This window comes from Amycolatopsis vastitatis, assembly GCF_002234595.1.
GTDB classification, from domain to species: domain Bacteria; phylum Actinomycetota; class Actinomycetes; order Mycobacteriales; family Pseudonocardiaceae; genus Amycolatopsis; species Amycolatopsis vastitatis.
In genome coordinates, this window is record NZ_NMUL01000008.1 from 1 (window position 1) to 227,407 (window position 227,407).

At 72.1% G+C, this 227,407-nt stretch carries 188 protein-coding genes and 3 pseudogenes; 93 read left to right on the top strand and 98 right to left on the bottom strand.

The genetic code is table 11. The features are described from left to right. The coding region (locus tag CF165_RS10010) for a type I polyketide synthase (RefSeq protein ID WP_093947188.1) at positions 1-5,032 on the bottom strand (5,032 nt) is incomplete at its 3' end. 764 nt (positions 5,033-5,796) lie between these two features. Here CF165_RS10010 and CF165_RS10015 point away from each other — a divergent pair. The 3 genes from CF165_RS10015 to CF165_RS10025 all read left to right on the top strand — a co-directional run bounded on the left by CF165_RS10015 (position 5,797) and on the right by CF165_RS10025 (position 11,025). Continuing rightward, positions 5,797-6,906 (top strand): threonine synthase, encoded by a 1,110-nt coding sequence (locus tag CF165_RS10015; RefSeq protein WP_093947189.1) that lies wholly within the window; start codon positions 5,797-5,799, stop codon positions 6,904-6,906. Then, entirely contained in the window at positions 6,903-7,520 is a 618-nt protein-coding gene (locus tag CF165_RS10020) for a helix-turn-helix transcriptional regulator (RefSeq protein WP_093947190.1), read from the top strand. The genes CF165_RS10015 and CF165_RS10020 overlap by 4 nt, the downstream gene beginning before the upstream one ends. A 91-nt stretch (positions 7,521-7,611) precedes the next feature. After that, positions 7,612-11,025, top strand: coding sequence for a DEAD/DEAH box helicase (locus tag CF165_RS10025; protein ID WP_093947191.1), 3,414 nt, complete (start codon positions 7,612-7,614; stop codon positions 11,023-11,025). Position 11,026: 1 nt separating this feature from the next. Here CF165_RS10025 and CF165_RS10030 read toward each other — a convergent pair. Then, a pseudogene (locus CF165_RS10030) lies at positions 11,027-11,155 on the bottom strand (glutaminase); the annotation flags it as partial. On the opposite strand from CF165_RS10030, the pseudogene CF165_RS10035 reads away from it, so the two are divergent. The 3 genes and pseudogenes from CF165_RS10035 to CF165_RS10045 form a co-directional block, all read left to right on the top strand. Further along, positions 11,112-11,603: pseudogene (locus tag CF165_RS10035) on the top strand (hypothetical protein); the annotation flags it as partial. The pseudogenes CF165_RS10030 and CF165_RS10035 overlap by 44 nt on opposite strands. 179 nt (positions 11,604-11,782) lie before the next feature. Then, positions 11,783-12,784, top strand: coding sequence for a LacI family DNA-binding transcriptional regulator (locus CF165_RS10040; protein ID WP_240521521.1), 1,002 nt, complete (start codon positions 11,783-11,785; stop codon positions 12,782-12,784). 100 nt (positions 12,785-12,884) lie between these two features. After that, complete coding sequence (locus CF165_RS10045) at positions 12,885-15,719, top strand: glycoside hydrolase family 2 TIM barrel-domain containing protein (protein ID WP_093947193.1); 2,835 nt, start codon at positions 12,885-12,887, stop codon at positions 15,717-15,719. A 17-nt stretch (positions 15,720-15,736) separates the two neighbouring features. On the opposite strand, the gene CF165_RS10050 is transcribed toward CF165_RS10045, so the two are convergent. Together CF165_RS10050 and CF165_RS10055 are read right to left on the bottom strand one after the other, a co-directional pair. Beyond that, positions 15,737-19,459: an NB-ARC domain-containing protein gene (locus CF165_RS10050; protein ID WP_158226759.1), complete on the bottom strand. Its 3,723-nt coding sequence runs from the start codon at positions 19,457-19,459 to the stop codon at positions 15,737-15,739. A gap of 211 nt (positions 19,460-19,670) precedes the next feature. Next, positions 19,671-20,363: a TetR family transcriptional regulator gene (locus tag CF165_RS10055; protein ID WP_093947195.1), complete on the bottom strand. Its 693-nt coding sequence runs from the start codon at positions 20,361-20,363 to the stop codon at positions 19,671-19,673. Between the two features lie 87 nt (positions 20,364-20,450). Between CF165_RS10055 and CF165_RS10060 the strand changes: the two genes are divergently transcribed. Beyond that, on the top strand, positions 20,451-21,596 hold the full coding sequence (locus tag CF165_RS10060) for an FAD-dependent monooxygenase (RefSeq protein ID WP_093947196.1): 1,146 nt from the start codon (positions 20,451-20,453) through the stop codon (positions 21,594-21,596). A 3-nt stretch (positions 21,597-21,599) separates the two neighbouring features. Here CF165_RS10060 and CF165_RS10065 read toward each other — a convergent pair whose 3' ends face one another. Continuing rightward, positions 21,600-22,277, bottom strand: a complete 678-nt coding sequence (locus CF165_RS10065; protein WP_093947197.1) for an NUDIX hydrolase — start codon at positions 22,275-22,277, stop codon at positions 21,600-21,602. A 77-nt stretch (positions 22,278-22,354) separates the two neighbouring features. Here CF165_RS10065 and CF165_RS10070 point away from each other — a divergent pair, with 77 nt between their 5' ends. Both CF165_RS10070 and CF165_RS10075 read left to right on the top strand, forming a co-directional pair. Next, positions 22,355-23,356 (top strand): SPFH domain-containing protein, encoded by a 1,002-nt coding sequence (locus tag CF165_RS10070; RefSeq protein WP_093947198.1) that lies wholly within the window; start codon positions 22,355-22,357, stop codon positions 23,354-23,356. Then, on the top strand, positions 23,353-24,222 hold the full coding sequence (locus tag CF165_RS10075; RefSeq protein WP_093947199.1) for an NAD(+)/NADH kinase: 870 nt from the start codon (positions 23,353-23,355) through the stop codon (positions 24,220-24,222). Before CF165_RS10070 ends, CF165_RS10075 begins: the two co-directional genes overlap by 4 nt. 63 nt (positions 24,223-24,285) lie before the next feature. Here the strand turns inward: CF165_RS10075 and CF165_RS10080 are convergent, their stop codons facing one another. From CF165_RS10080 to CF165_RS10140, 13 genes are all read right to left on the bottom strand, one after another. Then, complete coding sequence (locus CF165_RS10080) at positions 24,286-26,508, bottom strand: glycoside hydrolase family 15 protein (protein ID WP_093947200.1); 2,223 nt, start codon at positions 26,506-26,508, stop codon at positions 24,286-24,288. A 139-nt stretch (positions 26,509-26,647) separates the two neighbouring features. After that, the gene (locus tag CF165_RS10085; protein WP_093947201.1) at positions 26,648-27,817 is read right to left on the bottom strand and encodes a DUF4268 domain-containing protein; all 1,170 of its coding nucleotides are present in this window, start codon (positions 27,815-27,817) and stop codon (positions 26,648-26,650) included. Between the two features lie 61 nt (positions 27,818-27,878). Beyond that, the gene (locus CF165_RS10090; protein WP_093947202.1) at positions 27,879-28,574 is read right to left on the bottom strand and encodes a TetR/AcrR family transcriptional regulator; all 696 of its coding nucleotides are present in this window, start codon (positions 28,572-28,574) and stop codon (positions 27,879-27,881) included. Between the two features lie 35 nt (positions 28,575-28,609). Beyond that, entirely contained in the window at positions 28,610-29,707 is a 1,098-nt protein-coding gene (locus CF165_RS10095) for a glycerate kinase (protein WP_093947203.1), read from the bottom strand. Beyond that, on the bottom strand, positions 29,704-30,081 hold the full coding sequence (locus CF165_RS10100) for an allophanate hydrolase-related protein (RefSeq protein WP_093947204.1): 378 nt from the start codon (positions 30,079-30,081) through the stop codon (positions 29,704-29,706). Before CF165_RS10100 ends, CF165_RS10095 begins: the two co-directional genes overlap by 4 nt. 9 nt (positions 30,082-30,090) lie before the next feature. Continuing rightward, positions 30,091-31,536: an NCS2 family permease gene (locus CF165_RS10105; protein ID WP_093947205.1), complete on the bottom strand. Its 1,446-nt coding sequence runs from the start codon at positions 31,534-31,536 to the stop codon at positions 30,091-30,093. Between the two features lie 127 nt (positions 31,537-31,663). Then, positions 31,664-32,146, bottom strand: coding sequence for a nucleoside deaminase (locus CF165_RS10110; RefSeq protein ID WP_093947206.1), 483 nt, complete (start codon positions 32,144-32,146; stop codon positions 31,664-31,666). A 1-nt stretch (position 32,147) separates the two neighbouring features. Next, entirely contained in the window at positions 32,148-34,439 is a 2,292-nt protein-coding gene (gene pucD / locus CF165_RS10115) for a xanthine dehydrogenase subunit D (protein WP_093947207.1), read from the bottom strand. Next, positions 34,436-34,906, bottom strand: coding sequence for a (2Fe-2S)-binding protein (locus CF165_RS10120; RefSeq protein WP_093947208.1), 471 nt, complete (start codon positions 34,904-34,906; stop codon positions 34,436-34,438). The genes pucD and CF165_RS10120 overlap by 4 nt, the downstream gene beginning before the upstream one ends. Further along, on the bottom strand, positions 34,897-35,766 hold the full coding sequence (locus tag CF165_RS10125) for an FAD binding domain-containing protein (RefSeq protein ID WP_093947209.1): 870 nt from the start codon (positions 35,764-35,766) through the stop codon (positions 34,897-34,899). Before CF165_RS10125 ends, CF165_RS10120 begins: the two co-directional genes overlap by 10 nt. A 195-nt stretch (positions 35,767-35,961) precedes the next feature. Further along, on the bottom strand, positions 35,962-37,650 hold the full coding sequence (gcl, locus tag CF165_RS10130) for a glyoxylate carboligase (RefSeq protein ID WP_093947210.1): 1,689 nt from the start codon (positions 37,648-37,650) through the stop codon (positions 35,962-35,964). Position 37,651: 1 nt separating this feature from the next. Continuing rightward, a complete protein-coding gene (locus CF165_RS10135) occupies positions 37,652-38,539 on the bottom strand; it encodes a 2-hydroxy-3-oxopropionate reductase (RefSeq protein ID WP_093947211.1) in 888 nt (295 codons plus the stop codon). Continuing rightward, a complete protein-coding gene (locus CF165_RS10140) occupies positions 38,536-39,354 on the bottom strand; it encodes a hydroxypyruvate isomerase family protein (RefSeq protein ID WP_093947212.1) in 819 nt (272 codons plus the stop codon). Before CF165_RS10140 ends, CF165_RS10135 begins: the two co-directional genes overlap by 4 nt. A 218-nt stretch (positions 39,355-39,572) precedes the next feature. Here CF165_RS10140 and CF165_RS10145 point away from each other — a divergent pair, with 218 nt between their 5' ends. From CF165_RS10145 to CF165_RS10160, 4 genes are read left to right on the top strand one after another with little or no spacing between them, the layout of a single operon-like run. Next, positions 39,573-40,496 (top strand): ATP-binding cassette domain-containing protein, encoded by a 924-nt coding sequence (locus CF165_RS10145; protein ID WP_093947213.1) that lies wholly within the window; start codon positions 39,573-39,575, stop codon positions 40,494-40,496. Continuing rightward, on the top strand, positions 40,493-41,290 hold the full coding sequence (locus tag CF165_RS10150) for an ABC transporter permease subunit (RefSeq protein ID WP_093947214.1): 798 nt from the start codon (positions 40,493-40,495) through the stop codon (positions 41,288-41,290). The genes CF165_RS10145 and CF165_RS10150 overlap by 4 nt, the downstream gene beginning before the upstream one ends. A gap of 41 nt (positions 41,291-41,331) precedes the next feature. Beyond that, positions 41,332-42,531: a sensor histidine kinase gene (locus CF165_RS10155; protein ID WP_093947215.1), complete on the top strand. Its 1,200-nt coding sequence runs from the start codon at positions 41,332-41,334 to the stop codon at positions 42,529-42,531. Beyond that, complete coding sequence (locus tag CF165_RS10160) at positions 42,528-43,196, top strand: response regulator (RefSeq protein ID WP_093947216.1); 669 nt, start codon at positions 42,528-42,530, stop codon at positions 43,194-43,196. Before CF165_RS10155 ends, CF165_RS10160 begins: the two co-directional genes overlap by 4 nt. Here CF165_RS10160 and CF165_RS10165 read toward each other — a convergent pair. The 4 genes from CF165_RS10165 to CF165_RS10180 are packed head-to-tail and all read right to left on the bottom strand — an operon-like array spanning position 43,193 to position 48,762. Further along, a complete protein-coding gene (locus CF165_RS10165; RefSeq protein WP_093947217.1) occupies positions 43,193-44,050 on the bottom strand; it encodes a 2Fe-2S iron-sulfur cluster-binding protein in 858 nt (285 codons plus the stop codon). The two genes, CF165_RS10160 and CF165_RS10165, sit on opposite strands and share 4 nt — an antisense overlap. A 34-nt stretch (positions 44,051-44,084) precedes the next feature. Further along, positions 44,085-45,830 carry an NAD(P)H-dependent oxidoreductase subunit E gene (locus CF165_RS10170; protein ID WP_093947218.1) on the bottom strand — a complete coding sequence of 582 codons (1,746 nt, stop codon included), beginning with the start codon at positions 45,828-45,830 and terminating at the stop codon, positions 44,085-44,087. 1 nt (position 45,831) lies between these two features. Beyond that, positions 45,832-47,754, bottom strand: a complete 1,923-nt coding sequence (locus tag CF165_RS10175) for a molybdopterin oxidoreductase family protein (RefSeq protein WP_093947219.1) — start codon at positions 47,752-47,754, stop codon at positions 45,832-45,834. 12 nt (positions 47,755-47,766) lie between these two features. Next, entirely contained in the window at positions 47,767-48,762 is a 996-nt protein-coding gene (locus CF165_RS10180) for a 2-dehydropantoate 2-reductase (protein WP_093947220.1), read from the bottom strand. Positions 48,763-49,021: 259 nt separating this feature from the next. On the opposite strand from CF165_RS10180, the gene CF165_RS10185 reads away from it, so the two are divergent. Next, positions 49,022-49,759, top strand: coding sequence for a GntR family transcriptional regulator (locus CF165_RS10185; RefSeq protein WP_093947221.1), 738 nt, complete (start codon positions 49,022-49,024; stop codon positions 49,757-49,759). Positions 49,760-49,789: 30 nt separating this feature from the next. Here CF165_RS10185 and CF165_RS10190 read toward each other — a convergent pair whose 3' ends face one another. Genes CF165_RS10190 through CF165_RS10205 form a run of 4 tightly spaced genes read right to left on the bottom strand, consistent with a single transcriptional unit; the run spans position 49,790 to position 56,308 of the window. After that, the gene (locus CF165_RS10190) at positions 49,790-51,166 is read right to left on the bottom strand and encodes an OFA family MFS transporter (protein ID WP_093947222.1); all 1,377 of its coding nucleotides are present in this window, start codon (positions 51,164-51,166) and stop codon (positions 49,790-49,792) included. A 15-nt stretch (positions 51,167-51,181) separates the two neighbouring features. After that, entirely contained in the window at positions 51,182-53,326 is a 2,145-nt protein-coding gene (locus tag CF165_RS10195; protein ID WP_093947223.1) for an acetate--CoA ligase family protein, read from the bottom strand. A gap of 1 nt (position 53,327) precedes the next feature. Then, entirely contained in the window at positions 53,328-54,557 is a 1,230-nt protein-coding gene (gene frc, locus CF165_RS10200) for a formyl-CoA transferase (RefSeq protein ID WP_093947224.1), read from the bottom strand. Positions 54,558-54,571: 14 nt separating this feature from the next. Beyond that, on the bottom strand, positions 54,572-56,308 hold the full coding sequence (locus tag CF165_RS10205) for a thiamine pyrophosphate-binding protein (RefSeq protein ID WP_205660811.1): 1,737 nt from the start codon (positions 56,306-56,308) through the stop codon (positions 54,572-54,574). A gap of 275 nt (positions 56,309-56,583) precedes the next feature. Between CF165_RS10205 and sucC the strand changes: the two are divergent. The 3 genes and pseudogenes from sucC (at position 56,584) to CF165_RS10220 (ending at position 59,526) form a co-directional block, all read left to right on the top strand. Further along, a pseudogene (gene sucC / locus CF165_RS10210) lies at positions 56,584-57,728 on the top strand (ADP-forming succinate--CoA ligase subunit beta). A 3-nt stretch (positions 57,729-57,731) separates the two neighbouring features. Further along, positions 57,732-58,613, top strand: coding sequence for a succinate--CoA ligase subunit alpha (sucD, locus tag CF165_RS10215; protein ID WP_093947225.1), 882 nt, complete (start codon positions 57,732-57,734; stop codon positions 58,611-58,613). Between the two features lie 37 nt (positions 58,614-58,650). Then, positions 58,651-59,526: a LysR family transcriptional regulator gene (locus CF165_RS10220; RefSeq protein ID WP_205660812.1), complete on the top strand. Its 876-nt coding sequence runs from the start codon at positions 58,651-58,653 to the stop codon at positions 59,524-59,526. On the opposite strand, the gene fdhD is transcribed toward CF165_RS10220, so the two are convergent. From fdhD to CF165_RS10235, 3 genes are all read right to left on the bottom strand, one after another. Then, positions 59,514-60,347 (bottom strand): formate dehydrogenase accessory sulfurtransferase FdhD, encoded by an 834-nt coding sequence (fdhD, locus tag CF165_RS10225; RefSeq protein ID WP_205660813.1) that lies wholly within the window; start codon positions 60,345-60,347, stop codon positions 59,514-59,516. The genes CF165_RS10220 and fdhD overlap by 13 nt on opposite strands. A 1-nt stretch (position 60,348) precedes the next feature. Then, positions 60,349-61,680 carry an OFA family MFS transporter gene (locus CF165_RS10230; protein ID WP_240521522.1) on the bottom strand — a complete coding sequence of 444 codons (1,332 nt, stop codon included), beginning with the start codon at positions 61,678-61,680 and terminating at the stop codon, positions 60,349-60,351. 526 nt (positions 61,681-62,206) lie between these two features. Beyond that, positions 62,207-62,617 (bottom strand): histone-like nucleoid-structuring protein Lsr2, encoded by a 411-nt coding sequence (locus CF165_RS10235; protein ID WP_093947228.1) that lies wholly within the window; start codon positions 62,615-62,617, stop codon positions 62,207-62,209. 218 nt (positions 62,618-62,835) lie between these two features. Here CF165_RS10235 and CF165_RS10240 point away from each other — a divergent pair, with 218 nt between their 5' ends. Continuing rightward, positions 62,836-63,726, top strand: a complete 891-nt coding sequence (locus CF165_RS10240; protein WP_093947229.1) for a class I SAM-dependent methyltransferase — start codon at positions 62,836-62,838, stop codon at positions 63,724-63,726. A 12-nt stretch (positions 63,727-63,738) separates the two neighbouring features. Here the strand turns inward: CF165_RS10240 and dinB are convergent, their stop codons facing one another. After that, entirely contained in the window at positions 63,739-64,929 is a 1,191-nt protein-coding gene (gene dinB, locus CF165_RS10245; RefSeq protein WP_093947230.1) for a DNA polymerase IV, read from the bottom strand. A gap of 156 nt (positions 64,930-65,085) precedes the next feature. Between dinB and CF165_RS10250 the strand changes: the two genes are divergently transcribed. Next, complete coding sequence (locus CF165_RS10250) at positions 65,086-65,505, top strand: hypothetical protein (RefSeq protein ID WP_093947231.1); 420 nt, start codon at positions 65,086-65,088, stop codon at positions 65,503-65,505. Between the two features lie 16 nt (positions 65,506-65,521). Then, entirely contained in the window at positions 65,522-66,034 is a 513-nt protein-coding gene (locus tag CF165_RS10255) for a 2'-5' RNA ligase family protein (protein ID WP_240521523.1), read from the top strand. Between the two features lie 16 nt (positions 66,035-66,050). On the opposite strand, the gene CF165_RS10260 is transcribed toward CF165_RS10255, so the two are convergent. The 4 genes from CF165_RS10260 to CF165_RS10275 form a co-directional block, all read right to left on the bottom strand. Then, complete coding sequence (locus tag CF165_RS10260) at positions 66,051-67,136, bottom strand: hypothetical protein (protein WP_093947232.1); 1,086 nt, start codon at positions 67,134-67,136, stop codon at positions 66,051-66,053. A gap of 9 nt (positions 67,137-67,145) precedes the next feature. Next, positions 67,146-67,724 (bottom strand): hypothetical protein, encoded by a 579-nt coding sequence (locus CF165_RS10265; RefSeq protein ID WP_240521524.1) that lies wholly within the window; start codon positions 67,722-67,724, stop codon positions 67,146-67,148. Positions 67,725-67,755: 31 nt separating this feature from the next. After that, positions 67,756-68,190: a transcriptional regulator gene (locus CF165_RS10270; RefSeq protein ID WP_093947234.1), complete on the bottom strand. Its 435-nt coding sequence runs from the start codon at positions 68,188-68,190 to the stop codon at positions 67,756-67,758. A 212-nt stretch (positions 68,191-68,402) separates the two neighbouring features. After that, on the bottom strand, positions 68,403-69,269 hold the full coding sequence (locus CF165_RS10275) for a helix-turn-helix domain-containing protein (protein ID WP_439098496.1): 867 nt from the start codon (positions 69,267-69,269) through the stop codon (positions 68,403-68,405). A 108-nt stretch (positions 69,270-69,377) separates the two neighbouring features. Between CF165_RS10275 and CF165_RS10280 the strand changes: the two genes are divergently transcribed. Beyond that, on the top strand, positions 69,378-69,728 hold the full coding sequence (locus CF165_RS10280; RefSeq protein WP_093947235.1) for a VOC family protein: 351 nt from the start codon (positions 69,378-69,380) through the stop codon (positions 69,726-69,728). Between the two features lie 130 nt (positions 69,729-69,858). Here CF165_RS10280 and CF165_RS10285 read toward each other — a convergent pair whose 3' ends face one another. After that, positions 69,859-73,089, bottom strand: coding sequence for a TIM-barrel domain-containing protein (locus tag CF165_RS10285; protein WP_093947236.1), 3,231 nt, complete (start codon positions 73,087-73,089; stop codon positions 69,859-69,861). 119 nt (positions 73,090-73,208) lie between these two features. Next, complete coding sequence (locus CF165_RS10290) at positions 73,209-73,697, bottom strand: DinB family protein (RefSeq protein WP_093947237.1); 489 nt, start codon at positions 73,695-73,697, stop codon at positions 73,209-73,211. A gap of 98 nt (positions 73,698-73,795) precedes the next feature. Between CF165_RS10290 and CF165_RS10295 the strand changes: the two genes are divergently transcribed. The 3 genes from CF165_RS10295 to CF165_RS10305 are packed head-to-tail and all read left to right on the top strand — an operon-like array spanning position 73,796 to position 75,892. Further along, positions 73,796-74,194, top strand: coding sequence for a hypothetical protein (locus tag CF165_RS10295; protein ID WP_093947238.1), 399 nt, complete (start codon positions 73,796-73,798; stop codon positions 74,192-74,194). 10 nt (positions 74,195-74,204) lie between these two features. Beyond that, positions 74,205-75,287 (top strand): sensor histidine kinase, encoded by a 1,083-nt coding sequence (locus tag CF165_RS10300; protein ID WP_205660814.1) that lies wholly within the window; start codon positions 74,205-74,207, stop codon positions 75,285-75,287. Then, positions 75,284-75,892: a response regulator transcription factor gene (locus tag CF165_RS10305; RefSeq protein ID WP_093947239.1), complete on the top strand. Its 609-nt coding sequence runs from the start codon at positions 75,284-75,286 to the stop codon at positions 75,890-75,892. The genes CF165_RS10300 and CF165_RS10305 overlap by 4 nt, the downstream gene beginning before the upstream one ends. 13 nt (positions 75,893-75,905) lie before the next feature. Here CF165_RS10305 and CF165_RS10310 read toward each other — a convergent pair whose 3' ends face one another. Genes CF165_RS10310 through CF165_RS10350 form a run of 9 tightly spaced genes read right to left on the bottom strand, consistent with a single transcriptional unit; the run spans position 75,906 to position 86,955 of the window. After that, complete coding sequence (locus tag CF165_RS10310) at positions 75,906-77,309, bottom strand: rhamnulokinase (RefSeq protein WP_093947361.1); 1,404 nt, start codon at positions 77,307-77,309, stop codon at positions 75,906-75,908. A 5-nt stretch (positions 77,310-77,314) separates the two neighbouring features. Beyond that, complete coding sequence (locus CF165_RS10315; RefSeq protein WP_093947240.1) at positions 77,315-78,736, bottom strand: L-fucose/L-arabinose isomerase family protein; 1,422 nt, start codon at positions 78,734-78,736, stop codon at positions 77,315-77,317. An 8-nt stretch (positions 78,737-78,744) separates the two neighbouring features. Then, positions 78,745-80,775 carry a bifunctional aldolase/short-chain dehydrogenase gene (locus tag CF165_RS10320; protein ID WP_167441407.1) on the bottom strand — a complete coding sequence of 677 codons (2,031 nt, stop codon included), beginning with the start codon at positions 80,773-80,775 and terminating at the stop codon, positions 78,745-78,747. Positions 80,776-80,777: 2 nt separating this feature from the next. Beyond that, positions 80,778-81,953 (bottom strand): L-rhamnose isomerase, encoded by a 1,176-nt coding sequence (rhaI, locus tag CF165_RS10325; RefSeq protein ID WP_093947242.1) that lies wholly within the window; start codon positions 81,951-81,953, stop codon positions 80,778-80,780. Continuing rightward, complete coding sequence (locus CF165_RS10330; protein ID WP_093947243.1) at positions 81,950-82,285, bottom strand: L-rhamnose mutarotase; 336 nt, start codon at positions 82,283-82,285, stop codon at positions 81,950-81,952. The genes rhaI and CF165_RS10330 overlap by 4 nt, the downstream gene beginning before the upstream one ends. Positions 82,286-82,342: 57 nt before the next feature. Next, on the bottom strand, positions 82,343-83,404 hold the full coding sequence (gene rhaS / locus CF165_RS10335; protein WP_093947362.1) for a rhamnose ABC transporter substrate-binding protein: 1,062 nt from the start codon (positions 83,402-83,404) through the stop codon (positions 82,343-82,345). Between the two features lie 5 nt (positions 83,405-83,409). Then, positions 83,410-84,408 (bottom strand): ABC transporter permease, encoded by a 999-nt coding sequence (locus tag CF165_RS10340; RefSeq protein WP_093947244.1) that lies wholly within the window; start codon positions 84,406-84,408, stop codon positions 83,410-83,412. After that, positions 84,401-85,441: an ABC transporter permease gene (locus CF165_RS10345; protein ID WP_093947245.1), complete on the bottom strand. Its 1,041-nt coding sequence runs from the start codon at positions 85,439-85,441 to the stop codon at positions 84,401-84,403. Before CF165_RS10345 ends, CF165_RS10340 begins: the two co-directional genes overlap by 8 nt. Beyond that, complete coding sequence (locus CF165_RS10350; RefSeq protein ID WP_093947246.1) at positions 85,438-86,955, bottom strand: sugar ABC transporter ATP-binding protein; 1,518 nt, start codon at positions 86,953-86,955, stop codon at positions 85,438-85,440. The genes CF165_RS10345 and CF165_RS10350 overlap by 4 nt, the downstream gene beginning before the upstream one ends. A gap of 164 nt (positions 86,956-87,119) precedes the next feature. On the opposite strand from CF165_RS10350, the gene CF165_RS10355 reads away from it, so the two are divergent. Together CF165_RS10355 and CF165_RS10360 are read left to right on the top strand one after the other, a co-directional pair. After that, on the top strand, positions 87,120-88,157 hold the full coding sequence (locus CF165_RS10355) for a LacI family DNA-binding transcriptional regulator (protein ID WP_093947247.1): 1,038 nt from the start codon (positions 87,120-87,122) through the stop codon (positions 88,155-88,157). A gap of 84 nt (positions 88,158-88,241) precedes the next feature. Next, the gene (locus tag CF165_RS10360; protein WP_093947248.1) at positions 88,242-90,629 is read left to right on the top strand and encodes a glycoside hydrolase family 2 protein; all 2,388 of its coding nucleotides are present in this window, start codon (positions 88,242-88,244) and stop codon (positions 90,627-90,629) included. 2 nt (positions 90,630-90,631) lie between these two features. Here CF165_RS10360 and CF165_RS10365 read toward each other — a convergent pair whose 3' ends face one another. Beyond that, the gene (locus tag CF165_RS10365; RefSeq protein ID WP_093947249.1) at positions 90,632-90,994 is read right to left on the bottom strand and encodes a DUF488 domain-containing protein; all 363 of its coding nucleotides are present in this window, start codon (positions 90,992-90,994) and stop codon (positions 90,632-90,634) included. A gap of 317 nt (positions 90,995-91,311) precedes the next feature. On the opposite strand from CF165_RS10365, the gene CF165_RS10370 reads away from it, so the two are divergent. Further along, positions 91,312-94,293 (top strand): AfsR/SARP family transcriptional regulator, encoded by a 2,982-nt coding sequence (locus tag CF165_RS10370; RefSeq protein WP_093947250.1) that lies wholly within the window; start codon positions 91,312-91,314, stop codon positions 94,291-94,293. 57 nt (positions 94,294-94,350) lie between these two features. Here the strand turns inward: CF165_RS10370 and CF165_RS10375 are convergent, their stop codons facing one another. Next, positions 94,351-95,556: a phospholipase D-like domain-containing protein gene (locus tag CF165_RS10375; RefSeq protein ID WP_093947251.1), complete on the bottom strand. Its 1,206-nt coding sequence runs from the start codon at positions 95,554-95,556 to the stop codon at positions 94,351-94,353. Between the two features lie 371 nt (positions 95,557-95,927). Between CF165_RS10375 and CF165_RS10380 the strand changes: the two genes are divergently transcribed. The 3 genes from CF165_RS10380 to CF165_RS10390 all read left to right on the top strand — a co-directional run bounded on the left by CF165_RS10380 (position 95,928) and on the right by CF165_RS10390 (position 99,244). After that, positions 95,928-96,149, top strand: a complete 222-nt coding sequence (locus tag CF165_RS10380; protein WP_093947252.1) for a hypothetical protein — start codon at positions 95,928-95,930, stop codon at positions 96,147-96,149. A gap of 107 nt (positions 96,150-96,256) precedes the next feature. Next, entirely contained in the window at positions 96,257-98,329 is a 2,073-nt protein-coding gene (locus CF165_RS10385; RefSeq protein ID WP_093947253.1) for a putative Ig domain-containing protein, read from the top strand. A 45-nt stretch (positions 98,330-98,374) separates the two neighbouring features. Further along, positions 98,375-99,244 (top strand): GNAT family N-acetyltransferase, encoded by an 870-nt coding sequence (locus CF165_RS10390; RefSeq protein WP_093947254.1) that lies wholly within the window; start codon positions 98,375-98,377, stop codon positions 99,242-99,244. On the opposite strand, the gene CF165_RS10395 is transcribed toward CF165_RS10390, so the two are convergent. Further along, positions 99,169-99,525, bottom strand: coding sequence for an MmcQ/YjbR family DNA-binding protein (locus tag CF165_RS10395; RefSeq protein ID WP_093947255.1), 357 nt, complete (start codon positions 99,523-99,525; stop codon positions 99,169-99,171). The two genes, CF165_RS10390 and CF165_RS10395, sit on opposite strands and share 76 nt — an antisense overlap. A gap of 55 nt (positions 99,526-99,580) precedes the next feature. Here CF165_RS10395 and CF165_RS10400 point away from each other — a divergent pair, with 55 nt between their 5' ends. Next, the gene (locus CF165_RS10400) at positions 99,581-100,450 is read left to right on the top strand and encodes a fructosamine kinase family protein (protein ID WP_093947256.1); all 870 of its coding nucleotides are present in this window, start codon (positions 99,581-99,583) and stop codon (positions 100,448-100,450) included. On the opposite strand, the gene CF165_RS10405 is transcribed toward CF165_RS10400, so the two are convergent. From CF165_RS10405 to CF165_RS10415, 3 genes are all read right to left on the bottom strand, one after another. Beyond that, positions 100,401-101,057 carry an HNH endonuclease family protein gene (locus CF165_RS10405; RefSeq protein WP_093947257.1) on the bottom strand — a complete coding sequence of 219 codons (657 nt, stop codon included), beginning with the start codon at positions 101,055-101,057 and terminating at the stop codon, positions 100,401-100,403. The two genes, CF165_RS10400 and CF165_RS10405, sit on opposite strands and share 50 nt — an antisense overlap. A 94-nt stretch (positions 101,058-101,151) precedes the next feature. Beyond that, positions 101,152-102,300: a hypothetical protein gene (locus tag CF165_RS10410; RefSeq protein ID WP_240521526.1), complete on the bottom strand. Its 1,149-nt coding sequence runs from the start codon at positions 102,298-102,300 to the stop codon at positions 101,152-101,154. A 135-nt stretch (positions 102,301-102,435) separates the two neighbouring features. Further along, entirely contained in the window at positions 102,436-104,169 is a 1,734-nt protein-coding gene (locus CF165_RS10415; protein ID WP_093947258.1) for a pyruvate dehydrogenase, read from the bottom strand. Between the two features lie 70 nt (positions 104,170-104,239). On the opposite strand from CF165_RS10415, the gene CF165_RS10420 reads away from it, so the two are divergent. Together CF165_RS10420 and CF165_RS10425 are read left to right on the top strand one after the other, a co-directional pair. Further along, positions 104,240-105,142, top strand: a complete 903-nt coding sequence (locus CF165_RS10420) for a LysR family transcriptional regulator (RefSeq protein ID WP_093947259.1) — start codon at positions 104,240-104,242, stop codon at positions 105,140-105,142. Between the two features lie 51 nt (positions 105,143-105,193). Continuing rightward, entirely contained in the window at positions 105,194-106,288 is a 1,095-nt protein-coding gene (locus tag CF165_RS10425; RefSeq protein ID WP_093947260.1) for a calcium:cation antiporter, read from the top strand. On the opposite strand, the gene CF165_RS10430 is transcribed toward CF165_RS10425, so the two are convergent. From CF165_RS10430 to CF165_RS10455, 6 genes are all read right to left on the bottom strand, one after another. After that, a complete protein-coding gene (locus tag CF165_RS10430) occupies positions 106,278-106,676 on the bottom strand; it encodes a VOC family protein (RefSeq protein ID WP_093947261.1) in 399 nt (132 codons plus the stop codon). The genes CF165_RS10425 and CF165_RS10430 overlap by 11 nt on opposite strands. A 215-nt stretch (positions 106,677-106,891) precedes the next feature. After that, positions 106,892-109,297 carry a SpoIIE family protein phosphatase gene (locus tag CF165_RS10435; protein ID WP_093947262.1) on the bottom strand — a complete coding sequence of 802 codons (2,406 nt, stop codon included), beginning with the start codon at positions 109,295-109,297 and terminating at the stop codon, positions 106,892-106,894. Then, positions 109,294-113,838 carry a HAMP domain-containing hybrid sensor histidine kinase/response regulator gene (locus CF165_RS10440; protein WP_093947263.1) on the bottom strand — a complete coding sequence of 1,515 codons (4,545 nt, stop codon included), beginning with the start codon at positions 113,836-113,838 and terminating at the stop codon, positions 109,294-109,296. The genes CF165_RS10435 and CF165_RS10440 overlap by 4 nt, the downstream gene beginning before the upstream one ends. A 316-nt stretch (positions 113,839-114,154) precedes the next feature. Beyond that, positions 114,155-115,126 (bottom strand): magnesium transporter CorA family protein, encoded by a 972-nt coding sequence (locus CF165_RS10445; protein WP_240521527.1) that lies wholly within the window; start codon positions 115,124-115,126, stop codon positions 114,155-114,157. 28 nt (positions 115,127-115,154) lie between these two features. Continuing rightward, a complete protein-coding gene (locus CF165_RS10450; RefSeq protein ID WP_093947265.1) occupies positions 115,155-117,260 on the bottom strand; it encodes a S9 family peptidase in 2,106 nt (701 codons plus the stop codon). A gap of 34 nt (positions 117,261-117,294) precedes the next feature. Continuing rightward, positions 117,295-117,726 carry a DUF6292 family protein gene (locus CF165_RS10455; protein WP_093947364.1) on the bottom strand — a complete coding sequence of 144 codons (432 nt, stop codon included), beginning with the start codon at positions 117,724-117,726 and terminating at the stop codon, positions 117,295-117,297. Positions 117,727-117,913: 187 nt separating this feature from the next. Between CF165_RS10455 and CF165_RS10460 the strand changes: the two genes are divergently transcribed. From CF165_RS10460 to CF165_RS10485, 6 genes are all read left to right on the top strand, one after another. Further along, positions 117,914-118,348: a DUF6292 family protein gene (locus CF165_RS10460; RefSeq protein WP_093947266.1), complete on the top strand. Its 435-nt coding sequence runs from the start codon at positions 117,914-117,916 to the stop codon at positions 118,346-118,348. Further along, positions 118,345-118,884: a hypothetical protein gene (locus tag CF165_RS10465; RefSeq protein WP_093947267.1), complete on the top strand. Its 540-nt coding sequence runs from the start codon at positions 118,345-118,347 to the stop codon at positions 118,882-118,884. Before CF165_RS10460 ends, CF165_RS10465 begins: the two co-directional genes overlap by 4 nt. 81 nt (positions 118,885-118,965) lie before the next feature. Then, positions 118,966-120,372 carry an FAD-binding oxidoreductase gene (locus CF165_RS10470; protein WP_093947268.1) on the top strand — a complete coding sequence of 469 codons (1,407 nt, stop codon included), beginning with the start codon at positions 118,966-118,968 and terminating at the stop codon, positions 120,370-120,372. Further along, positions 120,354-121,649 (top strand): class I SAM-dependent methyltransferase, encoded by a 1,296-nt coding sequence (locus CF165_RS10475; protein WP_205660815.1) that lies wholly within the window; start codon positions 120,354-120,356, stop codon positions 121,647-121,649. The genes CF165_RS10470 and CF165_RS10475 overlap by 19 nt, the downstream gene beginning before the upstream one ends. 100 nt (positions 121,650-121,749) lie before the next feature. After that, positions 121,750-121,953 (top strand): cold-shock protein, encoded by a 204-nt coding sequence (locus CF165_RS10480; protein WP_093947269.1) that lies wholly within the window; start codon positions 121,750-121,752, stop codon positions 121,951-121,953. 327 nt (positions 121,954-122,280) lie between these two features. Then, positions 122,281-123,213: an acyl-CoA desaturase gene (locus tag CF165_RS10485; RefSeq protein WP_093947270.1), complete on the top strand. Its 933-nt coding sequence runs from the start codon at positions 122,281-122,283 to the stop codon at positions 123,211-123,213. A 69-nt stretch (positions 123,214-123,282) separates the two neighbouring features. Here CF165_RS10485 and CF165_RS10490 read toward each other — a convergent pair whose 3' ends face one another. Beyond that, positions 123,283-124,266, bottom strand: a complete 984-nt coding sequence (locus CF165_RS10490; RefSeq protein ID WP_240521528.1) for an endo-1,4-beta-xylanase — start codon at positions 124,264-124,266, stop codon at positions 123,283-123,285. Between the two features lie 112 nt (positions 124,267-124,378). Between CF165_RS10490 and CF165_RS10495 the strand changes: the two genes are divergently transcribed. Then, positions 124,379-125,440: a LacI family DNA-binding transcriptional regulator gene (locus tag CF165_RS10495; protein WP_093947272.1), complete on the top strand. Its 1,062-nt coding sequence runs from the start codon at positions 124,379-124,381 to the stop codon at positions 125,438-125,440. Between the two features lie 71 nt (positions 125,441-125,511). Here CF165_RS10495 and CF165_RS10500 read toward each other — a convergent pair whose 3' ends face one another. From CF165_RS10500 to CF165_RS10515, 4 genes are read right to left on the bottom strand one after another with little or no spacing between them, the layout of a single operon-like run. Further along, positions 125,512-128,574 (bottom strand): glycosyl hydrolase 115 family protein, encoded by a 3,063-nt coding sequence (locus CF165_RS10500; RefSeq protein ID WP_093947273.1) that lies wholly within the window; start codon positions 128,572-128,574, stop codon positions 125,512-125,514. A gap of 15 nt (positions 128,575-128,589) precedes the next feature. Then, positions 128,590-129,414, bottom strand: a complete 825-nt coding sequence (locus CF165_RS10505; protein ID WP_093947274.1) for a carbohydrate ABC transporter permease — start codon at positions 129,412-129,414, stop codon at positions 128,590-128,592. After that, the gene (locus CF165_RS10510) at positions 129,414-130,385 is read right to left on the bottom strand and encodes a carbohydrate ABC transporter permease (protein WP_093947275.1); all 972 of its coding nucleotides are present in this window, start codon (positions 130,383-130,385) and stop codon (positions 129,414-129,416) included. Before CF165_RS10510 ends, CF165_RS10505 begins: the two co-directional genes overlap by 1 nt. Beyond that, positions 130,382-131,677 carry an extracellular solute-binding protein gene (locus CF165_RS10515; RefSeq protein WP_093947276.1) on the bottom strand — a complete coding sequence of 432 codons (1,296 nt, stop codon included), beginning with the start codon at positions 131,675-131,677 and terminating at the stop codon, positions 130,382-130,384. The genes CF165_RS10510 and CF165_RS10515 overlap by 4 nt, the downstream gene beginning before the upstream one ends. Before the next feature lie 134 nt (positions 131,678-131,811). Here CF165_RS10515 and CF165_RS10520 point away from each other — a divergent pair, with 134 nt between their 5' ends. The 4 genes from CF165_RS10520 to CF165_RS10535 all read left to right on the top strand — a co-directional run bounded on the left by CF165_RS10520 (position 131,812) and on the right by CF165_RS10535 (position 137,437). Next, complete coding sequence (locus CF165_RS10520; protein WP_240521529.1) at positions 131,812-132,822, top strand: LacI family DNA-binding transcriptional regulator; 1,011 nt, start codon at positions 131,812-131,814, stop codon at positions 132,820-132,822. Positions 132,823-132,850: 28 nt separating this feature from the next. Beyond that, positions 132,851-135,148 (top strand): beta-xylosidase/alpha-l-arabinosidase, encoded by a 2,298-nt coding sequence (locus CF165_RS10525; RefSeq protein ID WP_093947278.1) that lies wholly within the window; start codon positions 132,851-132,853, stop codon positions 135,146-135,148. Continuing rightward, positions 135,145-136,374 (top strand): SGNH/GDSL hydrolase family protein, encoded by a 1,230-nt coding sequence (locus tag CF165_RS10530; protein WP_240521530.1) that lies wholly within the window; start codon positions 135,145-135,147, stop codon positions 136,372-136,374. Before CF165_RS10525 ends, CF165_RS10530 begins: the two co-directional genes overlap by 4 nt. A gap of 232 nt (positions 136,375-136,606) precedes the next feature. Further along, a complete protein-coding gene (locus tag CF165_RS10535; protein WP_093947279.1) occupies positions 136,607-137,437 on the top strand; it encodes an Asp23/Gls24 family envelope stress response protein in 831 nt (276 codons plus the stop codon). Here CF165_RS10535 and CF165_RS10540 read toward each other — a convergent pair. After that, the gene (locus CF165_RS10540) at positions 137,406-139,052 is read right to left on the bottom strand and encodes a phosphoenolpyruvate--protein phosphotransferase (RefSeq protein ID WP_093947280.1); all 1,647 of its coding nucleotides are present in this window, start codon (positions 139,050-139,052) and stop codon (positions 137,406-137,408) included. The two genes, CF165_RS10535 and CF165_RS10540, sit on opposite strands and share 32 nt — an antisense overlap. A 102-nt stretch (positions 139,053-139,154) precedes the next feature. On the opposite strand from CF165_RS10540, the gene CF165_RS10545 reads away from it, so the two are divergent. From CF165_RS10545 to CF165_RS10570, 6 genes are all read left to right on the top strand, one after another. Further along, positions 139,155-139,916 (top strand): DeoR/GlpR family DNA-binding transcription regulator, encoded by a 762-nt coding sequence (locus CF165_RS10545; protein ID WP_093947281.1) that lies wholly within the window; start codon positions 139,155-139,157, stop codon positions 139,914-139,916. Further along, the gene (gene pfkB / locus CF165_RS10550) at positions 139,913-140,857 is read left to right on the top strand and encodes a 1-phosphofructokinase (RefSeq protein ID WP_093947282.1); all 945 of its coding nucleotides are present in this window, start codon (positions 139,913-139,915) and stop codon (positions 140,855-140,857) included. The genes CF165_RS10545 and pfkB overlap by 4 nt, the downstream gene beginning before the upstream one ends. Further along, positions 140,854-141,306 (top strand): PTS sugar transporter subunit IIA, encoded by a 453-nt coding sequence (locus CF165_RS10555; RefSeq protein ID WP_093947283.1) that lies wholly within the window; start codon positions 140,854-140,856, stop codon positions 141,304-141,306. The genes pfkB and CF165_RS10555 overlap by 4 nt, the downstream gene beginning before the upstream one ends. A 2-nt stretch (positions 141,307-141,308) precedes the next feature. Further along, entirely contained in the window at positions 141,309-142,760 is a 1,452-nt protein-coding gene (locus tag CF165_RS10560; protein WP_093947284.1) for a PTS fructose transporter subunit IIC, read from the top strand. An 11-nt stretch (positions 142,761-142,771) separates the two neighbouring features. After that, the gene (locus tag CF165_RS10565) at positions 142,772-143,050 is read left to right on the top strand and encodes an HPr family phosphocarrier protein (RefSeq protein ID WP_093947285.1); all 279 of its coding nucleotides are present in this window, start codon (positions 142,772-142,774) and stop codon (positions 143,048-143,050) included. A gap of 96 nt (positions 143,051-143,146) precedes the next feature. Next, complete coding sequence (locus tag CF165_RS10570) at positions 143,147-147,007, top strand: tetratricopeptide repeat protein (RefSeq protein ID WP_093947286.1); 3,861 nt, start codon at positions 143,147-143,149, stop codon at positions 147,005-147,007. 15 nt (positions 147,008-147,022) lie between these two features. Here CF165_RS10570 and CF165_RS10575 read toward each other — a convergent pair whose 3' ends face one another. Next, positions 147,023-147,610 carry a TetR/AcrR family transcriptional regulator gene (locus CF165_RS10575; protein WP_093947287.1) on the bottom strand — a complete coding sequence of 196 codons (588 nt, stop codon included), beginning with the start codon at positions 147,608-147,610 and terminating at the stop codon, positions 147,023-147,025. Between the two features lie 83 nt (positions 147,611-147,693). Here CF165_RS10575 and CF165_RS10580 point away from each other — a divergent pair, with 83 nt between their 5' ends. From CF165_RS10580 to CF165_RS10605, 6 genes are all read left to right on the top strand, one after another. Further along, the gene (locus CF165_RS10580; RefSeq protein ID WP_093947288.1) at positions 147,694-148,989 is read left to right on the top strand and encodes a cytochrome P450; all 1,296 of its coding nucleotides are present in this window, start codon (positions 147,694-147,696) and stop codon (positions 148,987-148,989) included. After that, positions 148,986-149,876 (top strand): alpha/beta fold hydrolase, encoded by an 891-nt coding sequence (locus CF165_RS10585; protein ID WP_093947289.1) that lies wholly within the window; start codon positions 148,986-148,988, stop codon positions 149,874-149,876. The genes CF165_RS10580 and CF165_RS10585 overlap by 4 nt, the downstream gene beginning before the upstream one ends. A 67-nt stretch (positions 149,877-149,943) precedes the next feature. Beyond that, on the top strand, positions 149,944-150,804 hold the full coding sequence (locus CF165_RS10590) for an SDR family NAD(P)-dependent oxidoreductase (RefSeq protein ID WP_093947367.1): 861 nt from the start codon (positions 149,944-149,946) through the stop codon (positions 150,802-150,804). Further along, complete coding sequence (locus tag CF165_RS10595) at positions 150,801-152,276, top strand: flavin-containing monooxygenase (RefSeq protein WP_093947290.1); 1,476 nt, start codon at positions 150,801-150,803, stop codon at positions 152,274-152,276. The genes CF165_RS10590 and CF165_RS10595 overlap by 4 nt, the downstream gene beginning before the upstream one ends. 33 nt (positions 152,277-152,309) lie before the next feature. Continuing rightward, positions 152,310-153,176 carry an NAD(+)/NADH kinase gene (locus tag CF165_RS10600; RefSeq protein WP_093947291.1) on the top strand — a complete coding sequence of 289 codons (867 nt, stop codon included), beginning with the start codon at positions 152,310-152,312 and terminating at the stop codon, positions 153,174-153,176. 167 nt (positions 153,177-153,343) lie between these two features. Then, positions 153,344-154,030, top strand: coding sequence for a DUF998 domain-containing protein (locus CF165_RS10605; protein ID WP_093947292.1), 687 nt, complete (start codon positions 153,344-153,346; stop codon positions 154,028-154,030). Between the two features lie 41 nt (positions 154,031-154,071). On the opposite strand, the gene CF165_RS10610 is transcribed toward CF165_RS10605, so the two are convergent. After that, on the bottom strand, positions 154,072-154,428 hold the full coding sequence (locus CF165_RS10610) for a DNA polymerase ligase N-terminal domain-containing protein (RefSeq protein WP_093947293.1): 357 nt from the start codon (positions 154,426-154,428) through the stop codon (positions 154,072-154,074). A 1-nt stretch (position 154,429) separates the two neighbouring features. Then, a complete protein-coding gene (locus tag CF165_RS10615) occupies positions 154,430-154,858 on the bottom strand; it encodes a MerR family transcriptional regulator (protein WP_093947294.1) in 429 nt (142 codons plus the stop codon). Between the two features lie 36 nt (positions 154,859-154,894). On the opposite strand from CF165_RS10615, the gene CF165_RS10620 reads away from it, so the two are divergent. Together CF165_RS10620 and CF165_RS10625 are read left to right on the top strand one after the other, a co-directional pair. Beyond that, complete coding sequence (locus CF165_RS10620) at positions 154,895-155,548, top strand: class I SAM-dependent methyltransferase (protein WP_093947295.1); 654 nt, start codon at positions 154,895-154,897, stop codon at positions 155,546-155,548. Between the two features lie 21 nt (positions 155,549-155,569). Then, positions 155,570-156,559, top strand: coding sequence for a YdcF family protein (locus tag CF165_RS10625; RefSeq protein WP_093947296.1), 990 nt, complete (start codon positions 155,570-155,572; stop codon positions 156,557-156,559). Positions 156,560-156,600: 41 nt separating this feature from the next. Here the strand turns inward: CF165_RS10625 and CF165_RS10630 are convergent, their stop codons facing one another. After that, positions 156,601-157,050 (bottom strand): SRPBCC family protein, encoded by a 450-nt coding sequence (locus CF165_RS10630; protein WP_093947297.1) that lies wholly within the window; start codon positions 157,048-157,050, stop codon positions 156,601-156,603. A gap of 105 nt (positions 157,051-157,155) precedes the next feature. Here CF165_RS10630 and CF165_RS10635 point away from each other — a divergent pair, with 105 nt between their 5' ends. Continuing rightward, the gene (locus CF165_RS10635) at positions 157,156-157,593 is read left to right on the top strand and encodes a DUF4383 domain-containing protein (RefSeq protein ID WP_093947298.1); all 438 of its coding nucleotides are present in this window, start codon (positions 157,156-157,158) and stop codon (positions 157,591-157,593) included. On the opposite strand, the gene CF165_RS10640 is transcribed toward CF165_RS10635, so the two are convergent. Next, positions 157,544-158,797 (bottom strand): glycosyltransferase 87 family protein, encoded by a 1,254-nt coding sequence (locus tag CF165_RS10640; RefSeq protein ID WP_240521531.1) that lies wholly within the window; start codon positions 158,795-158,797, stop codon positions 157,544-157,546. The genes CF165_RS10635 and CF165_RS10640 overlap by 50 nt on opposite strands. 97 nt (positions 158,798-158,894) lie before the next feature. On the opposite strand from CF165_RS10640, the gene CF165_RS10645 reads away from it, so the two are divergent. Genes CF165_RS10645 through CF165_RS10655 form a run of 3 tightly spaced genes read left to right on the top strand, consistent with a single transcriptional unit; the run spans position 158,895 to position 161,513 of the window. Then, entirely contained in the window at positions 158,895-159,122 is a 228-nt protein-coding gene (locus CF165_RS10645) for a hypothetical protein (protein ID WP_093947300.1), read from the top strand. 55 nt (positions 159,123-159,177) lie between these two features. Then, complete coding sequence (locus CF165_RS10650) at positions 159,178-160,311, top strand: acyltransferase family protein (RefSeq protein WP_240521532.1); 1,134 nt, start codon at positions 159,178-159,180, stop codon at positions 160,309-160,311. Between the two features lie 14 nt (positions 160,312-160,325). Continuing rightward, a complete protein-coding gene (locus tag CF165_RS10655; protein WP_093947302.1) occupies positions 160,326-161,513 on the top strand; it encodes a cysteine desulfurase-like protein in 1,188 nt (395 codons plus the stop codon). Between the two features lie 117 nt (positions 161,514-161,630). Here the strand turns inward: CF165_RS10655 and fusA are convergent, their stop codons facing one another. Then, positions 161,631-163,586 carry an elongation factor G gene (gene fusA / locus CF165_RS10660; protein WP_093947303.1) on the bottom strand — a complete coding sequence of 652 codons (1,956 nt, stop codon included), beginning with the start codon at positions 163,584-163,586 and terminating at the stop codon, positions 161,631-161,633. A 297-nt stretch (positions 163,587-163,883) separates the two neighbouring features. On the opposite strand from fusA, the gene CF165_RS10665 reads away from it, so the two are divergent. After that, positions 163,884-164,090: a hypothetical protein gene (locus CF165_RS10665; protein WP_205660816.1), complete on the top strand. Its 207-nt coding sequence runs from the start codon at positions 163,884-163,886 to the stop codon at positions 164,088-164,090. 152 nt (positions 164,091-164,242) lie between these two features. On the opposite strand, the gene CF165_RS10670 is transcribed toward CF165_RS10665, so the two are convergent. Continuing rightward, the gene (locus CF165_RS10670; RefSeq protein WP_093947304.1) at positions 164,243-165,115 is read right to left on the bottom strand and encodes a MerR family transcriptional regulator; all 873 of its coding nucleotides are present in this window, start codon (positions 165,113-165,115) and stop codon (positions 164,243-164,245) included. 363 nt (positions 165,116-165,478) lie between these two features. Here CF165_RS10670 and CF165_RS10675 point away from each other — a divergent pair, with 363 nt between their 5' ends. The 3 genes from CF165_RS10675 to glgC all read left to right on the top strand — a co-directional run bounded on the left by CF165_RS10675 (position 165,479) and on the right by glgC (position 169,384). After that, positions 165,479-166,867: an SdrD B-like domain-containing protein gene (locus CF165_RS10675; RefSeq protein ID WP_240521533.1), complete on the top strand. Its 1,389-nt coding sequence runs from the start codon at positions 165,479-165,481 to the stop codon at positions 166,865-166,867. A gap of 148 nt (positions 166,868-167,015) precedes the next feature. Then, entirely contained in the window at positions 167,016-168,170 is a 1,155-nt protein-coding gene (gene glgA, locus CF165_RS10680) for a glycogen synthase (protein WP_093947306.1), read from the top strand. Then, positions 168,167-169,384: a glucose-1-phosphate adenylyltransferase gene (gene glgC, locus CF165_RS10685; protein ID WP_093947368.1), complete on the top strand. Its 1,218-nt coding sequence runs from the start codon at positions 168,167-168,169 to the stop codon at positions 169,382-169,384. The genes glgA and glgC overlap by 4 nt, the downstream gene beginning before the upstream one ends. Positions 169,385-169,392: 8 nt before the next feature. Here the strand turns inward: glgC and CF165_RS53395 are convergent, their stop codons facing one another. The 3 genes from CF165_RS53395 to CF165_RS51720 all read right to left on the bottom strand — a co-directional run bounded on the left by CF165_RS53395 (position 169,393) and on the right by CF165_RS51720 (position 169,964). Beyond that, positions 169,393-169,521 carry a hypothetical protein gene (locus tag CF165_RS53395; protein WP_276209724.1) on the bottom strand — a complete coding sequence of 43 codons (129 nt, stop codon included), beginning with the start codon at positions 169,519-169,521 and terminating at the stop codon, positions 169,393-169,395. Positions 169,522-169,600: 79 nt separating this feature from the next. Continuing rightward, positions 169,601-169,783 carry a hypothetical protein gene (locus CF165_RS10690; RefSeq protein ID WP_093947307.1) on the bottom strand — a complete coding sequence of 61 codons (183 nt, stop codon included), beginning with the start codon at positions 169,781-169,783 and terminating at the stop codon, positions 169,601-169,603. Positions 169,784-169,820: 37 nt separating this feature from the next. Next, positions 169,821-169,964, bottom strand: coding sequence for a hypothetical protein (locus tag CF165_RS51720; protein WP_167441409.1), 144 nt, complete (start codon positions 169,962-169,964; stop codon positions 169,821-169,823). 180 nt (positions 169,965-170,144) lie between these two features. On the opposite strand from CF165_RS51720, the gene CF165_RS10695 reads away from it, so the two are divergent. Beyond that, positions 170,145-171,182 carry an NADPH:quinone reductase gene (locus CF165_RS10695; RefSeq protein WP_093947308.1) on the top strand — a complete coding sequence of 346 codons (1,038 nt, stop codon included), beginning with the start codon at positions 170,145-170,147 and terminating at the stop codon, positions 171,180-171,182. A 3-nt stretch (positions 171,183-171,185) separates the two neighbouring features. On the opposite strand, the gene CF165_RS10700 is transcribed toward CF165_RS10695, so the two are convergent. Further along, positions 171,186-173,918, bottom strand: a complete 2,733-nt coding sequence (locus tag CF165_RS10700) for an AfsR/SARP family transcriptional regulator (RefSeq protein WP_093947309.1) — start codon at positions 173,916-173,918, stop codon at positions 171,186-171,188. A 116-nt stretch (positions 173,919-174,034) separates the two neighbouring features. On the opposite strand from CF165_RS10700, the gene CF165_RS10705 reads away from it, so the two are divergent. Further along, complete coding sequence (locus tag CF165_RS10705) at positions 174,035-174,514, top strand: hypothetical protein (RefSeq protein ID WP_093947310.1); 480 nt, start codon at positions 174,035-174,037, stop codon at positions 174,512-174,514. Positions 174,515-174,564: 50 nt separating this feature from the next. Here the strand turns inward: CF165_RS10705 and CF165_RS10710 are convergent, their stop codons facing one another. After that, on the bottom strand, positions 174,565-175,518 hold the full coding sequence (locus CF165_RS10710) for an alpha/beta hydrolase (protein WP_093947311.1): 954 nt from the start codon (positions 175,516-175,518) through the stop codon (positions 174,565-174,567). A gap of 104 nt (positions 175,519-175,622) precedes the next feature. On the opposite strand from CF165_RS10710, the gene CF165_RS10715 reads away from it, so the two are divergent. Next, a complete protein-coding gene (locus CF165_RS10715; protein ID WP_093947369.1) occupies positions 175,623-176,648 on the top strand; it encodes a helix-turn-helix domain-containing protein in 1,026 nt (341 codons plus the stop codon). On the opposite strand, the gene CF165_RS10720 is transcribed toward CF165_RS10715, so the two are convergent. Next, positions 176,641-177,609, bottom strand: a complete 969-nt coding sequence (locus CF165_RS10720) for a TIGR01777 family oxidoreductase (protein WP_093947312.1) — start codon at positions 177,607-177,609, stop codon at positions 176,641-176,643. The two genes, CF165_RS10715 and CF165_RS10720, sit on opposite strands and share 8 nt — an antisense overlap. 439 nt (positions 177,610-178,048) lie before the next feature. On the opposite strand from CF165_RS10720, the gene CF165_RS10725 reads away from it, so the two are divergent. From CF165_RS10725 to CF165_RS10775, 11 genes are all read left to right on the top strand, one after another. After that, the gene (locus tag CF165_RS10725) at positions 178,049-178,498 is read left to right on the top strand and encodes a flagellar basal body-associated FliL family protein (protein WP_093947313.1); all 450 of its coding nucleotides are present in this window, start codon (positions 178,049-178,051) and stop codon (positions 178,496-178,498) included. A gap of 59 nt (positions 178,499-178,557) precedes the next feature. Beyond that, entirely contained in the window at positions 178,558-179,007 is a 450-nt protein-coding gene (locus CF165_RS10730) for a hypothetical protein (protein WP_093947314.1), read from the top strand. Beyond that, positions 179,004-179,468, top strand: a complete 465-nt coding sequence (locus CF165_RS10735; RefSeq protein ID WP_093947315.1) for a hypothetical protein — start codon at positions 179,004-179,006, stop codon at positions 179,466-179,468. Before CF165_RS10730 ends, CF165_RS10735 begins: the two co-directional genes overlap by 4 nt. After that, entirely contained in the window at positions 179,465-179,887 is a 423-nt protein-coding gene (locus tag CF165_RS50080; RefSeq protein WP_143268533.1) for a hypothetical protein, read from the top strand. The genes CF165_RS10735 and CF165_RS50080 overlap by 4 nt, the downstream gene beginning before the upstream one ends. A gap of 33 nt (positions 179,888-179,920) precedes the next feature. After that, a complete protein-coding gene (locus CF165_RS10745) occupies positions 179,921-180,259 on the top strand; it encodes a competence type IV pilus major pilin ComGC (RefSeq protein WP_093947316.1) in 339 nt (112 codons plus the stop codon). A gap of 78 nt (positions 180,260-180,337) precedes the next feature. Beyond that, a complete protein-coding gene (locus CF165_RS10750; RefSeq protein WP_093947317.1) occupies positions 180,338-181,426 on the top strand; it encodes a type IV pilus twitching motility protein PilT in 1,089 nt (362 codons plus the stop codon). Beyond that, entirely contained in the window at positions 181,423-182,952 is a 1,530-nt protein-coding gene (locus CF165_RS10755) for a GspE/PulE family protein (RefSeq protein ID WP_093947318.1), read from the top strand. Before CF165_RS10750 ends, CF165_RS10755 begins: the two co-directional genes overlap by 4 nt. Continuing rightward, the gene (locus CF165_RS10760; RefSeq protein ID WP_093947319.1) at positions 182,949-184,154 is read left to right on the top strand and encodes a type II secretion system F family protein; all 1,206 of its coding nucleotides are present in this window, start codon (positions 182,949-182,951) and stop codon (positions 184,152-184,154) included. Before CF165_RS10755 ends, CF165_RS10760 begins: the two co-directional genes overlap by 4 nt. Further along, a complete protein-coding gene (locus CF165_RS10765; RefSeq protein ID WP_093947320.1) occupies positions 184,154-184,594 on the top strand; it encodes a type IV pilus modification PilV family protein in 441 nt (146 codons plus the stop codon). Before CF165_RS10760 ends, CF165_RS10765 begins: the two co-directional genes overlap by 1 nt. Then, complete coding sequence (locus CF165_RS10770; protein WP_093947321.1) at positions 184,588-185,214, top strand: prepilin-type N-terminal cleavage/methylation domain-containing protein; 627 nt, start codon at positions 184,588-184,590, stop codon at positions 185,212-185,214. The genes CF165_RS10765 and CF165_RS10770 overlap by 7 nt, the downstream gene beginning before the upstream one ends. Then, positions 185,211-187,211, top strand: a complete 2,001-nt coding sequence (locus tag CF165_RS10775) for a hypothetical protein (RefSeq protein ID WP_093947322.1) — start codon at positions 185,211-185,213, stop codon at positions 187,209-187,211. Before CF165_RS10770 ends, CF165_RS10775 begins: the two co-directional genes overlap by 4 nt. Before the next feature lie 3 nt (positions 187,212-187,214). On the opposite strand, the gene CF165_RS10780 is transcribed toward CF165_RS10775, so the two are convergent. Next, entirely contained in the window at positions 187,215-187,994 is a 780-nt protein-coding gene (locus CF165_RS10780; RefSeq protein WP_093947323.1) for a prepilin peptidase, read from the bottom strand. Between the two features lie 249 nt (positions 187,995-188,243). On the opposite strand from CF165_RS10780, the gene CF165_RS10785 reads away from it, so the two are divergent. Further along, a complete protein-coding gene (locus CF165_RS10785; protein ID WP_093947324.1) occupies positions 188,244-189,107 on the top strand; it encodes a universal stress protein in 864 nt (287 codons plus the stop codon). Between the two features lie 63 nt (positions 189,108-189,170). Further along, a complete protein-coding gene (locus tag CF165_RS10790) occupies positions 189,171-189,587 on the top strand; it encodes a hypothetical protein (protein ID WP_093947325.1) in 417 nt (138 codons plus the stop codon). A 153-nt stretch (positions 189,588-189,740) separates the two neighbouring features. Here CF165_RS10790 and CF165_RS10795 read toward each other — a convergent pair whose 3' ends face one another. After that, entirely contained in the window at positions 189,741-190,166 is a 426-nt protein-coding gene (locus CF165_RS10795) for a DUF6294 family protein (RefSeq protein WP_093947326.1), read from the bottom strand. Positions 190,167-190,355: 189 nt separating this feature from the next. Here CF165_RS10795 and CF165_RS10800 point away from each other — a divergent pair, with 189 nt between their 5' ends. After that, positions 190,356-192,473, top strand: coding sequence for an AfsR/SARP family transcriptional regulator (locus CF165_RS10800; RefSeq protein WP_093947327.1), 2,118 nt, complete (start codon positions 190,356-190,358; stop codon positions 192,471-192,473). Here the strand turns inward: CF165_RS10800 and CF165_RS10805 are convergent. Beyond that, positions 192,460-192,831 carry an STAS domain-containing protein gene (locus CF165_RS10805; protein ID WP_093947328.1) on the bottom strand — a complete coding sequence of 124 codons (372 nt, stop codon included), beginning with the start codon at positions 192,829-192,831 and terminating at the stop codon, positions 192,460-192,462. The genes CF165_RS10800 and CF165_RS10805 overlap by 14 nt on opposite strands. Before the next feature lie 133 nt (positions 192,832-192,964). On the opposite strand from CF165_RS10805, the gene CF165_RS10810 reads away from it, so the two are divergent. Beyond that, on the top strand, positions 192,965-194,155 hold the full coding sequence (locus CF165_RS10810; RefSeq protein ID WP_093947329.1) for an amidohydrolase: 1,191 nt from the start codon (positions 192,965-192,967) through the stop codon (positions 194,153-194,155). 13 nt (positions 194,156-194,168) lie between these two features. Here the strand turns inward: CF165_RS10810 and CF165_RS10815 are convergent, their stop codons facing one another. The 12 genes from CF165_RS10815 to CF165_RS10870 form a co-directional block, all read right to left on the bottom strand. Beyond that, positions 194,169-195,155: an arabinan endo-1,5-alpha-L-arabinosidase gene (locus CF165_RS10815; protein ID WP_093947330.1), complete on the bottom strand. Its 987-nt coding sequence runs from the start codon at positions 195,153-195,155 to the stop codon at positions 194,169-194,171. 126 nt (positions 195,156-195,281) lie between these two features. Further along, a complete protein-coding gene (locus CF165_RS10820; protein ID WP_093947331.1) occupies positions 195,282-196,304 on the bottom strand; it encodes a pectinesterase family protein in 1,023 nt (340 codons plus the stop codon). Between the two features lie 65 nt (positions 196,305-196,369). After that, positions 196,370-197,140, bottom strand: a complete 771-nt coding sequence (locus CF165_RS10825) for a pectate lyase (RefSeq protein WP_093947370.1) — start codon at positions 197,138-197,140, stop codon at positions 196,370-196,372. Positions 197,141-197,386: 246 nt separating this feature from the next. Further along, positions 197,387-198,670, bottom strand: coding sequence for a pectate lyase family protein (locus CF165_RS10830; RefSeq protein WP_093947332.1), 1,284 nt, complete (start codon positions 198,668-198,670; stop codon positions 197,387-197,389). A 10-nt stretch (positions 198,671-198,680) separates the two neighbouring features. Beyond that, a complete protein-coding gene (locus CF165_RS10835; RefSeq protein WP_093947333.1) occupies positions 198,681-199,658 on the bottom strand; it encodes a DUF6807 domain-containing protein in 978 nt (325 codons plus the stop codon). Continuing rightward, on the bottom strand, positions 199,655-200,944 hold the full coding sequence (locus CF165_RS10840; RefSeq protein ID WP_167441410.1) for a Gfo/Idh/MocA family oxidoreductase: 1,290 nt from the start codon (positions 200,942-200,944) through the stop codon (positions 199,655-199,657). The genes CF165_RS10835 and CF165_RS10840 overlap by 4 nt, the downstream gene beginning before the upstream one ends. Next, a complete protein-coding gene (locus CF165_RS10845) occupies positions 200,944-202,083 on the bottom strand; it encodes a Gfo/Idh/MocA family protein (RefSeq protein ID WP_093947335.1) in 1,140 nt (379 codons plus the stop codon). The genes CF165_RS10840 and CF165_RS10845 overlap by 1 nt, the downstream gene beginning before the upstream one ends. Then, on the bottom strand, positions 202,080-202,652 hold the full coding sequence (locus tag CF165_RS10850) for a DUF624 domain-containing protein (protein WP_093947336.1): 573 nt from the start codon (positions 202,650-202,652) through the stop codon (positions 202,080-202,082). The genes CF165_RS10845 and CF165_RS10850 overlap by 4 nt, the downstream gene beginning before the upstream one ends. A 4-nt stretch (positions 202,653-202,656) precedes the next feature. Next, positions 202,657-203,502: a carbohydrate ABC transporter permease gene (locus CF165_RS10855; protein WP_093947337.1), complete on the bottom strand. Its 846-nt coding sequence runs from the start codon at positions 203,500-203,502 to the stop codon at positions 202,657-202,659. Further along, positions 203,499-204,473 carry a carbohydrate ABC transporter permease gene (locus tag CF165_RS10860; RefSeq protein WP_093947338.1) on the bottom strand — a complete coding sequence of 325 codons (975 nt, stop codon included), beginning with the start codon at positions 204,471-204,473 and terminating at the stop codon, positions 203,499-203,501. Before CF165_RS10860 ends, CF165_RS10855 begins: the two co-directional genes overlap by 4 nt. 3 nt (positions 204,474-204,476) lie before the next feature. Then, complete coding sequence (locus tag CF165_RS10865; RefSeq protein WP_240521535.1) at positions 204,477-205,760, bottom strand: ABC transporter substrate-binding protein; 1,284 nt, start codon at positions 205,758-205,760, stop codon at positions 204,477-204,479. Between the two features lie 225 nt (positions 205,761-205,985). After that, the gene (locus CF165_RS10870) at positions 205,986-207,170 is read right to left on the bottom strand and encodes a Gfo/Idh/MocA family protein (protein WP_093947340.1); all 1,185 of its coding nucleotides are present in this window, start codon (positions 207,168-207,170) and stop codon (positions 205,986-205,988) included. Between the two features lie 344 nt (positions 207,171-207,514). Here CF165_RS10870 and CF165_RS10875 point away from each other — a divergent pair, with 344 nt between their 5' ends. After that, positions 207,515-208,510 (top strand): LacI family DNA-binding transcriptional regulator, encoded by a 996-nt coding sequence (locus CF165_RS10875; RefSeq protein WP_093947341.1) that lies wholly within the window; start codon positions 207,515-207,517, stop codon positions 208,508-208,510. A gap of 27 nt (positions 208,511-208,537) precedes the next feature. On the opposite strand, the gene CF165_RS10880 is transcribed toward CF165_RS10875, so the two are convergent. Continuing rightward, positions 208,538-209,782, bottom strand: coding sequence for an FAD-binding protein (locus CF165_RS10880; RefSeq protein WP_205660817.1), 1,245 nt, complete (start codon positions 209,780-209,782; stop codon positions 208,538-208,540). Between the two features lie 41 nt (positions 209,783-209,823). Beyond that, positions 209,824-210,963, bottom strand: a complete 1,140-nt coding sequence (locus CF165_RS10885; RefSeq protein ID WP_093947343.1) for a serine hydrolase domain-containing protein — start codon at positions 210,961-210,963, stop codon at positions 209,824-209,826. A gap of 172 nt (positions 210,964-211,135) precedes the next feature. On the opposite strand from CF165_RS10885, the gene CF165_RS10890 reads away from it, so the two are divergent. From CF165_RS10890 to CF165_RS10900, 3 genes are all read left to right on the top strand, one after another. Further along, entirely contained in the window at positions 211,136-212,287 is a 1,152-nt protein-coding gene (locus tag CF165_RS10890) for a permease (protein ID WP_093947371.1), read from the top strand. A 33-nt stretch (positions 212,288-212,320) separates the two neighbouring features. Next, positions 212,321-212,890, top strand: a complete 570-nt coding sequence (locus tag CF165_RS10895) for a TetR/AcrR family transcriptional regulator (RefSeq protein WP_093947344.1) — start codon at positions 212,321-212,323, stop codon at positions 212,888-212,890. A gap of 71 nt (positions 212,891-212,961) precedes the next feature. Next, positions 212,962-213,969 carry a medium chain dehydrogenase/reductase family protein gene (locus CF165_RS10900; RefSeq protein WP_093947345.1) on the top strand — a complete coding sequence of 336 codons (1,008 nt, stop codon included), beginning with the start codon at positions 212,962-212,964 and terminating at the stop codon, positions 213,967-213,969. Positions 213,970-214,020: 51 nt separating this feature from the next. Here CF165_RS10900 and argG read toward each other — a convergent pair whose 3' ends face one another. Then, entirely contained in the window at positions 214,021-215,466 is a 1,446-nt protein-coding gene (argG, locus tag CF165_RS10905; protein ID WP_093947346.1) for an argininosuccinate synthase, read from the bottom strand. Positions 215,467-215,557: 91 nt separating this feature from the next. Here argG and CF165_RS10910 point away from each other — a divergent pair, with 91 nt between their 5' ends. Continuing rightward, a complete protein-coding gene (locus CF165_RS10910) occupies positions 215,558-216,406 on the top strand; it encodes an aminoglycoside phosphotransferase family protein (RefSeq protein WP_093947347.1) in 849 nt (282 codons plus the stop codon). 10 nt (positions 216,407-216,416) lie between these two features. On the opposite strand, the gene glpD is transcribed toward CF165_RS10910, so the two are convergent. From glpD to CF165_RS10925, 3 genes are read right to left on the bottom strand one after another with little or no spacing between them, the layout of a single operon-like run. Beyond that, positions 216,417-218,105, bottom strand: a complete 1,689-nt coding sequence (glpD, locus tag CF165_RS10915; RefSeq protein WP_093947348.1) for a glycerol-3-phosphate dehydrogenase — start codon at positions 218,103-218,105, stop codon at positions 216,417-216,419. A gap of 17 nt (positions 218,106-218,122) precedes the next feature. Continuing rightward, positions 218,123-219,637, bottom strand: coding sequence for a glycerol kinase GlpK (gene glpK / locus CF165_RS10920; protein WP_093947349.1), 1,515 nt, complete (start codon positions 219,635-219,637; stop codon positions 218,123-218,125). 30 nt (positions 219,638-219,667) lie between these two features. Beyond that, entirely contained in the window at positions 219,668-220,489 is an 822-nt protein-coding gene (locus CF165_RS10925; protein ID WP_093947350.1) for an MIP/aquaporin family protein, read from the bottom strand. 154 nt (positions 220,490-220,643) lie between these two features. Here CF165_RS10925 and CF165_RS10930 point away from each other — a divergent pair, with 154 nt between their 5' ends. From CF165_RS10930 to CF165_RS10940, 3 genes are all read left to right on the top strand, one after another. Next, a complete protein-coding gene (locus CF165_RS10930; protein WP_093947351.1) occupies positions 220,644-221,396 on the top strand; it encodes an IclR family transcriptional regulator in 753 nt (250 codons plus the stop codon). Between the two features lie 10 nt (positions 221,397-221,406). Beyond that, complete coding sequence (gene glpK, locus CF165_RS10935; RefSeq protein WP_093947352.1) at positions 221,407-223,356, top strand: glycerol kinase GlpK; 1,950 nt, start codon at positions 221,407-221,409, stop codon at positions 223,354-223,356. A gap of 291 nt (positions 223,357-223,647) precedes the next feature. Then, positions 223,648-224,826 carry an MFS transporter gene (locus tag CF165_RS10940; protein WP_093947353.1) on the top strand — a complete coding sequence of 393 codons (1,179 nt, stop codon included), beginning with the start codon at positions 223,648-223,650 and terminating at the stop codon, positions 224,824-224,826. 6 nt (positions 224,827-224,832) lie between these two features. On the opposite strand, the gene CF165_RS10945 is transcribed toward CF165_RS10940, so the two are convergent. Continuing rightward, positions 224,833-225,666, bottom strand: a complete 834-nt coding sequence (locus CF165_RS10945) for a substrate-binding domain-containing protein (RefSeq protein ID WP_093947354.1) — start codon at positions 225,664-225,666, stop codon at positions 224,833-224,835. A gap of 250 nt (positions 225,667-225,916) precedes the next feature. Between CF165_RS10945 and CF165_RS10950 the strand changes: the two genes are divergently transcribed. Next, complete coding sequence (locus tag CF165_RS10950; protein ID WP_093947355.1) at positions 225,917-227,368, top strand: DUF1996 domain-containing protein; 1,452 nt, start codon at positions 225,917-225,919, stop codon at positions 227,366-227,368. The last annotated feature ends 39 nt before the right edge of the window (positions 227,369-227,407 follow it).

Here is a 227,407-nt window from a genome sequence, read left to right on the forward strand (position 1 = left end):
CCCGCTTGATCGAGTCGATGCTCAAATCGGCTTCCAGATCGAGATCCGCCTCGATCATCTCCACCGGATACCCCGTCCGCTCCCCGATCACCGCGACCACCGTCTCCAGCACCGAGCGCCCCAATGTGGCGTTCGGTGCGTTGGACGCACCGAACGCCACATTGGGTGCGTCAGACGCAACCAACGCCACATTGGGGCGCTCGAGAACCGGTACCGTAAGCGGCGCGGAAACCGGCAAGGGCGCGTCGGTGCCGAAGAAGCCGAGGAGCACGTCCCGCTGGGCCGCGATCATCTCGCGGCTCGTGCGCAGAAAGTCCGCCACCATCGCCTCCGACGTCGCCGCAGGCTGAGAAACCGTGCCGGGCGAGACCCGTTCGGCCGGGCGCAACGCGCCGGCCGGGACGGTGCCGTCCGCGGCGCGGAGCAGGTGACCGTCGACCGTCCACCCGGGACGCTTCGGCCGCGGGGCCGTCGCCGCGTCGACCGCGTCGCGTCCGCGGAAAAGCCAGCCGGTCTCGACGGGGACCCCGGAGACCGCCAGCTGCGCGAGCGCGCCGAGGAAGCCCGGCAGGCCACGGCGGCCCCGCTGCTCGAACCCGACCGTGCGGTGCGGCCGGTCGCCGAGGATGGCGGCGACCTGCCTGGCCAGCACGGCTCCGGGGCCCGCCTCGACGAACACCCGCGCCCCGGCCGCGTACATCGCCTCGACCTGTTCGACGAACCGGACGGGTGAACCCACTTGCGCGGCCAGTTCGGCGCGGATCTCGTCGGGGTCCGCCGGGTAGGGCGCCGCGGTCCGGTTGCCGTACACCGGGACGGCGGGCCGGACGACGCCGATCGCGCCGAGGGCGCGGCCGAGCGCCTCCCCCGCGGGGGCGACCAGGGGGCTGTGGAAGCCGCAGGCGACCGAAATCCGTTTCGCGCCGAGCCCGGCGTCGCGCAGCTGGACGACGGCCGCTTCGACGTCGGCGGTCGGCCCCGAGATCACCGTCTGCCGGGGCGAGTTGTGGTTCGCGAGGACGACCGCGCCGAGCCCGGCGTCGGCGAGCACCTTGCCGGTCTCCGCCGCGGACGCGGCGACCGCGGCCATCGCGCCCGGGTCGGACGGCGGCACCGCCTCGAGGATCGCCCCGGCCCGGACGTGGCTGGCGTGCAGCAGCGCTTCGGGCGTGAGGGCGCCCGCCGCGGCCAGCGCCGTCAGTTCGCCGTAGCTGTGCCCGCCCACCATCGCGGGCCGCACGCCGGCGCGGGTCAGCAGCCGGAACGCGGCCAGTCCGGTGAGGCCGAGCGCGGGCTGGGCGACGCGGGTGTCCGTGACGCGCTCGGCGAGCGCCTGCCGCGCTCGTTCGCCGAACACCGCGGGTGAGAACACGGCTTCGGCCGTGGCCGGGTCCAGGCGCAGGTACCGCTGCAGCTCGGGGAAGGCGACGAACAGCTCGGCGAACATGCCCGGCCGCTGGCTGCCCTGGCCGGGGAACAGCACCGCGACCGCACCCGGCTCGTCGTCGCCGGCGCGGTGGACGCCGGGCGCGTCTTCGTCGGCGAGCGCCCGCCGCAAAAGGTCGGCGAGTTCGTCCACAGTGGACGCGACGACGGCGAGGCGGATCCGCCCGCCGGCCGCTTCGGCCCGCCGGGACGCGCTGAGGGCGAGGTCGCGCAGCCGCCACGGCTGCCGGTCCGCCGGGACTTCCGTGGCCAGCGCCAGCAGCGCCCGCGCCGCGGCGTCCGTCGTGAAGGTGAACAGCTCGGCGGGCCACTCGTCCGCCGCCTGCGCGGGCGGCACGCCGTCGTGCGCGCCGAGCACCACGTGGAAGTTGGTCCCGCCGAAGCCGAACGCGCTGACGCCGGCGACCCGGTCGGCCGGCGGTGCGGTCCACGGCTGCGGGGCCGACTGGAACACGAACGGGCTGGTTTCGGGGTCCCAGGCCGGGTTCGGCGACGAGACGTGCAGGGTCGGCGGCTTGACGCCGGTGTGCAGCGCCAGCGCGGCCTTGATCAGCCCGGCCAGGCCGGCGGCGCACTTGGTGTGCCCGATCTGGGACTTCACCGAGCCGATCGTGCACGCGCCCGGCGCGGCGCCGGCCTCGGTGAACACCTTCGTCAGCGTGGCCAGCTCGGTCCGGTCGCCGACGACGGTGCCGGTGCCGTGCGCCTCGACGAGCCCGACGCGCGCGGGCGAGACACCGGCGTTGCGGTAGGCGCGGGTCAACGCGGTGTGCTGGCCCTCCGGACGGGGTGCGGTCAGGCCGAGCGCACGGCCGTCCGAAGCCGCCCCGACGCCCTTGATCACGGCGTACACGCGGTCGCCGTCGCGTTCGGCGTCGGCGAGGCGTTTCAGCGCGACGCAGGCGACACCTTCGCCCAGCGCGATGCCGTCGGCCGCGCTGTCGAACGTCGCCGAGCGGCCGGTCGGCGAGAGAGCGTGCGCCGAGGCGAACAGGAGGTAGTCGTTGATGCCGTTGTGCAGGTCCGCGCCGCCGCAGAGGACGAGGTCGCTGGTGCCGGCGGTCAGCTCCTTGCAGGCGACGTCGACGGCGGTCAGCGACGACGCGCACGCGGCGTCGACGGTGTAGTTCGCCCCGCCCAGGTCGAGCCGGTTGGCGATCCGCCCGGCGATCACGTTGGCGAGCACGCCCGGGAACGAGTCCTCGGTGAGCCGCGGCAGCCGTTCGTCCAGTTCGGACGGCAGTTCGCCCACATAGGAGGGCAGCACCGAGCGCAGGGTCATCGCGTTCGACAGGTCGCTGCCCGCCTCGGCGCCGAACACCACCGACGTCCGGGCCCGGTCGAACGCGCGATCGGCGTACCCCGCGTCGGCCAGCGCGCGGTGCGCGGCCTCCAGGGCCAGCAGCTGCACGGGCTCGATGCTGGCCAGCGAAGACGGCGGGATGCCGTACTTCAGCGGGTCGAACCCGATCTCCGGCAGGAACCCGCCCCAGCGCGACGGCGTCCGCTCGCCCTGGCCATCCGCGTCGTAGTAGAGGGACGTGTCCCAGCGCTGCGGGGGCACCTCGGTGACCGCGTCGGTCCCGGACAGCACGTTCGCCCAGAACGCGGCCAGGTCCGGGGCCTGCGGGAACATGCAGGCCATGCCGACGATCGCGATGTCCAGCGGTGCGGGTGCCACCGGTTCCGCCTCGGTGACACCGAATCCGGCGGCCCGCGCGCGCAGGAACGCGTTCGCGCCCTCACCCACCGAGTGGTGCAGGCCGGCGATCGTGGTGACGGCCGAGCGCAGCACGGCGACCTCGCCCGCCATGAACATGCCTTCGGCGAGCTGCCGGTCTTCGCCGACGTCACGCAGTTCGGAGCCGACGCGCTCGATGCCCTTGCTCGCCAGGCGGAGCCGTCCGACGTTCAGCGTCTCCAGCTGTTCCCACGCGTCGCGGCTCGGCACACCCTGCTCGGCGAGCTCCGCCTTGATCGCCGCGTACTCCTCGGTGAACGGGCTGCGGACGCAGCGGGTGGCGTGGCCCGGCGCGGTTTCCAGGAGCTCGGTCCGCTCGGCTTCCAGGAGCCGGCGCTGGAACAGCGGGAGCACGGCGCCGGCGTCGACGGCCTCACGGGTGAACAGGTAGGCGGTGCCCATCAGCACCCCGACGGCCGCGCCCCGCGCCGCCACCGGCGCGGCGAGGGCGGCCACCATGGCGGCCGAGCGCTCGTCGTGGACACCGCCGGCGAAGAGCACCTGCAGGTCCGCGGCGGCGTCCGGCGTGGCGGCGAGGAAGTCGGCGAGCACGCCGAGCTGCGCTTCCCACAACGGGAAGCTGGTGCGCGGGCCGACGTGGCCGCCGCATTCCGAGCCTTCGAAGACGAACTTGCGCGCGCCGGCCTCGAGGAACTGCTTGAGCAGTCCCGGCGAGGGCACGTGGAGGAAGGTCGAGATGCCGGCTTCCTCCAGGGCGGCGGCCTGGGCCGGGCGGCCGCCCGCGATGATCGCGTGCGTCGGCCGCACCTCGCGGATCACCGCCAGCTGTGCGGCTTTGACGTCGTCGGCGGCGAACCCGAGGACACCGACGCCCCAAGGTGCGGCACCGACGGCTTCGCGGGTGCGTTCCAGGACATCGCGGGTCTGGTCCGCGCCGGAAAGGGCCAGCGCGATGAACGGCAGCGCGCCGCCCGCGGCGACCGCGGTCGCGAACGCGGGCTGGTCGCTGACCCGGGTCATCGGTCCCTGCGCGACCGGCAGCGCCGTGCCGAACGCGCGGCTGCCCGCGCTGCCGACGCCCAGCACCGGGGTCTCGGCGCGCAAGGCGTCGCCGATGGCGTCGCGCAGGCCACGCACCGCGGCGGTCACCGTGCCCCAGCGGTCGCGGAACCGGGTGGCGAGGAAGACGTCCTGCCCGGCTTCGATCGGCGCTCCGCCGGCCGGCCCGCGGCGGGACAGCACGCGGACGCCGTCGGTGACCACGGTTTCGGAGCCGTCGAGCCCGGTGAGGGCGACGGTCAGCGCCGACGGCAGTTCGGCCTCCGGGAGCAGCGCGAGCTGGGTGTCGACGACGACGCCGGCCGCGCCGCCCGCGACCGCCGCCGCGGCGGTGTGCGGCCCGATCCCGCCCGCCGCCCACACCGGGACGTCCAGGGCTTCGTCGGCGAGCAAGGCTTGGAGCAACACGTACGTGCTGAGTTCACCCGTGCGGCCGCCGCATTCGTGACCGCGCGCGATCAGGCCGTGGGCGCCGCCGGCGACCGCCCGCGCGGCCGACGCGCGGGAGGTGACCTCGGCCAGCACCCGCCGTCCCGGGAAGTCCCGCGCCGGGCACGGGCAGTCTTCGGTCAGCAGGACGGTGGTCACCGCGTCGGGGAGTTCCGGGCCGGCCGGGCCCGCGAGCCGGACGCCGAACGCCGGCACACCCCATTCTCCCAGCACCGCGAGCTCTTCCGCGGCCGTGGCACCCCCGCCGGTCAGGTCGAGCACGCCGAGCCCGCCCCCGCGCGCGGCGGCCGCGACCCCGCGCGCCGACGGCGATCGCAGCGGCGACACGGCGACGACCAGGTCGGCCGGCACGGAGTCGTCTTTCGAGAGACGCATGGGAACTCCCGCTACGCACGAAAGGGTGATGGGTAACGGGGAGTACTTAAGCGGATTCCTTCGATGACGTCAACAACCCGCCACGATTTCATAGCGGGCGTTCAGAAAATTCGGGACCGACCAGGCCGATGGCGCAAGAATTTAACGCCGCCGTCACGTTCCTCGCGCCCGAACCCCCGGAGGAGGATTGTCCACACCGGCTTCCGGACCGGTTCCGCGGCCGGTCCGGCGGACGCGCCGACCGGATGGCGCAAACCGTCCCGCCTGGTGGACGCAGTGCGGTTGCCCGCACCGGACCACTCCGATCGGCGGGTCCGGCGTTTCCGCCCGGCCACCTCGAAGTATCCGGCCGGTAAACCGGGGCCGCCGGCACTCCGCTTCGGCAAGCGTGAAGCCGGCCCGTTCCCGGGCGGTAAGAGTCATTTTTCCGTCAATTTCACGATGAACCGGAGAACCGGCCGAAGAATTCGGCAGCCACCGCCGCGCGACGCTTCGGGTCCATTGTGGATTAATCGGAATCCGGGGTTCCCGGTGCTCACGCGAGCACGAAGGGGACGCCGCGGCGGCGGCCGGGGTCCCGGCCCGGACGCCCGCCGGCATTCGTGCGGCCACCATCGGTACTCCGATCGGCGGCGATGACCGAAATTTTCCGTCGTCCTGTTAACGCTTTTCCTGAGAAAAAGCTGAAGAGGTTTCGCATACCAGCCAGTAGTGTTAGACGTATCGTCTACACTTCGACGGTCTGTCCAGCAGCGGAGGTGGTCGTGGAGTACTGGTACACCGACGAGCGCTCGGGAGCGCGGTACCCCGGCGACCCGCGGCGCTGGCGCGGTGACGACGGCGCGCCGCTGACGGTGCCCCCGCTGGCCGGCCTCGCGCCCGGCGACGTCGACGCAGGCGTCCGCTCGCTGTGGCGGTACCGGGCGGCCCTGCCCGGCGACCTCCGCCCGGTCTCGCTGGGTGAAGGCTGCACTCCCCTGGTCCCGCGGGCTTGGGACGGCGACGAGATCGGGTTCAAGCTCGAGTGGTTCAGCCCCACCGGCAGCTTCAAGGACCGCGGCTCCAGCGTCATGATCTCCGCGCTGGCCGGCGCCGGGGTGCGGGAGCTGCTCGAAGACAGCTCCGGCAACGGCGGCTCGTCGGTGGCGGCCTACAGCGCCGCGGCCGGGATCGCGGCGACCGTCCTCGCCCCCGAGGGGACCTCGCCCGCGAAGGTGCTGCAGACGCGCGCGTACGGCGCGGCCGTGGAACTGGTGCCCGGCACGCGCGACGACACCGCCGCCGAAGCCGTCCGCCGCTCGGCCCGCACGACCTACGCGAGCCACAACTGGCACCCGTTCTTCCTGCAGGGCACCAAGACCCTCGCCTACGAGCTGTGGGAAGACCTCGGCTTCCGCGCGCCGGACGCCGTCGTCACCGTCGCCGGCGCGGGCAGCATCGTGCTGGGCTGCGACCTCGGGTTCGGCGAGCTGCTGGCCGCGGGGTCGATCGCGAAGCGCCCGAGGCTGCTGGTCGCCCAGCCGCGGAACTGCTCACCCCTCGACGCGGCCTTCCACGGCCGGCAGCCACCGCCGTTCGCCCCGACCGTCGCCGAGGGGACCGCGATCCGGCGGCCGGTGCGGCTCCCGGAGGTCGTCGCGGCGATCCGGCGGTCGGGGGGCGACACCGCCGCGATCACCGAGGACGCCATCGCCGCGGCCGCCCGCCGTCTCGCGTCCCTCGGTCTCTACGCCGAGCCGACCAGCGCGACCGCCGCCGCGGCCATCGACGTCTTCCGCGCCCGCGGCGCGATCCGGCCCGGCGAAACCACCGTCGTCGTGCTCACCGGCTCGGGCCTGAAGGCGGCGGACAAGCTGCGGGAGCTGATCGGATGACCGAGGACGAGCTGCTGCTGCGCGAGGCGGAGAAGATCGCCCACGCCGTCGGCCGGATGTTCCCGGGCCTGTGCGAGGTCGTCCTGCACGACCTGCGCGACCCGGCGCAAGCCGTGCGCGCGATCGAAGGCGGCCTGTCCGGGCGCGCCGTCGGCGACCCCGCGACCGAGCTGGGCCTGGCCCGGATCGCCGACCCGGAGTTCCCGGACGTGCTCCAGAACTACCCGAACCGCTTCCCGGACGGGCGGCCCGCGAAGAGCACGTCGATCGGCATCCGCAACTCGGGCGGCGAGTACGTCGCGGCGCTGTGCCTCAACCTCGACGTCTCCCTGCTCGGCTCGGCGGCCCGTGCCCTGACCCGCCTGTCCCGCACCGACGAGCCCGCGCCGCTCACCGAATCCCTGCGCGCCCGCACCGGCGACGAGCTGCGCGCACTGGTCGAGGACTACGCGACGGAGCGTGGCCACACCCCGCACAGCCTGCCGGCAGCCGCGAAGAAGGAACTCGTCCGGTCACTGAAGGCGCGCGGCTTCCTGGAGCTGAAGAACGCGGTGCCGTCGCTGACCGAGCTGCTCGGGATCTCCCGCGCCAGCGTCTACAACTACCTGCGCTGACCGCGCCCCTCTGACGAGGGTCACCCGGTCGGTGACCCGGTGTGACCACCTGGCGTACAGTGACCCCCGCCACAGACGTGAGGGGGAACTCGTGCAGCGGGACGACCGTGCGCGCACGGTGGGTTTCTGGCGGGCCGTCGAAATGCTCAGCCCGTCGACGGTGCCGAAGACCGATCGGGGCGGTCCCGAAGCGGACCAGCGGGTGTTCGACCTCGGGCCGGACGACCGCACGCCGTGGGACTCCGGCCACCCGCTCACCGCGGACCCGCTGCCGTCCCACCTGGCCTGGCAGTTCACCGTTTACGGCGGGCTGTACGAGCTCTCGTCGATCCGGACCGCCCTCGTCCGGGCATTCGGCGACGACGGCAAGCCTCCCGAGGCGGGCAAGAACGGGCTCGCCGCCGTGTTCGCGCTGACCGTCGACGCCGACGGCTTCGTCGTCGAAAACTCCGGGACGCTGTCGACCTGCGCCTGGGCGCTCGGCCGCCTCGGCGACCACGGTCCCGGTTCGGCGGACTGGCTCGACGGCTTCGAAGACGAGGCACAGGCCTTCGCCTCCGGTCTCGACCAGCTGGCGCCGCCGACGCCCGAACGCGACCGTCCCACGGCGTTCCGCAAGGCGGCGCGCGCGGTCGGCGAGCAAGCGAAGGCGGCGGCGATCGACGCGGCGGGCGCGGGCGCCAAGGCGACCGGGGCCGCGGTCACGACCGCCGCGGCGACCGCCATCGGCTCCCTCGCCGGGCCGGTCGCCGGCGGCATCGCCGGTGCCGTCGCCGGCACTTTCGCCGAGAAGCTGCTGACGCCTCGGCCGAAGGGAGCCACGGCGGCCGCCCCGGGTGCTGCCGGGCCCCGCACTCCGCGATTCCTCATCACGGCCGGGGCGCTCCACGAGTTCACCGCCGAACTGGCCGCGGCGCTCGGTGTCACCGACGTGCTGGACCCGCGGGGAATCCGGATCCAGTGCACGAAGATCCGGGTCAAGACTGCCGCCGAGGCGGCCGAACAGACCTTCCTGAACAGCTTCATCGCCGACGACCTCGCCACGGTCGAGCGCGCCGTCCGGCGCGGCGACCTCGGCACCGGTCTCGCGAGCTACCTCGACGGCGCCCCGGCCGGCCGGATCGACGTGCGAGATCAGCCGCGAGCCGTCGTCGACGGCGTCGACCCCGCCGCGCTGCCGCGCGGGCGCTGGCCGGGCGCGGTCACCAGACCGCTCGTGCTCAGCCAGCAGTTCGCGGTCGACCGGATCATGGCCGATGTCGGCACGGGCGCCGGTGTGTTCGCCGTCAACGGGCCGCCCGGTACCGGGAAGACGACGCTTCTCCGCGACGTCATCGCCGCCGTGCTCGTCGGCCGGGCGCGGACGCTGGCCGGCTTGCCCACGCCCGCCGACGCGTTCACCGGTCAAAGCACGCGAGTCAAGATCACCGAGACGTACTCGGTCTCGGTCCGCGGCCTCGACCCGGCGGTGACCGGCGCGGAGATTCTCGTCGCCACCGCGGGGAACACCGCGGCCGCCAACGTCACCGCCGAAATCCCCGGCATCGGCGCGGTGGCCGGCGCGGAAGCCGAGGCAACCGCGGCCGGCTACTTCACCGACCTCGCCTCCCACGTGCTCGGCGGACCGGCATGGGGGCTGCTCGCCGCCACGCTGGGCAACCGGAACAACTGCGGAGTCTTCGCCAAGCGGTTCTGGTGGGGTGACGAAGCCGGCGGCGCGCGATCGGCGGCGGACGGCGGGACCCCCGCACCGGCCGTTCTCGGCATGCAGCAGCTCCTCCGCCGTGCCCGCGAGGAACCCGATACAGCCGACAGCTGGCCGGAAGCGGTGAAACGGTTCCACGACGCGGAGGCCGTCGTCGCCCGGCTGGCGGCCGAACGCGGTCAAGCGGCCCGCGCGCTCCGGGACCGTCCGGGACTCGAAACGAGTCTCCAGGCGGCGGACCATTCCCTCGCCCAGCTCGGGCACCAGGAATCCGTCGTGCGGCAGCGGATCGCGGAGACCCAGCGCGGCCAGGCCGCTGCCTCGGCTGCCCTCGACCGCGCCGCGGCGGCGCACCGCGACCACCGCGGCGACAAGCCCGGCTTCTGGGTGTCCCTGTCGACGCTGTTCCGCGCCGGCCGGGAGTGGGAAGCCGAGCACCGCCGGCTCAAGGGACTTCGCGACCAGGCCGAGCAGGTCCTGGGAGAGTGGACAGCGGCCCTCGCCCGCCTCACCGCGGAAAGCTCGGACTTGGTGCGCCGGCTGCGGGAACAGACCGCTGAGCGCGCCCGTGTCGCCGCGGCACTCGGCACCGCGACGACGGTCATCGCCGACGCCCGGAACCGGTGGCCGCGGTGTCTGCCCGAACCACCGGAGCCCGGCGGGGACCAGGACGCCTTCCAGCTGTGCACCCCCTGGGCCGACCCGGAGTTCACGGCCGCCCGGAACCAGCTCACCCTCGAAGCGCTCCGGCTCCACAAGGCATTCGTCCTCGGGGCCGGCGCTCCCGTCCGGGACAACCTGAGGGCCGCGGCCGAGCTGCTCAGCGGAAACCCCGCCGTCACCGACGGTGCCCTGCTCGCCATCTGGCAGACGCTCTTCCTGGTCGTGCCGGTGATCTCCACGACCTTCGCGTCCCTGCCGAGGCTTTTCGGGCGGCTGGGCCGCGAAGCACTGGGCTGGCTGTTCGTCGACGAGGCGGGCCAAGCCACGCCGCAGCAGGCGGCCGGAGGGATCTGGCGGACCCGGCGGGCGGTGCTCGTGGGCGATCCGCAGCAGCTGGAACCGATCGTCACCTTGCCCACGACGGCGCAGCACGCCCTGCTGAAGCAGTACCGGGTCACCGAGGACTGGCTCCCGGACACCACGTCGGCCCAGCGCGCCGCGGACCGGCTCAACCGGTACGGCACGTCCCTGCCCGACCCGGTCGAAGACGGCTCGACCTGGGTCGGTGCCCCGCTCCGGGTCCACCGCCGCTGTGACCGCCCGGTGTTCGACATCTCCAACCGGATCGCGTACGGCGGCACGCTGATGGTCTACGGCACCGCATCGCGGGAGCCGTACCCCGGCCGCGACCGGTGGATCGACGTCCCCTCGGTCCAGTCCGGCAACAACTGGATCCCCGCCGAGGGCGACGCACTGGCCCGGCTGCTGGAAGAGCTCCGCGCCGGCGGCGTCCCGCCTCGCGACGTCCGGATCGTCAGCCCGTTCCGCGACGTCGTCGCCGGCGCCAAGCGGGTGGCACGCCGGACGTTCGGCGACGGATTCGCCGCGGCGAACGTGGGGACCGTCCACACGGTGCAGGGCCAGGAGTCGGACGTCGTCGTGCTGGTGCTCGGCAGCGCTCCCCACAACGACCGGGCCCGCGGCTGGGCCGCGGCGACGCCCAACTTGCTCAACGTGGCGGTCTCGCGGGCGAAACGCCGGCTCTACGTCATCGGCGACCGGAAGCGCTGGCGGAACCAGCGGTACTTCGACGTCCTCGCCGCGGCTTTGCCCGCCGACGCGGAATCGAGGCGCTGACTCAGAAGACCGACCAGCCCGTCAGCGTCGTGAACCGGTCGAGCGCGGCGACGCCGGCGACGGAGTTGCCGCGCGCGTCCAGTCCCGGGCTCCAGACGCAGACCGCGCACCGGCCCGGGACGATCGCGACCGGCCACAGTGGACTCTTCCCGGCGGGCATCGGCGTCGCGCTGATGACGTTGCAGGCGGTCATCTTCGCCTACTCGGCCATCGAGGTCGTCGGTATCGCGGCCGGCGAGACCAAGGACGCGCGCAAGGTGCAGTAGGAGGCGTTCGACATCGCCATCGCGATCGCGTCGCTCGGCGTGATCAGCACCTGAGCGACGCTGATCTTCTGCCAGCTGCGGCTGCGGCAGGCCGCCCTGCGCGGCGAGGGGGAACGGCCGCCGTACCGGATGCCGTGGGCGCCCTACAGCGGCTGGGCGACGCTGGCCTTCCTGGCGCTGGTCGTCGTCCTGATGGGCTTCTCCGACGGCGCGGAGAAGATCGCGTTCTCCTCCATCCCGGTGCTCGCGGTGGTGCCGGCGGTCGGCTGGCGTTTCGTCGTGAAGCGCCGCGATCGCACGCCGGCCGGATAACGCGCGACGGAAGGGCCGACTCGCGTGATTCCGGGGTCGACACGCGTGATCCGGGCGACGCACGGCGGCGCAAGCCGTGTCGGCCCTCCGATCACGCGTGTCGACCCTCGAATCACGCGAGTCGGCGCTTCGATCACGCCCTGGGTAGCGCGCCGGCCGCGGGCGGGCATACTCGACGGGTGTCTTCGAGCAGCACGGAACCCCGGCGGGTGACGATCCACGACGTCGCCCGCTCGGCCGGGGTGTCCCGGCAGACGGTGTCGCGGGCGCTGAACGACAAGGCCGAGATCGACGGCTCGACCAAGCAGCGCGTGCTCGACGCCGCCCGTGAGCTCGGGTACCGCCCCAGCCGCTTCGCCCGCGGCCTGGTCCGGCCGGACACCACCACGATCGGCCTGGTGGTGCCGGACCTGCTCAACCCGTTCTTCACCGAGGTCGCCTCCGGGGCGCTGGCGGCGGCCCGGAGGCGCGGCTGGCACGTCGTCGTCCACGACACGACCGATGACCCCGAGCAGGAGCTGGCCACGCTGCGGGTGATCGGCACCCAGGTCGACGCGGTCGTCGGCTACTTCAGCCGGTCCGACGAGGACCTCGACCGCCTCACCGCCGGCATCCCGGTCGTGCTCCTCGGCCGGGAGCCGCGCATCCCGCGGTTCAGCGGTATCGGGATCGACGGCGAGGACGGTGTCCGCGAGGCCGTCGCCCACCTGGTCTCGCGCGGGCACCGGCGGATCGGGATGCTCGACGGCCATCCGGCGCCGAGCGTCCGGCAGCGCTGGTTCCGGCGGGCCGCCGCCGAGTGCGGGATCGCGGTGCACCCCGGCTGGGTCACCGGCGCCGCCCAGACCGTCGACGGCGGTGGCACGGCGCTGGCCACGCTGCTCGCCGCGCACCCCGACGTCACCGCCGTGTTCGCCTTCAACGACGTGATGGCCATCGGCGCGCTGCGCGAGGCGCGCCGGTTCGGCCTGCGCGTGCCGGCCGACCTCGCCGTGATCGGGTTCGACGGGCTCGCGCTCGGCACCCTCGTCGAGCCGGAGCTCTCCAGCGTCGCCGTCGACACGCGCGCGCTCGGCTCGCTGGCCGTCGAGCAGGCGGCCCGGCTCGTGACCGGTGCCACCCCGCTCGAACCCGGCGAGCTGATCATCCGCGCGGGCCTCCACCTGCGCGAATCCGCCTGATCCCTTGACACCCGTCCCCGCCGCCCCGCACACTGCCGATCGGTCCGGGAACGTTCACGGGAGCGTTCACGGCCGACGTTTCGAGGGCGGAAAGGACTCCATGTCGTACGTCGAAGACCCGGGCCCCGGGCACGGTTCGGTACCCCCGCGCGCGGCCTTCACCTCCGACGCGCCGTGGTGCTCGCTGAACGGCACCTGGCGGTTCCGGCTCTCGCCGGGCCTCGCGGCCGCCCCCGGCGGGATCGAAGGCGACGGTTTCGACGACTCCGCGTGGGACGAGCTGCCCGTGCCGTCCCTGTGGCAGCTGCACGGCCACGGCCGTCCCGCCTACACGAACGTGCAGTACCCCTTCCCGGTCGAGCCGCCGCACGTGCCGTCGGACAACCCGACCGGCGACCACCGGCTGCGGTTCGACCTGCCCGAAGGCTGGCCCGCCGGGTCCGCGGTGCTGCGCTTCGACGGGATCGACTCGTGCGGCCGGATCTGGCTCAACGGCACCGAGCTCGGGGTCACGAAGGGCAGCAGGCTGCCGTCGGAGTTCGAGGTGGGACCGCTGCTGCGGCCGACCGGCAACGTCCTCGCGGTCCGCGTGCACCAGTGGTCGGCGGGCAGCTACCTCGAGGACCAGGACATGTGGTGGCTGTCCGGGATCTTCCGCGCCGTCACGCTGCTCGCCCGGCCGGCGGCCGGGATCGCCGACTACTGGGTCCGCGCGGACTACGACCACACGACCGGCCTGGGCACGGTGCGGGTCGAGACCGGCCCGGACGTCGTGCTGGACATCCCCGAACTGGGCGTCACCGGGCATCCGGCCGGGGAACCGCTGGAGCTGCCGGTCGAGCCGTGGAGCGCGGAGTCGCCGCGGCTGTACGACGGGACGCTGTCCACGGCCGCCGAACGGGTGCCCGTGCGCATCGGCTTCCGGACCGTCTCGATCGAGGACGGCCTGCTCAAGGTCAACGGCCGTCGCCTGCTGCTGCGCGGGGTGAACCGCCACGAACACGACCCGCGCACCGGGCGCGCGGTGTCGCGGGAGACCGCGCTCGCCGACGTCCTGCTCATGAAGCGGCACAACGTCAACGCCGTGCGGACGAGCCACTACCCGCCGGACCCGGCCTTCCTGGAGCTGTGCGACGAATACGGCCTCTGGGTGATCGACGAGTGCGACCTGGAGACCCACGGCTTCGAGCCGCTGGGCTGGACGGGCAACCCCAGCGCCGAGCCGATGTGGGCCGAGGCCTACCTCGACCGGATGCGGCGCACGGTGGAGCGGGACAAGAACCGGCCCAGCGTGATCCTCTGGTCACTGGGCAACGAAAGCCACACCGGCGAAAACCTCGCGCGGATGGCGGAGTGGGTGCGCCACCGCGACCCGACCCGGCCGGTGCACTACGAAGGCGACCACGACTGCGACTACGTGGACGTCCACAGCCGGATGTACGCCACCCACGAAGAGGTCGAGCGGATCGGGCGCCGGGAGGACGAGAACGCGCGCCGCCGGGACCTGCCGTTCCTGCAGTGCGAGTACGGGCACGCGATGGGCAACGGGCCCGGCGGCCTGCTGGAGTACCGCGAGCTGTTCGAGCGCTACCCGAACTGCCAGGGCGGGTTCGTCTGGGAGTGGATCGACCACGGCCTGGCCGCCGACGGCCATTTCGCGTACGGCGGCGACTTCGGCGAACCGATCCACGACGGCAACTTCGTCATCGACGGGCTCGTCTTCCCGGACCGGACGCCGTCGCCGGGGCTGCTCGAGTACGCGAAGATCATCGAGCCGGTCCGGATCACCGCGGACGCCGCCGGGATCCGGGTGTCCAACCACTACGACTTCCTGACCACCGAGCATCTCGCGTTCAGCTGGGTACTCGAAGAAGAAGGAATCGCTGTCGCCCAAGGTGTTCTCGACGTCCCGTCCGTCCAATCGGGACAGAGCGCCACCGTGCCGATGCCGTCACTGCCCGCGACGGCCGGTGAGTCGTGGCTGACGATCTCGGCATCGACGGCCACGGCGACATCGTGGGCACCGGCCGGGCACGTCGTCGGCTGGGGGCAGCTGCCGGTGTCGGCGGCGCCCGCGGCGGCACCGCTCCCCCGGCGCGGCCCGGTCTTCCGGACCGGCGGCCGGCTGCTGCTGGGCACCGGCGAGTTCGACGCGGTGACGGGCACGCTCACGACGCTCGGCGGGCACACCGTGCGAGGACCGCGGCTCGACGTCTGGCGCGCGACGACCGACAACGACCGCGGGACGTTCGCGGGACCGCCGGAAGCCGGCCAGTGGCGCGAGGCCGGGCTGCACCGGATGCAGCACCGGGTGATCGCGGTCGACGCCGACGGCGAGGAACTCGTCGTGCGCACCCGCGTCGCCCCGCCCGCGAAGCCGTTCGGCCTGTTCGCCACCTACACGTGGACGGCGTTCGAAGATCGCCTGCGGCTGCGGCTGGCGGTGACCCCGGACGGCGAGTTCCCCGGCACGCTCCCCCGCCTCGGGCTGGCGATGGCGGTCCCGGGCACACTCGGCTCGGCCGAGTGGTTCGGCGGCGGCCCCGGCGAGGCGTACCCGGACAGCAGCCAGGCGGTCCGGATCGGCCGGTTTTCGAGCAGCGTCGAGGGCCTGCAGACGCCGTACGTGTACCCGCAGGAGAACGGCAACCGCACGGCGGTGCGCTGGGCGCGGTTGACCGCCCCGGACGGCACAGGCCTCCGCATCGACGGCGACCCGCAGTTCGACTTCACGGCCCGCCGCTGGGACGCGGCGGCGCTGGAAGCGGCGCGGCACACCACCGACCTGGAGCCGGGCGACCTGGTGCACTTGACGTTGGACGTGGCGCAGCAGGGGCTCGGGACGGCGTCGTGCGGGCCGGGTGTCCTGCCTCGGTACCGGCTGGTGCCACAGAAGACCGAGTTCACGCTGTGGTTCCGAGCTTTGACCGGGTGAGCCGACCGGGTTCTCCGTCAGCGGGAGGGCGTGCCTGGCCGGAAGTCGAACACGCACACACCTGCGGAACCGGCGACGACGATCGCGCGTCCCCCGAGAGCCCAGGCACACGCCTGGGGCAGCATCTCGACACGCATCACGGCCAGGGGCCTGCCCGTCGAGGCATTCCACACCCGCACGGTCCGGTCCGGCGCGACACTCGCCAACCGGTCGCCGTGCGGCGCGATCACCACGCCGCTGGTCTCGTGCCCGGTCAGTGTCGCCCGTTCCCGTCCCGTCGCCACGTCCCAGGTCCGGATCGTCCGGCCCCGATCGGTGCTGGCCAGCCACTTCCCGTCCGGGCTCGCGACCACGCGGTCTACGGGGTCGGCGTGTCCCGCGAACTCGGCCTTCACGTCGCCGGTCTTGGCGTCCCAAAGCCGAACGGTCCGGCCTGCGGCGCCCGCGATCCACGTCCCGTCCGGCGCGGCCACCAGGCGACCGACTCCTTCACTTCCGGCCAGTTTCACCCGTGGCAAACCGCGGACCAGGTCCCAGACATGCACCGCCTTCGCGCTTCCGGTGATCAGGAAGTCGCCTCCGCCGCCTGCCGCCATGAAGCGCGTCGGCTCGCTGTTGCCGGCGAGCCTCGCCCGTTCCTCACCGGTTCGCACATCCCAGATCCGTACCCTGCGCTGGTCTCCGACCACGGCGATCCAGTCGGTCCCCGCCGCGAGTGCCGGAGCGCCTCTCGCGTTGGTGGGGACCTGCGTCTGCTCCTGCCCGCTCCGGACGTCCCAAATCCGTACGGCCTCTCCGCACGCTGCCGCGATCCAGCGGCCATCCGGCGCCACGGCCAGGGTGTCGGTCTCGCCGAGATGAGCGTCGAGCTCCCGTTTCCGCTCGCCTGTACCCACATCCCAGATCCCGAGGCCGCTGTCGTCGCCGACGGTGGCGATCCAGCTGCCGTCGGGCGCGACGAGGGAAGCGGCCAGCCTGAGCCGGTTGCCGAGGTGCCGCGTACGCTCCCGCGTCGTCTGGGCGTCCCAGATCCGGACTGTTCCATCGTGCGCGGCACTGGCCAGCCAGCTTCCATCCGGCGCGGTCACGAGGGCTCGCACGTCGTTTCCGTGGCCGAGGAACCGGGCGCGCTCGACGCCGGTGCGCACATCCCACATCCGCACCGAATGACCTTCCCCGGCGGCGGCGAGCCAGACACCGTCCGGATCGGCGGCGAGCGCACCCGTCGCCACCGCGTGGGGCAGCCGGACGCGTTCCAGGCCGGTCGGCACGTCCCAGATCTGCACCGAACCGTCGTCGCAGAGGCCGGCCAGCCAAGATCCGTCCGGCGCGGCCGCCAGCGCATTCCTCGTGTTCGCGAAGCCGGAAAGGACCCGCCTTCGTCCGTGGGCGACGAGGTCCCAGATCTGCGGCATGCCGGCCCCGCACGCACCGGCAATCCACCGTCCGTCACGCCCGGTCACCAGAGACACCCGACCCGTCTCGTAGGTGAGGGAAAACCGCCGAAGCTCCTTCCCGGTGCCGGGGTGCCAGATCCGGACCGAGCGATCACGGGCCGCGCTCGCGAGCCAGCGTCCGTCGAACCCGGCGATCAGGGCCGTGATCGGCGCGGTGTGACCGGCCATCACCGCGCACTGCTCGCCGGTCACGACATCCCACACCCGCACCTTGCGGTCCTCGGTGGCAGTGGCGAACCAGGTTCCGCTGGGAGCGGCGATCAACGGCGTCGTGTCTCTGGGATGTCCTTCGAGGCCATACCGCAGCTGTCCCGTCATCCCGTCCCACACGCGGACTGTCCGGTCACCGGCGGCGGTCACGAACCAGCTGCCATCCGGGGCGACGGCCATCGCAGTCACCGGACGCGCGTGTCCGGTGAGTTTCAGCCGCTCGGAGCCGGTCGTGACGTCCCACACCACGACCGAGTTGTCTTCGCAGGCGGCGGCGATCGAGTTCCGCTTCGGCACGGCCAAGAGCACGGGAGAAGCTGTCACCCGCGCCGAGATCGCGCGGCGGAGGCCGGGATCCGGCAGATCCGGCAGCGGCCACCGGTTCACGAGGCGCGGATGCGAACTCGCCAGTGCCAGCCGCTCCGCCTGGGACTCCCAGTCCGTGCCGTGCGCGACGCGGCTGAACAGAATGTCGATCCGGCTGTACTCGGGATCGGTCGGTGCGAGCAGGTGCGCGCTCTGGCCGAGCAGTAGTGCCAGCCGGCGGCACCGGCGAGCGTCGACTTGGCTGAGGTCCAGGTACGGGCCGAGGGGCCCGGCCTGGTCGAGCCGGGTCGCGATCCACCGAAGATCGGTGATCACCTTCTCCGCGGCCTCCCGCAGCCCAGCGGACAGCAGGTGCTCGACCAGGTGATCTCGGAAGTACCGTTCGGTGCGGTCGAGCTCCCACCAAGCCGTCCACTCGCCTTCCCGCGGCAGTTCCGCGGCCGCGGCCCGGACGAGAATCTCGTTCAGCTCCCGGATTTTCCCGGGGTCGCTGTCGTCGAGTTCCTGCCGCAGGAAGTCGCGGACGACGTCGTGCATCGTCACCGTGCCACCGGCCGCGCTCAGCAACGCGAGATCGTCGAGCCTCGCGCACAACGCCCGGGTCTCGGTGAGGTCCAGTCGCCCGGTCGCTTTCCAGAGCCCGGCGATCAGCGTCACCGGAACCGTTTCGTCCTCGGCGAAGATCCCCAGCTCCAGGAACCTCCGCCGCGCCGCGGTGGGGAGCAGGCCCCGACTGGCTTCGATCGTGGCGGAAACCGCCCGGCGCCGCTGTTCCGGATCGTTGACGTCCAGCAGTTCGTGCACGGCCCCGGTCAGTTCGTCGATGCGCACCGGACCGGAGCGGTGCAGCTGGTCCAGCAGCTCCGCCGCGGCGCGGCCGACGTCCGGCTCGATCGCCTGCTGGCCGGCGAGAACCTTGTTGACCAGGCGAAGGAGCAACGGCCAGCGCCCGGTCCAGGCCACGAGATCGTGGACGAGGTCGGACGGGATGGTGCGGAGACCGAGGCAAAGCAGTTCCGTGGCCTGTTCCGTGGTCACCTGGTCCACCCGGACCGGGACGCAGTCGTCGACCAGCGACGCGAGCCGCGTGGTGATCAACCGCCGGCACCGCACTCCGCCCAGCGGAAAGGCGGCGACCTGCTCGGGGTACCACACGTCGTCGAGGACGAGCAGCCGCCGGGGGCCTGCCGCCAGCACGGCCGCGAGGTACTCGCCGGCCTGCTGCGGTTCGGTGAACGAAGGGGACGCTTTCGGGTCCAGCTGGCTGAGCAGCTGGTTGACCCTGCCGGTGATGGCGGCCTTCGACCGGACGTCACGACCGAGGGTCACCCAGTAGATCCCGCCGTCGAACCGGCGCAGGATCCGCCGGTCGGCACGCACCAGCTTGGCGACCGTCGTCTTGCCGAATCCGCCGGCGCCTTGGACGGCGGTCGTGATGCCGACAGTCGTCCTGGCGCGCCCGAGCAGCGCGGTGATGATCTCCTGGACCTCCACCGGGCGGTCGACGACCCAGGATTCCGGTCGCTGCTCGGCCGGGATCGGCGTGGCCAGCCGCTGTTCGTGGCGGCGATGGACCCACCACGCGAACACGGAGGTCACCGCCACCGCCAGGGTTCCGCCGATCGTCCAGCGCAGCGGATGCGCCTGGATCGGGTGCCACCATGTGGTGTCAGCGGCGGTTGCCAGATTGACAGTGACGGCGGCCAAGGTCCCCGCCAGGGCGACGAGGACGGCCGCGACGATCACGAGGGCACGCGACCTCCACCGGCGTGACACTGCGCCGCCTCCCTCCCTTGCCCGCTGCCGAACGACCGAGGCGAGCATCTTCCCGCGCAGCGCGGCGATCAGCATGAGAACGCTCGCGGGCGCTTCCCGACTGTCCGGGATTTGTCCAGTCCGGCCGCCGAGGTCAACGGCAGAACCCGCAGCGTCTCAAAAAGTCTCACAAGTCGTCTCATTAATCCGTGCCGGGCAGGTGGCGGTAGATCGTCGCCCGGGAGACGCCGAGCGCGGTCGCGATGTCCGAGGGCGTGTGCCCGGCGTCGTGCAGGCGCCGGGCCGCCTCGAGCGTTTCCGGGCTCATCGCCGAGGGCCTGCCGCGGCGGCCGCGCGCCTTGGCCGCCGGCGCGGTCGTGAACAGCCGGTCGACGCCGTCCAGGACCGCCGCGCGCAGTTCCGCCGGCGGTGCGTCGGCGAACAGGACCACCGGGTCGCTGAGCATCGCGATCGCCTGCGCCGCGCGGACCTGCTCCGCGAAGCCCGGTTCGGACCCGGCGACCAGGCCGTTGGCCTTGAGCATGCCGTCGCGGAAGCGGGCGAACACCTCCTCCGACGCGGTCAGGCCGAGGTCCCGCAGGTTCATCCGGAGCAGGTACCGGTGGGCCAGCCAGACGTCGAGCAGTCCCTCGATCGCGGCCCGGCGGGGGTCGGGGGCGTCCGCCGCCTTCGCCAGTGCCGCGTCGAAGTCGGCCAGCATCGGCTCGGCGAGCGCCGTGACGATGTCCGCCTTGCCCGGGAAGTGGTAGAGCACCGCGGTCTTGGTCACGCCCACGCGCTCGGCCAGCTCCCGCACCGAGGTGGCGTGGAAACCGCGCGCCGAGAACTCCTCCAGCGCCGCCCGCAGGATCCGCGCCCTGGTGTCGTCCGTCATCCCCCGAGCCTAGCCGCTTGCCTGACCGGCGGACAGGAGTGTACGGTCACGACTGACCGATGGTCAGGACCGAGCTGGGGGTACACCATGACCGAACGAACCGCACTGATCTCCGGCGCCGGCGTCGCCGGGCCGACGCTGGCCTACTGGCTGGCCCGCGCGGGCTTCCGGCCCACCGTGGTGGAGCGCGCCGCCGGGCTGCGCTCGAGCGGCAGCCCGGTCGACGTCCGCGGGCCGGCAGCGCGCGTCGCGGACCGGATGGGCATCACCGCGAAGCTGCGCGAGGCGAGCACCAGCGCGCGGTCGCTGAAGTTCGTCGACGACGCGGGGCGGCGGACGGGCCGGGTGCCGATGAGCGCGCTCGGCGCCGGCAGCGACATCGAACTGCCCCGCACCGACCTCGCGGAGATTCTCCACGACGCGGCCCGCGACCACGCCGAGTTCGTCTTCCACGACTCGGTCACCGAACTGCACCAGGACGACGGCGGCGTCGACGTCACGTTCGAGCGCGGCGCCCCGCGGCGCTTCGACCTGGTGATCGGCGCGGACGGCCTGCACTCCGCCGTGCGGCGGCTGGCGTTCGGGCCGGAGGAGGCGTTCACCGAGCACATGGGCGTCTACATCGCGACGCTGCCGCTGAGCGAACCGCCGGCCGACCCCACCGCGATCGTGATGTACAACTCGCCCGGCCGGGCCGTCGCGGTGCATCCGTCCCGCGGCCACGGCATCGCGGCGTTCATGTTCCGCGGCGACGCGCTGCCGGGGTTCGACCACCGGGACACCGTGCTGCACAAGCGAATGCTCACCGACGCCTACGCGGGTGCCGGCTGGCGCGTGCCGGAGTTGCTGGAACGCGTCCGGGAGGCGGACGACCTCTACCTCGACGCGGTGAGCCGGGTACGGCTGGACCGCTGGCACACCGGCCGCATCGCCCTGGCCGGCGACGCGGCGTCGTGCGTGTCGCTGTTCGGCGACGGTTCGACCCTCGCGATGGCGGGCGCGTTCACGCTGGCGGAAGAGCTGGGCCGGACGCCACTGGACGCGACGTCGGCGTTCCGGCGGTACGAGAGCGCGCACCGGAAGCTGGTGGAACCGAAGCAGCGCAACGTTTCCACCGCCGCGGCACTGCTGATCCCGGCCACGCGCGGCGGTTTGGCGGCCCGCAACCTCGGCACGCGGTTGCTGCCGCTCGTCTCCGCGGCCCGTCGCCTGGTTCCCGCCCGGGCGGCCTGACGGTCAGCCCCGCAGCATCGGCGGGTACAGCAGCTCGGCCTTGCCTCGCCGGTACAGCTGCGCGGGACGGCCGCCGTCCCGGGTCGTCGTGCGGCCGGTGGGCTCCAGCAGGCCCTCCGCGCCGGTCACCTTGCGGTGGAAGTTGCGCGGGTCGAGCCGGGTGTTCCAGACCAGCTCGTACACCCGGCGCAGCTCCGCGACCGTGAACTCGGGCGCGCAGAACGCCGTGGCCAGCGGGGTGTACTCCAGTTTCGCGCGCGCCCGCTCGAGACCGTCGGCGAGGATGCGGTCGTGGTCGAACGCCAGCCGTTCGCTCGTGAGCAGCCGGACCGGTGCCCAGCGGGCCTCGGCCGCGTCCGTGCCCGCGCGCGGTACCGGCAGGTCCGGTGCCAGCGCCAGGTACGCGATCGTGACGACCCGCATCCGCGGGTCCCGGCCCGGCGCGCCGTAGCCGGCGAGCTGTTCGATGTGGACGGTCCCCGGCGCCAGCCCAGTCTCCTCCGCCAGTTCCCGGCGTGCGGCGTCCGCCAGGTCCTCGTCCTCCCGGACGAACCCGCCGGGCAGGGCCCATTCCCCCAGGTACGGCGCAACGCCGCGACGCACCACGAGCGCGCACAGCTCGTCCCCCGTCAGGGTGAGCACGACGAGGTCGACGGTGACGGCGAACGGCGGGTGACCCATGCCACCACCCTAATCGTCATCTTGACGATTAGCCAGTCCACCCCATATCGTCACCACGACGATAAGAGGAGGGCTCCATGGCCGACATCGACCGCCGGTTCGGGTTCCGGCACCTGCGCGGTGCTCCCACCGTGCACATCCGCCACTACCGCCGCGGCAAGCTCGCGCACGACGGCGTCGGGCTGTCGTTCTGGTACCGGCCGCTGACCGCGGTGGTGTCGGAGGTCCCGGTCGACGACCGCGAGCTGCCGCTGCTGTTCCACGCCCGCACGGCCGACTTCCAGGACGTCACCGTCCAGCTCGCGCTGACGTTCCGGATCGAGGACCCCGCGCTGGCCGCGCAGCGCATCGACTTCTCCATCGACCCGGACACCGGGCGCTGGAGAAGCGACCCCCTGGCCCAGATCAGCGGACTGCTCACCGAGAACGTCCAGCAGTACGCGGTCGAGGTGCTGACCCGCACTCCCCTGGCCACGGCGCTCGTCGACGGCGTCCGCGCGGTCCGCGACCGGATCCGCGCCGGCCTCGCCGACGAGGACACGCGGCTCGCGCAGACCGGCTCGGCGGTGATCGACGTGCGCGTCGTCGCCATCCGGGCCGAACCCGAGGTCGAGAAGGCACTGCAGACGACCGCGCGGGAGAAGGTGCAGCAGGAGGCCGACCGGGCGACCTACGAGCGGCGCGCGCTCGCCGTCGAGCGTGAACGCGCCATCAGCGAGAACGAGCTGCAGAGCCAGATCGAGCTGGCCCGCAGGGAGGAGCAGCTGCTCGTCCAGCGCGGCGCGAACGCCCGGCGCCAAGCCGAAGAAGCCGCGGCGGCGAACCGGATCGACACCGAGGCACAGGCGTCGCGCGAGGAACGGCTGACCCAGGTGCAGGCCGCGGGCAAGCGGGCCCTCGGCGAGGCGGAAGCGGCCGGCGAGGCGGCCAGGCTGGCCGCGTACCGCGACTTGCCCGACGGCGTGCTGACCGGGCTGGCGCTCAAGGAACTGGCCGGCAACCTCCCGCGGATCGACAGCCTGACGGTGACCCCGGATCTGCTCGCCCCGCTGCTGACGAAGCTCGGCGTCCGCTCGTGAGCCTCGCCCCGCGTGTCGTGCTGGTGCACCGGCGCACCGAGCTCGACGAGCTCCTCGCCCGGCACGGCACCCGCGGCCAAGCCGAGTTCTTCCTGCGCACGCGCGGGCGTGACCTCGCCGAAGTCACCGAGGCGGACGCGGCCGTGCGCGCCGCGCTCGCGGCGGCGTCCGCGGCCATCCCGCTGGACTGGCGCCGCGGCGAGGTCGAACGGGCGGACTTCGACCGGTTCCTGTTCACCCCGGAGGACGTCGTCGTCGTGGTCGGGCAGGACGGCCTGGTCGCCAACGTGGCGAAGTACCTCGACGGCCAGCCGGTGATCGGCGTCGCGCCCGCCGATCCCGGCGTGCTCGTCAAGCACCCGGTCGAGGCCGTCGCGGATCTCCTGCGGTCCACCTCGGACGTCGAGCACCGGACGATGGCCGAGCTCACCGCCGACGACGGCCAGCGGCTCCTGGCGCTCAACGAGATCTACCTCGGGCACGCCGGGCACCAGACGGCCCGCTACCGGCTGGGGACCGGCGGCGGGCCGGCGGAACGCCAGGCGTCGTCGGGGATCCTGGTCGGGACCGGCACCGGGGCGACCGGCTGGTGCGGGTCGGTGTGGCGGGACCGCCACAGCGGCCTGCGCCTGCCCGCCCCCGGCGAGACCCGGCTGGTCTGGTTCGTGCGGGAGGCGTGGCCGTCGCCGACGACCGGGACCACGCACACCGAGGGCGAGCTGACGAAGGCGCCGCTGACGGTCGAAGTCGAATCCGACCGCCTGGTCGCGTTCGGCGACGGTCTCGAAGCCGACACCGTCGCCCTGACTCGCGGCCAGACGGCCACTTTCGCTCCCGCGGCGAAGACCGTCCATCTCGTGCGGTGACGGAAAGCCGACATGCGTGATCGGAGGGACGACACGCCGAGGGGGCGTGTCGTCCCTCCTCGCTCAGGTTCCGTATCGGGACTTGACGATCGACGGCGTGTCCAGGTTGTGGCCGGCGTCGATGCTCTGGGCCAGCCGGAGGTACTGGCCTTCCGCCCACATCAGCGGGCCCGCGCTGCCGGTCGGCCTGCCCAGCGCGAAGCAGCCGACGTCCGCGCGGTCCCAGACCTGCTCGGGCACGAAGTACCCGTCGTTGACCGAGTCGGCCATGGACTTGAGGTACACCGCCGCCGAGCGGCCGTTGGCCAGCTCGTACTCGCCGCGCTCCCCCGACAGCACCGGCCACAGCCGCCCGAACCGCTGACCGCCGCCGGCCGGCCAGCCGGTGCAGTTCGCGGTGCTTTCGCCGTAGTTGTCGTGCGGGTAGCGGTGGAAGTAGACGTCGCCGTTCGGCAGCGTCACCTGCATCGCCGAGTTGCCGTCGGACGCGGCGGCGGCCGGCGCGACCGAGTTCGCGATCGTGGTGTCGCCCGCCGGGCGGATGCCGAGCCGGACGAGGTCGAGGAACCCGAAGTCGGTGACGTCGTGCTCGTAGAAGCAGCCTTCGTCGAAGCAGATCGTCGCCGTGTCGTTCGGGTTCCCGGCGCGGTCGAGGCGTTCGTAGTAGGTGTGGCCGCCCCAGTAGTCGGACGTCGTGACGGTCCAGCCGGCCAGGGAGTTCCGCCACGAGTCCGCGGTGGACTCCCACGTCGAGGCGCTCGCCGTGTCGCCGTTCGCGCGGGCGATGGCCCCGGCGGCGATCAGCCCGGCGATCTCGGCGGCCACCGACGACGGCGACTTGCCGTACTGCTCTTCCCACCGCTCGGTGGTGTCCGGGCCGGTCGCGACGATGTGGCCGGCCGTCGTCTTGACCTTGGCGTAGGTCGAGGCGTCGGTGAGGCCGGTCAGCCAGGCCAGCAGGATCGCGTCGGCGTCCTGGTCGAGCTGTTCGCAGCAGCCGAGCTGCTGGGCGCTCGCCCCCGAGACACCCGAAACCGGGGTGTAGCGCGGGAACGACCCGGCCGGGTACGTCGTGCCGTCGCCTGCCGTGGGGCTGCCGATCCACTGCGAGTTCCAGAGGAACTGGGCCATCCGCTTGGCCTGCGCGCTGTCGCCGGCGGCCAGGAGGCCGGTCGCCTGCTGGTAGAGGTCACGGCCCCAGACGCGGTGGTAGCCGTCGTTGAGCTGGTCGCCGTTCGTGAAGTCGCCCCACGGCGTCGCCAGGCCCGCGACACTCGCGCCCGGGTGCTGCTTGTCCTCGGCGGTTTTCAGTGCCATCGCCGCGACGTAGTAGGCGCGACGCCGTTGCGTGTCCCCGGAAACGCTCGCCGGTGCGGGTTTCAGGCCACTCACATAGGAGTTCCAGCCGCCGCGGTAGGACGCCGACACGCTGGCGAAGCCGCTGCTCAGTGAGCCGCTCGCCGCCGAGGACGCGGCCGTCGCGGTGCCGCCGTAGCCGAGCGCGACGGTGAACGTGGTGTCCGCGCCGACCGGGATCTGTCCACACTGGACGACGTTGCCGGTGCCGGAGACGTTGTCGAACTGGTTGTTCAGGGTCTTGTCGGCACGCAGGTCGGCCAGGCAGTCGCTGGCCGCGCCGCTGTAGCCGTTGTCGTGCGCGGTGAAGCCGGTCGAGACGCGCAACGCGGAGACGACCGTCGTGGCCGTCCCGCCGAAGAGCGTCTCGGTCCCGCTCGCCAGCAGGCCGCTGCCGTCCCACCAGGCGTTGTCGTTCGAGCCGCCGCCCGCCATCGACGGGTTGGCCAGCAGGTAGAGCCGGTAGCTGCCGCCGTCGAGGGACTGGAAGCGAGTGCTGGTGACCAGGGTCGCGCGGGCCGGGTCGGTGACGTAGTCGGTGGTGATCCGGTACTTGCCGCTCTTCGCCGTGTTCATGACGGTGTATTGCAGCGCCTTCTCGTCAGGCATCGAGACGACGTGGTTGGTGGCGTCGCGCTCGAGGTCGACGAAGCTCGTGCCGTCGGTGACGACGTACTGCATGTCCTGCATGTTCGGGACGTCGGCACGCGGGTAGAAGACCTCCGACGTGACGCCGCCCGCGACGGTGAACCACACCGGGCTGCCGGTCGTCGTCGAGGTCCCGATGGCGGACTTGTTGCCGGTCGCCCAGGATGCGCCGCCACCGCAGCAGTCGGTCGCGGTGCCGCTCGCCAGCGCCGTACCCGGCAGCGCCCCGGCCAGCAAGATTCCCGCTCCGGCGCAGGCCAGGACCGCTTTCCACCTGATCATCGGGACCCTCCGACGGCGTTGTCGTCAATATGTTGCGAGCCGCAACATATTGAGCCACCCGTCGGTGACAAGCAATGTCCGATCGGACTGAACCGATCAAGCCACCTCAGGCGTCGGCGCGGTGCCAGCCTGACCGAGGTCAGATGTCCTTGAGGTCAGAGAGGTCACCGATGGATTTGCGCAGCCGCGTCTGCGTATCCACCATCCACCGCAGCACGTCCGCCCAGTGGTCTTCGTCGGTGATGGCGGGCCCGAGCAGCCGCGCTTCGATTCGGCAGCCAACCTTCTTCGGCAGATCGTCGAAAATCAGGTCTTCCCCGAACCGATCCGTGATCTCGTCGCGCCGATCGGCGAGTACCCGCCAGCGACTCAGGTTTCGTGCGCCGTCGGGGTCACCGAAGTAGAGCTCCGAACGGCAACCGAACATGGAAAAGGACACCACCCAGTTCACACCGCCGATTCCCGACGGCATCTGGAACCAGTTCGCCGTCGCCGGAGCAGCTTTGCTCCACCCACGCTCCTTGGCCATCGGGACGAACCGAGACCAAAACTTCCCATAGAGCACGGACTTGGGTGATCCGGTAACTGCCACGGCGCTCTCGTCCGGATCATCTTCGCCCGAAAGCTCCGGCGTCACGGGTGGCGGCCCGATGACACGAATGATCGCACTGGCCACCAAGTGGATGGTATCGATCGCCTCGGATGCCTCATCGGCGGTAATCGACCGCTTCGTGTCCGTTCGCTCCGGATCTCGGTCGGCCTCGTGCGCGATTTTGTTGCGCCGATTGACGATTCGCTGGAGCATCTCCTGAACCTGGCTGGGCGAGACGGCTTTGTCACGGCCATGGCTGATCCACCCGGCGACCGATTGCCACAACGGGACGTCGCTGACGTGACTCAGCGCATCTTTGATCTTTTCCGGCGCCTGGAAGGACTGCCAGCCGAACTGATCACGCAGGTATGCCGCGAAGGCTACGTGCAGGTTCTCGGGCTGACGCCGCGTATCCTCGAACAGGGAGAGCGGGATTCGCAATTTCAAGAACTTCGGAGGGCTCTGCGCCGACATGGTGAGCGCGAATCCGAGAGCACGGTCGTACAGTTCGCGGTGGATCCAGTGATCCAAGGCCGAAACGGCCTGGACCCACGCCGCGCGGTACAAGTCCGCGACGTCGAAGGCTCCGACCTGAAGTCGTTCCAGGTGCCGACCACCTCCGATCAGATCCCTGGCATAGTCGAGGTTGCTCTGGAACTCGACGAAGCCTCCCGTCGTCCAGGTCGAGGAATCCGCGGCCACAGAAGAATCCACCATCCACGCAGTATGACCGGCTCCACCAAGCGACGGGCAGTCAGCGCGAGACCGCCCGGATGGCTCAAGCGTCGGCGATGCGGTCCAGCCACTCGGCCAGCAGGACGCGCTCGGCCTCGGTCAGCGCGGTGGCGCCGTCGAGCCCGGCCCGCAGCGCGACCGCGCGCTCCGGCAGGTCCGAGCCCGCCGGTTCCGCCGTGCCGGTGAGAATGCGGTTCAGCACGGACTCGCGAGCCGTCGCCGACAGCTCCGCGTCGCGCTCCTCCTCCGGAGTCGCGATCAGCGAGAGCACCACACCCATGCCGGTCGCGTGCACCAGCCGCGCCGCGCGTTCGACACTCATCCGCAGCCGGCCCGCCGCCGCGACGCGCTCGACGATGGTTCGCAGCATCGCCTCGCCTTCCCGGGCCGCCGGCGACGTGCGGCCCGGGCGGGCGTCGCCGTACATGAGCACGTAGAACTCCGGGCGGGACAGCCCGAACTCGATGTGCAGGTCCCAGCCGCGGCGGAGGTCTTCCACCGGGTCGCCGGTCGAGCCCAGGGCACGCTTGCTCGCGAGATACTCGTCGAAGCCGTACGCGGCGACGGCGTCGAGGAGGCCGTCCTTGTCGCCGAAGAGCCGGTAAAGCGCGGGCGGCTGGACGCCCGCGGCCGCGCTCACCGCGCGCGTCGAAAGACCGTCGCGCCCCTCCGCAGCCAGCAGCGCGGCCGCCGCCTGGAGGATCCGCTCCCGGGTGTCCATCGCCGCCTTCGTCACCATGGTTCCAATGATAACAAAACTGCGGTAGCACTCATTCAGGCCAAGTGGTCCGTGGCGACGCGGTGCGCGAGGCGGCGGAGCAGGGGCGCCGCTTCCGCCAGGCAACGGGCGGGATCGGGTTCCAGGTCCGTCAACGCATACGCGGCCGAAATGCCTGCCGCGGCCAGGTCCGGCGCGGGCAGCAGGCACCGTCCGGAAACGGCGACGCACGGGACACCCCGGGCCGCCGCCGCGCGGGCCACCCCGGCCGGGGCCTTGCCGGACAACGTCTGCGCGTCGAGGGAGCCTTCGCCGGTGATGACGAGCGAAGCTCCGCCCAGTGCCGCGTCGAAGCCGAGCAGGTCGAGCAGCAGCTCGATGCCCGGCCGCATCCGGGCGCCCAGCACGGCCATCGCCGCGAAGCCCACTCCCCCGGCCGCGCCGGCGCCCGGTCGCGAGGCGAAGTCCGGTCCGGCGATCGACGCCCAGTGCCGCAAGGCGGCGTCCAGGGTCTCGACGTCGCCGGGCGACGCGCCCTTCTGCGGGCCGTAGACGGACGCGGCTCCCCGCGGGCCGTACAGCGGGTTGTCCACGTCAGACGCCAGTTCGATGTCCACTCCGGACACGTCCAAACCGGACAGATCAAGGGAGGCGAGCCGGGACAACGCCGCGCCACCACGGGGAAGTTCGCGTCCGGCACCGTCCAGCAGGCGGGCCCCGAGTGCGGTCAGCATCCCCGCACCGCCGTCGGTGCAGGCGCTGCCGCCGACGCCGAGCACGATCCGGCGGCACCCGGCGGCCACCGCGGCGGCGATGACGTCGCCGGTGCCCGCGCTGGTCGCGGTGAGCGGTTCCGGCGCGCCGGGCAGCCGGTGCAGCCCGGACGCCTCGGCCAGCTCGACGACGGCCGTGTCCCCGAGGACCGCGCAGGACGCTGTCAACGGCGCTCCCGCCGGTCCCCGGGCGGGGACCGGCACGCGGCGGAACCCCGCGGCGACGGCGGCGGCGACCGTGCCGTCGCCGCCGTCCGCCACCGGGAGGCACCGCACTTCGGCGGCCGGGTGGACGTCGGCGAGACCGGCGGCCACCGCCGACGCGACCTCGGCCGCCGTCAGCGACCCCTTGAACTTGTCCGGGGCGATCAGGACCTTCACGCGGTCGCCTTGAAGGCCCGCCAGTCGCCGATCTCGGTGATGTCCCGCAGCGCGACGTGCGAGGTGTAGGGCCGCCGCAGCAGCATGGCGAACGCCGAACTGCCGTCCGCCAGCTCGACCACGCCCAGCTCCAGCTCGTGCGGCTCGGACGGCAGGAGCTTGTCCCGCAGGTCGTCGAGCGAGACGTCGTAGACCTCGCCGGTCACCGGAGCGCCGCCGTGGGACACCGGGTACAGCGCCGGGCACTGGTCGCCGACCGCGTAGAACCGGTACTTCGCCGCGGTCCGCGCGGCGCCGACGAACGGCGATCCGTCGAGGAGGTGGTGCAGCGGTTCGCCGCGCATGGCGCCGCCGTTGAAGAACATCAGGGCCACGGGAACTCCTTAGCGGAAGAGGGCTTCGACGCCGTCGATGGCGAAGTACACCGCGAAGACCAGGGCCAGCAGCGACAGCAGCCAGCCGGCCTCGCGCCACTTGCCGCGGCCGATCTTGATGAGCACGAACGCGATCAGGCCGGCGCCGACGCCGTTGGTGATCGAATAGGTGAACGGGATCAGCGCGGCCGTCAAGAACACCGGGATCGTGTAGTCCGGGTCGTGCCACGGGATGGTCCGGCACTGCGCGACCATCATGCCGCCGATGACCACCAGCGCGGGTGCCGCGGCCTGGGCCGGGACGACCCCCGCGAGCGGCGTGAACAACAGCGTCCCGGCGAACAGCAGGCCGGTGACGACGCTCGCCAGCCCCGTCCGCGCGCCCTCCCCGACGCCGGCCGCCGATTCCAGGAACACCGTGTTCGGCGACGAGCCGGTGACTCCGCCCGCGATCGCGCCCGCGCCGTCGACCAGCAGGATGCGGCCCATCCGCGGGACCTTGCCGTTCTTCGACAGCCCGGCCTCGTCGGACACGCTGGTGATCGTGCCCATGGCGTCGAAGAAGCCGGACAGCACCAGCGTGAACAGGAACACCGTGGCCGCGAGCGCGCCCGCCGAGGCGAAGCCGCCGAAGAGGTCGACGTGGCCGAAGAGCCCGAAGTCGGGGGCGGCGACGACGTGGTCGGGCAGTGCCGGGTCGGTGCGGCCCCAGCCGCCGACGCCGAAGCCGTCGTGCAGCACGACGGCGAGGACCGTCGCCACGCCGATGCTGATCAGCACCGCGCCCGGAACCTTGCGCGCCACCAGCACGATCATCAGGAGCAACCCGACGCAGAACACCACGATCGGCCAGCCGGACAGGTGCCCGTCGGTGCCGAGGCGGACCGGCACCGGGGTGGCCGCCGCGTCCGGCACCCGGGAGACGAACCCGGCGCTGACCAGGCCGACGAGCGCGATGTAGAGCCCGATCCCGACGGTGATCGCCGTCTTGAGCGGCCGCGGGATGGCGTTCATGATCCGTTCGCGGACGCCGCTGACGGCCATCAGCACGATGCACACGCCCTCGAGCACGACCAGCCCGAACGCCTGCGCCCAGGTCATCTCCGGGGCCATCTGGAAGGCGACGATGCCGTTGATGCCGAGACCGGCGGCCAGCGCGAGGGGCGCGTTGCCGACGAGTCCCATGAGGACGGTCATCACGGCGGCGGCCAGCGCGGTCGCCGTGGTCACCTGCGCGGCCGACAGCCGGGCGCCGGTGATGTCGGCGGAGGCGCCGAGGATGAGCGGGTTGAGCAGCACGATGTAAGCCATCGCGACGAACGTCGTGACGCCGCCGCGGACCTCGCGGCCGATCGTGGTCTGCCGTGTTCGCAGCTCGAACAGCTTCTCGAGCGGAGAACGGCGTTGTACGGGTACTTCTTCTGCTACGGGCGTGTCGATCTCGGTCTGGGTCATGCGTCCTGCCCTTGCCGGTGGGGGGGGTGCTCGGCCAGGGCCAGGCACCACGCCGTGCCTGGCCGAGCGGGACGTTCGATTCGGTTGTGCTCCGGTCAGCTGGCCTTGTGGGTCAGTAAGCGGTGGGTCAGTAGTCGGTGCGGTCGCTCTTGTCGAGCCAGGCCGCGAAGGGCGCGAATCCGTCCTTTGCGGACAGTCGCGTCACGGGAACGGTCCACGTTTCACGAGGACGGTCGAAGAGTTCGTAGAAGGCGCGGTCGTCGAAGCCCGCCTTGGCCGCGTCGTCGCGGTCGGCGGCGAAGAGGACCTTGTCCACCCGCGCCCACAAGGCCGACGACAGGCACATCGGGCACGGCTCGCAGCTGGAGACGAGCACGCAGCCGTCCAGTTTGAACGTTCCCAGCGCCTGGCAGGCCGCGCGGATCGCGACGACCTCGGCGTGCGCGGTCGGGTCGAGGTTCGCCGTGACTCGGTTGACGCCGGTCGAGACGACCTTGCCGTCCTTCACGATCAGGGCGCCGAACGGGCCGCCGCCGTTCTCGACGTTGCGCGTGGCGATGTGGACGGCTTCGTCGAGCCAGGCCTGCTCGACGGAAAGGGACGTGGTCATCTCAAACTCCGGTGATGTGCTCGGGGCGGATCGGGACGCGCGGGAGCTCGAGGCCGGTGGCCGCGCGGATGGCGTTGGCGATCGCGGGCGTGGCCGAGATCGTGGGCGGCTCGCCGACGCCGCGGACGCCGTAGGGCGCGTGCGGGTCGGGCCGCTCGAGGACTTCGACGCGCATCGGCGGCATGTCGAGGATGGTCGGGATGAGGTAGTCGGTGAACGACGGGTTCCGCACCTTGCCGCCTTCGACCAGGATCTCCTCCATCACGGCGAGCCCGAGGCCCTGCGCCGAACCGCCCTGGATCTGCGCGACGACGGCGTCCGGGTTCATCGCCTTGCCGACGTCCTGCGCGCAGTCGAGCTGCACCACCTTGACCAGGCCGAGGTCGAGGTCGACGTCGACCACCGCGCGGTGGGCCGAGAAGCCGTACTGGACGTGGGCGTCGCCCTGGCCGGTCTCCGGGTCGAGCGGGTACGTCTTGCGGTGGTGGAACTCGCGGGTCTCCTCGATCGCGGTCTCCCCCAGCACTTCGGCCAGGTCGGCCACGACTTCGCCGTCCGCCGCGACCACCTTGCCACCGGCGAGGGTCATGCCTTCGGAGGCGACGCCGAGCCGGGCGCAGACCGCTTCCGCCACCGCGCGGCAGGCGTTGCGGACCGCGCCGCCGGTGACGTAGGTCTGCCGCGACGCCGAGCTGGAGCCGGCGTCGCCGACGCTCGTGTCGGCCGGGTGCACGCTCACCCGCGTCACGCCCAGCTCGGTGCGGGCGATCTGCTGCTGCAACGTCACCAGCCCCTGCCCGACCTCCGCGGCGGCGGTGTGGACCATCGCCACCGGCTCGCCACCGAAGACCTCCAGCCGGACGCGGGCGGTCGAGTAGTCGTCGAGGCCTTCGGCGTAGGAGATGTTCTTGATCGTCACGCCGTAGCCGACACCCCGCACGACCCCTTCGCCGTGGGTGGTGTTGGACGCGCCGCCGGGCAGCTCGCGGATGTCGGCGTCACCGCTGCGCGAAGGCGGCAGCGGCAGGTCGCGGACCCGCTGGACGAGCTCCGCCACCGGCGCCGGGAAGTCGACCACCTGGCCGGTGACCACAGTGGACCCTTCGCTCAGCGCGTTGCGGATCCGCAGCTCGGCCGGGTCCATGCCCAGCGCGGCGGCGAGCTTGTCCATTTGGGACTCGTAGGCGTACGTCGGCTGCACCGCGCCGAGGCCGCGCATCGCGCCGCAGGTCGGGTTGTTCGTGTAGACACCCCAGCCCTCGATGTGGGCGTTCGGTACATCGTAGGGACCGACGCCGAGCGTGGTGCCGTTGCCGACCACGACCGGGGTTTTGGACGCGTACGCACCGCCGTCGAAGTACAACTTCGCGCGGACGTAGACGAGCTTGCCGTCGCGGGTGGCGCCGTGCTCGTAGTACATCTTCGCCGGGTGGCGGTGGACGTGCCCGAAGAACGATTCCAGGCGGTTGTAGCTCATCTTCACCGGACGGCCGGTGCGCAGGGCCAGCATGCACGAGTGGATCTGCATCGACAGGTCCTCGCGGCCGCCGAAGGCGCCGCCGACGCCGGACAGTGTCAGCCGGACCTTCTCCAGCGGCAGGCCCAGGGCCTTCGCCGTCTGGCGCTGGTCGACGTGCAGCCACTGGGTGGCCAGGTAGAGGTCGACGCCGCCGTCCTCGGCCGGCACCGCGAGCCCGGACTCCGGCCCGAGGAACGCCTGGTCCTGCATGCCGATCTCGTACACGCCGGACACGACCACGTCCGCGGTGGCGGCCGGGTCGCCCTTGACGATCCGCTGGTGGCGGACCAGGTTCCCGCCCGGGTGCAGCTTCGGCAGGGTGTCGTCGTGCGCGGCCCGCTCGGGGTCGGTGACCGGCTCGAGGACGTCGTACTCGACGACGATCTCCTTGAGCGCCTGCCGCGCGATCTCCGGGTGGTCGGCGGCCAGGATCGCCACCGGTTCGCCCTGGTAGCGCACGACACCTTCGGCCAGCGCCGGGGTGTCCTGGTACTTCAAGCCGTAGACGTTCTCGCCCGGCACGTCCTCGTGGGTCAGCACCGCGTGCACGCCCGGCTGGGCGAGCGCGCGGGAGACGTCGAGGCGGACGATCCGGGCGTGCGGGTGCGGGCTGCGCAGGGTGGCGCCCCACAGCATGTCCTCGTGCCAGAGGTCGGAGGAGTAGGCGAACTCGCCACGGACCTTCAGCGTGCCGTCCGGCCGCAGCGGGCTCTCGCCGATGCCGCCGGCGATGGTGTCGTGCAGTTCCTGAGGGGACCGGGCCGGGGCGCTCATCGGACGGCCTTCTTCGCGGCCGCGTCGCGGACGGCGTCGAGGATCTTCTCGTACCCGGTGCAGCGGCAGAGGTTGCCGGCGAGGGCCTCGCGGATCTCGACGTCACTCGGGTCCGGGACGCGCTCGATCAGGTCGTGCGCGGCCACGACCAGGCCGGGCGTGCAGAAGCCGCACTGGACGGCGCCGCGCTCGACGAACGCCTCCTGGACCGGGTCGAGGGCTTCCTCTGAGGCGAGCCCTTCGACCGTGACGACCTCGCGGCCCTCGGCCTGGCCGGCCGCGACCAGGCACGCACACGCCGGGACGCCGTCGAGGTAGACCGTGCACGAGCCGCATTCGCCCTGCTCACAGGCGTTCTTCGAGCCCGGCATGCCGAGCCGCTCACGCAGGACGTAAAGCAGGCTTTCGCCTTCCCAGACGTTGTCCGCCCGGCGGGGTTCGCCGTTGACGGTGACGTTCACGCGCACTTCGCGCTCCCTCCGCAGTATTCGGTCCAGGCCCAGGTCAGCGTCCGGCGCGCCATGACGCCGAGGGCGTGCCGCCGGTAGGCCGCGCTGCCGCGGACGTCGTCGATCGGGGCGGCGGCCGCGGCGACCAGGTCGCCGAAGCGGCGTTTCACCGAGTCGGTGACCGGCTTCGGCGAGTCCCAGTCCAGCTCTCCGGCCAGGAACTCCTCGGCTTCGAAGGCCCGGCGGGGCGTGGGTGCGGCCGAGCCGACGCCGGTGCCGACGCGGCGTTGGTCCGGGTGCAGGGCCAGGCCGAAGGCGGCCACGGCGATGACCATGGCGTTGCGGGTGCCGATCTTGCTGAACTGCTGGGGTCCGGTGGCCGGGGCCAGCAGGACCGCGGTGATCAGCTCGTCCGGCTCCAGGACGTTCCGCTTCACGCCGGTGTAGAAATCCTTCGCCGCGACGATCCTCGTCCCGCGGGCCGAGGCGATCTCGACCTCGGCGTCCGCCGCCAGCAGCGCCGGGTGGGAGTCCCCAGCGGGCGAGGCCGCGCCGAGGTTGCCGCCGACCGAGCCGCGGTTGCGGATCTGCGGGGACCCGACGGTCCGCGCGGCCATCGCCAGGCCTGGCAGCTGCCCGCCCAGCTCGGTGATGATCCGGGCGTAGGGCACGGCCGCGCCGATGCGGATCCGGCCGCCGTCGGTGCCGTGCTCGTGCAGCTCGGGTACGCGCCCGAGGTCGAGGAGCGACTCCGGGCGGCGGTGGTCGAAGTTGAGTTCGACCATCACGTCCGTGCCGCCGGCGATCGGGACCGCACCGGGGTTCGCGGCCTTCGCGGCGAGCGCGCCGGCCAGCGAGTCGGGTCGGAGGAATTCCACTGTGGACGTCCTTTCGGGGCTGCTTCGGCAAGAAGTACACACGCTGCGGTGTGGCTCCGACCACGGCTGAACCCCTGAAAGACGGGTGAATTTCGGCCTCGCGTTTGTACTTTCCTCCAACGGCCGTCCCGTGGACGCGGAAAGGCCGCCGTACGAGGTCAGGCCTCGTACGGCGGCCTTGGGTTCACCCGGGGGTTACGCCGGCTCGAACTCCTTGACGGCGTCGAGGGCGGCGCCCATCGCGGCGTTGCCCTCGCGCTCGATCATGATCTCCACCAGGACCGGCCGGCTGGTGCGCTCGGCCTCCTTGCGGGCCCACTCCAGGGACGTGCGGATCTCCCCCGGCTCGTGCACGCGGGTGCCGGAGCAGCCGTAGGCCTCCATGATCTTCACGTTGTCCGTGCCGATCGAGTCGTAGTGGATGTCGACCTCGAAGTTCATCTCGTAGCCGGTCTCGGCCTGGCGGATCAGCCCGAGGTACTCGTTGTTCAGCATGATCAGCACGAACCCGACGTCGTATTGCGCGGCCACGGCCAGTTCCTCGACGAGGAACTGGAACGAGTAGTCGCCGACCACGCCGACGACCTCCGCCTCCGGGCGCGCCTTCTTCACCCCGATCGCGGCCGGGATCTCCCAGCCGAGCGGGCCGGCCTGGCCGCACACCTGGTAGTGCCGCGGCTTGTGCGCCTGCTGGAACTGGCCCGACCAGATCTGGTAGAGCCCGATCGCGGTGACGAAGTAGGTGTCCTGGCCGAAGGTCTCGTTGATCTCCTTGAACACCCGCGGCGCCTTGATCGGCAGGCTGTCGAAGTCGTCACGCCGGGGCAGCGCCTCCTTCAGCTCGCCGATGCGGGCGACCCACTCCCGCCGCGGCGACGTCGAACGACGATCCAGCGCCGCCAGCAGCGCGTCGAGGAACTCGCGCGTGTCCGAGACGATCCCGAGGTCCGGGCCGAACACCTTGCCCAGCTGGGTCGGCTCGATGTCGACGTGGATGAACTTCCGCTCGCCCCGGTACACCGACAGCTCGCCGGTGTGCCGGTCGCCGAACCGCGCGCCGAGCGCGAGCACCAGGTCGGACTCCAGGAACGCCGCGTTCGCCCAGCGCTGCGACGTCTGGATGCCCGCCATCCCGGCGAACAGCTCGTGGTCCTCGGGGAAGCTGCCCTTGCCCATCAGCGTCACCTGGACCGGGACGTCGAGCCGCTCGGCCGCGGTTCGCAGCCGCTCGCTCGCCTCGCCGAGGACGACTCCGCCGCCGGCCAGGATCAGCGGGCGTTCGGCGGCCAGGAGCAGGTCGAGGGCCCGCTCGACCCGCGCGGGCGCCGGGGTCACCCGGGTCACCGGCAGCGGCGAGTCGATCGAGGAGTCCCATTCGATGTCCTGCTTCTGGACGTCGATCGGCAGGTCGATGAGCACCGGGCCCGGGCGGCCGGACCGGGCGATCCGGAACGCCTCGCGGAAGATCCACGGCAGCTGCGCGGCCTCCTTGACCTGCACCGCCCACTTCGTCACGGGCTTGGCGATCTCGACGATGTCGACGGCCTGGAAGGCCTCCTGGTGCAGCTTCGTCGTCACGGCCTGGCCGGTGATGCAGATGATCGGGATCGAGTCCGCGTGCGCGGTGTAGAGCCCGGTGATCATGTTCGTCCCGGCCGGCCCGGACGTGCCGATCGCGACGCCGACGTTGCCGTTCGTCCTGGCCCAGCCGTCGGCCATGTGTGTCGCGCCTTCTTCGTGGCGGACGATCAGGTGCTCGATCGCCCGGCCTTGTAGGGCGTTATACAGCGGGAGGATGGCCGCACCGGGGCAGCCGAAGACGGTGTCGACGCCTTCGCTCTCCATGACGTCGACGACCGCCTGCATCGCGGGGATTCTGGGCATGTCACACCTCCGCCGGGACGCGGCCCGACAACTGTTCGACGACCTTCAGCAAGGCCGAGTGGTCCAAGGAGCCGTATCCCATGGCACGGCCGGCGGCGACGAGCTGGGCGACCAGCCCGGTGAGCGGGAGCGCGACATCGGCCTGCCGGGCGGCGGCCAGTGCGATGCCCATGTCCTTGTGGTGCAGGTCGATCCGGAAGCCGGGGGCGAACCGGCGGTCCACCATGGACTGCCGCTTGAGCTCGAGGATCCGGCTGCCCGCGAGGCCGCCGGCGAGCACGTCGAGCCCCTTCAGAGCGTCCACACCGGACGCTTCGAGCAGCACGATCGCCTCCGCCACCAGGCCGTAGATCCCGCCCACGACGAGCTGGTTGGCGGCCTTCACCACCTGGCCGGCGCCGTGCGGGCCGACGTGCACGACGGTCTTGCCGACGGCGTCCAGGACCGGCTTGGCCGCCTCGAAGTCCTCTTCGAGGCCACCGACCATGATGGACAGCGACGCCTGTTCGGCCCCGGCCTGGCCCCCGGACACCGGGGCGTCGAGGACGCGGATCTTCTTCTCGCGCGCGGCGTCCGCGACCGCGATCGACGTCTCCGGCCGGATGGTGCTCATGTCGATCAGGAGCGCACCGGGCTCGGCGGTGTCCAGAACGCCGCCGGGGGCCAGCACGACCTCCTCGACCTGCGGGTGGTTCGGCAGCATCGTGATCACGATGTCGGCGCCGGCCACCGCGTCGGCGACACCGGTCGCCGCGCGGCCGCCCGCCGCGGCGAGCTTCTCCCCCGCCGCGGTGTTGACGTCGTAGCCGCTGACGTCGTGGCCCGCCGCGACCAGGTGCGCGGCCATCGGGGCGCCCATCACGCCCAGTCCGATGAATCCCAGTTTCATGCTCGTCCCCTTCGGGTGATCGGCAGCCAGTCCAGCGACGTGAGGGTGTCGGGTTCCGGGACGTACTCGATCCCGACGAACCCGTCGAAGCCCGCGTTCTGGAGCTTCGCGAGGTACCCGTCGATGTCCAGCTCGCCGGTGCCGGGCTGGTGGCGGCCGGGCGCGTCGGCGATCTGCACGTGCCCGATCCGCGGTGTGTGCACCGTGACCAGGGCGTCCAGGTCGTCTCCGTTGACTGCCAGGTGGTAGAGGTCGGCCAGCAGCCGCACGTTTTCGCGCCCGAGGTCGTCGAGCACGGCCACGGCGTCCGCGGCGGTCTTGAGCGGGTAGCGGTCCGCGCCGGAGAGCGGTTCGAGGACCAGCTGCGCGCCGATCCTCGCGGCCGCGTCGGCGGCCTTGTCCAGGTGCGCCCGGGCCAGGTCGTCCTGCTTGGCCGGGTCCTCGCCGTCGAGCCGGTTGCCGTAGAGCGCGTTGAAGCTGCGGCACCCGGTGCGTTCGGCGATGCCGAGGGCGACGACGAGGCTGTCGGCGAACTCCGCCTCGCGGCCGATCCACGAGACCAGGCCCCGCTCCCCCGCCGGCATGTCCCCGGCGTAGAAGTTCAGCCCGCGCAGCCGGACACCGGCCCGGCCGATCGACCGGACGAAGCCGTCGACCTCGTCGCGCGCCGGGACCGCGGTGTCGAACGGCCACCAGTACTCGACGTCGGTGAACCCGGCCTCCCGCGCGGCGGCCGCGCGTTCGGGCAGCGGCACCTCCTTGAACAGGATCGACAGGTTGGCGACGTACGGCAGGGAGTGACCCTCTTCAGGCATCGCGACCTCAAATTTCGCTATCCGGAATCTTTCTTTCGCATATCGAGAATAGCTGGCGCGTGGCCGGACGGTCAACGGCCGGGCGGGTACGACCTCCGGCGTAGCCCGTACGCCGCCGGTCGGACTTCGGCACCCACCGGGATCGCCCGCGGGACGGTCGATCGGGCCGGGCAACGCGCCTACCTTGGGCCGCCACGACCGGCGAAAGGACCACACGAATGATCGAGGCACGGGCGGTGTCGAAGCGGTACGGCCGCCGCACCGCCGTCGACGGGGCGACGTTCACCGTCCGGTCCGGGGCGGTGACCGGCTTCCTCGGCCCGAACGGCGCGGGCAAGTCCACCACCATCCGGATGATCATGGGCCTGGACGCGCCGACGTCGGGCTCGGTGACCGTCAACGGCAAGGCCTACCACCGGCATGCCGCGCCGCTGCGCGAAGTGGGCGCGCTGCTCGAGGCGCGGTCCGTCCACACGGGACGATCGGCCTACCACCACCTGCTGGCGCTCGCCCTCACCACCGGCATCCCGCGACGGCGCGTCGAGGAGGTGCTCGGCCTGGTCGGCCTGACCGACGTCGCGCACCAGCGGGCCGGCGCTTTCTCCCTCGGCATGGGACAGCGGCTCGGCGTCGCCGCGGCCCTGCTGGGCGACCCGGCGACGCTGATCCTCGACGAACCCGTCAACGGCCTGGACCCGCAGGGCATCCTGTGGATCCGCACGCTGCTGCGCCGGCTCGCCGCCGAGGGGCGCACGGTGTTCGTCTCCTCGCACCTGATGAGCGAAATGGCGCTGACCGCCGATCACCTCGTGGTCATCGGCCGAGGCCGGATCATCGCCGAGGCGTCGGTGCACGAGATCGTCGACCGCGCCTCGGCGAAGGTGGTTCGCGTCCGCACGCCGCGGACCGCCGAGCTGCGCGCGCTGCTCACCGGGCCCGGGATCGACGTCACCACCACCGAACCCGGGCTGCTCGAGGTCCACGGCCTGACCAGCGCGGAGATCGGCCTGCTCGCCTGCCGGCACGAACTCCCGCTCGAAGAGCTGGCACCGGTCCGGGCGTCGCTCGAAGAAGCCTTCATGGAACTCACCGACGGCGCGCTCGAGTACCGCGTCGGCACGCCGGAAGGACAGCCCGCATGACGACCACGAACCCGCCCGGTGTCACCTTCGGACGCGTGATGCGCTCGGAGTGGGTGAAGTTCCGCTCACTGCAGTCCACGCCGATCACGGCCGGCGCGGCAGTCGCCGGCATGATCGCCCTCGGCTGGCTCACCTGCGCGCTCAACGCCGACCGGTGGCCGCAGCTGAGCGCGCAGAACCGGGCGCGCCTCGAACCGACCGCACTGAGCCTGCAGGGGTACGTCCTGGTCCAGCTGGCGTTCGGTGTCCTGGGGGTGCTCGTGGTGTCCGGCGAGTACACCACCGGGCAGATCCGCTCGACGTTCTCCGCCGTCCCCGCCCGCACGCCGGTGCTGGCGGCGAAGGCGGCCGTGTTCGCCGCGGTCACGCTCGTGGTCGGCGAGGTCGCCGCCTTCGCCGCCTTCCTGGGCGGCCAGGCTTTCCTGTCCTCCCAAGACATCGGGACGAGCCTGGCCGAGCCCGGCGTCTTCCGGGCAGTGTCCGGGACCGGGCTCTACCTGACCGGCATCGGGCTGCTCGGGATCGCGTTCGGCTGGCTCGTCCGGTACACCGCCGGGGCGATCGCCGCGCTGGTCGCGCTGGTCCTGATCGTCCCCGGTCTGGCGGGGGTGCTCCCGGAAAGCTGGCTTCCCCATGTCCTGCCGTACCTGCCGAGCAACGCCGGGCAGGCGCTGGTCACGGTCCGGCCGGCGCCGCTCAGCCTCCCGCCGTGGACCGGCTTCGCGTGGTTCTGCGGCTACGTCGTCGTCGCGCTCGCCGCGGCCGCCGTCGTGCTGAAGCGGCGGGATGCCTGAAAGCCGTGCCCGCACGGCGGCCGGGAGGAGATGATGGCCGGGTGACCGGAGTACCGATCGACCCTGCCTTCCGCCCTGCCTGGCCGGGCCTCGAACCGCTGCGCGCGTGGGCCCGGCAGCACCCCCTGCCCGCGGACCTGCTGCTGGCGTTCGGGGTCCTCGGTCTGTCCCTGGTGGTCGGCGCGCAGGGCCCCGGCCCGGCCCGGCAGTTCCTGGCCGCGGTCGTGGCCGTGCTGCTGGCGGCGCTCACGTTCCGGCGGCGGTTCCCGCTGACGGTGCTGGCCGTCACCACCGCGGTGGCCCTGACCCTGGGCCTGCTGGGCACCTCGTTCCCGCCCACGACGGTCGCGGTGCTGGTCGCCGTGTACACCGTCGCCGCCCACCGCGACCGGTACCGCGTCGCGGCGGCTGCCGCGACGGTCGTCGCGCTCTCCGCGGCCGACCTCGGCGGGGACACCGGGCTCGCGGTGTTCGTCGCGCACCTGGTGTTCGGGACCGCGATCGTCACGGCGGCGTTCGCGCTCGGGGTGACCGTGCGAACGCGCCGGGCCTACCTGGCTTCGCTGCACGACCGCGCGGTCCGGGCCGAGCGGGAACGCGACCAGGAGAGCCAGATCGCCGCCGCACGTGAGCGGGCCCGCATCGCCCGCGAGATGCACGACATCATCGCGCACAACCTGTCGGTCATGATCGCCCTCGCCGACGGGGCCGCGTTCGCCGCGCGCACCGACGCGGGGCAGGCCGAGGCGGCCGCGAAGCACGTCTCGGCCACCGGGCGGCAGGCGCTCGACGAGATGCACCGGCTGCTCAGCGTCCTGCGCGGCACCGGCGAGGACAGCCCCCGCGCGCCGCAGCCCGGCATCGACGACATCGACGACCTGGTCGAGCAGGTCAGGGCCACCGGGCTGCCGGCGACGTGGACGGTCACCGGACGGCGCTTCCCGCTCCCGCCGACGGTCGAGCTGGCGGTCTACCGGGTCGCCCAGGAAGCGCTCACCAACGTCCTCAAGCACGCCGTCGCCCCGACGTCGGCGAAGATCCACCTCACCTACGAAGACCCGCTCGTCACCCTGGAAGTGCTCGACGACGGGCGCCCCGCGCCGGTTCCGGTCACGACGAGTGATGGTCACGGGCTGGGTGGCATGCGCGAACGCGCGAGCATCACCGGCGGCGCGGTCGAAGCGGGACCGCGGGCCGGTGGTGGCTGGCTGGTGCGCGGCCGGTTCGGGGGCCGCGCGTGATCACCATCCTGCTCGTGGACGACGAACCGTTGCTGCGGCTGGGTTTCCGGCTGGTCCTGGACTCCCAGCCGGACCTGACCGTCGTCGGCGAGGCCGCCGACGGAACCGCTGCCGTGGCCCGCACGGCCGAGCTGGACCCCGACGTCGTGCTGATGGACGTGCGGATGCCCGGTGTCGACGGGATCGCCGCCACCCGCGAAATCGTGCGGACCCACCCCCGGTCGCGGGTGCTCATCCTGACCACCTTCGACGTCGACGAGTACGCCTTCCCCGGGCTCAAGGCCGGGGCCAGCGGGTTCCTGCTGAAGAACGTGCCGCCCGACGACCTGCTCACCGCGATCCGCGCGGTCGCCCGCGGCGACGCGGTGGTGGCCCCGAGCGTCACCCGGCGGCTGCTCGACACCGTCGCCGGGCACCTGCCCGACGTCGCCCCGGCCGGCGAGCCCCCGACCGCGGGCGGCCTCGACCGGCTCACCGAACGCGAGCTGGAAGTCCTCGGGAAGGTGGCTGCCGGGCTGTCGAACGCGGAGATCGCGGGCGAGCTGGTGCTGTCGGAAGCGACCGTGAAGACCCACGTCGGCCGCATCCTCACCAAACTGGGCCTGCGCGACCGGGTCCAGGCCGTGGTCCTGGCCTACGAGACCGGCCTGGTCCGGCCGCGCTAGCGGTTCTGGACGTGCTGCCAGCCGAAGCGGCCCTTGATGCAGAGGTTCCCGTGTGTCACCGAGCTTTCGTGCGGGGACGTCACCTTGACGATCTCGTTGTCCTGGACGTGCAGCGTGAGGTTGCAGCCGACGCCGCAGAACGTGCAGACGGTCGTCGTCGCCGTCTGCTTCGACTCGTCCCAGGTGCCGTCCTCGCGCTTGTCGTATTCGCGCTTGAAGCTGAGCGCGCCGGTCGGGCAGACCTCGACGCAGTTGCCGCAGTAGACGCAGGCGCTGTCCGGCAGCGGGTTCGAGAACTCCGTCGAGATCCGCGCGTCGAACCCGCGGCCGGCCACGCTGATCGCGAACGAGTTCTGCCACTGGTCGCCGCAGGCGTCGACGCACTTGTAGCAGAGGATGCATTTCCCGTAGTCGCGGACGTACAGCTCGTTGTCCACCAGGGCCGGCTGGGCGACCGTCGCGGCGTCCGGGCCGAACCGGCCGGGGTCGGCACCGGTCTCCGCCATCCACTCCGCGGCGCCCGGTGTCGTCGACAGGTCCGTCGCCGAGCCGAGCAGTTCCAGGACGACCTTGCGGCTCGTGCGCGTCCGCTCCGAATCGGTGTGCACCACCATGCCCGGCTCGGCCTTGCGCGAGCACGACGGGACCAGTGTCCGCGAGCCCTCGACCTCGACCATGCAGACCCGGCAGGCGTTCGCCGGTTCGAGCGTGTCGCCGTAACACAGCGTCGGGATGGTCTTCCCGGCCGCCGTGCACGCGTCGAGGATCGTGGCCCCTTCGGGCACCCGGACGGTCTCGCCGTCCACAGTGAACTCCAGCAGGCGCTTCGGGATTCCGATGTCCACAACGGTCATGGCTCCTCCACGGAGAAACATGTGTCGTCGCTGGTCACTTGAGTGCTCCCAGCCGCTCGATGGCGGACTCGATGGCGTTCCACGCGGTCTGGCCGAGCCCGCAGATCGAGGAGTCGCGCATCACCTGCCCGACTTCGCGCAGCAACGGCCGTTCCTCCGACCCCGCCGCCAGCACCCGGCGGATCGCCTCCTCCTGGCGCACGGTACCGATCCGGCACGGGACGCACTGCCCGCACGACTCGTCGCGGAAGAACTCCGCGATTCGCAGCAGGAAACCGCCGAGATCGGCGAGGTCGTCCAGTACCAGGACGACGCCCGAGCCGAGCGTGGTCTTCGCCGCGCGCGCGTCCTCGAACGTCAACGGCAGATCCAGCTCGTCGGGCCGGACGAAGCCGCCGGCCGCGCCGCCGAGGAGGATCGCCCGCATTTCCCGGCCCTCGGGCACTCCCCCGGCCAAGGTGAGCAGTTCCCGCAGCGTGGTGCCGAACGGTACTTCGTAGACACCGGCGCGTCCGACGTTCCCGGACAGGCAGAACAGCTTCGGGCCGGCCGAGGCTTCGGTGCCGATCGCCCGGTACGCGGCCGCGCCTTCGGTGAGGATCAGCGGCACGTTCACCAGCGTCTCGACGTTGTTCACCACCGTCGGCTTGCCGAACAGCCCCCGCTCGACCGGGAACGGCGGCTTCGTGCGGGGCTCGCCGCGGAAGCCCTCGATCGAGTTGAAGATCGCCGTTTCCTCGCCGCAGATGTACGCGCCCGCGCCGCGGCGGATCTCGATGTCGAACGAGAACCCCTCGTGGCCCATGACGTCCACGCCGAGGAAGCCACGCTCGCGGCAGACCTCCAGCGCGTTCCGCAGCAGCCGCAGCGCCCGCGGGTACTCGCCGCGCAGGTAGACGAAACCCCGGGTCGCGCCGATGGCATACGCGGCGATCGTCATGGATTCCACCAGCGCGAACGGGTCGCCTTCGAGCAGCACCCGGTCCTTGAACGTGCCGGGTTCGCTTTCGTCGGCGTTGCACACCAGGTAGTGCGGCGCGGCAGGCTGCGCGGCCGTGGCCGCCCACTTCCGCCCGGTCGGGAACGCGGCCCCGCCGCGGCCGAGCAGACCGGCGTCGGTGACTTCGCGGATCACCGCGGCCTGTCCCATCCGCAGGGCGTTGCGCAGCGCGGTGTAGCCACCGGTGGCGCGGTAGTCGTCCAAACTGGACGGATCGACGACGCCCACCCGGCGCAGCAGCCGCAGCCCTTCCTTCTGGTGGATCACCGGGGGCGCGCCTTCCGAAACGGCCGGTTCACGCTGGGCGGCGAGCACGGCCGACGCGCCGGTCGCCGGCGCGAGCAGCTCCGTCATCGCCGGGTCGCCCGCCTGGAACGTCAGCGCCGCGGGGGCCCGTTCGCAGACGCCGAGGCACGGGCTGCGCAGCCACGTGACCCCGCCTCGCGCCTTCCCCGCGGCGCCGACGTGCTCGGTGAGGACATCGCATACAGTATCCGCACCGGTGACGCGGCAGGCGAGGTCGGTGCAGACATGCACGACCCGCTCGGGGCGCTCCTCCAGAGCGAACAGCGAGTAGAAGCTCGCGACGCCGTACGCGTCGGCGGGCGGCACGTGCAGCGTCTCGCAGATGAGGTTGAGCGCGCCCTGGCTGATCCAGCCGACCCGGTCGTTGACCGCGTGCAGGGCGGGGAGCAGCTGGTCACGGCCACCACCGGCGAAGCCGGCGACCGCTTCCCGTTCTTCGCGCGACGCCACGGCGTCCAGGAGCTTGAGATCCACGTCAGGCTCCCAGTTCCGACAGCTTGTCGACGCGGATGGCCGCCGCCTTGTACTCGGCGGTCCCGGCGACCGGGCAGGTCGCCTCGATCGTGAGGACGTTGACGTCGACCTCGTCCGGGAAGTGGAAGGTCATGAACGCCAGCCCGGGCTTCAGCCCCTTGTCCAGCCGGACCGGAGCAACGATCTCGCCGCGCCGCGAAGAGATCCGGACCACCTCGTCGGGTTCGACGCCGAGGGCCCGCGCGTCCTCGGGGCAGAGGTCGAGCGTCTCGCCCTGCCGCAACGGCGACGGGAACCCACCGGACTGGACGCCGGTGTTGTAGGAGTCCAGCCGTCGTCCGGTGGTGAGCCGGATCGGGAACTCCTCGGTGAGCAGGTCGACCGGCGGGCTGTGCTCGAGCACCGTGAACGGGGCCGGCCGGCCGCGCCCGGCCGGGTCCTCGGCCCACAGCCGGCCGTGCAGGAACGTCGGTTCGAGGGTGTCTTCGGAGTAGCACGGCCATTGGATCCCGCCGAGCGCTTCGAGCCGTGCATACGACATACCGGCGTGCATCGGCGACAGCGAGCGCAGTTCGTCCCAGACCTCTTCGCCGCCGGTGTAGTGCCAGTCGTGCCCGAGCCGGCGGGCCAGTTCCGAGAGCAGTTCGATGTCGTCGCGCGCGCCTTCCGGCGGTTCGAGGGCCTTGCGGACGCGCTGGACGCGGCGTTCGGAGTTGGTGAAGGTGCCGTCGCTCTCGCACCAGGCCGCCGTCGCCGGCAGCACGACGTCCGCCAGCTGGGCGGTCTTGGTCAGGAAGATGTCCTGCACCACCAGGTGGTCGACGCCGGCCAGCCGCTTGATCGTGTGCTCGCAGTCCGCCTCGGACTGGACCGGGTTCTCGCCGATGATGTACACGCAGGTCAGGTCGCCGCGTTCCATCGCGTCGAGCATCTGGGTGAGGTTGAGGCCCTGGTGCGGCGGGATGGACGAGCCCCAGGCGGTGTCGAACTTGGCGCGGACGCCGGCGTCGAGGACGTCCTGGAAGCCCGGCAGCCGGTCGGGGATGGCGCCCATGTCGCCGCCGCCCTGGACGTTGTTCTGCCCGCGCAACGGGTTCAGCCCGGCGCCGTAACGACCGACCTGGCCGGCGAGCAGGGCCAGGTTGATCAGCGCGAGGACGTTGTCGGTTCCGTTGTGGTGCTCGGTGATCCCGAGGGTCCACGACAGCTGGGCCCGGTCGGCGCGGGCGTAGCTGTGGGCGAGTTCGCGGATCAGCTCGGCGGGCACGCCGGTGGTCTTCTCGGCGACCTCGAGAGTCCATGGCTCGACCGAAGCCGCGAACTCGGCGTACCCCTCGGTGGCCCGTTCGATGAAGGTCCGGTTGGCCAGTCCGGAGTGGATGATCTCGCGGGCGATCGCGTGGGCCAGCGGGATGTCGGTGCCGACCTCGAGCTGCAGCTGCCGGTGCGCCCAGCTCGCGGTGCTGGTGCGGCGCGGGTCGACGACGAATAGCTTCGCTCCCTTGTGGACGGCCTTCAGCACGTGCTGGAAGAAGATCGGGTGCGCTTCGCGGGGGTTGCCACCCCAGATCACGATGACGTCCGCGTCCTCGACCTCCTGGTACGAAGACGTCCCGCCGCCGCTGCCGAACACCCGGGCCAGCCCGGCGACGCTCGGCGCGTGGCAGGTCCGGTTGCACGAGTCGACGTTGTTCGTGCCGATCACCGCGCGGGTGAACTTCTGCGCGACGAAGTTCATCTCGTTGGTCGCGCGGGCGCACGAGAACATCCCGAACGCCTCGGGCCCCTTGCTCTCCAGGGTCCGGCGGATCCCGGCGGCGGCCCGGTCGAGAGCCTCCTCCCAGGTCGCCGGCCGCAGCACGCCGGAGTCGCGCACCTGGGGTTGCATAAGCCGGACGTACGGCTCGGTCTTCCTGCGCTTCACGGGAACCTCCGGTCAGTGCGACCCGACGGGGACGGGTGTGGTGCTGGTGTGGTCGAGCAGGGAAACGGCGGCGTGCACGTACCGCAGGGCGGGCGCGGGCACGCCGGTCAGGCCGGCCAGCTCGACGACCGCGCCGACGATCGCGTCGATCTCCAGCGGCTTGCCCGCTTCGAGGTCCTGCAGCATCGAGGTCTTGTGGTGGCCGACGCGCCAGGCGCCGTCGATGCGCTTCTCGACCGAGACCTTCGGGTCGCTGCCCGCCGCGCGGGCGATGGCGAGGGTCTCGGTCATCATCGTGGCGACGAGCGCGCGGGTGTCGTCGTGCTCGCACATCTGGGCCATGGTCGCCCGGGTCAGCGCCGACAGCGGGTTGAACGCGACGTTGCCCATCAGCTTGACCCAGATGTCGTTCCGGAGGTCCGGTTCGACCGGCGCCTTGAGCCCGCCGGCGATCATGGCCGCGCTGAGCACCTCGCAGCGCGCGGAGATCTCGCCGCCGGGCTCGCCGAGGGAGAACCGGGTGCCCTCCAGGTGCCGGATCACGCCGGGTTCTTCGATCACCGTGGAGCAGTAGACGACGCAGCCGATCGCGCGCCGCAGTTCGAGCACCGCGGTCACCGAGCCGCCGGGGTCGACGGTCTCGACGCGCCGTCCTTCGAGCGGATGTCCCTTCAGGCCGTGGAAGTACCACCACGGGATGCCGTTCTGCGCCGCGACGATCGCGGTGTCCGGGCCGAGCAGCGGGGCGAGCAGCGGGCCGCACGAGGCGTAGGAGTTGGCTTTCAGGCCGAGGAACACGAAGTCGGCCTCGCCGACTTCGGCGGGGTCGTCCGTGACGTGCGGACGCGCGGTGAAGTCACCACGCGGGCTGAGCACGCGGACGCCGTGCTCGCGCATCGCGGCGAGGTGGGCCCGCCGGGCGATCAGGTGCACCTCGGTCCCGCCGCGGTGCAGCGCGGCGCCGACGTACGCGCCGATCGCCCCGGCCCCGAGAACAGCCACCTTCATGATGTGCCTCCCACTTCGGTCGAGCACGTGATTGCATACAGTATCCTGAATCCACGATCGGAGCCAGCCCCGTCACGAAGCGACCCTCGGACAGCTGAGTCGAATCGAACAAATCAGACACTGCGGGTCACATCGATCCGGGGAAGTTGATCCACATCGGCGGAATGCGCCCGAGACGGGTGAGATTCTGGGATTTTGCATACCAAAACCTGTATCCTGAGCGCAGATCATCGCTTTCCGCTCCCCTTCGAGGTGTCCCGTGAGCCAGCCCGCTTCCCCCCTTCCCGACCGCGGCCCGAGCGGCCGCCGCACGGCCAAGGGCTCGCTCAGCTCGACCGCCGCCAAGCGCGTCGAACGGCCCGCCCCGCTGCGCCAGGTCGTCTACGAAGCCCTCGCCGAACTGATCATCAACCGCACCCTCGAACCCGGGCAGCACCTGGTCGAGGCGGACCTGGCCGAGTACCTCGGCGTCAGCCGGCAGCCCGTCCGCGAAGCCCTGCAGCGGCTGCAGAGCGAAGGCTGGGTCGACCTCCGGCCCGCCCAGGGCGCGTTCGTGCACCTGCCCACCGACGAGGAGGCCGACCAGCTGCTGAGCGTCCGCGGCGTGCTGGAGGCGCACTCCGCGAAGCTCGCCGCCGGCAACGCGAAGCCGGAGGACATCCGGCGCCTGTGGGAACTGCAGCAGGCGGGGGTCGACGCACTGCACGAAGAGGACACCGAAGGACTGGTCGCGGCCAACGCCGCCCTCCACGCGTTTATCACCGAACTGTCCGGGAACGCGGTGCTCGCGGAACTGATCGGCCTGGTCGACCGCCGGGTCCGCTGGTACTACACGCCGATCGCCCGGCCCCGCGGGCGGGACGCGTGGAACGAGCACGACGAGCTGATCCACGCGATCTCCGACGGCGACGTCGACGCCGCCGAGAGGATCATGGCCAAGCACACCGAACGGACCCGCCAGGCCTACCACGAACGTCCGGAGGCTCCCCGATCCTGATTTCGGCAGGACCGGGGAGCGGGAACCGGATCAGCCGCCGGCTGCGGCCGACGGTCGCGCCACCAGCTCGGTTTCGGCGAGCTGGTGGCGCATCCGGCCCGGCTGGCGCAGGAACAGCGTCAGCACCGCCGAAAGCACCGCGATGCACCCGGCCAGGACGTACGCACCGGTGTAGCCCCACGCGCTGATGACCCCGGCGGCCAGCCCGCCACCGCCGACGCCGCCGACCAGCTTCGCGCTGTAGACCAGGCCGTAGTTCGACGCGTTGTTGTTCTCGCCGAAGTAGTCCGGCACGAGCGCGGCGAACAACGGGTAGAACGCCCCGCCGCCGAACCCGGTCAGGAACGCGAACACCATGAACAGGACCAGGTTGTGCGTGTTGCCGGCGTAGAGCACGCCGAACTGCGCGCCGCCGGCGATCAGCAGCACGATCGTCAGCGTCTGGCGGCGGCCCAGCTTGTCCGACGCCCAGCCGACGACCGCGCGGCCGGTGCCGTTCACGATGGCCAGCACACCCGCCGAGGACGCCGCGACGAACGCGCCGAAGTGGCTCTCCTTGGCGAAGGGCACCTGGAAGTTGATGCCGAACAGCGAGACACCGCCGATGATCACCAGGCACACCCACATCAGCGGGAGCATGCCGGTCCGGATCGCCTCCATCGGCGTGAACTGCCGGACCGCGGGCGGGTTCTTGGCCAGGCTCTTGACCCCGGCCTTGCCCTTCGCCCACGAGATCGGGTCGACCTCCTTCGGCCACCAGCTCTTCGGCGGGTCCTTGAACAGGAACCCGCAGACGCCGACGACGACCAGCATGTACAGGCCGATGCCGTCCAGCACGCCGGTGACGTTCTCGTGTCCGAGGAACGCGCTGAAGAGGTAGATGAACGGCACCGAGCCGTAGGCGAAGCCGCCGTTGACGAACCCGGTCCGCGCGCCACGCTTCTCCGGATACCACTTGCCGACCATGTTGATGCAGGTCGCGTACACGAGCCCGGCGCCGGTGCCGCCGAAGACCGAGTACCCGATGAACGCCAGCGTCAGGTTTCCGCTGTGCGCGATGGTGAAGTAGCCGATGCCGCTCAACACGGCACCGAGCAGCATCGCCGTCTTCGCCGAGACGACGTTGCGTTCTCTGAGCCGTCCGGCCGGGAACGCCACCCCGGCCTGGAACACCGCCCAGATGCTGGCCAGCCAGAAGGCGTCCGACAACGTCCAGCCGTACTTCTCCTCCAGCGTGCCTTCGACGGCGCCCCAGCCGTACTCGAACACGCTGACCGCCATCATGGCGACCCAGGGCAGCCAGACCATCCAGCTGCGCGAGCGCCCCATGATGTCGTGCGGGGACTCGCCTACCCGGTAAACTCTTCCGTTCTCGTCAACTATCTCCTGGTACGTGGCTGCGGTCATGAGAGTTCTCCTTCGTCACCGTTGACTCAGGTTCGAAAGCAGGCCAGCGGCCCGCGCCCAGCGGTACTTCGCGCCGAGCACCGCCACGGGCTTCTCGGTCGTGTACGGGTACGCGACGACGCCGCGCTCGTACAAGTAGTCGCTCGCCTCCTCGACTTCGACGTCACCGGACAGGGACGCGACAACAGGCTTGTGGATGCCCTTCGCGCGGTATTCCTCGACCACTTCGGAGACGAGTTCCGCGAACACCATCGGCGGGGTGACGATGGTGTGCCAGTAGCCCAGGATCAGGGCGTGGATGCGGTCGTCTTCGAGACCCAGCGCGATCGTGTTGCGGTAGGTCGACGGCGGTTCGCCGCCGGTGATGTCGACCGGGTTGCCCGCGGCGCCGAACGGCGGGATGAACTTCCGGAACGCCGTGTCGAGGTCCGGCGGGATCTCCATCAGGCTCAGCCCGTTGTCGACGCAGGCGTCCGAGAGCAGCACGCCGGAGCCGCCGGCGCCGGTGATGATGACGACGTTCTCGCCCTTCGGCGCGGGCAGCAGCGGAATGCCGCGGGCGTACTCGAGCATGTCGTTCAGCCCGGGCGCCCGGATCACGCCGCTCTGCCGGAGGATGTCGTCGTACACCTTGTCGTCGCCGGCCAGCGCGCCGGTGTGCGAGCTGGCCGCCCTGGCGCCCTGCGACGTCCGCCCGGCCTTGAGCACCACGACCGGCTTGCGCTTCGAGACCCGCTTCGCCGTCTCCGCGAACGACCGGCCGTCCTTGAGGTCTTCGAGGTGCATGGCGACGAGTTCGGTGTTGTCGTCCTGCTCGAAGAAGGTGAGCAGGTCGTCCTCGTCGATGTCGGCCTTGTTGCCGACGCCGACGATCGAGGAGACACCCATCTTCGCCGAACGGCTGAAGCCCAGGATCGCCATCCCGATGCCGCCGCTCTGCGACGAGAGCGCCACGCCGCCCTTGACGTCATACGGTGTACAGAATGTCGCCGACAGGTTTTCCGGCGTGTAGTAGTAGCCGTAGATGTTGGGCCCCAGGACGCGCACGCCGTGCTTGCGCGCGATCGCGACGACCTCGTCCTGCAGCTCGATGTTGCCGGTTTCGCCGAACCCGGACGGAATGAGGATCGCCCCCGCCACGCCCTTCTCGCCCGCTTCTTCGAGGGCCGCGGGGACGAACTTCGCCGGGATGGCGAAGACCGCGACGTCGACGTCGCCGGGCACGTCGGTGATGCTCGCGTAGGCCTTGCGGTCGAGGATCTCGGCGGCCTTGGGGTTGATCGGGTGGATCTCCCCCGCGTACCCGCCGTTGACCAGGTTCTTCATCACCGAGTTGCCGATCTTCCCGGCCTCGGCCGACGCGCCGATGACGGCGACCGACGCCGGTTTCATGATCCGGTTCATCGAGGCGAGGATCTCCTCCTGGGTGAACCTGTGCGGCTCCTTCGCGGCGTCCGGGTCGACGAGGATGCGGACGTCCACCGCGGTGGCCCCGGCCGCGGTGGCGAGCACCGGGTTGAGGTCGACTTCGGACAGCTGGGGGAAGTCGGCCACCAGCTGCCCGAGGCTGGTGATCACCGCGGCGAGGGCGTCGCGGTCGACAGGATCCGAGCCGCGGACGCCCCGGAGGATCTCGGCCGCTTGGATACCGTCGACCATCGACAGCGCCTCTTCGGTGGTCGTGGGCGCGAGGCGGAAGGTGACGTCCTTGAGCACCTCGACCAGGACACCGCCGAGGCCGAACGCGACGATCTTGCCGAACGTCGGGTCGGTGACCGAGCCGATGATCACCTCCTGGCCTTCGCTGAGCATCCGCTGGACCTGGACGCCGAGGATCTCCGCATCGGCGTCGTACGCCCGGGCATTGTCCACGATCCGCGCGAATCCAGCGGATACTGCATCCACGTCATCCAGCCCCACGAGCACGCCGCCGGCCTCGGTCTTGTGCAGGATGTCCGGAGAGACGATCTTGAGCACGACCGGCAGCCCGATGGCTTCGGCGTGGGCCACGGCCTCCTCGGCCGTGGTGGCCAGCCGCTCGGCCGGGGTCGGGATACCGTATGCCTCGCAGACCGCCCGCCCCTCGGGTGCGGTCAGCGAGGACCGGCCTTCGGCCGCCGCCCGGTCCAGGATCTTTTCGACCGCCGCGCGATCCGCCACGTCAGATCACCCCCGCCGCGCGGAACTTCTCGAGCTCCGCCTGGCCGTAGCCGAGTTCGGCGAGCACCTCGTCGTTGTGCTCGCCGAGCAGCGGTGACCGCTCGATCTCGACCGGCGAGTCGGACAGCTTGAGCGGGCAGCCGACGGTCTTGAAGGTGCCGCGCTCGGGGTGCGGGACCTCGACGACCGAGCCCAGTTCGGCGAGCGTCTCGTCCTCGATGAGCTCCTTCGTGGACAGGATCGGGCCGCACGGGATGTTGTGAGCGTTGAGCTTCTCCATCACTTCCCACTTGGTGTGCTTCTCGGTCCACTCCTCGACGAGCGCGAACGCCTTGTCCAGTTTGGACAGCCGGACCTCGGGGGTGGCCCACGCCGGGTCGTCGGCCAGCTCCGGCTTGCCGATCAGCCGGGTCAGCGGCGCCCAGCCGGGTGGCTGGATGATCACGTAGATGTAGTCGTTCGGGCCGCCGGGCGCGCACTTGACCGCCCAGCCGGGCTGGCCACCACCGGAGGCGTTGCCCGAGCGCGGTACCTCGTCGCCGAAGTGGTCGTTCGGGTACTCGCCGAGCGGGCCGTGCGCCAGCCGCTGCTGGTCGCGCAGCTTGACGCGGCACAGGTTGAGCACGGCGTCCTGCATGGCGACCTGGACGCGCTGGCCGCGGCCGGTGGAGGTCCGCTGGTACAGCGCGGCGAGAATGGCGGCCACCAGGTGGATGCCGGTGCCCGAGTCGCCGATCTGCGCGCCGGTCGCGGTCGGCGGGCCGTCCTCGAAGCCGGTGGTGCTCATCGCGCCGCCCATCGCCTGCGCGATGACTTCGTAGGCCTTGAAGTCGGCGTAGCGGCCGGGGCCGAAGCCCTTGATCGAGGCGTAGACCAGCCGCGGGTTCAGCGCGGCCAGCTTCTTCCATGGGTAGCCGAAGCGGTCGACCACGCCCGGGCCGAAGTTCTCCACGAGGACGTCCACACCGGACACGAGCTTCTCGAAGACCTCCTTGCCCTCGTCGCTCTTCATGTTGAGCGTGATGCTGCGCTTGTTGGCGTTCAGCATCGTGAAGTAGAGGCTGTCCACGCCGGGCAGGTCGCGCAGCTGCCCGCGGGTGATGTCGCCGCGGCCGGGCGTTTCCAGCTTGATCACGTCCGCGCCGAGCCAGGCGAGCAGCTGCGTCGACGACGGACCGGACTGCACGTGTGTCATGTCGAGGACGCGGACGCCCTCCAGTGCCTTACCCATGCCTTGGCCTCCGCTCACTTGTACATGGTCTGGTTCATGGTTCCGGGGGCGTACACGTCGGGATCGACCCAGACGTTGATCAGCGACGGCTTGCCGGACTCCCGCGCCCGCCGCAGCGCCGGGCCGATGTCCCCCGGGTCGCGGACCTCCTCGCCGTAACCGCCGAGCATCCGGGCGAACTCGTCGTAGCGGACGTCGCCGAGGGTGTTGCCGACGCGCTCGCGCGGCAGGCCGTACTTCGCGGCCTGGCCGTAGCGGATCTGGTTCATCGACGAGTTGTTGCCGACGATCCCGACGAACGGGAGGTCGAACCGCACCAGCGTCTCGAAGTCCCAGCCGGTGAGGCTGAACGCGCCGTCGCCGAAGAGCGCGACGACCTCCTTGTCCGGGCGCGCGTGCTTGGCGGCCATGACGAACGGGATGCCGACGCCGAGTGTCCCGAGTGGACCGGGGTCCATCCAGTGGCCAGGCGACTTGGGCTGCACGACCTGGCCGGAGAAGGTGACGATGTCGCCGCCGTCGCCGATGTAGATCGAGTCCTCGGTGAGGAACTCGTTGATCTCGTGGACCAGCCGGTACGGGTGGATCGGGCTCGCGTCGGAGTGCTGCAGCGGCAGCCGCTTCCGCTTCGCGTTCTCCTCCACGGCCTGCAGTTCTTCGAGCCAGGCTTTGCGGCCGGCGGAACCGTTGTCGGCACGGCCGGAGGCGGCCTGCGCGACGGCGGCGAGGACCTGGCCGGCGTCGCCGACGATGCCGAGGTCGACGTCGCGGTTCTTGCCGACCGTGCGGTAGTCGAGGTCGATCTGGACGACGGTGGCGTCCTTCGACAACCGCTTGCCGTAGCCCATCCGGAAGTCGAACGGCGTGCCGACGATGACGATGACGTCGGCGTTGTCGAAGGCGTAGCGGCGCGAGAGCTGGAAGTGGTGCGGGTCGCCCGGCGGCAGCGTGCCGCGGCCGGCGCCGTTCATGTACGCCGGGATGTTGAGCGTGCGCACCAGGTCTACGGCCGGTTCGGTGGCCCGCGTGGTCCAGACCTGGCTGCCGAGCAGGATGGCCGGCTTCTTCGCGTGGACGAGCAGGTCGGCGAGCTTCTCGATGTCGGCCGGGTCGCCGGCGTTCTTCGTCGACGCGCGGTAGCGGCCGGCTTCGGGAATCCTCGCGCTTTCGAGCGGTACCCGCGCGTCGAGGACGTCCCGCGGGATCTCCAGGAACGACGGCCCCGGCGCGCCGGCGTAGGCCTCGCGGAACGCCATGGAGACGAGGTCCGCGACGCGGGCGGTGTGCGGCACGGTGGCGGCGAACTTGGTGATCGGCGCCATCATGTCCACGTGCGGGAGGTCCTGCAGGGACCCCATCTTGTGCTGCGTCAGCGCGCCTTGGCCGCCGATCAGCAGCATCGGGCTTTCCGCGCGCAGCGCGTTGGCGACCCCGGTGACGGCGTCGGTGGTGCCCGGGCCCGCGGTGACCACCGCGCAGCCCGGCTTGCCGGTGATCCGCGCGTAGCCGTCGGCCGCGTGCGCCGCGACCTGCTCGTGCCGGACGTCGATGACCTCGATGCCTTCGTCGACGCAGCCGTCGTAGATGTCGATGATGTGGCCGCCGCACAGGGTGAAGATCGTGTCGACCCCTTCGGCCTTCAGCGCCTTGGCCACCAGGTGGCCGCCGGATATTCCGGCCGGCGCGGGCGCGGCGCCGTTCGTCGCCGCGGCACCCTCCCCCGCGGTGGTGCCGGTCGTTGTCAGCGCCATGGCTCAGCTCCTCTGGTCCGCCGCCGGATCTCTCTTGTCCGGCGCTCCGTGTCCCGGTCCGCTCGTGCCGCCGTCCCACGTCCTCCGAGGTCAGCGGCCTCTTCGCGGCAGACTGTAGATTGCATACCGTATGGGGTAGGCATATAGTCACTCTTCTAGCAGCCCGTGTCCAGGCCCATCGGCAGGGTTTTTTCCTCCCCTGGTGGACCGGTCGCCCCACGCCCGGACACGGCGGATCTCCTCGCCCTGTCCCGCCGCGGAAAGGACGCTCCCGCATGGATCTCTTCGAACACGAAGCCCGTGATCTCTTCGAGAAACACGGCGTACCCGTCCCCCGCGGCCGGGTCGCCGCCGGTCCGGCCGGGGCCCGGGCCGCGGCCGCCGCGCTCGGCACCCCCGTGGTGGTCAAGGCCCAGGTGAAGACCGGCGGCCGCGGCAAGGCGGGCGGCGTCCGCGTGGTGCCGACCGCCGACGACGCCGAGCAGGCCGCCGACGACATTCTCGGGATGGACATCAAGGCCACACCGTCCACCGCGTCCTGGTGACCGAAGCGAGTGAAATCACCGAGGAGTACTACGTCTCCTTCCTGCTCGACCGCGCCGCGCGCACGTTCCTCGCCATGGCGTCGGTCGAAGGCGGGATGGACATCGAAAAGGTGGCGGCCTCCCGGCCGGACGCCGTCGTCCGGATTCCGGTGAATCCCCTGGAAGGCGTCGATGCCGCTTCGGTGGCGGCGGCGTTCCCGGCTGACGTCCGGGCGGAGGCCGCGGAGGTCGTCGAAAAGCTGTGGGAGGTGTTCGTCGCCGAAGACTGCACGCTGGTCGAGGTCAATCCCCTCGCGTGCACGCCGGCCGGGATCGTCGCGCTGGACGGCAAGATCACCTTGGACGACAACGCGTCCTTCCGCCGTTCCGCCTCCTTCGACGAGGCGTCCGGCAGTGACGCACTGGAGCGTGAGGCCCGCTCGAAAGGTCTCAACTACGTCAAGCTCGACGGCGACATCGGCGTGATCGGCAACGGCGCCGGGCTGGTCATGTCCACTTTGGACGTCGTGGCGGCGGCCGCGGCCGAAGCGGGCGCACGGGGGCCGGCGAACTTCCTCGACATCGGCGGCGGGGCGTCGGCGCAGGTGATGGTCGACGGGCTGACCGTGATCCTCGGCGACCCGCAGGTGCGCAGCGTGTTCGTCAACGTCTTCGGCGGCATCACCGCCTGCGACGCGGTGGCGTCGGGCATCGTGCGGTCGCTGGAGATCCTGGGTTCGCGCGCGGCCAAGCCGCTGGTGGTCCGGCTCGACGGGAACAACGTCACCGAGGGCAGGCGGATCCTCGCCGAAGCCGCCCACCCCCTGGTCACCGTGGTGGCCACCATGGACGACGCCGCCCGCGAGGCGGCGAAGCGCGCGATCGCGGAGGTCTGAGCCGTGGCCATCTTCCTGGACGAGAACAGCCGGGTCGTCGTCTCCGGCATCACCGGTTCCGAGGGCACGAAGCACACGCGGCGGATGCTGGCCGCCGGGACGAACGTCGTCGGCGGGGTGAACCCGCGCAAGGCCGGCCGGCAGCTGGACATCGGTGGTGCTTCGCTGCCGGTGTTCGGCAGCGTCGCGGACTCCATGGCGGCGACGGGCGCCGACGTCTGCGTGCTGTTCGTGCCGCCACCGTTCGTCGAGGACGCCGTCGTCGAGGCCGTCGACGCCGGGATCGGCCTCGTGGTGGTGATCACCGAAGGCGTTCCGGTGCACGACACCGCGCGGCTGTGGGCCCACGCCGTCGCCGCGGGCGGGCGGACCCGCATCATCGGGCCGAACTGCCCGGGCATCATCTCCCCCGGCAGGTCGAACGCCGGGATCATCCCCGCCGACATCACCGGGCCGGGCCGGATCGGCCTCGTGTCGAAGTCCGGGACCCTGACCTACCAGCTCATGCACGAGCTGCGCGACATCGGGTTCTCGACCTGCGTCGGCATCGGCGGCGACCCGATCGTCGGGACGACGCACATCGACGCGGTGGAGGCGTTCGAAAAGGACCCCGAGACCGAGCTGATCGTGCTGATCGGCGAGATCGGCGGCGACGCCGAGGAGCGGGCCGCGGAGTTCGTGCGCGCGAACGTCTCGAAGCCGGTCGTCGGGTACGTGGCGGGGTTCACCGCCCCGGAAGGCAAGACGATGGGCCACGCGGGCGCGATCGTCTCGGGGTCGGCGGGAACGGCCGCGGCGAAGAAGGAGGCGTTGGAGGCCGCGGGAATCCGGGTGGGACGCACCCCGAGCGAAACCGCGGCGCTCGCGCGCGAGGTCCTCGGCTGATGCCAGTCTTGTGCTGCGGCAGGGGCAAGGTGCCGTGATGGAGCTGCGCCAGCTGGCGGTGGTGGTGGCGGTCGCCGAGGAGGGTGGCTTCACCGCGGCCGCCCAGCGGTTGCGGACGGTGCAGTCGACGGTATCCACGGTGGTCCGGGCGCTGGAGCGCGACCTGGGCACGCCGCTGTTCCACCGCACGACGCACCGAGTGGTCCTGACCCCCGCCGGCGAGGCCTTCGTGCCCGCCGCGCGGGCGGCCCTCGAAGCGGCGGAGCGAGCCCGCGCGGCGGTCTCGCCGGTGGCCGGCCGTGTCCGGCTCGGCGTGTCCCCCGGTCTGCTGACCGACCTCCACCACGTCCTCGCGAAGCTCCAGCAGGCTCATCCGGGTCTGGCCGTCGAGGTCCGGCAGCTGCCGGACCTCGAGGCTCGGCGCGCGATCTCCGAGTCCACTATGGACTTGGCGCTGACACTCACGCCCGGCTGCCCCGGGGAGCCGATCGCCGAAAGTGTCGCAGAGGACGACACGGCGGTCAGGAGATCCGCTCCCCCGACCGAGCTGGTCACCAGCCTGCTTCCGAGCGAAGACCTGGTCCTCGCGACCGCGCCGGGCGGGTCCCGCCCGGCGCCCGCCGACCTCACCGAACTGTCCCTTGTGGACTTCCCGCCCGGCTGGGCGATCCGAGAGGCCGTCGACCGGGCTTTTCCCGGCCGCCGGGTTCGCCTCGAAGTCGACGACCTCGCCGTCGCGGCCGGGCTCGTGCGCGCCGGGCTCGCCGCCTGTGTGCTGCCCGCCTCGGCCGCCGCCCGGTTCGGCGACCTCACCGTCCGGCGGTTCGGCCGGCCGCCATCGTGGCAGCTCGCCGCCGTCCACCGGGCCGGGCGCTCGGCCGCCGTGGCCGCGGTGCTCGCTCAGCTCGGCTGAAGACCCAGCCGGTCCGGTCGCGTGTAGACGTTCATCGACGTGCCGCGCAGGAACCCCACCAGGGTCAGGCCCAGCTCTGCGGCCAGGTCCACCGCCAGCGACGACGGCGCCGAAACCGCGGCCAGCAACGGGATCCCCGCCATCGCCGCCTTCTGCACCAGCTCGAACGAAGCCCGGCCGCTGACCATCAGCGCCGTCCCCGCCAGGGGCAGCTTGCCGTCCCGGGCCGCCCAGCCGACGACCTTGTCCACCGCGTTGTGCCGCCCGACGTCCTCGCGCAGGCACAGCAGCTTGCCGTCGGCGTCGAAGAGGCCCGCCGCGTGGAGGCCGCCGGTGCGGTCGAAGACCCGCTGCGCCGCCCGGAGCTCGTCCGGCAGCCCGGCCAGCGTCGCCGGGCCGGTCGTGAACGGGTCGCCGCCGACCGGCCAGGTCACCGTGGTGCGCACGGCGTCCAGGCTCGCCTTGCCGCACAGTCCGCACGAGGACGTCGTGTAGAAGTTCCGCTCCACCGACGCGACCGGTGGGGCGACGCCCGGGGCCAGCACGACGTCCAGGACGTTGTACGTATTTCCGCCGTCCGCGGTGGCCCCGGCGCAGTAGCGGATCGAGTGGATGTCGGTGGCCGCCCGGACCACGCCCTCGCCGACGAGGAAGCCGGCGGCGAGGTCGAAGTCGTCCCCCGGGGTCCGCATCGTGACCGAGAGCGGCTTGCCCGCGACCCGGATTTCGAGGGGTTCCTCGACCGTGAGCGTGTCCGGCCGTGTCGTGTGGCCGCCGTCGTGGACGCGCAGCACCCGGCGCCTGCTGGTCATCCGCCCCACGTCAGGCCGCCGGCAGCAGTGACTTGGGCCGGCCCGGCTGGGTCAGCCGCCCGGACAGCACCGCGCCGGCGAGGCTCAGCACCCCGGCCGCGGTGAACGCGCCCACGAACCCGTGCGAAGTGACCACGACCGCGGCCAGCCCGATCCCGACCACCGCGCCGACGGCCTTGGCGGAATACAGGATCCCGAAGTTCTGGGCCGCCGACTCCTCGCCGAAGTACTCGCGGACCAGCCCGACGAGCAGCGTGTAGCAGCAGCCGTTCCCCAGCCCGGCCAGTGCGGCCCCCAGCAGCAGGCCGACGGCGTGCCGGTGCTCGCCGGAGTAGAACAGCACGAACTGCGCGACACCACCCGCGAGCAGCGCGAAGCGCAGGATCCGGTGCCGGCCGAGCCGGTCGGCGAGCCGTCCGATCAGGATGCGTCCGCTGCCGGTGGCCGCGGCGAGCGAGGCGAGCGCGGCCGCGGCGAGCCCGGGCCCGCTGCGGGCGGTGACGAACGTCGCCAGGTAGGCCAGGTCGAACAGCAGCACGGCGGCCGCGAGGACGACCACGAGGTAGAGCGAAAGCGTCGTGCCGCACCGGAACAGCTCCGCCGGCCGGTAGTGCCGGACCGCCGGGCGGCGGTTGTGCGCCCGGTCCAGTGCCCAGGTGCGCGGCTCGGGCGTGGGCGGCCACCAATGCCGCGGCGGGTACCGCAGCACGGCGCCGCAGCCGGCGATCACCGTGAGCACGACGGCGGCGGTGACGTCCAGCAGCACCGGCCGCGCGGCCGGCAGAGCGGCGGCGAGCACGACGAAAGGCACGCTGCCGTAGGCGAAAGCGCCGCTGACGACGCCGGCCCGGGATCCCGTGCGGTCCGGGAACCAGGCGAGCACAGCGCCGACGCACGTGGCGTAGACCAGGCCGGTGCCGAGCCCGCCGAGCACCGAGTAGCCGAGGAAGACGGTGAGCAGGCTGCTCGCGTGGCCGAGCGTCACGAGCCCGGCGGCGCACAGCACCGCGCCGGCCGCCATCGCCGCCGGCGCGGGGAACCGGCCGCGTTCGCGGAGCCAGGCGGCCGGGAACGCCGCTCCCGCCTGGCAGATCGCCCACACCGCGAGCGACAGCACGATCCCGCCGAACGTCCAGCCGTGCGCGCGGCTCAGCGCGGGCACGATGGCGCCGAACCCGTACTGCTGCACCCCGGCGGCGAGCATGGCCGCCGTGGCGAGCCAGGCGATCCGGCTCCTCGGCCGGCCGAGCAGGTCGCGATCGGACTCCCCGACGCGGTAGCGCCGTCCGTACACATCCCGGAGCTCGCGAACCTCGGCCATGGCGACCGCCTCCTCGACCAACTGAAGATTGTATGCAGTATCCAGTAGGCTGAGTGTGCGCCTGTTCGCCGGGGAAGTCCACAGGAATGTCCGATGAGCCGCCCGGACGGAGGTCGATCGACGGGCGGAAAGGGAGGCGGCCCGGTGGCCATCGAGGGAGGAGGCGGCCACCGGACCGGTGCTCCCGCGCGGTACCGGCCGCGAGGAGCATTGACAGTCTGGCGACCCGAGCCCGCGCCGACAAGCTTTGACCGCGCGATTCGCGCTCACCCGAACCGACACCGCCGGCCGGAACAGGGAGGAACGCCAACGTACCAACACGAGACGGGCGCGGCGGGGCGGAACCAGTCCGGGCGGCGAGCACTCAACGCGACAACCCGGCTACTTTCGAACGCAACAACAGAGGCGAACCGAGAGCCGCCGGACGCAGCAGGCGGCGTCAGCGGCGATGCAACCCGCGCCTCGCTGACGAAGCCGCACCCAGCGGCACGGCTTCGTCAGCGCGCTCCGGCACCACAGCGCGGCTTGGTCAGCACGCGGGCACGGCTCAAGACTTCTTGCGAGAGGCCCGCCTGCGCGCCGGCTTGGCTTCGGCGGGCTCGGCCTGCGCGGCCTGGTCGGCTTCGAAGCCGGCGATGATCTCGCTGGACAGCCGGCCCCGCTCGGCGACCTCGTAGCCGTTGGCCTGGGCCCATTCCCGGATCTGCCGGTTGCGCTCGCGGTCGGTGCCCGAGCCGGACGGCCCCGCCAGCGTCTGGCCGGTCGCGAGGCGGACCTTGCGGCCGCCGATGCGGCGCGCGGCCCCGACGTAGCGGGCGAGCTCGTCTCGCAGCGCGGAAGCGTTGTCCTCGGACAGGTCGATTTCGTAGGTCACGCCGTCGAGACTGAAGGGGACGGTCTGCGAAGCCTCGCTCCCGTCGAGATCGTCCACCATCTGGACTTGCACCCGTTGCGCCATGGTTCTTCGTTCCTCATCTTCTCCAGAACACGGTCGGACAGACCCTAACCTGTCGAATCTCGTCCGGCACGCGCGACACCCGTGAAGCGTCCACAATGGCCGCCCGGGCGAGTGGGTCGCCCGGGTCCAGGGTGACCGCAACGGAGCCGAAATGCTCGCCGTCTTGTCGAATATTTGTATTTGTGATATGCTCGGAATCAAATCGGTACCGTGACGGGATGACGACCGACGATTTTCCCGCCAATACTCCCCGCGCCAGCCGCACCGCCTTCACCGCGGCCGCCGCACGGGCGGCACATTTGCTCGTCGACGCCGAGCCGTTCATCTTCTCCGACACCCTCGCCGCGGCACTTCTCGGCGACCAGGCCGAGGAACTCCTGGCCTACCACCGGCTCCACGATACCCATCCGGTCCTCGCCGGCGCCCGCGCCGAGGCGGTGTGCCGCAGCCGCTTCGCCGAGGAACGGCTTACCCGCGTCAATTCTGGTATAGACCAGTATCTGATTTTGGGCGCCGGGCTCGATTCCTTCGCCTATCGGACCCCGCCGGGCCGATTCCGGGTGTTCGAGGTCGACCATCCGGCGACCCAGACGGTGAAACGGGAACTGCTCGACGGCGCCGGGGTCGCCGTTCCGGCTTCGGTCACCTTCGTCCCGGTCGACTTCGAAACCGACCCGCTCCGGGAATGTGCCGTCCAGAGTGGACTCGACCCGTTTCGCCCCGTGTTCGTGAGCTGGCTCGGTGTCACCATGTACCTGACGCGCGAGGCGGTTGCCGGCACATTGGCTCAGCTCGGCGGTTTCGCGCCGGGATCGGAAATCGTCGCCGACCACCTGCTGCCCGCACAGCTGCGCGACGCGGCCGGAAACGGCTACGCCGAGGCGGTCGGGCCGGTGGCCGCCGGGCAGGGCGAGCCGTGGCGCACCTTCCTCTCGCCCGCGGACCTGGCCGGCCTCCTGCGTGCGGCCGGGTTCGAGGTCGTCGGCCAAGCCGGGCAACGGGACAGCGTCGCCCCGCGGCTGTGGCGCCGCACCGACGCGCTGCGGCCCGCCGCCCTTTCCGCGCTGACCCACGCGCGCATTCCCCACCGCTCCGGCGGCGGGAGCTGAACGCTCGTCCGCTCAGTCGGGCAGCATCGGCATTTCGAGGTCGTCCGGGCGGCCGAGCAGGACCGCCCGGGTGACCGCGGCCTTCCCGAACCGGTCCCGCACCGCGTCCAGCGCGGTGTCGAGCTCGCTCGCCCGCTGCTGCTCGAACGGCAGGGCGAGCTGGAACGGGTTTTCGTCGGCCAGGTTGGACAGCGCGGCGCCCAGCAGGGTGATCCCGCGGTCGGCGATCAGCGGCAGCGCCGCGACGAGCAGCTCCCGGGCCGCGGCGAGCAGCACGCCGGTGCCCGCCGTCGGCTCGTTCAGCGTGTGCGAGCGGGTGACGCGGGAGAAGTCGGCGAAGCGCAGGCGGATCGTCACCGTCCGGCAGACGCGGCGGGCCGCGCGCAACCGGCGCGCGATCCGGTCGATCAGCGCCACCAGCACCACGTCGAGCTCGGCCGGCGTCCGCCTGCCGCGCCCGAGGGCCCGCTGGGCGCCGATCGAGCGCCGCCGCCTGCCGATCTCGACGCGGCGCGGGTCCTCGTTGTGCGCCAGGTGGTGCAGGTGCGTCCCGGCGCCCCGGCCGAGCAGCCCGACCAGGTCCACCTGCTCCGACGCGGCGAGCTGGCCCACCGTCGCGATGCCCCGGGCGCGCAGCTTCTCCGCGGTGACCTTGCCGACGCCCCACAGCGCCGAAACCGGCAGCGGGTGCAGGAACTCCAGCTCGGCGTCGTGCGGCACGACGAGCAGGCCGTCCGGCTTGGCCACGCGGCTGGCGACCTTGGCGAGGAACTTCGTCCTCGCCACCCCGACGGTGATCGGCAGCCCGGTTCGCTCGGCGACCGCGGCACGCAGCCGTTCGGCGATGTGGCTCGGCCGCCCGCCGATCCTGGCCAGCCCGCCGACGTCGAGGAACGCTTCGTCGATCGAGAGACCTTCCACCCACGGCGTGGTGTCGTGGAAGACCTCGAACACCGCCCGGCTGGCGGCCAGGTAGGCCGACATCCGCGGTCGCACGACGACGGCGTGCGGGCAGAGCTTCCTGGCCTGCGCGCCCCCCATCGCGGTGCGCACGCCGTAGGCCTTGGCCTCGTAGCTCGCCGCCAGCACCACCCCGCCGCCGACGATCACCGGCCGTCCCTTCAGCGCCGGATCGTCGCGCTGCTCGACCGACGCGTAGAACGAATCGAGGTCGGCGTGCAGGATGGGCCCCTCGTCCTCCATAGAACATATGTTCGCATACCCGGGGGCCGAAGTCCGCTCGTCCGCCCGCCGCGGGTGACCCGCCGCCGACCGAAATTGCGCGTTTTCCCGGTTGTCGGCGCTCTGTGGCCGCGCTCACACTCGAAGAGAGCGAACGACCCGACCACTGGGGGCGACATGACCGAGAAGTGCCGATGCGGCGACCACCACGCGTGGGCCGCACCGAATCCGCAGGACCGGCCCACCGCGGCGCGGCAGCCGCTGCTGGCCTCGACGCTGGCGCGGGAAGACCGCGTGGAGGACACCGGCGGCCTCGACCCGACCGACCGCGTCACCTGCCGCACGCACCGCCGCTGGCTGCACGAATGCGTGGCGTCCCCGGTGCACACGAACCCGGCCATCGGGTACCGCTGGTGCCGCCGCTGCGACCACCAGGCACTGGTCGCGGTGGACGAGCTGACCGGCGACGTGGCCATCCACTGCGGGCTCTGCGGCCGCACCCCGCGCAGCCGCGCGAACCAGGACCTCGTCGAGCTGTGCCGGCGCAGCCTCGCCCTGGCCCGCGCGGGCCGGTTCCCGGAGACCGCCGTCGCTTGACTGCCATGATGCGGAGGTGCCCGATCCCGGAACCACCGCGCTGCTGATCCTGCTGCCCGCCGCCGAACCCGCACTGGCCGCCGCCCGGCGCGTCGACCCCGCCCTGGTCCGCCCCGGCCTGGCCGCGCACGTGACGGCGCTGTACCCGTTCCTGCCGGACGGTGAGCTGACCGACGACGTCGCCACCGCGATCCGCGAGCTGGCGGCGGCCGTCCCGCCGGTCGAGGTGCGGCTCGGCGAGTTCCTGACCAGGCCCGGCTTCGCGGCCATCCCGGCTCCCGCGCTCCAGCCCGTCACCGACGCGGTGTGCGCGCGCTGGCCGGAAGTGCCGCCGTACGGTGGCCGGTTCGGTCTGCGGCCACCAGCGCACGTGACCGTCGCCATGGGCGGTGACGAAGAGACCCTCGAGCGGGTGGCTCACGAGGTCCGGCCCCTGCTTCCGCTGACCGACCGGGCGGAGGCGCTGCGGCTGGTGGCCCTCACCGAGGACGGCTGGGTGTCCCGGCTCGAGGCGCCGTTCGGCGGCTGACCGGAAAGGCGGGTGGTCACCGCGGCGAGCCCGGTGTCCAGTCCGCCGTCGTGGTGTCCAGCTTTCGGTACGCGCCGGCGATCGCCCGCAGCCGGGCCACGTCCGCGGCGAACGGTTCGCCCCCGGCGGTGGGCGGCTCGGCTTCCCCCCGCTCGTCCGGAAGGTCGCGCACCAGTCTCGCCGCGGCCGCCGGAGGCAGGTCCGGGGTCACGCCGGCCAGGATCAGGCCGTCGTTCGTCTCGCTCATCGCCGTCAAGAGGCGCTCGCGGCGGGACCGGCCGCCCGGGTCGATGCGGGCGATCTCCGGGAACCGCCGCGTCAGGTGCGTTCGCAGGGGACGCAGCACGCGCAGTGTCCGGGCGTCGCGGCGGGCCGCCAGCAGGCCCGGGACCGCCGGGATCGTCAGCCCCACCACGATCAGGAGCACCGAGACCGCCGGGAAGCCGACGTCGAGGGTGCACGGCAGCGTCGAGAACGGCCCCCGGCACAACGCCTTCGCCGGGTGGTCGTCCTGGAGGGCGCGGATCGTCGCGACGACCTTCCCGGCGAGATAGGCCACCGCGAACGCCGAGGCCAGCAGCAACAGCGCCAGCCCCGCGCGCAGCGCGCCGCCGCTCGCCCGGATCGTCACCGCCGCCACCACGCCGATGTCGAGGACCGCGAACCCGAGGTAGACGGTGTAGGTGAAGACGTAGACGACCAGCGTCGGGTGGGTGCGGTACAGCTCGTCGAACACGCCGATGCCGCGGGGCAGGTCCGGGGTGCTGAAGAACATCACCGCCAGCAGGGTCAACGCCGTCGCCAGCGCCACCAGCCGGGTGCGCCGGCCGCGGTCGCGGGTGCCGCTGATCTCCGCGACGGTCAGGCCGATGCCGTAGGCCGCGACCATCGTCGCCAGGTTCGACAACAGCCGCCCGAGGCTCGGGTAGACCTCGCTCTCGACGAGCTGGGCACGGTTGGCGAGGAAGCAGAACGCCGCGCCCAGCGCGATGAGCGAGACGGCCAGGCCCGCGCCCGCGCCGGTGCGCCGCGCGCGGACGGCCCGCCAGATGCCGGCGAACAGCGCGAACAGCCCGACTCCGACGAAAAGTATGTCGATCACGGGACACGACTATCCCAGCAACGCCGCCAGCCGCCGGGCCTGGTCGGCCGCCCGGCCGGACGCGCCCGGCTGAACGGCGGGCGGCTCGCTCGTCGCCGCGCTCATCAGCAGGACGGCGATCAGCTCGGCCTCGTACTCGTCGGCACCGGACGTGACGCGGGTGAGCAGGTGCGACAACGCCCGCGGCGCCAGGTCCGGGGCGAGCTCGGCGGCTTCCGACTCCGACAGCAGGCAGGCGCCTGTGTGCGCACACAGCAAGTGGGCCAGCTCGTGGGCGATGATGTGGTCCTGGTGCAGCGCCGATGTGTGCCCGGTGTAGGCGATCAGGTCGTAGTCCGGGCGGGCCTGCCAGGCCCCGGACGGCTGACCGGGCCGGTGGGCGACCGGCACGAGGTCGATCTCGCGCCCGCGCCAGGCTTCGAGGCGGTCGACCCAGGCGTTCATCGACCACGGCCGCGGCAGCGGGACGGCGGCCAGCACCGTCCGCACGCGTTCCCGGGCCCGTTCGCGGAGCTCCGCCAGGCCGCGCTCGTCGATGGGTCCTCCCCGCTCCCCGGGCGCCAGCCGGGTGCACCGGGGCGCGATCACGGACGGGGTCATCGTAGCCGAGGCGGCCGGATCACTCCGGCTTCCGGCGCCTGCCCTCCCGGTGCCGGGTGTCGTCGTAGCTGCTGAGCTGGTCCAGCAGCGCCGTCACCGTTTCGCGGTCGCGGGGCGAGAGCCGCATGGCCCGCTGCGCCAGGTTGCGCGCCTCGCTGTCGCGCCACGCCACGACGTCCTCGACCTGCCGGTCGACCTGCCCGGCGACCTGCTCGTCGAAGAAGTAGGTCACCGGCACGCCGAAGAACTGGGCGAGGGCCTGGATGTGCGAGCGCTTGGGGTCCTTGCGCGCCCCGACGGCGAGCTGCTGCACGTGGGTCGCCGACATCGTCACGCCGGTCTGCTCGGCGACGCCGTGCGCGATCTCCCGGTAGGAGTACGGCTTGCGGTCCGGCGGGTGCACGGTCGCGATCAAGTGCGCCAGCCGTTCGGCGAAACTGCGCTCTTCGCTCACCGCACCCCTACTTTCGTCTATGAAAAGTGACACCCGACAGCGTAGCTGTTCCGAAAACTTGACACAGGATGTGCCGGAAAGACTACGATACTCGCGTTCGGTGTTTCGGAAACATGACACAGAACCCGGGGTGGCGCAGCGGCCGCGGGGTGACTCACGTGGCCGCTGGGGGTGGCCACGCGCCCACCCCCAGCCCGCCGCGCCATCCCGTCTCAGCACGCTTCCTCCGGTCCGGACCGCGCGGGCCGGGAACCGCGACGCGAACCTCCGCCCGGCTGACCCGCCAGCAGCCGGCGCAGCGCCGCGGGTGTTTCGCCGGCGTGCTCGCGCACCGTGCGCGTCAGGTGTGCCTGGTCGGCGAACCCGAGGTCCGCCGCCAGATCCGCCAGCCGCCGCTCCCCCGCTTCCAGGCGGTCGAGCGCCCGGCCGACGCGGAGCCGGTTGCGGTAGCGCGTCAGCGAAACCCCCAGCTCGCGCGGGAAGGCGCGGCTCAGCCGGTACGGCGAGACACCCAGCAGATCCGCCAGCGGAAACAGCCCGGCGGCCGCCGGGACGTCCGCCGCCAGCGCTTCGCGCGCGAGCGCCACCAAGGCGCGCTCGTCGGCGCGGCTCCCCCGATGCGGCGATGCGGGCGTAGGGGCCGTGGCCGCCTGGGTGACCGCCCGGCCCACCAGCACCAGCAGTTCCTCCGCCAGCCCGTAGCCCGGGTCGGCGGCCGAAGCCACCACGCGGCGGTGGGCGAGGTCGAGCGCGCCGTCGACGTACACCGTGGTGCGCGCGAGCCGGTCGCCCGCGAGCTGCCGCCAACGCGAAGCGCCGAAGGTCACCGACGTGCAGACGTCACCGCCCGCCGGGTGCGCGAACCGCTCTTCGTCCCCCGGCTCCGCGAGGTACGCCACCGTCGGGTCCGCGTCCGCCACGACGCCGCGGGCACGACGGCGGAACCGGCCCCGCCGCACGAGCACTATCCGGTGGCCCGCCGCCACCTCGGGCGGCGACCAGCCGGCGTGGTCCTCCGCGCACTTCACCACGCTGACGGCGTAACCGGGCCGCGCGGCGACTTCGACTGTTTCGAGCACGAGCCGGACGGTACGCCGGGAGTCCGACAGTTTCCGGCGCCGCAAGGATCTTCAAGACCGCGGCTCCCGCGCCGGGCAGGCTGCCGGGCGAAGGAAAGGAGTCGGGAAATGCCCGCGGAACTCACCACGCTCGTCCTCGACTGCGCCGACCCGGCGGCACTCGCCGCGTTCTACGCCAAGGCACTCGGCTGGGAGGTGACCTACTCGGACGACGACACCGTGCAGCTCGGCGGCGGCCCGGTGGGCCTCGGCTTCCAGCGTGTCGACGGCTACCGCGGCCCGGCGTGGCCGGACGACGCCAAGCACGCCCACCTCGACCTCCGGGTCGGCAACCTGGAAGAAGCCGTCGCCCGGTTCCGGTCGCTCGGCGCGACGAAGCCGGACTTCCAGCCCGGGGGCGGCGACTGGGTCGTACTGGCCGACCCCGAAGGCCACCTGTTCTGCCTCATCCCGGGCTGAGCGGCTTCACGGCAAGAGGTCGGCTCGCGTACCTGGACAGTCGGTTCGCGTACCGGAACAGTCGGCTCGCGAGCCGACCCTCCAGGTACGCGAGCCGACCGTCTGGGTACGCGAGCCGACCGTCGGCGGGTCAGTAGGTGACCGTGACCGGCTCCCGGCCCGGGTGGGCGGCGGACGTCACCGTCAGCGTCTGCGTCGCGGCGTCCCACTTCCAGCTGTTCGACGGCGCCCAGCCTTCGCCCACGCGCACCCGCGAAGGCGCCGAGGTCACGCCGAGGAACTTCACCGTCCACTCCCGCGAAGCGACCTGGCCCCGGAACCCGCCGCACGAAGGCGCCACCGTCACCGTGTGCGTCCCGTGGCGCTCGGAGTACGTGACCCGGGTGGTCGAGCTGCGGGCCGAAGAGGTGCCGTCGTCTTCGTACAGCGTGAAGGAACCGGACGCGCCCGGTGCGACCGTCACCGTCAGGCGGTTCAGCGGGTTCTGGACGTCGTTCGCCACGTCCGCCGTCCGGGTCACCGCGACGCCGCCCGCGCGCAGGAACACCGGCATGGTCCCGAGGTCCGTCGTGACCTGCTGCGTCGTCCCGCCCGCGTAGGTCTTGCCGGTGAAGTAGTCCGTCCACTGCCCCGGCGGGAACCAGACCTGCGTCGACGCGGACGTCCCCGGGGCCGTCACCGGCGCCACGAGCATGTCCGGCCCGTAGAAGTACTCGCTGCCGGCCGCGGCGTAGGCGGCGGGCTCGTCCGGGTACTCGAGGTACGTCGGCCGCACCACCGGGACGCCGGTCGTCGCGGCCTCCTGGGCCAGCGTGTAGGTGTAGGGCACCAGGTTCTCGCGCAGGTTCAGGAACTTCGTCGCCGACGCCTTCGCCGCGTCGCCGTACTGCCAGGGCAGCCGGTCGCTGTGGTTGCTGTGCAGCCGGTCGATCGGTTGGAACGTGCCGAGCTGCACCCACCGCGCGTACATGTCGTCGGGCAGCTTGGCCGTCTGGTGCTGCTGGCCGCCGGAGGTGTAGGTCTCGCTGCCGCGCAGGCCGGTCGTGTCGTTGTGGCCGCCGATGTCGTGGCTGATCGCCGACATCCCCGTGGCGGCCGACTCCGCCGGCGTGATGCCGACCTCCATCCGCAGCGTTCCCCACGTCGACGACGTGTCGCCGGTGAAGTGGAGCGTGCTGCGCTTGTCCGCCCACGGCCCGGTCGCCAGGCCCGTGGGACCGCCGTAGCCGCCCGCCTGCAACGAGCCGTACGCCCGCGAGATGACGAACCCACGGCCGGTCGCCGGCGCGGCGAGGTCCGCGTACTGCTGGTTGATCCAGGCGTCCGGGGTCACGCCGGGCAGGCTCGAGCGCGAGGCGTCGCAGCACCAGTCGAGCCACCAGAAGTCGTTGCCCTGCTTCATCATTCCGGCGTGCAGGTCCAGGTAGGCCTTGAGCTGGTCCGGGTCGCCCCAGTCGAAGACGTAGCAGTCGGTCCCGCAGTTCGACTTGGCCAGCTTGCCCTTCGCCGTCGCCTGGGCGCGGGCGAACTGCGGGTCCGATCCCATGATGCTCGGGTGGATGTTGAGGTTGTTGTGCAGTCCCTGCGACTTCGACCAGGCGAAGAACCCGGCCGGGTCGGGGAACTTCGCGGTGTCGAACTGCCAGCCGTTCCACGTGTCCGGCGCCTTGAAGTCGGTGTCGGTGACCAGGACGTCCAGCGGGACGCCTTCGCCGCGGAACCGCGGCAGGATGGTGTCGCGGTAGTCGGCCGCGGTGCGGTCGATGTACTCGGAGTACCAGACGCCGTAGGCCCAGCGCGGCAGCAGCTGCGGCGGACCGGTCAGGGTCGCCAGGTCACGCAGCCCGGCCTTGTAGTCGTGGCCGAAGGCGAAGACATAGCCGTCCTGGTAAGGGTTTCCGCCGTGCGACGGCCGCTGCGTCACCGCGCGGGTCCGCGTGTCGTAGAGCGCGGACGGGCTGTCGTCGAGCAGGTACCAGCCGTCTTGGTGCAGGAGCCCTTCGGTGGTCGACGGCGCGCCGTTGTCGCCGTTGACGCCGTCGAGGCCGCGCCGGTAGCCGCCGAGCGCGAGGTGCGGCGGCGGTGCCGTGCCGCCGGCCGCGGTGACCGCGACCGTGTCGATGTTGACGTGGCAGCTGGTGTCGTCGGGACAGCCGAGGACGACGTCGTTCGTGCCCGCCTTCAGGTCGACCGGGACGGACGCGCTCTTCCAGGCGTCCCAGTTGTCGGTGATCGGCAGGGACAGCGTGCGCGTCACGCCGTTCGCGGTGACCGGCGCGGTCCTGGTCTCGTGACGGCCGTCGCCGCCGGTGCCGTTGGCGTAGCGGACGTGCAGCAGGTACGTGCCGCCGGCCGGGACGTCCGCCACGCGGTGGGTCAGCGTCGAGCCGCGGTTGAGCTCGGCGACGAAACCGCGTCCGGCGTATCCGGAGTGGTCGGTCGCGACGATGGCGGAACCCGACCGCAGCCCGGCTTCGGCTTCGCAGCTCACTCCGGCCGGGCAGCCGGTGAACGCGCGGGCCGACGCCGGCGGGAAGGACGCCCCGGAGGCCAAAAGCGCCAGGCCGTCGAGGTTGACGTTGCCGGAGTCGCCCGCCGTCCGTTCGAGGCGGACGCTGTGGTGACCGGCCGCCAAGGTGACCTGGACCGAGGCGAGGGCCCAGGCGTTCCAGTCGGCCGTCACCGGCAGGGTGAGCTTCTGCGCCGCTCCCCCGTCGACCGAAACGCTCAGCGTGCGCGTGACGTGCTGGCCGTCGCCGCCCTGGCCGTTGGCGTAGCGCGCGGTCAGCGAGTACGTCCCCGCGGCCGGCGCGAGGACGTCCGCCGTCACGGAGTTCCCGGCGCTTTCGAACCCGGCGAGGAACCCTTCGCCGGTGTAACCGGAGTGGTCGGTGGCGACGCCGAGCCCGTCGGCCGCGAGGTCTTCGGCCTCGCAGCGCGCGCCGGCCGGGCAGGTCAGGTGGTGCCAGGGCGCCGCGAGCACCGGGGTCGCGCCGGCGGTCGTGCGGATCTCGAGGTTGCCGCCGTCGAACGGGCCGGAGTCCAGCCGGTAGGTCAGGGTCGTCGCGCTCGTCTTGATCGTGAGGACACCGCCGGAAATGGTGCTGGTGTACGACGTCGGCGTGAAGTCGCCGCGGCCGACGGCGTTGAAGGTGGCGGCGTCGGTGAACCGGCCGTCGCCGGCGTACTCGGTGCGGATCAGGGTCGGGGACAGCACCTGGAAGCGGGCGTTCCCGGCGGTGACGGTCTGGCGCGCGGGGCCGGCCACGGCGGGCGTCGCAACGGTCACGGCCGCGACGGCGGTCCCGGCGACGGCGAGCGCGCACGCCCGCCGGATGGTTCTCGCTGTTCTGCTCCGCACGGCGGAACTCCGTTCCGGTGAAGGGACTCGGCAGTTTTACAACGTTGGAAAAGCCGATCCGATCTGAGCACGGCGGACGTGCGGATGTCCAGACCACTGAGCGGAACTGTCCGGACAGATCAGCGGCCGGTGACGCCGTCGATCTGTTCGCGCAGGATGTCGGCGTGTCCCGCGTGCCGGGCCGTCTCGCTCGTCATGTGGGCGAGCACCCACCGCAGGGTGTGGAACTTGCCGTCGATCGGGATCGCGAACGGCTTGTCCGGGTCGCCCGCGGCCCGGATCGCCGCGTCGCTGTCCTCGATCGCCGCGCGGTAGGCGGCCAGGACGTCCGCCGCGGTGAGGCCGTCCGGGACCGCCATCCCGGCGTCGCCGGGGTTCGGGCCGCCGGCGACGTAGTGGCCGAACCAGACCCGCTCGGCGAAGGTGAGGTGGTGGACCAGCCCGAGCAGGGTGGTGCCCGAGCCGACCAGGACCCGGCGCAGCTGCTCCTCACCGAGCCCGTCCGTCTTCTTGATGACGCATTCCCTCGCGAAGGTCAGGAACGCCGTCGCGGTGTCGAGCTCGCCACCGTCGTTGCGCGGGACGGGTTGACGCTGGGTTTCGGGCATACCGGGAACGTAGCGTGGCCCGCCGATGACAAATGTCATGGGCGGCCGCTGCGGGACGGCACTGCCGTGCGGACCCCCCTCGCGGCGAGCATTTCCCCATGACAACCACACCTCGCACCGCCGCCGGCGGCTTCCGGCCCGTCCTGCTGCTCACCGGCGCGTACGCCGCGCTCTCCGTCCTCACGCTCGTCGTGATCGTCCTGTTCCGGAACCACCCCGCGATGGTGACCGACGCGGTCTGGGTGCGCGCCACCATCGTCTTCGCCAGTTCGCTGCTGACGTTCGCCTTCGCCCGCGGCGCCGCGCGCGGTTCGCGGAAAGGCCTCCTGAGACTGCGGATCGTCTCGGCGGTGATGCTCGTGGCGATCGTCGTCATCGTCGTGCTGCCCGGGTTGTTCCCGCTCTGGCTGCGGATCGAGCAGGCCGCCTGCGGGCTGCTGCTGCTCGGGGTCACCGTGCTCGTCAACGGCAGGCGGCTGCGGGTGCGGTCGCGGTAGCGTGCCGGTGATGGACGGGACGAGCGACGTGCAGCGCTGGGTGCGCGGCTGGCGGCTGCGGCTGCTCGACGCCGGGATGCTCGTCTACCCGGCGGTGACCGTCGCGGCCGTGCCGCAGCACGCCCCGGGCGCCACCGCGGTGCTGGGCTGCGCGATCGTCGCCGCGTTCGCCGTCTGCTACCTCCTGGCCGCGGCCGCGGCGGCACGCCGGGCCACGCGGCCGTTCTGGCTGCTGCTGGGCGGCTGCGCGGTGTTGTTCGTCCTCGCGCTCCCCTTCGCCCACGCCGACGCGTTCTTCCTCGCCGCTGTCGTCGTTTCGCTGGCTGTGCCGCGGCTCCCGCGCTTCGCCGCCGTCTCGCTCGTAGCCGTCTCCGCGCTCGCCGCGGTCGTGGTGCCGCCGGCGGTGCTGCCGTGGCGGACCGGGCCCGGCTGGACGCAGGCGGTGGCGCTCGTGTTCACCGTCCTCGTCGTGTCCGTCTTCGCCGAGGCGATCCGGGCGAACGCCGCGCTCGTCGAGGCCCGCGCCGAGGTCGCGCGGCTGGCGTCCGAGGCCGAGCGCAACCGGATCGCCCGCGACCTGCACGACCTGCTCGGTCACTCGCTCACCGCGATCACCGTCAAGAGCACCCTGGCGCAACGGCTCATCGCGGCCGACGGCGCTCGCGCGGGCGAGGAGATGTCCGCCGTCGAGACACTCGCGCGTCAGGCGCTGGCGGACGTGCGCGCGGCGGTGTCGGGCTACCGGGAGGTCACCCTGGCCGGGGAGCTGGCCCGCGGCCGCGAACTGCTGCGCGCGTGCGGAGTGACCGCCGACCTGCCGACGGCCACCGACGTCGTCGGCCCGGGGCAGCAGGAACTGTTCGGCTGGGTGGTCCGGGAGGGGTTGACGAACGTGGCCAGGCACGCCCGCGCGACGCGGTGCACGGTGACGCTCTCGGCGTCCACTGTGGAGGTCGTGGACGACGGCGCCGGCGGGTCCCCCGGCCCGGGCTCCGGGCTCGCCGGTCTGCGCGAGCGCGTCGCCGCCGCCGGGGGAACCCTCGACGCCGGGCCGGTGCGGCCCCGCGGCTGGCGGCTGCGGGTGACGGTGTGACCATCCGGCTGCTGCTCGCGGACGACCAGGCGCTGGTCCGGGAGGCGCTGTGCGCGCTGCTCGCGCTCGAGGACGACTTCGAAGTGGTCGCGTCGGTCGGCCGCGGCGACGAGGTCGCCGCCGCCGCGCGCGAACACCGGCCCGACGTCGCGTTGCTGGACATCGAGATGCCGGGCCTCGACGGGCTCGCGGCCGCCGCCGTGCTCGCCGCGCAGGTGCCGGACTGCCGGGTCGTCATGCTGACGACGTTCGGCCGCGCCGGCTACCTCCGCCGCGCCATGGAGGCGGGTGCCGCCGGGTTCGTGGTGAAGGACGCGCCGGCGGACGTGCTCGCCGACGCGATCCGCCGGGTGCGAGCCGGCGAGCGGGTGGTGGACCCGGCCCTGGCGGTCGCCACGCTGGCGGCGGGCGAGTCGCCGTTGACCGCGCGCGAGCGGGATGTGCTCATCACGGCCCGCACCGGGGCGACGGTCGCCGAAATCGCCTCCCGGCTCTACCTGTCCGAGGGGACGGTCCGCAACTACGTCTCCGCGGCGATCACCAAGACCGGCGCCCGCAACCGCGTCGAGGCGGTCCGGATCGCCGACGAACGCGGCTGGCTGTAGTCCGCGCCCGCGGTCAGGAGGTGAGGCGGGCTTCGGCCGCGTCCCAGTCGGCGCCGCCGGACGGCTCGTAGCGGCGCACCTCCTGCGTCTCGCGCACCAGCGCGCGCATCGCCGCCAGGTCCGGCAGGTCCTCCCCCAGCGCGCGGGCCTGGACCAGCACGTTCCCCAACGCCGCCGCCTCGACCGGGCCCGCCAGGACCGGTACCCCGCACGCGTCCGCCGTCGACCGGCACAGCAGCTCGTTGCGGGCGCCGCCGCCGACGATGTGGACCACGTCGACGCGACGGCCCGTGAGCACCGCCGCCTCGCGGATCGTGCGGCGGTGGGCCAGGGCCAGGCTGTCCACGATGCACCGGACCGTCGCGGCCCGGCCGGATGGCGGCCGCTGGCCCGTGGCCCGGCAGGCCGCGGCGATCCGCGCGGGCATGTCGCCGGGCGGCAGGAACTCCGGCGCGTCGATGTCCACCACCGCGGCCAGCGCCGGTGCCTCGGCGGCCGCCGCCAGCAGGCCGGGCAGCTCCGCGTCCGGGCACGACCACGTCCGCAACGTCTCCGACAGCACCCACAGCCCCATCACGTTCCGCAGGAACCGGATGGTGCCGTCGACGCCGCCTTCGTTGGTGAAGTTCGCGGCCAGCGCCGCGTCACCCAGCTCGGGCGCGGGAAGCTCCAGTCCCGCCAGCGACCAGGTGCCCGAGGAGATGTAGGCGAAGTTCGTCCCCGGCGACGCCGGCACCGCGACCACCGCGGACGCCGTGTCGTGCGAGCCGACCGCCACCACCGGCAGCCCGGCCAGCTCCCGCGCCGGGCCCACCACCGAGCCGGGGTCGCGCAGCGGCGGCAGCAGCCGCGGCGGGATACCGACGCGCGAAGCGAGCGACGTGGCCCAGGTCTGTTCGCGGACGTCGTACAGCTGGGTGGTCGACGCGTTCGTGCGCTCGGCGCCGATCGACCCCGTGAGCCAGTAGTTCAGCAGGTCCGGGATGAGCAGCATCGTCGCCGCCGCGTCGAGCCGGTCGCCTTCGGACACCAGCTGGTAGAGCGTGTTGAACGGCAGCTGCTGCAACCCCGTGACGTCGTAAAGCTCGCGCGCGGACACCGTGGCCGCCACCTTCGCGGGCACGCCGTCGGTGCGCGAGTCGCGGTAGTGGACGGGGTTGCCGAGCAGCGCGCCGCGCTCGTCCAGGAGCCCGTAGTCGACGGCCCACGAGTCGATGCCCGCGCCATCCAGCGGGCCGGCTTCCCGGATCCCGGCGAGCGTCTCGCGGTACAGCCCGAGGATGTCCCAGTACAGCGACGGCCCCGCGCGGACCCCGCCGTTCGGGAAGCGCCGGACCTCCTCGACGCTCAGCGTGCCGGGCCCGGCCGTCCCGGCCATCACCCGGCCGCTGGACGCGCCGAGGTCGACGGCCGCCACCCGCTTCACGGGTTCACCACGGACAGCTCCAGGCCGAGCAGGTCCGCGACGGCCGTCAGCTCGGCGACGCGGTGCCCGGTGCCGAGCGCCCAGTGGTGCGCGATGCCGCTGGCGGACCAGGCATCGGTCCACTCCCCCGGGTCGCAGCCGAAGTCGACGCGGGAGGTCGTGTTGCCGATCCGCAGCAGCGGTCCGGGCACCACCGTGCCTTCGGACGCGATCAGCGTGAACGTCCCGTCGCGGCGCTGCCCGAGCCCGCACAGCGTCACCGGGCCGTGCTTGACGTCGAACTCGACCGACACGCCCCAGCCGCGCTTGCCGTGGTAGACGCCGAGGCCGCGCAGCAACGGCTTCCGCGCACTGATGCCGAGGTGGGCCGGGCCGTCGTGGCCCATTTCGACCACGCCGTCGCGGAAGTTCAGGGCCTGCAGCTCGGTGAACGAGCCGCCCGCGCCGAGCCGGTCCATGACCAGCATGGCCAGGGACGTCCGCAGCTCGTACTCGCCGACGGCCGGGATGCCGCGCGCGGTGAGCAGGGACGCGCCGAGGATGAACCCGGCGCCGACGCGTTCGTGGGTTTCGCCGTCGAGGCCCCGGTGGTAGTACGCCAAGGTGTCGAGGGAGAAGTCCTCGACGAGCCGATCGAGCGCGACGGAAACCCGGGCACCCCAGGCGAAGTCTTCGTCCACAACGGACTCGTCCACGGTGAACACTTCGCGGGCCAGCGCGACGCGCGCGGCGGTCTCGTCGTCGGAGACCTTCTCGACGCGGACTCGCAGGTCGTCGATCTCCAGGATCTCGACGTGCCCGCCGAGCTGGGCCGACACGAGCGTCGGGTCGGTCGAGACGTCCATCATGCCCGGGTAGAGGTGGCCGAGCAGGCCGTGGCGGCCGTGCCGCAGCGCCGCCCGGACGCCGGCCGCCTTGATCCACCGCTCGATCCGCGTCCAGGCGCGCTCGTCCTCCAGGTAGCCGGAAACCGAGCGGAACTCGACGCCGAGGCGGCGGAAACTGTTGGCCATCTCCGGCAGCGGGCACGCGCCGCAGTAGGCCAGCCACGCGCCGGTGTCGAAGGACTCGTGGTCCATCGCCTCGGTGGGCTGCAGGTTCAGCAGCAGCACCGGCGCGCCCGAGCGCTGCGCGACCGGGGCCAGCATGCTGGACGTCAGGTACGTCGTCAGGAAGCCGATGATCAGGTCGCACCCGGCCACCCGCAGCTGCTCCGCCGCGGCCGCGCCTTCAGCCGCGTCCGAGACGAACCCGGCGTCGACGACCTCACAGTCCATTCCGGACAGTCGCGACGCGACGCGCCGTGCCGAAGCCTCCAGCTGAGGCAGCAGGGCGGGGAACTGCGGCCAGTACGCGCCGAGCCCGCCGGAGACCAGGCCGACGCGGGTGCGGCGCGGGGTGATGCGGTCGAGCGTCATGGGTCCTCCTAACGCAGGAACGCGGCGGCCACCCCGGCGTCCACCGGCACGTGCAGGCCGGTGGTGTGGGTGAGCTCGCCGCCGGTCAGCGCGAACACCGCGGCGGCCACGTGCTCGGGCAGCACTTCGCGCTTGAGGATGGTGCGCTGGGCGTAGAACTCGCCGAGCTTCTCCTCCGGCACGCCGTAGACGGCGGCGCGCTGAGCACCCCAGCCGCCGGCGAAGATGCCGGAGCCCTGGACGACGCCGTCGGGGTTGACGCCGTTGACGCGGATGCCGTGCCCGCCGAGTTCTGCGGCCAGGAGCCGCACTTGGTGGGCCTGGTCGGCCTTCGCGGCCCCGTAGGCGACGTTGTTCGGGCCCGCGAACACCGAGTTCTTGGACGAGATGTAGACGATGTCGCCGCCGAGGCCCTGGTCGATCATCGCCTTGGCCGCCGCCCGGGCGACCAGGAACGAGCCCTTGGCCATGACGTCGTGCTGCAGGTCCCAATCGCGTTCGGTGGTCTCCAGCAGCGGCTTCGAGATGGACAGCCCGGCGTTGTTGACCACCAGGTCGATGCCGCCGAACGCGAGCACGGTGGCGTCGATCGCGGCCTGCACGGCGTCGGCGTCGGTGACGTCGGCGGTGACGGCCACCGCCTTGTCCGCGTTCCCGATCCCCGAAGCGACCTCCGAAGCGGCCGAGGAGTTCAGGTCGGCGATCGCGACGCAGGCGCCTTCGGCGGCGAGCCGCACGGCGATGGCCTTGCCGATGCCCGAGCCCGCGCCCGTGACCAGGGCGATCCGCCCGGCGAGGGGCTTGGGCTTCGGCATCCGCCGCAGCTTCGCCTCTTCGAGCGCCCAGTACTCGATCCGGAACTTCTCTTCTTCGGCGATCGGTGCGTAGGTCGAGACGGCTTCGGCGCCGCGCATGACGTTGATCGCGTTGACGTAGAACTCCCCCGCCACCCGCGCGGTCTGCTTGTCCTTGCCGAAGGAGAACATCCCGACACCCGGCACCAGCACGATCGCCGGGTCGGCTCCGCGCATCGCGGGGGAATCCGCCGTGGCGTGCCGCTCGTAGTAGGCGCGGTATTCGTCGCGGTATTCGGCGTGCAGTTCCTTCAGCCGCGCGACGACGTCTTCGAGGGGCGCGGTCGCCGGGAGATCCACGACCAGGGGCCGGACCTTGGTGCGCAGGAAGTGGTCCGGGCACGACGTGCCCAGCGCTGCCAATGGGCCGAGCTTCTCCCGGGAGAGGAACTCCAGCACGACGTCGCTGTCGGTGTAGTGCCCGAGGACCCGCTGGTCGGTCGCGGCGAGTCCGCGGATCACCGGCGCCAAGGCCGCGGCCCGCGCGTGGCGCTCGGCTTCCGGAAGAGCTTCGAAGCCGGGGACGACCGGCCCGAACGGCTCCGGAGCACCCCGGGACGCCAGGAACGCCTCGGCCGTGCGGATGATCTCCAGGGAGTTCCGCTCGCACTCTTCGGAGGTCGCGCCCCACGCGGTGATGCCGTGCCCGCCCAGGATCACGCCGATGGCCTGCGGGTTGGCCGCCTTCACCGCGGCGATGTCGAGGCCCAGCTGGAACCCGGGCCGCCGCCAGTCCACCCACGCGACGCGGTCGCCGAAGCACTCCTTCGTCAACGCCGGGCCGTCGGCCGCCGTCGCCAGCGCGATGCCCGAGTCCGGGTGCAGGTGGTCGACGTGCGGGGCCTCGACGAGACCGTGCATCGCCGTGTCGATCGACGGCGCCGCCCCGCCGCGTCCGTGCAGGCAGTAGTCGAACGCGGCGACCATCTCGTCCTCGCGCTCGACGCCCGGGTAGACGTCGACCAGGGCGCGCAGCCGGTCCAGCCGCAGTACCGCCAGGCCCGCTTCGGTCAGCGTGCCGAGGTCGCCCCCGGAACCCTTGACCCACAGGACGTCGGTGGGCGAGCCGGTGACCGGGTCGGTCACCGAACCCTTGGCGGAGGTGTTGCCGCCGGCGTAGTTGGTGTTGCGCGGGTCGGCCCCGAGCGCGTTGCTGCGCGCGATGAGCTGCTCCGGCACGGTCATGCTCATGCTCCCCATCCGGCCTGCGTGCCGCCGGCGCGCTCGGCCACGATCTTCTCCTGGTACCCGCTGCGGTGGTAGGCCGCGATCGGGTCCGGGTCGAGCCCGCCGTCCTCGCGCAGCTCGGCCAGCAGCGGCCGGACGTCGGTGTTGTAGGCGTCCATCAGCACGGCGTTCGCGCCGAGCACATCACCCGACTGCTGGGCCGCGCGCAACGCGGCACGGTCGACGAGCAGGGCCTTCGCGGTCGCTTCCTGGACGTTCATCACCGACCGGATGATCGCCGGGATCTTGGCCTCGATGTTGTGGCACTGGTCGAGCATGAACGCGATCCCGTACGACGGATCCAGCGCGTCACCACGGACGATCTCGTACATGATCCGGAACAGCTGGAACGGGTCCGCCGCCCCGACCATCAGGTCGTCGTCGGCGTAGAACCGCGAGTTGAAGTCGAACGCGCCGAGCTTCCCGGCCCGCAGCAGGAACGCGACGATGAACTCGATGTTCGTCCCGGGCGCGTGGTGGCCGGTGTCGATGCACACCGTCGCCCGCTCCCCCAGCTCGATGCAGTGGGCGTAGGACGTGCCCCAGTCCGGGACGTCGGTGGCGTAGAACGCGGGCTCGAACAGCTTGTACTCCAGCAGCATCCGCTGGTGGTCCCCGAGCCGCTCGTAGGTCTCCCTCAGCGCCGCCGCCAGCCGGTCCTGCCGGTCCCGGATGTCGTCCTGGCCGGGGTAGTTGATCCCGTCGGAGAACCACAGCTTCAGGTCGCGCGAGCCCGTCGCGTCCATGATGTCGATGGCTTCCAGGAGGTGGTCGGTCGCCTTCCGGCGGATGCCCGCGTCGGGGTTGGTCACCGAGCCGAGCTTGTAGTCCTCGTCCTGGAACACGTTCGTGTTGATCGCGCCGATCTCGACGCCGAGGTCACGCGCGTACGCGGTCAGGGCGCCGTAGTCGCCGACCTTGTCCCACGGGATGTGCAGCGCCACGCTCGGCGCGACCCCGGTGAGCTTGTGCACCACCGCGGCGTCGGCGATCTTCTCCTCGGGCGTCCGCGGGACACCCGGTTGCGGGAACACCTTGAACCGGGTGCCCGAGTTCGCGTACGCCCACGACGGCGTCTCGATGCGCTGGGCCCGCAAAGCCTGCTTCACGGCCGTCAAGTCGCCCACGGCGATCACTGTCCTTCCCGGACGTCGAGGTGGAAGACCTCTTCGAGCAGCTGGAACCCTTCGTCGGGCGCGCCGCCGTCGAGGCCGGTGAAGAACTCCGCCATCTCCGCCTGCCAGCGCGTGTTGACCTCGGTCTTCGCCATCGCGGCCTGCGCGGCGGCCAGGTCGTCGGCTTCGACGTAACCGATCAGCAAGCCGTCCTCGCGCAGGAAGAGCGAGTAGTTGCGCCAGCCGGTGTCGTGCAGGGCCTGCCGCATCTCCGGCCAGACGGCGCGGTGGCGCTCGGCGTACTCGGCCTTCCGGTCCGGTTTGACCTGCAGGCAGAAGCAGTATCGGGGCACAGTCCGTCCTTGGTGGGGACCCGGCCGGGCCGCCCGTCGCGACCCGGCCGGGAGTTCTCAGAAGTTGAACTTGTCGATGTTGTTCGCGTCGAACGTCGTCGGCGGACCGAGCACGATCTCGCCGTTCTCGCCGATCGTGTAGTCGCCGAGCTTGCCCGCCTTGAACTTCTCACCCTGCTTGCCGGTGATCTGGCCCGACTTGAGCGCGACACCCGCGTACGCGGCGAGGTAGCCGATGTCGGCCGGGTTCCACAGCGCGAACTGCTTCACCGTGCCGTCCTTGACGAAGGCGCGCATCTGGTTCGGCGTGCCGAGGCCGGTCACCGCGACCTTGCCCTTGTAGCTCGACGAGCTGACGTACCGCGCGGCGGCCGCGATGCCGACCGTCGTCGGCGCGACGATCACCTTGAGGTTCGGGAACGACTGCAGCAGGCCCTGGGCCTCCTGGAACGACTTCTGGTCGTCGTCGTTGCCGTAGGCGACCTTGTCCAGCTTCAGGCTCGCGTACTCGGGCTTGGCCAGTTCCTTCTTGAACACGTCGATCCAGGCGTTCTGGTTGGTGGCGTTCGGCGTCGCCGACAGCACCGCGACCTCGCCGGACCCGCCGGAGAGGTCCTTCGCCTGCTTGGCCAGGGCCTCACCGATGCCCTGGGTGGTGGCCTGGTTGATGAAGACGTCGCGGCAGTCCTTGGCGGCGTCGGAGTCGAACGCGACGACCTTGATGCCGGCGCTGCGGGCCTGGTTGAGCGACGGGCACACCGCGTTCGGATCGTTCGCGGCGATGCCGATGACGTCCTGCTGCTGCTGGATCAGCGTGTTGATGTAGCTGACCTGCGACGACGCGCTGGCGTCGTTCGGCCCGACCAGCTTGTACTCGCCCTTCAGCTCGCCGAGGGCCTCCTTGCCGCCGCTGACCTCGATGTCGCTGTAGGGGTTGTTGAGCTGCTTGGGCAGGAACGCCATCTTGACGCCCTCCTTCGCCGCGGCGTTCGGGTTCGCCGCGGCGGTGGACTGCTGGGCGCCGGAGCCGGCGTTGTCGTTCTTGGTCGTGCCGCTGCACGCGGCCAGGACCAGCACCAGCCCGGCCGACACTGCGCCGGTGAGGAACCGTCGGGACATCTTCGTCACCTTTCCGGAGTTACCGCTTGCCGACGGCGTCGCACTGCCGTGCGGGCCGAAGTCACGATGTTGGGGAGCAGGACCGACACGATGAGGAGCACGCCGGTCACGATGTTGAGCGCCTCGTTCGACACGTCCTGCAGGCGCAGCGCGTTCTGCAGGGAGGCCAGCAGGACCACTCCGGCGAGCACGCCGGGGAGCGTGCCCTTGCCGCCGAAGATGGACACGCCGCCGAGCAGCACGGCGGCCACGACGGCGAGTTCGAGGCCGAACCCGTTGTCGGCGCGGGCGCTGGAGTACCGCAGCGTCCACAGCACCCCCGCGAGACCGGCGACCGCGCCGCTCACGACGTACAGCCAGAACTTGAGCCGTCCGGTGCGGATGCCGGCGAACCGGGCGGCCTGCTCGCCCGCGCCCGCCGCGAAGACGCCGCGGCCGATCGGGGTCGCGTGCAGCACGATCCCGAAGATCAGGGCCACGACGATCAGCGGGATGAGGACGTTCGGGATCGGGCCGTCGCCGATCGTGCCGGTGACCCAGCTCGTGTAGGCGCGCGGGAAGTCGGCGACCGCGCCGTCACCCAGCACGACGAACGCGAGCCCGCGGTAGAGGGCCAGGGTGCCGATCGTGACGGCGAGCGAAGGCAGCTTCAGCACGGTCACGAAGAAGCCGTTCAACGCCCCGAGGACCGCGCCGAGCACGATGCAGAGCGGGATGATCGCCTCGATCGTCAGGCCCGCGTCCCACAGCGAGCCCATCACCGCCGACGTCAGGCCGAGCGTGCTCGCCACCGAGAGGTCGATCTCGCCGGTCACGATGATGAACGTCATCGGCAGCGCGACCAGCGCGATCGGGAGCAGGTCCAGCAGCAGGAAGGTGAAGTTGCGGCTGGTGCCGAAGTTCTCGACGGCGCCCGAAGCCACGATGAGCACGACGACCGTCACCAGGACGACGGCGGCGTCCCAGCTGAGCAGCCGGCCGAGCCGGTTCCCTCGGTCAGACATGGGCGTCCCTCTTCTTCAGTGCCTTCGCGACCCGCACGGCGACGAGCCGGTCCGCGCCGATGGCGAGGAGGATCAGCGCGCCGACGATCGCCTGCTGCCAGAACTGGTTGATGTCGAGCACGGCCAAGGCACTGCCGATGACCGTCAGCAGCAGCGCGCCGAGACCCGCGCCCCAGACCGAGCCGCTGCCGCCGAACACCGCGACCCCGCCGACGACGGCCGCGGCGACGACGTTCAGCTCGTAGCCGGTGCCGGCGGCCGCGTCCACGGTGCCGAACCGGGCGGCGAACAGGACACCGGCCAGGCCCGCGAGCGCGCCGCTGACCAAGAACGCGGCGCTGGTGTTGCGGCCGACGCGGATGCCGGCCAGCTGCGCGGCCTGCGGGCTCGACCCCATCGCGTACAGCTCGCGCCCGGCCGGGTAGCTCCGCAGCACGATCCCGGCGAGCACCAGCACCAGCAGCGCGATGAGCACCAGCCACGGCACGCCGAGCAGCGACGCCGTGCCGAACTCGAGGAACGACGCGGGCAGCTTGTCGGCGTTGATCTGCTGGCCGCCGGCCCAGAAGTAGCTCACGCCGCGGTAGGCGTAGAGCGTGCCGAGCGTGACGACCAGCGCGGGCACCTGGCCGAATCGCACCAGGGCGCCGTTGACCAGCCCGCAGACCGCGCCGGCGCCGAGCCCCACCAGCACGGCGACGATCACCGGCAAGCCCGGGTTGTCCTTCATCAGCGTGCCGACGGCGAACGCCGACAGGCCGAGCACCGAGCCGACTGAAAGGTCGATGTTGCGGGTGATCATCACGATCGCCTGCCCGACGGCGAGCACGGCCAGGATCGCGGTGCCCAGCAGGATGTCGCGGATGCTCTGCCCGGACAGGAACCGGGAGTTCTGCGTCGCGGTGAAGGCGACGAGGACGATCAACGCGAGGACGATGCCGGATTCGCGGGCCTTGAACACGTTCGCGGTCCACGAGCGTCCGGAGCGGACAGTCGTCTCCCTGGCCACCGGTGCCTCCTTCGTCGCGGTCATGCGGCGGCTCCCTGGCCCATCGCGGCGAACATGACGGCGTCCTCGGTCGCCTCGGCGCGCGGGAGCTCGGCCACGATCCGGCCTTCCCGCATCACCAGCACGCGGTCGGCCATGCCGAGTACTTCAGGCAGCTCCGACGAAACCATCACGATCGCGACGCCTTCGGCGGCGAGCGAAGACATCAGCCGGTGCACCTCGGCCTTCGTGCCGACGTCGATCCCGCGTGTCGGCTCGTCCACGATCAGCACCTTCGGCGCCATCGCCAGCCACTTGGCCAGCACGACCTTCTGCTGGTTGCCGCCCGAGAGCGTGCCGACGGGGTCGCCGAGGCGGCGGTACTTGGTGCGCAGGCGCTCGGTCCAGCGCCGGGCCTCCTGCCGCTCGCTCGCGCCGGTCAGGAAGCCGAGCTTCGAGAGCGCGCGGGACCGCGGCAGCGTGACGTTGCGTTCGATCGAGAGGTCCATGATCAGGCCCTGCTGGCGCCGGTCCTCGGGGACGAGGGCCATGCCGGCGGCCATCGCGGCCCGTGACGAGTGCGCCTTGAGCTTCTTGCCGCTGACGCGCACGACCCCGGCGTCTCGCTCGTCGACGCCGAACACGGCCTGGACGACCTCGGAACGGCCGGAGCCGACGAGCCCGGCGAACGCGACGATCTCGCCCGCGCGCACCGAGAAGGAGATGTCGCGGAAGACGCCTTCGCGGGCGAGGCCCTCGACCTCGAGCACGGTCGCGCCGGGTTCGACGTCCTGCTTGGGGAACAACGCGTCCAGGTCGCGGCCGACCATGCGCTTGACCATCTCGTCGACGGTGACGTCGTCGAGCGCGTCGGTCGAGACGTGCCTGCCGTCGCGCATGATGGTCACGCGCTGGCAGAGCGCGGTGATCTCCTCGAACCGGTGCGAGATGAACATGATCGCCGCGCCTTCCTGGCGCAGCGTCCTGGCGACGGCGAAGAGCCGCTCGACCTCGATCTGGGTCAGCGCGGCCGTCGGCTCGTCCATCACCAGCACCCGGGCGTCGGCGCTGAGCGCCTTGGCGATTTCGACGATCTGCTGGTCGGCGATGGACAGCCCGCGCGCCGGGCGGGCCGGGTCGATCCGGACGCCGAGGCGGGCGAAGAGGCGCTCGGCCTCGGCGCGGATCGCCGCCCGGTCGATCCGGCCGAGGGTCTTGCGCGGGTGGCGGCCCATCACGATGTTCTCCGCGACGCTCAGGTCCGGGAACAGCGTGGGTTCCTGGTAGATCACCGCGATGCCGGCGGCCTTCGCGTCGGCCGGGGAGCCGAACTCGACGGGCTCGCCCTCCAGCAGCAGCGTGCCGTCGTCGGGCTTGTGCACCCCGGCGAGCATCTTGACGATCGTGGACTTGCCGGCGCCGTTCTCCCCGACCAGCGCGTGGGCCTCCCCGGCGTGCAGGCCGAAGCTCACCCCGGCGACCGCCGCGACCGCGCCGAACGACTTCGAGACGCCGCGCACCTCCAGCAGAGGGGCTGGGCCCGGGTCCTGCCGCGTCATCGCGACCTCCGGATTGAAAGGTTTCACAAATCTGGTGCGGTGAAGCTACTATGCGACGGAAGAAGAAGTCAATGCATCGGCGAAGCCGTGGCCAAATGGCATCTCCACCAGGTCGTTCGCGGTGATGTTACGTTTCAACAGTGCGCGTCGAAGAGGGGGTACGGATGGTCGTCAGGGAGCCCGGTGCCGAACCGCGGGCGGCGAGCATGAAGGAAGTCGCGGCGGCCGCCGGCGTCTCCCTCGGCACGGTGTCCAACGTGCTCAACCGGCCCGACCGGGTGAGCCCGGCGACCCGGGCCAGGGTCGAGGCCGCGATGACCGAACTCCGCTTCGTGCGCAACGAATCCGCGCGGCAGCTGCGAGCCGGGCGCAGCCGGGTGCTGGCCTACGTGATGCTCGACGGCAGCAACCCCTTCTTCACCGACGTCGCCGCCGGCATGGAGGACGCCACCGACGCCGGCGACCTGTCGCTGTTCCTCTGCAACAGCGCGCACCAGCCGTCGCGGGAGGCGGCCTACCTCGGACGTCTCGAGCAGCAGCGGGTCCAGGGCATCCTCATCACGCCGGTCGACCCGGACGCCCCGCTGCTGCGGGAGATCGCCCGCCGCGGCACCCCCGTGGTCGTCGTCGACCGCACGCCGGGGGGCACCACGCACTGCTCGGTCGCGGTCGACGACGTCTACGGCGGGGAGATCGCCGTCCGGCACCTGGTGGAACAGGGCCACGAGCGGATCGCCTTCGTCGGCAACCACACTTCGGTGGGCCAGGTCCGCGACCGGCGGCTCGGCGCGCTGCGGGCGCTGGGCGCGGCGGGGCTCGGCCCGGACCACCTCGTCGACCTGACGACGTCGGCGCTGACCGTGGCCGACGGCCGCGGTGCCGGCGAGCGGCTGGCGGGACTGCCCGCGGCGGTCCGCCCGACCGCCGCGTTCTGCGCCAACGACCTGGTCGCCCTCGGCCTGCTCCAGAGCTGCGCGAACCTGCGCATGCGCGTCCCGGAAGACCTGGCGATCGTGGGCTACGACGACATCGAGTTCGCCGCGGCGGCCGCGGTCCCGCTGACGTCGGTCCGCCAGCCCCGCCGCCGCCTGGGCCGCACGGCCGCGGAGCTGCTGCTGGCGGAAACGACCGAGGCCGGGCACGAACACCGCCAGGTCGTGTTCACCCCGGAGCTGGTGGTCCGCGCCTCCACCCTGCGCTAGAAACAGCCGTGTAACCCCCGGGGCCCCACAGCTGATTCACAGGGGGAGACCCATGATCGGGGTGCACACAACACGGAGGTCGTCATGGCGGGCGAGTGGCGGCTTTCGCGGCGGAGGTTCCTCGCCGCGGGCGGGGCCGCGCTGCTGGGCGCCGCCGTGACGGGGTCCGCCGGGCTCGCCGCGGCCGGCCCGGAAACGGTGCGGTTGACCGATTTCTGGCTGTTCGGCCGGTACGCCGACGGCGGCGCGGACCCCGACTTCGACGAGACCGATCTCGACCCGGTCCGGTTGCCCCACTGCGTGACACCGCTGTCGTGGACCGGCTGGCAGCCCTCCTCGTGGCAGGACCAGTGGCTCTACCGCAAGCACTTCACGGTGACCCCGGCGATGACGGCCGAACGTGTCCGGGCCCGCTTCGACGGCGTCATGACGAACGCGACGGTGTCCCTCAACGGCCGTGTCGTCGCCACGCACGAAGGCGGCTACCTGCCCTTCGAGGTCGAACTGCCGGAGGTCGTGGTCGGCGACAACGTCCTCGCCGTGGTCGTCGACGGGCGGTGGGCGCTGGACGTCCCGCCCAACCTGCCGCGCACCGCGGGCCCGTCGGTGATCGACTTCTACCAGCCGGCCGGCATCTACCGGCCGGCGACGATCGGGACCGTGCCCCGCACCCGGCTGGCCGACGTCTTCGCCCGCCCTGTCGACGTCCTCTCCCCCGCCCGGTCACTGCACCTGACGTGCGAACTGGACACGACCGTCGCGCTCGGCGAGCCGCTGCAGGTGACGGCGTCGGTGCGCCAGGCCGGCCTGGAGCTGGCCCAGGGCGCCACCGAGGTCGCGCCGATGCCGGTCGGCACGAAAACCGTCGAGTTCGACGTCGGCGGGCTCGGCGCGGTCCGCCTGTGGGACGTCGAGGATCCCGCGCTGTGCGACGTCGTGGTCACCGTCCGGTCCGGGCCGCGGGTGGTCGACCAGCGGGTGGTGCGGACCGGGTTCCGCGAGGCGCGGTTCACCCCGGACGGCTTCTTCCTCAACGGCAGGCGGCTCAAGCTGTTCGGCCTCAACCGCCACCAGTGGTACCCGTTCGCGGGCGGCGCGCTGCCCGACCGCGTCCAGCGGCGTGACGCCGAGATCCTGCGCCGCGAACTGAACTGCACGATGGTCCGCTGCTCGCACTACCCGCAGTCGAGCGCGTTCCTCGACGCCTGTGACGAGCTGGGCCTGCTGGTCTGGGAGGAGATCCCGGGCTGGGGCCGGGTCGGGGACGACGCCTGGCAGCGGCAGAACCTGAAGGACGTCGCCGGGATGGTCGTCCGCGACCGCAACCACCCGAGCATCGTCGTCTGGGGCACCCGGGTCAACGAGGCCGCCGGGTCGACCGACCTGTACCTGCGCACCGGGCGGCTGGCGCGGCAGCTGGACCCGTCACGGCCGACGAGCGGGGCACTGGCCACCACCACCGGCGCGCGGCTCGCCCTGCCGCCGGGCACCGACGAGCAGGTCCTGGCCTACAACGACTACACCGCCCGCCGCGGCGCGCCCTTCCAGCTGCGCCCGCCGCGGGCCGGGGTGCCGTACCTGGTCACGGAGTCGATCGGCACGCTCGCCGGGGCCCGCGCCTACCGCCGCACCGACGCGCCGGCCACCCAGCACCTGCAGGCGGAGCTGCACGCGAAGGCCCACGACCTGGCCGCCGCCGACGACCGCTACTGCGGGCTGCTCGCCTGGTGCGCGTTCGACTACCCGTCGGGCTGGCAGCGGTCGGTCGGCGGGTCGAAGTTCCCCGGCGTGTCGGACATCTTCCGGATCCCCAAGCCCGCGGCGGCGTTCTACGCGTCGCAGGGCGACCCACTGGTCCGCGCGGTCGCCGAGCCCGGCTTCGCCTGGGACTTCACCGCGCAGCCCACCGGGCCGGGGCCGGGCGCGACGATCTGGTCGAACTGCGACCGCCTGCTGCTGTTCCTCGACGACCGGCCGGCGGGCGAGGCCCGCAGCCGCCGCGCGGACTTCCCGCACCTGCGGTACCCGCCGTTCGCCGCCGACCTGACGGTCCCGCGGGGGCGGCGGCCGCAGCTGCGCATCGACGGTTACGTCGGCGAGCGGCTGGTCGTCAGCCGCCGGTTCAGCGGCGACCGGAGCCACGACGTCCTGAGTTGCGTCCCCGACGACCCGGGGCTCCGCGCCGACGGCGCCGACGCGACCCGCGTGGTCATCGCGGCGACCGACCGCTTCGGGACGCTACGGGCCGGAACGGCCGGCCGGGTGGCGGTGACGCTGACCGGCCCGGGCGAGCTGGTCGGCGACCCGACGCTGGACTTCGGCGCGACCGGCGGCGCGGCCGCGGTGTGGCTGCGGCCCTTCGCGGGCCCGCCCGGAACGCTCGTCCTGACCGCCCGGCACGACACGCTCGGCACCGCCACGGCGACGGTGACCACGAGTGCCGCGGCCAGGGAAGCCACGCCGCGGTTGTGACGTCACGGCCCGGCCAGCACCTCGGCCAGCACCGCCGCCTGGCTGATCGACGGCGACCCGCTCGCCGTCAGCAACGTCACCGGACCGCCGCCCGCCAGCTCCCGCAGCCGCGCCAGCGCCGCCACCCGGTCGGGCTCCCGCAGCTCCTCGCGGTACCGCTCGGCGAACTCCGCGAAGCGGTCCGGGTCGTGGCCGTACCAGGTGCGCAGCTCGTCGGACGGGGCCAGTCCGCGGTACCAGCCGTCGAGGACGATCGCCGTGCGGGCGGTGCCACGGGGCCAGAGCCGTTCCACGAGCACGCGGACGCCGTCGGCGGGCCCCGGCGGGTCGGACAGGCGCGCCACCCGGACGACCGTGGGCTGCATGCGCGCATTCTGCGTCGAGCCCGCGCACCCCGCCACCGGAGAGTGACCGCATCGGGCGGTGGCTGCCCCGGGCAGGAAACGGCAAAGGGCCACACCGGCGACCGTGGAGGGGTCGCCGGGGTGGCCCTACCCCCAGCTCGTGCCGCTGGTGAAAGCGACAGCCGAACCACCGGTCACACCGGCGGCCGAGCCGGCCGTGGACATCCGTCGGGGTGGTGTCCCGCAGCCCGGCCAGGATCGCCGACCGGGCCTGCACGACGCTTGCAGTACGCTTGCACGCCCGGCCACGACCGGGTGAACAGAGCGGAGGTGACCGGGTGGAGTTCCGCGTCCTCGGCGCCGTCGAGGCGGCGGCGGACGGCGCCCCGGTCGACCTCGGCTCCCGCAAGCAGCGTCTGGTCCTCGCCGTCCTGCTCCTCGAAACCGGCCGCCCGGTCTCGCTCGACCGGCTCGTCGACCTGCTCTGGCCCGACGCTCCCCCGGCCAGCGCGCGCAACACCGTCCAGGCGCTGATCTCGCGCATCCGCGCGGTCTTCCGCACCGCGGGCGGCCCCGAACTGGTCACCGAAGGCCACGGGTACGTGCTGCGCGCCGACCCGGACACGGTCGACGCCCACCGCTTCACCGCCCTCGTCCGCCGGGCCCGCGCGGCCGGCGACGACACCGCCGTCGCGCTCTTCGACGAGGCACTCGCGCTGTGGCGGGGCGACGCCCTGGCCGGCGCTGCCGACGCCGACGTCGCCGAGCGGCTCCTGGCCGGGCTGCACGAAGCCCGCTGGAGCGCGCTCGAAGACCGCATCGACGCCCAGCTGCGGCTCGGCCGGGGCCGCGACGTCCTCGCCGAGCTGACCACGCTGGTCGCCGCCCACCCGCTGCGGCAGCGGTTCGTCGGCCAGCTGATGCTCGCCCTGCACCGCGAAGGCCGCACGGACGCCGCCCTCGCCGCCTTCCGCGGCCTCCGTGCCCGGCTCGCCGGCGAGCTCGGGCTCGACCCGGCGCCGGAGCTGATCCGCCTGGAGGCCGCGATCCTGGCCGCCGACCCGGCGTTGGAGCCCGCGCCGGAGCCGGCCCCCGAACCGGTGCGGCCGGCCCAGCTGCCGCACGACGTCCGCGGCTTCACCGGCCGCGCCGCCGAGCTGGCCAGGCTCGACGAACCGGCCGGCGCCGGTCCCGGGCCGGACATCCGTGTGGTCTCGGGCACCGCGGGCGTCGGGAAGACCGCCCTCGCCGTGCGGTGGGCGCACCGCGTCCGCGACCGGTTCCCCGACGGCCAGCTCTACCTCGACCTGCGCGGGTTCGACGCCGACCACGACCCGCTCACCCCGGCCGCCGCGGCCGCGCAGCTGCTGCGGGCACTGGGCACCGACCCCCGGGCCATCCCGCCGGACCCGGACGGGCGGACGGCGCTGTGGCGCTCGCTGCTGGCCGACCGGCAGGTGCTGGTCCTGCTCGACAACGCCCGCGACAGCGCGCAGGTGACGCCGCTGCTGCCGCCGTCGGGCACCGTGCTCGTCACCAGCCGCCAGCGGCTCGGCGACCTCATCGCCCGCACCGGCGCGCGGGCGGTGCCGCTGTCCGTGCTGCCGGCGGACGACTCCCGGCAGCTGCTGGAGACCGTGCTCGGGCCGCCCGCCGTCGCCGCCGAGCCTGCCGCGGCGGCGGAGCTGGCGCGCCTGTGCGGCCACCTCCCGCTGGCCCTGCGGCTGGCCGCGGCGAACCTCGGCGCCGGCGAGGCGTCCGGGATCGCGGAGCTGGCCCGGGAGCTGGCCGGGGACGACCCCCTGGCCGGGCTGAGCGTCGACGGCGCCGAAGAAAGCGCGGTCACGACGGCGTTCTCGGTGTCGTACCGGGCGCTGGCGGCCGAACACCGGCTGCTGTTCCGGCGGCTGGCGCTGGTGCCCGGCCAGACGTTCACCGCGCCGGTGGCCGCTTCTCTCGCGGACGTCGCCGAAGGGCGCGCGAGCCGGCAGCTCAAGGCCCTCGCCGCGGCCAACCTCGTCGAACGGCACCTGCCCGGCCGCTACCGCTTCCACGACTTGCTGCGCAGCTACGCGGGCGGCCGCGCCGGCGCCGACGACTCCCCCGGCGACCGGGACGCCGCTCAGCGGCGGCTCTTCGAGCACTACCTCGCGACGGCCGACGCGGCGGGCCGCCGGCTCATCCCGCACTTCCTCCGGCTGCCCCGGCCCGAACCGGAACAGCTCTTCGAAGGCACCGAGGACGCGCTGGCCTGGCTGGACACCGAGTGGCCGAACCTAGCCGCCGCCGTCGAGCACGCGGCCGCGCACGGCCCGCGCGAGTACGCCTGGCACCTGGCCGACGCGCTCCGGGCGTTCTTCCACCACCGCGGCCACCACACGGAGTGGATCGACACGGCCACGACGGCGCTGGCCGCCGCCCGGGACGACGGCGACCGTCAGGCGCAGGCGGCGATGCGGCTGTCCATCGCGCTCGCCGGCGTCAACAGCGGCCGGTACGCCGAGGCGCGCACGCACCTGACGACCGTCCTCGCCGACGGGCTGGCGGCGGACTGGCCCGCCGGACGGGCCGCGGCGCTCAACAACCTCAGCGCGGTGCACCAGCGGCTCGGCGCCGCGTACGAGGCGATCGAATGCGGCCGGGAAGCATTGCGGCTGTGTGAAGAGCTGGCCATGCCCAGCGTCACGATGGCACTGGCCAACCTCGGGTTCGCCTGCGGCCAGGTCGGCGACTTCGACGCCGCCCTCGGCCACTTCGGCCGCGCGCTGGAGATCGCCGAACGCGACGGCGCGCGGTTCAGCGTCGCCGTCCTGCTGGTCGACCTCGGGCACGTCCACCGCGACCTGGAGAGCCCGCTCGCCGCCGGGTTCTACGACCGGGCGCTCGCGGCCAACCGCGAACTCGGTTACCAGTACGGCGAGGCGGCGGCGCTGTCGGGCCGCGCGGTCCTGGAAGCCCGCGCCGGCGACGCCACGCGCGCCCTCGCCGACGCCGCCGACGCGGTGGAACTGACCCGGCGCATCGGCGACCGGGGCACCGAAGCGTCGGCGCTGGCCGCGCTGGGCGAAACGTGCGTCCGGCTGGGCCGGGCGGCGGACGCCGTGCCCCACCTGACCGCGGCGCTGGACATCGCCCGCGAAACGAGCTTCACCTGGTGCGAAACCGCGGCGCTGACCGGCCTCGCCGAAGCGGCCCTCGCCCTCGGCGACCACGAACAGGCCCGGACCCACGGCGAGGCGGCGGCCAAGCTGGCCGCCGCCTCCGGCTACCGCCCCCTCGAAACGCGAGCCGCCCGCATCCTCGACAGACGTAGTGAATGACTCATTCCTGTCGTCCGGCGACAGGAATGAGTCATTCACTACACGGCGGCGCGGTGCTCAGCAGGTGCCGGTGGGCGGGGCCGAGCACTTGGCGCGGGCCAGGATGGTGCTGAAGTTGTCCTGGTAGGCGGCGCTGATCGCCGCGTTCTCCACCTTGATCAGGATCTCGTCGTTGTCGCGCAGGGCCGCGCCGGAGACGTTGTGCGAGCCGGTGAAGACGAGCGACCGGCCGGCTTTCTCGCTGTAGTTGCCCGTGTAGAGCATGTATTTCGAATGCACGGTGATCTCGCGGTCGTTCACGGTCGTGCTGAACCGCTTGAGCGTCACGTTCGCCTTGCCCTTGAGGGCGGCCAGCGCCGCGGTGCCCATGTCGTCGTAGACGATGCGGACCTTGCAGCCCAGCTTTCCGATCCGGACCAGTTCGTTGACGACCGGGGTGCGCGAGTCGGCGATGTTGGCCTGCACGACGTTGAGCGAGCAGCCGGCTTCGTACTTGGTGATGTACTTCAGCAGCTGCGCCCACGTGTCCGTGGCGAACTCCTCGGACGTGCCGCCGTTCGAGTCGGCGCGCGGCGAAAGGTAGCTGGTGACCATGCTGGTCAGCGTCTTGTGGTAGCCGGCGTCGGCGTAGTAGTTGTTGTCCTTCTTCTGCGCCAGCATCTTCTGCATGTGCCCGAGGTAGAAGCCGTACAGGTCCGGGTCGCCGTAGGTGAGCAGGGCGTTGTTGAACATGTTGCCCTGCACGGTGGTCAGGTTGTACGAACCGATGACGACGACGTCCTTCTTGCCCTCGGTCTCGGAGAACATCCACAGCTTGTCGTGGTTGATCGAGTGCGGGCTGCCGTCGTGGGCGATGCAGCCGGTGTTGTCGCCGCCGGTGCCGCAGAACACCAGCTGGGTCAGCGCGGCGGACTTGAGGATCGGCATCGCGGTGTTCGCCGGGTCGTCGTCCGCGCCGCCGTCGAGCGCGATCCGCACCTTGACGCCACGGGCCTGGGCGGCCTTGATCGCCTCGGCGAGCGCGGGCCGGGTCCAGCTGTAGAGCGAAATGTGGATCTCCGCACCGGCCGGGGTGCCGTTGGCCAGCTGCACCAGCCGGGTTTCGATCGAGTGGTCGCGGTCGCCGTTTTCCGGCGGGTTGTTGAAGATCGCTTCCATGCCGTTCTCGGCGGCGACCGCGGGTGCGGCGTGCACGACCCCGCCGCCCGCCAGCGCGAGCAGCGCGCCGGCGGCCACGGTGAGCGCCTTGATCCTGGGGCCCATGTCTTCCTCCTGTCTCCGGCCGCCAAGCTCGCAACCCGCCGTACAAGATCCGTACAAAGTGGATATCCATCGTGACACCATCCACAGTGGATCTTCAGCACAGTGCGAGCGATCGGTCACGCTGGGGACACCCGCGAGGGGGAAATCCGCCGCGCCCGCACAGGACGCACGACGCCTGAAATCCTGTTGCGGAACAACGCATCCTACGAATACCGTCGGCAGGTCCCGCCGGGATTCCGAGGAACGCCGGACGCGGCGGCCACCAGGGCCGTCCGGCCCGGAAATTCGATTACCCGAAGCCGTGGCGCGTGACGTCCGTCGGGTCTAGAAAAGAAGGCTGTCCACCGTTCCCGATCCGAAAGGGATCTCTCGTGTCCGTTTTCATCGCCGTTCTGCTCGCCCTGGGCGCCGGAATGCTCGTCGGCGGCCGGGTCCACACCGCGAAGGAGGCCCGCGCCACCTATTCCGCCTACCGCTCCCGCACCGCCAAGGGCTTCGGGGAGTGGATCAAGAGCACGGTTTCGGCCGTCCTGGCGGTCGCCGGTGCCATCGTGCTCCTGGTCATCCTGCTCAACGTCCTCCAGCCGACCTGATCCCCGAACCCGACTCATGGCGGGTTGTTGCGGCCCTGGCCGCAGAGGACGCTTTTCGTGGCTCCCACGGGCGGAGCCGGGAAAGGACTGCCTCCATGAGATCGAGGGTGCTTTCTGCTGCGCTCAGCCTGGCCATCGGCCTGCTGGGCACAGTCGCCGTCGCCACGCCGGCCTCGGCCGCCGCGGTCTGCGGTGACCAGCTCGTCGGCAACGGCGGGTTCGAGAGCGGCACCGCGCCGTGGACCCAGAGCAGCGGGGTCATCAGGGCCGCCACCAGCGCGGAACCCGCGCACGGCGGCACGATGGACGCCTGGCTGGGCGGCCACGGCAGCACGCACACCGACACCCTGTCCCAGTCGCTGACGCTCCCCGCCGGCTGCGCCTCGGCGACGCTGTCCTGGTGGTCGCACATCGACACCAAGGAGACGACGACCGGCACCGTCTACGACAAGCTGGTGGTGCAGGCGGGCTCCGACACCCTCGCGAGCTACTCGAACCTCGACAAGAACACCGGGTACGTCCAGCGCACCGTGGACGTGTCGCGCTACCTCGGCCAGACCGTGACGCTGAAGGTCACCGGCACCGAGGACTCGAGCCTGGCGACGAACTTCCTCCTCGACGACTTTTCGCTGACCACGACCGGCACGAGCAACCCGCAGTCGCCGGTCGTCACCTCTCCGGGCGCCCAGTCCGGCGCCGTCGGCCAGGCCGTGGCGCTGCAGATCCAGGCGAGCGACCCGCAGGGTGACGCCCTGACCTACAGCGCGACCGGACTGCCCGCCGGCCTCGCGATCGGCGCCACCACGGGCAAGATCACCGGCACGCCGACCACGGCCGGAACGTCTTCGGCGACCGTGACGGCGAAGGACCCGGCCGGCAACAGCGGCAGCGCGACCTTCGCCTGGACGATCTCACCGGCGCCCGCCGACTCCACCCGCACGCCCATCAACCCCGCATACACGGTGAGCCTGACCTCGAACACCGCGGGCGACACCTGGACCGGGCACCAGAGCGTCAGCTTCACCAACGGGTCGGCGACCGCGCTGCCCGAGGTGTACCTGCGGCTTTGGGACAACTACCACGGCTCCTGCCCGACGACGCCGATCACCGTCACGAACGTCACCGGCGGCACGCCGTCCGCACTCAGCGTGGACTGCACCGCGCTGAAGATCACGCTGCCCGCGCCGCTCGCCCAGGGCCAGTCGGCGACCATCGGGTTCGACCTCAAGATCGTCGTGCCCAGTGGTGCCGACCGCTTCGGCCACGACGGCGCGTACAACATGATCGGCAACGCGCTCCCGGTGCTCGCGGTCCGCGACGGGGCCGGCTGGCACCTCGACCCGTACACGAACAACGGCGAGTCGTTCTACTCGGTGATCAGCGACTTCGACGTCACGCTCGTGCACCCGGCGGCCCTGCTGACGCCGGCCACCGGCACGTCGACCGAGACGACCAGCGGCACCACGACCACCACGCACGCGGTGGCGGGCAAGGTGCGGGACTTCGCGTGGGGCGCGGGGCCGTTCGCGAAGATCACCACCACGTCCGGCAAGGGTGTGCGGGTGAACGTCTACTCGGTGAGCGGCATCTCCACCAGCAGCGCGAACTCGATGCTGTCGCTGGCCGCCGACGCGGTCGACGTCCACGCCGGGCGGTTCGGCGACTACCCGTACGGTGAACTGGACGTGGTGCTGGACAACAACTTCTGGTTCGGCGGCATGGAGTACCCGGGCTTCGTGATGGACCTGGTGTCGAACGTGGCCCTGCCGCACGAGATCGCGCACCAGTGGTTCTACGGGATCGTCGGCGACGACGAGTACAACTCGCCCTGGCTCGACGAGAGCTTCACCGACTACGCCACCGACCTCTACCGCGGGATCACCGGCAGCGGCTGCGGCATCACCTGGCAGTCGAGCGCGGAGAAGCTGACCAACTCGATGGCCTACTGGGACGCGCATTCGTCCCGCTACTCCACGGTGGTCTACAACTACGGCAAGTGCACGCTGCACGACCTGCGACGGCTGATCGGTGACACGGCGATGGCGAACCTGCTGAAGTCGTACGCCCAGTCGCACTGGTACGGCGTGTCGACGACGGCCGAGTTCAAGGCCGCGGCGCAGGCGGCGGCCGGTTCGACCGACCTGACGTCGTTCTGGGCGTCGCACCGCGTGGAGGGCTGAGAAATCCGGTTGGAGTTCCCCGTCCGTGTCCGCCACTGTGGGGACATGGACGGGGAACGCCTTTTCTGCGACGTCGCGCTGGCGGAGCGGATCGAACGCGCCGAGGCCCGGTGGGTCGCCGACTGCAGCGACGCCGCGCGGGCACGACGCGGTGACACGGTGGGATTCGCGCGCCCGCTCGCCGGCGGAATCGCGAGCTTCGCCGAGGCGGGCTCCCCGTTCGACAAGGTCGCGGGTCTCGGCTTCGCCGGCGTGCCGGACGCCGATGCGCTCGACGAGCTCGAGCGGGCCTTCGCCGAGCTGGGCGCGCCGGTGCAGGTGGAGCTGTGCCACCTGGCGGACCCCGAGGTAGGGGCCTTCCTCACGGAGCGCGGCTACCGCCTGGAGTCGTACGAGAACGTCTTGGGCCGGCGGCTCGACGACGCCGTGGACGAGGTGAGCGGGGACGTCCGGCCGTGCCGGGACGACGAGCTGGAAGCGTGGCTGTCCGCCGTCGCCGACGCCTCCTTGGTCGTCGACACCGAAGGCCTGCCCTCCCACGAGGACTTCTCCCGCGAGACGCTCGTGACCGTGTTGCGGGACATGGCCGGGGTGCGGCGGTACCTCGCGGAGCGGGACGGCGACTTCGCCGGCGGCGCGAGTTTCCGCGTCACCGACGGGATCGCGCAGTTCGCCGGCGCCGCGACCGTGCCGGCCCACCGGCGCCGCGGCGTGCAGACGGCGTTGCTGCGCGCGCGGCTCGCGGCGGCGCGGGCGGCCGGGTGCGACCTCGCCATCGTCACCACGCTGCCGGGGACGAAGTCCCAGCAGAACGCGCAGCGGCAGGGGTTCGACCTGCTCTACGCCCGGGCGATCCTGGTGAAGGGCACCTCCGAGACGAGGTCTTCCGGGGCCGAGAGCCGCCAGGCCTCGTAGACGAGTTCGGCGAGCTCGTCGGCCTCGATCCGGTCGAGGTACACGACCACCCAGCCGAACCCGCCCGCGGTGAACTGCACCTCGAACACGTCCGGCCGTTCCGAGACCAGCGCCAGCTGTTCGGAGATCGTCTGCTTGAGGCCGACGGTCCGGGTCCGCGGCCAGTAGTAGCCGAACCGCTTGCCCCGCACGCTGAACGACGAGTAGTCGCGGGCCTCCGACCGCTGGACCTCCGCCAGCGCGCCGAGCACGCGTTCGAACTCGTTCACCCGCACAGTCACGTTCGCTCCCCTGCTCTTCGGCGACCACCGTAGCGCGCCGGTACGGTGGGCGGACATGAGCGAGCCCGCGGCCCGGCTCACCGGGCACACCGTCTCGGAGACACGCCGGCTGTCCGGGGACCTCGCCGAGGCCGTCCTCGACGACGGCCGGGTGGTCGTGGTCAAACGCGGGCACGGCCCCGGCGCGACCGCGGCCGAGGCGGCCGGCCTGCGCTGGCTGGCGACGGCATCAGCGGTGCCGGTGCCGTCCGTGCACGGTCAGGACGAGAACTGGCTGGTCATCGACCGCGTCCCGGCGGGACGGCCGTCCGCGGCGGCGGCCGAGCGGCTCGGGCGCGGCCTGGCGCGGCTGCACGCGGCCGGCGCCCCGGCGTTCGGGGCGGCTCCCCCGGGTGGCCCGGCCGAGGCCTGGATCGGCCGGGCGCCGATGGAGAACGTTCCCGGCGACGACTGGGCTTCGTGGTACGCCGAGTACCGCGTGCTGCCCTACGTCCGGCGTGCGGTCGACGCGGGGACGTTCGGCCGCGCCGAGGCCGCGCTGTTCGAGCGCGCCTGCGGCAGGCTGCCGGCGTCGGCGGAACCCCCGTCGCGGCTGCACGGCGACCTGTGGAACGGCAACGTCCTGTGGGACGGCCGGGACGCCTGGCTCATCGACCCGGCCGCCCACGGCGGGCACCGCGAGACCGACCTGGCGATGCTGCACCTGTTCGGCTGCCCGCACCTCGACCGCGTCGTGGCCGCGTACCAGGAGGTCAGTCCCCTGGCCGAGGGCTGGGCGGAGCGGATCGGTGTGCACCAGCTGTTCCCGCTGCTGGTGCACACCGTCCTGTTCGGACAGTCCTACGCCGGGCAGGCGGTGGCGGCGGCGCGTTCGTTCAGCAGTGGCCCAGCATCGTCTCCAGGGCCTTCTTCTCCGGGACGGTGATCGTCAGCCCGTAGTTGGCCTTCACGACGATCCAGTCGGTGGCGTAGGTGCACCAGTACGAGACGAGCGGCGGTTTCCACTGGTCGGGGGCCTTGTCGCTCTTCTGCTCGTTGACGTTGTCGGTGACGGCTTTCAGCTGCGGGCGCACGAGGTCGTTGGCGAACTGCTCGCGCCGCTGGCGGGTCCAGCTCTTCGCGCCGCTGATCCAAGCCTGCCCGAGCGGCACCATGTGGTCGATGTCCACATCGGTCGCTTTGTGCCAGGTCTCGCCGTCGTAGGGACTGACCCAGGTGCCGGACTTCGGAGCGCACTGCGCGTCGGTCTTGACGTCCTTGCCGTCGCGCTTGAGGACCTGCTCGCGGGTGTCGCAGTTGGCATCGACCTTGTCCCAGTGCGGGAATTCGTCGCGAGAGTAGCCGTCCATGGTGCCGCGCACCGCGACCTTGAGCGCCGCCAGCTGCGTCTTCGCCTCGGCGGGCGAGATCGGCGCGGCGGCGGCCGTCCCCGGGGGCTGGGTGCCGGCGGCCACGTCATTCGGCACCTTGCAGCCGGAGAGGGAGGCGCCCGCGAGGACGGCCAAGAGGAGGAGCGCCCGGGTGCGCGGCATTGTGAACCCCTTTCACATCGACCGGGAGGTGCCCAGCGGACGCGCCGACGAAACGGTGCAGACGGCGTAGTTGACGCGAACCGATCGGGGCAGTTCAGGAGCCGTGGAAGACCTGCGCGACGAACACGGCGGCGATCACCCCGACGGTGACGAGCAAGCCCAGGACGACGAGCAGCCCCCACGGCACCTGCCGGATCGGCCGCGGCCGGGGGAAGACGGCGGAAACGGGCCCGCGTGCCGGCGGGATCCAGGGACCGGGCTCGTCGTCGGCCGGAGCCGGCTCCGGGGGCACGGGGATCACGGCGGGCAGTTCCGGCAGCTTCGCGCGGGTGGGCAGCCGGGCCGGGAAACCGTCGGCGAGGAGGGCCGCCCGCGGCGGGGCGAGGTGCGCGAGGGAGAGGGCGTAGCAGGCGTCGAGGACGTCGTCGGCCGACCAGACGGTCCGCCACCGGTTGTGCTGCCCGATGATCCGCCGCAGACCACGCGGGTCGGCGAGGACGACCGGGACGGGCTCCGGTGCACGCCGGTGGAGCAGTGGCGCCGGCGGGTCGGGCTGCGGTTGCGCTGCCGAGTCGCTCGGGCTGAGCGACGACCGCGGCCGGTTCTCGCCTGAGCCCGGTGCTGGTTCGGCTCCGTCCCGTGCCGCCCCGCTCCCCTGCGGGTCCGCCGCAGGCTCACGCAGACCTTCCACCGGCTGGCTCCCGACCGAGCCCGACGCAGATTCGGCTCCGCCCCGCGCCGCCCCCGGCTCACTCCCCTGCGAGCCCGCCGCCGACTCACGCCCACGCAGACCATCCACCAACCGGCTCCCGACCGAGCCTGACGCCGGGCCGCCGTCCCGCGAATCCGCGACCGGCCGATCCTCGGCCAAGTCCGGAGCCGGCCCACCACCCCGCGCAGCCGCCTGCGGGACCACCGCGACCAGGCCCGTCACGTACCGGCCCCCGTCGTGACCGGCGAGCGCCCCCTTCGCCGCGGCGACCGCCGCCTCGGCTCGGGCGCCCGGGCCCGGCCACTCCGCCGGGCCCAGTTCCTGCGCCGCGATGACCACCACGCCGCAGCGGGTGAACACCAGCGCGTCGACGAAGCGCGGTCCCAGGCGGCTCGGCAGGCTGATGCCGGCCAGTGCCAGGCCCGTCAGGTGATCCGGGCCCGGGCCCCACGACCGCAGCAGCCGCACGATGTGCTCCGCCGCCGCGGGGAGATCCCGGTCGTCGCCGGTGCGCTGGAGTGCCACGAGCACGCCGGAACCTCCCAGGACGAGACGGCAAGCGCTGTCTCGACGGTAAGAGGCGGACCGGCCCTCACCCCAGCAGCCGAACGAGTGATCGAACACCACCGTGCGTAGCCACTGCCATGTCCACAGTGGACTCGCGGGCTACGGCCGCGGGGTGTTGCGCAGATTGGCCCGGGCCAGGTCGACCATCTTGCCGACACCGCCGTTGAGGACCGTCTTCGTCGCGCCCAGGGCGAACCCGCGGACCATCTCGCCGGTGATCCGCGGCGGGATCGACAGCGCGTTCGGGTCGGTCACCACCTCGACCACCGCCGGGCCGGGGTGGGCGAACGCCTTCTCCAGCGCTCCGCGCACGTCGGCCGGGTCCTCGACGCGCTCCGCGAACACGCCGCAGGCGGCGGCGATCGCCGCGAAGTTCACCGGCGCGTGGTCGGTGCCGAAGTCCGGCAGGCCGTCGACCAGCATCTCCAGCTTCACCATCCCGAGCGTGGCGTTGTTGAACACCACCACTTTCACCGGGACGTCGTAGGCGGGCAGCGTCAGCAGGTCGCCCATCAGCATCGCGAGCCCGCCGTCGCCCGACAGGGACACGACCTGGCGGCCGGGCTGGGAAAGCTGCGCGCCGATCGCGTGGGGCAGCGCGTTCGCCATGCTGCCGTGGCGGAACGAGCCGAGCACGCGGCGGCGGCCGTTCGGGGTCAGGTAGCGCGCGGCCCAGACGTTGCCCATGCCCGTGTCGACGGTGAACACCGCGTCGTCGTCAGCGACTTCGTCGAGGACCGATGCGACGTACTCGGGGTGGACCGGCCGCCGGTGCTCGATCTTCGTCGTGTACGCGCCGACGACCTTTTCCAGCTTCCGCACGTGCTCACGCAGCATCCGGTCGAGGAACCCGCGTTCGGTGCGCGGGCGCAGCAGCGGCAGCAAGGCGCGCAGCGTCTCCGTCACGTCTCCGTGCACCGCCAGGTCCAGCGGCGTCCGCCGGCCGAGGCGGGAGGCGTCGTGGTCGATCTGGACCGTCCGGGCCTGCGGGAGGAAGTTGTCGTACGGGAAGTCCGTGCCCAGCAACACGATCCGGTCGGCTTCGTGCATCGCGTCGTAGCAGGCGCCGTAGCCGAGCAATCCGCTCATGCCGACGTCGAACGGGTTGTCGTACTGGATCCACTCCTTGCCGCCGAGCGAGTGCCCGACCGGCGCGGCGAGCTTCTCCGCGAGCGCCATGACCTCGTCGTGCGCGCCGCGGACCCCCGCGCCCGCGAAGAGCATCACCTTCTCGCCCGAGTTCAGCAGATCCGCGAGTTCCTGGACGGCCTCGGCCGGCGGCACCGCGGGCGACGGCGTGACCAGGGGAAGCCGCTCGGTCAGCGGGCCGGTCGCCTTGCGGTCGGCGAGGTCGCCCGGAATGGTCAGCACCGCGACGCCGCCCTTGCCGACGGCGGCCTGCGTGGCGATCCGCAGGAGCCGCGGCAGCTGCGCCGGGTCCGCCACGACCTCGCTGAAGTGGCTGCACTCGGCGAAGAGCCGGTCCGGGTGGGTCTCCTGGAAGAAGCCGGTGCCGATCTGGTTCGACGGGATGTGCGACGCGATGGCCAGCACCGGCGCGCCCGAGCGGTGCGCGTCGAACAGGCCGTTGATCAGGTGCAGGTTGCCCGGTCCGCAGCTGCCCGCGCACACCGCGAGCTTGCCGGTGACCTGCGCTTCGGCCGCCGCGGCGAAGGCGGCGGTCTCTTCGTGGCGTACGTGCACCCACTCGATGCCGTCGGTGCGGCGGACCGCGTCGACGATCGGGTTGAGGCTGTCGCCGACGATGCCGTAGATGCGCTCGACGCCCGCGTCCAGCAGGGTCCTGACCAGTTGTTCTGCCACGGTAGCCATACCCCCAGCGTGGCCGCGCGCGACCGATGCGTCCAATGCCTGATTGGCTGAAAATCCATACACTGGAGACATGGACGTCCAGACGCTGCGGCTCTTCCGGGAGGTCGCCGGCGGCGCCACCGTCACGGAGACCGCCGCGCGGGGGCACCTCACCCAGCCCGCGCTGTCGCGGGCCCTGCGGCGGCTCGAGCACGAGGCGGGCGCCGAGCTGTTCCGCCGGTCCGGGCGGGTGCTGCGGCTGACACCGGCCGGGCACGCCTTCAAGCGGCACGTCGACCTCGTGCTCGACCAGCTCGACCAGGGCCTGCGCGAAGTCGGCGAGATCGTCGCGCCGGGCACCGGGGTCGTGCCGCTGGCCTTCCTGCACACGTTCGGCACCTGGCTCGTGCCCGCCGTGCTGAGCGGGTTCCTGCGCGAACACGCGAACACCCGCTTCGAACTGCGGCAGCACGGCGAGGCCGGGCTCGAGGCGGAACTCCTCGAAGGCACCGCGGACCTCGTCATCACCAGCGGCGACCCCCGGCACCCCCAGCTGCACTGGTCCCGGCTGCTCATCGAGCCGCTGCGGCTGGCCGTGCCGCCGCGCCACCGGCTCGCCGGGCGCCGCCGGGTCCGCCTCGCCGACGTCGCGGACGAAACCTTCATCCTCCTGCGGCCCGGCTACGCCCTGCGCGAAACGACCGAGCGGCTGTGCGCCGAGGCGGGGTTCGCGCCGCGCATCGGGTTCGAAGGCGACGAGGTCGAGACCTTGCGCGGGCTCGTCACCGCCGGGCTCGGCGTGTCCGTGCTGCCGCTGCCGCACACCGCGGCGTTCCCGGCGCCGCACCTCGAACTGACCGATGTGGACGCTGCCCGCGACATCGGGCTCGCCTGGGCAGCGGGGCGAAATCTCCCACCGCCCAGCGAAACCTTCCGGCGGCACGTACTCGACACGGTGCCCGCCGAGTTCGACCGTCCACAAGGGACGATGTGAGAATTCCCTTACCACCAGGCATCATCGCCCCCGGTGTGCGAGGGTGGGGGTATGGCCGCGCTGAGATCCTTCCTGCTGTCCTGGACCTCCGTCACCCCCGTGCTCGGCATCCTCGTCCTGGCGCTCGCCTGGGGCCGCGACCTCGGCCCGGTCTTCGTGGCCGTCGTCGCGGTCGCACTGGGCGCGACCGTGCTCGCCGCGGTGCACCACGCGGAGGTCGTCGCGCACCGCGTCGGGGAACCGTTCGGGTCGCTCGTGCTGGCGGTCGCGGTCACCGTCATCGAGGTCGCGCTGATCGTCACGATGATGGTCTCCGGCGGCCCGGAAACCGGCTCTCTGGCGCGGGACACCGTGTTCGCGGCGGTGATGATCACGACGAACGGGATCGTCGGCATCTCGCTGCTCGTCGGCGCCCGGCGTTACGGCGCGACGCTGTTCAACCCGGAAGGCAGCGGGGCCGCGCTGGCCACGGTCGCGACGCTGGCCGCGCTGAGCCTCGTGCTGCCGACGTTCACCTCCAGCACGCCCGGACCGGCGTTCTCCCCCACACAGCTCACCTTCGCCGCGCTCGCCTCCCTGGCGCTGTACGGGACGTTCGTGCTGACCCAGACGGTCCGGCACCGCGACTTCTTCCTCCCGGTGGCCGCCGACGGCGCGGTCAAGGAGGACGACCACGCCGGCCCGCCGTCGAACCGGGCGGCGGTGGGCAGCCTGGCGCTCCTGCTCGTGGCGCTGGTCGCGGTCGTCGGGCTGGCCAAGGTGGAATCGCCGGCGATCGAAGCCGGCGTGCGTGCCGCCGGGTTCCCGCAGTCGTTCGTCGGCGTGGTGATCGCGCTCCTGGTGCTGCTGCCGGAGACCCTCGCAGCGGTGCGCGCGGCCCAGCGCGACCGGATGCAGATCAGCCTGAACCTGGCCTACGGCTCGGCGATCGCGAGCATCGGCCTGACGATCCCGGCCATCGCGCTCGCGTCGGTGTGGCTGCCGGGACGGCTGCTGCTCGGCCTCGGCTCGACACAGATCGTCCTGCTGGCCCTGACGGTGGTGGTGAGCGTCCTGACGGTGGTCCCCGGCCGGGCGACCCGCCTCCAAGGCGGCGTGCACCTGGTCCTGCTGGCCGGCTTCCTCGTCCTGGCGGTCAACCCTTGAGCCGCGCTTCGGGCCGGGTCGGCTGGAACAGCTCGACCGGGTTGCCCGACGGGTCGTCGACGAGGACCTGGTCGCCGCCCACCCCGCGGACGATCCCGCCGCGCGACGGCACCCCGGCGGCCTCGAGCCGGGCCACCTCCGCGGCCAGGTCCTCGACCTCCAGGGCGAACCGGTTCCACCCACCCGGCGCGGGCACGACCCCGCCCACCGCGGCACCACCGCCCGGCCCGCCCCCGGGCGCGGACAGCAGCAGCCGCAGGTCGCCGCGGGTCAGCATCGCGAAGGCGGGAGCGGGGTGCATCCGCTCGGTGAACCCGAGCTGCCCGCAGTAGAACGCGATCGCGGCGTCGACGTCGTCGACGATGTAGCGGACCGTCACCGTGGCCATGGCCGACCTCCTCGGCAGCCCGTCCAGCACAGCACAGCCGGGCCGCCCAGACCACCGTGTCGTCCCTCCCATCACGAGTGATGCCCTCCCCATCACGCGTGATGCCCCTCTGATCACGGCCGATGCCCGTTTCGTCACACCGGCCCATCGGGCGGAAGGGCCATCACGCGTGATCGAAGAGGCATCACTCGTGATTGGAGAGGCATCACTCGTGATCAGGGGGCCGACACGGCTCGGGACGTCGTGACCTCGATGCCGACCACGCAGGTGTCGTCGTCGGTGTCCGCCGTGCTGTAGGTGAGGAGGGTGTCCAGCTGGTGCTCGAGGCCGCCGTCGTGGCCGTCGACCAGGGTGACCAGGCGGGACACCGAGTCCTGGACCGGCCGGTCGCGGCGCTCGATCAGGCCGTCGGTGTAGATCAGCAGGATGTCGCCCTCGTCGAGCTGCAGCTCCTCCTCCTGGTAGACGACGTCGCGGACCGCGCCGAGCAGGGAACCGCGGATCAGCGGCAACGTCGTCGCCTCGCCGTTGCGGTGCCGGACGATCGGCGGCAGGTGCCCCGCCCGCGCCCAGCGCAGCTTCCGGTGAGCCGGGTCGTAGACGGCCGCGACGGCGGTCGCGGTGACGTGGTCGGTTAGGTGGTAGGCCACCAGGTTCAGCCAGGTCAGCAGCTGCGCGGGCCCGGCGCCGGTCGCCGCGAGGCCGCGCAGCGCGTTGCGGAGGCTCACCATCCCGGTCGCCGCGTCGATGCCGTGCCCGGCGACGTCGCCGACGCACAGCAGCACCTCGCCGGTCGGCAGCGCGACCGCGTCGTACCAGTCGCCGCCGACGAGGTGCTCCTTCTCCGCGGGCCGGTAGCGGACCGCGGCACGCAGGCCCGGCATGTCGATCGGGCCCTTGGCCGGCGGCATGATCGCGTGCTGCAGCTGCAGGGCCAGCCGGTTGCGCTCCAACGCGTGCTGCTCGGTCTCGGCCAGCCTGTCCCGCGTCGCGGCCAGCGCCACCTCGGTCCAGTGCTGCGACGAAACGTCCTGGTAGGCGCCGCGGACCGCGACCAGCTCGCCCCGGCCGTCGACGACCGGCTCGGCGACCACCCGGATGTGCCGGGCGACGCCGTCGGAGCGCTGCAGCCGGAACGCCGTCGACGACGGCCGCTTGTGGTGCAGCACCGCGCGCAGGAACCGGCCGATCGCCGGCCCGTCGTCGGGGTGCGCGTGCCCGGCCAGCTCGTGCAGGGACATCGGCGTGGCGTTGGGCGGCAGGCCGTACAGCGCGAACAGCTCGGTGTTCCAGGTGATCGCGCCGGTGACGACGTTCTCTTCGAAGCCGCCGATGCGGCCGAGCCGCTGGGCGTGCTGCAGCAGCACGGCGAGCTTCGCCGCGTCGTCCTGGATGCGCAGGATCATCAGCACGTTGCCGGCGAAGCGGGTGACGCTGATGTCCGTGAGCACGGTCAGCGGCACCTTGTCGACGAGAGTGGTGACGGCCATGCTGTCGGCGCGGAACGGCTCGCCGGTGGCGTAGACGCGGTGGATCTTGTCGAGCAGGCCGCTTTCCTCGGCCGCGAGCGGGTACGTCTCCAGCAGCCGGGTGCCGACGATCCGGCTGCGCGGCCGCCCGCCCGGGTCGGCGAACCGAACGTTCGCGTGGTGGATGCGGAAGTCGCTGAGCCTGCCGCCGTCGAGGCACGGCGAGAGCAGCACGGCCGGGTCGTGCAGGCCGTCGACGAAGTCCACCAGCTCCCCGAGGAAGTCGCCCGAGCCGTCGGCGGCGACCGGGGCGACCACGCCGTCCCACGTGTCGAGCGTGTGTGCGCACAGCTCGGCCAGCGCTTCCAGCTGCCGCCGGAGCCGCCCGGGTTCGGCGGGCAGGGGCTTCGGCCAGCACATCTCGACGACGCCGATGATCCGGCCGCCGGTCCCGGTCGGCACCGCGACGCGCCCGCCCTCGGCCAGCGTGTGCCGTCCGATCGACGGAAGCCCCGCGCCGGCCAGGGTCGGCAGCCAGACCGTGTCACGGTCGATCAGCGCGCTGCGGGCCGGCGTCGCGACGCCGGGCGGGACGTACCGCCAGCGGGCCGCTTCCTCCGCCGAAAACCCGGCCGAACCGGCCAGGGTGAGCGATCCGTCGGGGCCGGCGAGCCACACCGCGACGGCGGTCGCGCCGAGCGGCCGCAGCGCGTGCTCCAAAATGGACTCCGCGACGCGCTGGGTGTCGCCGGCCGCGAGCACGCCGCTTTCCGCCGTGCGCAAGCGAACCGCGACGGAGTCTTCGCCGTCGGCGCGGGCCAGGAACTCCTGGGTCACCTCGCTGATGCGGTCCTCGGCAGCCTCGCCGACGACCTCCGCCGCGAACTCCAGGGGCGTCATCCCCGAGCGTCCGGCGAGGCTTTCCAGCTGCTTCGCCGCGTCCGACGGCGTGCAGTGCAGGCGTTCCATCAGCACGCCCTTGGCCAGCTCGATCAGCGCACGGCCGTCGGCGACGGCGTGCGCGTGGTCGACCTCGCCGCGCAGGCGGGCGACGGTGTCGGCGAGCCGGGCGAGGTTGGCCGACACCTCGGCCGGCGGGGCGAGCACGGGAACGCCCTGGTCTTCGGCAGGCAACTGCCCGTCGCCGATCACGCCGTCACGTGCCGCTTGATGCGGGCGATCAGGTCGTCCGCGTCGACCGGTTTGGTCACGTAGTCGGTCGCGCCGGACGCGAGGCTCTTCTCGCGGTCGCCGGGCATCGCCTTGGCCGTCACCGCCACGATCGGGATCTTCGCGTGCTCGGGCATCGCGCGGATCTTCGCGGTGGCGGTGTAGCCGTCCATCTCCGGCATCATCACGTCCATCAGGATCAGGTCGATGCCGGGGTGCGCCGCGACCGTCTCGACGCCCTTGCGGCCGTCCTCGGCGTGCAGCACCTGCATCCCGTGCAGCTCCAGGATCCCGGTCAGCGCGAAGACGTTGCGCGGGTCGTCGTCGACGATCAGCACCGTCCGCCCGGAGAGGGTGGTGTCGACGTCGGCCGCCCGCACCGGCGCGGCCGGCTCGTCCGGTCTGACCAGCGGGAGCACCGCGCCGGGTTCCTCGGCCGAGAGGTGCAGGGCGATCCGCTCGCGCAGCTCGTCCAGTCCCGACAGCACTTCCAGCGACTGGACGTCCGCGCGGGACTGCACCAGCTGCTCCAGTTCGCCGTCGATGCGGCGGCTGTTGTGCGCGAGCACCGGTACCAGCCGCAGCGCGCTGTCGCCCTGCATCGCGTCGAGGAAGGCGAACGCGGCCCGGTCCGGCAGGTCGAGGTCCAGCACCACGCAGTGGTAGGCGTCGGTGGCGAGTGCGGCCGCTGCCTCCTGCGTGCCGACCGCCGTCACCACCTCGACGTCGGCGGGCGAGATGCCGATGTCCCGGCTGTCGGACAGATCCGCGGCGGCGCTCTCGGCGACGAGCGTCAGCAGCCCGTGCTGGCGCTCCTCCACGACCAGCAGCCGCCGGTAGCCGCGCGGCGCGGACGACGCGGCACCGGCATCTCCCACCGTGACGACCGTGCCGGGGTGGTCACCGGCCGGGACGGCGGCGAAGTCCGGCCGGGCGACCGGCAGCGTGAAGGTGAACGTGCTGCCCTCGCCGGGGGTGCTCTCCGCGGTGATGACGCCGCCGAGCAGCTGCGCGATCTCCCGGCTGATCGACAGGCCGAGCCCGGTGCCGCCGTACTTGCGGCTGGTGGTGCCGTCGGCCTGCTGGAACGCGCCGAAGATCGACTCCAGCTGGTGCTCGGCGATGCCGATCCCGGTGTCGGTGACCCGGAACGCGACGGCGGGCCCGTGCGCGCGCAGCGGCCGGGGCAGCGATTCCGGGTCCACCGGCTCGATGTGCAGCTCGATGCCGCCGACCTCGGTGAACTTGACCGCGTTGGACAGCAGGTTGCGCAGCACCTGCCGCAGCCGCGAGTCGTCGGTGAGCAGTTCCGGCGGCGAGCCCGGGGCGACGGTGATCCGGAAGTCCAGGTTGCGCTGCGACGTCATCGGCCGGAACGTCGCTTCGACGTAGTCCAGCAGGCCCCGCAGCGACACCTGCTCCGGGGTGACGTCCATCTTCCCGGCCTCGACCTTCGACAGGTCCAGGATGTCGTTGATCAGCTGCAGCAGGTCCGAGCCCGCGGAGTGGATGATGCCCGCGTACTCGACCTGCTTCGCGGTGAGGTTGCGGGTCGGGTTCTGCGCGAGCAGCTGGGCCAGGATCAGCAGGCTGTTGAGCGGGGTGCGCAGCTCGTGGCTCATGTTGGCCAGGAACTCCGACTTGTACTTCGAGGCCAGCGTCAGCTGCTGGGCGCGGGCCTCCAGCTCCTGGCGGGCCTGCTCGATCTCCAGGTTCTTCGTCTCGATGTCGCGGTTCTGCGTGACCAGCAGCGCGGCTTTTTCCTCGAGCTCGGCGTTGGAGGACTGCAGTTCTTCTTGGCGCGCCTGGAGTTCTTCCGAGCGCGCCTGCAGCTCCGCGGTCAGGCGCTGGGACTCGCCGAGCAGCTCGTCGGTGCGGGCGTTCGCGACGATGCTGTTGACGTTGACGCCGATCTGCTCCATCAGCAGCTCGAGGAACGCCCGGTGCACCGCCGTGAAACCGTGCACCGACGCCAGTTCGAGCACGCCGAGCACCTGGTCCTCGACCACGATCGGCAGCACGATCAGGCTCGCGGGCGCGGTGCTGCCGAGGCCGGAGGAGATGGTCGCGTAGCCGGGCGGGACGTCGTCGATCGCGATCGGGCGGCGGCTGCGCGCGGCCTGCCCGACCAGCGACTGGCCCACGCGGAAGCGCACCACCGGGCCGTCGCCGTCGTCCGGGTGGCCGTACGCGCCGACCAGCCGCAGCTCCGGCACCTCGGCGGTGTCGTCGGCCAGGTAGAACGCGCCGTACTGGGCGTTGACCAGCGGCACCAGCTCGTCCATCACCGCGGCCGCGACGACGGCGAGGTCGCGGCGGCCCTGCATCAGCCCGGTGATGGTGGCGAGGTTGGACTTGAGCCAGTCCTGCTCCTGGTTCGCCCGCGTGGTCTCGCGCAGCGACTCCACCATCGAGTTGATGTTGTCCTTCAGCTCGGCGACCTCGCCGGAGGCGTCGACGGTGATCGACCGGGTCAGGTCGCCCTCGGCGACCGCGCTGGTCACCTCGGCGATCGCGCGGACCTGCCGGGTGAGGTTCCCGGCCAGCTCGTTGACGTTCTCGGTGAGCCGCTTCCAGGTGCCGGAAACGCCTTCGACCTCGGCCTGGCCGCCGAGGCGGCCTTCGCTGCCGACCTCGCGCGCCACGCGCGTGACCTCCGCGGCGAACGCCGAGAGCTGGTCGACCATCGTGTTGATCGTCGTCTTCAGCTCGAGGATCTCGCCGCGGGCGTCGACGTCAATCTTGCGGGTCAGGTCGCCCTGCGCGACGGCGGTGGTCACCTGGGCGATGTTGCGGACCTGCCCGGTGAGGTTGTTCGCCATCGAGTTGACGTTGTCGGTCAGGTCCTTCCAGGTGCCGGCGACGTTCGGCACCCGCGCCTGCCCGCCGAGCATGCCCTCGGTGCCGACTTCGCGCGCCACTCTCGTGACCTCGTCGGCGAACGCGGACAGCGTGTCGACCATCGTGTTGATGACGTCGGCCAGCGCCGCGACCTCGCCCTTGGCCTCGACGGTGATCTTGCGGGACAGGTCACCGCGCGCGACCGCCGTCGCGACCTGCGCGATCGAGCGCACCTGGCCTGTCAGGTTGGACGCCATGACGTTGACGTTGTCGGTGAGGTTCTTCCAGGTCCCGGACACCCCGCGGACGGTGGCCTGGCCGCCGAGGTTGCCCTCGGTGCCGACCTCGCGCGCCACCCGGGTGACTTCGTCCGCGAACGCGGACAGCTGGTCCACCATCGTGTTGATGGTGTCCTTCAGCTCCAGGATTTCGCCGCGGGCGTCGACGCGGATCTTCTGCGAGAGGTCACCGCGGGCGACGGCCGTGGTGACCTGGGCGATCGAGCGGACCTGCGCGGTGAGGTTGTCGGCCATGACGTTGACCGACTCGGTGAGGTCCTTCCAGGTGCCCGAGACGCCCTTGACGTCGGCCTGGCCACCCAGCCGGCCCTCGGTGCCCACCTCGCGCGCCACCCGGGTGACCTCGTCCGCGAACGCCGACAGCTGATCCACCATCGTGTTCAGCGTGTCCTTGAGCTCGAGGACCTCGCCGCGGGCGGTGACGTTGATCTTCTGCGACAGGTCGCCGCTCGCCACGGCGGTGGCGACCTGCGCGATGTTGCGAACCTGGTCGGTCAGGTTGCCCGCCATGAAGTTCACCGAGTCGGTGAGGTCGCGCCAGGTGCCGGAGACGCCCTTGACGTCGGCCTGGCCGCCCAGCCGTCCTTCGGTGCCCACTTCTCGCGCGACGCGGGTGACTTCGTCGGCGAACGACGACAGCTGGTCCACCATCGTGTTGATGGTGTTCTTGAGTTCGAGGATTTCCCCGCGCGCGTCGACGGTGATCTTCTGCGAGAGATCGCCCTTCGCGACCGCCGTCGTCACCTGGGCGATGTTGCGGACCTGGTCCGTCAGGTTCCCGGCCATGAAGTTCACCGAATCGGTGAGGTCGCGCCAAACCCCGCCGACGCCGGGTACCTGGGCCTGGCCGCCGAGGCGGCCTTCACTGCCCACCTCGCGCGCGACGCGCGTGACTTCGTCGGCGAACGACGACAGCTGGTCCACCATCGTGTTGACGGTGTCCTTCAGCTCGAGGATCTCGCCGCGCGCGTCGACGTCGATCTTCTGCGACAGGTCGCCCTTCGCCACCGCGGTCGCCACCTGGGCGATGTCACGGACCTGGGTGGTGAGATTTCCCGCCATGGCGTTCACCGAGTCGGTGAGGTCCTTCCAGGTGCCGGAGACACCGGGAACCTTCGCCTGCCCGCCCAGCTGCCCCTCGCTGCCGACCTCCCGCGCGACGCGGGTGACCTCGGAGGTGAACAGCGAAAGCTGGTCGGCCATGCCGTTGAACACCGTGGCGATCTCGCCGAGCAGGCCGTCGGCCCCGCCCGGCAGCCGGATGCCGAAGTCGCCGTCGCGGACGGCGGTCAGGCCGGCCAGCAGGCGGCGCAGCTCCTGCTCCCCCGCCTCGCCCACGCCCGAAGCGTCCGCTCCCGCACCCGGGCGCGTCCCTTCGACCATTGCCCCACTCATCCGCCACCCGTTTCTCCGTCAGTCCGGCGCGTGGCGCCGCCGGCGTGGGCACACCGGATGGCTCAGCATAGTGCAACTGCACTATGCTGAGCGGCAACGGTTGAGCAACCAGCCGCGCCCGTGACGACGCGCGCTCCTCAGGCGGTGCTCGAAGCCTTTCCTTCTCCCCCAGGCCATCCGGCCGCATTGACCCGTTCGGCTGAACGTCGCCGTCCGGTCGGTCGCCATGCCCCCGTGCCGCGGCGCACCCGGTCGGGTCGTCCGGAGTGGACACTCCATTGTGGATTGTCGATTGTGGTGCGGCTCACAGCCAGTCCTTGCGTTTGAACATCGCGTACAACCCGATCGACAGCACCAGAAGGGCGATCGTCGAAGTCCAGAACCCGCTCGGCGCGCCGTTGCCCGGGTACGGCACGTTCTGGCCGTAGAACCCGGTCACCGCGGTGGGTACCGCGATCACCGCCGCCCAGCCGGTCACCTTCTTCATGATCAGGTTCAGCCGGTTGCCCTGCAGGTTCAGCTGGGTCTCCCGGACCGTGGCGATGAGCTCCCGCAGGGCCTCGGTCTGCTCGGCGGCCTGCCGGGCGTGGTCGTGGACGTCTTCGAAGTACGGGCGGGTGAGCTCGTCCGCCAGCCGCAGGTCGGGGCGCATCAGCGAGCTGATCACCTCGCGCATGGGCAGCACCGCCCGGCGCAGCGCGGTCAGGCTCTTGCGCAGCCGGAACGAGCGGTGCTGCAGCTCCGAGGAGTCGGGGCGGTCCTCGAAGACGAGGTCCTCCAGGGCTTCGATCTCGTCGTCGAGCGCCTGCACGGCCTCGAAGTGGCCGTCGACGACGTAGTCGAGCAGGCCGTGCACCAGGAAGGACACGCCGGACTTCGCCAGTTCGGCTGCCTGGTCCCAGCGGCGCACGACCGCCTCGATGTCGAAACCGTCGTCCTTGCGCACGGTGACCAGCGCCTGCGGCGTGATGAAGGCGGCCAGCTCGGAGGTGGCGACGCGGCCGGTCGCCTGGTCGAGCCGGACGGCGTAGGAGGTCAGGAAGGCGTGGCCGTCGTAGCGGTCGAGCTTGGGCCGCTGGTGCTCTTGGACAGCGTCTTCGACGGCGAGCCGGTGCAGGCCCAGCTCGTCGGCGAGTTCGGCCAGGTCCGCCTCGGACGGGGCGCACAGGTCGACCCACACCGTGGTGCCCCGCTCGGCCAGGAAGTCGGAGACGTCCTCGACCGGGAAATCTTCCTTCCGCAGCTCGCCGTCGCGGTACACCCGGGTTCTGGTCATCCGGACGAGTACCCGCGACAGCGGGAGTTCACACCGGCCGGGCCTCCTGTCCGATTCGGACGCTCGGAAGCCGTTCGGGCGCGAGCCACCGGGAAAACCACTCGCGTGCGCGGCGCAGGACGTCGATCTGGTGGCCACGTTCGCGGAACGAGTGGCCCTCCCGCGGGTACACGACGTACTCGTGCTCCACGCCCCGGTCGCGCAGGGCGTGGTGCAGCAGGTCCGCCTGCGAGAGCGGGACGTTGGTGTCCTCCTCGCCGTGCAGGATGAGGACCGGGGTGCGGATGTGGTGGGCGTGGGTGATCGGGCTCGTGCTGCCGTCCGGACCGCCCAGCGCGGCATCGAACCGCGTGAGGTCGCCGGTCGCCGCGAGGACGCGCCAGTCGATGACGCCCGCGGAGACGAGTGCCGCGGCGAAGCGGTCCGTCTGCGTGACCGCCCAGGCCGCCATGAAGCCGCCGTGGCTGCCGCCGCCGATGCCGAGCCGTCGCGGGTCGGCGACGCCGTCGTCGACGAGGCGGTCGATTCCGGTGAGGATGTCGGTGAACTCGGCACCGCCGACGGCCCCGGCGACGCTCACCGCGAAGGCGTGCCCGTGGCCCCAGCCGCCGCGCGGGTTCGGCAGGAACACCGCGAAGCCGGCCGTCGCGAGCCACTGGCCCGACGGGTACCAGTTCAGGTGGAACCGGTCGGCGTAGCGGTCGTCTGGGCCACCGTGGACGAGGGTGACCAGGGGGAACGGCCCGTCTTCGCGGGTCTTGCCGGGTGGGAGGATCAGGAGCCCGTCGAGCTCCAAGCCGTCTTCGGCGCGGTAGGACAAGCGTTCCCGGGTGCCCCAGCGGATCCCGGGGAGCGGCGACTCGGTGAGCCGGGCGAGCGGGCCCGCCGGCGATCCGGCGTGGACGGCGTCGGGTTCGGTCGCGGTGCTCGCGACGACGGCGATCTTCCCGCCGCCGGCGGAAAGGGACTTCAGGCTGCCGGGGGCGCGGGTCAGTTCGGCGAAGGTTCGCGTGGCGGGCTCGAGCCGGCGGACCGTGGTGTCCAGGCCCTCGGCGAACAACGCCAGCGGCGGACCGTCGCCCGCCGGCACCAGCTCGTCCGGGCAGACGGTCAGCCCGGCGGTGAGATTGCGGTGCTCGCCGCTCGTTTCGCCGACCTCGAACACGGCCCGGCCACCGACCAGCCCGGGCGGGGTGAGGCCGAGGTAGGCGAGGTGCCAGCCGGTTTCGCCGCGCCACCAGGTGAGCGAGGACGCTTCGAGCGCCGGGGTGCCGAGGTCGCGCACCGCACCGGTGCCGGGGTCGACGAGGTGGAGGCCGGGTTCGAACAGGCCGGGATCGCGATCGGCGACGGACCAGGTGAACACGGCGAGAGCACCGCCATCGGGGCGCGCGGCGACTTCGACGACGTGCCGCTGGCCGAAGTTCCCGAGCGCGCTGACGGCGCGGGTCCGCGGGTCGAGCAGCCAGAGCCGGTCGGGCCGGGCGACGGTGTCCCAGGTCCGGCCCGGTTCGCCGGTCCGGGTACCGCTTGCGGTGACAACGCGGACGCGGGGATCGGCCGGTTGGAAGTCCCGGTCGGGCGCCACGAACACCACCACACCCGGGTCCGGCACCGGAATGCGCGACTGGGCTTCGCCGGACCCGTTCGCGCCGACTTCGGGATCGGCCGACCGCCCGATCTCATCCTGCGCGGCCACCACACCCGGCCCGTTCGCACCGCCCCCGGAATCAGCCGACCGGTCGCTCTTCGCCTCCGCGACCACCCCGGCCCGACCCGGCAACCAGACATGCGCGTGAACTCCCGCGGTCCAGTCCGTCAGCCGCTCCGGAGCACCACCGTCGAGGCCCACCCGGTACAGCTGGGCCGTACCCCGCTCGTCACGATCGGACAGGAAGAAAACCGAGCCGGAATCCGGCGCCCACCGGGGCTCGTGGTCTTCCGCGTCCGAAGGAGCCAGTTCCCGAGGCGGCGCACTGCCGTCGGCGGGGGCCAGCCACAAGCCACTCACCGGGTGCTTCCCCGTCCGGCCGATCGCGCCGCTCACGAACGCTACCCACCGGCCGTCCGGGGAAAGCCGCGGCGTCCGCGGCACGATCCGATCGACCACGGCTTCCGCCGTCAGCTCCGTCACCCAGGCCCCCTGTTCGAACTACTCGGGAGGAACCCTATCGACGAAGACCGTCCGGGAGCAGGGCCAGCAGTTGCTCGTGGTCGCCGGCCTCCCGGAGGACCGGGGCCTCCAGCTGACCCGCGCCCGCGTCGTCCGCTCGCACCGCGGCGAGGAACCTGACCACCGCGCGGGGTTCGGCGAACACGTCGCCGCCGAGGTGGGTCAAAGCCGTGGCCGCGTCGCCCGTCGCGTCCTCGATCGCCGCCGCCCAGCCGTGGACCTCGTCCCAGACGAGCGCCAGATCGTGTTCGGGGAACCGGGTCAGCCGCCAGTCGAGGGCGATGTAGGCGGCGGCGGGCGTGCCCGCGTCCACTGTGCAGGACTCCAGCCCCACTCCGACGGCCCGGGCCACCGCGCCCACGTACCCGCGCAGCCGCCGCTCGAACGAGAACTCCGTGTCGCGCCCGAAGTCGATCAGAATGCTCAACGCCGCCTCGCTTTCCCCGTCCCGCCGCGGGATCCCCGCGGTCCGGGAAACGGATACCCCGCCCCCACGCTGCTCAATCCCGGCGAACCGCCGCACCGAATGTCGTCTATCCGGCGACATCTCACTTGTCATCGTTTCGACGACATGTTAGAACCGAAGTACCCGAAGAGAAAGGTGACCCGCCCCCGTGACCGCATCGATCGAACTTCCGACCGGTTACCAGCACCCCGCCGTCCCCGCGCTGCTCGACTACCTCCGCGATGTCACCGCCGAGCTGGGGATCGGCCTCGAGTCGTGCACCCTCGACCACGACCGCCCGATTTCGGCCTACGTAGCCCTCGACACCCGCCTGCCGCACTACCCCGACCGCGACGTCGCCCTGCTCTGGGACGAGGAACGCGGCTGGTCGGCGGCGATCGAGACGCACTCGGGCGAGGACCTGATCGTCCTGCGCTACCTGGGTGGCACCATCGCCCCGCCGCCGCACCGGGTCGCGCGGTTCGTCACCGCGCTGCACCAGGACGACCACACCGTCGGCCGCCCCGACCCCGTGATGCTGCGGACCGCGGGCGACGGGGACGAGCTCGCCGCGCTGCTGCGCCGTCCGGCCGTGGCCCGATGACGGCGGTGCTGCCCCTGCCGGAGAGCTTCGCGCTGACGTTGCGCGGCTACGACCGCGAGCAGGTCGACGAGCGGATCGACGAGCTCCTCGCCGAGATCCGGCTGCTGACGGCCGACCGCGACGCGGCCGTCACCGAAGCCGAAAACCTCACCCGGCAGCTCGAACTCGCCCGCTCCGGCAACGCCGCGCTGCGTACCCGGCTCGACCGGCTGTGCCGCACGCCGGCCGATCCGGCCGCCATCAGCGACCGGGTCCGGCACCTCCTCGAACTGGCGCACGCCGAAGCGGACGGGATCGTCGCGGCGGCCCGGGACCGCGCCGCCGCGATCGTCCGGGAAGCCGGGGAGACCGCGGACCGCCGCGACGCCGACGCCCGCGCACGGGCCTGCCGGATCGTCGACGAAGCCCGGCGCCGGGCCGACCGCCTGGCGGCGATCGAGCGCCGCACCGCCGACCGGCTCCGGCGGATCGACGCCTTCCTGGCCGACGCCGAGACGCTGCTGGACGGGGAAACCCCGCTGCGCGCGATCGCCTGACTTCCCAGCGGGCGGGACGGGTGGAAACGATCACCTTGACAGAACAGTGCGCCCGCCAACCCGGTGAGGCAGGATCGGGGGGTGACCATTGATCAGGCCGGGGTACCCGAAGCCCGTCCGGGCCCGGCGTTCCCCGAGCACGAAGCCCGCGTCGACGCCCTGAGACGGCAGCTCACCGCGATCGGCGGCGAAGCGACCGTCCGGCTGGCGAAACGGACGTCGAACCTCTTCCGCTCCCGCGCCGCCGCTAAGCACCCGGGCCTGGACGTCTCCGGGTTCACGCACGTCCTGCGCGTCGACCCGGAGACCCGCACCGCCGACGTCGAAGGGATGGTCACCTACGAACAGCTCGTCGACGCCACCCTGCCGCACGGCCTGATGCCGCTGGTCGTGCCGCAGCTGAAGACCATCACCCTCGGCGGCGCGGTGACCGGGCTCGGCATCGAGTCCTCGTCGTTCCGCAACGGCATGCCCCACGAGTCGGTGCTGGAGATCGAGGTGCTGACCGGCGACGGCCGGATCGTCGTCGCCACGCCGGACAACGAGCACCGCGCCCTGTTCCACGGCTTCCCCAACTCCTACGGCACCCTCGGGTACGCGCTGCGGCTGCGGATCCACCTGGAACCGGTGAAGCCGTTCGTGAAGCTCCGGCACGTCCGTCACCACGACCGGGGCAAGTACTTCGAAGCCCTGCGGGAGATCTGCGCGTCGAGCGAACACGAGGGCGAGCACGTCGATTTCGTCGACGGCACGGTCTTCGGCCCGGACGAGCTGTACCTGACGCTGGCCACGTTCACCGACTCCGCGCCCGCGACGAGCGACTACACCTGGCTGGACATCTACTACCGCTCGATCCAGCGGCGCGAGACCGACCACCTCACCGTCCGCGACTACCTGTGGCGCTGGGACACCGACTGGTTCTGGTGCTCCCGTGCCTTCGGCGTCCAGCACCGGCTGCCCCGGCTGCTGCTCGGCCGCCGGTTCCTGCGGTCCTCGGTGTACTGGAAGGCCGTCGCGCTCGACCGCCGGTTCAAGATCGCGCAGCGGTTGCTGAAGCTGCGGCGCCTGCCGCCGGAAGAGACGATCGTGCAGGACATCGAGGTCCCGGTCGGCCGCGCCGCGGAGTTCCTCGAATTCTTCGAGCGGGAGATCCCGATCAGCCCGGTCTGGATCTGCCCGCTGCGGCAGCGGCCCGGCGACGTCCGCTGGCCGCTCTACGAGCTCGACCCCGAAGAGCTGTACGTCAACTTCGGGTTCTGGTCGGCCGTGCCCCTGGCCCCCGGCGAGCGCGACGGCGTGCACAACCGGATGATCGAAGCCGAGGTGACCCGGCTCGGCGGCCACAAGTCCCTGTACTCGGACAGCTTCTACACCGAGGACGAGTTCTGGCGGCTCTACAACGGCGATGCCTACCGGGAGCTCAAGCGGGCCTATGACCCGCGCGAGCGACTGCTCGGCCTCTACGAAAAATGCGTCCGCGGCCGGTGAAAGGAACGAACGTGACCCAGGAAAACATCACCGTCGGTGCCGTGTTCGAGCGGCTGCTCGGCCCTCGTGCCGAGGTGAAGATCACCGCCTACGACGGCAGCAGCAGCGGCCCGGCCGACGCGCCGGTGGCCATCGAGGTGCGTTCGCCGCTGGCGCTGGACTACCTGATGTCCTCGCCCGGTGACCTCGGTCTCGCCCGCGCGTACGTCGCCGGCGCGCTCGAAGTCACCGGCGACCTCTACACGGCGCTGCGTGCCCTGGCCACCCAGGTCGACCAGCTCACCCCGGCCGACCGGCTGTGGCTGCTGCGCAAGCTCGGGCCGCGCCACCTGCGGGTGGTCAAGCCGCCGGCCGAGGAGCACCCGAGCCGGTTCCGGCGCGGGATGACCGCGCTGCGGCACTCGAAGGCGCGTGACAGCGAGGCCATCGCCAGCCACTACGACGTGTCCAACCGGTTCTACGAACTGGTCCTCGGCCCGTCGATGGCCTACACGTGCGCGGTGTTCCCGCACGAAGGCGCCACGCTGGAGGAGGCTCAGGCGAACAAGTTCGACCTGGTCTGCCGCAAGCTGGGGCTCAAGCCGGGGATGCGGCTGCTCGACGTCGGCTGCGGCTGGGGCGGGATGGTCGCGCACGCCGTCCGGCACTACGGCGTCGAGGCCATCGGCGTCACCCTTTCGCGTGAACAGGCCCAGTGGGCGCAGAAGAACATCGTCGCGCTGGGGATCGCGGACCGCGCCGAGATCCGCCACCTCGACTACCGGGACGTCACCGAGACCGGGTTCGACGCGATCTCCTCGATCGGCCTGACCGAGCACATCGGGGCCCGCAACGTGCCCGGCTACTTCCGCTTCCTGGCCGGCAAGCTCAAGCCGCACGGGCGCCTGCTCAACCACTGCATCACCAACCCGGACACCAGCGTCGCGCACCGGTCGCGCGGCTTCATCGACCGGTACGTCTTCCCGGACGGCGAGCTGGAGGCACCCGGCGAGCTCATGACGGCCATGCACGACGCCGGGCTGGAGGTGCGGCACTCGGAGAACCTGCGCGAGCACTACGCGACGACGCTGGCCGGGTGGTGCGCCAACCTCGACGAACACTGGGACGAAGCGGTCGCCGAGGCCGGTGCCGGGCGCAGCCGCGTGTGGGCGCTCTACCTCGCGGCCTGCCGGCTCGCCTTCGAACGGCGCGAGATCGAACTGCACCACATCCTGGGGGTCCGGACCGACAGCGAGGGCGGGATGGGCATGCCGCTGCGCCCCGATTGGGGAGTTTGACCACCGGGGCTGGCCTCCCCGGCCCGGTAATGGAAGAATGGTCTTGAGACCGGGTGTCCGAACGGGGCGTCCAGGCTCACTACAAAGAGTAGGTATTGGTATGGCTCAGGGCAGTGTCAAGTGGTTCAACGGCGAAAAGGGCTTCGGCTTCATCGCGCAGGACGGCGGGGGCCCGGACGTGTTCGTCCACTACTCCGAGATCCAGGGCAGCGGCTTCAAGTCGCTGGACGAGGGTCAGCGCGTGGAGTTCGAAATCGGCCAGGGCCAGAAGGGCCCCCAGGCTCAGCGCGTCAACGTCATCTGAGCCACGAGGCACCCTAAGGCCCTCGCCCCCGACCAGGGGCGGGGGCCTTACTCGTTCCCGCCGGCCCGCGTCTCTCGGCCACCCCGCGTCTCTCGGCCACACTGCGGATTCACAACGGTCAGGTAACGTAGGACGGGTACGAGCGCATCCCCCGTATGCCGGCGTCCGGCCGGCCTCACTTTCGCACCGTGGCCTCGAGGCCGATCGCCGGCAGGAGCGGCGACCCGCCCGGCCGCCTCCAGACCGCTGACCGCCGGGTGTTTCCCGCCCCCGGCCTTCCGCGCCCGGCTCGGTCCGGCGCGGCGTAGACCTCGAATCGAGTAGTGCATGACCGCCTCCGTGAAGGCAGCCCCTCCGGCTCCGAAACCCGTGCTCTCGGGCAAGCAGACGATCCCCGAACTCATCACCATCCGCACGTTCCTGCTCGTCCCCTTCCTCGCGCTCGCCGTCGCCGTCCCGGTGTTCTGGGGGTGGGGCGTCAGCTGGCTCGACCTGACGATCGGCGGCGCGTTCTTCGTGGTGTCGACGCTCGGGGTGACCGTCGGTTACCACCGCTACTTCACCCACGGCTCGTTCCGCGCGAAGCGGGCACTCCGGATCGCGCTGGCCATCGCCGGCGGCCTCGCGGCGCAGGGCCCGGTGATCGGCTGGGTCGCCGACCACCGCCGTCACCACGCCTTCTCCGACCGGGACGGCGACCCGCACTCGCCGTGGCTGTTCGGGACGTCCCCGGTGGCGCTGGCCCGCGGCTTCTGGCACGCGCACATGGGCTGGCTCTTCGGCCGCGACAAGACCAACGTCGAGCGGTTCGCCCCCGACCTGGCCGCCGACCGCGACCTGCGCGTCGTCGACCGGCTCTTCCCGGTGTGGGTCGTGGTGAGCCTGCTGCTGCCGCCGTTGCTCGGCGGGCTGATCACCCTCTCGTGGTGGGGCGCGCTGACGGCGTTCCTCTGGGCGGGCCTGGCCCGGATCTCCTTCCAGCACCACGTGACGTGGTCGGTGAACTCGGTCTGCCACATGATCGGCGAGCGCCCGTTCGCCAGCCGGGACCGCTCGGCGAACTTCTGGCCGCTGGCCATCCTGTCGATGGGCGAGTCCTGGCACAACACCCACCACGCGGACCCGACATCGGCCCGCCACGGCGTGCTGCGCGGCCAGATCGACATCTCCGCCCGGGTCATCTGGGTGTTCGAGAAGCTGGGCTGGGCGTGGAACGTGCGCTGGCCGACGGCGAAGCGGCTGGCCGCGCTCGCCCGCTGACGGACACGGTTGTAAGAAGGGGCACCGTCCCGGCTTCAAGGCCGGGAAGGTGCCCCTCATGACGTCGGATCAGGGGTTGAGCCGGTAGTAGGCCGGCTTCGGGTGCAGGTTCTCGTCGAAGAGGCAGGCCGCGCCTTCGCCGGGGAACACGTCCGGGACCCACGAGTGCCGGTCCGTGAAGCCCCACGTCGTGAACTCGACGCAGCGCGACACCGCGTGGCAGCCGTCCCACAGCTGACCGAAGTAGCTCGCCTGGGTGGCGAGCTTCGCCGCGTCGGGCGGGGTCGGGATCCGGACGTCCGCCTCCGTGACCGCGGTTTCCACGCCGATCCTGGCGAAGCGGGCCAGGTTCTCGCGGTACTGCCCCGGGAAGCCGTACTGGATCGACAGGTGCCCCTGGATGCCGACGCCGTCGATCGGCACGCCCTGCCGCCGCAGCGTCTTCACCAGGTCGTACACCGCGTCGCTCTTCGGGTTGACCCCTTCGATGTTGTAGTCGTTGATGTACAGCTTCGCACCGGGGTCGGCCGCGTGCGCCCAGCGGAAGACGTCGGCGACGAAGCCGTCCCCGAGCTTCTGCCGGAACACCGTGTCACGCCGCGTGCCGTCCTCGTTGAAGATCTCGTTGACGACGTCCCAGGCGCGGATCTTCCCCCTGTACCGCTTGACTTCCGTGAAGATGTGGTCGCGCAGGACGCGCCGCAGCTCGTCGGCGGGCAGCGCGGCCACCCAGTCCGGCAGCTGGGAGTGCCAGACCAGCGTGTGGCCGCGGACCGTCTTGTGGGTCCGCTGGGCGTACCGGACGATCGCGTCCGCACCCGACCAGTCGTACTGGCCCCGGACGGCTTCGACGGTGCCCCACTTCATCTCGTTCTCGGGCGTCACGTTGTCGAATTCCCGCGTGAGCACGGCCCGGTAATCGCTTTCCGAAGCCAGATAGGTCGCGGCCACCGCGCTGCCGACGTAACGGTTGGTGACGTTTTTCAGCGGAACCGAGGCCGCTGCCGCAGGTGCCTGCCACGCGGCAATACCCATAGCGACCACAACCGCCATCAAGGCACGTTTTTTCGGAATTCTTCTGAGCATCTTCGCCCTCCGCAGAACAATGGGGAATCGAAAGTTTCGAGCGTTTCGTTTCAGGTTTCGATGTTCTAGAATCTCCTTCATGACAACGAGGTCTGACAATCTCGAACCGACCGCGTCCCGGGTGACCATCGCCCGGATCGCCGCCGAGACCGGCGTTTCCGTGCCGACCGTATCGAAAGTGTTGAACGGCCGTCCCGACGTCGCCGAAACCACCCGCGCCCGCGTCGAGGCAGTCATCGGTAAATACGGCTACCGGCGCCGGGCCGACGAACGGTCCCGCCGTTCTCGCCTGTTGGAACTGATGTTCCACGAACTCGAAAGCACCTGGGCGCTGGAAATCATCCGCGGGGTCGAGTGCGTCGCCCGGGAAAACGGAATGGCGGTCGTCCTCGCGGAATCGTCGGGGCGGCACACGCCCGGCCAGAGCTGGCTGGAAAGCGTGCTCGCCCGCCGCCCGGTCGGCATCGTTTCGGTCTGCTCGGACTTCACCGGCGGGCAGCTGGCCAAGCTGCGTGCCCGTGACATCCCGCTGGTCGTCGTCGACCCGGCGGGCGCGCCCGGTCCGGAGACGCCCTCGATCGGGGCCACGAACTGGCAGGGCGGGCTGACCGCCACCCGGCACCTCGTGGAGCTGGGCCACCGCCGGATCGCGATGATCGGCGGGCCGGAAGGGGTGCTGTGCAGCCGGGCCCGGATCGACGGCTACCGCACGGCACTGGAGACGGCCGGGCTGGCGTTCGACCCGGCGCTGGTGCGCCGCGGCGACTTCCACGTCCGGTCCGGCTACCGGGAGCTGGCATCACTGCTCACCCTCCCCGACCGGCCGACGGCGGTGTTCGCCGGCAGCGACCTGCAGGCACTCGGCGTGTACGAGGCCGCGCGCGACGCGGGGCTGCGCATCCCGGACGACCTTTCGGTGGTGGGTTTCGACGACCTGCCGATCGCCCGCTGGCTGACCCCGGAGCTGACGACGATCCGCCAGCCCCTGCAGGAGATGGCGGCGGCCGGTGCCCGGCTGGCGATTTCGCTGGCCCGCGGAGTCGACCCGGAGAGCCACCGGCTGGAGCTGGCGACGAGCCTGGTGATCCGGCACAGCACCGCGGCGCCGGCCCACCAGGCCTACCGGGCGCTGACGGGCTGAGCGAGGCAGCCCGGCGGCCGGCCGCCGGCCGGCCGCCGCGGAACCACGCCCGGTCGCCGGCCGCAAGCCGCTCACCAGGGCCATCGCACGCTCTCCGGCGGCCCGAGGTAGCTCGCCCGCAGACCGCCCGTGTCGACCACCAGCTTCTGCACGATCACCGCCGGGTCGACCATCCAGAACTTCAGCACGTGCGGGCCCGGCGCCGTGACGACGTGGCGCGTCGAGGTCAGGTTCACGTTGTCCGAAGTGGTCCGCTCCCACTGGCGGTTCATCGAGGTGTCGTCGGCACCCGTGGCCTTCGTGATGTTCACGACCTGCGGTTCGGCGTCATCGAACGAGACCGCGTACCTCAGCCCGTCGCCCGGCAGCACGTTGCTGCGCGGGGAAAGGTACGCCCACACCGTGACCGGCCCCGTCGTGAACAGCGTCATCCGGTACTCCAGCCGCGGCCCGGCCCCCGGCGCCCGGCTCGCCGCCGTCACCGGGAACGGGGTCATGCCCGCGCCGGTCCGGCCGATGTCCGGGATGCGCCGCCACGAGACGTCCGCCGCGCCGATGTTCGCGCTGCAGTGCTCGGCTTCCATCGACACGTAGCCGCCGGCCTCGATGAACCCGCGTCGCCAAGACGGCGGCAGCGACGGGTTGCGCACGACCGCGTCGACCACCACCGAAGCGCCCGCGCCCGACACCGTGACCGGGACCGTCGTGGTCCCCTTCGGTGCCCGGGCCCAGTCGATCCGCACGGTCATCCGCAGCTCCTCGGTCACCCGGCCGCCGCGCGGCTCGACCAGCACCCACGGCGCTCCGCCGGAAACCGTGCAGCGGAAAGGTTCCCGGCCGCGGTTGAAGACGTCGATGTACTGCGGCGGCGCGCTCTGGTACGGGCTGAACTCCGGCAGCGCCGGACGGCCGGGGGCAGCCGGCCACCACTGCTCCGAGCCGTCGACGGCGACACCGAGCGAAGCCGCGGCGGGCAGTTCGACTCGCCGAACCGCCGGGAAGATGACGTCCGGCAACGCGACGTTGTCCTTCTCCGGCTGCTGCCACGGCGCGTTCGGGCCGTAGCGGGCGACGTCGCCGTAGTCGATGTGCGGCTGGGTCTGGAAGCCTTTCCACTTGCCGCCGACGATGCCGGTGTTGTACTTCTCCGCCATGGCCAGGTCGTCGGCGAAGCGGGCTTCGGTGACGGCGGCCAGCGCGTTCGCCGACGCCCGGCCCTGCGCGGCGTAGAACAGGTTGGTGAACTCGGCCCGCCGGAGCGCGTACAGGTTCGCCGTCGCCTGGACTTCGTACTGCACGAGCTCGTAGAAGGCGTCCCGGTACGCGGCCGGGATCCGGGCCGCGATCTTCGCCGACCGCGCCGCCAGGTCCTGCCACTCCTGCGTGACCGTGTCCAGCTCGCGGTAGTTGACCAGGCTGAACGGCGTCATCTGGTCGTCGTAGGTGATCGCCGCGGCGGTGGCCGGGTCTTGGGCCGGGTCGACGGTGATGCGGCGGTTGAGCAGCTCCGGCTTGCGCCGCGACTGCAGCCGCCCGTAGTCGTGCAGCACCCCGGCGATGTCCGAAGCCGGCGCCGCACCGAAGTTCTCCGAGGCGAATGACCGTTCCCACGTGGACAGTCGTTCGACCGGCAGCGCCGCCGGATCCCAGGCGTAGTCGAGGAAGAACTGCAGTGGCAGCTCGTTGCCCTTCATGTCGCCGACGTTGGCCACCCACAGGCGGTCGTTGCCGTAGGCGAACGCCTGGTGCAGCTGCTCCCACGTGTTCGCGAGCAGCGCGGTGTCGACCCACTTGTAGTTGCGGCCGCCGCCGACGTAGTCGAAGTGGTAGTACAGCCCGTACCCGCCGGGGTGCGGCGGCAGCGACAGGTCGGGCATCTTGCGGATGTTGCCCCAGTTGTCGTCGGTGAACACGACGATGACGTCGTCCGGCGGCCGCAGGCCCTTCGCCCAGTAGCGCTGGACTTCCTTGTACAGCGTCCAGACCTGCGGCACCGTCGTGAGGTCGCGGCCGGTCTCGCGGGCGAGGATCTCCCGTTCGGTGGCGATGATCTCCCGCATCAGCTCGATGCCGTCGCCGTCGGGCAGGCCGACGTCGCCGTTGCCGCGCATGCCGAGCGTGACGACGCCTTCGAAGTCCTCGCGGACCATCCGGCGGATCCCGTCGGTCCAGTAGGCCTTGATCGCCTCGCCGTTGCGGCGGAAGCTCCACTCCCCCGTGCCCCCGTACGGGTCGTGCCCCGGTGTCGTGATGTTCCCAGCCGCGTCGCGGACCGCGGGGACCGCGTGCCGGTTCCACTCCTCAATGCCGCGCATCATCGGCGCCTCGTGCGAGGTGCCCATGACGATGCCGTACTCCTTGGCCGTGGCGTGGTTGAGCGGGTCGTCCTCGGCGAACGCCCGCCCCCACACCGCCGGCCACAGGTAGTTGGCCCGCAGCCGCAGCATGGTCTCGAAGACCTTGGCGAAGAACAGGTGGTTGAAGCCGTTGGGGAACCCGGGCGCCTGGCCCGGGCCGAAGTAGGCTGGGGCCCAGGTGCCGAGCGCCGGGTTTTCGTCGTTGATGAAGAACCCGCGGTACTTCACGTGCGGGGTGCCCAGGCTGAACCGCTCGCGCGGCAGGTGCAGCTCCGCCTGCCGCCGCGGCGGGACGTCCGCCCACCAGTACCAGGGTGAGACGCCGATGCGCCGCGAGACCTCGTAGACGCCGTAGATCACGCCACGCTGGTCACTGCCGGTGAGGACCAGCCGTCCGTCGACGACCTGGCTCAGCGACGTCTCCCACTTCCCGGCGATCCCGGTGACGTCGAGCTTGCCGGCCGCGACCAGCCCGTCGACCAGCGGGCTGTGGCCGAGGGTGCCGACCACGACGACCGGGCCCTGCGCGGGGACGACGTCGAACGACACCGCGGGCCGCACGCCCGTGACGCGCTCGATGTCCGCGGCCAGGTCGCCCACGACCCGGCGGACGCCGGGGAAGTCAGCCGAACCGACCACGATCGTCGCGGCCCTTCCCCGCGACACCAACGGGAATCCGGTTCCGGCTTCGGCCAGGCCCGGCAGGGCGACGGACCCCGCCGCACCGGCCAGCGCGAGTAGTTGCAGGAAGGCACGACGGTGTACCTCGGACGGCACGGCAGACCTCCTGAGTCAGCCCTTCACGGATCCGGTCAACCCGCCGACGATGCGCCGTTCGGCGAGCACGAAGAACGCGAGCGCCGGGATCGCCGACAGGGCGGTGAACGCGAGCACCCTGGCGGTGTCCTGGGAGAAGGCGGACTGGAACATCGCGACGCCGAGCGGGAGCGTGAAGTGCCCGGAGTCGTTGAACACCAGCAGCGGCAGCAGGTAGGTGTTCCAGCTGGTGACGAAGGCGAGCACGGCGACCGTGGTCAGCGCCGGGGTCGACAGCGGCAGCAGGATGCGCCAGAAGAACCCGAGCCGCGTGGTGCCGTCGAGCACGGCCGCGTCCTCGATCTCGCCGGGGATCGCGTGCATGAACGGGCGCAGGATCACGATCGTCACCGGCAGCGAGAACGCCGCCTCCGGGATCGCCACGCCCCAGAAGCTCTCGAGCAGGCCCAGCTGGCGCAGCCACAGGTACAGCGGCAGCGTCGCCACGCCGATCGGGAACAGCAGGCCGAGCGTGAACAGCGTGTAGAACGCCTCGCGGCCCTTGAACTGGTAGCGCGAAAGCGCGTACCCGGCCATCGAGCCGAGCCCGACCGCGAGCGCGGTGGCGATCACCGCGATCAGCGCGCTGTTGCCGAGGAACGTCCAGAACGCGCTCGAACCGAGCACCGAGGCGTAGTTGTCGAACACCCACGGTCCCGGCAGCGCGGCCGGGTCGTTGTTGATCTGACCGTTGGTGCGGAACCCGCCGAGCGCCACGAACAGCAGCGGCACGACGGTCACGCCGACCACCACGATCGCCGCGAGGTAGCCCATCGACAGGCCGAACTTGCCGGACCGCATCAGCCCACCATCCTGGTCAGGGCCCCCTGGGTGTCGCGGCGGAGCGCGAACCGCTGGTACAGCAGGGCGAACACGAAGCAGATGACGAACAGGATCACCGCCACCGCGGAGCCGAACCCGAACTCGTAGCGCTTGAAGCCGTGGTCGATCAGGTAGGTCGCCATCGTCGTCGACGCGTTCGCCGGGCCGCCCGTCGTCATGATCCAGACGACGTCGAACAGCTGGAGCGAGCCGATCACCGACAGGAAGATCCAGATCCGGATGGTCGGCCCGAGCAGCGGCAGCACCACGTGCCAGGTGGTCTGCCACGCCGAAGCGCCGTCGAGCGCCGCGGCCTCGCGCAGTTCGGTGGGTACGCCCTGCAGGCCGGCGAGCAGCAGGATGATGCCGAAGCCGATGTACTTCCAGGTGATCACCGCGAACAGGGTGTAGAGCACGATGCCCGGGTCGGCCAGCCAGTTGTGGACTAGCCCGCCGAGCCCGGCGCTCCTGAGCACCCGGTCGGCGAAGCCGTTCGGCTGCAGCATGAGCGACCAGATGACCGCGGTGATCGCCTCGGACAGGACGTAGGGGGCGAACACCAGGGCGCGCAGCACCGCGCGCCCCCGCAGTTTCCGGTTGAGCAGCAGCGCCAGCCCGATCGACAGCGGCAGCTGCACCACGATCGACAGCCCGGCGATGATCAGGTTGTGGACGATGGCGCGCTGGAACACCGAGCCGGCGAAGGCGTCGGAGTAGTTCTTGAACCCGACGAAGTCGTCGAGCGGGCCGAACCCGTTCCAGTTGAAGACGCTGTAGAACGCCGCGATCCCGATCGGCACCAGGACGAACCCGGCGAACAGCAGCAGGGCGGGCCCGAGCAGCACCGCCAGCTCGAGCCGCTTGCGCAGGCCGGGCCGGTGCTTCCGGGCGGTGACCGCCGGTGCGGACGGCCGCGCCGCCGTCCGCACCGGGGTCGTCGCCGTCGTCACTTGTTGCCCGCCGCGGCCTGGTTGACGGCCGTCACGATGCCTTCGGGGGTGCCCTGGCCGGCGAACATGTTGGCCACCGCGTCGTTCAGCGCGGCGCCGACCGCCGTCGGGAACGCCCGGTCGAAGTACATCTGCAGGTACGGCGCCTTCGTGCCGTAGTCGTAGACCTCGCGGAGCGTGTCGGTCTTCAGCGACTTCGCGGCGACGGTGTTGACCGGCAGGCCGGCCCCCTGCGCGGCGAGCTGCGTCTGCACCGGCTCGCTGCCCAGGTACTGCAGGAAGTCCGCGCACGCCTTCGACGCGCGGGTGGTGCAAGCGAAACCGTCACCGCCGCCGAGCACCGCCGACGGGTCGCCCTGGCCACCGGCGACGGACGGGAACGGGAACCAGCCGACCTTCGAGTCGAGCTGCTTGTCGTCGGTCAGCGACGACATCGTGCCGGGCTCCCAGTCGCCCTGCAGCTCCATCGCGGCCTTGCCGTTGGCGACCAGGCCGGCCGAGCTGCCCGCGCCCTGCTGGGCCGGCGTGCCGGCGAACCCGGTCTGGAACGGCTGCGTGGCCAGGAAGTTCTTGAGGTCCTGCCCGGCCTTCGTCCAGCACGGGTCCTCGAGCTTGACCGCCTTCACCGAACTCTTGAGCACGTCGATCGAGCATTCGCGGACGGCGAAGTAGTTGAAGTAGAAGGCATCCGGCCAGCGGTCCTTGCCACCGACCGAGATCGGCGCGATGTTCTTGGCCTTCAGCTGGGTGACGGCGGCGTTCAGCTCGTCCATGGTCTTCGGTGGGGTGGTGATCCCCGCCTGCTGGAAGAGGTCCTTGCGGTACCAGAAGCCGACGAAGTGCTGCTCGAACGGCACGCCGTACTGCTTGCCGTCGACCTGCCAGTTCTCGCCGAACTTGCCGGTCGTCTGGGTGATCCACGACTTCGTGAAGTCGGTGATGTCGGCGACCTTGCCCGAGGTCAGCTGGGAAGCCAGGTCACCGGCGCCCCACGACTGGTAGATGTCCGGCGGCTCGGCCGACTGCAGGGCGAGCGGGACCTTGGTGCCGAAGTCCTCGTTCTGCAGCGGCTGGGCCTTGATCGTGACGTCGGGGTGCGCCTGGTGGTAGTCCGCGATCACCTTCTCCCAGATCGACTTGATCGGGTCGGTGGTGCCGTTGTGCCACCAGGTCAGGGTGACCGGGCCGGTCGGCTGCGCGGGTGTGTCGTTCCCTCCGCTGCACGCGGAAAGGGCGAGCGGGGCTACGGCCGCCAGGGCGGCGAGAACGGTGATCCGGCGTTTCACAAACATCGTGGGTCCACTCCTGACGACTTCGGCCGAGTTGGACGGGGCGTCACAGCGCCCGGGTTGGCGAAGAGTCTGCTCCGGGGGCAAATGGGATGTCAATCGTTGTCGATAACGTTTTCCACGGTTAGTCTGAGCCGATGCAGCCCAGCTCGAGGGTGACCATCCGTGACGTCGCGGCCCGGGCCGGCGTCTCGGTGGCCACGGTTTCCAAAGTGATCAACGAGCGTTATGGCGTCTCCGCCGCGACGCTCGCGCGAGTCCGTGCGGTGATCGAAGAACTCGGCTACGAGGCCAGCCTCGTGGCGCAGAGCCTGAGAAACCACCGGACGAACGTGATCGGGATCCTGGTCGCCGACCTCGAACCGTTCTCGACCGAGCTGCTCAAGGGAGCCGCGGACGCCATCCGCGGCAGCGGGTTCGAACTCGTCGTCTACTCCGCGGGCGGGCGCACCGGCGACCCGGTGGGCTGGGAGAAGCGCTACCTGTCCCGGCTGAGCGGGACCCTGGTCGACGGCGCCGTGCTGGTCACGCCGACCGTCTCGCTGGAGGTCGTGCCCGGCACACCGGTCGTCGCGGTCGACCCGCACACCGGGCCCTCGCACCTGCCGACCATCGATTCCGACAACCTGCGCGGTGCCCAGCTGGCGACCGAGCACCTGCTCGACCTGGGCCACCGGCGGATCGCGTTCCTCGCCGGCCGTCCCGACCTGCAGTCCGCCGAACTGCGGAAAACCGGGTACCTGCGGGCTTTGACGGGCGCGGGCATCGCCCCGGACGACGACCTGATCCGGATCGGCGCCTACGACCCGGAGGTCTCCGCGGCCTCGGCCCACGCCCTGCTGACCGGCCCGGACCGGCCGACCGCGGTGTTCGCCGCGAACGACATCTCGGCCATCGCGACCGTCGGCGCGGCGCGCGACCTCGGGCTCTCGGTGCCCGACGACCTTTCCGTGGTGGGGTTCGACAACGTGCCCGAGTCGGCGCTCTGCAGCCCGCCGCTCACCACGGTGAACCAGCCGATCCGCGAGATGGGCCACCGCGCGATCGCCATGCTCATCGCGCTGATCAACGGCGACGAGGTCGGGCACACGCACGTCACGCTCGACACCGGCCTGGTCGTGCGGCGCTCGACGCGTGCCCTCACCTGACCTCCTCTTAGACGAAGGGCGGAAAGCCTTGACCACGCAGCCCACCACGGCTGAAGAGCCGTGGCGCGACCCCGCGGCCGACCCCGCCGAGCGAGTCCGCGCCCTGATGGCGCGAATGACCCTGCGCGAGAAGCTCGCCCAGCTCTACGGCATCTGGGTGGGCATCGACTCCGCCGGTGAAGTGGCGCCGCACCAGCACGACTTCGAAAACCCGGCGGTCGACTTCGACGACCTCGTCCGCCACGGCATCGGGCAACTGACCCGCGTCTTCGGCACCCGGCCGGTCGACCCGGTGATCGGGGCCCGCAGCCTGGCGCGCACCCAGCGGCAGATCGTCTCCAGCGGCCGGTTCGGGATTCCCGCGGTGGTGCACGAGGAGTGCCTGACCGGGCTGGCCGCGTGGCAGGCCACGATCTACCCGGCTCCGCTGTCGTGGGGCGCGACGTTCGACCCGGACCTGGTCCGCCGGATGGGCGAGCGGATCGGCCGGACCATGCGCGCACTGGGCGTGCACCAGGGGCTCGCGCCGGTCCTCGACGTCGCCCGCGACCTGCGCTGGGGCCGGGTCGAGGAGACCATCGGCGAGGACCCGTACCTGGTCGGGACGATCGGCAGCGCGTACGTCGCCGGCCTGGAGTCGGCCGGCATCGTCGCCACGCTCAAGCACTTCGTCGGGTACTCGGCCTCGCGCGCCGGGCGCAACCTCGCGCCGGTTTCGGCCGGGCCACGCGAAATCGCCGACGTCCTGCTCCCGCCGTTCGAACTGGCGCTGCGCGCGGGAGCCCGGTCGGTGATGAACACCTACACCGACATCGACGGCGTCCCCGGTGCCGCCGACCCGTCGCTGCTGACGGGCCTGCTGCGCGACACCTACGGCTTCGACGGCACGGTGGTCTCCGACTACTTCTCGGTAGCGTTCCTGCACCGGCTGCACCGCGTCGCGGCCGACCGCGGCGACGCCGCCGGGCAGGCGCTGACCGCGGGCATCGACGTGGAACTGCCCACCATGGACTGCTACGGCGAGCCACTGCTCGCCGCGGTGGAAGGGGGTGCGGTCGACGCCGCCGCCGTCGACCGTGCCCTCGAACGCGTGCTGCGGCAGAAGTGCGAACTGGGCCTGCTCGACGCGGACTGGGCACCGGAGGTCCCCGAGGAGATCGACCTCGACGACGCCGAGTCGCGGGCGCTCGCGCGTGAGGTCGCCGAGCGCTCGATCGTGCTGCTGCACAACGACGGGACGCTCCCGCTGTCCCCCGGCGCGCGGCTCGCCGTGGTGGGTCCGCGCGCGGACGCCGCCGGCGCGATGCTCGGCTGCTACTCCTTCCCGCTGCACGTCGGCGTCCACCACCCCGACGTCCCGTTCGGCGTCACCGTGCCGACCGTGGTGGAGGCGCTGCGGGCGTCCTTCGACGTGACCTACGCGCTGGGTTGCCCGGTCACCGGCGGCGGCGACGACGGCATCGCCGAAGCGGTGGCCGCGTGCGCGGACGCCTCGGTGTGCGTGGCGGTGCTGGGCGACCGGGCCGGGCTGTTCGGCGGCGGGACGTCCGGCGAAGGCTGCGACGCGCCCGACCTGCGGCTGCCGGGCCGTCAGGAGGAGCTGCTGGACGCCCTGCTGGACACGGGCAAGCCGGTGGTTCTCATCCTGCTGTCCGGACGGCCGTACGAGCTTTCCCGGCAGCTGCCGCGGCTCGCCGCGGTGGTGAGCGGCTTCTACCCCGGCGAAGAGGGCGCGCCCGCGCTCGCGGAAGTCCTCAGTGGACAGATCGACCCGGCGGGCAGGCTGCCGGTGAGCTTCCCGGCGGCCGGGGCGAGCCAGCCGTCGACGTACCTGGCGGCGCCGCTGGGTCAGCGCAGCGAAGTGAGCACAGTGGATCCCACTCCCCTGTTCCCCTTCGGGCACGGCCTGTCCTACGCGCCGGCGACGTGGCTGGACGTCAGCGCGACCGGTTCGCTCTGGCCGACGGACGGCGTCTGCCGGGTCCGGGTGACCCTGCGCAACGACCACCAGCGCGAAACCTCCGAGGTCGTCCAGGTCTACCTGCACGACCCGGTGGCCGAGGTGGCGCGCCCGGAGCGCCAGCTGATCGCGGCGCGCCGCGTTTCCCTGGCCCCCGGCGAAACCTCGGTGCTCGAGATCGGCCTGCACGCCGACCTGACGTCCTACACCGGCCGCGCCGGGCAGCGGCTGGTCGAGCCCGGCGACGTCGAGCTGCGGGTGGGGACGTCGAGCGAACAGATCGTCACGACACTGCACTGCACGCTGACCGGGCCGCGCCGCGCCGTCGGCTTCGACCGGGTCCTGACTCCGGAGTTCTCGTTATGAAGCGTCCTCTGGTGATCTTCTTCCTGGCCGTGCTGACCGCCCTGTTCGTCGGGGCTTCCGGGCGTCCCGCGCCCTCGCACTGGGTGGCGACGTGGACGTCGATGCCGCAGCTGACCGAGCCCGGCAACATGCCCCCGGCGCCGTTCACCGGAACCGACCGGGTGCTCGACAACGCGTCCCTGCGCGAGACGGCGCAGGTGACGGCCGGCGGGCCCCGCATCCGCCTGCGGTTCTCCAACGCCTTCGGGGGGGCACCGCTGCCGCTGACCGCGGTGTCGGTGGCACGCCCGGTTTCCGGCGCCGCCGGGGTTTCCGCCGTGGTCCCGGGCAGCGTGCTGCCGGTGACGTTCCACGGCAAGCCGTCGACGATCGTCCCGCAGGGCGCGCAGGTCGTGTCGGACCCGCTGCCGTTCCCGGTGCGGCCGCTGGAGAACATCTCGGTGACGGCGTACCTGGCGAACGGCCAGGCGTCGACGTCGATCACCTCGCACCCGGGTTCCCGCACGACGTCCTATCTGCTGGCGGGCAACCAGGTGTCCGCGCTCGATCTGCCGGGCGCGACCCCGGTGGACCACTGGTACTTCCTCAGCGGCGTCGAGGTGCTGTCGCCGGCGTCGGCGGTGGCGGTGATCGGCGACTCGATCTCCGACGGCCGCGGCTCGACGACCAACGGCAACGACCGCTGGCCGAACGTGCTGGCCGCCCGGCTGCACAAGGTGTCCGTGGTGAACCAGGCCGCGGGCGGCAACCGCGTCCTGCAGGACGGCCTGGGCCCGAACGTGCTGGCCCGCCTCGACCGCGACCTGCTGGCCACGAGCGGGGTGTCGTGGGCGATCGTGTTCGAAGGCGTCAACGACATCGGCACGGCCTCCCCGGCCACCGTTTCCCAGACGGCCGCCGCCCTGATCGACGCCTACGACCAGATCATCACCCGCGCCCACGCCCAGGACATCCAGGTCTACGGCGCGACGATCACGGCGTTCGGCGGCAACACCGGCTACGACTCGCCGGAGCGCGAAGCGGCGCGTCAGCAGGTGAACGCGTGGATCCGCCAGCCGGGCCACTTCGACGCGCTGCTGGACTTCGACAAGGTGACCCGCGACCCGGCGAAGCCGTCCCAGCTGCTGCCGGCCTACGACGTGGGCGACCACCTGCACCTGAACCCGGACGGTTACCGGGCGATCGGGTCGAGCGTTCCGCTCGCATTGTTCCGGAATGACGGCTAGAAATGGCCGAGTGCCACAACGACGACAATTTCCGGACGTGATTTTCTTCGCCTGATCACCGATCGCCGAACCCGGCCTGACGGACGGTGATCACCCGGCGAGCGCCGGACATCTGTTGGGACACAAGCGAGTCTCGAAGACAGGGGGCCCGTGACGCAGGTCACGGGCCGCCCCCTATCATGTCGCCGTCTGCTGTCCCCACAGGTACTCGTCGCTCCCGGAAAGGGATCCCATGTCCGACGTCATCAACAGCATCTTCGGCCGTCCCAAGAACGAAAACACCGGCTCGGGCGGGTACGCCTACGGCACCGTAGAGCCGGCACCGGAGGTCGCCGAGGCGCCCGCGGAAAGCGCTCCCGCGACCGACGAGGCGGGAATCGTCGTCGAGGAGACGGAATCCGCACCCGAAGCGGAAACCACCGCGGAAACCGCGGAGGACGAAGCCGTCGACAGCGACCAGGCCGAGGACGGCTCCGATGACGAGTCCGGCGACGACGCGGCCGAAGCGACCGAGCCGAGCGACGAGGACGTCACCGGGACCGACGAGGAGGCGGTCGCCGAGGACACCGAAGAGGACGACACGGACGCGAACGTGACCGCTCCCGAAGCGGTCGTCGAAGCCGAGCCCGTTGCCGAAGCCGAGCCGGTCGCCGAAGCGGCGGAAGCCGAGCCGGTTGCGGACGCCGAGCCAGTTGCTGTCGAAGCCGCACCGGTCGTGGCGGCCGAGCCCGTCGCCGAAGCCGACGCGCCCGCGGCCCGGCCCGCCGCGGGGAACCGTGGCAGCACCACGATCGCCGACGGCGTGGTCGGCAAGATCGTCGTGCGGATCGCTGCCCAGACCGAGGGCGTGCACAGCGTCGCCGAGGACGGCATCACGGTCGAGCTCGCCGACGACGTCGCCTGGGTCACCATCCCCGTGGTGGTCGAGTTCGGCCACGCGGTCAAAGCACTGGGCGAGCAGATCCGCGTCGCGGTGATCGACGCCGTCGAGCAGTACCTGGGTCTCGACGTCGAGGTCGTCGACGTCCACGTCACCGACATCCACTTCCCGGAAGCGGACTGACTCGCGCCGGTGCCCGGTTCCCGGACCGGGCACCGGTGTCGCCGTTCGGGTCCGCGGCCGCCGCTCGGCACGTTTCCAGGTCCACCTCACGCAACGCCGCGCCCACGCCCGCCAGCGCGACCGCGTTCATCGACAGCGACGTCACGCTCAGCCCGGTGAGGATCGGCGCCAGCGACGGGTCCGCCGCCGCCTCGCCGCACACGCCCACCGGCTTGCCCGCCTCGGCGCCCGCCGAAGCCACCATGCCCACCAGGCGCAGCAACGCCGGCTGGTGCGGGTCGTTCAACGCCGCCACCGCGCCCAGCTGGCGGTCCGCCGCGAAGACGTACTGCGCCAAGTCGTTCGTGCCCAGCGACACGAAATCGACCTCCGCGAGAATCGAAGCAGCGCACAACGCCGCCGCCGGGATTTCGATCATCACGCCCGCCCGGGCGATTCCCGCCGCGCGGGCACGGGATGCGAACCAGGCCGCTTCCTCCGCCGTCGCCACCATCGGGGCCATCACCGACAGCTCGACGCCCGTGTCGGCGGCCGCCGACGCGATCGCGGACAGCTGGCGGTCCAGCAGCTCCGGGCGGTCGAACGCCACCCGGAGGCCGCGGACGCCCAGCGCCGGGTTGGGTTCCTCGCCCATCGGCAGGAACGCCAGGGGCTTGTCGGAACCGGCGTCCAGCGTCCGGACGACGACCGGTTTCCCCGCGAACGGCGCAAGAACCGCCGCGTAGGCCGCCCGCTGCTCGGCCTCCGTCGGCTCCGAAGCCGCCGAGAGGTAGCAGAACTCCGTGCGGAACAACCCGATTCCCTCGGCGCCTGCCGAAGCCGCGGCCACCGCGTCCGCCGCCGATCCGACGTTCGCCAGCAGCTTCACGCGGTGGCCGTCGGCGAGCCGTCCGACGCCGTCCCAGGTCGCCTTGGGCGTCCGGGCCGAGGCCCGGACCTTGCCGTCGGACGGGGAAACCGTGCCCGCGGAACCGTCGACCGTCAGGCCGGGGCTGTCCAGGTCCAGGACTCCGGCGCACGCGACCACGGCCGGGATTCCCAGTGCCCGTGCCAGGATCGCGGTGTGGCTCGTCGGGCCGCCTTCGGATGTGACCAGCGCGAGCACGAGGTCCGGGTCGAGCCCGGCGGTGTCGGCCGGGGCGAGGTCGCGCGCCACCAGCACGCTCGGCGACGTCAGCTCGGGGACGCCGGGTGGCGTCACCCCGAGCAGGGCCGCGACGATCCGGTCGCGGACGTCGGCGACGTCCCGGGCGCGCTCGGCCAGGTAACCGCCCGCGGCCCGCAGCGCCGCCATGAACTCCCCCGCCGCCTCCCACACCGCGCGCGGCGCCGGAAGCGAACGCTCGAGGACGAGCTTCTCCGCGGAGGCGAGCAACGCCGGATCGGACGCCATCGCCGCGGTCGTCTCCAGGACCGACCGGGCATCTCCGGACACGGAACGGGCACGATCGGACAACACGGCCGCCACCGATGTGGCCGCCTGCCCGATCTTGCCCGCTTCGACGTCGAGGTTCACGGGAGCGGGCACGGAAGCGGGTTCGGGCAGGTCAGCGGCTACGACGACGCGCGGGCCGTCGACGCGACCGGGGCTGACTCCGACTCCGGACAACTGCATTCGGGACCTCCGGGAGCAAAGGATCTCGTAACGGGGGATTGACAGTACGGTAACAACGGGCACAATCAAACGGCAACGGGCAAACATCGGAGAGGAACGGGCATGTACGCCGCCGAACGGCATCAGCTCCTGGCGCAACGCGCACGACGCGACGGCCGGGTCGACGTCAACGACGTCGCCGGCGAACTCGGTGTCGCCCCCGAAACCATCCGCCGCGACCTCGGCGTCCTCGAACGCCAGGGCGTCGTCCGCCGCGTCTACGGCGGGGCCGTCGCGGTCGAGCGGCTCGACTTCGAACCCGAGGTCGCCCAGCGGGACCAGACGAACGCCGCCGAAAAGGAAGCGATCGCCCGCGCGGCGCTCGACCTGGTGCCCGACCGCGGCTCGATCCTGCTCGACGCGGGCACCACGACCAGCAGGCTCGCGACGCTGCTGCCCACCGACCACGAGCTGACGGTGATCACCAACTCGATCCCGGTCGCCTCGATCCTCGCCACCCGCCCGGGCATCACCCTGCACATCCTGGGCGGCCGGGTCCGCGGGACGACGCTCGCCGCGGTCGAGGCCTGGACGCTGCACGCCCTCGACGGGCTGCTCGTCGACGTCGCTTTCCTCGGCGCCAACGGCTTTTCCGCCGAGCACGGCTGCACGACGCCGGACATGGCCGAATCAGCGGTGAAGGCCGCCGTGGTCGCCGCCGCCCGCAAGCGGGTGCTGCTGGCCGACCACAGCAAGTACGGCACCGACCAGCTCAGCCGCTTCGCCCGGCTGGCGGAGATCGACGTGCTGGTCACCGACAGCGGCATCGACGCCGGTGCGGTGGCCGAACTCGAAGAAGCGGGCCCCGAGGTGGTGCTGGCGTGATCGTCACCGTGACCCCGAACCCGAGCCTCGACCGGACCGCGCAGGTCGCCGAGCTGCGCCGCGGCGAGGTGCTGCGCGCCGCGGCCGTCCGGCTCGACCCCGGCGGCAAGGGCGTCAACGTCGCCCGCGCGCTGGCCGCCGCCGGCACCCCGACCGTAGCGCTGCTGCCCGCCGGCGGCCCGGTCGGCGAACGGCTGGCCGAGCTGCTCGCCCCCGAAGGCGTCCCGGTCGTCGCGGTGCCGATCGCCGGGTCGACCCGCAGCAACATCACGCTCGTCGAAGCCGACGGGACCACGACGAAGATCAACGAGCCGGGCCCGGAGATCTCCCCCGCCGAGCTGGCCACCCTGGAACGGCGTGCCGTCGAACTGGCCGCGCGCGGCGAATGGCTGGTGTGCTGCGGAAGCCTCCCCGCCGGGGTGCCCGACGACTTCTACGCGCGCCTGACGAAACTCGCCCGCGACGCCGGGGCGAAGGTCGCCGTGGACTCCTCGGGCGCGCCGCTCGCCGCCGCGTGCGCCGGCGGGCCGGACCTGCTCAAGCCGAACCTCGAAGAGCTGACCGAGCTCGCCGGCCGTCCGCTGCCGCTGCTCGGCGACGTCGTCGCCTTCTGCCACGAACTGATCTCCGGTGGTGTCGGCAGCGTGCTCGTCAGCCTGGGCGCGCGAGGCGCCGTGCTCGTCGAGGCCACCGGAACGCACCACGCGCTCGGCCCGCCGGTGGCCGTGCGCAGCACCGTCGGCGCCGGAGACGCCGCACTCGCCGGGTTCCTCCACGCGGGAGGAACCGGCCCCCGAGCCCTGCGGACCGCGGTCGCCTACGGCACCGCCGCGGTCACGCAGGAGGGCAGCCGCATGCCCACGCCTGAGGACGTGCACCCCGACCAGGTGCGCGTGCTCGACGCCGATCCGACCCTCACCCTCAGCGGAGCCGCCGCATGACCACCCCAGACCTGATCACCGCCGACCTGGTCGACCTCGGCCTCGACGCCGCCGACAAGCAGGCCGCCGTGCGCGGCCTCGCGCAGCGGCTCGTCGACGCCGGGCGGGTGACCGACCTCGAGGTCTTCCTCAAGGACGTCGCCGCTCGCGAGGAGCAGATGGCCACCGGGCTCGAAGGCGGCATCGGCATCCCGCACTGCCGCTCGGCCGCGGTCACCACGCCGACCCTGGCGTTCGGCCGCAGCGCCGCGGGCATCGACTTCGGCGCGCCGGACGGCCCGGCGAAGCTGATCTTCCTCATCGCCGCGCCCGAAGGCGGGGGCAGCGACCACCTCAAGGTCCTGGCCGCCCTCGCGCGCCGGCTCGTCCGGGCCGAGTTCAAGCAGCACCTCCTGGACGCCACCGACGCCGACGCCCTCGCTTCCTACATCCGCCAGGAGGTGGCCTGACCATGAAGTTCGTCGCCATCACCGCCTGCCCCACCGGCATCGCCCACACCTACATGGCGGCCGAGTCGCTGGAGCAGACCGCCAAGGCCAACGGCGACGAGATCGTCGTCGAGACCCAGGGTTCGGCCGGGTCCGAACCCTTGTCCGCCGAGGACATCGCGAGCGCGGACGCCGTCATCTTCGCCGCGGACCTCGCCGTGCAGGGCCGGGACCGCTTCGCTGGCAAGCCGATCGTCGAAGCGCCGGTCAAGGCCGCGATCAACGACGCGGCCGGGCTGTTCGAACGCGCCAAGGCCGCGGCCCGCGAGCCCGTCGCCGCCGCGCCCGCCACCCCGGAGCTCACTTCGAAGGTCGGCGCGAACGACGGCGCCGGCGCCCGGATCCGCCAGTGGCTGATGACCGGCGTCAGCTACCTCATCCCGTTCGTGGCCGCGGGCGGCCTGCTCATCGCGTTGAGTTTCGCCCTGGGCGGTTACAAGATCGTCGACGCGCCGAAGGTCACCGAGCACTTCGACGCGGGTTCGGTCGCCGGCTGGGCCGCGCTGATGTTCCAGATCGGCAGCGCGGCGTTCGACTTCCTGGTACCGGTGCTGGCCGGGTTCATCGCCTTCGCGATGGCCGACCGCCCGGCCATCGCGCCCGGGTTCGTCGGCGGCGCGATCGCCGTGACCGTCCACGCCGGGTTCCTCGGCGGCCTGGTCGCCGGCCTGCTCGCCGGTGGCGTCGTGATGGCGCTGAAGAAGATCCGGGTGCCGAAGGCGATGCGCGGCATCATGCCGGTGGTCGTGTACCCGCTGCTCGGGTCCATTGTGGTCGGTGTGCTGATGTACGTCGTGGTCGGCAAGCCGATCGCCGCCGCGACGAGCGGGTTGACGCACTGGCTCAACAGCCTCAGCGGTGCCAGCGCGCTGCTGCTGGGCGCGCTGCTCGGCCTGATGATGGCCTTCGACATGGGCGGCCCGGTCAACAAGGCGGCGTACGCCTTCGCGGTCGGCGGCCTGACGACCGGTGCGACGGCGTCCCTGCAGATCATGGCCGCGGTGATGGCCGCCGGGATGGTCCCGCCGCTGGCGCTCGCGCTGGCGTCGACGGTGCGCAAGAAGCTGTTCACCGAGGCCGAGCGCGAGAACGGCCGCGCGGCCTGGCTGCTCGGCGCGTCGTTCATCACCGAAGGCGCGATCCCGTTCGCCGCGGCTGACCCGTTCCGGGTGATCCCGTCGATCATGCTGGGCTCGGCCGTCACCGGCTCGCTGTCGATGGCGTTCGGCGCGACGCTGCGTGCCCCGCACGGCGGGATCTTCGTGGTCCCGCTGATCGGCAGCCCGCTGCTGTTCCTGGTGGCGCTGGTGGCCGGCACGGTGGTCGCCGCCGGGGCGGTGGTCCTGCTCAAGCAGGCGCGCTTCCGCGCCACCGAACGTTCCGCCGCCGTCTCCGGCCGGCCCGTCAACGCGTGAAGGAGTCCACTGTGTACCAACGCCGCACGCTCGTCGCCAGCAGTGTCGGGCTGCACGCCAGGCCCGCGGGCCTGGTCGCTCGCACGGCGGCCGGACAGCCTGCGAAGGTCCGGATCGCCAAGATCACCGGCGGCGTCGCCGGCGACCCGGTCGACGCGGCCAGCGTCCTCGGCCTGATGACGCTGGGCGCTGCTTTCGGCGACGAGGTCGAGCTGACCGCCGAGGGCGACCACGCCCAGACGTCCGTCGACGCGCTGGCCGAGCTGATCGCCCAGGACCTGGACGCGTAAGGAACCCGTCGCGGCCCCGGTGGTGCTGATGCCACCGGGGCCGCTTCGCCCGAACGGCCGAAGCGCCCGGCCTGCCCGGTGGTGTCCACTACGCCGGTGAATGCGTCCGATGCCGGGGAAACGGTCACCACACTGCGCCGGGCGTGCCGCTACGCCGAGGCGGAAAGGGCCATCGAAAAGCTCCTCGACGGGGCCAAGGCGCACGTCGAGCTAGGCCGGATTGCTTTCGATCGTGATCGGTGGGAAATCGCCACCGGTCACTTCACCCGCGCAGCGGAACTGGATCCCTTCAGCGAGATGGCCCAGGCATGGCGGGTGGCCGGGCTGAGCCGACAACGGCGGTACACCGAAGCCCGTGCCGCCGCGGACGCCGTTCTCGAGACGAACCCCCAAGCTCACCTGGTCCGGATCGCACGGGCGCGGGTGACCGTCGACGAGACCTCCGACGAACGGTACCTGCTCGACGAGTGCGAAACGGTCCTCGGCTTCTTCCCTGATCATCTCGAGGCGCTGGAAAGCCGCATTCGCGCGCTCACGGGGTTGAACCGCCCCGTGGACGCGGCGGCCGCGGCCGAAGAAGCACTGGAGCGCCACCCCAAGGCCGCTGAACTGTACGTCGCGTGGGGATCAAGCCTCGCGAAGGCAGGCCGGTTCACCGCGGCGGTCGAGAAGTACGACCGCGCCGTGGAGATACAGCCCCAATACGTCCATGCGCATTACCGGAAGATCGACGCCCTCGGCGAGGCTTACCGCTTCGACGAAGCACTCGGCCACGCCGAAGCGGCGGCGCAGCAATTGCCGGAGGCGAGCCGCCTGTACCTCACTTGGGGAGGCATCCTTCGGCGCTGTCATGATTTCACCGGCGCGGTGGAGAAGTTCGACCACGCCATCGCCATCGATCAGCACCGGGCGGACCACTACCGGTGGAGAGCGTTCGCCCTGATGAAGCTCGGCCGGCGAGCCGACGCACTCTCCACCCTTCGAACCGGTCTGGAAGCCTGCCCTGACACTGTCGAGCTGTTGATCGAACAGGCCTGGCGATACCGGGATGCGGACGATACGGACGCCGCGATCGCCATTGCCGAGAAAGCAGCTTCGCTCGCCCCGGCGAACCCGTCGGCACTGCACTGCCTCGTCAGGGTTCTGAGGCAGGTACAACGCTTCTCCGCCGCGGAATCCGCGGCGGCGGCAGCGATCCGCGGGTGCCCCCGGGACGCCCGACTCCACCGGGAACTGGGCTGGGTGTTCGCGGATCAGGACCGCGACGAGGAGGCACTCTCCGCTTTCCGCCGGGCGGCGGAACTGGACTCCTACGACGCTTTGTACATCGTGAACGTCAGCCGGGCCCTACGATGGCTCTATCGCCACGACGAAGCCAGGGAACTGCTCGCAGAGTCGTGCACAAAACTCCCGGAAGACCCGCAGCTCGTCGAACAACAGGCACTGCTGAGTGAAGAAGTCGGCGCCATCGACGAAGCGCTGGACCTCTACCTGGAGACCAACCGCCGGTGGCCGCTGTTCGTCGGTGCGTGGATCGGCCGTATCCGGCTGCTCGCCCGCCGCAACCGCCACGCCGAAGCCGAGCGGACCGCACGGCTGGCGATGGAGCTCAATCCGTTCGCCGCCAACCTGCGCAGCCGGACGGCGACGTTACAGCAGGAAAACGGCGACGAAACCGCTGCAATCGCCACCCTCCGCCAAGCGTGCGCCGCCCTGCCGGGCAGGCGAAATCTCACTCTGGACCTGAGCTGGTTCCTTCGCCTCGCCGGCGAATACGAAGAAGCGCGCGAAATCCTCTGGCGGCTCCCCGACGATCCCGATGTCCTGAAGCGCCGCATCGGCCTGCTGCGGGACACCCGGGAACACCAGGAAGCTCTCGCCATCGCCGCGACCGCCGTGGAACGCTTCCCGGCGGATCTCCAGTTCCGGCGTGTCATCGGCAACATCCGATCCGATCTCGGGGATGACGAACAGGCGATCGCGGCCTTCGAAGCGGTCCTGACGCTGCACCCAACGGACCGGGCTGCTCTGCTGGGAAAGCTCGGCCGCCTGCGGCTGCTGCGTCGCTACGACGAGGCCGTGCGGATCCTGCTCGGCGAGATCGAGCGCCGCCCGAACTACCCCGAGTTGCACGTCGAACTGGCCCGGGTCTACGAATGGATGGAGCGGAGGGCCGACGGCATAGCCGTCTACGAAAAGGCCATCGAGATCGATCCTCATGACGGCTGGTTGCGGCTGAACCACGCCTACGCGCTGTGGCAGGCCGGACGGTACGAAGATGCGGAAACCGCGCTGACCACCGCTCTTGACGTGCAACCCGACTACGCGGCGCTGAAGCTGGAAATGGGCAGGCTCTGCGACGTCCAGAACCGGCACGAAGAAGCCCTGACCTGGTTCGACCGCGGCCTGGCTCGGCTGCCGAGGTCCACGTGGGCGGTGACGGCGAAGTCCGCCGCGCTGCGCTCCCTGGGCCGGTTCGGCGAGGCCGAGCGCCTGCTCGCCCCGCGCTTGGAAGGCCAGGACGTCACCGCCGACGTGGTGATCGAATGGGGCTGGGTGCTACGCGACCGCGGTGAGCTGGCTCGTGCCCGCCAGGCCTTCGAGCGCGCCCTCACCTTGGCGGTGGGCAAACGCGGCAGGGCGGACGCCCTGCATTGCCTGGGCTGGACCGCCTACAGCGCGGACGACTTCGAAGAAGCGGAAGGGCAGTTCCGGGCCGCGATCACCGAGAATCCCCAATCCAACAACGCCAAGATCGGACTGGCCTGGACGCTGGTGCACGACGGGGTACCGAACGGCGAGGACGAAGCGGAGCAACTGTGCCTGGACGTGCTCGCCGACGCTCCACGACGTCACCTCGCCCATACCTGCCTCGGCGTTCTCTACGCCAAGCAGGGCAACCTCCCCCAGGCGGAACACCACCTCCGCCAGTCCATCGAAATCGACCCGTACGGCGGCAGCTACGTCGACCTCGGCGCGCTCTTCGCGCAGATGGGCCGCTTCGAGGAAGCCGAGACCCTGCTGCTCAAGGCGCTGGAACGCAACTGGTACGACAGCCAGGCGCACATCGAACTCGGCGCCCTGCACCTCCAGCGTGATCTCGACGGTACCGACGACCCCGCCGAAGCGCGGCGGGCCGCCCGGCACTTCCGGCAGGCGCTGGTCATCGAACCGACCCGCGGCGCCGCCGCCATCGGGTTGTCCCTCGCTCTGATCAAATCGCCGGGCGATCTGCTGGCCGCGGAGCGCGTGCTGCGGGAAGCCCTGCGCCGTCCGAACTGCGACCAACCGCGCTGGCAGCTCCTGGTCGCTCTCGCGCGGCTGCTCATTGGCCGGGGCGACGAAACCCAGCGTCGCGATCTGCACCTCGAAGCGCTCAGCACCGCCCGGCAGGCGATCGAGCTGGCCGCCAACCAGGCAGACCCACACTATGTAGCCGGTGTCGCGGCGTACAAGGCCGGGGAAAGCGGACCTCAGGCGCAGGCGCGGCCGTTCTACCGCCGCCGCGCGCTGCATCACTTCCGGCGCTGCCTGCACCACGATCCCGACCACATCGAGGCCCGACGCGTGATGGCTCTCGCCGAAGAGAGCCTCGCGATCACGAGGAACAGCCTCGCCGGCAGCGCGACGATGATCGCGGTTGCGGGCGCGCTGCTGGTCACGCTCTGGCTGGGCTTCTTCCTCACTGGCAAGGTGACGACCGTCGTGATCAGCACCCTGACCCCGATCCTGGTCGGCCTGGTGGCGCTCGGCTTCGTCCTCCCCTTCCTGGTCCGGCTCAAGCTCCCCGGCGGTGTCGAAGCCGACCTCTCCGCCAGCCTGAACCAGGTGTCCTCCGGCCCGACGGGCGAGGTGAGCATCGGTCCCGGGCGACTGGTGGGGAGCAGCTCCGACAGTTCGGCCACGTGGTCACCGCTCGGCACCGGACCGCGTGGCGAACTGCCTCGACTGGGGTAGCGGGACGCTCGATGACTAAGCCGGGCCGAGCAGGGCGATCGAGGCTCGCACCGCGAGCTCGGTGACGTCGCCGGCCCGGCCGCCGTCCTCGACGGTGGTGGCGATCAGCTCCCGCAACCCGCCCAGCAGCATGATCGCCAGCTGGCGGGACGGCGGGCTGATCCCCGCCGCGCGCATCTCCGCCGTGTCCGTCAGCCGCTGGGTCATCGCGATGAACCCCTCCATCGCGTCGCGCTGCAGGTCGCGGGCCGGCGCGCCGAGTGCGGGCACGTCCCGGATCCAGCTCAGCGTGATCGCCGGCTCGGACTCCGCGCAGGCGATCCACGTCTCGATCGCCTGGCGCACCTGCTCTTTCCATGGCGCACGCGGGTCGACGGCCTCGGAGATCTGCTGGATCATCGAACGGTTCGCGTCGGCCAGGAGCGCGATCAAGCACTCCTCCCGGCTGGAGAAGTGCTCGTAGAACGTCCGGCGTGACGTGCGGGCGCGGCGGACGACGTCGGCGACCGTCGTGTCGCGGAAGCCGCCGGAGGTGATCGACGCGGCCAGCCCGTCCAGCAGCCGCTGCCGGTACCGGCGGGTGTCGACGTCCACGGAAGTCACGCTATACCCCTCCTCTTGAAACGAGATGGTACACCGGCGTACCGTGTCGACGGTACGCTCGCGTACCACCTCTGGGAGGGTCGATGACGACCGTGACAGGACCACCCGTGACGCTGCCGCCGGGGCCGAGCGCTCCCCGTGCCGTCCAAGGCGCCTACGCGCTCACGCAACCCCTGCGGGGGATGCGCCGCCTTCGCGAGCGCTACGGCGACGCCTTCACGGTGAACGTGCCGATCTTCGGCAACGCCGTCGTGATCAGCGATCCCGGCGAGATCAAGCAGCTGTTCACCTCCGGACCCGAGCTCGTCGACAACCTCGAGGTCAACCTCGGGCGCGTGCTGGGACCCCGGTCGATGTTCGCCCTCTCCGGCGAGGAGCACAAACGGCAGCGCAAGCTCCTCGTGCCGCCGTTCCACGGACGACGGCTCGCGGCGTACGAGAAGATCGTCGAAGAGGAGACCGTCCGTGAGCTGGCGAGCTGGCCGGACGGGAAAGCGTTCGCGACGCTGCCGTCGATGATGCGGATCACCCTCAACGCGATTCTCCGCGCGGTGTTCGGCGCCGAAGGGGCCGAGTTCGCCGAGCTGCGCGAACTGCTGCCGCCGTTCGTCACCCTCGGCTCCCGGCTGGCCGTGCTGCCGATTCCCAAGAAGGGCCGCTTCAACCCGTGGCGCCGCTTCGAGCGGATGCGCCGCGAGTACGACGCGGTCGTCGACCGGCTGATCGCCCAGGCCCGCCCGGACGGCGACGACGTCCTGGCGATGATGCTGCAGACCCGCTACGACGACGGGTCGAAGCTGACCCGCGAAGAGATCGGCGACCAGCTCCTCACCCTGCTCACCGCCGGGCACGAGACCACGGCGACCACGCTGGCCTGGGCGGTCGAGCGCCTCCGCCGCCACCCCGCGCTGCTGGCGGAGCTGAAGGACGACGACGGAAAACTCCTCGACGCGACGATCCTCGAGGTCCAGCGCACCCGCCCGGTCATCGACCTCACCGCCCGGCAGGTCAAGCAGGACGGCTACCGGCTCGGCCGGTGGACGCTGCCGAAGGGCTACGCGGTGCTCGTCAGCATCGCGCTGATCCACGACGACGACGCCGTCTTCCCGCACGCGGCCACCTTCGATCCGCATCGCTTCGCGGGCGCGCGCCCGGACCTCTACCAGTGGATCCCGTTCGGCGGCGGCACGCGCCGCTGCCTCGGCGCCGCGTTCGCGACGATGGAGATGACCGTCGTGCTGCGCACCCTCCTGCGGGACTTCGAACTCGTGCCGGCCGCCGGCCCCGGCGAACGCTGGCACTCCCGGGGCGTCGCCTACGCCCCGGCCAAGGGCGGCCGCGCGGTCGTGCGCCGCCGGATGACCGGAGGTGCTTCTTGACCGAGCGGATCGCGGACGTCGGCCGCGGGATTTCCCTGGCCTACGAACGGATCGGGGACACCGGCGCCGAGCCCCTCGTCCTCGTCGCCGGGCTCGGCCAGCAGCTGCACGGCTGGCCGGACGCCTTCTGCGCGCAGCTCGCCGGGCGCGGCTACGAGGTCGTCCGGTTCGACAACCGGGACGCCGGGCGCTCGACGCACCCACGCTTCCGGCCGCCGAGCCTCTTCGGCATGCTCGCGGGGCGGTTTCCGCCGCAGCAGTACGACCTGATGGACATGGCCGCCGACACCGTGGGCCTGTTCGACGCGCTGGACCTCGAGACCGCCCACATCGCCGGCGTCTCCATGGGCGGCATGATCTCCCAGACCACCGCGGCGCTGTACCCGGACCGGATCCGCACCCTGACGTCGATCATGTCGACGACCGGGTCGCGCGTGCTCGGCCGGCCCGCGCTTTCGACGTTGCGGATGATGGGCGGGAAGCCGCCGAAGTCCCGCGAGGAGGCGGTCGAAAGCGCCGTCCGGATGTTCCGCCACATCGGCTCCCACGGCTTCCCGTTCGACGAGGCCTGGGTGCGCGACACGGCCGGGAAGGGCTGGGACCGCGACCCGACCGCCGGCGGTGTCGGCCGCCAGCTCGCCGCGATCATGAAGTCCGGCAACCGGACGCCCCTGTTGCGGAAGATCACCGCGCCGACGCTGGTGATCCACGGCGACCGCGACCGGATGGTCCACCCCACCGGCGGCGCCGCCACCGCCCGTGCGATTCCCGGCGCCCGCCGCGAAACCGTCCGCGGCATGGGCCACGACCTGCCCGAAGGCGCGTGGCCCGCCGTGCTCGACCTCATCGACCAGCACGCGAGGAGCAGCGATGTCCCGGCCCCGTAGTGCCGATCCGACCGAAAGCAGGCGGAAACGGTCCGCGGCCGATTCGCGCGAGGCCACGGTTTCCGCCGTGACTGCCGTCGGATCGGCACCTAAACGGCGCAGCCTCAGCGGCCGCCCGGTCGTGATCACCGGCGCGGCGTCCGGCATCGGCCGGGCCCTGGCCACCCGGCTGTCCCGGCTCGGCTCGCCGGTCGCCCTCGCCGATGTCGACGAAGACGGCCTCAAGGCCGCCGCGGCCGCGTTGTCCGGCCGGGTACTGACCCGTGTCCTCGACGTCCGCGACGCGGAAGACCAGCTGCGGTTCGCCGCCGAGGTCCGCGAGTGGCTCCCGGCGCCACTGGCCGCGGTGTTCAACAACGCCGGTGTCGCGGTGACCTCGACCGTGCTCGACGCGGTGCCCGAGGACGACGACTGGCTGCACGACATCAACTTCCGCGGGGTCGTCCACGGGACGCGGGCGTTCCTGCCGGTCCTCGTCGCCCAGGGCGAAGGCGCGATCGTGAACACCTCCAGCGTGTTCGGCCTGCTCGGGATGCCGTACCAGAGCGCGTACTGCGCGGCGAAGTTCGCCGTCCGCGGCTTCACCGAGTCGCTGCGGCAAGAGCTTCGCGGCACCGCTGTCCGCGCGATCACCGTGCACCCCGGCGGCATCACCACGAACATCGCGCGCAACGCCCGGATGCGCCGCGACCCCGAAGGGCTGGGGCGCACCAAGGAACAACTGGCCGCCCAGTTCGAGGCCATGACGATGACGTCGCCGGACAAGGCGGCGGCGGTCATCCACGCGGGGGTCGACCGCGGCAAGGCCCGCATTCTGGTCGGGCCCGACGCCTACCTGTTCGACGCGCTCGCCCGCGTCACCCCCACCCACTACAACGCCGTGCTGACCCGCGTCCTGCGGCGCCGGCGGACGGAGGCCGTGACATGACCGAACACGTCGACGTGCTCATCGTCGGCGCCGGGTTGTCCGGCGTCGGCGCGGCCCACCACCTGCGGACGGCGTTCCCGCGCAAGACGCTCACGATCCTCGAAGCCCGCGATGCGGTCGGCGGCACGTGGGACCTGTTCCGCTACCCGGGGATCCGGTCCGATTCGGACATGCACACGCTCGGCTACCGGTTCCGGCCGTGGACCGACGCGAAGGCCATCGCGGACGGCCCGTCGATCCTGCGGTACGTCCGCGACACCGCGACCGACGCCGGGATCGACCGGTTCATCCGCTTCGGGCACAAGGTGGTCCGCGCGGAATGGTCCACGGAGGACGCACTGTGGACGGTCGAAGCGGTGCACGACGGGAAGCCGGTGGCGCTCACCGCGAAGTTCCTGTACCTGTGCAGCGGCTACTACGACTACGAATCCGGTCACACGCCGGAGTTCCCGGGTCTCGAGCGGTTCGGCGGCACCGTCGTGCACCCGCAGCACTGGCCCGAGGACCTCGACTACACCGGCAAGAAGGTCGTCGTGATCGGCAGCGGCGCGACCGCCGTGACGCTCGTCCCGGCGATGACCGGCCGCGCGGCGCACGTGACCATGCTGCAGCGCTCCCCCAGCTACATCCTCTCGATGCCGTCGGAGGACACGCTGGCCAACCGGCTCCGCGGCCTGCTCGGCCCGCGGCTGGCGTACCCGATCGCGCGCTGGAAGAACGTCGCGGTCAGCACGCTGATCTACCAGCTCAGCCGGCGCCGCCCCGGCGTCGTCAAGGCGCTGATCCGCAAGGCGACGGCGAAGCAGCTGCCGCCGGGCTACGCCGTCGACACCCACTTCAAGCCGCGTTACCAGCCGTGGGACCAGCGCCTCTGCCTGGTCCCCGACGGCGACCTGTTCCGCTCGATCCGCCGCGGCGACGCCTCGATCGTCACCGACCGGATCGCGGAGTTCACCCCGGACGGGCTGCGGCTGGAGTCGGGCGGCGAACTCGAAGCGGACGTCGTCGTCACCGCCACCGGGCTGCGACTGCTGGCCTTCGGCGGCATCGAGCTCGTCGTGGACGGCGACCCGGTGAAGCTGCCGGAAACCATGGCCTACAAGGGAATGATGCTCAGCGGCGTGCCGAACTTCGCCTTCACGATCGGCTACACGAACGCGTCGTGGACGCTGAAGGCCGACCTCGTCGCCGAGTACGTCGTCCGGCTGCTGCGCCACCTCGACCGGACCGGACACGACCAGTGCGTGCCGGTCAACGACGACCCGGCGGTCACCGAGCGGCCGCTGCTCGACTTCGACGCCGGCTACGTCCAGCGCTCGATCGGCGAGTTCCCGAAGGCCGGTTCGCGGGCGCCCTGGCAGCTGGGCATGAGCTACGCGCACGACGTCGTCAAGCTCCGGCACGGCCGTCTCGACGACGGCGCCCTGCGTTTCTCGCGGCGATCGGCGGGAGCGGGCAGACTGACCGCATGACGCTCGGTACTGCGCCCGCAAGGGGCCGCTGACATGCACTCCGCGGGACTCGTGCTGCACCCCCGCCGCGACTCGGCGGCCGCCGTCGAAGCCGTGCTCGGCTGGGCGGGCAAGCGGAACATCGAGATCCTCGGCATCTCCGACGAGATCGTCCGGCTGAACTGCGCCGCGATCGGGGTGACGCCCGAAGAGCTCGGGCGCCGCTCCGACCTTGTGGTCAGCTTGGGCGGCGACGGCACGATGCTGCGGGCCATGCGGCTCGCCGACGGCCAGCGCGCGCCGGTGCTCGGGGTGAACCTCGGCAAGCTCGGCTTCCTGGCCGAGGTCGACGTCCCCGACCTGCCCGGCGCGCTTTCGGCCATCGACGAGCACGAGTTCACGGTGGAGCCCCGGCTGGCCGTGGACGCCGTGCTGGAGGGGCGCCGGATCACGGCGTTCAACGACATCGCGGTGGTCCGCGTGCCCGGCGAAGGGAGCGCGGTGGTGGCGGTCCGCGTCGGCGGCCAGCCGTTCGTGAGCTACTCGGCCGACGCGGTGGTCGTGGCGACCCCGACCGGCTCGACGGCGTACAGCTTCTCCGCGGGCGGCCCGATCACCAGCCCGGCGGTCGAGGCGCTGCTGGTGACGCCGGCGGCGCCGCACTCGGCGTACAGCCGGGGCGTGGTGCTGTCGGTGCACGACGAAGTCACGCTCGAGCTGCTGCCGACCAGCGGGCGGCTGGCGGTGGAGGTCGACGGCCAGGTCGAGGGCTACGTGTCCCCCGGCGACCGCCTGGACCTGCGCGCCCGGCCGAGCGCGGCGCGGGTGGTCCGGCTCGGGATGACGACGTTCTACCAGCGGGCGCGGCGCAAGCTCCGGCTGACCGACTCGGCAGAGATCCCGCAGGACGGCGACCACTGAGTTTTTGAGCGCGGCGGAGCTTCTTGAGCGCGGCGGAGCTTCTTGAGCGTGGCGGAGCCGTGTCGTGCGTCACATCCCGAGCGTGTAGGCAATGGTCACGGAATGGTCACGGGTAGCGTCCGCTGCTCCGCCTGAACCAGCCGAGCCGTCCCGGAGTGTTTCACCGCATGCTGTGTCCCGCACCCGTCCGTCCGTCGCTGCGCGCCCGCCTGCTCGTGCCCGGCGCACTGGCCGCCTTCGCCGGCGCCGTCGTCCTCCTCGCCGTGCTGCACCTCGACCGGCGGCTCGCCCCCCTCGACCCGGTCAGCTCGATGCTGAGCGACTACGCGCTGAGCCCCGGCCGCTGGATGTGGGACGGCGCGCTGCTGCTCACCAGCTCCGGCTCGGCGCTTCTGCTGGTGGCGCTCTACCGCCGTGGCCTGCTGGCCAACCCGGCGCTGGTGGCGGCGAAGGCGTTGTGGTGCGTCAGCCTCCTGGCGGTCGCGCTGTTCGCGAAAGACCCGCAAGGCGGTGCGATCACGGCCACCGGCAAGATCCACCTCTACGCCTCGGCCGTGACGTGCCTGAGCCTGCCGGTCGTCGGCTGGGCGCTGGGCAGGCGGCACCGCGACGACCCGCGCTGGCGGCGGTTCGCCACCTGGTCGCGCCGGCTGGCGCTGGCCGCGATCCCGTTCTACCTGCCGTTCATCGTCCCGTTCGCGGTGAACGTCGTGTTCGGCGGTCACCTGCCGACGGTGGCGACCGGGCTGGTGGAACGCCTGATGATGGTCCTGGAGATCGCCCTGCTGGCCGTCCTGGGCCACTGGGCCCACCGCGCGATGCGCCCGGCCCGGGTTTCCTACGCCACCGCGTAACTCGCGTGATCCGGGCCGTCTCCCGCCTCTGGTCACGCGAGTTACGGGGTGGGCTGGTCGCGGGTGCGGTGCAGGAGCCAGTCGCGTGCGGTACGGATCAGGGCGTACCGGACCGCGCCCGCGCGGCCGTGCAACGTGAACAGGATCCGCTTGGCCGTCCGGTCGTGCTCCTCCCACCAGCCCGTGTCGGCGACCTTCTTCGTGTCGTCTTCGTAGGCGAGGTGGTCGAGCGCGTGGTCGGGGACGGCGACCGCCAGCCGGTTCTCCGCCGGATCGGGCGGGAGGCCGCGCGGCACGGCCCACGACCGCAGTACGCCGTCCTCCTCCAGCCGGAGGTCGAAGTGGTGCCGCGGGCGCCAGTGCTCGTGCAGCACGAAAGCCGGTCGCCGCTCGCTCATGTCAGTGCGCCCGCTCGTGGCTTTCCTCGAGCGACAGCCCGCGCTGCCGGGCTTCGACGATCGACCAGAACCGCGGGCACCGCACGGGTTCGCCGGCCGGGCACTGCCGTCCGTGCTCCAGAGCGGCGCGGGCCACCTCGATGCGGTGCTGCTGCTCGGCCAGCTCGGCCAGCTTGCCCTCGATCAGCTCCCGCCGGGACGGCCCCGCGATGAACCGTTCGATCTCGGCCAGCGAGAAGCCGATCTCCCGCAGGAAGACGATCATCCCGACGTGCCGGACCGCCGACGTGGCATAGCGCCGGCGCCCCGCCGCGCGGGCCGACGGCCGCACCAGGCCGAGTTCGTCGTAGTACCGCAGCGTGGTCGCCGGCACGCCGGTGCGATCGGCGAGCTCGCCGATCGACAACGACGCCTGCGTGGGCTCGGACATTGACTTCGAGGCTACTCGAAGTGGTTCGCTCGCCCCATGGAGATCGCAGAGAAGGTGCTGGGCCGCTTCCTGCCGTGGTGGGCCCGGCACGGGGGCCTGGCCCAGTTCCACCGGCCGTCCGGAGCCGCGGGACACCTCGCCGGCTGGATCATGGGCCGTCGCTCGTCGAACGTCGCCCGGAACCGCTGGGCCGCGGGACTTCTCGACGTCCGGCCGGCCGGACGCGTCCTCGAACTCGGCTGCGGTCCGGGCGTGGCCGTCGCCGCCCTCGCCGCGCGGGCGACCCGGGGCCTGGTGGTCGGCGTCGACCACTCGCCGGTGGTGATCCGCCAGGCGCGCCGCCGCAACCGGGCCGCCGTCCGGGCCGGGCGGGTCCGCCTGGTCTGCTCGCCCGTCGAAAACCTGACCCTCGGCGAAGAAGCGTTCGACGCCGCGCTCGCCGTCAACACCGTCGGCATGTGGCCCGAGCCCGCCGCCCGGCTGCGCGAAATCGGCCGGCTGCTGCGGCCCGGCGGGCGCATCGCCTTGGTGTCGCAGCCCCGTTGTCCCAGCGCCACTGCCGCGGCCGCCGCCGACGAGCTGACCGGCCTGCTCGGCGCAGCCGGATTCGAGGACTTCCGCACCGAAACCCTCGACCTCGACCCGCCCGTCGTGTGCGTCATCGCGCACGTGGCTAAGTTGGGTTCCTGACGGAGTTCAGGGGGAGGCCGGGTGAGCGTCGCCGGGAGTGTGCTGCCGGCCGCGGCCGCGGTGGCCCTCGTCGTCTTCGCCGTGCGGCTGGCCACCGAGCCCCGGCGGCTCGGCAACGCCGTCTGGCTCGGCCTCGCGCTGCTGCTCAGCGCGTTGTGGCTGCTGCGGACGGCACTGCACCTGGACTGGCTGACGCCGGTGCTGTTCGGGCTGCTCGGGGTCGTGGTGGTGGTCGTGGCGCTGGTGCTGCCGATCGCGTTGCTCGTCAACGGCGTGCGGATGTGGCGGCGGGAAGGGCACCGCGCCGGGAACCTGCTGTCGCTCGGCCTCGGCGTGGGGATGATCGTCCTCGAGGTGCTGTTCTTCGTCCCGCTCGGCCGGTGGGGCTCGGCGCTGGTGACCATCGCGGCGGTGCTCGCCTGCTACTTCGGGTTCCTGTTCGCGTCGCTGCTGGTCTATTCCGTGGTGTACAGCCGGATCGGCCGCCGCGGCGGGTTCGACGCGATCATCGTGCTCGGCTGCGGTGTCGACGGCGACCGCGTGCCGCCGCTGCTCGCCGGGCGGCTCGACCGCGCGATCCGGCTCCACCAACGCGAGACCACGCCGCCGCTGCTGGTCGTTTCCGGCGGGCGGGGACCCGGCGAGACGGTCACCGAAGCCGAAGCGATGCACCACTACCTTCGGGAGCACGGCGTGCCGGACGACTTGATCCGGCGTGAAGACCGGGCACGGACGACCGAGGAGAACCTCCGGTTCTCGGCCGCGCTCCTCCCGGGCGACGCGCGGCTGGTGGTGGCGGTGACCAGCAACTACCACGTGTTCCGGACGGCGGTGGAGTGCCGCCGCCTCGGCCTGCCGTTCCACGCCACGGGTTCCCCGACGGCGAGCTACTTCCTGCCGAGTGCGCTGCTGCGCGAGTTCGCCGCGCTGATCCTGCATTACCGCCGGACGACGATCGCGGCGTGCGTGCTCATCGTCGGTGTGGGTGTGGTCTTGACGATCCTGACCTGAGCGGCCGGACGCCCGGACGTATAGGGCGTTATACGCATGGCTCAGCCCTTGCCGTCGTAGGAGGTCCAGCCGCCCTGGCCTTCGGCCGCGGCGACGTCGGCGTCGGCGGTCGCGGCGTGGGTCATCGCGGCGACCGTGCGCTCGAGGCTCTGCTGGACCTCGTCGCCGTCGGCCTCGCGGACGCTGTGCAGCGTCACGGTGATTTCGGAGGAGGCCGGGCCGTCGTCACGGATGCGCAGTTCGCCGTGGTAGTCGTCGGGGCCTTCCGCGCCCCAGGACAGCGAGCGGGTCTCCGGGTCGGTGCGCAGCCACGCCTCCCCCGCGACGCGCTCGCCGTGCACCTCGGCCTCGACGTGGACGCTGTCGCCGTCCTTCGGTTCGGCGACCTTCATCTCCGGGAAGTAGCGGGGCAGGTTTTCGGGGTGGCTCAGGAACGCGAACAGCTCGTCGGCCGGGACGTCGGCGGTCACGGTGTGGCGGTACTCGGTCATCGTCTGCTCCTCCTCGGTGGCGCGATCGGGGCCGGTTACCCGGACCGGTCCGGCACAACCGGGCGGGAGTGCATTAAACGGCCGTGTGCGGGGAACCCGGAAACCATGGCGCGCACCGAACCCGCAGCGCAGGTCCCCAAGCGGGGCCCCGCTCCCGTGCAGGGCATAGGAATGCTCATCGGCCTTTTGTTCCTCGTGCTGGGGGCGTGCGAGCTGATTCCGGGGATCACCGTCGGCGACGGCCCGGCGCGTGCCCTGTTCGGGGTGTTCGCGGTGTCCGCGGCGTGGACGCTCGGGCACCTGCTGACCGGCGCCGCCGCGGTGTTCTGCACCCGCTCCTCCGGCCTGTCGAGCCGGTTCCTCCTCGTGGCCGGCGCCTGCTACGCCGTGCTGGGGATCGCCGGGCTGCTGCCGCTGCCGAAGGCGTTCGAGGACGTCCTGCCGATGAACACCGCCGGGGTGTGCCTCGCCCTCGGCCTCGGCACGGCGATGCTCATCCTCGGCGGGGGCTGGCTCCGGCGCCGGCCGGGACGGCGCCGCTGACGACGACGTCGTCCGGCCGCGGGAACCGCGCCAGCACCGCCGTGACCAGCACCGCCAGTCCGAACAGGACGTAACCGTTGCCGGTGAGCTGCTGAACGACGTTCCACCGGCTCTCGACCTCGCCGCCGCGTGGCCACCACCACTGCGGCCCGGCCACGAACAGCACGGTGCCGACGCCGGCCAGGACGGCGAAGCCACGCCGTCGCGTGCGGCGGGCCAGCTCCGCCCAGCCGAGCAGGACGACCACGGCCCAGACCCAGTGGTGCGTCCAGGAAATCGGCGACACCAGCAGCCCGCCGACGGCGTTCAGGCCGAGCGCGACGGTCGTCTCCCCCGCGGCCAGCGCGCGTCGCATGCCCAGCGCGGTCAGCAGGAGCACCAGGGCCACCAGCGGCAGCCACCACGCGGTCCGCGCGGGGGCCGGCACCCCGATTCTGGCCAGCAGCCCCAGCAGCGACTGGTCGCCGGCGTACGTCGGCTCGCCGACGCGGCCGGTGTCCCACAGTGCCCCGGTCCAGTACCGCACCGAGTCCGCGCCGGCCAGCAGGAACCCCAGCGCAGTCGCCGCCACGAACGTGACGGCGGCGGTCAGCGCGGCCCGGCCGTCCCGGCGGAGCAGGAAGTACAGCAGGAACACCGCCGGGGTCAGCTTCACCGCGGCGGCGAGGCCGATCAGCAGGCCGCGCGGCCACTTCGGGGTGTCCACCAGGACGTCCAGCACGACGAGCGCCAGCAGCAGGAGGTCGAGCTGGCCCGCGTACACCGTGCGCAGCACGGGCTCCAGGACTTCGGCCGCCAAGAGCAGCACGGCCACCCGCCGCCAGTCGCACCGCTTGCCGAGCGCGCGCAGCACCGTCGCCAGGACCAGGGCGAGCACCCCGAGCGTGAGCAGGGTGAGCGCCAGGCAAGCAGCCCAGTACGGCAGCACCGCCAGCGGGGCCAGCACGATCGCCGCGAACGGCGGGTAGGTGAAGAGCAGGAACTGGCCGTCACCGGTGGGAGGCAGCGTGCCGTACAGCGCCCGGCCGTGCAGCAACGCCGCCGAGCCCAGGCGGTAGACGTCGAGGTCGACGCGGTAGGCCGGGAACCGCACGCGGCCGTCGTTGTACGACACGAGCAGCACCGCGAGCACGAGCGCGTGGGCGCCCAGGAGCACGTACTTGTTCTCCAGCCGGTCCCGCACCCGTCGTCCCCCTCCGGTCACCACTGGCATTCTGTCGGGTCCCGGCCCGGGCACCATCCGGGTATCCCCCGAGATCGACCCCGGGAAAACCGGTTGCCGCCCGTGTCACCCTGGGCGCATGGGGACTCCGGGCGGCTTCGCCTACCAAGCCGGCGAACGCGGCATTGTGACGATCACTCACCACGGCCGTCCGGCCGGGACGCTGCGCGGGAACGCCGCGGCCCGGTTCCTGGCCGCCGTGGCGCGGGGTGACGACCAGCAGCTGCTGATGGCCCGCGTGACCGGCAACTACAAGCACGGCAACGAACGCCGGGCGCGCGAACACCCGCGCAACCGCGGACGCTGACTTTCTCCACCGTTCGGCTCAAGCGGCAGGACCGGATGGGCTAGCATCTCGCTCCGTGCCGACCTCGCCAAAAATTCACGCCAATCCCAACATCGGCTTCGCGTGGCTGAGGATGATCGGCGCGATCACGGTCATCGTCGACCACAGCATGCCCCTGCTGCACCCCCAGCGGCTGACGATCTTCCCCGCGTCCTGGCACATGTCCCCCGGGTACATCGCGCTGATGGGCTTCTTCGCGATGAGCGGCTACCAGATCCAGGACAGCTGGGCGCGCGACCCGTCGTGGTGGCGGTTCTCCGCGCGACGGCTGCTGCGGATCATGCCGCCGCTGGTCGTGGTGCTTCTGGTGACGGTGTTCGTCATCGGCCCCCTGGTCACGACGTGGCCGGCGCACGACTACTGGACGCACATCCAGACGTGGCGATACCTGGTCGGCACGACCGTGCTGTTCTACATGCAGCACGACCTGCCCGGGGTGTTCAGCGGAAACCCGTACCCGTTCTCGGTGAACGGCGCGATCTGGACGCTGCCGATGGAGCTGCTCGGCTACGGGCTGGTGCTCGTCGTCGGCGTGATCGTGCTGATCGGCGTGCCGCGGCTGGTCCTGTTCCTCGTCCTCGGCGGCATGGTCTACACCGACAGCGTGCTGCGGGCGACGTTCGAGTACCACGGGGCGGGCGGCTCGCTGCTGGTCGTGCCGATCGGGTCGACGGTGTCGTTCCTGGTCCCGTTCGTGCTCGGGATGGTGCTGCACGCCTACCGCGACCGGATCCCGCTCAAGCCGTGGGTGGCGCTCGTCCTCTTCGGCGCGTACCTCGGGTTGAGCCAGACGCCGGCGAGCCGGTACGCGCTGGCGCTGAGCGCGGCTTACGGCGCGATCACGCTCGCGATGCACTGGCCGCGGAAGCTGGAGGCCGCCGGGCCGTACGTCTACGGCAGCTACGGCACCTACATCTGGGGTTTCCCGATCCAGCAGCTGCTCATCCTCGCCGGGGTCCGGCAGGTGTGGCTGCTGATCCTGCTGGCCGTGCCGGCCGCCTACCTGGTCGGGCAGCTGTCCTGGAACTACGTGGAAAAGCCGACGCAGCGCCTGCGCCAGCACCTGCGGCCCCCGGCGCCGGTGCGGCGGCCCGTGCCCGCGCCGCCGCGGGTGCCGGCCACCGCGGCCGCCCCGCTGCGGAGATCTTGAGGCATGCTGGCGCCGTGACCTACGACGTGCGGAAGATTCGCGAGCACTTCCCCGCTCTCGACGGCGGCGCCGCCCACTTCGACGGACCCGGCGGCTCGCAGGTCCCCGACGTCGTCGGCGAGGCGGTGGCCGGCACGCTGTGCGCCGCGATCGCCAACCGCGGCGTCGTCACGGCGGCCGAGCGCCGCGCGAGCGCGGTGGTCGCCGAAGCCCGGCAGGCGGTCGCCGACCTGCTCGCCGCCGACCCGGCCGGCGTGGTCTTCGGACGCAGCATGACCCAGCTGACGTACGACTTCTCCCGCACGCTGGCCCGGAACTGGGGCCCGGGCGACGAAGTCGTGGTCACCCGCCTCGACCACGACGCGAACATCCGGCCGTGGGTCCAGACCGGCGCGACCGTCCGCTGGGCGGACTTCGATCCCGCGACCGGCGAGCTCGCGCCGATCGGCCCGCTGCTGTCGGACCGGACGCGCCTGGTCGCGGTGACGGCGGCGTCGAACCTGCTGGGCACCCGCCCCGACATCCCGGCGATCGCGGCGGAGGTGCACGACGCGGGCGCGCTGCTGTACGTGGACGGCGTGCACCTGACCCCGCACGCGGCGGTCGACGTCACGGCGCTCGGGGCGGATTTCTACGCCTGCTCGCCGTACAAGTTCCTCGGGCCGCATCACGGGGTGCTCGCGGCGGCGCCCTCCCTGCTCGAGACGCTGCACCCGGACAAGCTGCTGCCGTCGACCGACGCGGTCCCGGAGCGGTTCGAACTGGGCACGTTGCCTTACGAGCTGCTGGCCGGGACGACCGCGGCGATCGACTTCCTCGCCGGGCTGGTGCCGGGCGCGGGCTCACGCCGCTCGCGGCTGGTGGAGTCGATGGCGGCGGTGGAAGCGCACGAGAACGCGCTGCTGGCTCGGCTCGACGCCGGTCTCGGTCTGCTGCCGGGGGTCACGCGGTACGGCACGCCCGGGCGGCACCGGACGCCGACGGTGTTGTTCTCGGTGGACGGCGTTCCTTCGCAGGCGGTGTACGAACATCTCGGCTCGGTCGGGGTCAACGCTCCGGCGGGCAGCTTCTACGCGATCGAGTGTTCACGGCACCTCGGCCTGGGCGACACCGGCGCGGTCCGGGCCGGAATCGCGCCGTACACCACGGAAGCCGACGTCGACCGCCTGCTCGCCGGACTCGAGTCGCTCCCCCGCGGCTGAGCGCGGCACCGCGTGTCGTGAACGACTCGTTCATGTCGTCGGACGACTTGAAAGAGTCGTTCACGACATCGTGCGGGGTGGCGAGCCGGGAAGTTCTCCGGGCTCGCCACCCTTATCTCACGGTGCCGGGGCGTAGCCCGAAGGGCGGGCGGTGAACGTGCCCCGGCCCTGCGTGCGGCTCCGCAGCCGGTTCGCGTAGCCGAACAGCTCCGCCAGCGGCACCGTCGCCGTCACCACCGCGGTGCCCGCGCGGACGACCGAACCGGCCACGCGGCCCCGCCGGGCGGCGAGGTCGCCGAGCACGCCGCCGACGGCGTCGACCGGCACGGTCACCACCACCTCCGCCACCGGTTCGAGCAGCCGCAGGACCGACGAGCGCAGCGCTTCCCGCAGGCCGAGCCGTCCGGCCGTCCGGAACGCCAGGTCGGACGAGTCCTTCGGGTGCGTCGCCCCGTCGGTCAGGGTGACGCGCAGCCCGATCACCGGGTGCCCGCCCAGCGGTCCCTCGGCCAAGGCGTCCCGGCAGCCCGCTTCGACCGCGCGGACGTACTCGCGCGGCACCCGGCCGCCGACGACCGCCGAAGCGAACTCGAACCCGTCCTCCGCCGGCGAGACGTCCAGGACCACGTGGGCGAACTGGCCCGCCCCGCCGTCCTGCTTGACGTGGCGGTAGACCAGTCCGGTCACGCCGCTGACCACCGTCTCGCGGTGCGCCACCGAAGGACGGCCCACCGCGACGTCCAGCCCGCGGTCCCGCCGCAGCTTCTCCACCGCCACCTCCAGGTGCAGCTCGCCCAGCCCGGACAGCACCGTCTGCCCGGTCTCCGGGTCGGCCCGCACGACCAGCGACGGGTCCTCCTCGGCCAGCCGGGCCAGCGCCGACGCCAGCCGGTCGCCGTCGCCGGCGCGGCGGGCTTCGACGGCGACCGAGACCACCGGGTCCGCCGTCACCGGCGGTTCCAGCAGCACGGGGTCGCCGGGCGCGCAGAGGGTGGCGCCGACGCGCGCCGCCTTCGGCCCGGCCACCGCGACGATGTCGCCGGCCACCGCACTGTCCACTTCGGAATGCCGGTCGGCCTGCACGCGCAGGACCCTGGCGATCCGTTCGGTGCGCCCGGTGCCCGCGTCCCGCACCTGGTCCCCCTTCCGCAGCGTTCCCGAGTACACCCGCAGGGACGTCAGCCGACCCGTGGCCGTCGAGACGACCTTGAACACCAGCGCGGCCAGCGGCGCCGCCGGGTCGGCGGGCCGGTCCGGCCGCACCGGCAGGACGTCCGCCGGCGACGGCAGGTAGGCGACGACGGCGTCGAGCAGGGGCTCGATCCCGCGGTCGCGGTAGGCCGCCCCGCACAGCACGACGAGCCCGTCGCCGCTGAGCGTCAGCTCCCGCAGGGCCTTCTCCAGGGTCTCCGCCGAGATCGTGCCGGTGGCGCAGAACTCGTCGAGGGCCACCGGGTGCAGCTCGGCGACGGCCTCCTCCAGCGCCCGGCGACGGCGACGGGCCTCGGCGACGAGGTCGCCGGGAACGTCCGTCAGGCGCAGGAGGTCGACGACACCGGTGAAGCCGTCCTCCCGCCCGATCGGCAGCTGCACGACCAGCGGTGCCGGGTGCAGCAGCGCCCGGATCGAGGCGACGGCGGCGTCGAGGTCGGCGCCCGCGCGGTCGAGCTTGTTGACGAAGGCGATCCGCGGGACGCCGTACCGGTCGGCCTGCCGCCACACGGATTCGCTCTGCGGCTCGACCCCCGCCACGGCGTCGAACACGGCGACGGCGCCGTCGAGCACCCGCAGCGACCGTTCGACCTCGTCGGTGAAGTCGACGTGGCCGGGCGTGTCGATGAGGGTGAGCCGGTGGCCGTCCCACGTGCAGCTGACGGCCGCGGCGAAGATGGTGATGCCGCGGTCGCGTTCCTGCGGGTCGAAGTCGGTGACGGTGGTGCCGTCGTGGACCTCGCCCTGCTTGTGGGTGGCTCCGGTGCGGTGGAGGATCCGTTCGGTGACGGTGGTCTTGCCCGCGTCGACGTGGGCGAGGATGCCGAGGTTGCGGACGGTGGTCAGGGTGTGAGTGCGCACGGCACGGTCCTTCGTGAGGATCGGCGGGTCAGGACGGCGCGATTCCCCGCGACGCCGTGCGTCCACAGTGGAGGGAGCAGGAGCAGGGTGTCACGGGGTCCGGTGCGGGCCGCGCGGCCGGCACCGGGCGTCCGGGGACACCAGGATCACCTCGGACCGCGACCGGGGAGCGACAGCGATGCGGTGACGCATGGCCGGCTCCCTTCGTTCGACGCGGTGTGGTGGTTCCGGGGCAGCGTAGCGGCGGAATGCCCAGCGGCCAACAAGATTTCCGCGGCGTGGCAGCCGTGTGCGAGCATGCCGTGGTGGACTAGGCACCCTGGCGGGCGCGACCGAGACGGCGGTGATCGTGCCGGTGCCCGCCCCGCCCTGCGCCGGGCCGCCGCCGACGTCCGGGGGCAGCTGCCGGTCCGCGCCGGCGTCGACCGGGTGCGCTTGATCGCCGGCACCATGGGCACGCGGTCGTGGCGCACGGTGGCCGAGTTCGCGCTGGCGGACGCGTAGGCGCCGAGCCGTTACGCTGCCGGGCTCCGCCGCAACGTCGCAGGCCTCCCCTGCAGCCTGGCCCCGGCAGATCGGGCGACGTCGAGCTTCCGTTCCCGCGCCGGAGCGAGACCTGGCGGGGTGCTGCACCGCGGGGGCTCCGCCGGAACCGGTCAGCCCTCGGCGTGCCCGACAGCGAGTTCCACCGCCGACCCGAGGTCGTTCACCCTCGGGAAGCCGCGGTCGCCGAGGTGGTCCCAGCCGGGGCCGGCGGTGCCCACCGCGCGCCCGAGGCCGCGCACCCGGTCGGCCAGCAGGTCGTCGGCCGTCGAAGGCGCCATGGACCACAGCAGCACCAGCACCGGGTCGAGCCGGGCCGTCAGGTCCGCCAGCGTTTCGGCGGGCACCAGCCGGCCGGCGTACGCCACCGGGACCCCGGCTTCGGCCAGGGTCGCCCGCAGCGCCTCCATCGGCAGGGAATGCCGCTCGGCGGGGCAGCAGGCCAGCAGCACCGGGCGGGCGGGTACGGCCGCCGGGAACCGGCGGCTGAACCGCTCGAACGCCAGCGACATCTCCGCCGTCAGCGCCCATTCCGGGGCGAAACACAGGTCGCCGCGCTGCCAGCGGTCACCCAGGCCGCGCAGCACCGGGGCCAGGACGTCGGTCCAGGCGGCGGCCGGTCCCAGCGCGTCCAGGACCTCATCGAGCAGCCCGGCGAGCGAGGCGTACCGGAGGTCCTCCGCGGCGTCGGCGAGCTCGCGCACCCGCTGGGCCGCCGGCACCCCGGGCTCGGCGGACGGCCGGTCGCCGAACGCCGCGGCCGCGGCTTCCCGCACCGGCATCCCCCGCGCGATCAGCCGCTGCATGTGCTGCAGGCGGCGGACGTCGGCGTCGGAGTACCGGCGGTGCCGCCCGGCGGCGGGCGGGCCGATCCCGTACCGCGCGCTCCAGCTGCGCAGGGTCACCGGCGACACGCCGAGCAGCTCGGCGACCTTGCCGGCAGCCCACGCTCCCGCGGCGGGCGGCGCGTCGTTGTCGGGTTCCACCGTGCCCCTTCGCCTCGCGGACCGCGAACTGCCGAAGTTTAGCGACGCCCACCTCGGCCGAACGGCGAAGACACGCAGGCCGCGTCCGTCCGGCGCCGGTCGTCCGGCCCGCGCGGCCGCCGGGGGAAGGCCCGCGCCGGCCGGGTGCGGTGGAGCGCCCGTCCCCATCGGGCCCCGGGAGCGGACGACCCGGCCCGGGCGCATCCGCCCTGCTCGCGGCCACGCGCACCGGTCTTGATCACCCCCTCGGCCCTGGTTTCGCGCCCCCGCGTTCGTCAGCTTTTCGGTGATCGCAGTTTTCTGCGCCATCGCCGGGCGGCGCCGCGGGGAGCAGCCGGCCCGGCCGTTCCAGGGGGATACACCGTGTCCAGAACACCCCTGCGCGGGGTGAGACGGCTGTTCGCCGTGCTCGCCGCCGTGCTCACCACCGGCGCCCTCACCGTGCCCGCCGCCCACGCCGACGGACCGCAGCTGATCATCGCCGCGTCGGCAGGCGACGCGCCCCAGCTGGTCGGCAGGCCGTTCCCGGTCACGCTGACACTCACCAACACGACCGACCAGCCGTTGACGAAGGTCACGCTGTGGGACGAGCACATCTCGGGCTCGTGGCTGTCGATCCAGGACTGGGCGGGCCTCGGCGGCAGCCCACAGGCCGGCGTGACGCTCGACCCGGGGGTCACCCGGACGTTCACGATCACCGCCATCGTCTGGAGCTGGAACTCCGGCGTCCCGCACGAGCGGTTCCGCGGCGACTGGGCCCAGCCCGGCGACCTGGTCGTGCCGATGGCCGACCCGACGACGACCCGCGGCACGGCTTCCGGTGTCGTCTACGGCGACCGGAACGAGAACGGCACCTTCGACGCGGGCGAAGGCCTCCCGGGTGCCATCGCCTACCTTTCCGGCACGGGGCCCGGCAACCCGATCGAGACGACCACCGACGCCGACGGGCGGTTCACCTTCACCGGCGTGCCGGCCCGGCGCTACACGGTCGCCACCCGGACCCTCTCCGACGGCTGGGTGGACGGGGCCGCCGGCCCGCAGTACGCCGACGTCGACGGGAACGACCCCGGGCCTGCGGTGCAGCTGCGCGCGCTCCGGCCGTTCTCCGAGAAGGTCCACGTGACCGGCTCGTTCGACCGCGGCACCTACCAGGTGGGCGACACCGTCCAGGTTACCTTCACCCTGACCAACGTCAGCGGCGGCGACCTGCACGGGATCACCGGGGGTTGTGACCGCTTCGGGTCCGAAGACCACTTGCTCGGGTGGACCGGCTGGACCGACATCGTCACCCCGGGCGCGTTCGACCTGGCCGCGGGCCAGACGCGGACGTTCACCGAAACCGGCACCGTCCCCGCGGCCGCGCCCGCCTACGGCTCGTTCTACCTGGCCTGCGACTTCGGGCCCAGCCCCGGCCCGGGCGACGGACAGCCGAGGGTCGACCTCTTCGCCCGCGTGCCGGCCCCGCCGGGCACCACCGCGGGCGTGATCTACCACGACGACAACGGCAACTTCACGGTCGACCCGGGCGAGCCGATCGCCGGGACGGCGGTCGAGCTGGTCGACCGGATCGACGGGTCGGTCACCGCGACCACCGTGTCGGACGCGCAGGGCCACGTGGCGTTCGGGAGCGTCCCGGCCGGCCCGTACAGCGTGCGCGTCGACGGCTGGCGCCCGGCCGACGACGCCGCGGACGTAGCCGTCGGCACCTGCCGGAACTGCGGGCAGGACTGGGCCCTCCGGTACCGGCGCTGACCGCACCGTGGCCCGGCCGCGCGCCGGGCCACGGACCGGCTGATCCGCTCCGGAGGGGCGCGATCACCCGGGCAGTGACGGAAAACTCCCGAGATTCCCCTGGACGCCAGACTGCGCCACGGTCGGGAAAGGCCCTAGGGTTCGCATCATGAAGGTCGGCTTGCTCACCCGCGAATACCCGCCGGAGGTCTACGGTGGCGCCGGGGTCCACGTGGAGTTCCTCGCCCGGGAGCTGCGGCCGCTGGTCGACCTCGACGTGCACTGCTGGGGGGCCGACCGCGCGGACGCCACCGGGCACACCGATCCGCACAGCTACCGCCAGCCCGCGTTCACGACCATGGACATCGCCGTGTCGATGGCGAACGCCCTCGAAGGCCACGACCTCGCGCACAGCCACACCTGGTACGCGAACCTGGCCGGGCACCTGGCGAAGATGACGCACGGCATCCCGCACGTCGTCACCGCGCACTCGCTGGAGCCGCTGCGGCCGTGGAAGGCCGAGCAGCTCGGCGGCGGCTACCGCGTCTCGTCGTGGATCGAGCGCGAGGCCTACGAAGCCGCGGACGCGATCGTCGCCGTCAGCGGTGGCATGCGCCGGGACGTCCTCGCCGCCTACCCCGCGGTGCCGCCCGAGCGCGTGCACGTGATCCACAACGGCATCGACACCGCGCTCTACCGCCCCGACCCCGGCACGGACGCGCTGGCGAAGCACGGCATCGACCCGGACCGGCCGTACGTGCTGTTCGTCGGCCGGATCACCCGGCAGAAAGGCGTGCCGCACCTGGTGCGCGCCGCCGCCGGGCTCGACCCCGGCACCCAGCTGGTCCTGTGCGCCGGCGGCGCGGACACCCCCGAGCTGGACGCCGAGTTCCGCGGCCTGGTCGCCGAGCTGGAGAAGACGCGCACCGGCGTCCGCTGGATCCCCGAGATGCTGCCGCGCGACGAGGTCGTGCAGCTGCTCAGCCACGCCGCGGTGTTCGCCTGCCCGTCGGTCTACGAGCCGCTCGGCATCGTGAACCTCGAGGCGATGGCGTGCGGCACCCCGGTGGTGGCCAGCGACGTCGGCGGCATCCCGGAGGTCGTCGACGACGGCCGGACCGGGCTGCTGGTGCACTACGACGAACAGGACCCGCAAGGGTTCGAGGCGGGCCTGGCCGCCGCGCTGAACGAAGTGGTCGGCGCCGGAGACCGGGCCGCCGCGATGGGCACCGCCGGCCGCGAGCGCGCGGTCGGCGAGTTCGGCTGGAAGGCGATCGCCGAGCGGACGGTCGCCCTCTACGAGGCGTGCGGGAGGTCGTCGTGAACGGCGAATGCCATGTCCTGGGCATCGTGCTCGCGGGCGGGGAGGGCAAGCGGCTGATGCCGCTGACCGCCGACCGCGCGAAACCGGCGGTGCCCTTCGGCGGCACGCACCGGCTGGTCGACTTCGTGCTGTCGAACCTGGTGCACGGCGGGTTCCGGCGGCTGTGCGTGCTGACGCAGTACAAGTCGCACTCGCTCGACCGGCACATCTCGACGACGTGGCGCCTCTCGGCGCTGACCGGCGAGTACGTCACGCCGGTGCCGGCGCAGCAGCGGCTCGGCCCGCGCTGGTACCAGGGCAGCGCCGACGCCATCCACCAGAGCCTCAACCTGGTCTACGACGAGAGCCCCGAGTACATCGCGGTGTTCGGCGCGGACAACATCTACCGGATGGACCCGCGGCAGATGCTGGACGCCCACATCGCGTCCGGGGCGGGCGTCACGGTCGCCGGGATTCGCGTCCCGCGGGCGGAGGCGAGTTCGTTCGGCGTCATCCGGACCACCGACGGGCTGATGATCGACGCGTTCATGGAGAAGCCGGCCGACCCACCGGGCCTGCCGGACTCCGCCGAGGAGTCGTTCGTGTCGATGGGCAACTACATCTTCACGACGAAGGTGATGCTCGAGGCACTGCACGCCGACGCCGAGAACGCCGCGTCGCACCACGACATGGGCCGCGACATCATCCCGGCGCTGGTGAAGTCGGGCGAGGCCGCCGTCTACGACTTCAACACCAACGTCGTGCCCGGCGAGACCGAGCGCGACCACGGCTACTGGCGCGACGTCGGGACCATCGACAGCTACTACGACGCGCACACCGACCTGATCTCGACGCACCCGATCTTCAACCTCTACAACCGGAAGTGGCCGATCCTGGCCCACCCCGGCCAGCGCGCGGCGGCGAAGTTCGTCGAGGGCGGCTCGGCCAACCAGTCGATCGTCAGCAACGGCTGCATCATCTCCGGCGCGCAGGTCGTCGACTCGGTGCTCTCCCCCGACGTCATCGTCGAGCAGGGCGCGGTGGTCCAGGGCTCGGTGCTGCTCGACGGCGCCCGCGTCGGCCGCGGCGCGGTGGTGCGGCGGGCGATCCTGGACAAGAACGTCGTGGTCCCGCCGGGCGCGCACATCGGCGTCGACCTGGCCCGCGACCGCGGGCACTACCACGTCAGCGAAGGCGGGATCGTCGTGCTGGGCAAGGGGGAACGCGCGATCTGAGGGTGGGGCTAGCGGGCCGCCGCCGAGATGCGCTCGACCACCTGGCGCGGGTCGATGCCCCAGCGCTCGGCGAGCTCCGAGATCGACGCTCCCGCCGCGTACTCGGCGGCGATCAGGCTGTTCACGACGCCGGCCACGGTTCACTCCTCGAGCGCGGGTGCACGGGCACCCGGGATGCTACATGTTCGTTGCGGACGTCGAGCAAAGTGCCACACGTCAGCGGAGGCGGTCGCCGCGCGGGCGCCACGCGGCGATGCCGCAGCCGATCGCCGCGGCCAGGAACACCGCGGCCGCCGCCACCGCCCACACCGCGCCGGTCGTCGCCGCGAGGTAGGCCTGCGCGGCCGACACCGCCGCATAGGTCACGGCCAGGCCTGGCCACGCACGCCCCCCTCGCATCGGCCGTCCCCCTCGCCCCACTCCGGTTCGTGCCCGCTCACCGCCCGGTTTTTTCCGGCTCGCCCGCCGGATTCTCCGTATTCGGCCGCGTCGCACTGAACACGGCGTCGAAGATCGGGGTCGGCTCCCCGTCGTCGCGCTCCTGCCCCTCGTCAGCCGGGGTGCGCTTTTCCTCTCCCACGCGCCCAGTTTCGGCGACGCCGGCCGATTTCGCCCGGGCAACACCGAAATTCGCCCGCCCGGGGGATCACCCGCCCGTGCACCCTTTTCCTTCCTTTTCGGAAGATCAAAAAAGATTCGACATCGCCCATTTCCGGCGGGCGCCGGGAATAACCCCGGCACGCCGGGGATTGCACCCGGCATGAAAGCAGTGATCTTCCGCCGCCACGGCGGGCCCGAGGTGCTGTCCCTGACGGAGCGGGCCGTCCCCGAACCCGGCCCCGGCGAGGTCCGCGTCCGGATCGTGGTCTCCGCCGTCAACCCCACCGACTGGAAGGCGCGCGGCGGCATGCGCGCCGAGCCCGGGGCCGAGATCCCCGAGACGGTGCCCAACCAGGACGGCGCCGGCGTGGTCGACGCGGTCGGCCCGGACGTCACCGGCTTCGCGCCGGGAGACCGCGTGTGGCTGGTGCTCGCGGGCGCGCACGGGCCGTCGTCCGGCACCGCGCAGGAGTACACGGTGCTGCCTCCCGAGAAGCTCGTGCGGCTCCCCGACGGCGTCAGCTTCGACGAAGGCGCCGGGTTCGGCATCCCGGCGCTGACCGCGCACCGGGCACTCACCGTGGCCGAGGACGGGCCGGCCCGGCTGGCTCCCGGCGCGCTCGACGGCCGGACAGTGCTGGTCAGCGGGGGTGCGGGCGCGGTCGGCAACGCCGCGATCCAGCTCGGCCGCTGGGCCGGGGCGACGGTGATCGCCACGGTCAGCACCGACGAGAAGGCCGCCCTCGCCCGCGCGGCCGGCGCCCACCACGTCGTCCGCTACCCCGACCCGGAGCTCGCCGCCCGGATCCGCGAGGCCGCGCCTGACGGCGTCGACCTGGTCGTCGAGGTCGCCATGGGGGTCAACGCGAAACTGCACACCGAGGTGCTGCGCCCCCGCGGCACGGTCGCCACGTACGGCGACGACCGCGGCACCGGAACCATCAGCCTGGACTTCGGGCCGAACCTGATGCTGAACGCGCGCTACCAGTTCCTGGTGCTCTACACCGTGGGGGCGGACAAGCTGCGCGCCGGCGCGGAAGACGTCACCGCGGCCCTCGCCGACGGCGCGCTGCGGCTCGGCGAAGACCACGGCGTGCCAGTCCACCGGTTCGCCCTCGCCGACACCGCGAAAGCGCACACGGCCTCGGAAGAAGGCGTCACCGGAAAGGTCCTGATCGACGTCACCCCGGCCGGCTGACAGTCAGGGCACGCGGGTGAGGCCGGGCAGGCCGATTTCGTCGTGCAGGGCACGGCCCGCGCGCAGGTGCCGGTCGGCGTCGGGGTGCCGGTCCAGTGCGGCGCCCAGGCCGAGGAGGGCCCGGGCTTCCTGGGCGCGGTAGCCGATCCGGCGCGCCGTCGTCAGGGCGAGCCGGTAGGCCGACGACGCCGGCGCGGGGTCGCCGAGGGCGAGCGCGGCCGCGCCGAGGCTGTTGGCCGCCATGGTCAGCAGCAGCGGGTGGTTGAGCCGCCCGAGGATGGCGCACGCTCGCTCGGCGTGGGCGTGCGCCTCCGCCGGGCAGCCGTCCACCAGCAGCACCTCCGCGGCATCGATGCGGCTCCACGCCTCCCCGAACGCGTAGCCCGCCTCGACCGCCGCGCACACCGCCTTCTCCACCACCTCGCGGGCCTCCCCGAGCCGGCCGAGCCGGGCGAGCACCAGGCCCAGCTGCGCCGTCGCCAGGACCGCGCCGTCGCCGTCGCCGAGTTCCTCGCGGATCGCCCGGGCCCGCGCCGCCGACGTCAGGGCGTCCTCGTACTGCCCGAGCACCTCTTGGGCGTTGCTGAGGTTGCCCCAGGCCAGGCACGCGACGGCGTGGCTGCCCGTCTCACCGGCCAGCACCAGAGCCTGCCGGTAGAGCGGGATCGCGTCCCGGTAGCGGCCGAGCATGCCGTACAGCGCGCCCATCCGGGCGAGCGAGGCCGCTTCGGCCGCGCGGTCGCCGTGTTCGCGAACCAGGCGCAGGCGTTCCGCGTTGGCCTCGACCGCCTCGGCGAGCCGTCCGCTCTCCCAGTGCGCGATCGTGAGGTTCGCCAGGCTCAGCTGCCGCGCGTGCGGGTCGCCCAGCCGGTCCGCGGCCCGGGCTCCCGCGCGGGCCAGCGCCGTGAGCTCGTCGCGGTGCCCCCGCTCGCGCAACGCGGCCACCGCGCGGTCGGCGATGCGCCAGACGTGCTCGTCGTGCCCGCCGAGCGCGGTGACGGCGACCAGGTTGGCGCGCTCGGCGGCGAAGGAGAAATCGCCGTCGCGGTAGTGGTCCAAAAGGCGGTCCAGCGCCGCCGCGGCCTCGTCCGGGTCGGCCACCTCCCGCGCGTGCTCGGCGATCAGGTCGTGGAAGCCGTAGCGGTCCGGCGCGGGCTGCCGGAGCAGGTGCGCGTCGAGCAGGTCCTCCAGCAGCCGCTCGGCCTCGGCGACGCCGGTGCCGTGGAGGGCCGCCGCCGCGGCCGCGGCGAAGTCACCGCCCGGGTGGCAGCCCAGCACCCGGAACATCCGCCGCTGGGGAGCCGTCAGGTCGCGGTAGGACAGTGCGAAGGCGGCCGCGACGTCCCGGCCGCCCGCGCGCAGCTCCGCCAGCCGCCGCCGCTCGGAGCCCAGCCGCGCCACCAGGTCCTCGACTGTCCACAGTGGACGCGACTGCAGCCGGGCGGCGGCGATCCGCAGCGCGAGCGGCAGGTACCCGCACAGCCGCGCGACGCCCGCGCCGGGCCGTCCCCCGGCCGCGGCCGTGAACAGCGCCTCGGCTTCGGACGGCGGCAGCACGTCCAGGCCGAGCTCGAGTGCGCCGTCCACCGCGGCGAGCCGGCGGCGGCCGGTCACCAGTACCCCGGCACCCCGGTCGCCGGGCAGCAGGGGCACCACCTGGTCCGTCGAGCGGGCGTTGTCCAGCACGACGAGCAGGCGCCGCCCGGCGACCCGTGACCGCCACAGCGCGGCCCGTTCGTCGAGCCCGTCCGGCTGGCGGCTCGCCGGCACGCCGGTCTGCAGCAGCAGGGCGGAAAGGGCCGTTTCGGCGGGCAGCGGGTCACGGCCCGGCGTATGGCCGTGCAAGTCCACGAACAACTGCCCGTCCGGGAAGTCCCCGGCCGCCCGGTGCGCGACGCAGACGGCGAACGCCGTCTTCCCGACCCCGGCCATCCCGTCGGCCACCACCGGCCGCCCGGCGCGCAGCGCTTCGAGCGCGCGGGTGACCTCCGCCGCGCGCCCGGTGAAGTCCGGGACGTCGTACGGCAGGAAGCAACGGCCGGGCGTGGGCTCCTCGTGGAGGAGCTCTTCGTAGAGCGCGCGCAGCGGCGCGCCGGGCTCGATGCCGAGTTCGTCGGCGAGCCGTCGTTTCGCGCGCTGGTAGGCGTTGAGCGCGTCGGCCTGCCGCCCCGCGCGGTGCAGGGCGCGCATGAGCGACCCGACCAGTCCTTCGCGCAGCGGGTGCTCGGCGACCAGCGCGGTCAGCTCCGCGACAGCGCCGCTGTCCCCGCCGTCGACCTCGGCGGCCAGGCACTGCTCCAGCACGGCCAGCCGACGTTCCGCCAAGCGCTCGGCGTCCGGGCGCAGCGCGGCGCTGTCCACCCCGGCGAGTGCGGGCCCGCGCCAGCAGTCCAGGGCCTTCCGGTACTCGCCGCGCGCGGCGTGCTCCTCGAACGCGTCCAGGTCGAACGCGCCGGGCCGCAGCGTGAACCCGGGTCCTTCGGCGGTCAGGACGTCCTTCCCGGCGCCTGCCGCGACGAGCGCGCGCCGCAGGGCGGTGGTGAGGTTGCGGACCTGCCGCACCGCGGTGGCCGGGGGTTCGCCGTCCCACACGACGTCGACCAGCCGGGACACCGGCACGACCCGGCCGGCGCCGAGCAGCAGCGCCGCCAGGATGCGTTCCTGCCGCGGCCCGGACGGCCCGATCGGCCGCCCGTCGCCGAGCACTCGCACCGGACCCAGGACGCGGAACTCCATGTCTCACCCCGCGGGCGAGGTTAACGGCCTGCCCCGCGACGCCGGTGCGGAAGTGATGCAGCTGTGATGCGCCGGCCCGCCAACCTGCGGATCGGTCCACGAGGAAGGGAAACGAGATGCGCAAGTGGGGTTACGCGGCCTTGGGTACCGCGCTGGCGGCGGCGGTGCTCGGCACTCCGGTCGCCTCGGCGGCCGGCGAGCAGGCGGCGAGCGGGCAGCAGGAGTGCCGGCGGGCGTTCGACCACGCCGTGTGGGAGGACATGGACAGCTACAACAAGCGCGACGCCACCCGCTACCGCGCGATCATCCACCGCGACATGGTCACGGTGGGCCGCCGGGGCCAGGTCATCATCGGCTACGACGCCAACGTGAACCCGGTGCTGGAGCAGTTCAAGGTGCCCTACGAGTTCTCGATGCCGTGGACGGTGACGCACACCGTCGTCGAGGACTGCAAGATGGGCTTCGCCATCCTCGACGCGCACTACCTCGAGCCGTCGCACGGCATCGACCGCCACTTCACGATCAGCCTCACGCTGGTCCGCGACCACGGCCGGTGGCAGGTCGTCAAGGACACGGTCACCGACGTGGTGGCCTGACGAGCGGAGGCGCCGGGGTGGGGGTCCCGGCGCCTCCGCTCGTCACCGGGTCAGCCGACCCGCAGGCCGCGGCGCAGGGCGTCGACCTCGTCGGCGAACATGCGGCGGGAGATCTCCGCCGTCTCGACCATCCCGGACCCGTGGAAGGTGCCCGGGTAGTGCCGCAGCTCGGCCTGCACGCCCGCGTGCGCCAGCCGCCGCGCGTACTCGATCCCTTCGTCGCGCAGCGGATCGAACTGGCACGTCGTCACGAAGGCCGGCGGCAGCCCGGACAGGTCGGCCGCCCGGGCCGGAGCCGCGTAGGGCGAGACGTCGTCGCCGCCCGGTTCCGCGCCGAGGTAGCTCGTCCAGCTGTACACCGCGTTCGGCCGGTTCCAGATCGGCGTGTCGGTGTAGTCCCGCATGGACGGGGTGTCCAGCCGGTCGTCCAGCTCCGGGATGCCGAGGTACTGGAAGCACAGCGCCGGGCCGCCGCGGTCGCGGGCCAGCAGGGCCACCGCCGCCGAGAGGCCGCCGCCGGCGCTTTCGCCCGCGACGCCGAGGCGCGCCGGGTCGATGCCCAGCTCGTCCGCCTTGGCCGCGACCCAGGTCAGGGCGGCGTAGCAGTCCTCGACCGGCGCCGGGAACGGGTGCTCGGGGGCCAGCCGGTAGTCCACCGACGCGATGACGATCCCCAGCTCGTCGACCAGGCGCAGCAGCGCCGTGTGGAACATGTCCAGGTCGCCCATGACGAACCCGCCGCCGTGGATGTAGAGCAGGCCGGGCACCGCGCCGGTGCGGTTCGCCGGCGCGTAGACGCGGACCGGCACGTCCGGGGCGTCGGACGGGCCCGGCACGGCGAGGTCACGGACTTCGACGGGGTTCGCCGGGTCGTAGCCCGGCAGGACCTCGGCCAGCTGCGCCATCGAACCGCGCGCGGCCAGCAGGGATTCGTGGTCGGACAGGGTGACCGCCGGCAGCATGTCCAGCCAGGGCACCAGCTCGGGGTCGATCGCGTAGGTCATGGTCCGATGATGAGCCGCCGGACGTGACCCCGGCCACCGCCACGCGGCGGGCGTTGCCGGGCCGGACCTCGCCATCCGGCGGCGGCCGCGCCTATCGTGGCGGCATGAAAGGCCTGCTGCTGAGGCTGTCCGGGCTCGACGCCGACGCCGAGAACGCCGTCCGCGTCATCGGGTTCTTCGACCGCCTGATCACCGGGCGCGCCGGGCCGGACACCCTGGTGCGCAGCACGGCCGACCTCGCCGGCTGCCCGGTGGGCGTGCACGCGCCCGGGCAAGGACTGTCGCTGCGCGCGGAGCCGGGCGCGGACGTCGTGACCCCCGGCCCGCCGCCCGCGGGGGCGGCCACGCGCGTGCTCGAAGGCGGCGTGCTCGTGTGGGTGGCCCGGCCGAGCGCACCCGCCCCGCTCGACGACATGCTGCTGGAGCGGTTCGCCATCGCCACCGCGATCCTGCTGGAGCACTCCGGCGTGCCGCGGCCCGAGCTCGGGGACCCCGCGCTGGTCGAGCTGGTGCTGTCCGGGGACGTCGGCACGGCCGAGCGGGCGCGGGCCCTGCACCTGCTCGGCATCGCCCCGGCGGCCCGGCTGCGCGTCCTGGCCGGCACCGGCGTCGACGCGCTCGGCGGGCGGTCGGCACCGCTGGGCCGCGTGCGGGCGGTCCTGACGACGGGCGAGGTGCCCGGCCCGCTCCCGGACGGCGCCCGCGCCGGGATCGGCCCGGAGCTGCCCGCCATCGAGGCGGCCCGGTCGTGGGCGGCCGCCCGGACCGCGTTGCGGTTCACCTCGGCGGCCGAGCCGGTGGTGTGGTGGGAACGGCTCGGCGGTCTCGCCGCGCTCGACGGGAAGCTCGGCCCCGCGGACCTCGCCGGGCTCGCCGACGTCCGGGCCCTCGACCACCTCGCGGCCGAGCCCCACGGCGAGGACACCCTCGCGGCGCTCGGCGCGCTCTGCGCGACCGGCTCGGCCCGCAAGGCCGCGGCGGTCCTGCACCGCCACCACAGCACGATGCCCGCCCGGCTGGCGCGTGCCGAAGCCGTCCTCGGCTTCGCCGTCGACTCCCCCGCCGGCCGCTTCCGGCTGCACCTCGCCCTCATGCTGCGGCGGCTGCGGGACAACGCCGAGCTCAGCTGACCGGCCGCAGCCCACGCCGCGTCCGGCGGACCAGGTCCGCCGCCGCCGCGGGCCACCCGGGGTGGTCGAAGGCGAACCCCGCTTCCGGCAGCCGGCCCGGCACCACGCGACGGCTCTTCAGCAGCAGCTCCGTGTCACTGCGGAGCACGAACGCCCCGATCTCCGCCATCCACTTCGCCGCCGGCAGCCCGAACGGGACACCCGCCGCCGCGCGCAGCTCCCGCATGAACTCGCGGTACGGCAACGGTTCCGGGGCCGCCAGGTTCACCGGGCCGCTCAGCTCGCCGTCCTCGGCGAGGAAGCCGATCGCGCGGACCAGGTCGTCCTCGTGGATCCACGACACGTACTGCCGCCCGCCCGCGACCGGGCCGCCCAGGCCCAGCCGCGCCAGCCGCAGCAGCGCCTCGAAGGCACCGCCGGGTTCCGGGCTCATCACCATCGCCGTCCGCAGCGCGACCTTGCGGGTGTGCGGCGTGTCCGCCAGCCGCTGCTCGCGCTCCCACGCCTTCGCGATGTCGACGCTGTAGGCCCAGTAAGCGGGTGCGTCCGGCTCTTCGCCGCCGAGGACGCCGGTCGTCTCGTCGTTCGGCGCGTCGTGGCGGTGCGCGTAGATCGTCGCGGTGCTCATCTGCAGCCACACCCGCGGCGGCCGCGCGGCGCGGGCGATCGCGCCGCCGACGACCCGCGCCGAGTCGACGCGGGAGGTCGTCATCTCCCGCAGGTTCGCCCGGGTGTACCGGCAGTTCACCGACCGCCCGGCCAGGTTGAGCACGACGTCGCTGCCGTCGATCTCCGCCGTCCACGGTCCGGCGCTCCGCCCGTCCCAGCGGACGTGGCGCACCCCCGGCTCCGGCCGGGCCTCCCGCCGGGTCAGCACGACGACTTCGTGGCCTTGCCCGCCCAGCGCGCGGCTCAGCACGCGTCCGAGGTGGCCCGTGCCACCCGGTATCACGACCTTCATGGATCTCACGCTACCGCAAGAGTTGAACACGTTCAAATAGTCGCCTGGCGTTACGGACCGTTATCACCCGGGAGTATGCGCCGGAGCACCCTCGACCTCCCGCTCCGGAGCGACCCGAGATCGACCAGGCACCCCGGAGAAGATCACGGGACGATCTCCGCCATTCGGCCGAACGGGTGGCGAAAACCGCAGGTCACGGTTCGGGCGTCGGAACTTTTTCCCGGGTGAAACGGCGACGGTCCGGCCCGATCCCGCGCGCGTAGCACGACCGGCCGCCAGGAACAAGAGACCTCGGACCTTCACAGTCGGGCCGGTCGCCCGAGGTGAAGATCACTCCGGGATTCGCACACTCTTCGTGACGGTCCACACGGACCACTCCGGTGTGCCCCGGGCTCCCGTGCACCGGCCTTCCCGACGCAACAGCCTTCAGGAGAAACTCATGCGCAAGATCAGCAAGCGGTCCGCGGTCGTCCTCGGTGCCGCCGGAGTCGTGCTCGTCGCCGGTGTCGCCTACGCGGCCTGGACGAGCACCGGCGCCGGTTCCGGCTCGGTCACGTCGACCACGTCGGCGAACTCGGTGATCTCGCCGGTCAGCTCCGACCACGCGCTCTACCCGGGCAACAGCACCACGTTCGTCGTGAAGGTCACGAACCCGAACGCGTACCCGGTCGTGGTGAACAGCATTTCCGCGGGGTCCTCGGACGCCGTCAACGGCTGCGCCGCCGGCACGGTGACCAGCCCCGCGGTCAGCAACCCGGCGGGCACGATCGCGGCGGGCGCGACCGCGAACTACACGCTGACCGCGACCATGGACCACGACGCCTCCGACGCCTGCAAGAGCCAGACGTTCAGCCTGCCGCTCACCGCCACCCTGTCGTCGAACGCCTGATCCCGCTCCGGCGGGGCGGTGTCCCAGGCGCCGCCCCGCCCTTCCCCGGAAGGACCTCGATGTCCAGGTGGCGGATCGGCCTCCCGGCGGGCGCGCTCGCGGTCGTCGTGCTCACGTGGTTTTCGGCGGGCCCCGCGCCCGTGGCGAACACCGCGAACGGCAACGGCATCAAGCAGTTCGGCATCGCCGACGTGCCCGGCCGACCCACCGCACTGTTCCCCGGCGCGACCGGGAACCGGTGGATCCGGCTGGCCAACGCGGAGAACTTCCCCATCCTCGTCCAGACCGTGACGGCGGCGGTCGGCAAACCGGCCGACAGCCGCGGCCGGCCGGTGCCGGCCTGCCCGGCGTCGTCGGTGCGGGTCGACGCGCTCACCACGCCGGTCACCGTGCCCGGCAGCGGGACCGCGGACGTCGCGCTCACCACGCACATGCTGCCCGGCACCCCCGACGCGTGCCGGTCGCTCACCTTTCCCCTGACCTACACAGGAACGGCGGTCAAGCCATGAAGAACCCGACCCTGCGCCGCGTGCTCGTGGTCACCACGGTGGTCGGCGCGACGCTGGGCGGCGGGATCGCCGTCGCGGCGTGGACGAGCTCCGGCGCGGGCACGGCCGGCGCGAAGGCCGGCACGGCCGCGGCACCGGCCACCGGCACGGTGGACGCCTCGGCGCTCACCACCGGCCTGCTCTACCCCGGTATCAAGGGCACGGCCCTGATCAAGATCACGAACCCCAACCCGTACCCGGTCACCGTCACCGACATCAGCGCCAACGGAACGGCGACGGCCACCGGCACCTGTCCGGGCAACAGCGTGAGCTGGCTCGCGCAGCAGCCCGGCACCTCCATCGCCGCCGGGGCCACCGCGCAGCTCACGCTGGCGAACGCGGTCCAGATGCTCTCGACCGCCGCGGACGCGTGCCAGGGCGCGGTGTTCACCATCCCGGTCACGGTGACGGTGAGCTCGTGAGCGCGGCTCGCGTGGCGTTCGCGGGGATGCTGGTGGCCGCCGCCTGGACCACGGCGATCACCGGCATCAGCCTGGTCGGCGCGGCGAAGGCGGAGGCGGCCTGGCTGAAGACCGGCCCGGGCACCGCCTATGCCCGGGCGCTCGCGCTGGCCGCGCCGGAGTCCTTCTCGGTGACCACCGTGAAGTGCAACGGCAGCAACCAGCAGGTCTCGATGACGTGGAGTGCGGTAGCGAATGCCGTGAACTACGAGCTCTACGCGACCGCCCCCAACGGCACGAACGGCCAACTGCTCACCACCACCGCCACGACCACGCTGGCCAACTACACCCTCCCCTACAAGCCCGCGGTGATCACCGTGCGCGGCCTCAACAACAACTGGCGCGGGCCGACTTCGGCTCCGGCAACCGGTTGCCCCTGACCCGGCTCAACCCGACAACCCGAAGGAAATCCCATGCTGGAAAAACTGCGTGCCGCCCGTGGTCACGAGGACGGCTTCACCCTCATCGAACTGCTCATCGTCGTGGTGATCCTCGGCGTGCTCGCCGCGGTCGCCGTGTTCGGCGTCCAGGCGTTCAACAACGAAGGCAAGGCCGCCGCCTGCGAGACCGACTGGAAGAGCGTCGAGACCGCCAATGAGGCCAGCTACGCCAAGACCGGCGCCTACGCCGCGAGCCCGGCGGCCCTCAAGACCGCCGGCTACCTGAAGGACGAGCCGTCGACCACGAACGGCTACACCATCTCCATCGACGCGGCCGGTGTCGTCAAGGCAGCCGGTGCCTGCACCCACTGATGCCGCGCACCGCGGGGTGGGGTGACCCACCCCGCGGCTCATCCGTCCGATGAGGACACCTCGCCCCGGAGGAGACCCATGCCCACCCTGACCGGCAGCCGCGTCGACGGCCTGCTCGAAGCGCTCTGGCAGGCGCGTGGCACCGACCTGCTGCTCACCGCCGGGCTGCCGCCGCAGCTGCGCGTGCACGGCGACCTCGCCGCGGTCCCCGGCCACCCGGCCCTCACCGGCGAAGACACCGGTGCCCTGCTCGCCGAGCTGCTCACCGGCGACCAGGCCCGTGCCTGGCACGCCGCCCACGAGTTCGACTTCTCCTTCAGCTGGCGCGATCAGGCGCGCGTCCGCGGCAACGCCTTCACCCAGCGCGGGGAAACCGTCGTCGCGCTGCGGATGATCCCGCGGCGGATCCCCGGTATGGAGGACCTCGGCCTGCCGCCGGTCCTCGCCGACTTCGCCCGGCGGCACCAGGGTCTCGTGCTGGTCACCGGGCCGACCGGTTCCGGCAAGTCCACCACGCTCGCCGCCGTCATCGACCGGATCAACCGCGACCGCGCCTGCCACATCCTCACCGTCGAGGACCCGATCGAGTACGTCCACGACCACCGGCGCTCCGCGGTCAACCAGCGCGAGGTCGGCACCGACACCGAATCCTTCCCCGCCGCCCTGCGCAGCGCGCTGCGGGAGGACCCCGACGTCCTGATGGTCGGCGAGATGCGCGACCTCGAGTCGATCCGGTTCGCCCTGACCATCGCCGAAACCGGGCACCTGGTCTTCGCCACCCTGCACACCAACGACACCGCGCAGTCCCTCGCGCGGATGATCGACGTCTTCCCGGCGGGGCAGCAGGAGCAGGTGCGGGTGCAGCTCGCCGCCGCCCTCACCGGGATCGTCTACCAGCGGCTCCTGCCGCGGGTCGGCGGCGGGCTCGTCGCCGCCTTCGAGGTCCTGGTGGCCAACACCGCGGTGCGCAACCTCATCAAGGAGGGCAAGCCGCACCAGCTGCGCAACGCGCTGGTGACCGGCCACCGCGAGGGCATGGTGACGCTGGAGCAGTCCCTGTCCGCGCTGGTCGCCGCCGGGCTGGTCTCCCCCGCCGACGCCGCCGCCCGCAGCCTCCACCCGCAGGACATCGACCCGCGTCCCCGGCCGCGGAGCGTGCCGGCATGAGACTCCGCACCCAGCCCCGCGCCGTCGACCTCCGCACGGTGACCCCGGACCGCGCCGCGGCCGAGCTGCTCGGCGAGGCGCAGGCCCGCGAGCTCTGCGCGATCCCCCTGGCCGTCCGGGAAGACTCCGTCCTGGTCGCGGTCGCCGACCCGGGCACCGCGCCCGCGCTGCAGGCGGCGCTCGGCCGCCCGGTGACCGTCGCCGTCGCCGACCGCGCGGACATCCTGGCCACCATCGGCCGCACCTACCGGGCGCTCACCGGCGTCGACCAGCAGGTCAAGGCGTTCGAGGCGCGCGACGCCGTCCGGCGGGAGACCGCCCGCGCCGGTACTCCGGCGACCGCGAACGACGACGCGCCGGTCGTGCACGTCGTCGCGCTGATGATCAAGCAGGCCCTGCGGGACCGGGCCTCGGACATCCACGTCGAGCCGCAGGCCGACCGGGTCCGCGTCCGCTACCGCATCGACGGCGTGCTCCACGACGTCCTGGACCTGCCCGGCTCGATGGGGCCCGCGGTGACCAGCCGGATCAAGATCCTCGCCGGGATGAACATCGTCGAGCGCCGCCGTCCGCAGGACGGCCAGATCAGCATGGACGTCGAAGACCGGCCGGTGGACATCCGGGTGGCGACCACGCCCGTCGTGGGCGGCGAGAAGGTCGTGCTGCGGCTGCTGGACAAGAGCCGCCCGCTGTTCCGGCTGCCGCAGCTGGGCATGCCCGAAGAGATGGCCGCGCGCTACACGACGGTGCTGCAGTCGCCCTACGGCATGGTGATCTGCGCCGGGCCCACCGGCAGCGGCAAGACCACGACGCTCTACGGCTCGCTGGGCGAGCTGGACAGCAGCGAACGCAACATCATGACCATCGAAGACCCGGTCGAGTACACGATGTCCTCGATCAACCAGATCCAGATCAACGAGCAGGCCGGCGTCACCTTCGCCGACGGCCTCAAGTCGATCCTGCGGCAGGACCCCGACGTCATCCTCGTCGGCGAGGTCCGTGACGTCGACACCGCGCGCATCGCCGTGCAGTCCGCGCTCACCGGGCACTTCGTGCTCTCGTCGCTGCACGCCACCGACGCCGCGTCGGCGCTGCACCGGCTGCTGGACATGGGGATCGAGAACTTCCTGGTCGCGTCGTCGGTGACCGCGGTGCTGGCCCAGCGGCTCGTCCGGCGGATCTGCCTGCGCTGCCGCGAGTACTACGACCCGTCCGCCGAAGAACTGTCCTTTCTGGACTCTCTCGGCGCGGACGGGCCCGACGGCGGGTTCGTCCGCGGCGCGGGCTGCAACTTCTGCACCCAGACGGGGTTCCTCGACCGCACCGGCGTCTACGAGCTGATGCCGGTCAGCGAAGGGATCCGCACGCTGGTGCTGGAGAGCGCGCCGCACCGCGAGGTCCACGAGCTGGCCCGCAAGGAGGGCTTGCGGACGCTGCAGGACGAGGCCCTGCGGCTGGTCGCCGAGGGCGTCACCACCCCGGCCGAAGTGCTGCGGTCGATCTACCTCACCGGAGGGGCCCGATGAACCGGTACGCCTACGTCGCCACCGGCCCGGACGGCCGGCGGACCAGCGGGGTCCAGAAAGCCGCCGACGCCGACTCCGCCGTCCTCACGCTGTACGAACGCGAACTGCGGGACATCGAGATCAGCGAGAAGAAGAGCGTGCTGCGCCTCGAGCTGACCGCGCCCCGGGTCAAGCGCGAGGTCGTCATGCACCTCTCCCGCCAGCTCGGCGCGTTCGTCAGGGCCGGGGTGCCGCTCATCGACGCCGTCCGCATCCTCGGCGACGAGACGTCGAACTCCTCGGTGACGCGGATGCTGCGGTCGGTGGAACAGGGCTTGCGCGGCGGCGACCGGCTGTCCGACTGCGTCGACCGGCACCCGAAGATCTTCCCCGAGTTCTACCGCGAGATCCTGCGTTCGGCCGAGCTGACCGGGCAACTCGACGTCGTCCTCGACCGGCTCGCCGGCTACCTGGAGCGCGACCTCGAAGCCCGCCGCCGGGTCAAGGCCGCGCTGATCTACCCGGCGATGATCGCGCTGATGTCGGTGGTCACCGTGGTCGTGCTCGCCACCTTCGTGCTGCCGCGGTTCCGGACGTTCTTCGCCAGCCTCGACGCGAAGCTGCCGCTGCCGACGCGGATGCTGCTGGGCTTCACCGACTTCCTCGGCCAGTGGTGGTGGGCACTCCTGGCGGGGCTCGCGGCCGGCATCGCGCTCTACGCCGTCGCCGTCCGGACGCCCGGCGGCCGGTACGCCCGTGACAGCGTGCTGCTCACCATCCCGGCGGTCGGCCCGGCCGTGCGGCACGCGCTCGTCGAGCGGTTCTGCCGGATCCTGGCGTCGATGGTGGGCGCCGGCGTCCCATTGCCCGAGGCCCTGCGGGTCGCGACGGACTCCCTGCGCAACCGCGTGTTCATGCGCGCGCTGGCCCGGGTCGCGCACGCCGTGCTCGAAGGCGAGGGCCTGGCCCGCCCGCTCACCGGCTCCGGGCTGTTCCCGGTGACGGCCGCGCAGATGATCCGCGTCGGTGAGGACACCGGCACCCTCGACACCCAGCTCGAGGTCACCGCCCAGTACTACGAAGGCGAGCTGGACTACCGGCTCAAGAAGCTCACCGCGCTGTTCGAACCGGTCGTCATCGTGGTGATGGGGCTGGTCGTCGGGTTCGTCGCGGTCGCGCTGGTGTCGGCGATGTACGGCATCTTCGACCAGGTGCACGTCTGATGCGCGCCGGCGACCGGGGCGAAAGCCTCCTCGAACTGCTGGTCGCGGTCGCGATCCTGGGCGTCGCGGTCGCCGCGATCGTCGGTGGCATCGGGGTTTCGGTGCTGATGTCCGACATCCACCGCAAGCAGGCGACCGCGGGCGCGGGCGTGCGCGACTTCGGCGAGGCGATCGAGAACCAGGTCATGGCGGGCGGGTACTTCGCGTGCGCGGCGCCCGCGAAGTACGCGGCTCCGGCCGGGTTCACCGCGCCGGCGGGGTTCACCAGCTCGGTGGCTTCGGTGAAGTACTGGACCGGCTCCGCGTGGGCCGCGACCTGCGGCACCGACAGCGGGTTGCAGCAGCTGACCCTCCAGGTCGCCAGCGGGGACGGACGCGCGAACGAGAAGCTGGTCGTCGTCGTGCGCAAGCGCTGCGGGCTCGGGGAGGCCCCGTGCTGAGCCGCCGGTCCGACGCCGGGTTCACTGTCGTCGAGCTGCTGGTCGTCATCGTCATCCTCGGCGTGATCGCGGTGCCGATCGCCAACGTCGTGATCGGCGCGATCAGGAACACCGACACCACCTCCGCGCGGCTCGCCGTCTCGCACGACGCCCAGCAGAGCGCGGCCTTCTTCGCCCAGGACGTCGCCGCCGTCGGCCTGCGGGACTACTCGGGGCAGATCGCGAACGGCGCCGTGCCGTACTCGCCGTCGATCCAGCTCGGAGCGGCTTACGACGCCGGCGGTCAGGTCTGCGGCACGGCGGCAACACCGGTTTCGCTCGTGCGGCTGCTGTCCGACGACTGGGACACCACGACCCCGGCCGCGACCCGGCGCACCGCGATCGTCGCCTACTACCTGGCCGGGACCGAACTGCACCGCCTGCGCTGCCTGGGCTCCGCGACCCCGGTGTCCGACGCGGCCGTCGCGCACCACGTCCAGCCCGGTACTCCGGCGGTGACCTGCTCCAGCACGTGCACCGGCGCCGCCGTGCCGCTGTGGGTGAAGCTCACCTTCACCGCCGTCGCGCGCAACGCCGACCCCTACCCCATCACCCTGTTCGGGCAACGGAGGCAGACATGAAGCGCCGGTGGAAAGGCGACGACTCCGGGGCCGCGCTGCCGCTGGTGCTCATCCTGGTCACGGTGATCGCGGTGGTGACCGGCGCGCTGCTGTCCTTCGCCGACACCAGCGTCCGGACCACCGTGAACCTCCGCGACCAGGCCGCCTCGGCCTACACGGCCGACGGCGCGTTGCAGGCGGCGGTCAACCAGATCCGCACCAGCACCTTCACCGGGGCCGCGGGACAGCACTGCTTCGGCGCGTCCGACACGCTGAACCTGCCGGACTCCGGGGGCGGCGCGGCGGCCGTGTCGTGCACCGCCGACCCGGCGAAGGTACTGATCCAGTGCCCGTCGCTGAGCGTGTGCAACCGCCCGGGCAGCGCCATCCTCACCCTCGGCACCGGGGGCGAGGACGGGCTCAACATCCAGCAGCCGACCGGCTCGTCGTTCAAGGTCCACGGCGTCGTCTACTCGAACTCGAACATCAACGTCGTCAACGGCTCGCTCGACACCAACACCGCCGTGTACGCGCGCGGCGCCTGCTCGGGGACGATCCGCAGCACGCCCGCGGCGTCCTGCGGCTACGGCGGGTCGAGCCTCGGCGCCGACCCCGGGTACGCGCCGGCGCTGACGTCGGTGCCGCCGCGCCAGAACCTGCCCGCCTGTACCAAGTCCGGTTCGCTGGTCACCTTCCAGCCCGGGTACTACGACGACGCGGCCGGGCTGTCGGCGATGATGTCGAGCAGCAGCAAGTGCAAGGACAGCACGTTCTGGTTCACGCCCGGCGCGTACTACTTCGACTTCCACAACAGCGCCGCGGCCCGGCCGCCGTCGCTGCCCGGAGGCGACGACGTGTGGACGGTCGACAACGGGTTCCTGGTCGCGGGCACGCCGGTGGACGGAAGCGGGCGGACCATCGCCAAGCCGGCGGTCCCGGCGAACATCCCCGGGGCGTGCGACAACCCGATCGACGACGCGAAGGCGGTCGGCGTCCAGTTCGTCTTCGGCGGCGACAGCCGGCTGGCGGTGAAGGCCGGGCAGGTGGAGATCTGCGGCACCTACAGCGCGGACCACCCGCCGGTCGCCGTCCACGGCCTGACCTCGGGCACGGAGTCGCCGGTGACCGCGGCGCTCACCCCGTCCGGCACGCCGACCGGCACCTTCACCACTGCCCCGGCGGGCAGCCTGTCCACTGTGGACGGCAATCTCGCCACCTGGACCGCGAACGGCAACGGCAACCAGAGCGCCACCGTGACCGCGACCGGGTACGCCCCGGCCACGGCGATCCCGGCGGGGTCCCTCCTCACGTCGGCGCGAGTCCGCGTGGTGCACGGCAACGACAACGGGTCGAGCCAGGACAACCTCTCCGTCCAGCTCGGCACCGACAAGTTCACCGTGCCCGCCTACCCGGACAAGGTGCTGCACACCGACCTCGTCGACGTCAGCACGCCGGCCCTCGCGCAGCAGGTGTACGACGGCACGTTCACCGGTGCCCAGCTGAGCTACACGGCGGCGCTGAAGCACAAGGGCACCGAACAGGTCGACGCGCTGCGGCTGGAACTCGGCTACACCCCGCCCGCGCTGCGCGCCGAAAGCGGGTGCACGCAGCTGCCGTACACGACCAGCGCGGCGTGCGCGCTGCTGACGTCGGTGAACAACTCCGGCAACCGGTTCTACGTGCAGGGGACGACGTACGCGCCGAAGGCCGCCCTGGACATCACGCTGAACAACGCCACCGAGCCGATCTTCCGCTTCGGCGTGATCGCCCGCTCGTTGTGGGTGAAGGAAACCGGGAGCGTGACGTTCACCGGCGCGGTGATCGAGGTCCCGGACGACTCCCCCGGCTTCGTCTTCGGGGTCTACCTGTCCGCGTACGTCTGCCCCGGCGCGGGGCCGTGCGCACTGGTCGGCACCCCGGCGGCCAGGGCCCGGGTGGCCTATGTGGACGGTGATCCGACGAACCCGGTCGCCGGGGCGAGACAGGTGTCGGTCCTCAGCTGGTCCGGGAACCGCTGACGGTCAGGCCAGGCCGGCCAGCCGCTGGTAGGCCTGGCTCAGCGGCCCGGCCGCGAAGATCGCCACCAGCGCCCCGGCGATCATGAACGGCCCGAACGGCAACGCCGTCTTGCGGCCGCCCTTGCCCGTCGCCAGCACCACGACACCGGCCACCGCGCCGAGCAGGAAGCCGCCGAACGCGCCGATGAGCAGCGCCGGCCAGGAGACGTAGGCCAGGACGCCGCCCAGGATGCCCGCGAGCCGGACGTCACCGAAGCCCATGCCCGCCGGGTACGCCAGCGCGAGGACGAGGTAGAAGCCGAACAGCGCGACGCCACCGATCCCCGCGCGGGCCAGTGACCACCAGTCGTCGCGCCACCAGGCCGACACCGTCAGCAGGACCGCGAGCACGGGGTAGGACGGCAGCACGATCGCGTTCGGCAGACGGCGGCAGTCGAGGTCGATCAGGGCGAGCGCGATCCCGATCGCGCCGAAGTACAGGAACGCGGGCAGGTCCGACGGGCCGAACCGCAGCGCCAGCAGCGCGAACAGCACGCCGGTGCCCAGCTCGACCAGGGGGTAGCGGACGCTGATCCGCCCGCCGCAGCCCGCGCACCGGCCGCGCAGGACCAGCCAGCCGAAGACGGGGACGTTGTGCCGGGCGCGGATCTCCTGCCCGCAGTCCGGGCAGCGCGACGGCGGCCGGACCACCGACTCGCCCCGCGGCACCCGGTGGATCACGACGTTCAGGAACGACCCGACGAGCAGGCCGAGCACCCCCGCCACCACGACCGGCACCGCCATCGGGCCCCTCCTCCGACCGCGGACACGAACCCCGCAGATCTTGCCCGACGCAGCCCCGGCCCGCGACCGGGCCACCACCCCCGTGATCGGAGGGGCATCACCCGTGATTGAGCAGGCATCACGTGTGATTGGCGGGGCATCACGGTGATGCCCCTCTGATCACGAGTGATGCCTCTCCCATCACGGGTGATGCCCCTCCGGACACGCGAGATGCCCCTGGGGACACCGGGCGGGCCTAGAGTGCTGGGGATGAGCGCTGGAACTCCGCCGCCGATCGTCACCGGGGTGGACGGGTCGGCCGAGTCGCTCGACGCCGTCCGGTGGGCCGCGCGGACCGCCCGCCTGCGGAACGCGCCGCTGGAGATCGTCCACGCCCTCGACGTCTCCGCGCTGCTCGCGGGCGGGGTCGTGCCGCCGCCGGACGAGATGGTGGACGCCCTGCGAGCCCGGGGGCGGCGCGCGCTGAGGACCGCGCAGGAGCTCGCCGCCGCACAAGGCGTTCCCAGCGCCGTCACCCGGCTCGATCCCGACCGCGCCGCCCAGTCGCTGGTCGAAGCGTCGAGGACGGCCGCGCTGCTCGTCGTCGGGTCGACCGGGCACGGCAGGCTGACCAGCCTGCTCGCCGGCTCGGTCGCGGCCGCCGTGGGTACCCACGCCCACTGCGACACCGTCGTCGTCCGCGGGGACAGCTGGGACGAACCGGCCGCGGCCGGCCGTCCGGTCGTCACCGGCATCGACGGCAGCGAGGCCGGCGCCCGGGTCCTGGCGGCGGCCCTCGCCGAAGCGCGCACCCGCCGGGCGCCGCTGGTCGTCCTGCACGCCTGGGCGGACACCCCGCCGCCGCACCCGGACCCGCGGTGCGTCACCGAAGCCGGGCAGCGGCTGCTCGGCGAGCGCGTCCTCGCCCACGACACCGGCGACGTCGAAGTCGAGCGGGTCGTGGTCCACGCCCACCCGCGGCGGGAGCTGGTCGAGCGCAGCGGCACCGCCCAGCTCGTCGTCGTCGGCGACCGCGGCCGCGGCGGTTTCCCCGGCCTGCTGCTCGGCTCGACCGGCCACGCCCTCCTGCACCACGCCGCCTGCCCGGTCCTGCTGGTGCGCACGACCGCCTGAAGGGAAGCGGAACGGAAGCGGCACCGGGCAGGATGGCGGGCGAAAGCGAGTGGGAGGAAAACCATGAAGACTGCGGTACAGGCCGGGCTGGTCGCGCTGCTGGCCGGCGCGACGGTGCTGGTGGCCCCGGCGCAGGCGGCCACGACCGTCCAGCGGACGGCCGTCTGCCAGAACGGCGACTTCCAGGGCAGTTTCACCCTCCGGTACGAGATTTCCGGTGGCTACTACCACCTGATCGGCGGGACGACCACGTCGGGGCCGTACATCGGGGACTCCGCGGGCACCGTCGCCCTGCGGATCTCCTACCGCAGCGGGACGACGGTGCGCACGGTCTACACGCGGTCGGTGCCGACGACGACCGGGAGCACCAGCTTCGCCATGCCTTCGGGCACCGATGTGCCGACCAGGTCTTTCGGCACCGCGTCGACGACCTTCGACAACGGCGTGGCTTCCTGCGTCGCCACGGTGCCGCTCACGTAAGGGCGTCGTGAGTGAGTAACAGTGTTAGAACACTGTTACTCACTCACGACCGCCTCGGCGTCCGGCGGGTCGCCCGGCCGCGCCGCAGCACCGGCTACGGCGCGCCGGGCTGCGGCGGGACCGCACTGGGTCCCGCCGGGCCGTGACCCGGGTTCAGCAGCTCGAGTGCTGGATGGTCTTGAAAATGTTGACAGCGCTGAAGAGCCCCGCGTCGTAGGTGAAGTGCTTGCCCCACGGGTAGTGCGGCGGCGGGTTGCCGTCGTTCATCCGCGGACTGTCGAACGTGCCCGCCGAGAACAGCTGTGTCCCGGCCGTGGTCTTGAAGTCGAAGCTGGAGTGCCAGACGTCGCCGGAGTGCGTGTGGTAGGTCAGCGTCGTCGCGCTCCAGTCACCCGTGCCGTCCGAGCGGATGATGATGGTTCCGTTGTCCTGCTGACAGTCGCCGACGTGCAGCTCGCCCCAGGTCGCGCTCTTCACCTCGAGCGTGGTGGCCTGGGCCGCCGGGGCACCCGCCAGCACCGCCGTGCCCGCCGCCGCGGCGGCGAGAACCGGTGCGAGACCCCGAATCATGCGTTTCATGGACATCCTCCCGAAGAACCGGTGGCCGCGGACCCCTCGGTCCGCGCCGGCCGACCTTCGCAGCGGCCGTCGACAATCCGTCGACAGTTCGTCGACGGAGACTTACCCGGCTGTGGGACGTATCCCGCGCGGCCCGGGCCGCTCCTGTACGCCGGAGCGGGCGGGATACCCGCGCGCGGAGGGGCGGGCATGGGCGGGGTGGAGCTCGGGGTGCTGGGACCGTTCGAAGTGCGGCTCGACGGCGAGCCGCGGGACGTCGGGGGGCCGCGCCTGCGGACCCTGCTGGCGGTGCTGGCGGCGGAGGCGGGGCACGTCGTCAGCGTGCCCGCGCTCGGCCGGGCGCTCTGGGGCGAGCGGCCGCCGGCGCACGCCGGCCGGACCGTGCGGACGTACCTGTCGCGGCTCCGCGGCACGGTCGATCCCGGGCTGATCCTGACCCGGTCGCCGGGGTACGTCCTGCACGTGGCACCGCAGGCCCTCGACGCGACGCGGTTCGAGCGGCTCGCCGCCGAGGGACGCCGGGCGCTCGCCGCCGGGGAGCCCGCGGCGGCCCGTGAGCACCTCACCACCGCACTGGACCTGTGGCGCGGGCGCGCCTACGAGGAGTTCGACGACGTCGAACTCCTGCGGGCCGAAGGGATGCGGCTCGACCGGCTGCGCCACAGCGCCGTCCAGGACCGGATCGACGCCGACCTCGCGACCGGCGAAGACGCCGAGCTGATCGCGGAGCTGGAGGCACTGACCGCGGCGTTCCCCGGGCACGAGCGGCTGTGGGCGCAGCTGATGACGGCGCTGTACCGGGCCGGGCGCCAGGGCGACGCGCTCGAAGCGTTCCACCGGGCCCGGCACGGCCTGATCACCGCGGCCGGGGTCGAGCCGTCACCGCTGCTCGCCCAGGTGCACCGGCAGGTCCTCGCCCACGACGCGGGGCTGCTCGCGACCCACGGCAGGACCGTGGTGACCGTCCCGGACGACGCGCTGGCCGCCGGGGAGCACGCGCTGCTGGAAGACGGCGACCTCCGGACGAGCCGGGAGCACTTCGAAACCGCCTACCTCCGGGCCGAACGGGCCGGGGACGCCGACGCGCTCGCCCGCGCGGTCCTCGGCCTGGGCGGGGTATGGGTGCGCGAGCACCGGACGGCCGCCGCGTCGGCGTCACTGCTGACGCGGCTGCGATACGCGCAGGAGGCCGTGGGCCCCGCCTCGTCGCTCGGTCACCGGCTCCAGGTCCGGCTCGCGGCCGAACTGGACTACGAAGAGGGCACGCACGGCCGGATCCTGGCGATGGCCGAGCGGACGCGGGCGGCGGGCGACCCGGTCGCGCACGCCGAAGCGCTGAGCCTGGCCCACCACTGCCTGCTCGGCCCGGACCACACGCAGCTGCGGCGCGCGCTCGCGACGGAGCTGGTCGGGGTGAGCGGCCGCTCGGGGCGGCGCACCGATCTCGTCATGGGCGTGCTGTGGGACGCCGTCGACCTCTTCCTGGCCGGGGACCCGCACGCCGAACGGCGGCTCGGCGAGCTCCAGGACCTGCTGGCCGAGCGGAAGCACCTGGCGGCCAGGTTCGTGGCCGACGCGCTCGGGGTCATGCTGGCCATCCGCGCCGGCCGGTTCGACGAGGCCGAAGCCGGGGCGCAGGCCTGCGCCGAACTCGGGCAGGCGACCGGGGATTTCGACGCGCTGGGCTGGTACGGCGCGCAGCTGGTGGCGATCCGGTGGTTCCAGGGTCGGCTGGAGGAACTGGTGCCCGTGCTGGACGGGCTGATGCACTCCCCCACGTTGAGCCCGATCGACAACTCCTACTACGCGGCGCTGGCCGTGGCGGCGGCGTCGGTCGGGGACCGCCGCACCGCCGCGGGCGCGCTGGCGAGACTGTGCGGTGAGGATCTGGGGACGCTGCCCCGGTCGAGCACGTGGCTGATTTCGCTGTGCGGCGCGGCGGAAACCGCGTACCTGCTGGACGACCGGGCCACGGCGGCGCGGATCCACGAGCTGCTGGGGCCGTTCGGGCAGCTGCCCGCGATGGCGAGCCTCGGCGTCGCCTGCTTCGGCTCGGTCCACTACCCGCTGGGCACGACGGCGCTGACAGCAGGCGACCCCGGCCGGGCCGTGGCGCACCTGCGGGCCGCCGTCCGGCACAACCTCGCCCTCGGCCACTGGCCGGCGGTGGTGTTCGCCCGCCGCCGCCACGCCGAAGCGCTGTACCGCCGCGGCGGTCCCGGCGACGGCGCGGCCGCGGACCGGGAGCTGGCCGCGGCCGACGAGGAAGCCCGCAGCTTCACCGCGCCGTCGGTCACCGGGCGATGAGGTGCTGCGCCTCTTCCGCCTGGTGGCCGTCCAGCCCGAACAACGGGGCGACCGCGGCGAGGTCCAGCGCGCGCCGCACGACCCGGGACGGCTTGAGCACGAGTTCGACGCCGGCGTCGGCGCACCGGGCCCGCAGCCGGCCGAGGGACGCCACACCCGTCACCCCGCAGAAGCCGACCCCCAGCAGGTCGACGACCAGCCGGTCCGGCGCGGCCGCCACCGCCCGGTCGAGCTCCTCGTCGAGGCGGGGCCGCGTGGCCATGTCGATCTCGCCCGCGATCGTGACCCGCAACGTTCCCGGCCGGGCCTGGACGGTCGTCGCGGTGAGCAGCAAGGCGGACAGGTCGAGGGCGCTCATCGAAAAGCTCCTTCCACAAGGGGTGGCTGCAGGTGATCGATTCCTACCCCGCTCCCGCCGGATCGAAACGGCGTGCACTTCCCATCCCGAGCCTCCGGCTGACAGGCTCGGGCGGCGACGAGAAGGAGCGACGATGCCCGGACTTCTGCTGCGTGACGGCCGCCCCTGGCGAGCCGGCGGCCCGGCCGACCTGCTCATCCGCGACGGCGTGATCGCCCGGCTCGGCCCGGGTCTCGACCCCGGCGACGCCGAGGTGATCGACCTCGGCGGCCGGCTCGTCCTGCCGGGCCTGGTCGAAGCCCACTGCCACCTGGACAAGACGCTCTACGGCTTGCCGTGGCGCCCGCACTCGGCCGGGCCCGCGCTGGCCGACCGGATCGCGGACGAACGCCGGCACCGCACCGAGCTGGGACTGCCCGACCCCGCCGCGGTGACGGCGTTGCTGGAGGCGATGGCCGCCGCGGGCACCACGCACGTCCGCACCCACACGGACGTCTACTCCGGTGTCGGCCTCACCGGCGTCGAGGTGGTGCGCGACGTCGCGGCGCGGCTCGCCGGGCGGATCACCGTCGAGCAGGTCGCCTTCCCGCAGAGCGGCATCCTCGCCAACCCCGGCACGGCCGCCTTGCTGGAGGAGGCCATCGGTCTCGGGGTGAGCGCGGTCGGCGGGATCGACCCGGCCGGGATGGACCGCGACCCGGTCCGCCACCTCGGCATCGTGTTCGGTCTCGCCGAGCGCCACGGCGTCCGGGTCGACCTGCACCTGCACGACCCCGGCTCGCTCGGCGTGTTCGAGCTGGAGCTGATCATCGAGCGGACCCGCGCGGCCGGCCTCGCCGGCCGGGTCACGGTCAGCCACGCGTACGCGCTCGCCCAAGCGGACGCGGCCACCCAGGACCGGCTGGCGGAGGCCCTCGCGGAAGCGGGCATCACGATCACGACGGCGGCGATCTTCGACTTCCCCGTCCCGCCGGTGAAGAAGCTGCGCGAAGCCGGGGTGAACGTCGCCTGCGGGCACGACGACATCCGCGACCTGTGGAGCCCGTACGGCAGCGGCGACCTGCTGGAGCGGGCCATGCACCTGGCCTACCGCAGCACGTTCCGCCGCGACGAGGACATCGAGATCGCGCTGGAAGCGGTCACCTTCGGCGGGGCCGGTGCCCTCGGCCTCGACGGCTACGGCCTCACCGAGGGCGCGCCCGCCGACCTCGTGGTGGTCGACGCGGAGACCCCGGCCCACGCCGTCGTGACGCGGCCGCCGCGCGACCTCGTCCTCAAGGCGGGCCACGTCGTGGCCCGCGCTTTCGGATCCCACAAGGTATAGGTCGTTATACGCCTCAGTAGACGTACGGCCAGCCCGCGCTGTCGTAGCCGATGAGGTTGATGCCGAGCTTGCCCGTCAGCGGCGTCGCGTCCGAGTAGTAGTAGTGGTAGGTCAGCACGTCGGCGTCGGTGTCGTGCAGCACGGCCACGTGGCCGGGGCCGTGGACCGCGCCGTGGCTCGCCAGGATCTGCGTGCCGCCGCCGGCGGTCATCCGGACGCCGTTGCGATCGGTGTACGGGCCGGTGATCGACGTCGAGCGGCCGACCATCACGCGGTAGGTGCTCTTCGTGCCCTGGCAGCACAGGTCCCACGAGACGAACAGGTAGTAGTAGCCGCCGTGCTGGACGATGTACGGCGCTTCTTCGGCCGTGGTGCTGCCCGTGCGCTGGGCGATGCTCCGGAGCGCGGTGTCACTGGTGCTGCGCTTGCCGGTGGCCGGGTCGAGCCGGATCATCTTGATGCCCGTCCACCACGAACCGAAGCTGAGCCACCAGCGGCCGGACGAATCGACGAACAGGTTCGGGTCGATCGCGTTGTAGTCGTTGCTCGTGCTGGTCTGGACGACGATGCCCTGGTTCGTCCAGCTGTCCGGCAGGCCGGTCGTGCTGGTGGCGAGGAAGATCGCCGAGTTGCGGGAGCCCAGTGACGAAGCGGCGTAGTACAGGTAGTACTTGCCGTTGTGGAACGAGATGTCCGGCGCCCACAGGTATTCCGGCTTGGCGGGGTCGGTGAAGGGTGCGGTCCACGGTGCGCCGTTCGGCCAGACCGACCCGATCTTCGTGAAGTGGATCCGGTCGGTCGAGCGGCGGATCTGCAGGTACTGGTCGGTGGAGTAGAGCAGGTAGCTGCCGTCCGCCGCGCGGATCATCGACGGGTCGTGCACCGCCTCGATGTCGCCGGTGACGTAACCGGGATCGGGGTAGGTCGCCGCCTGCGCGGCGGGGGCGCTCAGCAGAGCGGCGGCGACGGCGACGAGAGCCGGAAGGCGGCGCAGGCGCATGCGGTGTCCTAGGGGTCGGCGTTGACTGTTAGCGCTAACAGGGCATGACGGGTGAAATGGTCGGTGTTCACGGGGTCGCCGTCAAGGGCCGGACGGAGGTTTCCCGCCCGGCCCCGGTAACAGGCGTCAGTGCACGGGGTTCCACCCGTCGCTGCCCGCGAGGTACTTCTGCGCGGTGTAGTTCCCGGCCTGCGCGGCGGGCAGCTGCGGCCGGTCGGCGCCGGTCCCCGCGCCCGGGCCGGTGTTGCGGTACTCGGAGAACCGCGCGTCCTTCCACGAGAAGCCCGACATGTCGGTCCACGGCGACTGCTTGATCGCCGCGGGCAGGGACGTCTCGCGGATCAGGACCTGGGCGATGGCGTCCACGTCCCCGCTCGGGTGCCACGGACGGCCGAGGTAGAAGCTCGCGTTGGCGGCCGAGCTGAGCACCTTGCTGCCGACGATCAGGAAGCCGTACGGGTTCGACCGCCGGGTGCTGGCCGCGGTCAGGAAACCGTTGTTGCTGCTGGAACCGCGGTCGAGCGCGGTGATCGCCGCCCGGTCGAACACCGCGGTGGCGCGGCCGAAGATGAAGTCGACGTCGCCGCTGATCGAGCAGTTGCGGTAGTACTGGCGCCCGACCGTGCCCACCGCCGCGGTGTCGGCGTAGAGCGTGTCCTGGTGCCCGAGGAAGGTGACGTTGTCGAAGACCATCCGGTCGCCGGTGGTCTTGACCGCGACCGCCTGGGTGTCCTTGATCTCCGGGTGGGCGTTGCGGTCGAAGGAGTTGCGGAAGGTCAGCGCGGACGCGGTGAAGCCGTTCGCGGCGATCGTCGCGGTCGCGCTGCCGGACGTGCCGTACGTCGAGCCGTCGGGCTTCTTGGTCCCGCTGGCGTTGTTGTAGTCGATGACGACGTCGGCAGCCTTCCCGGTGGTGCCACGCAGGGTGATCCCCGTCTTGCCCGACGGCACCGAGACGACCTCGTGGTAGGTCCCGGGTTTGACCGAAACCGTGCCGCCCGCCGAGACGGCGTTGATCCCGGCCTGCACGGTGGTGTAGTTGCCGGAGCCGTCCTTGGCCACGACGACGTTCGCCGCCGCGCCGGAGGCCGGCGGCGCGGCCAGTGACGCCCCGGCGAGCACCGACGCTACGAGCAGGGTCTTGAACATGACGCCTCCACGGAGGAACGCGCCGGGGGTACCGGACGGCGGCCGCCACCCCCGGCGCGGGTCGGTTACTTGTAGGTGATGTTCGCCGCGGTGTAGAGGCAGTTCGTCGAGTCCGGGCCGCTGCCGATCTTCGTCGGCTCGCCGCTGGTCACGCCCTTGTACTTCGTGCAGGGCTCGATCTTGCGGCTGGAATCGCCGACGATGGTGATCCTCGTCAGCTTGGCGGTGTCACCGTAGTTGGTGTTGATGCCGACCAGCGCCTTGCCGGGCACGGTGGCGGTGACGTTGTCGACGACGACGTTGCGCTTGTACTGCGTCTTGCAGTTGCCGCAGGAGCGGTACAGCTTGCCGAAGTCGTTGACCTGGAAATTGCGGATGTACATGGTGCCGGGGCCGTTGTGCTGGAAGACCTTGTCCGACGCCTTGCGCGCGCCGCCGCCGTCGATGGTCATCGTCTGCGAGGCGGAGGTGCCCTTGAAGGTCGCGGCGTCCTCGCCGACGTCCTCCCACCAGACGTTGAGCAGCGTGCAGGTGCCGAGGCAGTGCACGCCGTCGGCGGCCGGGCTGCCCAGGACGACGTTCTTGAGGGTGGTGCCGTTGGCGAGCTCGAAGATCGGGCTCTGGTCCTCGCTCTGGCCGCCGGTGCCGAGGTCGCCGGTGCCGTAGAACCGCTTGAGGCCGCCGTCGTAGGTGCCGCTGGTGACCTTGATCGTCTTCGGCACCGGCACGCTGGTGCTCGGGTTCGGCCAGGAGGCGGCCGACGCGGTCGCGCCGGTGCCGACCGCCGCCGAAACCACGAGGGCGGCGACGGCGGTCATCCGGACGACCCGGGATATCACGGGGGAAATCATTGGTCACTCCCTGGTCTTGAGCTTCAATCGGCGCTGATGGGAAACGTCCGACCGGGTTGTGAAAGCGCTTTCTCGTCACCGAGTTTCAGGTTGCGGACAGCGCGTGTCAATGTCGTTCGCCGCAGCGGCACGCATGTCGCCCGGATGGTCGCCGACGGCGGGGGTTTTCAGAAAACCCCGAAACTGTCGAAAGTTCTTGAGTGCGGCGGAGTTCTTGAGTGCGGCGGAGTTTCAGCGCCCCGGCCCGGCCCCGGTGAGCACCAGTGCGGGGACCGCCCACGCGGGGTCGAGGCGTTCGACGAAGGGGGGCGTCCAGCCGACGTCCGACCCGAGATCCGGGTCGTTGGCCGCGTTGTATTCGGCCAGCAGGTCGACCGGGCGCGGCCACTGGTTGCCTTGGGCGACCAGCGTTCCGGTCGCGTGCAGCGCCGTTCCCTTCCAGTAGTGCACCAGCTGCCCCAGCGGCAGCCCGGCCGGGATCCGGAAGAAGTTGTTCTCCGCGTAGATCTTCGACTGCACGCCCACACCGAGGGAATACGTGTAGTCGGCGGGATCCGGGACCAGGTACAGGTTGTCGTAGACGTGCACCTGGCCGTACCGCACCCGCGGCGCGCGCTGACCGATGTCCGAGAACAGGTTGTGGTGCAAGGTGACGCGCAGCTTGCCGACGTCGTAGGTCGGCTTGTCGGTGTTGCCGATCAGCATGGTCTTGTCGTGCTCGCGCAGCCGGTTGTAGGACACCGTGACCAGGTCCGAGCCGTTGACGATGTCCAGCAGCCCGTCGTGGACCTCGTACTTGCGGCCGTAGTAGGACGGCTGCTGGACGTTCCCGCCGTCGCTGAACTCGTTGTGGTCCACCCAGACGTGGGTCGCGCCGACCAGGTCGAGGTTGTCGTACTCGGAGTTCCAGTTGCCGTCGGCGGTGTCGAGCGGGTCCCACTGCGGGAAGCAGTCGTGGGCGTCGGAGAAGTGCAGGTTCTCGAGGATCACGTTGTCGCCGATGACGCGCAGGGTCAGCCCGTGCAGCGTGGCGGGGCCGAGCCCGACGATCGTCGTGTTCGCGCCGACGTCGAGCACGACCTGCTTGGCCTGGTTCGCCTGCGACCGCGCGCGGGCCTCTTCCAGCGGTCCCGACGGCGGCACCTTCCCCCACGTCGCGGGGTCGTAGGCCGCCAAGTATGCCGGGAGGCTGTACGCGGGATCGGCGAAACCCTCGCAGCTCACCGGCCGGTCCTGGTCGTCCACGTTGCCTTCGATCGTGCCGCGGACGTAGATGATCTTGGGTGCACCCGGGTGCGCCGCCAGGGCCGCGGCCAGCTCCGACCGCTTGGTCACCGTGTGGACGTCGCCGGGGGCGGCGGCCGCCCCGCCGGTCGTCCCCGTGGTCGCCGCGGCCCAGCCGTCGTGCGCGCCGAGCACGACCCGGCCGGGGTCGCGGCCGTGCGCCTGGGCCGGTGCCGCGGTGAGCGTCAATCCGAGCAGGGTGAGGCACCCCGCGAAAGCCTTCCAGCGCATGTCGGCTCCTCTAGTCGGTTTCCTGTCTCGTGAGCACACGCGCCGCGTACCGGCCGAGCCGGGCGGCGTCCGGGGCGCCGTCGATGACGACGACGTGGTGGGTCAGGGTCAGTTCCTCGTCCGGTCCGAGCAGCCACGGCCGGTGGTAGGTCGCGGCGAAGCTGACGACCGGGAACGGCTCGGCCCGGACGTACCAGGCCGTCGGGAAGGCCGCGTTCGACGGGCTGTCGGCGAACAGCAGCGTCGAGGTCCGCAGGCTTTCGTCGTGCCGTCCGGTGAAGGCGAGCCACGGCGCGCGGTGCCCCATCGCGTCGGCCGCGGACCGGCCGTCCGGCGTCCGGACCGTGCCGCCGACGAACGAGCGCGGCCCGCGCCAGAACAGCCCGCCGTAGCCCGCGGTGTCGCGGCCTTCGGTGACCGGGCTGCCCCAGCGCAGCTCGCGGCCGCTGGTGTTGCGCAGGCGGCTGGACCAGGTGAGCGTCCAGCGCCCGTCGCCGGCCGAGACGTCGCCGAAGCGCAGCGTGCGGTGCTCGGTGAGCCAGCGCTGCCCGGCCGCGGTGCGCCAGGCCAGCTCGTGCCGCAGTTCGCAGTGGTCCGCGGTGCCGACGATGCTTTCCCAGCGGACGTGGCCGATCGTGCCGTTGTTGTCGAGCGGGGTGTACCCGCGGCCGCGCACGTAGGTGCGGCCGCCCCAGAAGTTTTCGGGTGCGGCAGGTTTCTCGGGTGCGGCGGGGTTCTCGCCGGACAGGTGGGCCATGGTGAACTGCAGGCCGTTGTGCCAGGTGTGGTCGTGCGGCCGGACCGCGGTCACGATCTCGCCCGCGGTGGTGCGCAGCGGGTGCAGGTACGGCTTCGGCGAATCCCCGGCCGGCGTCGGCGGGGCGACGACGTACTCGGCCAGGACGACGTCGCCGAGGCTGACCCGCACCCGGCCGTCGTCGTCCTCGGCCAGCTCGAGCGTCCCGTCCCCGACCGCCGCCCGGCTCACGCCGGTTCCCCGATCTCCCCCAGCAGCTCTTCGACGGACACGGACCGGCCGGTGGCCAGCGAGCGGTTGGCGGCCAGCCCGGTGAGCAGGGCCTGCAGGCCGGCCTCGTGGTCGGCCGCGCAGCCGAGGGGGTCGGGCTCGGCGTCGCCGAGCAGCTCGGCGAGCATCCGCTCGTCCCCGCCGCCGTGCCCCTCCCCGAGGGCCTGGTCGAGCACGACCTCGGGTGGCTCCCAGAGCCGTTGCAGGGTCAGCCGCGCCCGGCCCGGCTCGGGCACCACCCCCGGCGGCAGGTCCGCGACGGACTTGGCCGCGCCGATCGCGTGCTCGTTTTCCCGGACGTCGAGCTCGAGGCGGCCCTCGCTGCCGGCGAACGCGACGCGGTAGCCCTCGCGCGGCGAATAGGCGTGGAGGTGGTAGTTCAGCACCGCTCCGCCGTGGTGGCGCACGAGCACCGACAGTTCGTCTTCGATGGTGACGCCGGGTGCGAACACGTTCTGGTCGCGCAGGTAGCCGTCTTCGGCCTCGGCGTCGCGGTAGAGCGCCCGCAAGCGCGGCGAGCGCTCGAGGTCCAGCGCGAACGGGTCGTCGCCGGCCCCGGTACCCCGCGCGTAGTCCGTGCGCCGTCCGTGGCGGCGGCCGTTCTCGTCGCCGTAGAAGAACAGCCGTCCCAGCGCGAACACCGTCTCCGGTCCGCTGCCGAGCCACCAGTTCACCAGGTCGAAGTGGTGCCCGGACTTGTGCACGAGCAGCCCGCCGGAGCCGGCCTTGTCGCGGTGCCAGCGGCGGAAGTAGTCGGCACCGTGCGCGGTGTCGAGCAGCCAGCTGAACTCGACCGAGCCGATCTCCCCGATCGCGCCGGCGGCGAGGAGCTCGCGCACGCGGCGGTGCACCGGGTTGTACCGGTAGTTGAAGGCGACCCGCACCGATCCCCCGGTCTCGCGGCGGGCGGCGAGGATGCGCCGCGCCCCGTCGACGTCGGTCGTCATCGGCTTTTCCGTGACGACGTCGCAGCCCGCCTCCAGCGCGGCGACGACGTAGTCCGCGTGCGTGTGGTCCGGCGTGCACACCACGACGACGTCGATGCGTTCCTTCGCCAGCATGGCGGCGAAGTCCGCCGGCCGGTAGCCCGGCACGGACGTGCCCAGCCAGTCGTTGTGGACCCGCATGCGGGTCTCGTTGTGGTCGCAGAAGGCCGCGAGCTCCGCCCGCGGCGACGCGGCCAGTGCCCGGGTGAACAGCTGGGCCCGGGAGCCCAGGCCGACGATCGCGTGACGACGCACCGCCATCACCTCTCTCTTTCCAGTGAAGCGGCGCCGGTCCAGGGCAGGGTGAGTTCGGAGAAGAGCGCGAGCCGTTCGGCCGCGGTGTCGACGGCGCGGTCCACGCCCGGCACGACGAAGTGCCGTTCGGGCCCGGTGTCCACGGCCCGGACCCAGGCGGCGGGCAGGGGCAGCGGCTCCGGGGCGTCGCGCACGGCCTCCACCAGGGCGGTGAACGCCCGGGTCGCGGCCAGTGGAGCCAGCAGCGGTTCGCCGTCGCGGATGTGCGCGACGAGGTTCGCCAGCAAGTCCCGAGGCGGGGCGACCGGGAGCTGCCGGTCGTGGATGGTGACCAGGTCCGTCTTGTAGTGCCAGCGGATCCGGCCTTCCGTGCCGTGGACCAGCACGTACGGCTCGTGGTCGGCTTCGGCGGCCAGTGTCGCGGCGACGACGACGTCCGGGGCCCCGGCGAAGCTCAGCCGCGCGCACGCCGTGTCGTCCGACTCGATGTCCCGGGCCCGGTACAGCTCGACGGCGGTCCGTTCCGGCAGGACCTCGGCGGTGCCGTTGACCAGCAGGGCGGTCGCCACGGCGTGGGCGAACGGGTTGGTCAGCGCCCCGTCCACGACCGGCTGCCCGCCGACGCGGCGGCGGCCCGCCCACCCGGTGCGCGCGAAGTACCGGTCTCGGCGGATCCACGCGCCGGCGGCGGCGATCCCGGTGACCGTGCCGATTTCGCCGTTTTCGATCGCCGCCCGCACCACCGGGACGGCGGCCGAGCCGAAGCTCTGGAAGCCGGTCTGGCAGGCGCGGCCGCCGTTCCGAGCGAGTTCCGCCAGTTCGCCGAACGCCGCGAGGTCGAGCACCGGCGGTTTCTCGACGAGCAGGTGGCAGCCCGCGGCGAGCGCCAGTTTCGCCAGGGGCAGGTGCGTGTGCGGCGGGGTCGCCACCACGGCGATGTCCGGGGTCGTGCGGGCCAGCAGTTCCGCCGCGTCCTGGGTGATGACCGCGCCTTCGGGCAGCAAGGCGCGGGCTTCTTCGGAGGGTTCGCGGATGTCGCAGGCGCCGGCCAGAACGATCTCGCCGCGGTCGTGCAGCGCGCGGGCGCGGCGCAGGTGCTGGCCCGCGTAGCCGGCCGTGCCGAAGACGACCACCTCCGGCGTCACCGGCGGCCGCCGGTCGCCACCGCGGCCAGGGCGAGGGGGCCGGCCACCACGAGCGCCAGGATCGGCAGCATCCAGACGAGCAGGGCGGCGACACCGGCGGCGACGGCGAGCAGCAGGCCTTTCCCTGGTGCCGCACCGGTTTCCCGCGCGGCGGTGACGAACGACCGGCGCCAGGCCGAGCCGCCGGTGGCCGCTACTTCGCAGGTCCGCACCGCTACCACCACTCCCGCCACCGCCAGCAGCCACAACGCCGGCCGCAGCACGCCGGCACCCGGCATCGAAGCCACGACCTCCAGGTCCACCGCGAACAGCACCACCGCCGCGAGGCAGCCGAGCCCGAAGGGCACCCCGCCCCGGGCCGCCTCGCGGAAGTCCGCCCAGAACGTCGTCCACAGTGGACTTCCGATGTCGTGCCGGGTCCGGTCGAGGACCCGGCAGCCCGCCACGAACGCCGGGGCCGCGGTCACCACCGGCACCGACGCGAGCGCGACGAGCAACCCCGCCAGCAGGCAGTCCGAAAAGTCGCCGAGCCCGGTTCGCCACTCTGTCGATCGCTTCAGCGTCCGCATCGCCTCACCCCTTCAGGCCGCTGGTGCTGACGCCTTCGACCAGCAGGCGCTGGAAGGCGAGGAAGAACAGCACGATCGGGACGAGCGCGAGCGCGGACATCGCGAACATCGCGCCGAAGTTCGACTCGCTGCTGGTGTCCACGAACAGCCGCAGGCCGAGCGGCACGGTGAACTTCTCCGTGTCGTTCAGGTACACCATCTGCGTGAAGAAGTCGTTCCAGGTCCAGATGAACGTGAAGATCGACGTCGTCACCAGCGCCGGTTTCGACAACGGCAGCACGACGTGCCAGAACGTGCGGTAGACCGAGCAGCCGTCGATGATCGACGCTTCGTCGAGCTCGCGCGGGATCCCGCGCATGAACTGGACGATGAGGAACACGAAGAACGCCTCGGTGGCCAGCAGCTTCGGCAGGATCAGCGGGACGAACGTGTTGACCAGCCCGGCCTGCTGGAAGATCACGTACTGCGGGATCAGCGTGACGTGGTAGGGCAGCATCAGCGTCGTGATCATGAACGCGAACAGCGCGCCGCGGAACCGGAACTTCAGCCGGGCGAAGGCGAACGCGGCCAGCGAACAGGACAGCACGTTCGCGGCCACCGACAGCCCGGCCACCAGGAACGAGTTGAGGAAGAACCGGCCGAACCCGACGTCCGCCGCTCCCTCCCAGCCCTTCGTGTAACCGTCGAAGACGAAGCGGGTGGGCAGCAGCGCCAGCCGCGATAGGATCTCGTCCGGCGGCTTCACCGACGCGAACGCCAGCCACACCAGCGGGTACAGCACCACCGCGACGATGACGAGACACAGCACGTGCCAGCCGAACGAGCGGGCCGTGCGCGGCAGCACGGTCATTTCTTGTCCTCCGCATCGTCGTAGAACACCCACAGCTTCGCGGTCCGGAAGACGATCGCCGTCACGATCGCGACGACCACGAGCAGCACCCACGCCATCGCCGACGCGTAGCCCATCTTGAAGTCCTGGAAGCCGACCTCGAACAGGTAGAGCGTGTAGAACAGGTCCGCGTCGGCCGGGCCGCCGCGGCCGCCGCCGATGACGAACGCCGGGGTGAACGCCTGGAAGGCGTGGATCGCCTCCATCACCAGGTTGAAGAAGATCACCGGCGACAGCATCGGCAGCGTGATGTGCCGGAACCGGCGGAACGCGCCCGCGCCGTCGATCGCGGCCGCCTCGTGCAGCTCCGCCGGGATCTGCTTGAGGCCGGCCAGGAAGATCACCATCGGCGCGCCGAACTGCCACACCCCCAGCAGCACGATCGAGGCGAGGCTGAACTGCGGGTCGTCGACCCAGCTCGGCGTGTGCCAGCCGAAGAAGGCCAGCACCTCGTTCACCGGGCCGCCGCCCATGAACAGCGCCCGCCACACCAGCGCCGCCGCGACGCTCGCCCCGAGCAGTGACGGCGCGTAGAACGCGGCCCGGTAGAAGCCGTTCGCGCCGCGGCGGGTGTTGAGCAGCATCGCCACCAGCAGCGACACCGCGAGCTTCAGCGGCACCGAGACCAGGACGTAGATCAGCGTGACCTTGACCGACTGCAGGTAGCGGTCGTCCGCGGTGAACATGTGCGCGAAGTTGCCGAAGCCGACCCACTTCGGCGACGTGAACATGTCGTAGTCGGTGAACGACAGGTACAGCGAGACGACCATCGGCCCGACGGTCAGCGCCACCGCGCCGAGCAGCCACGGGGTGAGGAACGCGAACGCCTCCGGCTGGCTCTTGCGGCGGCGCCCGGCGGGCCGGTCACGCCGCCGGACGCGCGCGGCCTCCGGCGGCGCGACCGGCGGGTCCGGGGTGCGCAGGGTCGTCATCGGCTACGAAAGTCCCTTCTGGGCTTCGGACATGAACCGGTTCACCGCGTCGTCGATGCTCATCCGCCCGAACGCGACCTCTTCGTAGGTGCGCTGGAGGAGCTTCTGGATCGCGCCGGCGCCCTTCGGCGGCACCGGCGGCGCGGCCCCGAGCTTCGGCTCGAGAGCGGCTTCGTAGTCGTAGAGGGTCTTGTCGTTGCCGGTCGCGCCGGCCGCCAGCTGCGCGCGGACCTTGAGGTTGGGCGCGAGCCCGCGGTCGGTGCCGACGATCTTGCCGACCTCCGGGTCGTTGATCAGGAAGTCGACGAGCTTCGCGGCCGCCTCCTGCTGCTGGCTGCGCGCCGAGACCGAGAGGAACATCGCCGGCCGCCGGTACTGCCCGGTTTCGCCGTTGGCGGCCGACGGGTACGGCGCCACGTTCAGCGGCTTGCCGTTCGCCTTCTGGTAGGCCGGCAGCAGGTTGTCGTAGGCGAACTCCGAGCTGGTCAGCTTCTTGCCCAGCGGGGACTGCTCGGGCGAGGTGTTGTAGGAGGCCGTGACGTCCGCCGGCGAGACGCCCTTGCTGTCACGGAACCTGCTGGTGAGCTGCCAGTAGCGGCGCAGGTCGTCGGCGGTGAAACCGAGCTTGCCTTCGGCGGTGTAGAACTGCTTGCCCTGCTGGCGCAGCCAGATCTCCAGCGTCGTGTCGAGGATGCCGAAGTCGGTCGCCCCGCGCGCGGAGAACCCGCTGGCGGCACTGACCTTCTGGGTCGCGTCGGCGAACTGGTCCCAGGTCAGGCCCTTGGCCGGGTCCGCCCCGGCCGCCTTGAACGCGGCGGGGTCGTAGATCATCGCCGGGGTGTTCTGCGCCCACGGCACGGCGTACCGCTTGCCCTGGTACACGCCGGTGGCCGCGAGCTCGGGGTTGACGTCGGCCAGCGAGATCGTCTTGCCCGCGCCGGAGTTCAGGTCGGCCAGGACGTTGCGGCCGCCGTACTCGGCCAGGTAGCGGCTGTCGACGTTGAGCACGTCCGGCGGCTTCCCGCCGGCCGTCTGCGTCGCCAGCTTCTCCCAGTAGGCCTGATACGCCGAGAACGACGTCTGCACCTTGATCTTCGGGTTCCTCTGCTGGAAGAGCTCGACGGCCTTCTTCGTCAGGCTGGCCCGCCCGTCACTGCCCCACCAGACGAAATTGATGGTCACGTCACCGCCGCCACCGGAGTCCGAGCCGCAGGCGGCCACCCCGGTCAGCAGCAGCGGGACCACCACGGCCAGCGCGGCGACACCCCGCCCCTTGGTCCTACGCACAGTTGTCCGCCCCATCGAACTCTCCGTCCTCAGCCGGTCAGCACTTTTCTGAAAACGCTGTCAGCGGGGCTCACGGTAGGCAGAGGGGCACGCCGGTGTCAACGGAAACTTGTGAACAGTAGCCCTTGTGCAGCAACGCTTTCAGCATTCAGCGGGCACGGCGAGAAAGCGCTTACAGCGACCGGGGCGAGATCCGGGCTGCCAGCGCGGGGAGCACCGGTCGCGTCAGCCGGTGCGTTCGGCGGTCTCCGCCTTCGATTTGCTCGCCCACGGCACGCCGAGCTCGGAGAACAGCGCCAGCCGGTCGGCGGCGACGGCGACCTCTTCGCCGATCCCCCGCACCACCGGGTGCCGGCTCGCCCCTTCGCCGACCGTGCGGATCCAGCCCGCCGGGATCCGCGACGGCGACGGCGCGTCGCGCACCGCCTCGACCACCGACGCGAAGGCCCGGGTGTTCGCCAGCGGCGCGAGCAGCGGCACCCCGTCCGGGTCGAGGTGGTGTGCGATCAGGTTGCGCAGCAGGTCGGCCGGTTCGCCGAGGTGGACCCGCTCGTCGTCGATCTCCAGGCGGTGGCTCTTGTACCAGAACTTCGCCCGCCCGTTCGCGCCGTGCACCACGACGTAGGGCTCGTGGTCCTGCTCGGCGCACAGCGACGCGGCGACGACGATCTCGGGCCCGTCGCCGAACCGGATGCGCAGGCACGCCGTGTCGTCGGCTTCGATGTCGCGCGTGCCGTAGAGCTCCAGGGCGATCTCGGCCGGGTCGCGCCCGGCGACCCCGCCGACCAGCAGGGCGGTGGCCACGGCGTGGGAGAACGGGTTGGTCAGGGCACCGTCGACGACCGCCTCGCCGTCGAGCCACCGGCGGCCGGCCCAGGGGTTGCGGCGGTAGTAGGCGTCGGTGCGGATCCACGCGCCGGCGGCGCCCACCCCGGCGATCTCGCCGAGCTTCCCCGCGGCGAGCGCGGCGCGCAGGACGGGCAGCGCCGGGGAGCCGAAGCTCTGGAACCCGGTCTGGCAGGCCGATCCGGTCTCGGCGGCGAGCCGGGACAGCGTGGTGAAGCCGTCGAGGTCGAGCACCGGCGGGGTCTCCAGCAGCAGGTCGCTGCCCGCCCGCAGCACCGCGCCGCCGACCTGGACGTGGGCGTGCGGCGGCGTCGCGACCACGGTGATGTCGGGACGGCACCGGCGAAGCAGGTCGTCGACGCCGACGTGCGCCGTGCCGCCTTCCGGCAGCAGAGCGATCGCGGCGGCCGAGGGCGGCCGGATGTCGGCCATGCCGGCGAAGGAGACCAGGCCCTCGTCGTGCAGGATGCGGGCCCGGTGCAGGTAGCTGAAGGCATAGCCGGACGTGCCGACGACGGCCAGCCTCGGCGGCCCCGCAACGGTGCGGCTCCTGCTCCCCGACATGGATCTCCGATCGGCGGCCGCCGGGGGCCGCGCGCAACTGACGAATGGGTCAGGAGTTCGGGAGAAACTTCCGGCCGTCACCGTAGGGCGTGCGCGACAAACGTGTCAATACGCGGGACATCGGCGTCGAAATTGTCGAAGTCGGGCTAGCCCGAACGGCGGCCGGGGATTCGAGAGAGCGCTTACTGGAATCGCCACCGCAAACGGTTTTCAGGATTTTCATCCGAACAGGCCCCTGGTGCGGCCGCGCGGCAGCGGATTGCCGCTCCCCCAACGCAGTCGAGGTTGTTGACAACGCACCCGGGCGTTCTCATGATGTTGCAGGACCCTGCCGAGGAGTTGCCGTGAGCGTGACCATTCACGACGTCGCCCGCCGGGCCAACGTGTCGATTTCGACCGTGTCGCGGGCCTTCACGTCCCCGGATCTGGTCCGGCAGCAGACCCGCACCCGGGTGCTGGCCGCGGCGAGCGAGCTGGGCTACCACGCCGCCGGCGCGGCCCAGCCGGTGCCGTCGGTGCGCACCGGGCACATTGGCATCGTGGTTTCGGACCTGGGCAACCCCTTCTTCACCGGGGTGCTCAACGGCGTCCAGGCCCGGGCACGCCAGGACGACATCGCGGTGCTGTTCGCCAACAGCGACGAAGACCCGGCGACCGAGCAGAACCTGGTCCGCCGGATGGCCAAGCAGGTCGACGGCGTCGTGCTGTGCAGCCCGAGCATGTCCGACGACCAGCTGCGCGCGCTCGCCGGGCAGACCACCCTGGTGCTGCTCAACCGCGAGGTGCCCGGGATCCCGTCGATCGTGATGGACGCCGCGGACGGGATGCGGCAGGCGATCCAGCACCTGGCCGCGCTCGGTCACCGCCGCTGCGCCTACCTCGGCGGCCCCCGGACGTCGTGGTCGAACCGGGCCCGCCGGCTGGGCTTGGCGGAGGCCGCCGAACGGCACGGCACGGACGTCGTCGAGTTCGGCCCGTTCCCGCCGGTGTTCGAGGGCGGCCTGCAGGGCGCGGACCTCGCGCTGGCGGCGGACGTGACGGCGATCGTCGCCTACAACGACCTGGTCGCCTTCGGCGCGCTGGCGCGGCTGAACGCCCGCGGCGTGCCGGTGCCGGACGAGATCAGCCTGGTGGGCTTCGACGACCTCGTCTTCGCCGCCATCTCCGCGCCCCCGCTGACGACGATCGCGATGCCGACGGAGGCGGCGGGCCGGGCAGCGGTCACCATCCTGCTCGGCCTGCTCGACGGGGAGGCCGACGCGCACACGACGCAGGTGCTGGACACCTACCTGATCGTCCGCGCGACGACGGCCCCGCCGACGACGCGCCCGGCGACGTGAACGAGTCATTCACGTCGTCGCAGCAGGTCAGCCGCCGAAGACGTGCCGGTCCAGGAACGGGTTGCGGAACTTGCCGCCCGGGTCGAGCTCCCCGGCCAGCGCGCGGAAATCGGCCATCCGCGGGTAGAGCGCTTCGAGGCCGCCGCTGTGGAAGAGCTTGCCCCAGTGCGGCCGCGCGCCGAACGGGGCCAGCCGCTCCTCCAGCACCGGCAGCACCGCTTCGACGTCGGCCTGCCGTGGCTGCCAGGTGAAGTGCAGCGCCACCCGGTCGCCGCCGTGGCACGGGCTCAGCCACGCCTCGTCGCCCGCGATCGCGCGGATTTCGGACACCAGCAGCAGCGGCGCGACGAGGTCGCCGATCTCCCGGACCGCCCGCACCGCGGCCACCGCGTGCCGGTAGGGCACGAAGTACTCCGACTGCAGCTCGTCCCCGACGCTCGGGGTGAACGCCAGCGCGAAGTGCGGGAGCCGCTCGTGCCACGGGCCCGGGACGCCCTGCTGCGGCGTGCAGTTGTCCGCCGGGATGCCGGCCGCGTGCGCGGGGTGCCGGGGCCCGTCGGCGGGCACCGCCCCGAAGAGCCCGGGCCGGTCCGTGAAGGCGTCGACGCGGCTCTTGACCCACACCTGGTCGACGACGTCGTGGACCCAGTTCGTGAACATGCTGACGCTGTAGCCGGCGTCTTCGATTTCGTCGAAGTGCCGGTACGCGGCGTCCCACGGCAGGTCGTCGAACACGTCCTGGCGCACGTCGAACGCGGGCACCAGGTCCAGCGTCAGCCGGGTGACGACGCCGAACGCGCCGAGGCCGACGGCGAGGCCGGGAAATTCGCCGTCCTCGCGGGTGAACGTCCGCAGCCCGCCGTCGGCGGTCACCAGCTCGATCGCCGAGACGGCCGAGGCGAGCCCCGGCTGCCGCCGCCCGGAGCCGTGGGTGCCGGTGGCGATGCTGCCGGCCACGGTGATGTGCGGCAGCGAGGCGAGGTTGGGCAGGGCGAACCCGGCGGCGTGCAGCTGCGCGGCGAAGTCGCCGTACCGGGCGGACCCGCCGACGGTCACCGTCCCGTCGTGGATTTCGACCGGGGTGTCGAGCCCGCTCAGGTCGAGCAGGACCCCGCCGGGCGAATCCGCGATGGCGTTGAAGCAGTGCCTGCTGCCCAGCGCCTTGACGCCGGCCGCGGCGGCGACGGCCTCCCGCACCTCGTCGACCGTGCGCGGGGTCAGCACCGCGTCCGCGCCGTAGGCGTGGTTCCCCGCCCAGTTCGACTCGCCCACCCGCAATGTCCTTCCACCGTGCCGGATCTTCCCTGCCGACCCTACGCGGCCGCGGCGCGCCAGAACTCCCGCATCCACCGCGGTGGCACCGGCTGGTCCGCGCCGACCTGGGTCAGCAGGACGGCGACCGTGCCGGTGGCGGGCACGACGTAGGCGGTGGTGCCGGTGCCGCCGACCCAGCCGTAGCGGCCCGGGACCGTCCACGGCTCGGTGGCGGCGATGTCGACCGATCCGCCCATCCCCCAGCCCTGGCCGTCCAGGAACAGCGCGCCGATCTCGCGCTGGGCCGCGGTGGTGTGGTCGGTGGTCATCAGCCGGACGGCTTCCGGGCTCAGCCCGCGACGGCCGTCCGCCGCGGCACCGCCGGCGAGGAGCATCCGGCCGAAGGCCGCCCAGTCCCCCGCCGTCCCCGCCAAGCCGCCGTTGCCGAGGGGCAGCGCGGGCATGGTGCTCCACTGCCCGTCGGGCGGGTCGGCGAGGACCAGGCCGTCCGGGGTGTCCTTGAACAAGGTGGTGAACCGGTCACGCCGGTCGGGGCCGACCACGAACCCGGCGTCCGCCATGCCGAGCGGCGCGAAGATCCGCTCCTCGAGGAACTCCGGCAGCGGCTGCCCGGAGGCGCGGGCGACGAGCACGCCCTGCAGGGTGGAACACGTGTCGTACAGCCAGGCCTCGCCCGGCTGGTAGGCCAGGGGCACCTCGGCCAGTTGCGCGAGCCAGACGTCGGGGCCGGGGAAGCTCTGCACCTCCCGGCCGTCTCGCTGGACGGGGAAGAGCGCTTGCACGGCCGGCAGCGTGAAGTCCGAGGCGAATCCCCACCCGGCCTGGCTGGTCAGCAGGTCGAACACGGTGATGGGCCGCTTCGCCGGGACGACGTCGCCGACCGGGCTCGCCGGGGTGCGCACCACTCGCGGGTCCGCCAGTTCGGGCAGCCACCGGGCGATCGGATCGGCCAGGGCCAGCCGGCCGTCGTCCACGAGGGCCAGCGTCGCGGCGGCGGTGATCGGCTTGGTGATGGAAGCGAACCGGAAGAGCGTGTCCTCGGCCATCGGCTTGGTGCCCTCGCCGCCGGCCGAGCCGACGGCCACGACTTCGGGCCGGCCGGCCCGGTCCACGATCGCCACCGCACCGGGCAGCGTGCCGTCGTCGACGTGGCGTTGCAGGGTCTCGCGCAGGCTCATGATCCTCCCCGGACCGGTCGGACACCCAGTCAAGCAGGCCAGGACGGCCGCCGCCCGGGCACCCTCATCGGATCGACTGTCCACTGTGTACGCCCGGCCAGGCGGCGCCGGCCGCGGCGAACCGGTACAGTCGCGGGCGGATACCCCGTGGGCGTATCAGGAGGTGGTGGCCGTGGCCGAGATCGGCGGAGCGCTGGCGCTGGCCGGGTCGATGACCTGGGAGATCCTCTGGGCCCTGATCCTCGGGTTCCTGCTGTCGGCGATCGTCCAGGCCGTCGTCCGCAAGGCCACGATCGTGCGCCTGATGGGCGACGACCGGCCGCGCACCCTCGCGGTGGCGTCGCTGCTGGGCGCCGCGTCGTCGTCCTGTTCCTACGCCGCGGTCGCGCTGGCACGGTCGTTGTTCCGCCGAGGCGCGCACTTCACCGCCGCCATGGCCTTCGAGATCGGCTCCACCAACCTCGTCGTCGAACTCGGCATCATCCTCGCCCTGCTGATGGGCTGGCAGTTCACCGCGGCGGAGTTCGTCGGCGGGCCGGTCATGATCGTGCTGCTCGCCGTGCTGTTCAGCCTGTTCGTCCGCCGCCGGCTGCTGGAAACGGCTCGCGAGCAGGCGGAAAAGGGGCTCGCCGGGTCGATGGAGGGCCACGCCGCGATGGACATGTCCGTGCGGGGTCCCGGCACGTTCCGGCAGCGGCTGTTCTCCGCCGGCGGGTTCACCGCGGTGGCGCACGTGTTCGTCATGGAGTGGGCGGCGATCCTGCGCGACCTCGTGATCGGGCTGCTGATCGCCGGCGCGGTCGGCGCCTGGGTCCCCGAGTCGTGGTGGCGGGCGCTGTTCTTCACCGATCACCCGGTGGCCTCGGCGTTCTGGGGGCCGATCATCGGGCCCGTCGTGGCGATCCTCGCGTTCGTGTGCTCGATCGGCAACGTCCCGCTGGCCGCGGTGCTGTGGAACGGCGGCATCAGCTTCGGCGGCGTCGTCTCCTTCCTCTTCGCCGACCTGCTCATCCTGCCGATCCTGAACATCTACCGGAAGTACTACGGCACCCGGATGACCCTGGTGCTGCTCGGCACGTTCTACGCCGCGATGGTCGGCGCCGGCTACGTCGTGGAACTGCTCTTCGGCGTCACCGGCCTGATCCCGGCCGCACGCTCGGCGACGGTGATGCGAGAAGGCATCTCGTGGAACTACACGACGTGGCTGAACATCGTGTTCCTGATCCTCGCGGCGGTCCTCGTGGTGCGGTTCGCGCGTACCGGCGGAGGCGGCATGCTGAAGATGATGGGCGGCGCACCCGAGGCCGAGCACCACCACGGTTGACCGGCCCGAGAGAGTGAGTGTACAGTCACTCACATGACGAAGCGCGGTGCCACCCTCTCCACGTCCGACGTCCGGCGGGACGCGGTCGTCGACGCGGCCATCGCCGAGTTCGCCCGCGGCGGGTACCACAGCACCCCGATCAGCGCGGTGGCCGCGCGGGCCGACATCTCCCCCGCCTACGTCTTCAAGTTGTTCCCCGGCAAGGTTTCCCTGTTCGTCGCGGCGCTCGACCGGTGCTACGAACTGGTCGCCCACGCCCTCTCGAACGGCGCCGCCCGCGCCGGGGACGGCGACCCGGACAAGATCCTCCACGAAATGGGCGGCGCCTACGCGGAGCTGATCGCCGACCGGGACCTGCTGATGCTGCAGGTGCACGCCCAGTCGGCGGCCGACACCCCCGAGATCGCCGACGCCGTGCGCCGCGGCCTCGAGAAGGTGACCGAACTGGCCCGCGAACGCTCCGGCGCCGCCGGCGACCAGGTGCAGCGGTTCATCGCCTACGGCCAGCTCTGCCACCTCATCGCCACGCTCGACCTCGACGACCGCACCGGCGAGTGGGCCGCCGTCCTCTCCGCCGGCATCCGCCACCCCGGCAAGAACTGAACCGGCCCCGGCCGGGGCTTTTCACGCCCGTCGAGTGATTGACCAGTCACTCACACCCGGAAGGAAGCACCATGACCATCACCGAAATCGTCCTGCCCGGTCTCGTCGAGCCGGACGGCCTGCGTGTCGAGCACCGCGAGATGCCGCGGCCGGGGCCGGGCGAAGCCCTCGTCCGCGTCGAGGCGAGCGGGATCTCCTTCGCCGAGCAGCAGATGCGGCGCGGCAAGTACTACGACCAGCCGCCGTTCCCGTTCGTCCCCGGCTACGACGTGGTCGGCACGGTGCTCGAAGCCGAAGACCGGGCTCTCGTCGGGCGCCGCGTGGCCGCTTTGACCAAGATCGGCGGCTGGAGCAGCCACCTCGTCGTGCCCGCCGCCGACCTGGTCCCGGTGCCTGAAGGGCTGGACCCGGCCGAAGCCGAGACGTTCGTCGTCAACGGCATCACGGCGTACCAGATGCTGCACCGGATCGCGAAGGTGCGGGCAGGCGGCACGATCCTGGTCCACGGCGCCAGCGGTGGCGTCGGCACGACGCTCGTCCAGCTCGCCCGCGCCGCCGGGATCAAGGCGATCGGCACCGCGTCGGCCCGCAACCTGGACGTCGTGACCGCGCTCGGCACGACCGCACTCGACTACCGCGGCGACGTCCCGGCCGAGGTCCGCGAGCTGGCGCCGGCCGGCGTCGACGCCGTCTTCGACCACGTGGGCGGCCCGGGCATCGTCGACTCGTTCCGGCTGCTCGCGCCCGGCGGCACCCTGGTCGCCTACGGCAGCGCGTCCACAAAGGACACGGGTGGCAACCCGAAGCCGGCCGTGCTCAAGCTGGTCGCCCGGCTGCTGTGGTGGAACGCGCTGCCGAACCGGCGCCGAACGCACTTTTACAACGTCTGGGGCGGCAAGCGGAACCTCCCCCGGTTCCGCGCCCGGCTCGCCGAGGACCTGACGGCCGTCTTCGACCTCGCCGCCACCGGTGCGCTGCGGGCCCGGGTGGCCGCGCGGATGCCACTCGCCGACGCGGGGAAAGCCCTGGCGCTGGCCGAATCCGGCACGGTCACCGGCAAGGTCGTGCTCGTGCCCTGAACGCACCGAAGGCCACCACGGCGGACGTGGTGGCCTTCGGGTCGTGAGCGATCAGTCCGTGCCGAACTCCATCGCGGCGCTGTCGAGCAGCTCGGCGTTGCCCGCCTTGCCGCGCGAGGCGATCACTTCGGCGCCACCCTCGGGCATCGCGCCGATCAGGCCGGTCGAGGCCGCCTGCGCGGCGCCGATCAGCTTCGGGTGCGAGCCGCCGACCATGCCGAGGCTCGCGTACTGCTCCAGCTTGGCCCGCGAGTCGGCGATGTCGAGGTTGCGCATGGTCAGCTGGCCGATCCGGTCGACCGGGCCGAACGCGGAGTCCTCGGTGCGCTCCATCGACAGCTTGTCCGGGTGGTAGCTGAACGCCGGGCCCGTGGTGTCCAGGATGGAGTAGTCCTCGCCGCGGCGCAGGCGCAGGGTCACTTCGCCGGTGACGGCGGTGCCGACCCAGCGCTGCAGCGACTCGCGCAGCATCATGGCCTGCGGGTCGAGCCAGCGACCCTCGTACATCAGGCGGCCGAGCTGCCGGCCGTGGTTGTGGTAGCTGGCGAGAGTGTCCTCGTTGTGGATGGCGTTGACCAGCCGCTCGTAGGCCGCGTGCAGCAGCGCCATGCCCGGCGCCTCGTAGATGCCACGGCTCTTGGCCTCGATGATCCGGTTCTCGATCTGGTCGGACATGCCGAGCCCGTGCCGCCCGCCGACGGCGTTGGCCTCGAGGACGAGGTCGACGGCGGTGGCGAACTCCTTGCCGTTGATCGTCACCGGGCGGCCCTGCTCGAAGCCGATCGTGACGTCCTCGGCGGCGATCTCGACCTCGGGGTCCCAGAAGGCGACACCCATGATCGGCTTGACGATCTCGAGGCCGGTGTCGAGGTGCTCCAGGGACTTGGCCTCGTGGGTGGCGCCCCAGATGTTCGCGTCGGTGGAGTAGGCCTTCTCGGTGCTGTCGCGGTAGGGCAGGTCGTGCGCGGCCAGCCACTCCGACATCTCCTTGCGGCCGCCGAGCTCGGTGACGAAGGCGGCGTCGAGCCACGGCTTGTAGATCCGCAGGGAGGGGTTGGCCAGCAGGCCGTAGCGGTAGAACCGCTCGATGTCGTTGCCCTTGAAGGTGGAGCCGTCGCCCCAGATCTGGACGTCGTCCTCGAGCATGGCGCGCACCAGCAGCGTGCCGGTGACCGCGCGGCCGAGCGGGGTGGTGTTGAAGTAGCTGCGGCCGCCGGAACGGATGTGGAAGGCGCCGCACGTCAGCGCGGCGAGCCCCTCTTCCACGAGGGCTTCCCGGCAGTCGACCAGGCGGGCGACCTCGGCGCCGTACGCCGTGGCCCGGCCGGGCACCGACGCGATGTCGGGCTCGTCGTACTGGCCGATGTCGGCGGTGTAGGTGCAGGGGACCGCGCCTTTGTCGCGCATCCACGCGACCGCTACGGAAGTGTCGAGGCCACCGGAGAAGGCGATACCGACACGCTCGCCGACGGGCAGGGAAGTGAGCACCTTGGACATGCGAATGATTATGCACGCCGATGCATCGTCGTGCAATCCGGGGTGCCCTGGCTCACGGAAACCCCGTTGACGTGCGTGGTTCGGTGATCCTGTGCCCGCCATCGACACCGCGCTCGTCCGGCGGCTGCTGCGCGGGCAGTTCCCGGACTGGGCCGACCGGCCGGTCAGTCCCCTGGCCTCCGGCGGCACGGTCAACGCCGTGTTCCGCCTCGGGGACGACCTGACGGTCCGGCTGCCCCGCACCGCCGAGGACGTCTCGAAGGAACATCGGGTCCTCACCGCGCTCGAGGGCCTGCCGGTGGCCGTCCCCGAGGTCGCCGCGCTGGGCGAACCCGCCGAGGGCTACCCGTGGCCGTGGGCGGTGCACCGCTGGCTCGAGGGCGAACCCGCCCTCGAAGGCCGGGACGCACCGGCCCGTGACCTGGCGGAGTTCGTCGTCGCACTCCGGGCGAACAAGGTGGACGGTCCCCCGGCCTATCGCGGCAGGCCGCTGACGACCGTGGACCAGGCGACCCGCCGGGCGATCGAGGAGCTGAGTCGCACCGACGAGCCATTCGACGCCGACAAAGCACTGGCGGTCTGGGCCGAAGCCGTCGACGCTCCACAGTGGACGGGTCCGCCGCGCTGGGTGCATTCCGACCTCATGCCCAGCAACCTGCTGCTGCGCGACGGCCGCCTGACCGGCGTGCTCGACTGGGCGACGGCGGGCCTCGGCGACCCGGCGTGCGACCTGATCGCCGCGTGGAACCTGCTGTCCGGGACCCCGCGGGAGGTCTTCCGCGACGCCGTGGACACCGACGACGCGACCTGGGTACGTGGCCGCGGCTGGGCGTTGTCGATGGCGGTGATCCAGCTGCCGTACCACCGCCACACCAACGCGGTCATCTCGGCCGACGCCCGTTACGTGCTCACGGAGCTGGGCTGCCGCCCGGCTCCGTGAGCACGCCGGATCAGCTCGGCAGCAGGGCCGGCGCCGCGAGGCGGGTGGCGTTCGCCGCCGCGTCGTCCGGGGCTTCCTGCGCCGAGCGCTCCGCCTCGACGCGCGCGAGGTAGTTCGCCACCTCGCGCTCCTCCTTGTGCGCATCCCAGCCCAGCAGCGGGGCCATCAGGGCCGCCACGACCGGCGCCGCCGCGACGCCGCGGTCGCGTTCCTCGATGGAGATCCGGGTCCGCCGGGTGAGGACGTCCTCCAGGTGCAGCGCACCCTCGTGGGAAACCGCGTAGACGGCTTCCGCGCGGAGGTACTCCGAGGTCTCCGTGATCGGCGCACCCAGCTCCCGGTCCTGCTCGACCAGGTCGAGGAGGTTCCAGATCCGCGTGCCGTACCGCTGCAGGAGGTGCTCGACGCGCGTCAGCGGCAGCCCCGATTTCGCCGCCACGGCGAAACGGTCCTCCCACAGCTCGTGGTAGCCCTCGGCGCCGACGATCGGGAGCCGGTCGGTCCACGACGGCGGGGCGGGGCGGCCGATCTCCTCGACGGCGACGTCGACCGCGTCCGCGGCCATCACCCGGTACGTCGTGTACTTGCCGCCGGCCACGATGACCAGGCCCGGCACCGGGTGCGCCACCGCGTGTTCCCGCGACAGCTTCGTGGTCGCGGCCGCCTTCGCCGCCAGCAACGGGCGGAGACCGGCGTAGACGCCCTCGATGTCGTCGTGCGTCACGGGGGTACGCAGGACGGCGTTGAGGTGTTCGAGCACGTAGTCGACGTCCGCGCGGCTCGCCGCCGGGTGCTCGCGGTCGAGGTCCCACTCGGTGTCGGTGGTGCCGACGATCCAGTGCCGTCCCCACGGGATCACGAAGAGCACGCTCTTCTCGGTCCGCAGGATCAGCCCGGTGTCGAGGTCGATCTTCTCCCGCGGCACGACCAGGTGGATGCCCTTCGACGCGCGCACGGTGAACGGCGCGGGGATGCCGGCCGCCTCCGCCATGTCGTCGCTCCACACGCCGGTCGCGGCGACCACAGTGCGAGCGCGGATCTCGAATTCGATCCCGCTCTCGCGGTCGACGACCTTCGCGCCCACGACCCGCTCGCCGTCGCGAAGCAGCGAAGTGACGCGAGCCCGCGTGAGCACCGAAGCGCCTTGCTCGGCGGCCGTCCGGGCGATCGTCATCGTGTGGCGGGCGTCGTCGACCTGGGCGTCGTAGTACTGGATCGCCCCGATCAGCGCGTCGTCCGCGAGGGCCGGGGCCGCCTTGAAGGCGCCTCGCTTGGACAGGTGCCGGTGCCGCGGCAGCGCGCGGGCGCCGCCGAGGGTGTCGTACAGCGTGACGCCGGCGCCGATGTAGCCGCGCTCCCACACGCGGTGCGTCAGCGGGACCAGGAACTTGACCGGCCGCACCAGGTGCGGGGCCAGCTTCTGCAGCAGCAGCCCGCGCTCCTTGAGCGCTTCGCGCACCAGCTTGAAGTCCAGCTGCTCCAGGTAGCGCAGGCCGCCGTGGATCAGCTTCGACGACCGGCTGGACGTGCCGGCGGCGAAGTCGCGGGCCTCGACCAGCGCGGTCGACAGCCCGCGGGACGCGGCGTCGAGCGCGACGCCGGCCCCGGTCACTCCGCCGCCGACCACGAGCACGTCGACCTCTTCGTTCACCAGCTTCCGCAGGGTCTCCGCCCGGTACTGCGGGGAAAGCGGGGTCACGGTGTTCCTCCTTGTGCTCACTGCACGTCGACCCAGTCGAGCGTGCGGCCGACAGCCTTCTGCCAGCCCGCGTAGCCCTCGGCGCGCTGTTCGTCGCTCCACGACGGCGTCCAGCGCTTGTCCTCGTTCCAGTTCTGCTCGAGCTCGTCGGTCGACTTCCAGAACCCGACGGCCAGCCCGGCTGCGTAGGCGGCGCCGAGCGCGGTGGTCTCGGCGACGACCGGCTTCGACACCGGCACGCCGAGGATGTCCGCCTGCATCTGCATGCACAGCTCGTTGGCGGTGACGCCGCCGTCCACCCGCAGCACGTCGAGCGTGACGCCCGAGTCGTTCTGCATCGCCTCGACGACGTCGCGGGTCTGGTAGCAGATCGCTTCCAGGGTCGCCCTGGCCAGGTGGGCGTTGGTCGTGGCGCGGGTCAGGCCGACGATCGCGCCGCGGGCGTCCGAACGCCAGTACGGCGCGAACAGGCCGGAGAACGCCGGGACGAAGTAGATGCCGCCGTTGTCCTCGACCTGGCGGGCCAGGCTTTCGCTCTGGGACGCGCCGCTGATGATGCCCAGCTGGTCGCGCAGCCACTGCACCGCCGAGCCGGTGACGGCGATCGAGCCTTCCAGGGCGTAGACCGGCTTGTCGTCGCCGAACTGGTAGCACAGGGTCGTCAGCAGGCCGTGCTTCGAGCGGACCAGCTCCTGGCCGGTGTTGAGCAGCAGGAAGTTGCCGGTGCCGTAGGTGTTCTTGGCCTCGCCGGGCCGGAAGCAGACCTGCCCGACGGTGGCGGCCTGCTGGTCGCCGAGGACGCCGGTGATGGCGACCTCGCCGCCGAGCGGGCCGTCCGCGCGGGTGGTGCCGAAGCCCGGGTTCGACGACGGCCGGATCGCCGGGAGCATCTGCCGCGGGACGTTGAAGAACGACAGCAGCTCGTCGTCCCAGTCGAGGGTTTCGAGGTCCATCAGCATGGTGCGGGAGGCGTTGGTCGGGTCGGTGACGTGGACGCCGCCGTCCGGGCCGCCGGTGAGGTTCCAGATGAGCCACGAGTCCGTGGTGCCGAAGAGGGCGTCGCCCTTCTCGGCGTCCTCGCGCACGCCTTCGACGTTCTCGAGGATCCACTGCAGCTTGCCGCCGGAGAAGTAGGTGGCCGGTGGCAGGCCGGCCTTGCGGCGGATGACGTCGCCCTTGCCCTCCCGCTCGAGCGCGGAGGCGATCCGGTCGGTGCGGGTGTCCTGCCAGACGATCGCGTTGCCGTACGGGCGTCCGGTGCGGCGGTTCCAGACGACGGTGGTCTCGCGCTGGTTGGTGATGCCGAGCGCGGCCAGGTCGTTCACGGTCAGGCCGGCCTTGTTGAGCGCGGTCGCGATGACCGAGCGGGTGCGTTCCCAGATCTCGGTGGCGTCGTGCTCGACCCAGCCCGGCTTGGGGAGGATCTGCTCGTGCTCGAGCTGGTGGCGGGCGATCTCGTTGCCACCGTGGTCGAAGATCATGAAGCGGGTGCTGGTGGTGCCCTGGTCTACGGCGCCGACGAAGTCAGGCATGGGTGGTTCTCCTCTTTCGGAACGGCGAGGTCAGGCGGCGGGCTCGAGGTCCTTGGCGGGCATGCTGTCCAGCGGGGCGTCGGCGGGCAGGTGACGCTCGATCAGGTACTTGTAGATCGCGCCGCCGATGACCGCGCCGATGACCGGCGCCACGATCGGGATCCACCAGTAGGGGAACCCGTACTGGTCGGTGAACGCCGTGTCGTAGCCGGTCAGCCAGGACGCCAGGCGCGGGCCGAAGTCACGGGCGGGGTTGATCGCGTAGCCGGCGTTGGTGCCCCAGGCCATGCCGATGGCGACGACGAGGAAGCCGACGACGACCGGGGCGAGGTTCGCGGCCGGGGCGGTGTTGCGCAGGTCGGTGATCGCGAAGATCACCAGGACGAGGATCGCGGTGCCGATGATCTGGTCGCGGAAGGCGCCCCAGTCACCGACCGGCAGCGAGCCGTTGCCCGGCAGGGTGGAGAACACGCCCTGGGTCTTGATCGTCAGGCCCGGGTCCTTGGCGTTGAGGACCTCGGTGTAGTTCCAGCGCACCAGCATCGCGGCGAGGAACGCGCCGGCGGTCTGCGCCAGGGCGTAGGGGGCGACCTTGCGCCATTCGAAGCCCTTGAACACCGCCAGCGCGATGGTCACGGCCGGGTTCAGGTGTGCGCCGCTGATCCGCGAAGCGACGTAAACACCGAGCGTGACGCCGAGGCCCCAGGCCCAGGCGATGCTGTCGTGGTCCCCGATGCCCGCGGCGACGACCTGCGCCACCACCCCGCACCCGAACAGGATGAGGATCATCGTTCCCACGAACTCGGCGGCCATTTCGCCGGCGAGTCCACGGGCCTTGAGGCTTCGCACCATTGCTTTCCTCCACAAAGGACCTTGTCCCCCTACTGGTGGCTGAAAGTTAAGTTCGCCACCATCGCGGGTCAACGGACCCGGGTCGGCATTGTCGAACGGCCGGAGTGGATGTTCGACATTGTCGAATCGTGGCCGGTCGAGTTAGGGTCTCGCCGTGCCCGGTCCGATCCAGTCCATCGAGCGCGCCGCCGCGATCCTGAGGTTGCTGGCGCGCGGCTCGGGGCGTCTGGGCGTCGGCGAGATCGCCGAGTCGCTCGAACTGGCGAAGGGCACCGCGCACGGGATCCTGCGCACGCTGCAGGGCGTCGGGTTCGTCGAGCAGGACCGCGACAGCGGCAAGTACCAGCTCGGCGCGGCGCTGCTGCACCTGGGCACGAGCTACCTCGACGTCAACGAGCTGCGGTCCCGGGCGATCAACTGGGCCGACGCCCTGGCCGCGCGCAGCGGCGAGGCGGTCCGGATCGGCGCGCCCCTGGAGGGCCGGGTGCTCGTCGTGCACCACGTGTTCCGGCCGGACGACAGCCTGCAGACCCTCGACGTCGGGACGCTGCTGCCGCTGCACGCGACCGCGCTGGGGAAGGTCCTGCTGGCCTACGACACGACGCTGAAGGCGGACCCGGAGCCGTACACGCGCCGCACCCTGGTCACCCAGACGGCGATCAAGCGGGCGTGTGCGAAGGTACGGGAGGCGGGCTGGGCGGCGGAGAACGGCGAGATGATCTCCGGCGAGGCCGGGATCGCCGCCCCGATCCGCGGCCACGGCGGCATCGTGGTCGGCGCGATCGGGGTGTCCGGAGCGGTGGAGCGCATCTGCGAACCGGACGGCGGCCCCAGCCCGAGGCTGCTGGGCCACGTCCGCGACGCCGCGCGCGCGGTGTCGCGTGACCTGGGTGCGTCCCGATGGTGAAGGGAGGGGCATGGTCCAGCGGTACGTGATGTCCGTCGACCAGGGCACCACCTCCACGCGGTGCATCCTGTTCGACGCCCGCGGACGGCTCGTCTCGGTGGTGCAGCGCGAGCACCAGCAGCACTTCCCGCGCCCCGGTTGGGTCGAACACGACGCCGTCGAGATCTGGCGGAACCTGTCCCGGATCGTGCCGCAGGCCCTCGCCGACGCCGGCGCGACCGCGGACCAGGTCGTCGGCCTCGGGATCGCCAACCAGCGCGAGACCACCGTGCTGTGGGACCGGCGCACCGGCAACCCGGTCGGGCGGGCGATCGTCTGGCAGGACACCCGCACCGACGCCATGCTCGAGCAGCTCGCCCGCGAGCCGGGCGCCGACCGCGTCCGGCAGCTGTGCGGCCTGCCCCTGGCCACGTACTTCTCCGCGCCCCGCATCCGCTGGCTGCTCGAACGCACGCCGGGCCTGCGCGAGCGCGCCGAGCGCGGCGACGTCCTCTTCGGCACCATCGAGAGCTGGCTGATCTGGAACCTCACCGGCGGCGCCGAGGGCGGCGTGCACGTCACCGACGTCACCAACGCCTCGCGCACCATGCTGATGAACCTGCGCACGCTCAACTGGGACGACGAGCTCCTGGAGTTCTTCGACGTCCCGCGCGCGATGCTGCCGGAGATCCGGTCGTCGACCGAGGTCTACGGGACGACGTCCCGGGTGGTGCCGGGCATCCGGATCGCCGCGGCGCTCGGCGACCAGCAGGCGGCCCTGTTCGGCCAGACGTGCTTCGCACCCGGTGAGGCGAAGTGCACGTACGGCACCGGCAGCTTCCTGCTGCTCAACACCGGCCCGACGCCGGTGCTGTCCACCCACGGCATGCTCACCACGGTCGGCTTCAAGATCGGCGACGAGCCGGCGGTGTACGCCCTGGAAGGCTCGATCGCGGTCACCGGGTCGCTGGTGCAGTGGTTCCGCGACGGCCTGGAGCTGATCGGCAGCGCCCCGGAGATCGAGACGCTGGCGCGCACGGTCGAGGACAACGGCGGCTGCTACATCGTGCCTGCCTTCTCCGGGCTCTTTGCGCCGCACTGGCACAGCGAAGCACGCGGCGTGATCGCCGGGCTGACGTCGTACATCACGAAGGGCCACCTGGCGCGGGCGGTGCTGGAGGCGACCGGCTGGCAGACGCGCGAGGTCGTCGACGCGATGAACGCCGACTCCGGGCTGGCGCTCTCGACGTTGAAGGTCGACGGCGGGATGACCGCCGACAACCTGCTGATGCAGTTCATCGCCGACGTCCTCGACGTGCCGGTGGTCCGCCCGATGGTGGCGGAGACGGTGTCGCTCGGCGCGGCCTACGCGGCCGGGCTGTCGGTCGGGTACTGGCCGGACCTGGAGGGGCTGCGGCGCAACTGGCACCGGGCGGGCCAGTGGCTGCCGGCGATGGACCCGGCCCGCCGCGACAGCGAGTACGCGCACTGGCGCCAGGCGGTGGAGCTGACGTTCGGCTGGATGCGCCCGGCCCCGGCGGCGGCCGCGCCCGGCTCGGACCTGGTCGAGGTGCTGCTGGCCGACCACCGCCGGTTCGAGCAGCTGCTGCGCGACCTGCGCAACGCCGAGGCCGACCGCCCGGCCCTGGTCGCGGAGCTGGCGGCCCTGCTGGTGGCGCACGCGACGGCGACCGAGCGGATCGTCCGCCCGGCCGCGCCCGGTTCGCCGTTCGCCGAAGATCTCCTGGCGGTCCTGGACGGCGACGACTTCGAGAAGGCGTTGCTGCGCCTGGAAAACATCGCGGACGCGCACGTCCGCGGCGAGGAACGCGGGCTGCTGAACGAGCTGCGCCGCACGATGTCCACTTCGGACCGGACGGGGCTGGGCCGCGCGTTCGTCGCGGAACGCCGCCGCCAGCTGGACTTCGGCTGCGGCGAACCGGACCACATCCGCGAACTCGGCGACCGCCTGAAGCTCTAGTGTCGCGCGGCTGGAGCCGTGTCCCGTGCGCCCCAATGTGGCGTTGGTTGCGTCCAACGCACCGAACGCCACATTGGGTGCGCTGGACGCACCGAACGCCACATTGGGGCGCATCGCCCGGCCGCTCTCCACGAACCTCGGACCGGCGACACCAGCGGGCCGGCGTCCGGAAAACGGTTGCCTGCCCGAGGCTTCGTCTGTCAGGGTTTCCCCAGTCGTCCGGACCCGCCTTGGCCGGACCGTGTCCCTCCGCCCGGCCTTCAGAGATGCCCGGCGGCCGTGAGGACTTCCATGCCGTCCACTGTCTCCGGATATCGCTTTGTGCTGCGCGTTCCCGGCGCCGCTGCCTTCTTCTTCACCGCCGCCGCGGGACGCGCCGGCATCGCCATGACCGGCCTCGGCCTGGTCTGGCTGCTCCACGCCCGCACCGGCTCCTACGGCACCGCCGGCCTCGCCGCCGCCGGGTTCGCCCTCGCCGAAGCCGTGCTCGGCCCGCAGCTCGCGCGGCTGGTCGACCGGTTCGGCCAGACCCGCGTCCTGCCGTTCTCCGTGGCCGCCCACGGCATCGCCATCGCCGGTGTCGTCCTCTCGCCCGTCCCGGCGGCCATCGCCTCCGCGGTCTGCGCCGGCGCGGCCGTCCCCCAGCTCGGCGCCCTCTCCGCGGCCCGCTGGGCGCACCTGCTGCGCGAGCGACGGGCCGATGAACTGCCCACGGCCTTTTCGCTGGAGTCAATGGCCAACGCCACCGCATTCCTCCTCGGGCCCGTCCTGGTCACCGCGCTCGGAGCGGCCGGCCACGCGACCCTGGCCAGTACCATCGCGGCGGCCTTGGTCGTGGGCGGCGGTGCGGCCTTGGCCGCTCAACGCCGTACCGCGCCGCCGCTCGCCCGCGAGCGCGCGCACGCCGAACGCACCCTGGCGCAACCGGCTTTCGTTCGCCTCGCCCTGCTCAACCTGGCCATCGGGCTGTACTTCGGCACCATGGGCGTTTCGGTGAGCGCGTTCGCCACGGAGCACGGCGTGCCCGGCGCGGCCGCGCCGATCTTCGCCGCAGCCGGTCTCGGCGGCTTGGTTTCGGGCTGGCTCTACGGGCTGCGCCGGCACCGCGCCCCGGCCCAGCTCCAGCTCGTCGTCGCGACCGCGTATCTGACGGCCACCGCGCTGCTGCTTCCCCTTGCCCCGGCCGCGAGCTGGCTCGGGACCGCCGTGGTGGTCACCGAGGCCGCGGTCCCGCCCACGCTCGTCCTGCTGAACGTCCTCACCGAGAAAGCCGCTCCCCCTGCGGTCCTCACTCAGGCGTTCACCTGGAACAACTCCCTGAGCATGGCCGGTTCGGCGGCGGCGGCGTTCCTCGCCGGCCGCACCGTCGACGGGTTCGGCGCTTCCACCGCCTTCGCACTGGCCCCCGTGGCCGGGCTCGTCCTCCTCGTGCTGTCCGTCGTCCACTGGCGGTGCACCGCACCGGAATAGGCGACGCTAGGCGCCCCGGAGGCAGCGGCTGCTCTCCCGCACCACCAGCTCGGCCTCGACGGTCGCGCGCGCCGGGGCCGGGACGCCGTCGATGCGGGCCTCCAGCACCGCCAGCGTCTGACGGCCCGCCGCGACGAAGTCCTGGCGGACCGTCGTCAGCGGGGGTGCGAAGTACGCCGCTTCCGGGACGTCGTCGAAGCCGACGACGTGCGCGTCGCGCGGGACCCGCATCCCCGCTTCGGTGAAGGCCGCGAACAGGCCGAGTGCCATGTGGTCGTTGGCCGAGAACACCGCGCCGACGCCCGGTTCGACGGCCAGGGACTGCCCGGCCCGGTAGCCGGAGCGCGCGGACCAGTCGCCGCGGACGACCGGGGGGATCTCCGCGCCGTGGCGTTCGAGGGTTTCGCGCCAGCCGCGCTCGCGGGCGCGCGCGATGGGACCGTCTTCGGGGCCGCCCAGGTGCCAGACCGTCGGGTGGCCGAGCGCCAGGAGGTGCTCGGTAGCGCGGCGCGCGCCTTCGTACTGGCCGGTGGACGCGGCCGGGATGAGCGGGATGCCGGGGACCGGCGCCATCTCGGCGACGAGCCGCGCGTCGAGCACGATGATGCCCGCCACGCCCTGCAGCCTCAGCCCCGCCGCGGCCGCCATCACCGCCGCGCCGCTGTGGCCGGTCACGCTGAAGACGCTGACCTCGTATCCCTGCTCGCGGGCGGCCGCGCGGAGGCCGTGCAGCACGGGCCCCGTCACGGTGGCCGCGGTGGCGATCACCCCGAGGGTGCCGCGCGGGTGGAGGACCGGCGCGCGGAGCGGGCCGTCGGGACCTGCGTCGTCCACGGACATGGAGTGATGTTAGCGATCACACCGGTGGACGTGAACTTTGTTCACCTTCCATAAATAACGAACAGGTAACGGCGAGATCGCGGCTTGAACCGCTTCCGGACGGCGGCCGTTCCCCCCAATGCCGGAACCAAGTGACACCGGACGCGGTCCCCCGATTCCCGCGCCCCGGTGCCGCTCCCCGGGTTCCGCGCGTTTCCCGACCGGGCACGCAGCTTTCTTCGGCGTGCCCGGAAAACCGAACGAGGTGAACATGGCCCGGAATACCACCCGCTCCCCCGCCACGGGCAGACATCGCATCACCCGCCGCACGAAGATCGCGACCGGCGGTCTCGCCCTCGCCATCGCGGTCGGGGGCATCGTCGTCGCGACCACGGCCGGGCGAACCGGCGAAGCGAGCGCCGACCCCGTCGACAAGTCCTTCTTCATCGACATCACGAAGGTCCCCGCCGGTTCCAACGTGAACAAGGCGTTGCAGCAGAAGGGCGCGCGAGGCACGTTCACCGTGGACTGCGGCCGCAACGAGAACCAGCACTTCAACCCCGACAACTTCATCGCGCAGCCGGGCATCAAGAACGGCGCCCAGCACCTGCACGACTACGTCGGCAACCTGTCGACGAACGCCGACTCGAACAACAAGAGCCTCGTCAAGGCCGGCACCACCTGCAAGAACGGCGATAAGTCCGCCTACTTCTGGCCCGTCGTCCGCATCGACACCGGTGACGCCGAGAAGAACCCACCCGGCAAGGACCCGAAGGGCGACCGCGCGCAGAGCGAGCAGGACAAGGCCAGCTCCCAGGTCGACTGCCCGGACGTCGCGAGCAAGCTGCCCGACGTCCCGGACCAGGCGATGGACGAGGTGAACCGCAACCTCGACCTGCTCGACAAGCAGATCGACGAGGCGAACAAGCGGATCGCGAACGGCGACCTGAAGACGCCGCAGGACATCCAGAACGCCGTGGTCGGCCCGCTGAAGGACAAGCGGGTGGCCACCATCGACCGGATCGCCATCGCCATCGGCCGCCGCGCCGCGAAGCCGACCAACCTGGGCGGGCTCGCGCCGTGCGTGCTCAAGCAGAACGGCAAGGGCGGGCTCGACAACGGCGGCGGCAACAGCAACGGCCAGCCCGCCGAGCTCCCCGGCGTGAACGACAAGAACGAGGTCGGCGACAACGACGGCGAGATCCAGCGCGTCCAGTCGGCGACGATCACGTTCACCAGCGGCGGCGCGGGCAAGGTCGTCGCGATGCCGCAGTTCCTCCGCATCCTCTACGGCGACGCCAAGCAGAGCACCAACGGCCCGGCCAACGCACGGGCCAGCTGGACCTGCACCGGGTTCGAGGACCGGCTCACCGACAAGTACCCGATCTGCCCGCAGAACAGCAAGGTGGAGCGGATCCACGCCTTCCCGAACTGCTGGGACGGCAAGAACATCGACAGCACCAACCACCGCACGCACATCGTGTTCTCCGACCAGCAGGGCAAGTGCCCGAAGGGTTTCCAGAACGTGCCGCAGCTGGTGATCAAGCTGGTCTACAACATCCCGCGGGACATCCAGCTCAAGGGCCAGTACAAAGTGGACGCCTTCGCGCAGGAGAAGCACAACCCCCGCTCGGACCACGACGACTTCGCCAACGTCATGGGCCAGCGCCTGATGAACCAGGCCGTCAACTGCATCAACACCGGCAAACGCTGCAGCCAGTAGCCCAGCGGTCGTGAGTGGTGAAGCGGGTTAGAGACCCGC

Excerpts from the sequence above, each read along its gene's own strand:
- CF165_RS10020 (WP_093947190.1), top strand. The coding sequence starts at position 6,903 with ATGACCGAGGACGAGCTGCTGCTGCGCGAGGCGGAGAAGATCGCCCAC.
- CF165_RS10045 (WP_093947193.1), top strand. The coding sequence starts at position 12,885 with ATGTCGTACGTCGAAGACCCGGGCCCCGGGCACGGTTCGGTACCCCCG.
- CF165_RS10055 (WP_093947195.1), bottom strand. The coding sequence starts at position 20,363 with ATGACGGACGACACCAGGGCGCGGATCCTGCGGGCGGCGCTGGAGGAG.
- CF165_RS10060 (WP_093947196.1), top strand. The coding sequence starts at position 20,451 with ATGACCGAACGAACCGCACTGATCTCCGGCGCCGGCGTCGCCGGGCCG.
- CF165_RS10065 (WP_093947197.1), bottom strand. The coding sequence starts at position 22,277 with ATGGGTCACCCGCCGTTCGCCGTCACCGTCGACCTCGTCGTGCTCACC.
- CF165_RS10070 (WP_093947198.1), top strand. The coding sequence starts at position 22,355 with ATGGCCGACATCGACCGCCGGTTCGGGTTCCGGCACCTGCGCGGTGCT.
- CF165_RS10080 (WP_093947200.1), bottom strand. The coding sequence starts at position 26,508 with ATGATCAGGTGGAAAGCGGTCCTGGCCTGCGCCGGAGCGGGAATCTTG.
- CF165_RS10085 (WP_093947201.1), bottom strand. The coding sequence starts at position 27,817 with ATGGTGGATTCTTCTGTGGCCGCGGATTCCTCGACCTGGACGACGGGA.
- CF165_RS10090 (WP_093947202.1), bottom strand. The coding sequence starts at position 28,574 with ATGGTGACGAAGGCGGCGATGGACACCCGGGAGCGGATCCTCCAGGCG.
- CF165_RS10105 (WP_093947205.1), bottom strand. The coding sequence starts at position 31,536 with ATGACCCAGACCGAGATCGACACGCCCGTAGCAGAAGAAGTACCCGTA.
- CF165_RS10110 (WP_093947206.1), bottom strand. The coding sequence starts at position 32,146 with ATGACCACGTCCCTTTCCGTCGAGCAGGCCTGGCTCGACGAAGCCGTC.
- pucD (WP_093947207.1), bottom strand. The coding sequence starts at position 34,439 with ATGAGCGCCCCGGCCCGGTCCCCTCAGGAACTGCACGACACCATCGCC.
- gcl (WP_093947210.1), bottom strand. The coding sequence starts at position 37,650 with ATGCCCAGAATCCCCGCGATGCAGGCGGTCGTCGACGTCATGGAGAGC.
- CF165_RS10135 (WP_093947211.1), bottom strand. The coding sequence starts at position 38,539 with ATGAAACTGGGATTCATCGGACTGGGCGTGATGGGCGCCCCGATGGCC.
- CF165_RS10140 (WP_093947212.1), bottom strand. The coding sequence starts at position 39,354 with ATGCCTGAAGAGGGTCACTCCCTGCCGTACGTCGCCAACCTGTCGATC.
- CF165_RS10145 (WP_093947213.1), top strand. The coding sequence starts at position 39,573 with ATGATCGAGGCACGGGCGGTGTCGAAGCGGTACGGCCGCCGCACCGCC.
- CF165_RS10150 (WP_093947214.1), top strand. The coding sequence starts at position 40,493 with ATGACGACCACGAACCCGCCCGGTGTCACCTTCGGACGCGTGATGCGC.
- CF165_RS10165 (WP_093947217.1), bottom strand. The coding sequence starts at position 44,050 with ATGACCGTTGTGGACATCGGAATCCCGAAGCGCCTGCTGGAGTTCACT.
- CF165_RS10180 (WP_093947220.1), bottom strand. The coding sequence starts at position 48,762 with ATGAAGGTGGCTGTTCTCGGGGCCGGGGCGATCGGCGCGTACGTCGGC.
- CF165_RS10190 (WP_093947222.1), bottom strand. The coding sequence starts at position 51,166 with ATGACCGCAGCCACGTACCAGGAGATAGTTGACGAGAACGGAAGAGTT.
- frc (WP_093947224.1), bottom strand. The coding sequence starts at position 54,557 with ATGGGTAAGGCACTGGAGGGCGTCCGCGTCCTCGACATGACACACGTG.
- CF165_RS10205 (WP_205660811.1), bottom strand. The coding sequence starts at position 56,308 with ATGGCGCTGACAACGACCGGCACCACCGCGGGGGAGGGTGCCGCGGCG.
- CF165_RS10220 (WP_205660812.1), top strand. The coding sequence starts at position 58,651 with ATGGAGCTGCGCCAGCTGGCGGTGGTGGTGGCGGTCGCCGAGGAGGGT.
- CF165_RS10235 (WP_093947228.1), bottom strand. The coding sequence starts at position 62,617 with ATGGCGCAACGGGTGCAAGTCCAGATGGTGGACGATCTCGACGGGAGC.
- CF165_RS10240 (WP_093947229.1), top strand. The coding sequence starts at position 62,836 with ATGACGACCGACGATTTTCCCGCCAATACTCCCCGCGCCAGCCGCACC.
- dinB (WP_093947230.1), bottom strand. The coding sequence starts at position 64,929 with ATGGAGGACGAGGGGCCCATCCTGCACGCCGACCTCGATTCGTTCTAC.
- CF165_RS10250 (WP_093947231.1), top strand. The coding sequence starts at position 65,086 with ATGACCGAGAAGTGCCGATGCGGCGACCACCACGCGTGGGCCGCACCG.
- CF165_RS10280 (WP_093947235.1), top strand. The coding sequence starts at position 69,378 with ATGCCCGCGGAACTCACCACGCTCGTCCTCGACTGCGCCGACCCGGCG.
- CF165_RS10290 (WP_093947237.1), bottom strand. The coding sequence starts at position 73,697 with ATGCCCGAAACCCAGCGTCAACCCGTCCCGCGCAACGACGGTGGCGAG.
- CF165_RS10295 (WP_093947238.1), top strand. The coding sequence starts at position 73,796 with ATGACAACCACACCTCGCACCGCCGCCGGCGGCTTCCGGCCCGTCCTG.
- CF165_RS10300 (WP_205660814.1), top strand. The coding sequence starts at position 74,205 with ATGGACGGGACGAGCGACGTGCAGCGCTGGGTGCGCGGCTGGCGGCTG.
- CF165_RS10315 (WP_093947240.1), bottom strand. The coding sequence starts at position 78,736 with ATGACGCTCGACCGCATCACCCCGCGCCGCACCCGCGTCGGCCTGGTC.
- CF165_RS10320 (WP_167441407.1), bottom strand. The coding sequence starts at position 80,775 with ATGACCGTGCCGGAGCAGCTCATCGCGCGCAGCAACGCGCTCGGGGCC.
- rhaS (WP_093947362.1), bottom strand. The coding sequence starts at position 83,404 with ATGTCCCGACGGTTCCTCACCGGCGCAGTGTCGGCCGGGCTGGTGCTG.
- CF165_RS10340 (WP_093947244.1), bottom strand. The coding sequence starts at position 84,408 with ATGTCTGACCGAGGGAACCGGCTCGGCCGGCTGCTCAGCTGGGACGCC.
- CF165_RS10345 (WP_093947245.1), bottom strand. The coding sequence starts at position 85,441 with ATGACCGCGACGAAGGAGGCACCGGTGGCCAGGGAGACGACTGTCCGC.
- CF165_RS10350 (WP_093947246.1), bottom strand. The coding sequence starts at position 86,955 with ATGACGCGGCAGGACCCGGGCCCAGCCCCTCTGCTGGAGGTGCGCGGC.
- CF165_RS10355 (WP_093947247.1), top strand. The coding sequence starts at position 87,120 with ATGGTCGTCAGGGAGCCCGGTGCCGAACCGCGGGCGGCGAGCATGAAG.
- CF165_RS10360 (WP_093947248.1), top strand. The coding sequence starts at position 88,242 with ATGGCGGGCGAGTGGCGGCTTTCGCGGCGGAGGTTCCTCGCCGCGGGC.
- CF165_RS10365 (WP_093947249.1), bottom strand. The coding sequence starts at position 90,994 with ATGCAGCCCACGGTCGTCCGGGTGGCGCGCCTGTCCGACCCGCCGGGG.
- CF165_RS10375 (WP_093947251.1), bottom strand. The coding sequence starts at position 95,556 with ATGGGCCCCAGGATCAAGGCGCTCACCGTGGCCGCCGGCGCGCTGCTC.
- CF165_RS10390 (WP_093947254.1), top strand. The coding sequence starts at position 98,375 with ATGGACGGGGAACGCCTTTTCTGCGACGTCGCGCTGGCGGAGCGGATC.
- CF165_RS10400 (WP_093947256.1), top strand. The coding sequence starts at position 99,581 with ATGAGCGAGCCCGCGGCCCGGCTCACCGGGCACACCGTCTCGGAGACA.
- CF165_RS10405 (WP_093947257.1), bottom strand. The coding sequence starts at position 101,057 with ATGCCGCGCACCCGGGCGCTCCTCCTCTTGGCCGTCCTCGCGGGCGCC.
- CF165_RS10415 (WP_093947258.1), bottom strand. The coding sequence starts at position 104,169 with ATGGCTACCGTGGCAGAACAACTGGTCAGGACCCTGCTGGACGCGGGC.
- CF165_RS10420 (WP_093947259.1), top strand. The coding sequence starts at position 104,240 with ATGGACGTCCAGACGCTGCGGCTCTTCCGGGAGGTCGCCGGCGGCGCC.
- CF165_RS10425 (WP_093947260.1), top strand. The coding sequence starts at position 105,194 with ATGGCCGCGCTGAGATCCTTCCTGCTGTCCTGGACCTCCGTCACCCCC.
- CF165_RS10430 (WP_093947261.1), bottom strand. The coding sequence starts at position 106,676 with ATGGCCACGGTGACGGTCCGCTACATCGTCGACGACGTCGACGCCGCG.
- CF165_RS10440 (WP_093947263.1), bottom strand. The coding sequence starts at position 113,838 with ATGGTCGAAGGGACGCGCCCGGGTGCGGGAGCGGACGCTTCGGGCGTG.
- CF165_RS10445 (WP_240521527.1), bottom strand. The coding sequence starts at position 115,126 with ATGACCAGAACCCGGGTGTACCGCGACGGCGAGCTGCGGAAGGAAGAT.
- CF165_RS10465 (WP_093947267.1), top strand. The coding sequence starts at position 118,345 with ATGACGGCGGTGCTGCCCCTGCCGGAGAGCTTCGCGCTGACGTTGCGC.
- CF165_RS10475 (WP_205660815.1), top strand. The coding sequence starts at position 120,354 with ATGCGTCCGCGGCCGGTGAAAGGAACGAACGTGACCCAGGAAAACATC.
- CF165_RS10480 (WP_093947269.1), top strand. The coding sequence starts at position 121,750 with ATGGCTCAGGGCAGTGTCAAGTGGTTCAACGGCGAAAAGGGCTTCGGC.
- CF165_RS10485 (WP_093947270.1), top strand. The coding sequence starts at position 122,281 with ATGACCGCCTCCGTGAAGGCAGCCCCTCCGGCTCCGAAACCCGTGCTC.
- CF165_RS10490 (WP_240521528.1), bottom strand. The coding sequence starts at position 124,266 with ATGGCGGTTGTGGTCGCTATGGGTATTGCCGCGTGGCAGGCACCTGCG.
- CF165_RS10495 (WP_093947272.1), top strand. The coding sequence starts at position 124,379 with ATGACAACGAGGTCTGACAATCTCGAACCGACCGCGTCCCGGGTGACC.
- CF165_RS10505 (WP_093947274.1), bottom strand. The coding sequence starts at position 129,414 with ATGCGGTCCGGCAAGTTCGGCCTGTCGATGGGCTACCTCGCGGCGATC.
- CF165_RS10515 (WP_093947276.1), bottom strand. The coding sequence starts at position 131,677 with ATGTTTGTGAAACGCCGGATCACCGTTCTCGCCGCCCTGGCGGCCGTA.
- CF165_RS10520 (WP_240521529.1), top strand. The coding sequence starts at position 131,812 with ATGCAGCCCAGCTCGAGGGTGACCATCCGTGACGTCGCGGCCCGGGCC.
- CF165_RS10530 (WP_240521530.1), top strand. The coding sequence starts at position 135,145 with ATGAAGCGTCCTCTGGTGATCTTCTTCCTGGCCGTGCTGACCGCCCTG.
- CF165_RS10535 (WP_093947279.1), top strand. The coding sequence starts at position 136,607 with ATGTCCGACGTCATCAACAGCATCTTCGGCCGTCCCAAGAACGAAAAC.
- CF165_RS10540 (WP_093947280.1), bottom strand. The coding sequence starts at position 139,052 with ATGCAGTTGTCCGGAGTCGGAGTCAGCCCCGGTCGCGTCGACGGCCCG.
- CF165_RS10545 (WP_093947281.1), top strand. The coding sequence starts at position 139,155 with ATGTACGCCGCCGAACGGCATCAGCTCCTGGCGCAACGCGCACGACGC.
- CF165_RS10555 (WP_093947283.1), top strand. The coding sequence starts at position 140,854 with ATGACCACCCCAGACCTGATCACCGCCGACCTGGTCGACCTCGGCCTC.
- CF165_RS10560 (WP_093947284.1), top strand. The coding sequence starts at position 141,309 with ATGAAGTTCGTCGCCATCACCGCCTGCCCCACCGGCATCGCCCACACC.
- CF165_RS10580 (WP_093947288.1), top strand. The coding sequence starts at position 147,694 with ATGACGACCGTGACAGGACCACCCGTGACGCTGCCGCCGGGGCCGAGC.
- CF165_RS10595 (WP_093947290.1), top strand. The coding sequence starts at position 150,801 with ATGACCGAACACGTCGACGTGCTCATCGTCGGCGCCGGGTTGTCCGGC.
- CF165_RS10600 (WP_093947291.1), top strand. The coding sequence starts at position 152,310 with ATGCACTCCGCGGGACTCGTGCTGCACCCCCGCCGCGACTCGGCGGCC.
- CF165_RS10605 (WP_093947292.1), top strand. The coding sequence starts at position 153,344 with ATGCTGTGTCCCGCACCCGTCCGTCCGTCGCTGCGCGCCCGCCTGCTC.
- CF165_RS10610 (WP_093947293.1), bottom strand. The coding sequence starts at position 154,428 with ATGAGCGAGCGGCGACCGGCTTTCGTGCTGCACGAGCACTGGCGCCCG.
- CF165_RS10615 (WP_093947294.1), bottom strand. The coding sequence starts at position 154,858 with ATGTCCGAGCCCACGCAGGCGTCGTTGTCGATCGGCGAGCTCGCCGAT.
- CF165_RS10620 (WP_093947295.1), top strand. The coding sequence starts at position 154,895 with ATGGAGATCGCAGAGAAGGTGCTGGGCCGCTTCCTGCCGTGGTGGGCC.
- CF165_RS10630 (WP_093947297.1), bottom strand. The coding sequence starts at position 157,050 with ATGACCGAGTACCGCCACACCGTGACCGCCGACGTCCCGGCCGACGAG.
- CF165_RS10635 (WP_093947298.1), top strand. The coding sequence starts at position 157,156 with ATGGCGCGCACCGAACCCGCAGCGCAGGTCCCCAAGCGGGGCCCCGCT.
- CF165_RS10645 (WP_093947300.1), top strand. The coding sequence starts at position 158,895 with ATGGGGACTCCGGGCGGCTTCGCCTACCAAGCCGGCGAACGCGGCATT.
- CF165_RS10665 (WP_205660816.1), top strand. The coding sequence starts at position 163,884 with ATGCCGTGGTGGACTAGGCACCCTGGCGGGCGCGACCGAGACGGCGGT.
- glgA (WP_093947306.1), top strand. The coding sequence starts at position 167,016 with ATGAAGGTCGGCTTGCTCACCCGCGAATACCCGCCGGAGGTCTACGGT.
- CF165_RS10690 (WP_093947307.1), bottom strand. The coding sequence starts at position 169,783 with ATGCGAGGGGGGCGTGCGTGGCCAGGCCTGGCCGTGACCTATGCGGCG.
- CF165_RS10695 (WP_093947308.1), top strand. The coding sequence starts at position 170,145 with ATGAAAGCAGTGATCTTCCGCCGCCACGGCGGGCCCGAGGTGCTGTCC.
- CF165_RS10700 (WP_093947309.1), bottom strand. The coding sequence starts at position 173,918 with ATGGAGTTCCGCGTCCTGGGTCCGGTGCGAGTGCTCGGCGACGGGCGG.
- CF165_RS10705 (WP_093947310.1), top strand. The coding sequence starts at position 174,035 with ATGCGCAAGTGGGGTTACGCGGCCTTGGGTACCGCGCTGGCGGCGGCG.
- CF165_RS10710 (WP_093947311.1), bottom strand. The coding sequence starts at position 175,518 with ATGACCTACGCGATCGACCCCGAGCTGGTGCCCTGGCTGGACATGCTG.
- CF165_RS10715 (WP_093947369.1), top strand. The coding sequence starts at position 175,623 with ATGAAAGGCCTGCTGCTGAGGCTGTCCGGGCTCGACGCCGACGCCGAG.
- CF165_RS10720 (WP_093947312.1), bottom strand. The coding sequence starts at position 177,609 with ATGAAGGTCGTGATACCGGGTGGCACGGGCCACCTCGGACGCGTGCTG.
- CF165_RS10725 (WP_093947313.1), top strand. The coding sequence starts at position 178,049 with ATGCGCAAGATCAGCAAGCGGTCCGCGGTCGTCCTCGGTGCCGCCGGA.
- CF165_RS10730 (WP_093947314.1), top strand. The coding sequence starts at position 178,558 with ATGTCCAGGTGGCGGATCGGCCTCCCGGCGGGCGCGCTCGCGGTCGTC.
- CF165_RS10735 (WP_093947315.1), top strand. The coding sequence starts at position 179,004 with ATGAAGAACCCGACCCTGCGCCGCGTGCTCGTGGTCACCACGGTGGTC.
- CF165_RS10745 (WP_093947316.1), top strand. The coding sequence starts at position 179,921 with ATGCTGGAAAAACTGCGTGCCGCCCGTGGTCACGAGGACGGCTTCACC.
- CF165_RS10750 (WP_093947317.1), top strand. The coding sequence starts at position 180,338 with ATGCCCACCCTGACCGGCAGCCGCGTCGACGGCCTGCTCGAAGCGCTC.
- CF165_RS10755 (WP_093947318.1), top strand. The coding sequence starts at position 181,423 with ATGAGACTCCGCACCCAGCCCCGCGCCGTCGACCTCCGCACGGTGACC.
- CF165_RS10760 (WP_093947319.1), top strand. The coding sequence starts at position 182,949 with ATGAACCGGTACGCCTACGTCGCCACCGGCCCGGACGGCCGGCGGACC.
- CF165_RS10765 (WP_093947320.1), top strand. The coding sequence starts at position 184,154 with ATGCGCGCCGGCGACCGGGGCGAAAGCCTCCTCGAACTGCTGGTCGCG.
- CF165_RS10775 (WP_093947322.1), top strand. The coding sequence starts at position 185,211 with ATGAAGCGCCGGTGGAAAGGCGACGACTCCGGGGCCGCGCTGCCGCTG.
- CF165_RS10780 (WP_093947323.1), bottom strand. The coding sequence starts at position 187,994 with ATGGCGGTGCCGGTCGTGGTGGCGGGGGTGCTCGGCCTGCTCGTCGGG.
- CF165_RS10785 (WP_093947324.1), top strand. The coding sequence starts at position 188,244 with ATGAGCGCTGGAACTCCGCCGCCGATCGTCACCGGGGTGGACGGGTCG.
- CF165_RS10790 (WP_093947325.1), top strand. The coding sequence starts at position 189,171 with ATGAAGACTGCGGTACAGGCCGGGCTGGTCGCGCTGCTGGCCGGCGCG.
- CF165_RS10795 (WP_093947326.1), bottom strand. The coding sequence starts at position 190,166 with ATGAAACGCATGATTCGGGGTCTCGCACCGGTTCTCGCCGCCGCGGCG.
- CF165_RS10800 (WP_093947327.1), top strand. The coding sequence starts at position 190,356 with ATGGGCGGGGTGGAGCTCGGGGTGCTGGGACCGTTCGAAGTGCGGCTC.
- CF165_RS10805 (WP_093947328.1), bottom strand. The coding sequence starts at position 192,831 with ATGAGCGCCCTCGACCTGTCCGCCTTGCTGCTCACCGCGACGACCGTC.
- CF165_RS10810 (WP_093947329.1), top strand. The coding sequence starts at position 192,965 with ATGCCCGGACTTCTGCTGCGTGACGGCCGCCCCTGGCGAGCCGGCGGC.
- CF165_RS10815 (WP_093947330.1), bottom strand. The coding sequence starts at position 195,155 with ATGCGCCTGCGCCGCCTTCCGGCTCTCGTCGCCGTCGCCGCCGCTCTG.
- CF165_RS10820 (WP_093947331.1), bottom strand. The coding sequence starts at position 196,304 with ATGTTCAAGACCCTGCTCGTAGCGTCGGTGCTCGCCGGGGCGTCACTG.
- CF165_RS10830 (WP_093947332.1), bottom strand. The coding sequence starts at position 198,670 with ATGCGCTGGAAGGCTTTCGCGGGGTGCCTCACCCTGCTCGGATTGACG.
- CF165_RS10840 (WP_167441410.1), bottom strand. The coding sequence starts at position 200,944 with ATGGCGGTGCGTCGTCACGCGATCGTCGGCCTGGGCTCCCGGGCCCAG.
- CF165_RS10850 (WP_093947336.1), bottom strand. The coding sequence starts at position 202,652 with ATGCGGACGCTGAAGCGATCGACAGAGTGGCGAACCGGGCTCGGCGAC.
- CF165_RS10855 (WP_093947337.1), bottom strand. The coding sequence starts at position 203,502 with ATGACCGTGCTGCCGCGCACGGCCCGCTCGTTCGGCTGGCACGTGCTG.
- CF165_RS10860 (WP_093947338.1), bottom strand. The coding sequence starts at position 204,473 with ATGACGACCCTGCGCACCCCGGACCCGCCGGTCGCGCCGCCGGAGGCC.
- CF165_RS10870 (WP_093947340.1), bottom strand. The coding sequence starts at position 207,170 with ATGTCGGGGAGCAGGAGCCGCACCGTTGCGGGGCCGCCGAGGCTGGCC.
- CF165_RS10885 (WP_093947343.1), bottom strand. The coding sequence starts at position 210,963 with ATGAGCCTGCGCGAGACCCTGCAACGCCACGTCGACGACGGCACGCTG.
- CF165_RS10895 (WP_093947344.1), top strand. The coding sequence starts at position 212,321 with ATGACGAAGCGCGGTGCCACCCTCTCCACGTCCGACGTCCGGCGGGAC.
- CF165_RS10900 (WP_093947345.1), top strand. The coding sequence starts at position 212,962 with ATGACCATCACCGAAATCGTCCTGCCCGGTCTCGTCGAGCCGGACGGC.
- argG (WP_093947346.1), bottom strand. The coding sequence starts at position 215,466 with ATGTCCAAGGTGCTCACTTCCCTGCCCGTCGGCGAGCGTGTCGGTATC.
- glpK (WP_093947349.1), bottom strand. The coding sequence starts at position 219,637 with ATGCCTGACTTCGTCGGCGCCGTAGACCAGGGCACCACCAGCACCCGC.
- CF165_RS10925 (WP_093947350.1), bottom strand. The coding sequence starts at position 220,489 with ATGGTGCGAAGCCTCAAGGCCCGTGGACTCGCCGGCGAAATGGCCGCC.
- glpK (WP_093947352.1), top strand. The coding sequence starts at position 221,407 with ATGGTCCAGCGGTACGTGATGTCCGTCGACCAGGGCACCACCTCCACG.
- CF165_RS10940 (WP_093947353.1), top strand. The coding sequence starts at position 223,648 with ATGCCGTCCACTGTCTCCGGATATCGCTTTGTGCTGCGCGTTCCCGGC.
- CF165_RS10945 (WP_093947354.1), bottom strand. The coding sequence starts at position 225,666 with ATGTCCGTGGACGACGCAGGTCCCGACGGCCCGCTCCGCGCGCCGGTC.
- CF165_RS10950 (WP_093947355.1), top strand. The coding sequence starts at position 225,917 with ATGGCCCGGAATACCACCCGCTCCCCCGCCACGGGCAGACATCGCATC.